Consider the following 230,686-nt stretch of genomic DNA (forward strand, 5'->3'; position numbering starts at 1 on the left):
GACGGATGACCCAAATTTCAAAAAGCCAATCGACGCCATGCCCGGCCAGTATCAGCTTTCTGTTGACCAGCTCGAAAAGCAGGTTGGCGAAGCCGTCGCTCTTGGCATGCGTTCCTGCATGCTCTTTGGCCTGCCCAAAGAAAAAGACGCCGTGGCCTCTGGTGCCTATGATGACAACGGCATTGTGCAGCAGGCAATCCGCCGCCTGAAAAAGAGCTTTCCTGATCTGCTCGTTGCGACCGACGTCTGCCTGTGCGAGTACACCTCCCACGGCCACTGCGGTCTGCTGAAAGAAGGCGACAAAAAAGGCCTGGTTCTGAACGACCAGACCCTTGATCTTTTGGCAAAAACTGCTGTTTCCCATGCCAAGGCAGGCGCAGACATGGTTGCCCCATCCGACATGATGGACGGCCGCGTTCTGGCCATTCGCACAGCCCTTGATGAGGCTGGCTACAAAAACCTGCCCATCATGTCCTATGCAGTAAAATATGCCTCCTCTTTTTATGGTCCGTTCCGCGAAGCAGCAGAAAGCGCTCCTTCCCACGGCGACCGCCGAACCTATCAGATGGACCCCGGCAACCTTCGCGAAGGACTTCGTGAAGCCATTGCCGACGTTGAAGAAGGTGCCGACATCATCATGGTGAAGCCCGGCCTGCCTTACCTCGACGTCCTGTATGCTGTTCGCCAGGAACTGCATGTCCCGCTTGCCACCTATCAGGTCAGTGGAGAGTACTCCATGATTAAGGCCGCAGCCCAGAACGGCTGGATTGATGGCGAAGCTGTCATGCTCGAGTCACTCACGGCTCTCAAACGCGCAGGCGCAGACCTCATCCTCACCTATTTCACCGAAGACTTTCTGCGCCTTCAGGGGAAATAAGATGACAAAAACAACCTTTGAACATCCAAAAGCTGCTCCCGGCAAGCCTGCTCACGGAGCTGGCGGCCACCCCGGAGCCTGCCCTCACGGACATGGCGCAGCACAGGACGGCACTCCGCCGCTTCGTCTGATTGCCTGGGAAATTACTCGCTCCTGCAATCTGGCCTGCAAGCACTGCCGAGCCGAAGCACACACCGAACCTTACCCCGGCGAGCTGACCAATGCCGAGGCCAAGGCTCTTATTGATACCTTCCCGGAAACAGGCAATCCCATCGTCATCTTTACTGGTGGTGAACCGCTCATGCGTAAAGACTGGCCAGATCTGGTCCGCTACGCCAAGAGCAAGGGCCTGCGCTGTGTGATGGCTCCTAACGGAACGCTCATCACTCCAGAAGTTGCCAAGACCATGAAGGAAGTCGGTATCGAGCGTGTTTCCATCTCCATTGATGGCCCATGCAAGGACACCCACGATGAATTCCGTGGCGTTCCCGGTGCCTTCGAAGCCAGCATGCGCGGCATTCAGTACCTCAAGGATGAAGGTATTGAGTTCCAGATCAACACCACCGTCACCCGCGGCAACCTTGGCATGTTCAAGGACATCTTCAAGCTTTGTGAAGAGATTGGCGCTGTGGCGTGGCACATTTTCCTGCTCGTCCCCACCGGACGTGGTGCAGAGCTTGGCGCAGAGATCATTTCCGCCCAGGAATACGAAGATGTGCTGAACTGGTTCTACGACTTCCGCAAGACCACATCCATGCAGCTCAAGGCCACCTGTGCCCCGCACTATCATCGCATTTTGCGCCAGCGGGCCAAGGAAGACGGTATCCCCGTCACCTTTGAAAACTTTGGTCTGGATGCTGTCTCCCGCGGCTGCCTTGGCGGCGTTGGATTCTGCTTTATTTCGCACACCGGCATTGTTCAGCCCTGCGGCTATCTTGAGCTGGACTGCGGCGATGTCAAAAAGACGCCCTTCCCGGAAATCTGGAAGAACTCCAAACACTTCAATGAGTTCAGAAATCAGGACTGTTTTGAAGGCAAGTGTGGCGTCTGCGAATATCACAAGGTCTGTGCTGGCTGCCGTGCCCGTGCCTACACCATGAACGGAAGCCATCTTGCAGAAGAGCCGCTGTGTTCCTACACCCCCAGAAAGGCCAAAAAGGACGCATAAATGGACAGCTTCGACAAGCAGATTCTGGACATCATTCAGTCAGATTTTCCCATTGCAGAGCGCCCCTACGCTGAGGTCGGCAAAGCCCTTGGCCTGAGCGAAGAGGACGTCCTCGCACGAATTCGTGCCCTGCGAGAAAATGGCGTCATTCGCCGCATTGGTGGCAATTTTCAGTCTCGCGAGCTGGGCTGGCACTCGACCCTGTGTGCTGCCGCAGTTCCCGAAGACCAGATTGATGCCTTTGTTGCGGAAGTCAATGCCCACCCCGGCGTCACGCACAACTATCTGCGCAAAAACCACTTCAACATCTGGTTTACCTTTATTGGTGAGTCAAAAGAAATGGTTGCCGAGGCACTGGCTGCGATTACCGAAAAAACTGGTATCCGAATTCTTAACCTGCCCGCCGAAGAGATGTATAAGATCAAGGTGGATTTCAAAATGGACAGCAGCGCAGAATAAGCGCTGGAGGAACCATGAATCGAGAATTTATTCTTTCTCCGTCACTGCTTTCCAGTGACTTTGGACGTCTGGCCGAGGAGCTGAAAGCTCTCGAAGAAGCACAGCTCAAATGGGTCCACTGGGACGTCATGGACGGCAATTTTGTGCCGAACATCACTCTGGGTGCCCCCATCATCAAGGCCCTGCGCAAGAACTCTTCCCTGTTCTTTGACGTTCACCTGATGATCGAACAGCCCGAGCGTTATCTGGAAGACTTTGCCAAAGCTGGTGCAGACCTGATCTGCGTCCACGCCGAGGCGACTCATCATCTGGAACGCACCGTCAGCGAAATCTCCCGCCTTGGTGCCAAGTGCGCCGTGGCCCTGAACCCGGCAACCCCACTCTCTGCCATTGAGTACCTCATCCCTCAGCTGGATATGGTCCTCATCATGAGTGTGAATCCCGGCTTTGGCGGCCAGAAGTTCATACCCTTCTCCATGCAGAAGATCCGTGAACTCAGCGCCCTTCGCAACGTCCTGAACCCGAATATGCTTATTCAGGTCGACGGCGGCTGCACCCCGGAAAACACTCCGGAGCTGGTGGAAGCTGGGGCCGATGTTCTCGTTTCCGGTTCTGCGTTCTTTGGCTTCCCGCCCTACGCAGAACGTCACCAGACCTTTCTCAAGGCTGCTGGCGCCCTCTAGGTCATTGCCACAGTAAAAAATCAGCGCCCCGTGATTCCTCATGGGGCGCTTTTTTATGCCTGTTTGTCTGACTTGCCGAGGAGCTGTGGCAAGAGCATTGCCAAGCCCACAGCCCATAGGGCCAGTACGGGGAAACGTATCCAGAACGGAACAAAGAACCGACTCAGCGGAATAAAAAGAATACCAGCGACAAAGTATCCAATCTGGACACTCCGGCGCTGGAACAGCTCTCGAATTGTCTTTCTCATTTTTAGCGCATCTTGTTTGCCAGTGCATTCAGTCCATACATGAGGCACAGGCCAATCACGACAAGAATAAATGCCGTCACTGGATTTTTGTAGGACCCCACAAAACCAAGGTAGGAATCAATAAGCCCTTCGAGCCGCAAAAAACGAATCAGGCCAAGAAAACCATACGTTATAAACGGCACTGCAAGCACAAATCCAAGGGTTTTAATGAAGAGCTTCAAAAAACTCATGCACTGACTCCATCACGTTTTTGGGACGGCGCGTGCTGCACCCTGCCCCTGTTTACTCATCATGGCGTATCGCCTCTGGCCGTCTCGTCTGCCCCCTCTCAAAAACCGCCAGCTCTACATTCTTCGCTGTTTGCCACCACGGATCAGTTTTGAATTATGGTAGCGCACAATACAGGCTCCCGCGATCAGTCCAATGACCGTGAACATACCCGTAATTAAAAACACTCGCGTTATCTCAGAAAATCCATCCAGCATAGCCCCTCCTCAACTCGTCAAAGCAAGCCCGTTGCCCCTTCCACAAGGCGCTACGCACTGCCACATAAAAGCTCGTTTCGCTGCATATCTATACACTGAAACACGTCTTTCGCCCAGAGCAAAGCCCTTCACCCCAGTCCTGGGATTTTCTACAAAGCTGAGAGGAGCGCTGAAATTTCTTCATTTTTTTCGCCATACATTTTTTTTGCAAAGCGCTGAATTTTTCCATTCACGTTTTTACGCGGTGGCAAATCCGGTGACGCCAAAAAATGCATCCCAAGGCATTCTACTTCCGGGAAGTGCATATCTTTATCAATGCCAGTGTACCCATTGAGAACAGCGCCAGACAGCTCTTCCCGGCGTTCCAGCTCGGGGTCCATATGCCGAACAAAAGCCAGCGTTGTCGAAGGTGACTGACTTTCATTCACAAGCCTCACTTCCCGGTTCAGGGCCTCGCACTGTTTCTGCAAATGATTATAGTTCACCGTGATATGCTTTCGCCCGCTTCCATCCCCCGCATCGATGTACTCCCCATGCAGGTAACACTCCACGGCCTGCTGTACATCGCCATACGTCAAAGACAGCATCCGGGCGTAGCGCCCCGCCCGCGTCAGGGCAAACACGGCATGTCGCTCTCCCCGGGGGCTGTCCTCCGGAACCATATGCACAAGGTGTGGCGCATTGACGCCAAGGGCATCAAAAAATTTATGAATCATCTCCTCATCATTCAGCAGAAGTTCATGCAGCAGCGCCAGCTCGCGCAGAACGTTTCTCTCCACCTTTCTCAGCCGCTCTTTTGCCTGCTCAAAGTCATAAATTTCATCTTCGAGCCGCTTTCTGGCTCCAAAAAAGTTCTCCGCAGCCTCCGAAAGCGTCTCTTTCATCAGTCCATCAGCAAAATCATCAAATTGGCTGCTCATTCTTTTTCTCCACTACGACCGCTTTGCAAATCCGAGGCAAATCCCCAATGTGATGAATATACCGCCAGTCAAACTGTTCTGGAAGCGATGCAGTCCCGGGCGCCCTGCGGCAAAGGTTCGCACGGCACCACAGCACAGCACAACGCCCAGCAGCACAAGAAATCCGCTCATGCAAAAGCTCAGCCCCAAAAGCACGAGCTGTGCCGTAAAATTTTCTCCGTTCGGGTTGGCGAACTGCGGCAAAAACGACAAAAAGAACAGCGCCACTTTCGGATTTAGCACGGCGACGATCAGTCCCTGTCGGAACAGCTTCCACAGCGGCTCTCGTTCATGAACTGTCCCCCCATTCGCTCCAGCCATAACCTTTTTCGCCCCTCCGCTCCGCAGCATCTTTAGCCCCATCCACACGAGGTATGCCGCGCCTGCCCAGCGCACAAGATCGTACGCCAGCGCCGAGTGCATCAGCACCGCCGAAAGCCCCAGCGCCGCGGCGCAGGTATGCAGCACTCCGCCGCACGCAATTGCCAGCGCAGACGCTAGCCCCGCTCCACGCCCCTGCGCCGCGCTCCGCGTCGCTACGTATATCATGTCCGGCCCCGGCGTCAGGTTCAGCAGCAGCACCGCCGCCATAAACATCATGTACTGCTCAAGCCCAATTCCAAGCATGAAAATTTTTTCCTTTTTTTTATTATGAGTCGTTGTGTTGGGCGCGCCGCCCCCAAACCCCGGCCGGGGCCAGCCCCGGACCCCGCGTAAGGGAATGATTCCCTTACGTATCCTCAGCGAGTTTGAATTCCATCCACGCTTCGCGTGAATGAAATTCAAACTTGGGTGAGAAGGCGATAAGAAAACCTCTTTCTCTTCTGCGAGTCGCCGCAATCGGGAAACGCCCACTAGCTCAAAAAAAACAGGGCTGATGGAGAGGAAAGCAAAGCCTTCATCCCATTCAGCCCTGTTTTTTTTGAGCGAGAGCGGGATTCCCAAGGGCCTCGTCCTTGGGCGGGGTCAAGGGGCAGCGCCCCTTGCAGGGTTTGGGGCAGCGCCCCAACAAAACACCACCCAACCGATAAAACCTTCAACCCAAGCGTAGCAAAAGGGACCGTGACCGACCAGCAAGGATAAGGTAGGCTCACGAGAGAGAGCTTGCCAATTCACCACAAAAGGCTGTACCGCTTCACATTACGCAAAAACGCGTAACAGTATTCTGAGAAGTGGGAGAAGCAGATGGAACTTTCGAGTATGATACAGAGCATTTTTGAACTAGCATTTCCGTTGTTTTTAATCATGGACCCGATTGGGAACGGAGCTATTTCTCTTTCGATCCTGAAAGATCACTCACCTGCGCGCCAGCGGGCAATCATACTGCGGGAGTGCATCTTTGCTCTGCTTATCATCCTGACATTCCAGTACCTAGGAGAAGGTCTCCTAAGCTTGCTGGACATTGGCCAGTCCACCCTGCGCATTGCGGGTGGAGCGATTCTGTTTGTCATTTCCATGAAAATGGTCTTTCCGCCAGCAAATGGAGAAAGCGCAGAACCTGCGGTCTCTGATCCTTTTATTGTCCCGCTCGCGGTTCCGCTCATTGCTGGCCCGTCACTGCTGGCGGCAGTCATGGTCTACGCACACCGAGGTGACACAACGACCCTGCTGCTGCCGTCTATTGTCATCGCCTGGAGCGCAACGCTTATTATCATGCTTCTTATGCCGCTGCTGTCGAGAGTGCTTGGCCCTAAAGGACTACGTGCAGCAGAGCGGCTCATGGGACTTATCCTTATACTCATGTCGTTCCAAATGCTCGAAGACGGAATAAAGCTCTTTATTGAATCGCTCGGCTAAACAGCCCTGATTACACATCATAAAAAAGCATCTTCCTTGGGCAGAAAAATATCCTGCCATTTAAGGGAGATGCTTTTTTCTTTTTCTGGCGGGTCATTTTGCGCCTTGACACTTTCTTTCTGAATACCTAGCTGAACGGGTTCGCAACGCGTCTCACGCGTTCGTCCCTCCCCCTTGACGTTTCGCATCGCAGGGAAACCTTAACCACGTCCTAGTGGATACCGCCATGAACCGAACACAAAAAATGGCACTGCTCAGCGCTGTTTCGCTGATGCTGCTTATGGGGTGCGCTGTTGACATCATGCTCGCATCCCTTCCTGATCTTGCCCGGAATTTTGCTGTTAGCGCAGCAGAATGCAAGGCTCTCGTCTTCATGTACCTTCTGGCCTACGGCGCAACACAGGCATTTTCTGGCGTCATCTCTGACTCCGTTGGACGCCGTCCTCTTGTCATTGCCAGCACACTTCTTTTTACTTTTGCGAGCTTCATCGCGCCCTTTGCAGATTCCATCACCCAACTCCATATCATCCGCATCGTGCAGGGTTTCTGCGCGGGCTGGTTTGGCGTCGTGGGGCGAACCCTGATTGGCGACGTCTTCGAAGGCCGGGAATACGACAAAAATCTTTCCACCATTGCCATGACCTGGGCCATTGGTCCCATTGTTGCGCCAACCATCGGCGGCTATCTGCAAGAATACTTTGGCTGGGAAGCAAATTTCATAGTGCTTGGCTGCATTAGTGGCGGAGCGTTCCTGTTTACACTCTTCTTCCTTCCGGAAACCCTGCGCTATAAACACGCGCTTGACGTCCGAAGCGTGCTCAAACGCTATAAGGTCGTGCTCTCTGACAAAATTTTCTGGAGCTATTCCCTGTCCGCAGGCTGGCTCTATGGACTGACCACGGCATTCGGCGTTGTGTCGACCTTTGTCGTACAAAATATCCTGCACAAAAGTGCATCCACATACGGCACAATGAGCCTTATGCTTGGTGTCGCATGGTTTGTGGGACAGGCCATTTATAAACGCTTTTTTATTACGCGAAGCGACATGGCCCGCCGACGAATGCTGACACTCAGCCAGGGGGGAATTCTTGTGCTCCTGTGCCTTGTTGCAGGACTGAGTTTTGAGCTGCCACAGAGCCTGTGGATGGTCTACGCTATTCCGGCAACAGGCTACATGGTCACAGCCTGCGCCCTGACCTATGCATTTACCAAGGCTTTGGAACAGAACAAAGAATACAGCGGTTCTGTCAACAGCCTGTACGGATGTGTGGTGTCAATTATGTCGGGCCTTGCTCCGGCGCTAGCCTCGCACATTTCCCCCTCTATCCTGACCCTGCTTGCCCTGTTCGCAGCCCTCACAGTCCTGTCCATGATCTTCCGCGCTCATGCAGTCCGCTCTGAGCAGAAAAAATATGCGGCTTTTGCAGGCTAAAAGTCATGCGTCTGCAATAATCAGTACAAACCAGTAAAAAAACAGAAGCCCTGTTCGGACACAAATCGCGTCCTGACAGGGCTTTTTTTATGCGCCACGGGCATAACGGCAATGTCTCCATTTATCAAAGCCTTATGCCTTTCTTTTTTTGCGCAGTCTGTTATTGTCACTGCACGTTTTTTCATTCCCCAAAGGAGTCACCATGAACTGCACCGATGCATATGATTCTCTTGTTTTACACATGACAGAGACCACGCAACTGGAAACGGTTGCAGCTCTGCTCGCCTGGGATCAGGGGACACAGATTCCAGTGCAGGGACACGCATACAGGGCCGCACAGATGGGCGCCCTGACCCGCGTCATTCATAAACGCAACACCGACCCCAAACTTTTTGCAGCTCTGGATGCCTGTCAGGAACTGCTCGAAAATCCAGAGGACGACCAGCAAAGCGCCAACCTGCGCGTCTGGTCCAAATACCTCAACAGAGCACGAAAGATTCCAGAACGCCTTGCTGTGGAAGTTGCCCGAAATTCCACCGAAAGCGAGGGTGTCTGGGCAATGGCCCGGCAAAAAAACGACTGGAAAAGCTTTGCGCCATATCTGGAAAAAACCGTCAAACTCAAAAAAGAAGTCGCGGCAACTCTGGATGACAGCAAAGACCCATATGACGTGCTGATTGAAGACTATGAACCCGGTGAATCAGTAGAAGAGCTGGAGAATATCTTTACCGACCTCATGGAAACAACACAGCGCATTCTTGATGCCATCCTTGGCAGCAGCGTCCGCCCAGATGCAACCATTATGAAACGGGAATTCCCGCAAAAAACGCAGGAAAAAATGGCCCGGCAAATGGTTCAGGCACTGGGCTTTGACTTTAACATGGGGCGCATGGATACCACTGTGCACCCCTTCTGCACGAGTGTTGGTCCAAAGGATATTCGCATCACTACGCGCTACAACGAGCACGATTTTGCCGAATCCTTCTTCGGCATCGTCCACGAATGCGGCCACGCTTTGTACAGTCAGGGCATCCCGGCAGAACGCTTCGGCACCCCATGCGGCCGGGCTGTTTCACTGGGCATCCACGAATCTCAGTCCCGGCTTTGGGAAAATCTTGTGGCCCGCTCCAAAGGCTTTTGGGTCTATGCCTTCCCACAGGTCCAGAAAGCCTACCCTTCACTGTCCAGTGTGGACCTCGACGCCTTCCACTTTGCAGCAAACGAGGTCAAGCCCGGACTTATCCGTACCGACGCCGACGAAGTAACGTATAACATCCACATCATGCTCCGCTTCAAACTGGAGCGGGCACTGCTCCGCGGGGAACTGTCCGTGCAGGACCTGCCAGAAGCATGGAATACCGCTATGCAAAAGATGCTCGGCATCACCCCCGAGACTGACGCGCAGGGCGTTATGCAGGATGTGCACTGGGCTTCTGGACTTCTCACCTACTTCCCGACCTACACACTGGGGAACATCTATGCATCCCAGTTTATGGATGCCGCAGAGCGTGAGCTTGGGGATCTGAATGCCATGTTTGAGAAAGGAGAATTTGCTCCACTTCTGGACTGGCTCCGCACCCATATCCATGCTCATGGCTCGCGCTACCTGCCTCGTGATCTGGTGGAACGTGTCACAGGAGAAAAGCCTTCTGCAAAGGCCCTGTGCACACATCTAAGCCGGAAATACGGTGAGCTATACTCGCTCTCTCTGGAAAATTGTTAAAAAAAATCTATGAGACGCCCTTGTCTGCAATGCCCCGTCATTTAATGATAATCATTGCAGGCAAGAGCGTAGCTCAAAAGAATAGCAGATAAAATTATCGTTTAGACTTTACTTTTCATCCCTTTTCTGCTTTATGCTTGGAGTATTACCCATGCCAAGCGGTACGCATGACCGCTACGGGAATGACTGTTCTGAAAACACAACGAAGGGGATGGCTATGCAAATGTATTCGTTGCCCAGAAGTGGCAAATCAGAACTGGTAATCACGGGGGAACAGCTCGCCAAGGTTGATGAACGGGAGCTGTATGGATTCAAGGAGTCCTGGACGGACGTTTCACTGTATAAGACAAGCTTTGACCACTATGTTCTTTCCACGTCCTGCACGGTGACAAACTGCGGACACACCGCCCTGCACTCTGCGGTCGTATTCTCCTCCGCACAAGGTCTTATGGACTACCTCAAGGTCGGATGCAGCGAGCCTGCAAGCTGCCTTGGTGTTGAACTGCTCCGGCAGGCATCGCTGGCTGACGGTGCCTTCAGTTGTTGTGGACCGGGCTGCCCTGTTCAGTTCCGCTCCTCAGCGGCCTGCACGCAGTAGTCTTGCCCCAGAACCGCTTTTCATTTCGTCGCGAGGTCCTTCCTTTCGTAAAAAAGGCGGGAGCAGCACACACGCGCTGAACCCGCCTTTTCTGAAAAGCGTCCTGTTCTCATACTCAACTACATGAGTTCCCGTCCGACCCAAAGCACGCGACCCAAAACTTCCACATTTGTCTGGTCGCCTACCGGGACATCGAGTGGTTCGTAATATTTTCTGTTGTCGCTCACCAAAACCAGCTTGCCGGGCTTGCGCTCAAGACGCTTGACGACGATCTCGTCATCCATGCGTACAGCATAAATCTTTCCCACAAGGATATCGTGCTGTGCCAGATCAACGAGGACGACATCCTCGTCCTGAAGCGTTGGCTCCATGCTCTCGCCCGTGACCCGCATAAGGCGCATGCTCTCCAGAGCACCCCGGCCACGAAGCCATGAACGACGAAAGGCATAATAGCCCACAACCTTGTCGCTGGTTTCGCTGCTTCCTCCGCCACCAGCAAGCCTTGCCTCCACAAGCGGGATATACTCATACCCGTCCTGCTGCACGGCATCCGTGACCTGCAAATCTTCGCGGACTTCGTCCTCGCGCAAGAACATTGCCCCGCGCCCAGTCTCAAGCCAAAACGGATTGAGTGAATAGGCTCGAAACAGCTTGAGCATCCAGTCCGAAGGAACCTTGTTCTTGGCCTTGGCATCAGAAATGGCCCCTCGGCTCACGCCAAGTTCGCGGGCCAGCCCGCTCTGAGTTCCCACTTTCAGAGCGTCTATCATGCGACCAATAATCTGCGCTGCACCAAAACCCGGATGCAGCTCCTGCCCAGAAAGTATCTGCTCAGAATTCGAATGTCGTGGCATTACATATCTCCCAATAACTGACCGTTGTACAATATTGAGCAGCAATTTTGTACTTCTCTGCTGGACATCAGTCAAGCAAGACGATAAAAATTCACATTTCTCCACAGAGCCTATACAGAGTTGAGAGGCTGCACATAACGCTTAACCTTGCTCTACCACAGGATAAAAAATGCTTTTTAAACTTTTTGCTGCATTTGCCATCATTCCGCTCATCGAAATTTATTTTCTTATGAAGGTCGGATCATGGCTTGGGGCAGAGGCGACCATCGCCCTTGTCCTGCTTTCTGGCTTTGCCGGTGCATGGCTTGCCCGCCAGCAGGGGACCTCTGTTCTTCTGCGCATCCGCGAAAACATGAATATGGGTATTCCCCCAACAGGCCAGCTCATTGACGGCCTGCTCATTCTGGTCGCCGGTATTGTGCTCCTGACGCCGGGCTTTGTTACCGACATCACGGGCATGCTTCTGCTTATTCCACCGGTTCGGGCCAAACTCAAACACGTGCTCCATCACAAGTTTCAGCAATGGGTCATGCAGGGTAACGTGACCATCATTCATCACAGATAAGAAAAGCGCCTCCAGCAAACATGCCGGAGGCGCTCTTTTTTTGTCGTAATTACGTCCACCATCCACACTCTCGCCCATCTCTGGGCAACAGCCGAATTCAAAACGCGCTCATGCCATACTCTGGCATACTGTGACTATTTCTTGGTCCCAAAGCTTGGGTCAAGCTTGCGGGCCACAAGGAAACCACCCTGAATGTTCTTCAGATTGGTAAAGCCCTTGGCACGCAAAAGCACCTGACTTTCGTAGGAACGAAGGCCGGTGTTGCACAGCACATAAAGTTCCTTGTCACGAGGCAGCTCGTCATAGCGGACGGGCAGCTCGTCCTGAGGGATATTCAGCCAGCGCTTACCATAGATTTCCTGCATGGGAACGGCCTGCTTTGCTGAACGCACATCAAGAATCAGGCGAGACTCATCTGGCAGCACCTCAGCGAGGAAATCGCGAGGCTCGACCGGATTGCTCAGGCCATCAATGATGTTCTTGAGTGCATTTGCTGCGGCATTCACAACGTCCATTGCCGAAGCAAAAGGCGGTGCATAGCCCACTTCCAGATTGGAAATGGCATCAAGATCAACATGGAAAGGCAGCAGAGCTGCAACAGCGTCCACACGGGCTTTCACAGCATCACCAGCAGAACCAAGGGCTTCAATGCCAAGCACGCGGCGGGTGGTCCGGTCAGCAATCAGCTTAATGAACAGCCAGTCGTGGCCGGGATAAAAGTGAGCACGGTCAGCCTGAGCAGAAAGTCCTTCCACAGCGTCAAAGCCAGCAGCCTTGGCCTGTTCCAGAGTCAGACCAGACGTCGCAACGCTCAGATCAAATGCCTTGAGGCAGAACGTACCCGTTGCGCCATCAAAGCGCTCATTGCCACCAGCGATGTTGGTGCCAATGACGCGGCCTTCACGGTTGGCAAGGGAGCCAAGAGGAAGATACGTCGGTGCACCAGTGATCTGGTTCCGAATCTCAACGCAGTCGCCACCAGCATAAATATTGCGGTCAGAGGTGCACATACGGGCATCAACAACAATTCCGCCAAACTGGCCAATGGCAAGGCCAGCTTTCTTGGCGAGAGCATTATTGGGGCGCACACCAGCACCAAAGATCACCATGTCACAAGGGATTTCACCCTTGTCAGTCAAAACGCCAGTCACACCGTCCTCGTCACCAAGGATGCGCAGCACGCGAGTGCTGGTCATGACCTTGACCTCGTTCTCTTCGAGGTGATTCTCAATCATGCGGGTGAACTCAGGTCCCATTGCCTGCGGCAGGACCTGATCGCACATTTCAACAAGAGTCGTCTCAACGCCCCACAGCGCAGACATGGCCTCGGTCATTTCCAGACCAATGGCACCGCCACCAACGACAACAGCAGAACCAACTTCACCGCTGGCGATCTGAGACTTGATGTCGATGGCCTGGTGCATGTTTGCCACGCACTTCACACCCGGCAGGTCAAAGCCTTCGACAGGCGGGACAAAGGGGCTTGCGCCAGTGCCAAGCACCAGCACGTCATATGAAATTTCGGATTCTTCGCCAGTGTTCAGATCACGCAGGCGAACGGTCTTTGCCTTGCGGTCAATGTCCAGCGCTTCGGTACCCGTCATGACCTTGACGCGTTTGTATACATCAAAGAATTCAGGGTCGCGCTTGGCGTGGAAGACTGTGGAATACAAATCTTCCGGATTGGCGATATCGCCACTCACAAAATACGGGATGCCACAGCCACCGTAAGAGATGAGTGTATCTTTATCGATCAGGGTAATCTCTGCATCGGGGTCGAGCCGACGCGCACGGCAAGCAGCCTTGGGACCAAGAGCAACGCCGCCAATGATAACGATTTTTTTAGCCATGACTTCTCCTTTGAGGGCAGACCATAAAAGGTCTTCAGGACAGACTTCTTGTCATCGAGTCTGAATGCATGGGGACACCCTTTTGGCATCCATATTGATTTACAATCCAATAATCCAATATGAAATAAGGGCAAAAACTATAACGTTTCGAGGGGTATCCATCACCGCTTACAGCTCAGGATACGCAAAACGCACAAGCGCAACAGCAAAACACAAGGCAGAAATAACAACCTGAAAAACAAGAGCACACCAGAATCCTATCGGGGACGATTCCTTGCGGATGTGGAGAAACCGGGACTGGATTTCGCCACATTCAAGGCCAACGCGGATAAGATTCAGATTCACAATACCCAAAAGGACGAGGAGGGCAGGAATGATATACTGCATGGTTCAGCTCCATTTTTCTGATGTGCGTTCTTCTGTTCCACTTGAGCCTTTGCCTCATACACTGCACTTGAAAACACCACAAGTCGAACTTGTGCAAAACCCAGTGAGGCTCTAGGATTAAAGGGCTTTTTTCCACGGCTTACAGCCGTTTCTTTTCCTTCCCTCCATGCAATGTAAATCCTTTTTTGCATTCGTCCAGAGCTTTGTGCAGAACGGTTCACGCATTGACCTTCAAGACCAATTGAGTATCTTTCTTACAACTTTTGAGGAGGATATGGTGAGTAAGTCACAAAAATCCGGCATGTCCCGGCGAGATCTTCTGTTTGGTGGCTTCCGCAAGATGCGGAAAAATGTCGAGAAAAACATTGAAGATTTTCAGACAATTCCCGATTCAGTATCAAGTGACGAAGCGCAGACGGGCCGCGACGCTTTTGTTCTTGGGAACACTGCATATGCAGCAGCCCAGTACGCAGAGGCCATTCCCCACTACCGGGAGTGCCTCAACATTCTGCCGCAGCATACAGAAGCGCGACAACGCCTTGGCTACTGTCTCTACCGCGAAGGGCAATACATTCAGGCAAAAGTTGAATTTGAACGCGTCATACGTGAACGTAAAAAAGATAATTTTTCGTCACTGTACCTCGGGCTGACCTATGCCCGGCTCGACAAACGGGAAAAAACCGTTGCAGCATGGCGTGGCTACTTCAACCCCGAAGAAGTCCGCATCATGCGCGAGCTGAATGTCCAGACGGCACTTATTGAATCTGCTGAAGACTATGAACTCTCCGTAGCCGCCAGCGACGTCGAAGACGCCATTGACATACGGAAGCAGGAACTCCTCGCCCCCCAGGACAACTGATCTGGCCCGAGTAAAGGATACCCATGCCATCCATTCTGTCAGGACTTCGAGCACGTGTGCTTCTCCTCATCTGCACGGCGGTGCTGCTCTGCTCCCAGCCAGCATACGCCGGGCATCTCATTCGTCTCCAGCTCAAGTACGCCCACAGCTTCCAGTTTGCAGGCTTTTATATGGCCAAAAATCTGGGCTTCTACGCTGAGGAAGGTTTGGACGTCCAGTTTACAGAAGGCACCCCAGGACGTGCCCCTGTATCCCAGCTCATACGGCAAAAGGCTGATTATGCCATTGCCGACACAGACGCCCTGCTTGCCTTTGCAGAAGGTAAAGACGTTGTGGTGCTTGCGGCGCTGTTCCAGACCTCTCCAGAAGTTCTGGCCATTGGTCCACACGTTGAGCTGAACACCCCTGCCGACCTACGCGGCAAAAAAATTATGACTCTGCCCCGTGCCAGTGCCCCGGTGATGGCTCTTCTGCACAAATACGGCGTCACCAGCCAAACAGCACAGTTTCTTCCCTACAACACGGCCATTGATTCTCTGCTCTCCGAAAAGATTGATGCCGCCGTAACTTATGACTCGTGGGCACTGCCCTACCTCGCGGCCAAAGGAAAACACCTCGATATTCTCTCGCCCAAAGATTACGGCATTGATTTTTATGGGGACTGCATTCTTTCCAGCCGAAAAGAAGTCACCATGCACCCAGACGAGGCCCGTGCGTTTCTCCGTGCAACCTATCGGGGCTGGGACTACGCAATGGCCCATCCTCTTGAGGCGGCGCAATACATACACGCCCATTTCACGCCCAATATTTCTGTAGAACAGCTTCTGGGACAGGAACGCATCCTGCGCTCCGCCATGATGCCTGAGCTTATTTCATTTGGTTCCATGAACCGCACCCGCTGGGAAAAAATCTATTCAACCTATGTTCGGCTGGGCTTTCTCGACAAAGACACTCCAGTCCGGCTCGACAGGTTCATATTTACGCCAGAGCAAAGCATCATAACAGCGCTGAACAAAACCTATCTGCGCATATCCTGCTTTGTCGCCGGAGCTGTTGGACTTATTCTCATTGCCCTGCTTCTCTTCAACTACAAGCTCAAGCGCGCAGTCGAAGACAGAACCGAAGAACTTCGTACCAGCCAGCACATGCTGGAAACAATTTTGTCGGTTTCGCCCTTTGCTTTCCTCATCACCAAAGGGCACAAAATCGAATGGGCCAACGAAGCAATCTCCGGCATGCTTGGCTACAGCCCGGCAGAACTCATGGGCATGAACACCTCAAAGCTCTACTGGAATCCCAAAGACTGCGACGAAATCCGTTTTAGCATTGAGTCTTCCATCAACCAGCACGACACAGAAGCCCGCGACCTCTGCTTTCGCCACAAGGATGGCACCCTCGTCCACGTGTATATTGCCGTGCGCCTCTTTGACCCCAAACATCCGGGGCTTGGTTACATTATCGCCGTAGTGGACATCACGAGCCGCAAAGCCGCAGAAGAAAGCAACAGGCTTGCAGCACAGGTCTATCAGCAAAGTAATGATTCAATCATTATCACGGATCGCGAGAACCGTATTATTTCTGCAAACCCTCGATTTACTGAACTCACTGGCATTCCAGAGGAAGAAGCGCTGGGGCAAAAGCCCTGCATCCTCAAAAGTGGACGGCATGACGCAGCATTTTATTCCGCAATGTGGGACGAAATCCATAAGAATGGACGCTGGAGTGGCGAGATATGGAACCGGCGCAAAGATGGTGAAATTTTTCCGGCATGGCTGAGCATTTCTTCCCTCAAAGATCCAGCGGGCCATACCGTCAGCTACACAGGAGTCCTGACTGATCTCACGAGTGAAAAGCGCTCTGAACGGCAGATTAGCAAACTGAACAACTATGATGTTCTCACAGAACTTCCCAACCGCACGCTCTTCCAGAACCTGCTCAAGCAGGAAATCCAGACTGCACAGCTTTCTGACAAGCAGGTCGCGGTTCTCCTCTTTGATCTGGACAACTTCAAAACCATCAATGATTCCCTTGGTATCGCTGCGGGCGATGAATTCCTCCAGACTGCCAGCCGCCGAGTCTCTCAGGGCTTTTCTGGCAAACATACAGTCGCCCGCCTTGGAAGCGATGAATTTGCTATTTTGCTCCCGTATGACCCGCAAAAGCGAAACATCACCAAGCACATCACCCGGCTGCAAAACCTGCTCGCCCCTGTGACGCGGCTCGGCAACGCCGAAGTATTTATGAGTGCGTGCATAGGCGTCTCCATCTACCCAGACGACGCAACAGGCCCGTCCCAGCTCATGCAGAACGCAGAAAATGCCCTGCACCATGCGCGTAAAAAAGGCCCAAACTCCTACTCTTTTTTCTCGGCAAAAATGACATCTATTGCCAGTGACCGAATCAAGCTGGAAGCCGCCCTGCACCGAGCACTCAAGGAACAGGAATTCCGACTCTTTTTCCAGCCAAAGGTTCACGGACAGACCGGGCAAATCATGGGAGCCGAAGCCCTGCTGCGCTGGGAAGATCCCAAGCGGGGAATTATCTCCCCCGGTGCCTTCATGAACATCATCGAAGAAGGCAACCTGATTCACCCCGTAGGAAGCTGGGTGCTTCGTCAGGGCTGTCAGGCCTGCCGCAGAATGCACGAAGCAGGGTTCCCGAACTTCATCATGGCGGTCAACATTTCTCCCCGCCAGTTCCTTGAACGTGATATTGTAGATATCGTTCGTTCCTCTTTGGAAAAGGCCCAGCTTGCGCCCAAATATCTGGAGCTGGAAATTACAGAGGCGCTACTCATCCAAAACACCGAAGACGTGGAACAGACATTGCGGCAGCTTCGCGAACTTGGCGTGCGTATCGCACTTGATGACTTTGGAACCGGATACTCCTCGCTGAGCTACCTCACCGAATTCCCCATTGATACGCTCAAGATTGACCAGAGCTTTATTCGCACCATGTGCGGTGACACCAAAAAAGAAACCATTACCCGCACTATCCAGCACATGGCCCTTGAGCTTGGCCTCACTGTGGTTGCCGAAGGCGTTGAAACGCAGGAGCAGTTCGCCACCCTGCGGGAGCAGGGACCAGTCCTTATTCAGGGCTATCTTTTCTCCCCGCCACAGCCAGAAAATTCCTTCCTTGAGTGGACACGGGACTACATGTCCCAGCAGGACAAAAAATGAATACAGACATCTCCCTCACATGCCTGTGCTGCGGAGCACCTGCCAGCATAGAAGGACGCTGAGCACAGGCTCGCGTAGTCTGCACGGCGTGCGGAATATCTTTGCCAGCCTCGGCATACCGGGAGCAGATTGACGCGTGGAAAGACGCCATCTGCGACGACGTCTTTTGCGAGGACGCGCCCAGCGAAACCGCAGGGGAACCTGCAGACCATGTGGAATGTTCTCTTCCTGACCGTGACCCTGACCCTGACCCATCGACATAAAAAAAGACGCCCAGCATCACAGCTGAGCGTCTTTCTCTTTTCTCATTATTCATCTCTGCCGAGGCTTAGTCCCGTGCCGTGGGGCGCCCTGACAGCAGTATGTTATGCGCAATGACAATCAGCACGGCAAACAGTGCAGAGCCAACACCAATGGCCGCATTGTAGAAAGGCGGAGCTGAAAGTGCGAGGCGAATAAACACCGTACACAGCGCAAGGCTGGAGTTTCTAAACACGGCAACGTAACAGGGCATGTAGACCTGAGAAACCAGCACGAGCAGGATGTCACAAAAAATCAGCACGGTGTAGAACATCGGGAAAAAGGAAAACATCCCCTGCCCCATTGCTCCAAGCGTCAGGTTGTATATTCCCATCCCTGCAAAAATCGCCAGCAAAAGCACAGAAATCGTTTTTTTGGTGACAACAAAGGAATACAGGCGTTCACCCTTGGAGCGCATCTGCACACGCCCGACGCGAACAAAAATCGCCAACAGCATAAACACGGCAACAGCTCCGGCTCCATCAGACAGGATGCGCAAAAGCGGCGTAATATCCTGCGGGAAAAGCAGCGGCTCGTGAATGTTGACCAGTTCCTTAAAACAGGAACGGAGCAAAATAAGCGACAAAATCTCAAACTGCTTTCCTACAGACTTTGAAAAAGACTGAGGAAGCACGAGGATCATCAGCACCACTTCCTGCAAAAGCAGCAGGGTAAATGCAATATTGACCGCATAAAACACATTGGTTGGCACCACATGAGACAGACCATGCGGCAAAAAACCAAGACGGTTCGCTTCAATAACGAGCATCGAAAGCAAAAAAGTCAGGACCAAAAAAATTGAGAAAATCCGCTCGTAGCGAAGGTTCTCCCAAAACGCATGAAATATGTCGAAAATATTTGCTATCGGCTCCAAGACTCGAATCATGTCAGCGGCTCGCTCTCCATCTGCTGTTTCATAAAAGCGCAAAAGCGCGCATCTGCCGTTGAGATATGGGTGATGAACCAGGTGCTTGCATAGGCAAGCAGACGGCGAAACACATCCATATCCCCATCAAAAAGCCCGTCGGACAAAAAGTCCGCAGCCTTGAGCTTGCATTCCATATGCACCTCAACGTGCTCCTCAAGCTCAGGGTAGGCATATCTCGTCATATACTGTTCTTCGGTTTTGAAGTGTTTTTCCGTAAGAGACGAAAAATCCTGCACTGCTTTTTGCAAAAAATGAATATCCTGCTTTGCGTAAGCGTCCTGCATCAGGCGAATAAAATGTACCAGCTGCCGATGCTGTTCGTCTATACACTCCACACCAAGACCATATTCATCCTTCCAGCATATTTTTGCAGACATCAGTTCTCCTCCGGTACAGTTCAAAATTCTGCACCCAACCCTTCATAATGAGCCTTTCTGGGCTTTTCAAGCAGTTTGTTCTGGTTCAGCGGCCCCGCCCCCTGCAAATGCCATAAAAAAAGGACACTCTCAAAATGAGGTGTCCTTTTTTTGTGCCCTATCAAAACGTGCTAGGAAACTTTCAGCATTCCAAGACGCTTGTCGTGGACGCGGCACAGCCATGTCAGTTGCTGTGACTCAGAATCAAAGCAGGCACGGACATCGTGAGAGGTTCCACAAACGTGGCACACCGAGGGGACGTAATCACGCGTAAAAACGCCGTCCCGGAGCAAGGCTTTGTGAAACATTGAGATAGCAACAGCTCTGTCGCTTCCCTTAATGCTGTTCAGGTCCCGCTTACTCAAGGTGCCAAGATCAGAAACACGCACAGATCCAGTCTTCTGGCGCTCAATTGTGATGTCTTTCCCCTGAAAACGCATCGTCACGGGTTCTTTCCACCGGCAACAAATACGTCCCCTATGCCTGTCGTACAAAAGTGTCATCATATATCTCCAAGTGCGGCTGCCCGTGTGGGCTGTTCCTCGATCATCCCAGCCTGTCCATGCCGCAAGGGCACACTGGGAAACGCCTACTTTTGTGTGCAAAAAATATCAGTCTTGCGCCTCTATAAAAACTCTTGCGCAAAGAAAATGATTCAAGATATGCACGGTCTTGCCTCATTTTTTTGAAGTTTGCCCGAAATTGCGCAAACTTTGATTGTACAGTCAATCAAACTCGAAAACCTGTCAAGTCTACAAAGCTCCCTCTATTACTGGCTTTTAGAGAGTTTCTTGCTCTCTGTCATGCTAGCTTGTGCATAAAAAAAGACTGAATCATCACAGAGATACAGATTCAGTCACAGATGTTTTGCTCTTTCACAAAATATTTTGTTCATGTGAAAACTTTCATCAAGAAAGTCCCGCTATCCTTGAAATTTCACAGGTTCCCATGTGCAAAATTATGTCATCTACCTGACGTCATCTCGCAGACAGAACGAATTTCTTAAACGCCTCTCATCTTTGCGCATTTTTTTCACAAATTTTTGAAATTTCCTTGCCTCACCGAAAGATTCTCGGATTGTGGCCCAACCAGAGAACCAGCCTGATCGCGATCATATTTTTATCAACAGAAAAATCCCAGATTTTCCCCTTCTATTCCAACTACATAATCTTCATTTCTCCAGCCTGTTTCTCTCCATTTCCCTGCATGACTTCTGGCAACGGAAAAACGATAATCGCCCGCGTCCCACCTTCTTCCCGGTTCTGAATCAGGAGTTTTCCCCGCAGCTGATACGTGACAATATTATCAAGAAGTTTCAGGCCAACGCTCGCATGTTTTCCCAAGGAAAAGCCCTCAGGAAGCCCGTTTCCGTTATCTTCCACCCGAATCTCTCCCTCCGTTCCTTCGGCTTTCAGTTCTACTCGTATTTCACCAGAAGCCCGGTCGCTAAAGGCATGTTTCAAAGCATTGGCAAGCAGCTCATTGAGTGCAAGTGCACAGGGACTCGCCGTCTCCAGAGGGAAAAGCAGCTCCTGCAAATCATAAAGAATGGTGACATGTGGCATGGCATACAGCGACACAAGGCTTTGCCCCAGTTCCTCGACATAGCTGGACAAGTCTATGGAATCAAAGCGCTCACTCTTATACAGCTGGGTATGCACAAGGCTTATACTCTGAATCTTTGCCCCAACATCCCGCAGCACATTTTTTGTTTCTGGCAGCTCAGCCTGTCGCTGAGACATATCCAAAAGACCAGAAATCACTTGCAGGTTGTTCATGACCCGGTGGTGAATTTCCTGCAAAAGGCTTTCCTTTTCTTTCAACGAGCGCTCAACACGGGTCTGCATTGTTTGCCGTTCCAAAATTTCCTTTCGCAGCTTTTCATTCGACTCCCGAAGCTGAATCATTCGCGCTTCAACCTTTTGCTCAAGCTGTCCGGAGTGCTCTTTCAGCTCTGCCTCAAGCTTCTTCCGCTTGGTTATATCTACAGAAACACCGAGTACGGCTTTTCTCCCATCAAAGGTAAACGGAATCTTCGTTGTCTCAAGTCGAATAACCCGGCCATCTGAACGGCGAAAATTTTGCTCCATTGTGACTTCCTGCTGCCCCGAACGGATCACATCGCGATCAGTATCAACAAGTCGCGTCACCTGTTCATCTGTCGGCCCTTCAAGCTCGGACTGGAGCCGCCCCACCACATCCCGGTGCGTCAGGCCATACAGATCTGCCAGCGTTTCGTTCGCCAGCAAGAACCGACTGTCTTTATCTTTTGCAAAGATACACACCGGAGCAAGATCCATAATTTTATACAGCTCCTGTGTTTTTTCCCGCAGCGCCTTTTCTCCCGACTTTCTCAACCGTCGCTCACGGCGGATACGCCGCTGTTGCACGCTATACAAAGAAACCACAAGAAAAAACAAAAAGACCGTAACTCCCATATACAGGAGCACAGTCGATGAAACGTCTGGAGATATTGAACTAAAAACAAGAGCGGCAATGGGTTCTGCACCCGTACCATAAATAGGCAAAGCAATACTGGAATGCCGGACGTTTCCATCTGCGTCAGACCAGCTTGCCCGTTCTCCAGTCTGAAACACGTTTCGCTCGTTCTTTTCCGCCTGCTCCCCCAGCTCTTTCTGGTCTGTTGAAGCAACATAAATGAGCTTTCCGCGTTTATTGGGTGCCAGAATATGGATTTCCGTGACGTTACCGCTCGCTCTATGCAGTCTCTCAAGGGTGGGCTGCAATAGTGGCAGCTCCTCTGGAACCATAGATGTTTGTGTGATGTCTTGCGCAAGGCTCGCCACAATAGCCGCCGCCCCCTCAACCTTGCTCCGCTGCTCCTGCTGCAACAAAAAATACACTGTCGTCATTGCCAGCGTCAGGAATATCGCCAGCGTAATAATTACAGAAAAGCTCGGTGCGCATGTATTCTCAGGACAAAATGAAGGCGGGAGGCACCCTTTTTGACATGTATCTTTTCCCATACGACGCTCCGAGATGTTAAGTGTATTCTTTATGTAACGACATAAATTCCATCACAGAACAGAATAAACGAGTTTCGCCACGAGAGCAACGAACTCCGCGAACTCTTTCGCTCAAAGACAGCCCCTTCACAGCTTTTCTTTCACTTCTAAAAACTCTTTTGCTATCCTTTTTTCAAATATTACACGAATGGAGGTTTTCTCTCATGATGCTTCCCGAAGAAGATGCAAAAACAAAAATCTGTCCGTTCCTCAAAACTTCGGACGACAAATTCCGCTTTTGCAAGGGCGCTGAGTGCATGATGTGGCGCTATCGTTACGCCGACCGAAAAGGAGAACAGGACTCTGGATACTGCGGACTCGCAGGCAAACCCGCCGGAGCAATCTAAAAACAAAGACCCCAAAGCTCTCGCTTCGGGGTCTTCTTCTCGTCGTATTCTCACTTCTTGCGCTAACGCGTTTCTAAACTCCAGGGATGTGTGAAAATCCAGTCTCCACACAACAGCTCACACGGAGGAAGCTCCTCGTCCGTGAGGCTGTCCTCTGCTTTCTGTTCCTTCAGCTCTTCTGGGCTCAATGCAACTGCACGTGCAGCACATCCAAGTCCAAAGGGCGGAAGGAACGAATAAAAACGTTCGTCTGAAACTGGAATAAACTTCCCGCTCAGTCTTCGGCATATCGGACACGCCTTCGCAGGCAATGTCAGCTCCAACCGAATTCCCGCAAGCGTCGGATCTCCACTCTTCGCCCGAGCAATTATCTCCAGCGTTCGGGTTTTCCTCTTGTCATAGCGGTCCAGAAAAGCCTGAATGTCGCCAGGATTGGCATCGTACTCCTCAAACATACACCAAATGACCTGTCCACTTAGTCTCCGAATCAGCGGATGGCATTCGACCACTTCCGGTGTCACTAAATCTGGATTATGCATCTAACCGCTTTACTTCGATTTTACTCACCAAGCAAGAACATAAAAGTCCAAAAATACTGATGATGAAGAATTTTCCCATGGTACTCAACAACTCAATGCGCTGTTTTTTCTCTCTCTTCTCTCGCCCCCTTCACCACCCGCATCTTAAAATGAGCAAAAGCCCTTGACTTTATCAATCACTGCCCCCATTATACTTATAAGTGATAAGGATTTTATCGTGAATATGTAGAAAACTACGACTACTCTTCACCTTCAAAATCCCCTCCAACAACGAATTTGTGGTTGATACCCTGTCTCAGCGTAACATCCAACCCCGTCGAGCTATCTGCACGCCTCGACGCAACTCTATCTTTTTACAAGGTGTTCGTTGTTAGGCAACCTGAAAACAAACTCCCAACCTTAGCGTTAGGTTATTTGTATTCAGTCAACCTGAAAAGGCATCTCCTCCCCCCCCATCTGACGAAGAAAACGTCCGGTGGGGGGCCTCTTTTTTGGGGCTTTTGTTATATTGGGGCGCTGCCCCAAACCCTGCAAGGGGCGCCGCCCCTTGACCCCGCCCAAGGACGAGGCCCTTGGGAATCCCGCTTTCGCTCAAAAAAAACGGCTGAATGGGATGAAAGCTTCGCTTTCCTCTCCATCAGCCGTTTTTTTGAGCTAGTGGGCATTTCCCGATTGCGTCTTTTTTTGCCTTTTCCAGACCGCACTTATTCCTTTTGAACGCCAAAAGGAGTTCAAAAGGAATGGTGGCAACTCGCAGAAGAGAAAGAAGCTCTCGACGTTATGCCCAACAAGTTTGAAAGCCGTCCAAGCGAAGCTTGAACGGCTTTCAAACTCGATGAGGATACGTAAGGGAATCATTCCCTTACGCGGGGGTTTGGGGGCTGGCCCCCAATCTCCCCCACCCACCCATCCAGCACTCACGCGCTGGGGCTGGCTCTTCCATCTTCACCTACGCTTTGCGACAGATCACGAGATAGAAAACGCCAACACCGACGGCGAGGGCGAGACAACCTGAGAAATAAAACACTCCACGCAACCCGAAGAGCGCATAGGCACCACCCATGATAAGGGGACCGAGCGTCTGCCCCAAGCGGAGTACCATACCGTTAAGGGCCATAAACGCACCGCGCTGCTCAGGCGGCGCAAGGTTGGCGAGCATGGTGTGAACGTTGGGGATATTGAGAGCCTGCGCAAGCCCAAAAATCATCACGGGGATAACCATTGTTAACTCACTGGGCATAAGCGGAATGAGAAAGGCGGATAGCGCATAAAAACAGAAGGCGGAAATCAAAAGAGCTTTGGGATTAAAACGAGTGGCAAGCCGCGCAAGCTGAGAAGAGACGAGCGCAGAGACAAGGCTGGACGAGGCAATGACGAGACCTGTTCCAAAAGAAGACGCCCCGAAATGCTCATGAAGATAAATGGGGAGATAGGAAATGATAACGCCATATAAAATAATGAAGGTCGCAATGGTCGTAGCAAAAAGCCCGAGAGGCTCTGGGTTGCGCATCTGACGCAAGGCGTTCTTCATGTACTCCATGAACTTCCCGTTGCTCGCAGGCTGCACCACGTCAAGGTACTTCATAATGAAAAAGGCAAGAGGCGCGGCGAGAAGCGGCAAAAGAAAAGGGAACTGCCAGCCAAACATCGCGAGCGCACCACCAAGAAAAGGATAAATCGTGGTGCCGAGGGCGAGAACACTGGCATTCAGTCCCATAGCCTCCATGCGCTGCTTCCCGGTGTAGAGATCACTAATGAGCGTCACATTCATGGATCCGAGGGCCGCAGCACCAACGCCCTGCATAAACCGAAAAAAGAGCAGAATGGGGAGGCTGGAACTCAGTCCACAAAGCGCCCCAAACAGCGCAAAACACAGAAGCGAAGGAACAAGTACAATCTTCCGCCCAATGCGGTCGGCGAGAATGCCCATCACGGGAGTCAAAACAACACCGGGAAGAGTGAAAGCCGAGACCAGCCACCACGCGTGCCCGGGAGTGACATCCATGGCGGAAAGCATCTTTGGGAGCGCGGGAGCGATACTGGAAACGCCCATGACCGCAGTCAGAGTCACACAAAAAATCATTTGTAATTCTTTGTGCCGATAAATTTTGTTGAAGCCGGAAACGGGCTGAGTCATGCAGTTTCTCCAGTTCGCGATACTGGCGCGAAGAAAAAGGCGCCTGCACACTACAGACGCTCAAAATATACCGTAAAAGATCTAGGAAGCACTCTGCGTTGCCGCGAGAAACTTCTCAAGAAGAGCCTTGGTTTCAGGCTCCTGATACATAGGAAGATCCTTGAGGGGCAGGACCGCAGAGCGAAATGACTCCACGTCTGGATGCTCATCAACAATCATCCCAGCTTTTTTCAATTTGGCAAGAAAATCAGCAAGCTGAGTTCTGTTCCAGTCCCGCTGATACACGGACGCATCCTTCATGCAGGAGCGGAGAAGCTGCTGATCGTCTTGGGGCAGATTCTTGTACCAGCCAAGGTTCGCGATATCAATATGAGCAGAATAGACGTGGCCGGTAAGGCTCAAATACTTCTGCACCTCGTAGAGCCGGGAGGTCCATGTCACCCATAAAGGATTCTCTTGTCCATCAATGGTGCCCTGCTGCAATTCAGAATAAATGGGCCACCCCATCGGGGTGGGGTTCGCACCAAGCGTGCGCCAGAGTTCCTTGTGCAGGGTGGACTCCATAACGCGAATCTTGAGTCCCTTGACGTCAGCGACAGAATGCACGGGGCGCAGATCGTTTGTCAGGTTCCGAAACCCATTCTCGGAAAAGGACAGTCCCTGAAATCCTGCACGGGAGAGCAAAGCCAGGACTTCGTCGCCCAGCGGGCCATACAAAACCGAGTCAACCTGTGCATAGTCCCTGAACAAAAAGGGAAAGCTCACGACCTTGACCTGCGGCACAAAGGTGTCAAAGGGGCCAAGCGTAACAATGGCCATTTCCACGGCCCCCATCTGCACCTGCTGTAAGATCTCAGTTTCAGTTCCGAGCGAGCCGCTGTGAAAAATCTTCACCTCATACTTGCCCGCAGAGCGATCATGCAACAGCTCGGCAAATTTTTCTGCCGTGATGTTCTGGGCCGAACCTGGCGGTGTAACCAGCCCAAGCTTGATGACCGTTGCAGCCTGCGCCGAACTCACAGTCCCGCAGAGCAACGCACAAAAAAACGCGACACAAAGGAGATTTAAAAATATCCGTTTCATCCTCTTTTTCCTCGCAATACGGCACAAACACACTCTTGCGCCTTGTGACGAACCGCCCCTCTAACACTGAGGGAACGCTTTCTTTGGGGTACACAGAGTCATCACAAATGAAAAGCGGAACAGGAGTGGGTGATCGGCGAATACTGGACGCTGACAGAGCTTGAGAGACCGCCCAAAATCAGCAGCCTAGTTGACGTGGTGACGCACAGAGCCTACAATTTACTTTACCCTGAGTGCCCTAAATATTGCACAAAATCCCGGAGAAGTCCGGTGAGCAAACAGTATTTCCAGATTCTGGAAGCTGAAAAATGGGGTGCAAAAAGCACAGGACCAGCAGCAAAATTCCCTGCACAGAATTTTGCGTACCCTGAAGCCAACAGGACAAACGAGGGGAAGACTATGGGACTGACCGTCAACCTGAAGCGCTACAGATGTAGCGGCTACCTTGGGCAGTTCAAACTGCTCGAATTGATGCTGACCATAGAAGAACGCTCCTATGCCCTAGAAGAGGCCGAGCTGTCGGATGTTTTTGCGGAAGAGCCAGAAAAGAAGCCGCTCAACACAACTCTGGCCGAAGATGTTCCATGGCGCAAAAAGAGCCAGCAGCATGGAAGCGTCGCAGTCTGGCGTGGAGTGCGAGAGCAGAACTCAACCCTGCTCTCTTCACTGGCGAACAACTTGCGCCCGGCCCTCGGTCCGGGTGGAAGCTGCGGAGGCTTCGGGCTTATCGACAAAAAAATCTAGTCTGCGGAACCCGCCATTTTCGTCCGCACAGACTCAAGCTTCTGCGTCATTCTGGACGCATCGCCCTTATTGTAATCCACTTTCAGATTCAGGCTAATGCGCTCGCTGTCCTGCTCCAAATCTTTGAAACAGGCAGAGACAACTGCCATAACCTCGTCCCAGTCCCCTTCTATGATGGTGCCCATTGGGCCAAAAGAACAGACCAGACCGCTCTTTTCAATAATGGCTACCGCACGGGCAACGAAAGGACTCAGATGCACGCCTTTGTCCATTGGGAAAATCGTCAATTCTGCCATAACACTCATGAGTACCCCTCCATAAAAGAAAAAGCCGCCGGAAAACCCGACGGCCTGTTTCTTACACTATTTGCCCCGCATCTGGCGAATCTGCTTCATCACCAGTTTTTGCGCAGCCATACTTCGCGAGCTTCGCAGCTCCTTGAGTTCTTCCTCAGTCACAAGGCGAATTGCCTCGGCCGGGCAGACCTCTTCGCAGGCCGGGCCAAGTCCCTTGCGCCGACGCTCGGCACAGAGGTCACACTTGGTCACAGGCACCACACCACCAGCATGATACATGGCCATAAACGGACAGGCATCCATGCACTTCATGGAGCGGCAGCCTCGGCACAGCGAGGGATTGTGCAAGACAACCCCGTTATGGTCACGGGTAATGGCCCCAGAGGGACACGCCTTGACGCACTGCGGGTTGGTGCAGTGATGACAGTACAGGGGGAAAGCAAGACCTTCGTCTGTCTGGGTCATCTGAATTCGGGGGGTACCATGCAAAAACTTGCAGATAGCCTCACAGGATTCACAGCCAATGCAGCGGGAATAATCCACGTACTTTTTGAGGACGGGCTGTTTTTTGTCTGACATAAATTTCTCCGTGAGCCGAGAACTACCTAGTTTTCGGCAGTCCAGTCCAGCCACTCTTCAAGGGAGCGGGCAGCTTCCAGCCCGCTGGTCACAGCCCAGCCAATCTTGCTTGGACCGTTCAGGGCATCACCGGCAAGAAACACACCGTCAAGCGGGGTCATGCGCGGCCATGCGGTTGCCTGACGGCGTACTTTCATCAGTTCGGTATGATCTGCATCCGGCACGGTAGGCACCTCACCCACGGCAGGAATAACAATATCCACATCCAAAACTTCTGGCGCACAGTCCATCGGCACGGGACTCCGACGTCCCGAAGCATCAGGGTCACCCAAACTGCACTGGATGAACTCAAGCCCGCAGACATGCTCTTCACCGAGCACCTGTGACGGCATAGCGAGTTCTTTCCAAATCAGTCCGCGGTCCTGAAGCAAAGCAATTTCATACGGGCCAGCCGGAGCTTCATTGCTCGTTCGGCGGTACAGCATATACACGGTCTCGGCATCGCCACGCAGGGCGCAGTCCGCAGCATCGACAGCAGAGAGTCCGGCACCGATAACAGCAACCCGTTTTCCCTTGACGTCTGAACGAGTGACATCTGCCCCAGAGGACTTGCCTCGAAGAGGGAACAGGAACTCAAGCCCAGACAGGACTTCCGGCAAATCTTCGCCGGGAATATTGAGTTTGCGTGAACGCCAGGAGCCAGTGCACAGGAGCACGGCATCAAAATCCTGACGAAGCGCATCAAGCACAACGGTCTCCTGAACGAGTTCATCACCTTCATCGTGTCCGGTTTCGTCAGCAGCGACGACCTTCACGCACGGGTGAAAAACAACCCCATATTCGTTCTGAAGACGCTCAGCGGCCTTTGCGGTACGTTCAACCGGCAAGCGAAAATCCGGAATTCCATAATACAGCAGCCCACCAGCCTTTGGCAGTTTGTCAAAGACTTCTACATGGTACCCCTGACAACAGAGATACCCAGCAGCGGCAAGTCCGGAGGGTCCAGCCCCAACAATGGCGACCCGGCGTCCATTGGACGCTGCCGGTGCGCTGCGAAACAGCGCATAGTTCATGCCTTTCATCATGACGCTCTATCCTTCTCCTACTTCTGCCGGGAAAAATCGCCCGGCCCGATGGAATATTGTCATTCCTCGCAACTTGTAAAGCGACAAAAAGCTGCGTACGCATAATTTTATGCAGCAGTCATGAGGAAACGCATCCCATACAGGGGCGTAAACATGTGAAAAGCCGTTCACGCCACCCCTTTTTCTGATTCTTTCTATTCCTTAGTAAATTGATACGGATTCAGAAAGGAAAAAGGCATGTTCTTTTTTTAACGTGAACAGAACACAATATTCTGCATACAGAGAAAAAGAGAAAGTCCTTGATGACACAAGGAAAACAGCCGCTCCAGACCTCTTTTCTGAGGGCTGCACGGCTGGGCTACACTATCCGTCAAAAGCCCCATGTGGTCTGACCATTGCCATATTTCGCATGCGCCCATAGAGGCATTTTTCACTGAACACACAGAGATTACAGGAAAAGTCACCGTAAAATGTCATCCCGGAGACACGAGGCTCCTCTTGCTATGAATGGTTTATTTAAAACAGCTGCCATCTTGAGCCGCATTGCAGAAAAACTCGGCGAGCTTCTGCTTCTGCTCTGCGGTGTTGGGATGGTGTGTGATATCAGCTTGCAGGTCTTCTTCCGCTACGTGCTAAATGATTCGCTTTTCTGGTCGGAAGAGCTAGGCCGAATTCTTCTTGTCTGGCTGACGTTTTTTGGCGCAAGTGTGGCGTACAAACGTGGTGCGCACATCGGTGTCGACGTGCTTGTTTCCCGCTTCTCTGCCCCTGTCCAGCGAATCCTGCGTGTTTTCTCGCATCTAGTCTGCCTCTGCTTTTTTGCTGTCATCCTGTTTTATGGCACCCAGTTTCTGGGTTTCCTTAAATTTCAGAGCACGACAACACTCGGCATCAGCAAACAGCTCCCTTTTTTGACTGTTCCAGTCAGCGCGGCTTTCCTGCTACTCCACGGGCTGTATTTTCTGCTGCGTGACCTGCGAGGCAAACAGGCATGACCACGCTTTTGCTTCTTTTACTCGCCACGCTTTTTCTGCTGAATGTTCCCATTGCCATGGCCATTGGCGCAGCCACCATGCTTGTCTTTGCCCTGAGTGGCCCGACAAATCTTATGGTTGCCGTAAGCCGCATGTATGCAGGGGCTGATTCTTTCCCGCTTATGGCTGTTCCGCTCTTTATGATTGCCGGTCAGGTTATGGAGGCTGGGGGCATATCACGCCGCCTTGTGGCCTTTGCAGAATCTCTTGTCGGCTGGCTCCCCGGCGGACTGGCGGCAGTCTCCATTGTCTCGTCCATGTTCTTTGGTGGAATTTCAGGATCTGCCGCCGCAGACACGGCCGCAGTTGGCGGAATGCTCATCCCTGCAATGGCCCGCAACGGCTACCCACGCGGCTTTGCTGGAGCCGTACAGGCCGCTGGCGGTTCTATCGGCGTCATTATTCCCCCAAGCATCCCTATGATTGTGTTTGGTTACCTTACCGGCGCCAGCATAGGGAAACTCTTTGCTGCGGGGATCCTGCCGGGAGTGCTCATGGGACTTTCACTCATTGGCATGACAGTGCTTCTCGCCAAGCGGCAGGGACTGGCCGCTGTCACCGCACCTGAACCTTTTTCTGCCCGCAAAATCCTCAGCACAGGCCGCAGGGCAGTCTTTGCCCTTGGTGCTCCGGCCATTATTCTTGGTGGCATTCTTGGCGGAGTTTTTACAGCAACGGAATCCGCTGCCGTAGCCGTTATCTATGCCCTGTTTATTGGCTTTGTGGTCCATCGGGAACTGCGCCTCAAAGCGCTCCCCAAACTCTTTATCAACGCCTCCATCACCGCAGGCGTCACCATGTTTATCATCACGCAGGCCACGGCATTTTCCTGGCTGCTGACCATTGAACAAATTCCCCAGAGTATCAGCGCAGAACTCCTCAGCTTTGCACATTCTCCAGTTGCTCTGCTCCTGCTCCTGAACCTCATCCTCATTATTGCAGGAACATTCGTCGAAACCACAGCAGCCCTTATCCTGCTTGTTCCAGTCATGACGCCGCTCCTTCCCAGCCTTGGCATAGACCTGATTCACCTTGGCGCTATTGTTGTCACCAACCTCGCCATTGGCATGCTCACCCCGCCTATGGGCATTTGCCTGATTGTGTCCTGTGGCATTGCGAACACAAGGCTTGCAGACATCAGCCTTCGGGTTCTGCCCTTCCTGCTGGTGCTCCTCGTGGACCTGCTGCTTATCTCATTCTGGTCGCCACTCACCACCTGGCTTCCAGCCCTAACAGGATAAGCTCAAAAGAATTTCCTCCGCCCAGAGTTGCCTTTTTCCCGGCTTTCTGGTCCTCTCATTGCAGGGACCCCTCTTCCCTATACCTGCAAATGTCGAGGTGAATATGGATGACACACATCGGGGCGCAGTGCTCCTTGTTGATGACAACCCTATCATCTGCCAGTCTTTGGCTTTTATGCTGGAAGACGAGGGTTTCACCCACATCTTTCAGGCCTTCACTGCCGAGGACGCGCTTGCTCTTGTTCAGGAACACCGTCTTGAACTCGCCTTTATGGATGTCCGGCTCAAAGATGCCAACGGCCTTGAGCTGGCCAAAGATATTCGGGAAATCTGCCCACAGCTTGATATTGTGTTTATGAGCGGTGCAGGCAGCCGGGCCGAACTCCTTGAAGCTGTTCAGATTGGGGCGGTGGACTACCTGCTCAAACCCTTCTCTCCAGAACTGCTGAGCCTCACCCTGGACCGTTTCACCAAGCGCCGCGCTCTGACCCGGCGGGTTCATGCTGCTGAGCATCGCCTTGGTGAAATTCTCAAAAACATCCCTTTGCTCGTCTTCCAGCTCGACAAAAATTTCCAGCTACGGTTTATCAATGACGCCTGCAAGCACGTTCTGGGAGAAAGCGTTCCCACGACCCCAGACACCAGTGACTGGTTTATGCAGCACGTGCACCCAGAAGAGCGCGAACGAATTTCTGAACTCCTCCGTACGGCCCTGCACTCCGAGACACCGCGCACAGCCGAGTGTCGCCTCATCCACCACAACGGTGCAGAGGTTTACGGCTACATCAAGACCCTGCCAGCGCTCCCCTCAGAGCTGAATGGACAGGAACCACTTGTTGACGGAATTTTCATTGATATTTCTGAACGGGTGAATCAGGAGCGCAGTACCGTACAGCAGGAAAAGCTCAAAACCGTAGACGCTATTTCCTCAGAAATGGCCCACGAACTTCGCAACCCGCTGATGACCATTGGCGGTTTTGCCCGGCGGCTTCTGCTCCGCTTCCCAGACCTGCACGAAGCGCAAATTATTCTTCGGGAATCAGAACGCCTAGAGCACCTTCTGGACCGGATTAAAAGCTATCTGCAAAAAGAACAGGCCGAAAACCTGCAAAAAGTTTCTGTCCGCGACGTGCTTGAACGGAGTATTCACAACCGCATTCTCCAGCTGGAAGGTGCCGGGCTGACGCTCGACATTGCACATGCCCCAGACCTGCCCTCCGCGATTGCCGATCCGCAGGGCCTCCAGCATGTCCTGGAAATCATGCTTGGAGATGCCAGCCAGTCGCTCATGGATGCCGGAACGCTCGTTATTCGAACGCAGGGAACACAGGACCGAGTGGACCTCACTTTTTCCTATGCACTGGAAGATTTGCGCCACATCAGCCCGGAGCGGCTCTACCTGCCCTTTGATGAAGGTGGTTTTGGACTACCGCAGTGTACAACGCTCATTCGCGGAATGTGTGGTGTGATGCGGATGGAACGAAAAGAAGGGAATGTGGTTTTTACCATTTCACTCCCCGCAGAGACAGAAAAAAAACACGCAGAACCGACCACTTGAGTTCAGAAGCCGTTTGTATATACTTTACAAACTTTCGTCTGAACCCTGAATTGCTACTGAGACAGATATGTCGATTTATCCACAGATACTTGGAATATACTCTCGTAAGACTGAGTCGCAGATTGGTCTTGGAACAACACAGGATCATCATCACAGCAAAACGTACTGGTATGCTGTACGCAAAGGGGACAACCAATTTTGTGTCCAGCCCCTGAACGCTCGTCATGTTCCATCCCGGCCCAAAACGACCCTGAACAAAGCTGATTTTCTCATGGTCTTTGAGCCTGAGCCGAACTATTACGAACATCACACAGCCCCTGCCCTGCGCTCACTTGTCGCCAAAATTCAGGACGGCAAAGAGAACTACAAGCTGGGTAATCTGGATGCCGCTGAGCGCGCATTCCTCAAAGCGCTGCTCATAGATGAAGACAATGTCGAAGCCAACTTTGGACTTGGGCATATCTACATCGACAAAAAGCAGTACAAAAAGCTCGAAAATGCACTCAGGCATCTGCTGCACATGGATGAAACTTTTGATGAGGAGTGTCGTCAGAGCTTCAATACCTTTGGCATTGCCCTACGCAAAAACGGACTGCACAAAGAAGCCCTGCGCTACTATCAGCGAGCGCTTGAGTTCAATCTCTTTGACGAAAATCTTCACTTCAATATCGCCAGAGTCTTTTTTGAACTCAAAAACAAGGAAAAGTGTCTCGACCACGTCCAAAAGGCCCTGACCCTTGCGCCTGACCTTGTGCCTGCTCAGAAGCTTCTGAAATACGTTCACAAATATGGCGTTGAACGTGAAAGCGTCAGCTCCTGATTTTTCCGCCAATAGCAGCGCCCTGCAGCATATTACTCTGGAGGGCGTTTTGCGTATTGCTCTCTAAAAAAACATCCTGTTATACTGCGCTGGCCTTTTCATTTTTGCCCCGGTGGAACAATGAAATATTTTTCGCAGTTTACACAGCTTCCTTTTCTGGATGAGCTGAGCACGCTCAACAGGCTTAACGGCAACACCGTCATGCTTCAAGAGCTGTATCAAAACGCCATGCGTGACCTTGCCCTGCATCTGGATCGATTTGATGCATCCATAGACAGAGGGGACTCCAAGGCCCTGCTTTTTGAGGTGCAACACATTCGCAACTGTGCGGCAAGCATTGCTGCGACCCAGCTCCAGTTTGAAGCGGAACAGCTTGAAAATCTGCTCCAGAATCACCAGCCTTTGCGTTCCGGCATGGCCGAAGGCTTTTTGCGTCAGGGCCTGCATACTCTCGAAAGCCTTGCGCACTCGCTCAGAGTTCTCTAGGTTCTGCTCTCACGCATACGCAAGGGAGGACCGCATGAGCGACGAAAAAGAAATTTCCATCAATCATATCGCCTGCTCCGGCTGTATGGGCTGCGTCGAGATGCACCCTGAGCTGTTTGAATGGGACGAGGTCAACGAAAAGGTTGTCCTCAAAAAAGAGAAAGTCAGTGCAGACGAAATCCACGAAATGCTGTCCCTGTGCCCACAGGACTGCATCGAACTCGAAGACTAAAAAAGCCGCCCAATGGCGGCTTTTCTTTTGCATTGCGCTCGCTTTCTGCTCACGTTTTTCCTGCACCCTTAGTCTGGCGCATTTTCTTTGCTGGACATCTGCCCAAGCTTCCCGCCACGCAATCCGTCCTCTGACTCCGGAGTACAGCTTGCGCAGCAACTCCCATAAATAAACTCACTGTAGGCGTACAGTATTCGCCGCTCTGCGTTCAGCCGTTTCTCAGAATAGGTCTGCGCAGGGTGCTCTTTGGCCAGCTCCTGCACGTAGGAATAGCGAGGAAGCGCCCGCTCGTCCCGAGCCAAACACTCCCCTGTTGCAGTCTCATACAGATACGCAGTTTTGGAATCTGTCACCGCAACCAGCGGCACAGCCCCCTGCGTAAAAATTCTGGCCGTCGCAATGACTTCCCGGTCATAGGTTCCGGGTTGCCCAGCGACAAAAAAAATAAGGAGAACAGGACTGCCGTGTTCATCGGTGACAACAAAGTCAACCATACGGCAATACTCTTCTCCTTTGACAGGAAACACGACAGGAACACGCGGGGTCAAGGATTCTCGTGGGTATCCACGCTCCTCAACAAGCATACGGGCCGTGGCCTGACGAAACTCCTCGTATGAGGTTTCTTCAAGCTCCTCGCCTGTAATGTAATCCTGAACCATTCTCCCAAGGGACGTTTCGTGCATGAAAATTCACCTCTTTCATGCCCGCCCGTCCTGTCGAGTCTAGCTCACAACTCCGCGCTCGGCGTGCTTGGGAGCTTTTTTCTTTTTGGTATCCACAAAGATATCCCACGACAGCAGCTCTTCGCCAATATCCTCATTCTTCTTCATGGCACTCGCGAGGAAGCGATAGCCCGGAATGAACTTTCTGGACCGGGCAAAGAGCACACGGACAAGCACATACATTGGAACAAAAACGAAATTATTGCCGACAGTATCGCCAATTGCGGGAATGGTAAATGGAAGCTGAAACGCAACATCGCCAAAACGGAACACCATCCAGCTCATAACAAAAGGAACGGGCCACAGGCTGGAGGCAAACAGGGCAATATGCGAGAAAAAATTCTGACCAAAAGCTTCGTTTGCAAGTGAGTTACACGCCTTGTAGCTCCGCTTGTCTTTTTCACGAATGGCTTCAACAGACAGGTTGTGATTATGAATCATGTCTCTGTTCAGCTTCGCAAAGTGCTTTCTGTTCACGTAGTACACGCCAGCAAGCGACAGCTCACCCAAAAGCGTACACGCCAGAATCAAGAGCAGCATGCCAAGAAAATACGCATAGACTGGCGGCACTGGCAGCTTGAAGAAAAACAGAAAAATGGGATCAAAGAGATAATTCAGACGGTCGAATGATTCGAGCATCACACCCTCACTTACGGCTTTGGTCTCATCTCCTTCTTTCAGGAGATGTTAAAAAGGGGCTGGCCAGCAGCGCTGCCAGCCCCGAGGAGTCTTATCGGATAGACCGACTTAGAAGGGAGGCAGGATGCTGAAGCCAAGGAAGCCCTTGGAGCAGTAGCGCAGACCAACGTACAGAGCGAGTACGATGAAGAGGCGCTTCAGCCAGACATCCGGGATGTACTTGGAAGTACGGGGTCCAATCATGGACCCGATGATGATACCGATAAGCTCGGCACCGATCAGGCTCCACTGAACCGGGGTTCCCTTGAGGATCATGTAGGAGGCAATGGAGTTTGCCATACCCACGAAAACTGCGAGGGAAGAGGTACCAGCAACGAGGTACATCGGCAGACCTGCAACGGAGGTCAGGAACGGCACCAGCAGGAAGCCGCCACCGACACCGAGGAAGGATGCCAGAGCTGCGATGAAGAAACCACCAATAACCGGAACGAGCGGATTAAAGTGGAATTCAACACCGAAGAAGGTGAATTCGCAACGAGTCAGGGAGAAGGACTTCACCTTAACGCCCTGAGCTTCCATGTCGACGTTGCCAGACTTGATGCTTGCTTCGAATGCTTTTGCAGCAGCCTTGGCTTCACTCTTCTTGGACTGTGCCTTAGGCGTCGTCTGGTAGTAGAGGTAGCAGCCAAGGAAGAGAACGAAGAGGCCGAAGAATCCAAGGTAATCCTTCAGGTTAATCTTGCCAGCAGTCAGCCACGGCACCAGCCAGGAACCAGCAACAGAACCCACAGCCAGAGCGATGCCCAAAGGAGCAACCAGACGGCCTGCGCGGTAGTAGTTGAAGGAACCGATAGCAGCGGAGCAACCAACAAGCCACTGGTTCGATACACGGATGGAGTCAGTCACGACCTTGTTCATGGTCAGCTCTTTACCAAAGCCCTTGGCGTAATCACCAAGGCCGTAAATGGTAATATGACCAACGCCGGACATGATGCCACCAAAAGCACCAACAGTAGAGAAAATCCAGCCAACCCAGATGGCCCAGATAACGCCGATAACGACGTTCAGGTCAGGTGCGCCGGGGATTCCGAGGTATCCCTTGGCTGCATTGGGATCAATCTTGTCGGCCTGAATTGCCTGAGTGATAGCGTCGCTCAGGCGGTCTGCCCATGCAGCTTCCTGCGTAAACAGGACCACTGCAACTGCTGCGAGTACGAGCAGTACGTGGCTCGATTTAAATTTCACAGTGCCACCCTCCTTAAAGGTTCGGTAAACATTGACAACTTAACGCATAACGCGCTTGAGAAGAATCTTTTGTCCGTGACGTTCACGGGTCCTGTGCGATGCTTCATTTGGTCGCACAAACTCCAGAGCATGGGTGGTGCATGCGGTGACACACGCGGGATCAAGCCCCTGATCCACGCGGTCCATGCACAGATCACATTTCATTACCTTCCCTGCGGCCTCATCCCACTGAGGAACATCCCACGGGCAGGCAATAATGCAGGCTTTGCAGCCAACGCATAAATCCTGATTCACATAGACAATGCCGTCGTCCCGCCGAATCATCGCTTCGGTCGGGCAGGCAGCAACACACCACGGCTGTTCACAGTGGAAGCACGGCATGAAAAGATTCATCATCCGTGGCTTTCCAGCCTTGTTCAGGGGTCCAACGGTGATGAGCTGCCCAAGACGTGCGCCTTCGGGAACCCGGTTGTATTGTTTGCAATGTAATTCACAAGCATTACAGCTAATACAGCGATCCTGATCCATCTTAATGATGTATCTGCTCACAGAGCATAACCTCCCGTCTCCAGACTCGGCCCGATAACCAAAGCCAGACGCGGAAAAATAAATCCTGCACAAATCGTAGGCTTTGATGTAGTGGGTTAAATCAGTTGGTGAATGAATGGTCAATCACGTTTCTACCATATGTGATTTCTTTCACATGCAAGAAAAAAAGCTTTACTTTTCAGTGCAAACCGCAATTTGCCTCAGTTCCGAGGGAAACACTCCCTGAGACTTCTGTCCAAATTTTCAGTGACACTCGGCACATTTTCCCTCCTCAAAGCCACTTTTCGCCCACTTTCCACCCCGTCAGCTTGACACTTTTTTCATAAGCGCCACAGCATTTATCGCCATGCGTTTTTTTCACGCAGCGACAAAAACTCTGAGAAACTGAGCATTTTCCTTTTTACCACAAAAGAAAAAAAGGAGCGACCCGAACCGAGCCGCTCCTTTTGGACTGAACCACCATGCGCCGCAATTACGGCAAGAGGTGCTGCCCCGCCAGGCTTGCGAGGTCAAACACAGGACCAGGAACCATTCCAAGCAGGAGGATGGCGGCTGCAAGAACAGATCCCCATACCCTACTCATGGCACTGACAGGGATATGCGGCGATTCCTCCGGTCCTTCTTCCTCTGCGGTATAGGCATGACGCACAAGGCTCAAATAGTAATAAATAGATATTGCAGCGTTCACCGCAGCGACAATCACAAACCAGTTGTAGCCGTGATTCCACGCACTGGTGAACAGGAAAAGTTTTCCAGTAAACCCGGCCGTCGGTGGCAGGCCCACAAGGGCAAATGCAGCAACAGCCAAAACCAGCGCCATCACCGGTGCCCGCCGGGATAATCCATTCAGATCTTTTAGCGCAATGTTCTCTCCGTCCTGCGCGGTCTTACACACCACCCAGAAACAGGTCAGGTTCATCAGGATGTACACAAGGCTGTAAAATGCAGCCGAAGCCAGACCATCTGCCGTCCCGGCCACCAGCCCCAGCATAATGTACCCTGCATGGGACACACTGGAGTAACCCAGCATCCTCTTCACGTCTGTTTGCGCCAGAGCCGCAAGGTTACCGATCGTCATGGAAACCGCACCAAGCACGGCAAAAATCATTGTCACGGCCATTCCCGGCTGAACAAGGGCAGCCAGCCGAACCAGCACAACAACAGCGCCAAGCTTGGGCAAAGTCGCGACGTATGCCGCGGTTTCATTACTCGCCCCTTCGTACACATCCGGACACCAGAAATGGAACGGGAACAGTGCCAGCTTGTAGAACATGCCCGCAAGGAACAGCGACAGGCCGACAACTGCAAGCGGATTGGACGCCCATGTCCAGTCAGCCGAGGCAAGTTCAGACAGATAGCTCGAATGCTGGGCGGCAAGGATGAAGCCCAGTCCATACAGCGAAATGGCCGTCGCAATAGCACCAAAGAGAATGTACTTAATGCCAGCTTCTGCAGCTTTTCGATCCTTGGCCCGCACCGGAATAATGGCATACAGCGAATACGAGGAAATCTCGAGAGCAATATAAATCGTGATGAGTTCTACGCTCGACGCCAAAAACATCAGACCAAGGGCAGAAAACGCCAAAAAGAGGAAATAGTCTGTTTCCTTTTCCCGCTCCAGCGTTGGCTGACGCGTGGCGTTCAGGGTACCAATGAAAAAGCCAATACTCACAGCGAGTTTAAAGAACTGCGAGGTGGCATCAACAGAGTATGCCCCGTGGAACATTGTTCCCTGGACGTGCAGAGAAAAGAACGCGACTCCAATCCCTACAGCCGCGCCCCACGGCACCCAGGAGGCATCGTTACGAAAGGTCTCAAGCTTGCTGATGCTCTGAAAAAGCAGCACCAGCAGCAGGAGAATCTGAAAGAGTTCCGGCATAAAAAGCTCAGGATGAATGGACACGGTCTTCTCTCCTGTTGATGACTTTTGCACCCCTGTCCGGGGACCAGTTCCCGCCTAGCGCAGTTCACCTTCGTCCGAAGCCACAAGCTGTGCCAGCTCTGGGGCAACACGATCCTGCAAGCTCGTGCTCTCAGAATACATCTCACCAGATCGGGCATGGAAATCTTCCAGCAACCTGTCAATGGATGGGTCCAGCACCTTGAGGAAGATTCCCGGAGCAAGTCCGATGTACAGCACAAAAACTGCCAGCGGAGCCAGATACAGCCACTCACGCATATTGAGATCCCAGAAATGCCCCTGCGGAACAGACGATGGCTGCCCCCACGCGAGCTTGAGGCCAAGGCGGAGCATGTACGCCGCAGCAATCAGGGCGCCGGGAATCGCAATAGCGCCAACCCAGTAGCTGGAGCTAAAGGCGCCAATGAGTACCAGCGTTTCGCCCACAAAGCTGTTCGTTCCGGGGAAACCAAAACTGGACAGCGTAAACAGCCCAAAGAAAAACATGTAAATCGGCAGGAACTTGCCCAGCCCAAGATTATCGGAAATTTCACGACTGTGACTGCGCTCATAAATCGCACCAACCAGCATAAAGAGTGCGCCCGTGGTAATGCCGTGGTTCAGCATCTGGAGCATCGCCCCTTCCACGCCCCTGCTGTTAAACAGGAAGATGCCAAGGGTTACAAAGCCCATATGCCCCACGGAGGAATACGCAATCAGCTTTTTCATGTCGTGCTGCCCAAGGGCGGCCAGCCCGCCATAAATGATACTTGCCAGAGAAATGGCAATCATCATTGGCGCAAAGTAATCGCTTGCCGCTGGCGTCAGGGGCAGACAGAACCGCAAGAATCCATAGGCACCCATTTTCAGCAGCACAGAAGCCAGATACACCGATCCCGCAGCAGGAGCTTCAACGTGCGCGGCCGGAAGCCATGTGTGGAACGGGAACATGGGGCACTTGATGGCAAAGGCAAGAGCCATTGCCAGAAACGCCCAGAACTGGAAATGGAACGAATACTGTGTCTTCATCAGGTCTGGAATAGAGAAGGTTCCGGCCTGATGATAAAAGGCAACAATTGCTACGAGCAGCAGGGTTGAACCTGCCATCGTGTAGAGAAAAAACTTGATGGATGCATAGCGCCGACGTGGCCCGCCCCAGACTGCAATCAGCAGGTACATGGGGATAAGCATCGCTTCCCAGAACACATAGAACAGGACAAAGTCCATTGCGACGAACACGCCAACACAGGCCCCAGTCAGCATAAGCAGACAGACGTGAAATTCCTTGGCCCGTTTCGAAATGTAGGTCCAGGAACACAGGGTACACAGAGGCAGAAGCGCAACAGTCAGCACAACCATAAACAGGCTAATGCCATCCACCGCGAGATAATACTGGAGATTCCAGCGCGCCACCCACGGCACCTGCTCCACAAACTGCATTTCCCCGGTTCCAAGCTGGAACCCCAGCAAAGGAAGTGCAAGGAACATTTCGACAAAGCCAGCACCAAGCGTCAGCCAGCGCACGGCCCTGTCGCAGCGCACCAGAAAGAGCACCAGGGCCATCGCCAATGGGAAGAAGATCAGAGACGTAAGAACCGGATAGCTCGTCATAGATTCCGCTCCGTTCTCCGGGCCTTATCCCCGGAACCAGATTACAGCGAAGATGCCAAGTCCAAGCAGCACAGCCAGCGCAAGATAGTCCTGAATGCGCCCTGTCTGCGCCTTTGCCAGCCCACGGCCAATACCGCGCACGCCATAGGCCGTACCATCCACCACCCCATCAATGGCCTTGACGTCAAACTTGCCAGCCAGCCACGCAAACGCCATGAGCAAACGCAGGCCAATCACCCGGTATGCCTTGGTCCACAGGCTATCCAGCACAGAAATCGGCCAGCAAATCAACAGCAGACCAAGCCGTCCAACCATGCGGTATACCCAGTCGAAATCAAGGTTCCGCGAGGGATGGGGGACAATAACCCGGCGCATGACGTAAAAGCCAAGCCCGGTAAAGCCAAGCAGCATAAAGGCCTGCACAAGATTCCATGCAGTGTATGGCGTAAAACCAATATCAAAGGACGCAAGTGACTGTGCGACCTGAGGCAGTCCATGCCCAGCCTCGGGCTGGTACGGCAGCAGCGCATACAGCATCTGCGGGAAAACACCCATCAGGAAACACAAAGCGCTTCCGCCAAACATGGCAAGATACATATTCAGGGGAATAGGCCGGATCTCCCTTGTCTTGTCTTCTGGCTTTCCACCCCAGAAGGCAAAGTATGGGAGCTTGATACCGACAGACAGGAAGGTACCAACCGCCGCGATTTCCATTCCCAGCGCCAGCAGCGGATGATGCGCTTCTGCGGCACCGGCAATGGTGATGTTCTTGGAAATAAATCCGTTGAAGAATGGCATGCCCGAGATGGACAGCCCCGCCACCACATAACAGAGCACAACCAGCGGCATCCTTGAAGCCAGCCCGCCAAGCTCGGACAGCTTCGCCGTACCAGTGGCATACAGTACAGTGCCCACGCTCATAAAAAGCAGTCCCTTATACAGGATATGCGCGTACGCATGTGCACAGGCTCCATTCATGGTCATAGCCGTACCAATACCAATACCCGCCACCATGTATCCGACCTGCGAAACAATATGGTAGGCCAAGATTCGCCGGGCATTGTTCTCGATGGTCGCATAAAAAACGCCATACAGCGCCATGATGACACCCGCATATGCAAGGATTTCCCAGGAGCAGAAGGCCCGCGCCAGCACATACACGGCTGTCTTGGTGGTGAATGCACTCATGAAGACTGCACCCGTCACGGTTGCTTCTGGATACGCGTCTGGCAGCCACGCATGCAGCGGAACCACGGCGGCGTTCACACAGAAGCCTGTCAGAATCAGCCAGTCATAATACTGGGCCGAAGCCGGATCGATAGGCGTAAAGGCAAAGGTGCCAATGTCACAGTAGCGCAGAAGCATTCCACCGAGCAGGAACAGCCCGCCCAGAGTGTGGAACAGGAAATATCGGAAGCCAGCCCGTGTTGAAACGTCTGAGTTATTCAGCCAGACAAGGAAGGTGGAGGCCACGGACATGACTTCCCAGAAAATAAACAGCGTAAAGTAATCGCCAGCAAACACGCAGCCAAAGGCTCCGCCCACATAGCAGGCTGCGGCGATATGCTGATATTTATCCTTGAGGTGAAACGCAAAGAGAAAGCCCAGCAGGGATTCCACCGCAAAGACGTGTGCAAAGATCACCGAGAGCTTGTCCACTCGCCCAAGGGTAAGCGGCTCATCGCCCCAGAGGTAAAAAACGTGTCCATATTCTCCGGGCTGCATCAGAAGCACACTGGCAATAGCCAGAACCGGAGCTGTCAGGAGTAACCATTTCCAGCCGCGCCGGGGCCAGATGACCAAAAGCGCAGCCATGCCGAAGAACCAGAGTGCCGGATGGAGAAAACTAGTCCCTGTCATAATAATCCTCGGGCTTCTTCAGGATGGGAAAAAGGATTTTCTTGAGCACCACAGTCATGAGCACCGCAAAACCAAAGCCAAACACGGCCCAGAATCCCGGATAGGCATCATAGCCAAAGTGCGGGTGGTGCGGCCGCAAAAAGAGGTTCAGCACCAGCAGCAGGCCCAGCACCACGAACAGCGCCTTTTTCCATGCGCCAGCCCGTGCCCTTTGCCACGACAGCCAGTTTCCCAGACGTTCACCGAGCATACTCAGTACCCTCCAAAAATCGCGATGAAGTTCATGAACAGCTCTGGATACAGGCCCAGCAGCACGCTGACCGCAGCAGTCAGACACAGCGGGAGGACCATTGAAATCGGGGCCTCATGAAGCGCGGCAAGGTCTGCCTCACTCTTGGGCTTGCCGAAAAATGCCTTAAAGCTAATTGGTGCGAAATACCCCGCATTCAGGAACGTAGAGAGCAGGAGCGCACACAGGATCACCATGCGGTTAATATCAATCGCACCCTTAATCATGTACCACTTGCTCACGAAGCCACAGACAGGTGGAACGCCAATCATGGACAGCGAGGCAATGGCAAATGCGCCAAAGGTCCACGGCATCTTGCGGCCGTACCCGTTCATTTCACTAATGTTTCTGGTCTGCGAGACCACGAAGATCGCACCAGCACCCATAAAGAGTGTGATCTTTGAGAAGGCGTGATGCGCGATGTGCGCCAGACCACCCTGCACAGCAAGCGGAGTGAGCATGCACACGCCAATCACGATGTACGAAAGCTGACTGACTGTGGAATAGGCCAGCCGAGCCTTGATGTCGTCCTTGGTCAGGGCAATGAGCGAAGCCGCGACAATGGTGAATGCCGCCACATACGCGGTGGGGATTCCCAAAAAGAGTTGATCCATCACCGAAACGCCAAAGCCCGACAGCACAATGCGGGACACCGAGAACACGCCAGCCTTAACAACGGCCACAGCGTGGAGCAGCGCCGAAACAGGCGTCGGAGCGACCATCGCCGAGGGCAGCCAGTTGTGCAAAGGCATAATAGCGGCTTTGGCAAGGCCCAGAATGTACAGCACATAGGTCACCGTCACGGCCGTAGGATGGGCCGCAACAACCTCAGGCGGGAACATGCCGTGCATCACGTCGCCCAAATGGAAATCAAGGGTTCCGCACAGCACGTAGGTCATAATCATGGCCGGAAGCAGAAAGAGCTTCGAGGTTCCCATGAGGTACACAAGGTATTTTCGCGCCCCGTTAAATCCTTCCCTGTCCTGATGATGGGCAACCAGCGGATACGTGAAAACAGTGATGATTTCATAGAACAGATAGAGCGTAAAAACATTGGCGCTCATGGCCACGCCCACTGCTCCAAAAATTGCAATGGCAAAACAAAAATAATAGCGGGTCTGCGCATGCTCATTCAGCGAGCGCATGTACCCAATGTTGTAGCTCGTGACCCAGAACCACAGGAAGGTCGCGACCAGCCCAAAGATCAGGGTCAGGCCGTCAACACACAGCTTGACCGAAATACCTTCGAGCAGGCGAAAGGTTGTCAGGGTCCAGATTTTCCCGGCCATAACCGCCGGAATAAAACTCAGCATGCTGCAAAACGCGACAGCAGCAGCGACAAAACTCACGCCCTCTCGCCAGTTCTGATCGTGGCGCATAAGCCAAATCAGAAACGGTGCAAAAAAGGTCGCAGCCAGTGGAATCAGCAGGCGATAGCTCTCTATGAACTCCGGCATGTGCCCTACCCCTTGAGATCCGAGATTTCCCGACTGGCGTCACTGCCAAAGCGCTTGACCACGACCAGAATGATCGCCAGCACAAGCGTCGCCTCGGCGGCGGCAAGCCCCATGACCAATAATGTTGCCAACTGCGACAGCGTCGCCGATGCTTCAGTCAGCTGGCCCGCAGCCGTAATGGACAGGCCCGCACCGTTGAGCATCAGTTCCACGCAGATCAGCATCCCGACAAGTGTTCGGCGGTACACAATGCCGAACAGCCCAATTCCCAAAAGTCCGAGTGCGACAAGCTGGTACAGTACGAGATTGCTCATCGTCCAACCCTCCTCTGCCAGGCCAGGAGCACAGCGCCAATCATTGCAACCAGAAGCACCACAGAAATCAGTTCAAAAGCCAAAACATAGTCTTGAATAAGCGCCTGTCCCAATGCCTTGATCGGAACAGCCTCCGGGGTGCTCAGGCTTGGGATCTGCACCTTGAGGCAGACCAGCGCCAGTATTCCAGCAGGCACGATGCCACCGAGCATGGCAAGCAGCCACTGCCCTGCTCCGCGATGCTCCCGCTCAGTCGAATCCGCAGGCGCACGGGTCAGCATGATGGCAAAGAAAATCAGAACAACAACTGCTCCAAGATAGATGAGCAGCTGCATGAGCGCGACCAGTGGCGCATTCATCACTAAATAAAGTCCGGCCACGCCAAAAAGCGTCAAAATCAGCCCCGTCATTGCCCGAACAATATTTTTCGCAATGACGGCTACCAGCGCCCCAAAGAACGCTATCAGCACGTAAAACACGAAAAACAGCTTGGCGAGTAGTTCTGTATCCATGAGATATCCGGCCTTCCTGAACTTATGCACTCACAGTGCGTTGCTCTCAGTCTTTCCGCTCTCCATCCTGCGCCTCAGCCTCTGGAATTCCGGCCTGCCTGCGTAAACGCTCCAGCAGGTCGAAATCAAATTCCTCTCTGGAAAAGCCCGCGAGATACGCCTCACTAGAAAAACGAATGGACTTGACCGGGCAAACTTCCACGCAGGTTCCGCAGAGGCTGCACAGGTTATAATTCACTCTCCACCGCGAGGGTGTCTTGGCGGGTTTTCCTGCCGGAGGCGTCTTTTTCTTTTTCACCTCGCCCAGCATTTCTGCTGGTGCATCCGTCTCTGGCGCAGGCTCAGGCTTTGGTTCTTTTTTCCGAACCACGGTGATGCAGCTGGACGGGCAACTCGTCACGCAAAGCATACAGCAAATGCAACGGGGGACGCCGGGGTCCTTGGGTTTGCCCACCAGTTCAATATGTCCATGATAACTGTCGATGTTATCCACGGTTTCGCGCGGATAATGCACTGTCAGCTGCGGACTGACATAATTCTTGCCCGTGACCTTGAGGCCAACAGCAAGGCTCCACAGCCCCTTGAGCGTCTGTCCAATCTGTTTCGCGGATGTGCATGCACTCATTGTCTTGCTTCCTTCCTTTCAAAAAACCGCCACTCAAAGGCTAAACCAGCTTCACCACAATCGCCGTCACCAAGAGATTCAGAATGGCCAAAGGAATGAGCCACTTCCACGCGATATTCAAAAGCTGGTCAAAACGCACACGCGGATAGGTCCAGCGGAACCACATCATGACAAAAATCAGGGCATAAACCTTGAGGACAAACCACCACGGGCCATCGAAAACTGGCCCTTTCCAGCCGCCAAGGAACAGCGCCGTTGCCACGCCTGCGACCACAATCATGTTGGCGTATTCCGCGAGGAAAAAGAGGCCAAACCCCATGCCTGAATATTCAGTATGGAAACCACCGGTCAGCTCCGACTCACCCTCTGGCAAGTCAAAAGGTGCACGGTTTGTCTCGGCCACAGCACAGATAAAATAGAGAACAAAGGCGACAGGCTGTGTCATGGCAGCCCACTGCCACGGCCAGCCACCCTGCACCTCGACCACCTCGCTCAGGTTCATGGTTCCGGTGACCAGCACCACAGCAACCAGCGCAAGCAGCATAGGAATTTCATAGGCCACAGCCTGTGCCAGTGCACGCGCGCCACCAAGCAGAGACCATTTGTTTTCTGAGGCCCAGCCCGCCAGACACAGCGACAGCACGCCCATACCTGCAAAGGCCAGAATCAAAAGAATGCCGAGATTACTTTCGTGTGCGACCCACGTTTCACCCCACGGAATCGGGAGCAGCGTGACAAAGACAGGCAAAAAGGCCAGCACCGGAGCCACCCAGTACAGAATCGGATCGGCTCCATCAGGCCGCACAAGCTGTTTGGCAATGAGCTTCCCCGCATCAGCCACGCTCTGGAGCAGACCATGCGGACCGACTTCAAAGGGACCAGGGCGACGCTGGAAATGCCCGGCGACCTTACGCTCCATCCACACGAGCAAAAGCGCACTCAGGCCAATAAAGGCAGCAAGGCCAACCAGACCGACCACAACGCGGAAAAGTTCCAAAGGAACGCCGAAAATCATTGAGCCAGTGTTCATCGGTCGATCTCCGGAATTACAAGGTCAAGGCTTCCCAGTATGGACACGGTGTCTGCAAGCAAAGTTCCCTGAGCAAGTTCCGGGAAGAGACTCAGATTGCTATACCCCGGGGCACGTAAACGAATCCGGTACGGAGTTTTGCTCCCGTCACTCATGACATAAATGCCGACCTTGCCGCGCCCGCCCTCTGTTGCAGCGTAGCACTCGCCCTTGGGCGGCTTGAACGTCGGCTTGGGGGCCTTCTTGGCAATGTGCTTGCCTTCGGCGCTGGGGAGCTGGTCCAAAGCCTGCTCAATAATGCGCATACTCTGTTCCAGTTCATCCATCCGCACCATGTACCGCGCCATGGCATCCCCTTCCTGATACACAGGAACATCAAAATCAAAACGGTCGTACACGGAATACGGTTCGTCCCGGCGACAGTCATAATCAATGCCGGAACCCCGGGAGACAGGTCCTGTCGCACCGTAACGCCGACACATGTCCTGATCGATGATGCCGATACCTTCGACACGGTTTCGGAAGATGACATTGTCTGTCACAAGATCTTTGTACATGGGCATCCGCTTGCGCTGATACGCAATGTAATCGCGGATGCTCTGCTCAAAGTTTGGGCCAACGTCAGCCCGCACCCCACCAAAACGGTGATAGCAATACGTCAGCCGGGACCCTGTCGGTTCCTGCAAAATATCCTGAATGATTTCCCTGTCAGCAAATGCGTAGAGAATGGGGGTAAATGCCCCAAGGTCGAGAAGATATGCGCCCCACCAGAGCAGGTGAGACTGGATGCGGTTCAGCTCTGTGCTGATAACCCGCAAATATTCGGCACGTTCCGGGACTTCGATCCCAGCAAGGCGCTCAACAGCCAGCACATAGGTGTGGCCCCATGCCATGGCATGCAGATAGTCAATGCGTCCGGTGTTTGGGAGGAACTGCCACCATGTTTTGGTCTCTCCCATTTTTTCGTGCATTCGGTGGATGTAGCCCAAGACTGGCTCTGCCCGCCGTACATACTCCCCATCAAGCTCACAAATGATGCGCAAGACACCATGCGTGGAAGGATGCTGAGGCCCCATGTTGATAATCATGGTATTTTCTGCCGCACCCTTTTCAAAACGCCGGGTGTACGCATCACCCTGAATCCGTTCTTCCCATTTGAGCATAAGGCGTATCCTTTTCAGCTATGGCCCGGCTGACCCCGCCAGCCTTCCTGTTCGCTCACCTCTTTTGCGCTCACTCAGCTGGAGCAGCATCCTCCGCATCACTCTTTTCTGCCTTTTGCGCCGCTTCTGCCGCTTCTGCCTTTTGCGCCGCCACCTGTTCGCTCATGGCCTGAGCAAGCGGGTGGTCAGACTTGCAGTGCACCACATCAGAAATGCACATGATGTCGAGCAGTCCAGACAATTTCTTCTCTGGCTTGAGCAAAGGCTTTTCCGTCATTTCCTGCGGCAAAAGCAGTCGGAGTGGATTCGGGTTGTCGGTGAACTCTACAGGATAAAAATCCATACACTCGCGCTCGTGCCACTCGGCACCCTGATAAATGTCTGCAATGCTGGGGATCGTGGCGGCATCCTCCGCCAGAATGACCTGATACGTCAGTCGGTGATGCAGCTCATAGTGCCCAAAGTGATAAAGCACTCCAAAGCCTTCTTTTATGTGCGTACAGGTCACATCTTCCAAAAAGTACCCTTCACGATAGGCCCGCCGGACCGCAGCCCGAAGCTGAGCCTTTTCCAAAAGCACCCGCCAGCTTTGCCCTGTTTTTTCTGGATCACACAAGGCATTGCAGACGCTCGAAATCTCACCAAGCCATTCAAGCATTTTCGCCTCCCGGAGCCTGAGCTTCCGGCCACCAGCGACGGCCTGTTATCTTTTCCTGAAGTTTAAACAGCCCTTCAAGCAACCCCTCTGGACGCGGTGGACAGCCAGGAACATACACATCCACAGGCACAAGCTGATCCACACCCTCAACAACACCATACTGCCCCTTAAACTTGAACGGCCCACCACTGATTGCGCAGTTTCCCATTGCAATCACGTACTTTGGCGATGGCATCTGTTCATACAGACGGACCAGAGTCGGCGCCATTTTGACGGAAACAGTCCCGGCCACAATCATGACGTCAGCCTGACGCGGTGATGGCCGAAAGACTTCGGCCCCAAAACGGGACACATCAAAGCGGGCCATGCCGCTGGCCATCATTTCGATAGCGCAGCAGGCAATGCCAAAGGTCATGGGCCACAGCGACATGGCGCGGCACACATCCAGAATTTTATTGGACAGTTGAAGATTGACCAAAGGGTCGTCAATCTGTGACGCAGCAGGCGTCAAAAGTGGATTTTTCGCGGCCATTCGAACACCCCTTTCTTCCAGAAATAGACACATCCAAGGGCCAGCACCACTATGAAAATAATCAGCTTAATAAGCGGCCACCAGCCTGCACTATCGGGAAAGTACGTCGCTACCGGGAAAAGATAGAGCACATCTACGTCGAACGCTAAAAACAGCAGGGCATAGATGGCATAATTGATACTAAAACGGATGGAATGAGGGGAACCATGAGGAACGGCACCGCACTCGTAGGGAAGTCCCATTGCGCCGCCACGGGATTTGGGCGCCAGCAGGACGCCACCAAGCAAAGGGCCTGCGGCAAAAAGGAAACCAAAGATCAAAGCAAGGAGAATAGCGACATTGAGCCATGAAAACACCATAGACGCACTCCTCGGGGCGGTTATTGCCGCAGAGCTTCAAAAAGCATGCGACACAAAACAACAGTCAGACACACTCCCCAGCCTTATTTCTAAATAACCTTAATATGGAAAAGCATATATTACATCAGACTGTCAAGACACCTCCTCTGAAATACACGAGCATCTTTTCAAAAAGCACTTTACATTACTTTTCCTCTTCACTTAGAATATCATTTTTTCTTTCATGAAGGCGCTAGTGCATTCTTTCACACACTCTGCGCATTTTTTATGTTTTGCTTCGGCAGCATAAGGAAATCATCGTTCTGCTCCCCACCCGCCCAAAACACCCGCATTCACGTGAAAAAAAGAGCTTTTGCAGTAATAATTATTTAGAAAAAAATATTTTTTTCTTCATGAATCCCGTTTTGCAAAAGGAAGTCCTTGCAACTGCGGTCAAGAGCCTATAGTCAAATTCCCGAACCTTTTTCGCCGTTAACCCCGCTCAAGATCATGAACGAAAAAACATCACGCATTTCATTTAAAGACAAAGTCACGGAGCTTCTCCCCGAAGGTGGACACCTCAACATGTGTCTGACCTGCGGCCTGTGCTCCGCTGGATGCCCGGCATCCGGACTGGAAGGCATGGACCCTCGCAAGTTCCTCCGTATGGCTGCGCTCGGTCTGGATGAAGAAATCACCAGCACTCCGTGGGTCTGGATGTGCACCATGTGCGAACGCTGCATGAAGATTTGCCCCATGCAGATCAACATCCCGCAGCTCGTGTATCAGGCCCGGACCTGCTGGCCCAAAGAAGAGCGCCCCCGAGGCATTGTCCGCTCCTGCGAGACAGCCCTCACCACCCCAACACTTTCCGCAATGGGCATTTCCCCAGAAGATTTTCGCTTTGTTGTGGAAGACGTTTTGGAAGAAGTGCAGGAAACCCAGCCCGGACAGGAAAAACTCAAGGCTCCCATCAACAAGCAGGGTGCCCACTTTTACCTGAACCAGAACTCCCGCGAACCCGTCAACGAACCTGACGAGATGGTACCGCTCTGGAAAATTCTGGATATTGTTGGCGCTGACTGGACCTACTCAGACACAGCCTGGGCTGGCGAAACATACTGCATGTTCGCTGCTAACGATGAATCCTGGGAACAGGTCGTCCGGACCAAGGCTGAACGCGTCAACGAGCTTGGCTGCAAGGTCTGGCTGAGCACGGAATGTGGTCACGAATTTTATGCCATGCGTTCTGGACTGAAAAAGTTCAACGTTGAGCACAACTTTGAATTCACCAGCATCATCCAGTGGTACGCCAAATGGATTCGCGAAGGAAAGCTTCCGGTCAATTCAGACTGGAACCGCGACGCCAAGGTGAAATTCACCGTGCAGGACCCCTGCCAGATGGTTCGCAAAACCCTTGGCGATCCACTCGCAGACGACCTGCGCTTTGTGGTCAAGTCCATTGTCGGTGAGGAAAACCTCATTGAGATGTGGCCAAACCGCACCAACAACTACTGCTGCGGTGGCGGCGGTGGTTCCCTCCAGTCTGGCTTCAACGCTGAACGCCGCGCATACGGCAAAAAGAAGTTTGACCAGATCATGGCAACGGGTGCGCCATACTGCATCACCCCCTGCCACAACTGCCACTCCCAGATCGAAGACCTGTCCGAATATTACAAGGGCGGCTTCCGAACTGTTCACCTGTGGACCCTTATCTGTCTCTCGCTTGGTATCCTTGGAGAAAACGAGCGGACTTACATTGGTCCCGATCTCGCCGCTCTCGCCTAACGGCACAGCAGCATTTCACGACAAAATAGCCCTGCCATTCGTGGCGGGGCTTTTTTTATGCGCAGAAAAGCCCCGTCCGGCTTCAATTTCGAACAAAATTTGGGTTCACCTTGCCCTTGCCCCCCTGAAACAGATAAAAGGTAATATCACACGGTTTATATGGACCAGACTCCATCCAGAGTGTTTCTGGCTGGATTTCACTACGACACGTTTGAGGGAGAAAGGCACAATGGCCCCAAAAAAGGTCTACAGCATTTGTGGGATGTGTAGCGTACGCTGCCCCATTCAGGTTGAGGTCGAAAATGATGACGTCGTGTTTATTCAGGGAAATCCACACGACTCTGGCATGGCTGGTGGACTGTGTCCCCGTGGCGCTGCCGGAGTCGCGCTTTTGCGTGACCCTGAACGCCCGCAGTACCCGCTTATTCGCGTCGGGAAACGCGGTGAAGGAAAATGGCGGCGGGCAACCTATGACGAGGCGCTGGACTACGTTGCAGAAAAACTCAGCGCCATCAAAAAACAGCATGGCGCAAAATCCATTCTCTGGTCCGACAGAGGTGGACCCTTTGCAGACCTGCACAAGGCATTCATGCGGGGAATCGGTTCCCCGAACTACTGCAATCATGATGCGTCCTGTGCCCGAAACGTCATGCACGCTGCCAAATCCGTTATGGGATATGGTCGAAAAGGCGTTGCCTATGACCTGCGCAACTCCAAACACATCGTGCTTCAGACCAGAAACATCTTTGAAGCCATCAACGTCAAAGAGGTCAACGGCGCTCTCGACAGCCTCAAAAACGGCGGCAAGCTTACAGTCATCGACATTCGCGCCAATGTCTCTTCCACCAAGGCCAACAATTTTTTCATGATTCGGCCGGGCACGGACTATGCTTTTAACCTCGCGGTCATCAACTGTCTTTTGAGCAACAACTGGTACAATAAAAAGTTCGCCAGTGAATATATCCATGACCTTGATGTGCTTGCAGATTTCGTTGCCCCATACACACCAGAATGGGCCGAGGGAGAAACAGGTATTCCCGCAGCCAAGCTTGTGGCCTTTGCCAAGGAACTCAAAGCGGCCGCCCCGGCTGTGCTTTGGCACCCCGGCTGGATGGTCTCCCGCTACACCAATTCATTCTATGTGTGCCGCAGCATCTACATCATTAACGCCCTGCTCGGCTCCATTGGCGCCAAGGGTGGCCTGCCGCTTATCAACAAGCCCAAGGACTTTGGCCGAAAGGGTCTCAAAGCATTCTCTGACCTCTTCCCCAAGCCTGAGGACAAGCGCGTTGACGGTGCAGGCTGGAAGCTCAAACACATTGATGGTGGTCCCGGACTTATCAACAAGTCCATTGAAGCAATTGAAACGGGCGACCCGTACCCTATCAAAGCCTACATTGCGCATCGCCATGACCCGCTTCACGCCCTGCCCGATCCTGAGCGCCAGCGCGAAATTCTCGACAAGCTTGATCTGCTCGTCAGCACCACCTTTAGCTGGTCCGACACGGCATGGTTTGCCGATGTCGTTTTGCCGCTCTCAACGTACCTTGAGCGAGAGTCTCCGCTCGCGACAAAGAATGGACTCAAACCGTATTTCTTCCGGCGGGCACGGGCCGTTACGCCTCGCTATGAAACCCGCTCGGAATGGGAAATTCTGGGCGGCATTGCCAAGCGAATGGGCTTCCCGGAACTGTCGTTTGAAACTGCCGAAGACATGTGGAACTACCAGCTCACAGACACAGGCATGAGCATTGAGGACTTTGACGCCACAGGCGAAGTGCCGGTCACAGACACGGCCAAGTACAGAAGCTTTGAAAAACTGAGCTTCCCGACGCCATCAGGCAAAATCGAAATGCACTGCCAGAAACTCGAAGACATGGGCTTTGAGTCACTGCCTGCGTACACACCGCCCTCCGAGGTTCCCGAAGGAGCCTTCCGTTTGACCTTTGGCCGCTGTGCGCTCCACACTCAGGGGCATACGCTCAACAATCCCATGCTCAACGAGCAGATGCCCATTAACCCCGTGTGGATCAACAGCAGCAAAGCTCGCGAAATGGGGATTGCAGACGGAGACGAAGTGTATCTGGTTAACGGTGAGTACCGTTCCAAGACCATTGCGTATGTCACGGAATTCATACACCCCGAGGCAGTATTCGTCGTACATGGCTTTGGGCACAGGCTCCCGCCAGAGAGCAGAAGCTCGCAGGGCATTGCCGATCAGGAACTCATGATTGGCGGACTTGACAAGATAGATCACGCGGGTGGCGGTGTGGCTTTGCAGGAACACTTCATTCGCATTGAAAAAAGTTCCGCATCATAAAAGAATATCCTCACAAAAAAAGGGCAGCCGGTTCTCGACTGCCCTTTTTCTTTGCAGAGAAGTGCATGCCAGCTTTTTGGGCAAGACAAAGACATTTGTTCAAAAAAAAGCGTACTTGCATTCACCGCATACATGCTTCATCATGCAGAAGAGAAAAAAACAAGAGCAGAGAAAAGCGTAGGCGGTTTATGAGCAGTGCAGATTTTCTTTTAATATTTGATGATGATAGAGCATCCTTTGATGCAGTCGAATCTGTTTTATCAGAGATCAAAATAGATTTTTCTACAGAATCGAATCCCGTACAAGCCATTCATACGCTTCATGAGTACACACAAGTCCCCAAACTCATAATCATTTGTTGCCACACCATCGCCAGTCCTGGCTTTGCACTTTGTGAGAAAATTCAGAGTTTAGATCACGATGCACCGCCCGTGCTCTTTATCATCCCTGAGCACGATGAAAATACCGTGCTTAAATGTTTTGAAGCTGGCGCAACAGACTGTATTGTGCTTCCTCGAAACAAAGAAGAGCTTCATGCCCGCATCTCGACGCATCTCAAGCACAGGTCAAACAGCCTCTTTTGTTCTCTCTACACAGAACACGTTCAGGAAGTTCTCGACAAAAGAACCAACGACTTCCTTCAGGATCGCAATTTTTACGACTACCTGAACGATCTTCTGAACAATTCTATTGGACGCCGAAGTTTTGCAGAAGTCTTGCAGGAAGGTCTCGACAAACTCCTCAAGCTTCACTGGATGCCTGAGAACTGCCGGGCCAAGCTCTTCACGTACAATGCAGACTGCGCGCTCTTTGGGGAATGCTGCTCCAGTGGAGAATGGACCGCAGAAAACAGCATTGCACCTGAATTTCTCTGCCGGGAACCATCGTCCGTTCCGCCCAAGACCTTATGTCTCACCAACACAGACAGCGCGGCTCATGACACCCCACAGCTCGATCTGCTGTGCAGACGGCTTCATATTTCCATAGTGCATGAATCCAAGACAGATGCATTTCTGTACCTTGAATTCCCTCGCGAGCACTCCTTTTCCACAATGGAACATTGCTATCTTGTGTCTGTCACCAATACGCTTGGAAGTATTTTTCGACACAAATCAGCTGAGGCAAACCTGCACCGGCAACTCTATTTTGACTCACTCACCCGTCTGCCGAACCGCAAAAGTCTTGAAGACAGACTTGCAGAAATTTTGCAAGAACAATGGCCCGCCAGCTCAGTTGCCCTCTGCTTCTTTGACCTCCAAAAGTTCAATATGATTAATGATTCTTTTGGCAGAAAAGAGGGAGACCGCATTTTGCAAAGCGTCGCTCGGCGACTTTCTGCACTCAAAAGGTCCAATGTGCTTATCACCCGGCTTGGGAGCGATACGTTTGGGGCACTGCTCACCGGGCTTGAATTTGAGCGGGAAGCCCGCCACTTCGTCAAAACGGTGCAGCAGCTTTTTGATCAGCCATTCCGAAGCAGGTACATGCCGAATCTCTACCTTTCGTGCGTTGCCAGTATTGCTTTCGCCGAAAGGGACTGTCAGCCCAATGAACTGATTCAGGATGCCGAAGCCGCACTTACGGTTGCCAAAAACCTTGGCCCTCGCTCCTGCGTGACGTTTAATGAAGGGATGCACGCACAGGCTCAAAAAAATCTGCGAACCCTAAACCAGTTGCAAAAGGCCATTGAAAGTAAACAGTTCACCGTTCACTACCAGCCAATTGTCCACTCTCCGACAACGACTATTGCCGGGGCAGAGGCTCTTGTGCGCTGGAACCACCCTAAACACGGTCTCCTCCTGCCTGGGGCGTTTATACCTGTCGCCGAAACCAGCAAACTCATCGTTCCAATTGGTGAATTTGTGTTCCGGCAGGCCTGCCTTGATTACCCAAGGCTCAAAGAACTTGCAGGTTCACCAGACAACTTTACGCTCAATGTGAACCTCGCCGCCGCTCAGCTGAACGACCTGCGACTGTCGCGTAAAATCGTGGACATACTCCATGAAACCCAGCGAGAGCCACAAGACATCAAGCTCGAAGTGACGGAAACAGATACAGCCAGAGACCCGCAAAAGGCCGCACGAACCCTGCACGCCCTGCGTGAGATAGGACTAAAAATTGCTCTGGATGACTTCGGGACTGGATATTCCTCACTCTCCCGACTTATCGACCTGCCACTGGACACACTCAAGGTCGATAAATGCTTTGTTTCCGAGCTGAACAATAACGCGCAAAAACGACGACTCGTCGACCTCATCATCAGCACCGGCGAACAACTCGGCCTCAATGTTATCGCGGAAGGCGTAGAGAATAAAACCCAGGTCACAGCACTGTTTAATATGCGCTGCACCTTTATCCAAGGCTTCTACTACTCCAGACCCGTGGCAGTTCCACAGTTCGGAATCCTGAACTGCACCAATGTTCCCCCCGAACCTGCACACTGCTAAGCCTCCTCCCCCGATGCAGGGTGCAGGGGGATGCAATCCCCTTGCCCACCAGAGGTAAAAAAAGCCCCATCACCAACACACCATAAGCCTTACACACATCCCACATATCAGCCCACTGCACTCATCACATCACACATCACGTTACTCCTTTTTACAGACTCTCCTCCCCCGATGCGGGGTGCAGGGGGATGCAATCCCCTTGCCCACCGGAGGTAAAAAAGCCCATCATAAACTCGCTGCCAGCCACACACACATCCCACATATCACATCCCACACACATCACTCACTTTCCAAGCCCCCGCCCCACGTCCCCACAAACTTTCCCCATAAAAAAAGCGGAGAAGGCTTTCGCCTCCTCCGCTTTGCACTCATATGCGCTTGCGCTAGATGATGTGCTTACGAATGTTGGTAACAAAGATTTCTGCAAGGACAACGATGGTCAGAATGCAGACAAGGATGACACCAACGCGGTCCCACTCAAACAGGTTGAGGGAAGTTTCGAGGGCCATGCCGATACCACCGGCACCCACGAGACCAATAACCGCAGATTCACGCACATTAATGTCCCAGCGGAACAGCAGGATGCCCCAAAATGCGGGAGCAACCTGAGGCCAGTAACCCTTGAGAAACACTGTAGCCCAAGGAGCACCAGCAGCTTTCAACGCTTCCACGGGACCCTGCCGACACTCTTCGAGAGCTTCGGCGATGAGCTTTCCGCAGAAACCAATGGAACGGAAACCAATGGCAACGGCTCCAGCCAGAGCACCGGGACCAAAAACGGCCACGAAAAGCAGTGCCCAGACAAGAGAGTTAACCGTACGGGAGGAGACAAGAATCAGCTTGGCGAACCAGTTCAGAACTGGAACCTTGGTGATGTTCTTGGCGCCCATAAGGCCAACGGGAAGTGCCAGCACAATGGCGAGCAGCGTTCCAAGCGTTGCGATATGCAGAGTCTCCATGAGCGGAGTATGAAGACCCTCTGGGTAGTAGGCAAAATCCAGAGGCACCATGCGGCTAAACAGGTCTTTGACCTGAGTCGGCGCATCATACAAAAACTCTGGAATAACCTCGACGGTCTGCACAGACCACACAAAAAGCGCCACAGCACAGAAATAGAAAATAAAGCGAGCGAGACGCTGTGCAGGGGTGAAACGAACCCATTTACGTGTATCAGTCATCGGAACAAATCCTTCACTTTCACGGACAGGAATTCCGAAACCATGATGAGAGCGATAATGGAAATCAGAATTGCGGAAAGGAAATCATAGTCGAAGCGCTGGAATGCGGCGAAAAGGGTTCCGCCAATGCCACCAGCACCGACAATGCCAACCATAGTGGAGTTACGCAGGTTGGCGTCGAACTGATACGAAGCGAAGCCAACAAAACGATTAAAAACCTGTGGCAGTACAGCATAAATGAGCATGCTCAAAAATGGAGCACCAGAAGCACGCAAGGCTTCAACAGGCTTGAGGCTAATTTCCTCAATAGCTTCGGCAAAGAGCTTGCCAATAAAGCCGATGGAGGCAAAGACCAGCGTCAGAATACCTGCAAGCGGACCAAAGCCAACGGCCTTAACAAACAAAATTGCGAAGATGACCGGGTGAAATGAGCGGCAGATGCAGACAAAAGCACGAGCGGGCCAGGTCATCCAGTCTGGCATAAGGTTGCGAGCTGCGCAGAAACCAACAGGCAAAGAAAAGAGAACACCAAAGGCAGATGCAATTACAGCGATCTGGATGGTTTCCAGCAGGTTGCAGATCAGCAGCTTCCAGCGATCAAAGTTCGGGGGCACCATTTCGGAAAGAAACTGCGCACCATTACCAAGACCGATGAGAAAACGATCCCAGGTGATGTCCAAAATGGACACAGCATAAATGCCATAGATAATAGCAAGCACATAGCCCAGACGTGCCCACCAGTTTACCTTAAAGGGCGATTTTCTGGCCTGAGCGCTCATTGCAGCCAATCCTTGCCGCCGTAAATTTCCTGAAGATGACGGGGTTCAAGTTCGTCTGGTTTGCCATCAAAGACCACATGGCCCTTGCTCATGCCGATGATGCGGTCAGCAAAGCGCTTACCGAGGTTCACGTCATGAATGTTGACGAGAAGCGGGATTTTACGCTCGGTGCAGACACGGGTCAGCAGCTCCATGATCTCGACAGAGGTCTTGGGGTCCAGAGAAGAAGTCGGCTCGTCAGCGAGGAGGATGTGAGGGTCCTGCATCAGGGCGCGGGCAATGCCAACACGCTGACGCTGACCGCCAGACAGGCTATCTGCACGAGCGTTTGCGAACTCCAGCAGACCAACGCTGTCGAGCAGGTTGAATGCTCTTTCGATGTCGTCCTGGGGGTATTTGCGGAGCCATGCACGCCAAACCGGAAGGTATCCGAGACGGCCACAGAGCACGTTTTCCATAACGGAAAGACGCTCCACAAGGTTAAACTCCTGAAAAACCATACCAACACGGCGGCGAGCTGCACGCAGATCTTTACCACTCATGGAGGTCAGTTCCTTGTCTCCAATGGAGATGCTGCCGCTGGTGGGATCAATCAGACGATTGATACAGCGAATCAGAGTGGACTTACCTGTGCCGGAAGGTCCAATGATTGCGGTCGTGGTACGGCCAGAAATTTCAAGGGAGATACCTTTCAGAACAGGCTTGCCAGGCACATATTCTTTGACCAGGTTTTCAATGCGCAGGGTGCGCTCAGAATCATTCATCGTTGCCACTTTTTTTTAGGTCCTTGGATGTATGAACCCGGAGAAACACATGTTCCTCCGGGTTAGATGCAATTGGGGCAAAGGAAGTTTTATTTCTTCTTTGCGCGCTTGGCAGCTTCTTTTGCAGCCATCTTTTTCAGGCCAGCCTTGTTGTAATATACGCCAGTGGATTCGGCGATATCACGGATGACCTTCCAGTCAGCCATGTAGGTGACGGGATAGAAACGGTCAGCACCCTTAAAGGTCTTCTGCATTTCAGGAGTGAAGCGGTAGGTGTTGAACGCGCCAATGATTTTCTGAACCAGCTCAGGCTTGAGGTCGTGTGCATAACCAAAAGCAGAGGTGGGGAACTTTGCGCTACGGTAAATGATGCGGAACTTGGAGCTGTCGATACGGCCAGCTTCTGCCATACGGGTAAAGACGTCGGAAGCAACCGGAGCTGCATCATAGTCGCCGTGCAGAACGCCCATGATGGACTGGTCATGCTTGCCGGAATATACAACGCGGTAATCCTTGTCGGGGACAAGGCCGAGCTTGGGGAAGAGAGCGCGGGGAGCGAGGTTACCAGAGTTAGAGGAAGCTGCGGTGTGAGCAACAACCTTGCCCTTGAGGTCCTTGAGGGACTTGTAGGGGCTGTCGGCACGAACAACCATAATCAGGTTGTAGCCCTGGAAACCATCGGGGTAGCCCTTGACTGCCATCGGGACAAAACCAGCAAGGTTAACTGCGAAGCCAGTGGGGCCAGTGGAGAAACCAGCAATGTGCAGACGGCCGGAACGCATGGCCTCAACCTCAGCGGCGTTGGACTGGACGGTGTAGTAGATAACACGCTTGCCAGTAGCCTTTTCGAGGTAACGCTGGAAGTCAGAAAAAGCATCCTGATAGACAGCGGGGTCTTCTACAGGAGTGTAGGTAAAGACCAGAGTGCTGGGGTCACGGAACTTGCTTTCGTCGGTCGGCGCGTCAGCGCAGAGGTCACCGTCGTTGTCACAATACATTTCATCAAGCTGACCACGGTTCAGGCAATCGTCTGCAAAAGCAGAAGTCACCATGACTGCCATCATCATGATCATCACTAAACTAAAAAATCGCTTGGCCATCAGAGCCCTCCTCAATTGATACGTAGGATGATTCCCTATCGCTTTTTTTGGCGGCCCACCGTGATTAAAATCTATCGAAGTAAAAAAACGCCCTATCGACAGAAGTGAGCGCGTACACCCTCTCCAAACTGTAGCCGCCACGGCCCCCTTATATTAAAATTTGATTTTTCACAAGATTCTTGCGCATATGTCACGTAAACGTCGAACAAAAACGAAAGCAATCCCAATTCTTCATATTATCGATTTACACATACGTATCAGCCAAAAAAAAGTGATGTGACGTCCTTCACGAAGACAAAAAACTAGAATAAAAAAAGTTTCTCCAACTGAATGCAGCAGAAAAGAATTGCAATTCAGGTTTGAGTTACACAACATCTGGAGCTTTTATGAATATCCTCCCGCAGGAACTTCGAGGCGCAGCCACCTGTCTGAGTGGCGCTGGTTCAATCCACAATTTGTCCAATCAGGCTATTCTCTTCGGAAAGCGCGGTGTTTTGGTCCACGGAGCAAGCCTTGCAGCACATGGCGTCCTCCAAAAAATCCAACAGGACATGAGCGCGGGTACAGACTGCCTGTTCTGGCAACACCCCGGCGGCGAGCCGACACTGGCCCAGCTTGAAGAACTGCTCGAAGCGGCACGAAAGCACGGTGCAGAGTGGATCGCAGCTGTAGGCGGCGGAAGCGTTCTGGACATTGCCAAAGCCTGTGCCGGAATGTTCCACCAGCCAGGGACTGTCGTGGAGTATCACGACGGAGCAGAACCCTCTCGGAAAAGCCTCCCACTCCTGGCTGCACCAACAACAGCAGGAACAGGCTCGGAAGCCACCCCGGTTTCCGTCCTTACCAACACAGAGACTGGCGTAAAAAAATCCTTTCGTACTAAGGATATGTACGCAAAAGTTGTCATTCTGGACCCTGTACTCCTCCAGCACTGCCCAAGCCATGTGCTGACGGCTTCCGGCATGGATGCCATAACGCAGGCGGTAGAGTCATACACCAGCCGACACGCAACATGGTATTCCCGCGAGCTTGCAGCAATGGGTTTTGAACTGCTGGCAAACACCCTTCCTCTGGCTTTTGCCGAGCGGAATGAAACCGGCAGCATTTCCGAAGAGCGGGCCGAAGCTCTGCTCTATGGAAGTTACATCACAGGCGTGGCATTTAGCTCATCACGACTTGGCGTTGTTCATGGGCTTGCTCACCCGCTGGGGGCACGCTTCCACGTTCCCCACGGCGTCTGCTGTGGAATCTGCCTGCCCTACGCTCTGGAACTCAACAGGGACAGCGTGCAAAAACTTTACACACAACTCTGTGACATTCTGGGTGAAGATCTTATCGAATGGGTACGCCAGCAACTGAGTGCTTTTGGAATGGAGAATCCATTCTCAGGAAAAACACTTGCGGATACGGATGCTGTCGTCGAAGAAATTCTTGTTTCGGGATCAACCAAGGCAAACCCCGTCACGGTGACGGAAGACATTGCCCGCGACCTGCTCAAAAAGATACTTGCCTAAACCCCGCACATAAAAAAGCCCCGTCCTTGTGGCGGGGTTTCTAGTGTTCAGTGGAGTTCTCAAGCCGTCCCTTGCGCTCAAGAGCCATGTGTATCGTGCTCAGGACTATCTCCCATGTCATGGGCTTGCCTATAAATCCATCAAAGCCGACATCCTCAAAATGCTGAATGTCGTCGCTTCCGGTATGTGCGGTCATGGCAATAACAGGAATTTCAGGGTCCCGCGCAGAAGTACGCCCGCCCCTGATATCTTCCAAGGCGTCATCTCCACTCAGAAGTGGCATCCGAATATCCATCAGCACAACATCATAATCATTCGTCTCAAGCTCTTGAATAGCCTGCTGCCCATTGGCAACAGCAACGACGCTGTGCCCGTATCTCTTCAGGATGAGGATCGCAAAGGTTTGATTCACCGGATTATCTTCTGCAAGAAGAATTCGCAGCTTGGGCAAATCCGGAATCTTTACCCCTCGTGGAGAGCCTTCTCCGCAAAGCATGTGTTCTGTGTCTCTCGGGTTCATGGATATTTTGCCCCGGTAAAATAGACATTTTTCAGATTTAGAGAAAGTCTACGCATTTTTTATATAAATACAAACATAATTCTTATATTGCAAGACGCATAAGAAAATGTCTCTTTCCTCATTTTTTTCAGTAGAATAAAAGCATTCATTATCACAGCTCCCCTTTTGACGCACATCAAAAGGGACTGGTTCAACCGATCTTTTTTGAAAAACAGTTTTTCTATATTTGTCCTTTCCATCAAAATTATCAACAGGAGACTTCCCAAAGCTGCAAAAAACTGTTCTTCGCCCAAGGCCTTGCCCCCGAGAGTTCGTTCACGCAGAAAATGCTCACAAAGCACAGCCTATCCACAAGCGCCAAAAACAGATGTGGGTTTTCGCTAAGCTCGCACTGTTTCATGCTTTCACCCTCTTTTTATCCCCTTGACGATTTTTCAAAGTGAAAAAACTAGGGCAATTCTGCCTCAGCAAAATAATTTTTTTTCATTTTATCCAGACAAATATCCTAAGGTCCTTATTTTCTGGCATAAAAATTTTTCCACATTGTGGATAAAAAAGTGAATAACTCGCCTGTTTTGCTAACTCATGCGAATAGTTGTGTTTTCCTTTCCCTCAAAATTTGCGACCCCTATTTACTCAGCCAGTGTTTTATCGTATATTCAGAAGATAGCGCGCGGGGTCATAACCCTTTGCAATTTTTACATTTCTTTACGTTTCTCGGAGCTTCAGCCCCGTTAACCCGGTGAGAATCCGGGGCGGTGCAGCCACTGTGAACCTCATTGTTTCACGCTATAGCTGTGGATGAATGAGAAGCCAGCACACGGTCTGAAGTCCTTATACGCCTGAACTTATGTCTGCGGCATGAGTTCGCAAGGCAAGCCCACGCAACTTTTGTAGGAATGGAGTACATGGAACCCTGGAAATTCGTACGTGGTTTCGAGAGGTTCAGTCTATGCGACTGGCCCGGAAACACCTGCTGTGTCATCTTTCTTGGCGGATGCAATTTGCACTGCCCAACCTGCCACAATGCCGAGATGGCATGGCACTACGAATCATTACCGGCCCTGAAGAGGGATGCTCTGCTCGATTTTATTCGCCAACGCAAAAAATGGCTCGACGGGGTCACAGTGACAGGAGGAGAGCCAACCACTGTCCCCGGTCTGAACGTCATTCTCTCTGACCTTGCGGAAATTGGTCTCAAAATCAAACTCGACAGTAATGGAATGCGGCCCGAGGTTCTCGAACAGATTCTGGACCTGAATGTGGTGACAACCTTTGCAGTTGACATCAAAGGCCCGTACGAAAAGTTCCCTCAACTCACGGGAAATGCAGTCACAGCAGAAGAAGCACAGGCAAACATCGAAAAGATTTTTGCTCTCGCCTCAGCGCAGCCTGACAAGTTCTACTTCCGAACAACAAAGGTTCCGCTGCTGACTGATGACGACATTGAAACAGTTCGCACATATCTGCCCCACGGCTTTTCCCTGACCGAACAGAAATTTGTAGAACCCCGGAGGACATCACATGCCGAAGCAAATTCTTAAACGGGATGGTTGCCTTGAGACCTGGTCTCTCGACCGCATCGCACACGCAATTTTTAAGGCACTGAACGCCAGCAAGGTCAAAGACCCGCTGCTCGCCAAGCGCCTTGCCCACAAGGTCGAAACCAAACTCGCAGGCATTGACGTTCCCAGTCAGGAACGCGTTCAGGACATGGTCGAAGAAGTCCTTATGGAATCCCGCCTGTTCAACGTTGCCAAAAAATACATCCTGTACAGGGAAAAGCGCCGCGAAATCCGGGCCCATGACAACACCTATCTGGACATCAAGGACACCATTGATACCTACCTGTCCAAGGCTGACTGGCGTGTTGCAGAAAATGCAAACATGTCACACTCCTTTCAGGGACTGATGCTGCATCTTTCCGGCTCTGTGCAGGCCCGCTACACGCTGGAAAAATACCCCGAAGAAGTTCGCCTTGCCCACGAGCACGGTTACTTCCATGTGCATGATCTGTCCTTTGGTCTTGCTGGCTATTGCGCTGGCTGGAGCCTTCGCGACCTGCTGCTCGAAGGTTTCAACCTGCCCGGTCGCTCCTGCGCTGGCCCGGCACATCACTTTGATGCTGCTCTCGGACAGATGGTCAACTTCCTTGGCACCCTGCAAAATGAATGGGCTGGTGCTCAGGCATTCAACAATGTTGATACCTACCTTGCTCCCTTTGTGCGGCATGACGGCCTGAACTACGAACAGGTCAAGCAGGCCATGCAGAAATTTGTGTTCAACCTGAACACGACCTCCCGCTGGGGCGGACAAAGCCCGTTCACCAACCTGAGCTTTGACCTTGCCTGCCCCAAGCACACAGCCAAGGAAGCCGTCATTATTGGTGGCAAGCTTCAGGAAAGCACCTATGGTGAATATGAAGAAGAAATGCGCATGATTAACAAGGCATTCCTTGAAGTCATGCGTGATGGCGACTACGACGGCCGCATCTTCTCCTTCCCGATTCCCACATACAACATTACGGAAAATTTCCCGTGGGATTCCGAGATTGGCACCCTGCTTCTGGACCTGACCGCCAAGTATGGCGCTCCGTATTTCCAGAACTTCATCAACTCGGACCTCAGCCCCGAAGATGTTCGTTCCATGTGCTGCCGCCTCAAGATGGACCTTCGAGAACTGCGAAAGAAAGTCGGCGGTCTGTTCGGCGCAGGCGACCTCACCGGGTCCATTGGTGTTGTCACCCTGAACCTGCCCAAACTCGCGTTCCTGTCCCAGAGCGAGGATGATTTCCTCGACCTGATTACAGAATATGCCGAGCTGGCCAAGGATTCCCTTGAGTTCAAGCGGAAGCTCATCAATGACAACCTGAACCGCGGCCTGTTCCCGTGGTCCTCCCGCTATCTGCGCAATGGTTTCAAAGGCCACTTCTCCACCATCGGCTTGATCGGTGGACACGAAGCCTGCCTGAACCTTTTGGGCAAGGGCATCGAAACCCCGGCTGGCACCCGTCTGATGCAGCGTGTTCTTGACCACCTGCAAAAGCTGACGGTCCGCTTCCAGGAAGAGACTGGCAGCCTGTACAACCTTGAGGCAACCCCTGCCGAAGGCACAAGCTACCGTCTGGCAAAAATCGACAAGAGCCTGTACCCGTCCATCCAGACCTCCGGCGGAGACGTGCCCTACTACACGAACTCCACCGCCCTTCCGGTTGGCATTTCAAGCGATGTCATTTTTGCCCTTGAGCATCAGGACCAGCTCCAGCCCATGTATACGGGCGGCACAGTGTTCCACACCTTCCTCGGCGAAGCCGTGAGCAGCACCGAAGCCCTCAAGAGCTTTATCATCAAGGCCTTTACCCAGACCAAGGTACCTTTCCTGTCTATTACGCCAACCTTCTCCATCTGCGAGGAGCACGGCTACATCTCTGGCGAGCACTTTGAGTGCCCGACCTGCGGAAAGGACACCGAAGTGTACACCCGCGTTGTGGGCTACTACCGCCCTGTTTCGCGCTGGAACAAAGGCAAGCAGGCCGAGTATGCTGACCGCGTTGTCTTTGACGACGTTGAAGCAACCGTCGCCTAGCACGACACTTCACCAGCACGACAAAGCCCCGGTTCAGCTGAACCGGGGCTTTTTTTCATGAGGCCCGGGCCGAGGGGAGACCCGGACCGTATGTTGGTAGAAGCTAGAAGCGTTCAAACTCATCGTCGCCGTCTGCGCCCATATCCAGAGCTACTCCGCCGCCCGAAGGACCTGACGTTTTTGGTGCGCCTTGTTGCTGTGCCGGTCCGGACGGCTGTGAGAACTGAGCCGGACCAAGCTGCCGGGATGGTGCAGCCTGGGCTGACGACAGGGTCCTCACACCTGCCACATTGTCGTCAAGACGGAAGTAGGACATGGTCTGCTGCAACTGTTCCGCCTGACTGGACAGCTCTGTGGACGTGGAGGCCATTTCTTCGGCCGCCGATGCGTTTTGCTGTACAACCTGATCCAATTGCTGAATGGCCTGGTTAATCTGCTCTGCCCCGGAATTCTGCTCATTGCTCGCTGCTGCGATCTCCTGCACGAGTTCCGCAGTGCGCTTAATGTCCGGGACCATCTTCGAGAGCATTTCACCCGCACGTTCGGCCACTTCAACGCTGGAGGACGAGAGTTCACTAATCTCTGCTGCCGCCGCGCCACTACGCTCGGCGAGCTTGCGAACTTCTGCCGCTACCACTGCAAAGCCTTTACCATGCTCCCCAGCGCGCGCTGCTTCGATAGCCGCGTTGAGCGCGAGCAGATTGGTCTGCCGGGCAATCTCTTCGATAATCGAAATCTTGTCCGCAATCTGCTTCATGGCTTCGACAGTATCATAAACAGCCTTTCCGCCTGTTTCCGCATCGGTCGCAGACTGAATCGCAATCTTTTCGGTCTGGAGAGCGTTCTCTGCGTTCTGGCGAATGTTGGCTGTCATTTCTTCCATGCTGGAAGATATTTCTTCTACGGAAGCGGCCTGCTCTGTCGCCCCCTGAGACAGGGCCTCAGAAGACGCGGAAAGCTGCTGGCTTCCAGAAGAAACATTCTGGCCTGCACCCTGAACGTCACCAACAACGCTTCCAAGGCGCCCAACCATATTCTTGAGGGAATCTGCAAGAGTCCCAATTTCATCACGCTGGTTTAAATCAATCCGTGCACCAAGGTCACCATCAGCAATGTCCTTGGCAAAGCCCACGCCCAGACGAATAGGACGGGTAATGGCACGGGTAATAAACAGTGCGGCAATAATGCCGATGGCAAAAGCAATGGACGCACCCGAATAAATCATCATGTTGGACGAGGCCATTTCCGCCATCATTTTCTGCTGCTGGTCAGCATGCGCACTCACGCATTCCTTTTGCGCTGCCCGTGCTGCCACCAGCATTTTTTGCGAAGACTCACCCTGCTGCTGCATCAGTTCTGTATAGCGGCTAAATGCCACGTAATACTTGTCGACAGCCTTGGAGACTTCGTCCAGCAAGGATTCATAGCGGGCACTCTGGACCTTGTGAGAGGTCTCCTGCGCCAAAGCCTGAATCTGCTGCACATCGTTTTGGACATTTTGCCGATACTTTTCTTCACCCGAAATAATCACTTCTTTTTCATTCTTTCGGGCATCAATGAACCACTGCACAAGGCGGGCAGAAACATTTGCGGTGGCAACCTCGCGAGATGCCGCCTGCCCGCGGGCCAACAGCTCTGCCTGCTTCACTTCTTCTTCCCGCAGTGATTCACAGCGAGCCAAAGCTTCACGGGCCAGAGAGCGCATGACACTCATGGTCTGCTCACGTTCCTGACTCAGCCCAACGTATTCTGCGAAGGCCTTTTCATATTCCTTGGTCTTGGCCGTCACTTCGTCGATCTGATCAATATTCACCTGCTGCGTAAACATTCCGCGCAAGCCCTTTGCCTCAGCATAAATCTGCTCAACAAGCTCGGCGTGCCTGTCCAGCGACTCCTGGTCATTGCGCAGCATAAAATTCTTTTCATACTGACGGGCACGCTGAATGTCCTGCACCAGAACATTCACACCGTCAGACTTGTCCACACGGTCCTTGACTCCTCCCATGCCCTGAATACCCACCAGAGCAACAACGGCAGTCAGAATAAGGACGACACTGAAACCAATAGCCATTTTGAAACCAAGCTTCAGATTTTTAAACATACCTGCTCCTTGCGATGTGTGAGAGAAACGAGCACAACACTGTCATGTGTGCGGGAGTCTCTTCTTTACAAAAAGCATTCCAAAAGATCCCACCTCTACAAAAAATCAATTTTATAGACAAAATAAAAAAAGCCTGCCGTACCGAAAAGACGGTTTAACAGACCTTTTCTTTCTTTTTCAGAACAGGATTCTGCTTATTTCAGAATTTTTCTTTTTTCTTCCGTTTTTTTACAGACTTCATCAATTCATAAAACCGCGCTGTCTTGAGTCCTGAAAGCGAAATCGCCTTCTTTACATTCTGCCCTGTATGCTCAAGCACCCCCAAGACATACTCTGCTTCTGCTGTCTTCACAGCACGTTTCCGGTATTCCGCCCATGTCACAGGCTCAAATTTCTGATTTTCTCCGAAACACTTCTGACACAGCTCCGGCCGTCCCACCACGTCGCGGGTATAACAAACACGCAGTTCAAAAGGCAGATGGTGCGGCAAAAGCGTTGGGGCATCGCCCGCAGCAAGACAGGCAGCTTCAAGGGCATGTTTGAGTTCCCGAACATTACCGGGCCAGCCATAGGAACTCAGCGCCTGCAAAAACTCAGGACTTGCCCCCTTGAGCTGTTGCGAACTTTCCCGGGCGTGTCGCGAAAGCAGATGCACCGCAAGCGCTGAAATATCTCCTTTTCGTTCCCGAAGCGGTGGCAAATCAACATGCACAGTCTTGAGCCGGAAAAGCAGGTCACTCCGGAATCCGCCCTCACGAGTCATCTTCTCAAGATCACGGTTCGTCGCAGCTATCAGCCGAAAGTCACTCTTTTCTTCACGCTGGGCACCAACGGGACGATAGCGCCGTGTCTGGAGAACGCGCAAAAACTTGGACTGTACCGCAATGGGCAGCTCGCCAACTTCATCAAGAAACAGCGTCCCCCCGTTGGCCTGAGCAACCAGCCCCTGCTGTGAACTCTCCGCCCCGGTAAACGCCCCGCGGACATGCCCAAACAGCAGACTCTCTGCGAGATTTCCCGGCAGAGCAGCACAGTCCACGATCACAAACGGCCCATTCTTTCGCTTTGAGGCATTATGCACGGCCCGCGCAACAAGGTCCTTGCCCGTCCCGGTCTCCCCCATCACCAGCACTTCATTCATGCTCTGCGCAGCAAGTGCAGCCTGTCGCAGGCAATACATCAGACGCGGGTCACTCCCCACCAGCGCAGACTGCATCGGCTGAATCACGCGGTCATCGCCAGACTGGAGACGGGAACTCACGGCCCTGTCCAAAAGCCGCAAAAGCCGTTCTGTCGAGCAAGGCTTTACAACAAAGTCCCACGCGCCAGCCCGAAGTGCAGCTTCGGCAAGGTCGGGATCTGCCGTTGACGAAAGCATCAGAACCTCTGGAGGAGAAGGCTGACAGCGCAGGGCATTCAAAATGTCCAGACTGGAGGCATCCCCAAACTCAGAACCGACAAAGGCCACATCGCAGCGATGTGCCAGCCGGGCCTGATCCAGCGTGCTCCTGTCACTCGCCCAGACGACCGAATGGCCCGCCTGTTCCAGACTCTGACGAAAGCCACCCTGCATTTCCGGGTCACGATCTATGATAAACACCTTAGCCATAGAGAATCCTCCACCATAACTGTACACCAATCGCGGCAGGGCTTCACGGAGAATCTCTTTTTTAGGCACAAAAAAAGAGCAGGCATCCAGCTGGACACCTGCCCTTTCAACACACAAAGACCATACAAAATTTTACGAAAGTTCTCCCTGACGGCCCACGACAATCTCCTGATACGGAAGTCGCTTTCCAGAGGCCTCAAGCCCCTTGCGCACGGCACCAACAATGCCCTGGCAACAGGGAACTTCCATTCTGACAACGGTCACACTCTTGATGTTCGCGTTGCTGAACAGCTCTTCAAACTTGGCAGCATAATCATCAGGGTCAAACTTGGGGCAGCCAATCATCACGACATTGCCCGGTACAAAGCGGTCGTGAAAATCTTTCACGGCAACGGCTGTGCAGTCAGCAGCAACAACAAGGTTTGCACCATTCAGGAACGGCGCATGTGCCGGAACCAGTCGAATCTTCACAGGCCAGTGGCCAAGGCTGTTCTGCTCTGCTGGACCTTCGCTTGCCGAAGCAGTCTGGGCTTCTGGAACAAAGGCATGCAGGGCCGAGCCGGGGCAACCACCACCCGCGGGGGCAAAACTGTGCAGCGCGGAACCGGGGCAGCCGCCAGAAGGCTTCTCCTCACGGGTACGGCGTACGTGCTCCATTGCAGCCTCTTCATCAAAGGGGTCAGCCTCTCGCTCAACAATCTTGAGCGCACCTGTCGGGCAATCCCCAAGGCAGGCACCAAGTCCGTCACAAAACATATCTTTGACGACCTTTGCCTTCCCATCAATGATGGCCAGAGCGCCTTCGGCGCAAGACGGGACACACTGCCCGCAGCCGTTACACAGTTCTTCGTTAATCTCGATAATTTTTCTTTTCTGCTTTGCCATATTTTCCTCCGCATCCCTTCCCGGATGCCCTGCTTTTTTTCTTCACGCTATCCCTTCGTGATGAAAAAACACTATGTCGCATCCGGCGCAAGGCCCTTGATGCAGATCAAAAAATCGATATTTTTTTCGAAAAAAAATAAACGGGCGGAATCCCATAAGGAAACCGCCCGCAGCTTTTCACGTGGGAGAAACTACCCCAAGATAGCCTTGAGATCTTCGTCAGGCGTGGTGATCGGCTTAATGTGGTAATGATCCACCAGAACCTGAAGAACGTTTGGCGTCAGGAATTCAGGCAGTGTGGGTCCAAGACGGATGTCCTGAATACCAAGGTGCAGAAGCGTCAGAAGGACCGCAACGGCTTTCTGCTCGTACCAGGAGAGCACCATCGACAGCGGGAGATCGTTCACACCGCAGTCAAAGGCCCCAGCAAGGGCAACAGCAATCTGGATTGCAGAATAGGCGTCATTGCACTGACCGATGTCGAGCAGGCGAGGGATGCCGCCGATGTCGCCAAGCTTCTTGTCGAAGAAACGGAACTTGCCGCAGGCCAGAGTCAGGACAACGCAATCCTCTGGCACTTTTTCGACAAACTCAGTGTAGTAGTTACGGCCGGGCTTTGCGCCGTCACAGCCAGCAACGAGGAAGAAATGGCGAATAGCGCCGCTCTTCACCGCATCAATGATCTTGTCTGCAACAGAAAGCACAGCATTGTGCGCAAACCCTGTCAGCACGGAACCCTTGTCTTCATCCTCAGCAAAGCCGGGAAGAGCCTGAGCGCGCTCAATAACAGCGCGGAAATCACCATTTTTCAGATGCTCAGCGCCGGGGAAGCCAACGCGGCCAGTCGTAAAGATATTTTCAATGTAGCTGGTCGGCTTCTGGATACAGTTGGTGGTCATCAAAATTGCGCCGGGGAAATCGGCAAATTCGCGGCGCTGGTTCTGCCATGCAGTTCCATAATGCCCATAGAAATGCGGATACTTTTTCAGTTCCGGATAGCCATGACACGGCAGCATTTCACCATGGGTGTAAACGGTAATGCCCATGCCCTGTGTCTGCTCAAGCAGTTCCTTCATGTCTTTCAGATCATGACCGGAAACAAGAATGGCCTTGCCCTTCTTGTGCCCAAGCGGAACCTCAGTCGGAACCGGGTTGCCGTATGCGCCAGTATTGGCCGCATCCAGCAGAGCCATAACTTTCAGATTCACTTCGCCAACCTTCAAGGTCAGCCCAACCCAGTCCTCAAGGGACAGGTCTTTATAAATAGCAGCCAAACCTTCATGCATGAAGGCATAGACTTCTGGATCTTCCTGTCCAAGCACACGGGCATGGTCAGCATAGGCAGCAACGCCACGCAGGCCAAACAGCACGGTATGCTGGAGGGAACGAATGTCATCATTTTCAGAATGGTCAACCAAAAGACCATACAGTGCGCCCTGCTCCGCATGCGGCACACCAGAAAGCGGTGTCAGGTTCACAGAAGCCTCTGTATAGCTCTGCGGTCCACCAGCAGCAGCAACACGCTTTTTCAGGTCTTCGCGCAGTTCAACAACCCGGCTAAGATGCTGTTCAAAGCGTTCAGGATCAAAGTTGACGTTGGTCAGGGTCGCAAACAGTGCCTGAGCAGTGAAGCGGTCCACTTCCAGGTCTTCGATGCCGTGCTTACGGCCTTCGATTGCAATCACGGACAAACCACGCAGTAGGTAAGTCAGCAAATCCTGAAGAGATGCAACTTCCGGATTTTTACCACAAACACCCATATTGGTGCAGCCACCGTCGCTGCCCCGCTGTTCACACTGATAACAAAACATGCGTTCCTCCTTATGAATGCCTACAACAGGCACTCCTGAATTCGTTAAAGCCAGACTAGACGCCACAAGCTCCCCTGACTTTGACGCACGTCAAGTTTTCCATGTTTTTCAGGATTTTTTTCATATCGCAGGCGGTGCGCACCAGACAGGAGTTCAGCAAGCATAACACAGAACAGGCGTGAGGCAAAAAAAAGACGCCGAAGAACGGCGTCTTTTCACGAGGGGCTTTCCCCTTATTTTTCCAGAAATTTTTTCTATTCAGTAACCGCGACATGCTCGCGAACAGCAGCAAGAAATTCGTCAAACTCCTTGGGACCAAAGGCATATGTCAATTTATCAGTCCTCAGTTCAAGAACTTTTGTACTCCGGCTCACCAAAAGCACACTCGTCCCGGAATTCGTTGAAAACATGCCACTTTTGAAGCCAAGGTAGTCCATGCTTCGCTCACGCGACAGGGAACCGAGAATGGAATCTTTGTCCATGTTTGGGACCACACGGGCGCTTTCCACAGTGCCAAGGTCCATCTTGGCGGTCAAAAATGGCGGAGCAGTAACCCGCAGCTCTCCATTCTCCCGAATCTCAATCTTGGTCTTGGACGGATTCACATAAAGCATCCACCAGTACAGGCCAATAAACGGGAAGCCAACCGCGACAATACAGACTCCTGTCCAAAAAATTCCAGACCGGAAGCTCCACACCGTTGCCGCCATCACCATAATGGCAAAAATCAAAAGCAGGCCCACAACCCAGGCCTTCATGGGAACCCTGAATATCTTATTCATGGAAAATCCTTTGTTCTCAAAGTCTCTCTTCGCCAGATGCCAGCGCTTCGAGCTGGTCAGCCTGTACAATACGGATTTGTCGCCCCTGAACGGACAGCAAGCCTGCATCGTTCATCCTTCGCAAAATCCGGGACAGCGTCTCCGGAGCTGTTCCCAAAAGGCTCGCCAGATGCCCCTTGGAAATATCCAGCTCAATAGACGTCTCTCCTCCACTGCGCAAAGACACATCAAGCAGGTACGCCGCAAGCCGCTGCGGTGTTTCGCGCAGGGTAAGGCGTTCAAGCTGTATGGTAAAGCGCCGAAGCTTATGAGCCATCACTGCCAGCATATTCAAGCCAATGCTTGCGTCCTTTTGCATCAGTCGCAAAAGATCCTCACGCGAAAAGCTCAAAAGTTCGGTCTTGGCCGTGGCCTCGGCATGGGCAGGGAAACGTCCGTTTTCAAAAACAGGAACCTCCGCAAAGGTTTCCCCGGGACCATACACATGAATAATCTGCTCCCGCCCCTCCGGGGAGAGCTTAAAAATCTTCACCTGTCCCTTGCGCACAACATAGAAACCACGGGCCGCAGCCCCTTCCAGAAATATCGTCTGTCCCTTGCGAAAACTCAGAGGCACCGCAATAGACGAAACTGCTGCAAGGTGTTCCTCAGTCAGGCCAGAAAACAGCGGCAGTTTGGCAATAAACGCCGAATGATTCATCCCTTTTATCCTCTTTTGTCGTGCCGCAGCCACATGTGCACAAAACAAACTCTCAGAATTCCACGCAGATAGACAGCGCAATTGTGAAAGTTCTGCAAAATATTTCAATACCACCAGAAAAGATGTACAACTGCACTACACAGCCTTCCCATACTTGGGGAAAAGGCAAAAGCAGATCCGAACAGTATGAAATATTTTTCACAAAGCCAAATGAAATGGTTTCATTTCGCCTGAGTTGCACCTTTTCAACACAACAGATTATACACAGAAAATATGACAGAAAAAAGCACAGAAACCGTTACAGAACGACCTGCGGCCTGCTTTCTTCCTTCCACCCGGGTTCGAGGTGGACGCGTCATCTCTGGTCGGCTGGATGCCACAGGCACCGCGCTCATCTGGCAAGCCGCCACAGACTGGATTCATACCGCGCCGATTCCACAGCTCACGCTTGATCTTTCTGAGCTGAGCTATCTTGATGGCTCTGGCGCAGCACTCATCATGCACATCAAGCGCCTGTGCGCAGAAAAAAATCTTGAACTGAGCATAGAAAACGTTCCTGCTCACGTCCAAAAACTTCTGACACTCTTCACCGAAGAAGAAACGCCAAAGGAATCCCCCCGTGAGAAAAAGGGATTCATAGAGTCACTTGGACACAAAGGACGCAAAATCCTAAACGACAGTGCCGAACAGGTTGCCTTTATTGGCGAATCCTCCCGCGCCCTGCTTCACGCCCTGCGCCAGCCGCATGTCATTCGCTGGAAAGATTACTGGGCTGTCTGCGAATCCGCAGGCGTCAACGCTCTCCCCATCATTGCCCTGATTGGTTTCCTCATGGGGCTGATTATGTCTTTCCAGTCAGCCGTCCCCATGCGCCGTTTTGGTGCGGATATTTACGTTGCCAATCTTCTTGGTCTTTCCATGCTGCGGGAGCTTGGCCCGCTGGTCACGGCCATCCTGCTGGCCGGGCGTTCCGGATCTGCCTTTGCCGCAGAAATCGGCACCATGAAGGTCAACGAAGAAGTCGCAGCGCTCCAGACCATGGGACTGGACCCACTGCGTTTTCTCATGATTCCCCGCGTGCTTGCAGCACTCACCGTAACGCCTTTTCTCACCATATTTTTTAACTTTTTTGCCCTGATTGGTGGCGCGCTTGTAGTCACAGGCTTTGGCTACACCCTGTCCACCTACGTTTCGCACGTACTCATGAACGTCACCATTGGGGATTTCACTGGCGGTCTTTTCAAAGCCCTTGTTTTCAGCATCCTGGTCGCTGGAGTTGGTTGCCAGCGCGGTCTCACTACAGGCTCTGGCGCAAGCGCCGTTGGCAGCTCCACGACCTCCTCAGTCGTCAGTGGGCTTATCCTCATTGCGGTCTCGGACGGCATAATGGCTACTGTCTTTTTTGCACTTGGAATCTAGCATGACTGAATACACAGAAATAGCATCCCCCGGCACTCAGGACTGCACTCCAGCTCCCCCCGTAGAGTTTCCATCTGACGCGCCCATCATCGCGGTCTCGGACCTTGTGGCGGGCTACGGGGACAACATTATCCTCAAGGACATCAGTTTTGAGGTACAACGGGGCGAAATTTTCGTCATCCTTGGCGGTTCAGGCTGTGGCAAGTCCACCCTGCTCAAGCATATCATTGGACTGCATCAGCCCCGGCAAGGCAAAGTTCTTCTCGAAGGACGCGACCTCGTTTCTGCCAGCAGTTCAGACCGGCGCGAAATTCTTCAGCGCATCGGCATCACCTATCAGTCTGGCGCGCTTTTTGGCTCCATGACGCTTCGCCAAAACATCCGCATTCCCCTTGAGGAATTTACGGACCTCCCCAGCGAAGCGATGGACATGATTGCCCACATGAAGCTCGCTCTTGTGGGGCTCGCTGGCTACGAAGAGCATCTGCCCGCAGAAATTTCCGGTGGCATGCGGAAGCGTGCGGCTCTGGCCCGGGCAATGGCCCTTGATCCCGCCATTCTCTTTCTGGACGAACCATCGGCAGGTCTTGACCCCATTACCTCGGCAGAACTCGACCAGCTCATTCTCGGCCTGCGCGACCGCCTCGGCATTACCTTTGTTTTAGTCACCCATGAACTCCCCAGCATTTACTCTGTCGCTGACCGGGTTATAATGTTGGATAAACGCGTCAAAGGCATCATTGCAGAAGGAGATCCCCGGACCCTTCGGGACAACTCCGAAAATGACTGGGTCAGAAGCTTTTTTAACCGGGAAGCCACTGACAGCGAGGACTAACGCGTGAAGCACGACAGAAATTTCAAAATCGGCCTGTTCATTCTTTCTGGAATCTTCCTTTTAGCGGCCCTGCTTGTCGCCTTAGGGGCTGGTTCAATTTTTAAGGACAGCTTTATCGTCGAGACCTATTTTGACGAGTCTGTTCAGGGGCTTGACGTGGGCGGCGCCGTCAAGTTTCGCGGCGTTCAGGTCGGCACGGTCAAAAGTATTTCTTTTGTCTGGGCACAGTATGACACCCCCAGCGATCAGGGCCGTTATGTTTTGGTCACGATGGCCCTTGATGGCGCCCTGATTGAAAAATTCTTTGGCGCAAAATTTAACAAAGAAGACAGTCAGGAAGCCCTTGACCGAGCTGCTGCCAACGGCCTTCGCGCTCGCCTCACGACGCAGGGGCTTACTGGTGTCGCCTTTCTTCAGCTCGACTTTTCGGAAAAAGGACAGTTTGAACAGCTTCCTATTAGCTGGGAACCAGAAAATCCCTACATCCCCTCTGCTCCCAGCACCATGAGCCGTCTCGAAGCGGCATTCGACTCCATAGGCACTGGCCTTAAAGAAATCGAAAGTGTCGACTTCAAGGGCATTGGCCATTCTCTTAATGAGATTCTCGCCAAAATCAACGAAGGTCTCGGCGAAACCGAAGGCCCCAGTTTTGGCGTTCTTATCAAGCAGAACCTGACCGAATTACACGGCACTCTCGCCCGCACTCACGCCCTTCTCGCCAAGCCTGAAATCGACAGCATGATTGAAGACGCGTCCCGCACATTTGCCAGCACCCGTCGCATCACAAGCTCCGCAGAAAAAGACGTCAGCCCGCTCCTGCACAATCTCAACCTTGCCAGCGTAAACATGCTGAAAACAAGCGAAACCCTCCGCAAGCTTCTCGCGAGCGACAAGGTCAGAGCCTCCGTGGACAAGCTCCCCGAAGCCCTCACTGACATTCGCAACGCAGCTCGCGACATTCGGCGCGGTACGCAGGAACTTGAGCTGACCCTTCGCAACATGAACGACATAACTTCAAGCGAAGCTGGCGTTATTCGCGGCATTCTTGAAAAAACCCGTGAAGTTATGGAAAACCTGAATGCGATTACTACAGACGTGAAGGAAAACCCCTCACGCCTCTTCCTCGGGGCACCGCCCTCCAAGCTTAACCCGGAGAAATTGCCGTGATAAAGCATGCAAAACTGCTCACCCTCGTTATGGTCGCAAGCCTCTTCTCCAGCATCCTCCTGCTCTCTGGCTGCACTCCGGCGCTCCAGACTGAGGCACCACAGATTCGCCGCTATGCCTTGCTCCCGAAGCATCCAGCACCAGCAGCAAATCCGCACAAAGGCGTTCTTCAAGTGCGACCCGTCAGCGTCTCGCCCATGTTTAACAGCCTCTCTTTTATCTATCGTAGCAGCGATCAGGGATATGCAGAGGATTATTACAACCAGTTCCTCTCCAGTCCCTCCGGTATGTTTACACAGATTTTCCGCGATGGACTCGGCGCCTCTCGCGCTTTCTCTACCGTGCTCCCCGATGGCTCCACTCTCGCACCAGACTTCACCCTCGAATGTGTCGTCACTGCGATGTATGCCGACTTTCGCAATCCAGACAAAGCGCAGGCCGTTCTCGAGCTTCAGGCTTTTCTCATCGATCGCCGTGGCTCAGAATTCCGCCCCATTATGCGCAAAGATTATTCGCTTCTCTCTCCCCTCCCCGAAGCGAACGCCCAAGGCTATGCTCAGGCTCTCGAAGCAACTGCGGCTCAGGCCTTACAGGCCATTGCCAACGACCTAAGCGCTATCAGCCTCGCTCCTGTGAAGTAGCAAGGGGCGGGGGTGTTTTATTGGGGCACTGCCCCAAGCCCGTAAGGGCTTTTGGGGGGATGGGGGTACGAGACTCCGTCTCGTGCTCTGCAAGGGGCGCCGCCCCTTGACCCCGCCCAAGGACGAGGCCCTTGGGAATCCCGATTTCGCCCGAAATTAAAGGGGACCGAAATGTGATGAGAGCTACGCTCTCCTCTCCATTTCGGTCCCCTTTTTTTCGGCCTAATTAACTGGGCGTGTGTTCTTTTTCTTTGCGCTCCAACCCTTTCTTTCTGAACGCGAGCGTTCAAAAAGAAAATGGCGGCGAACTCGCAGAAGAGAAAGAAGCTCTTTACGCCATTCTCACCCAAGTTTGAATTTCATTCACGCGAAGCGTGGAGGGAATTCAAACTCGATGAGGATACGTAAGGGAATCATTCCCTTACGCGGGGGTTTGGGGGCTGGCCCCCAATTTTTCCCCCCACCCATCCAGCGCCAACCCGCTACTTGTCTTTGTAGCGGAAGACTTTTTCGATAACGACATTTTTCAGGGGCATGTTGTTACGTGCGTTGGTTTTAACGCCCTCGATGCGGTCGGCAACGTCCATGCCACGGATAACGCGGCCAAAGACGGCGTAGCCAAAGCCACGATCAGAGCTGTCGCGGTAATTCAGGAAGGAGTTGTCCACGGTATTGATAAAGAACTGGGAGGTTGCGCTATCGACCTGCGGAGTGCGGGCCATTGCGATAGTTCCACGCAGGTTCTCAAGGCCGTTGTTTGCTTCGTTGGTAATAGCCTCATGCGTATCCTTGCGGCGCATGTTCTCGTCAAAACCACCACCCTGAATCATAAAGCCAGAAATAACGCGGTGGAAAACCGTGCCGTTGTAAAAGCCCTCGTCCACGTAACGAAGAAAATTCTCAACACTCTTCGGTGCCTTTTTCTCGTCCAGCATAATCATCATCGTGCCTTCGCTCGTCTCCATCACCACAACAGGACCCGGTCCCGGCTTCTCTGCCAGTGCCATGGAAAAACTCAGAATCACCATCAGACTCGCCGCAATCACAAGTGCAATCAGCTTACGCATATATTTCTCTCCTTATGGAAATTTTTTTTCGATCCACTACCGAAGTACGAAAGCCTCTACTCCTTGTCAAAACCTTGCATGAAAACTCTACACAAGTCGCCAAGGGATGGGGTACGAGACTCCGTCTCGTGCTCTGCAAGGGGCGCTGCCCCCTGACCCCGCCCAAGGACGAGGCCCTTGGGAATCCCGATTTCGCCCGAAATTAAAGGGCCGGATGTGTGAAAGCCGTTGGCTTTCCCTTACATCCGGCCCTTTAATTTTGGCCTAGTGGCGTTTCCCTAACGCGTGTTCTTCTGCCTTTTTCTGCCGCACTTATTTTCTTTTTGAACGCAAGCGTTCAAAAAGAAAATGGTGGCAACGCACGGGAAAGAGAAAGAGCTTCTTTACGCCATTCTCACCCAAGTTTGAATTTCATTCACGCGAAGCGTGGATGGAATTCAAACTCGATGAGGATACGTAAGGGAATCATTCCCTTACGCGGGGGGTTGGGGGCTGGCCCCCAATTTCCCCCACCCAGTCTTCCCTGCCCCCCTTACACACTGCAATTTCCTCAAAAGACAGTAGAAAATGAAGGGGGACCTGTGTAGAGTAAAGCGGCGAAAACTACAGTACGAGTAGGAGAAGATGTGAAGTCGAAACGAGTATCCGAGAGTAAAATTACGCTTGTACAGCAAATGCTTCCACAAGACACCAATCCTGCGGGCAACGTTCATGGCGGAGTAATGCTCAAGCTAATCGACACGGCGGGCGGAGTGTGCGCGACACGCCACGTGCGTGCGAATGTTGTAACGGCGAGTATCGACAGGCTGGATTTCCTTGAACCGGTGTACGTCGGCGACCTCGTGCATGTTCATACAAGCGTGAACTACGTGGGAACGAAATCAATGGAAGTTGGGGTGCGAGTAGAGGCAGAGAACCTGTATACAGGGGAATGCAGACATACGGCGACGGCATACCTCACCTTTGTATCGCTAGACGAAACAGGGAGACCGCAACTGGTTCCCCAGTTGATTGCAGAAACCGAAGACGAAAAGCGAAGAATGCAGGAAGCCCAGGAAAGACGAAAACAGCGCCTGGCTGAACGCAAAAAAGAAAAAGCCGCTCAAAAAAATTAAAAAAGCAAGAAAGAAAAGAAGAAAGGAAAAGAGCAATGAAAAGGGATGAGCTGGATAACATCGCAGAGAAGCTCCGAGAAGTCGCGCGAGAAGCCGGAGAACTCATCATACAAATCTACGAAGAGGGATTTGATGTTGAGTTCAAGGCGGACGAATCGCCTATCACACGTGCAGATCGGGCGTCACATAACCACGTGAGCAAACGACTGGCTGAGCTTTTCCCTGATATTCCTCTGCTCTCAGAAGAGGGACAACACCTTCCTTACGAAGAACGCAAAAAATGGACGCGTTTCTTCCTGCTGGACCCGCTGGATGGCACCAAAGAATTTGTAAAACGAAATGATGACTTCTGCGTCAATATCGCATTGCTTGAAGGCGAGACACCAGTGCTAGGGGTCATCCATATCCCCACGCGCAAGCTTGATTACTGGGGCGGCCCAAATCTTGGAGCCTACCGAAGCGCTGCAAATGGGAAGAAAGAGAAAATTACGACACACGGACCGGGAGCTGGAGGCGCAATAGCTCTTGCCAGCCGCTCCCATCCTTCTCCTGCAACCGAACAGTATTGCAAGGAACGGGGCATTGCGCGCACGCTCAATGTTGGAAGCGCAATTAAGTTCTGCATGGTTGCAGAAGGCGCTGCACAATACTACCCCCGGTTTAATATAACGTGGGAGTGGGATACCGCAGCAGGTCATGCGCTTGTACAAGGCGCTGGTGGCAGTTTTACAGACCTCAAAGGTGCAGCTTTTGGCTATAATAAACCAAAGCTCGATAACGGTGGTTTCCTCTGCTGCTGGAAATAGAAAAAAATTGGCACGGTGAGAATATTTCACACACTCATCGTGCCCTATAAAACAGCCTTCCTTTCAATTCACACCAGTTTTCAGATACTTTCCATATCCCCACTGCATACCTGCTACTCCAGAAACATAAAAACCCCCGCCAGATTATCATTGACTCAGGTTCACCAGCTCTGTAGCGATTATACAACAGCCTGTTTTTACAGTATGCAACACACTGAAAAAGCAGGGTGCAAAATGTGCCATACAGTCAAAAAAGAACGCAATTTTATCCCACTATGACAGCCCGCTGACACCCAAAAACAAGTCACTTGTCAAGTGAATTTGCGATCCGTATACTGTTCGGCTCTACAAGAACCTCCAACAATCGGTGAACGCAATGCCATACAAAGGTCCCCACATCTCCATTGCCCCGGAGCGCCTTGTACCCCGTGTTCTGGGACTTGATTTTGCTGACTTCAAAAAATGGCCAGATGCTGTTCGGGAGACTGCACAGGATCTCGCGGCAGAGCTTTTTTTGATTCGCTATAATCCTTTTATTGACCCGGAACGTGTTTGGAAAAGCGCTCAGGCATCTTTTGGCCGCGCCAAGCTCGCCCTGTCCGAAGAATTTTCGTCTGTTCTGGCAACTGGCATGTTCCGATTCTGGAACCAGTTCAAGGACGACATGAAATTCCGTGACGAGGTGATCGGCCGCGCTCGCCAGTTCATGCCCGAAGAAGTCATTGATACGCGTCCCAACTCCCGAGTGGAGTGCGCAACCGACGCAACTGACCTTCGTATGGAGCTTCCGCTTTTTGTGGTCTTTCCTGAAACAACGGCTCAGGTTCGGGATTTTGTCCGTCTGGCAAACTCCATGAACTTCACCATCATTCCTCGTGGTGGCGGATCTGGCCTGACAGGTGGTGCCATCCCGTCCCGGCGCCGCAGCGTTGTTCTGAGCATGGCCAAGCTCAACAAAATTCTCGACATTGATGCCGAAGCCAAAACAATCTGTTGCCAAAGTGGTGTCATCACCATCGACGGCATCAAGGCTGCTGCGGCCAAAAACCTTCTGTTCACGGTTGACCCGGCATCCAAGACAGCTTCATCTATTGGCGGTAATGTCTCAGAGAACTCTGGTGGACCCTTTGCCTTTGAATACGGCACCACCATTGACAACATCCTGTCCTACAAAATCGTTATGCCGTCTGGCGAACTGCTGGATGTTCGCCGCAAGGATCACCCCTACCACAAGATCCTGCCGCATGAGACCGCTGTTTTTGAAATCTTCAATGACCACGGAGAGCTGGCCGACACGATTTCACTTTCTGGCACAGAAGTCCGTGCCGAAGGCCTGGGCAAGGACGTCACCAACAAATACCTTGGTGGTCTGCCCGGCGTGCAAAAAGAAGGTGTCGACGGCATCATTACCGAAGCCTGCTTTACCTGCTATGACCAGCTCGAGCACTCCCGCGTGCTCTGCCTTGAATTCTTTGGCCGCACCATGCGCCCTGCCATGCACGTTATTCGCGACGTTGTTGGGCTGCGTGACCAGATTCGCAGGGAAGGCGATCTTGTCAAAATTTCCGCGCTGGAAGAATTCGGCATCAAATATGTGCAGGCCATTGAGTACCACAAAAAGTCCATGCAGTATGAAGGACAGCCTATCTCTGTCCTGATTCTCCAGCTCGATTCCAACGATCAGGACGCGCTGGATACGGCCGTGCACCGCATCATCGACATCGTCACACCGTATGACGAAGTTGATATTTTTGCTGCACGTGATGCCAAGGAAGCCGAAGTCTTTTGGGAAGACAGACACCGCCTGTCTGCCATCTCCAAACGCACCTCCGGGTTTAAGATTAACGAAGACATCGTTATTCCCCTGAATGTCGTGCCAGAATTCGCAGACTTCCTTGAGTCCCTGAACCTCATTTACATGGCAAAAGCCTACCGTACTGCTCTGCAGGACGTTGGCCGTCTGCCCGGTATTGGAGTCGAAGACCGCTTCATTAACATGGAGTTCACCTTTGCCTCCAAGATCATTAACGGCGAAATTGATACTGCGGAAATCTCGGATCAGGAACTCGAAGTTCAGATCTATTACTTCTTCCGCGACCTCAAGAGCCGCTACATGGACCTGAGCGAAGAGCTGGAAGGCGTGCACGAGCACATGACGGCAACCCGCATTGTCATTGCAAACCACATGCACGCAGGTGACGGCAACTGCCACGTCAACCTCCCGGTCAACTCCAATGACCCGAACATGATGGCGCTGGCAGAAGAAGCCATTCACAAGGTTTCTGAGCAGGTTGTCGATATGGGCGGTGTTGTTTCCGGTGAACACGGAATCGGCATTACCAAGATCTCTTTCCTGCCCGAAGCCAAGCTTCGCGCCCTGAGTGAATATAAAAAGCAGATTGACCCGAAGGACATTTTCAACCCAGGCAAGCTGACCAGCCGCAAGCTGCCAGCCCCGACCTACACCTTCTCGTTCAATAAGCTCATTGAAGACATCAGCACCACAGGTCTCGCAGATAAAGAGCGCCTGATGAGCATGCTGACAAATATTCAGAACTGCACACGTTGCGGCAAATGCAAACAGGTTTGTCCGATGTACAAGCCGTCCAAATCCCTGATTCACCACCCCCGAAACAAGAACATCAGCCTTGGTGCCTTGATTGAAGCGGTGTACTATTCTCAGGTGACAGAAGGGAATCTGGACAAGCAGCTGCTGGACCGCCTGCGTGATCTCGTCGACCACTGTACTGCCTGCGGCAAGTGCATGGCCGTGTGCCCGGTGAAGATCAATACCCCAGAAGTGACGCTGCACATGCGCACCTTCCTCGAAGAGAAAGGCGCAGGTGGGCATCCCGTCAAGGAACGTGTCCTGCACTTCCTTGCCAAAAGCCCCAGCAGCCGCGTCCCGCGTGCCGCCAAGGCTGCCGCTCTGGGCCAGACCTTTGCCAACCGCGGCGTTGGACTTATCCCTGCTCCGTGGCGCAAACGCATGGAGAACCCAATGTTCACAGGCAAAGGCCCCGGCCTTGGCCTCAAGAACCTTGATGATGCCCTGCATCTGTCTCGCGGTTCCTTCTTTGTGCCCCAGAATGCCGCACCAGACACCCCGGCAGTTTTCTACTTCCCGGGTTGTGGCGCAGGTCTCTTTGCGAACAACATCGCACTGGCAGGTCTTTATCTGCTCTTCCGCGCCGGAATCCCCGTGGTTCTGCCGCCAGAGCACATGTGCTGTGGTTATCCGCTGATTACAGCAGGCTGCGAAGAAGCGTTCAACACGAACCGCTCCCGCAACATTGAAAAAATCGCAGACCTTATGCGAAATGCTCAGGAAGCCGGACTGAATGTCCGCCACGTCCTGACATCCTGCGGCACCTGCCGCGAAGGTCTGAAAGAATACCATCTCGACACACTGGCAACGCCATTGTCCCACAAGGATGTGACGCAGTTCGTGTCGGAACAGGCCCGAGAGCTGATGACAGCCCTGCCCGCAGACGACAGACCGCTGCTGTATCACGCGGCCTGCCACGCTGAATGGTCAGGAGTTAAGGCAACGGTCGCCTCTGGTGTCTATGCCAAATCCCTTGCCGAACTTTCCGGATGTGACGTAAGCACATCTCCGGGATGTTGTGGTGAATCCGGAATGGGTGCATTTACAACGCCTTCGCTGTACAACAAGCTGCGCGAGGACAAACAGAAGCGGCTCAAAAAGGACCTCGCTGACTACCCCAAGGATCGCCCTGTGGTTGTTGGCTGCCCGTCCTGCCGCATCGGTATCCGTCGTAGCCTTATCGCCATGAAAGACACCCACAAGGTCATCCATTCTCTGGAATACCTTGCCGAGCGTCTGGGCGGAGCGAAATGGAAAAAGGAACTGCTCGCAGCACTCAGCTCGCGAGGAGAACAGGGTATGCGCAGCGTTGCACTCCCTGCCCAGAAGGAAAAAGCCTAGGACACTGAATGCGCATTCTTGGCATTGATTTTGGTCTTAAACGTGTCGGGTTGGCCATGACCGATGGACTCGGAACCATGGCCTTCCCGTATAAAACACTGGTCCGCAGCACCCGCGATATTCTCTTTCAGGAACTCCTGGAGATTCTGGAAAAGGAAAACGTGGAGTATATTGTTATTGGACTGCCCCTCTCAATGGATGGGACGGATTCTCTGACCACCAGACAGGCCCGCAACTTTGCGGCCAGCCTTGGACGCAGGACAGAGATCCCCATTTCCATGATGGACGAGCGGCTCAGTAGCGAAGCCGCAAAGCATGACCTGCTTGATGCGGGGCTGCATGGCCGAAAAAAAATAAAAAAGGTGCTGGACCAGCATGCTGCGGTCCACATTCTGGAAAGCTATCTGGCTCAGGAGAAAGGCCAGTGTTAAAAAAGATCCTCATCGCCTGCGGTCTGCTCGTTCTCTCTCTCCTTATTGGAGTTGGAGTTCTGTACTGGCAAACCCAGACTTTCCTGACGACTCCGGCAGAAGAACAGGGTCGGGACATCGTGCTCAACGTTGTTCCGGGCCAGTCTCTGGACCGCGTCGCGGCAGAGCTGGAAGCACAGGGGCTTGTGAGCAGTGCCCACAAGTTCCGGCTTATGGTCCGAGCCAAAAATCAGGGAACGGCAATCAAGGCCGGTGAATATCTTTTGAACACAAGCTGGCCTCCGCCGCAGATTCTGGACATGCTGACCTCAGGCAAAGTCCTGCTCCACAAGCTCTCGATTCCCGAGGGCCTTACGTGGTGGCAGGTTGCCCGACTGGTCGAAAAATCCGGTCTTGCAAGCTTTGACAGCTTTGACAAGGCCGTCCACGACCCAGCACTTCTCGCACGGTATGGCATTACCGGGAGCAACGCCGAAGGCTATCTTTTCCCAGAGACCTACCTTTTGCCCCGACCCCGCAACAAGAATGCCCGCCCTATTGTGGAAGCCATGCTCAAAACCTTCCGCCAGCAGGCCAGACAGGCCCTGCCCGCGGACCGCATGAATCCCAAAGAGCTACTGCGACTTGTGACTCTGGCCTCTATGGTCGAAAAGGAAACCGCCAACCCTGCCGAGCGCTTCGCCATCGCAGGCGTGTATAGTAACCGCCTGCACCGTGGCATGCTTATGCAGTGCGACCCCACGGTCATCTATGGCCTTGGAACCAGCTTTGACGGCAACCTGACCCGAAAGCATCTGCGCGACGCCACAAACCCGTACAACACATACAAGCACAAGGGGCTTCCCCCAGGGCCGATATGTTCACCGGGTAAGGCCGCGCTGGAGGCCGCTCTCTCACCAGAAAAGCACAAATATTATTACTTTGTTGCCACAGGTGAAAACGGCCGCCACAAATTCAGTAAAACACTCGTCGAACACAACCGGGCTGTCTGGAAATATCAGATTCGCCGCCGACGATAAAACAACATAGCCCCCTTTCGGGGGCTTTTTTTACACATATGAATCTCTATTCAATTCGCCCTGCCACTGAGCAGGACTACGACAGCATTATTGATGTCTGGGAAGCTTCCGTCCGTGCCAGCCATGATTTTCTGAGCGAGGAGGACATCAGCTACCTGCGTCCGCTTATCCGCGACCAGTACCTTGCCGCCGTGACTCTGCATGTCATGTGCTTTGCCAAAAGCCGCATTGTTGGCTTTCTCGGCACACATGGCCAGAGCGTGGAAATGCTTTTTCTGCATCCCGAGCACTGGCGCAAAGGTCTTGGCCGCCAGCTCATGGAATTTGCCATTAAAGAATGCGGAGCACGGCTTGTTGACGTCAACGAACAGAACCCGAAGGCAGCAGCTTTCTACACAGCACTCGGTTTTGAGCTGGAGAGCCGCGACGAGCTGGATGGACAGGGGCGCCCTTTCCCCATCTTGCACCTGCGCCTCAAAGATTCACAACGCTAGCGCCTTCCACCACCTCACACAGCCCATAAAAAAAGGCCCCACTCAATGCGGGGCCTTTATTTTTTGTCATGCAGGAAAGCTAGAAATCAAGATTCAGGTGCTTTCTCATTGCGGTCATGGTTGCCTCAGCAGCTTCTTCAGCACGGGCATTACCATCACGCAAAATCTCCCACACCATCTCAGGATTATCATCCAGCTCCTTGCGGCGGGCGTGGATAGGAGCAAGGAAGCGCTCCATCGACTCCAGCAGCAGACGCTTACACTGGACGCAGCCCCAAGAGGCATTCCGGCAGCCTTCCTCAATTTCGGGCAGGCGAGCCGGGTCCGTCATAAGCTTGTGGTACGGGAAGAGGTTACAGATGCACGGATCGCCCGGATCATTTTTGCGCAGGCGATTCTTGTCTGTCAGCATGCTCATGACCTTTTTCTTCACAGAGTCCATATCTTCGCTCAGGGCAATGGAGTTGCCATAGCTCTTGGACATCTTGCGACCATCAAGGCCGGGGAGTTTGCACTCTTCGGTCAGCAGAGCTTCCGGTTCCGGGAAGAAGTCGCCGTACAGGTGATTGAAGCGGCGGGCAATTTCACGAGTGAGTTCCAGATGCGGAAGCTGGTCCTGACCAACGGGAACATTTTCGGAAAGGTACATCAGAATATCGCCGGTCATAAGCACCGGGTAGCCAAGGAAGCCGTAAGTGTTCAGGTCTTTCTGAGCCAGCTGTTCTTTCTGATCTTTGTAGGTCGGGCAGCGTTCCAGCCAGCCAAGCGGCGTCATCATGGACAGCAGCAGGTGCATTTCTGCATGCTGCTTGACCTGAGACTGCTGGAAGATCACACATTTTTTGGGGTCAAGGCCCGCAGCAATCCAGTCTTTGACCAAACCGGGGACAAAGTTTTTGATCCGGCGAGGATCAGCATACTCACTGGTCAGGGCGTGCCAGTCTGCGACAAAGAAGTAGCAGCTGTACTCGTCCTGGAGTTTGATCCAGTTTTTGAGAACGCCAAAGTAGTGGCCAAGATGAAGAGCGCCTGTGGGGCGCATACCGGACAAAATGCGTTTTTTGTTTTCAGACATGGCAGGTCCTAAATCAGATACAGTAACGGTGCGAGAACAGAGAATACGGGACTAAAGATCAGGCGGAAAGCGCCCGTCATCATTAAGACAACTATAATGATGAACCCGTATCGTTCCAGTTGCAGGTACTTGAACGCCAGCTTTGGCGGAAGCAGTTCCGCCAAAATCTTGCTGCCATCCAGCGGCGGAATCGGCAGGAGATTAAAAAAGCCAAGGATCACATTAATCCACACGCCATACCGAAGAATATTCAGCACAGGCACAAAGAAAAACTCCGCGCTACTCCCCGGTGCAGGCAAATTGTTCAGCATAAGCTGAAAGCCCGCAAACATGAGTCCGGCAAGCAGGAAGTTCATAAGTGCCCCTGCCGCAGACACCACAAGGATTCCCTTTTTGATGTTGCGGAAATAGCGGGGATTGATGGGAACTGGCTTTGCCCAGCCAATAACAAAGCCCCCTGTGAGCGACGTGATGAGAAACACGATCGTCCCCAGCGGGTCCATGTGTGGAAGCGGATTGAGCGTCAGACGCCCCGCATTCCGGGCGGTTGGGTCTCCAAACCAGTACGCAGCCAGACCGTGAGCCAGCTCGTGGCAGGTCACGGCAAGAAGAAAAGGTACTGCCATGATGGCAATACGTACTACGGCTTCAGATACGTCAAACATGAGGAGTGCGGTCTACCATGAAGAGAAATACTGGGCAAGCTGTATACCGCCCCTCATGCGTGTTTGCCAACACACTCAAAAGCGCTAAAAGCTCTCTAATGCCGCAGCAACCTTGGACTTGAGTTCACCAAGATCGACGGCCTTTACCACGTAATAATCCGCAGCAATAGACTTGAGGTCATGCTGGAAGCTATCATACGCCGTGCAAAGTATCACCGGTAAGTTCTGCTCCCGGCTCCGAATCTGCTGCAATACATCAAGACCAGAGCGATTGTTCCCAAGCTTTACATCAAGGATCACCAGCTCAGGATTTTCGCGGTCCAGCACAGAAAAAATATCTTCTTCGCCGTCAGACGTCGCTACTTCATAGCCGTCACTCTCCAACTCTTCCTGATAGAGCATACGAATATGTACTTCGTCGTCGACGACTAAAATCTTCTGCTTATTCATGGCACCTCCGCGGATGCATTTCATCATTTGCGCATGGCAGACGAAATGTTTACCCTGTTTACTGCAATGGCTCCATGCACTCTCTGCATACTTTTTCATTTAGCCATAAATTCCTTAAAAAAGAAACGCGAAAATTATTTCTGGTCGAAAAAGACTTGCACTGCCCTTTTTCCGCCTGTACACACTTTTGGATTCTTTTAGTATGAATAGTAGAGGTCCCATGATTACCGTACATATGATTCCCACTGGCCAAACCCGGGAGATTCCAAAGCCGAACACGGTTCGACAGCTCATGAACCGTCTGAAGCTGCGGCAAATGGACGCACTCATTATTCGCGGTGACGAAATGCTCACCTTTGACCGCTCCATTAATGATGGCGATCACATTACTGTCCGCCTTGTCGGCTCCAGAGGATAAGTGCCATGAAATGTTCCCGCTGCGGAGCGCCTGCCCAAATCGCGCTCCCCAACCATCACACTGGTTTTTGCCCGGAATGCTTCAACCTCTTTTTCTCCCGTCAGGTCGAAAAAGCCATCCGGCATTTCCGCATGTTCAGCAAATCAGACAAGATCCTCGTTGCCCTCTCTGGCGGCAAGGACTCCCTTGCTCTCTTTCGCGAACTGACCCAGCAGGGCTACGACGTCACAGGTCTGCACATTGACCTGAACATCAAGAATTCATCCTGCCACGCCCGCGCCGTTGTCGAAAAGTTCTGTGAAGATCTGGGTGCCCCCCTGCGCATCGTCAATGTCGCAGATGAGGGTCTTTCCATTGCGCACATTAAAAAAGCCATCCGCCGCCCAATCTGTTCCATTTGCGGCAAGGTCAAGCGCTACTTCTTCAACAAAGTCGCCCTCGACGAAGGCTTCAACGCGCTGTGCACTGGTCACAACCTTGATGACGAAGTCGGCCGCCTTCTCTCCAACACCATGCGTTGGGACATTGCCTATCTCAGCGACCAGGGTCCCGCCCTGCCCGCAGAAAACGGCTTCGCTGCAAAGTTCCGTCCGCTCTACCGGCTGACAGAATACGAAACAGCCGCCTACTGTTTTTTCAACAAGATTGAGCACAATACGGCAATCTGTCCGTACAGCTCTGGCGCCAGCTTTCCGGTCCGCAAAGAGTTGCTCAACACCCTTGAGCATCACAGCCCCGGCTCCAAGCTCGCCTTCTATGAGCGCTTTCTCAAGCAGGCAAAGCCCCTCTTTGAGGCTGCCGAAGAGCGTCTTGGCGACCCCATCTCTCCCTGCACCTCCTGCGGCTACCCAACCACCGCCGGAGTCTGCAACATCTGTCGTCTACGCGAACAGCTCGCCGCAGACCTCGAAGCTCAAAAATAGCACTCAGCGCCCCGCTCCATGTGGGGCGCTTTTTCTTTGCAAGCCTTGCACCCTCAGGCTATACCCTCCTCATGAATCCACAGCAGCCCCTCACACCCGTTTCCGTCGTTGTCCCCGCCTACAACACCGCGGCCTCTCTTTCCGCCTGCGTGCAGAGCCTCCTCGCCCAGACGCATCCCAATTTTGAAATCATTCTCGTCGATGATGGCTCTACAGACGAAACTCCAGATATCATTGCCAAACTCGCCGCAGCAGAATCGCGCATTATCCCGGTCTACGCCGAACACAGAGGCGTTGCCCACGCCTTCAACACCGGAATTTCCCGCGCATCGCATCCCTACATCGCCCGCATGGACGCCGACGACGTTTGCCATCCAGACCGGCTTTCCCTTCAGGCTCAGGCCCTTGACCAGCGACCCGAAATAGGTCTCGTCGCCTCCTGCATTGAGTTTGGCGGTGATCGCGAGCTTTGTGCTGGCTATGCCCACCATGTCGACTGGACCAACTCTGTGCTCTCCCCTCAGGACATCGCGCTCAGTCGTTTCATTGACCTCCCCTTTGCCAATCCCGCCGTCATGTTTCGCGCCGCGCTCATTGAGCTTCACGGAGCCGCACGCCAAGGTGACTTTCCTGAGGATTACGAGATGTGGCTTCGCTGGATGGACCACGGCGTACAGATGCTTAAGCTCCCCCAGAAGCTCGTCGTCTGGAACGACCCGCCGACCCGCCTCACCCGCAACGACGACCGCTACGCCCCCACAGCATTTTCTCGCGTCAAAGCTCTCTATCTCTCGCGCTGGCTCAACAAGCGCGGCATCAGCTCTGTCAATATTTTCGGCGCAGGACGTTTCACCCGCAGGCAGGCGGACCTGCTTCTTGAGCACGGCATCAGCATTGAATCTTACATTGACATCGACCCTAAAAAAATTGGCAACATTATTGCCGGGCGCCCCGTCATCTCTCCGCAGCAGCTCCCCGCCCCCGGTGAGCGTTTTGTCGTCTCTTACGTCTCCAACCGCGGCGCTCGCGAGCTTATTACGCAGCGACTCTCCAATCTCGGCTATCAGCACGGAGTAAACTTCATCATGGCTGGATAAAAATATGATGGGTAGGTAGGCAGGCTACGAGACTCCGTCTCGTGCTCTGCAAGAGGCGCAGGGCGGGCGGGGGTTTTATTGGGGCGCTGCCCCAAACCCTGCAAGGGGCGCTCGGGTGGGCGGGGGTACGAGACTCCGTCTCGTGCTCTGCAAGGGGCGCTGCCCCTTGACCCCGCCCAAGGACGAGGCCCTTGGGAATCCCGCTATCGCTCAAAAAATAAGGCTGAATGGGATGAAAGCTTCGCTTTCCTCTCCATCAGCCGTATTTTTTGAGCTAGGGGAATTTCCTCAACGCGTGTTCTTCTGCCTTTTTCTGCCGCACTTATTTTCTTTTTGAACGCAAGCGTTCAAAAAGAAAATGGTGGCAACGCACGGGAAAGAGAAAGAAGCTCTTTACGCCTTCTCACCCAAGTTTAAAAGCCGTCCAAGCGAAGCTTGCACGGCTTTTAAACTCGATGAGGATACGTAAGGGAATCATTCCCTTACGCGGGGGTTTGGGGGCAGCGCCCCCAATCTTCCTCTTCCTCTTTCTCTTCCTAATTAATACTTCACACGGCGAATGCGAGCGCCGACGGCGGAGAGTTTTTCTTCTATTTTTTCATACCCGCGATCGAGGTGATAAATGCGAAGGACCTCTGTTTTCCCTGCGGCGGCGAGACCGGCAAGGACGAGGGAGGCGCTGGCGCGAAGGTCAGAGGCCATGACGGGGGCGCCGGTCAGCTGCTTAATGCCGCGAACGACCGCCGTGCGCCCATCGAGCGTGATGTTGGCACCCATGCGCCGTAATTCCTGAACGTGCATGAACCTGTTCTCAAAAATAGTTTCCTTAATCATTCCGGATCCGCGAGAGACACACATAAGGGCCATAATCTGAGCCTGCATGTCAGTGGGGAAGCCGGGATAAGGAAGCGTCACAACGTCGGCACCATGTAAATCGGGACCACGAGAGACAAAAATGCTGTTTTCAGCTTCACGAATTTCGACACCCATCTCGCGAAGCTTGGCGTCAACAGCCTCAAGATCCTGTAAAGTGCAGTTTGTCAGCTCAAGCTGCCCGTCAGTCATTGCGGCGGCACACATGTATGTCCCGGCCTCAATTCGGTCTGGCATAATGCGATAATCGCAGCCAATGAGTTTCTCTACACCCTGAACTGTGATAATACTGGTTCCGTGGCCGGAAATTTTAGCACCGCAGGCAATGAGAAAGTTGGCGAGGTCAACGACTTCTGGCTCACGCGCGGCATTGGTAAGAATGGTTTCCCCTTCGGCGAGGGCCGCAGCCATGAGAAGATTCTCTGTGCCGCCGACTGTCGGGAAATCAAACTGAATGTGCGCACCATGAAGCCGCTCACAACGGCCATGAATGTAGCCAGCCTCAAGGTCGAACGTTGCGCCCATCTGCTCCAGACCGCGAAGATGCAGGTCGACAGGACGGGAGCCGATAGCGCAGCCACCAGGCAGGGAGACACGAGCCTCACCGAGTCGGGCAAGGAGAGGGCCGAGACACAAGACCGAGGCGCGCATGGTCTTCACGAGGTCATAGGGAGCTTCGGGAACGAGGTCACAGGTTTCGACCTTAACGCTGTCGCCATCAAAGTAGGCGGTGCAGCCAAGAATTTCGAGAAGTCTCAGGGTAGTGTGAATATCGCGAAGCCGTGGGACGTTTGTGTAGGTCACGGGACCATCAACAGCAAGGCTTGCCATAAGGATTGGCAAGGCTGCATTCTTGGAACCGCTCACGCAAATTCGACCTTCGAGAGGACGTCCGCCCTCGATTATGAGTTTCTCCATATGAAAAATCTTCTCTTTTTTTTAAAGAAATTTGAAAAAAGGCTTGACCAGCAGAGGTGATTTTGGCTAACAAGCTTTCCGCACACGGTGGGTGTAGCTCAGTTGGCAGAGCACTTGGTTGTGGCCCAAGGGGCCGAGGGTTCAAGTCCCTTCACCCACCCCATTTGAGAAATCAGCTCCATCTTCGGATGGAGCTTTTTTTGTGCCCAAGTGTCAGCGAACAGAAATCGCAAAATCAGTCTCCTTCAAGTCCTTGCATTGTGTCTAAAATTGGCCTGCGGGGACTTTCCTTGTCCCGGCCTTTTTTGTCAACACTCCCCTCACGCCGTATCCCATTCAGGGCGTTCCCCTCTTCCTTCTCTCTTGCGAGAAAGCTGGGGAAGCCAGTATATCCGAAACACAGCAAAAAAGCAGCAGTATTCCTCGTACCGACGAAAGCGTGTCACCGCTACAGCGCTTTTATCGTGCCCCGGCTTTTTTCCCTTAATTCCCTGTGACATTTTGGTGCTCTTTCTGTCGAAAGCTTGCACATCACGGCATCTAGACATAAGGTATCGAAATTTTATAATATTGCCTGTGTCGTTCACGACGCTGACGATGGAGAAATCACTTGCGTATCTTTATTCTGTTACTGGGTCTGGCGCTGTCTTTTGCCATCCCAATAACCCTTCAGTACTGCGATGGCCTGAGCTTTTTTTCTGGACGCACCCACTACAGCGTTCCACTTGAAGTCACCTACCCAAACCGCGGCACCAGCTTTGCACTCAGGAAAAATGACACCCGAATCATCCGCAAGGCGCTGGAAGCAAACAAACTCCACATCAAAAAAGCCAACGTTTCTGTTGGAGACACCCAAATCCCCCAGCACGGCCCTGGAGAAGCTCCAGGCGACCGTCCGGCATACTCCATCGCACTAACCATGAAAAGTGGCGACGTGGTCAATCTGAAACGAAAAGGCACATCCCGAGCAGCCCTTGCCAAAGAGATTTCCCTTGCCATCAGCGAAAGCGTCAATCGCTACCTCGATCAGGGACACCTGCCTCTCAGGAACTCACAGAGATATATCTTCTTTTCCGAGGGGACCGGAACATAAAAAAAGCCCCACCACATGGCGGGGCCTGTCCCAAATCTATCGCTGAGCGCGAAGCATCCGATCGTCACCGACGCGCATAGTGATGCGCTCCCGGTCCATGTACTCCAGCACAGGGATCGCAAACTTTCGCGAAAGCCCTGACAGCGTCTTAAAATCCGCAGCAGACATCGCGCCATGCTCCGTGATAAACGCCCGAACTTTGTCCACAATTCCGGCCAAGGCTGGCGCATGGTAATACATCTCTTCCTTAACCTTCACGAGTTCGCCAGCATCAAGCAACAGCTTGAACACAGGCGCAGCCTCCCGGAACGTCAAATCCAAAGGCTCCAAAACATCCTTGAGGTTCGGCGGAGTCTCTCCCTTGGACGCATATGCTTCAACCAAAAGCTGCTTCAGCTTTTCCTGATCGGACGCAAGCGAAACTTTGTGCTGCGGCAAGCGCAAAAGCTCAGCCTCAGCAACAAGGCGCTTCTGCCGAAGCAGGCGCTCAGAAAGAAAATGAAAAAGCTTTGGCGCAAGGCGACGCCCCCAGCCAGAGGCCAGCTCACCGCGTACAATACCCTGCTTCATTGGCTCGGCCTCATGATAGGCCCGGACAGCAGCTTCTGCTGCGTCACACAGGCGCTCCACTTCCCGGCCAGAAATATAGCTTCGGGATTCCTTGTCATAGAGAAATATTTCCGAACGACTCATAAGCTTCGACAGCACTTTTTCCAGAGCCTTTTTCTCCAGTCCACACGCCGTCAAAAGCTGGGCAAAGCTCAGTCCCTCTGCACGCGACAGCTCAAGCTGGGTACGAATAACATCTTCCGACGTCCCGTCAGCAAGCTGCTGGAGCTGAGCTGTGCTCTCATCCCGAAAGCGCTTCATCTTTCGGCCAAAGGGGTTGATGATTCTGCCGCCCGCGATGGTTCGCAGCGGAGAGAACGAACGCAGCACGACTCTATCGCCATACACGCCGACCATTGGCTCCTGAAAGCGCACCTGACACAGCACAGTTTCGCCGGGAAGCACTTTGTCGCGGTCAGGGAAGCTCACCCGAGCCAGCACGTCGCGGGTACCGTGGTGGAAATGCAACTCCTTGCGGTGTTTCAGCTCGCGCCCTGCCGAAGGCAAATATTTCAGCTCAACATCCCAGACAAGGCTCGGGAACAGGCTTTCCGGCCGTCCCAGCACTTCACCCCGCTGCACATCAGCAACTTCAAGCCCGGCAAGGTTAATCGCGGTTCGGCGTCCAGCAAGCCCCTTTTCCACACTTTCCTCATGCGACTGCACGCTTCGGACTTTGCTCATCTGCCCCGAAGGGAACAGCTCAACATCATCACCCACAGAAACTGAACCAGAAAGCAGGGTTCCCGTCACAACAGTGCCGTGCCCCTTAATGGAAAATACCCGGTCCACAGGCAGGCGCATCAGGTCTGAGCGAGACTGACCTTTCAGGCCGTTCACCAGCTTTTGCAGCTCGGCGCGCAGTTCATCCAGTCCCTGCCCTGTATGTGACGACACAGCAAGAACAGGAGCGTCTTCAAGGAAGCTCCCGGCAAGGAACTCCGAGACATCTTCGCGCACAAGTTCCATCCACTCCTCGTCAACGCTATCGGCCTTGGTCAGCACAACCATGCCTTTTTCGATGCCAAGAAGTGTACAAATTTCAAGGTGCTCTCGAGTCTGGGGCATCACGCCTTCATCAGCCGCAATCACCAGCACAACAAAGTCAATGCCACTCGCACCCGCCACCATGTTTTTCACAAAGCGCTCGTGCCCCGGGACATCAACAATGCTCACCCGCTGCCCGTCCGGGAGGTCCACGTATGCAAAACCAAGTTCAATAGTAATGCCGCGCTTCTTCTCCTCTGCAAGCCGGTCGCAGTCGATTCCTGTCAGTGCCTTAACGAGTGTTGTCTTTCCGTGGTCAATATGGCCCGCAGTGCCCATAATCACCGGCATATTCAGAGTCCTCCACGGGGCTGTGCCCCACGTATTCGATGTGTCGCCAAAGCTCATTTCTCTATGTGAAAACGCCCCCAGGCTCAAGGGCACGCCAGCAGAAACTTTCTCTCTATTTCAGCTTTTCCTCGCCCCCGCTCTCGTCCGCATTCACCCCTTCATCTTTTTCCGTTGCGTACACGAGATCCTTTTTGCGGTATTCCCTTTCCAGCTCTCGATACGACACGCAGCCCGTCAGCGCCGCATGTTTTATGCTCCCCGGGTATTCCCGGCACACGTCGGGTTTGATGTAGTGAATGCCACACGAGAACCCACCATCTGCCCGCTCCTCTATCCATGGGCATGTCTCAGCAGGTAGCCCCGTTTTGGGATTCACCCACAGCCGCCTTTTCAGCAGCTCCCCGTCCTGCTCCACGTCGCCAACCCAGGCAAGAATATCTTCTCTGCCGTGCTCTCGCCAGCGCTCAATATCCGCATCCGTACACGAGCAGTGATGGTCCAGCGTAAAGCAGCAGATTCCGCACTCCCTGCACACAAATTTCTCCATTCCCGTCTCTATCCAGTACCCTTCCCCCTCTCCATCTGGCCCATCCCCGAGTTCAACATTCCCCCAGAAAACCTTCTCCGCAACTCCACGCAGCTCTTCCGCGCTCAGCTCTGCCTCGACTATCGCCGCGTACACCAGCTCGCCCGCTTCATCCGCAGGTACAAAGGTCTCCAGACCTCCCTCAGGCACCACCCATATTCCAAAATCCTCTGGATCAGGATCTATTCGCGCCGCACCACCCGTCACCCCCGTATACAGCTCTGTATACAGATGCAGCTGAGGCATATACTGTTCAAAATCTATCCGTATCGCATCAAGCAACTCACTCCGCGTCAAGAATATCAGGTCCTTACCACTCATAGCTTCGCCTCCGCGTTCAAGATTGGCACAACCTTCCCTAGAACCTGCGACTATAGGACGGAATCCCCCAGTTTTAAAGCTTTTACACCTTTTTTATCCGGCGAGTGAGTAGTTACAAAGCACTCTTTGGGTTACGAGACTCCGTCTCGCGCTCTGCAAGAGGCGCGTGGGTGGGCGGGGACTCTGTCCCCGCACCTCTGCAAAGGGCGCTGCCCCCTGACCCCCCCCAAGGACGAGGCCCTTGGGAATCCCGCTATCGCCCAAAATTAAAGGGCAGGATGTGTGAAAGTCGTTGGCTTTCCCCTACATCCGGCCCTTTAATTTTGGCCTAGTGGCGTTTCCCTAACGCGTGTTCTTCTGCCGCACTTATTTTCTTTTTGAACGCAAGCGTTCAAAAAGAAAATGGTGGCAACGCACGGGAAAGAGAAAGAGGCTCTTTACGCCTTCTCACCCAAGTTTAAAAGCCGTCCAAGCGAAGCTTGAACGGCTTTTAAACTCGATGAGGATACGTAAGGGAATCATTCCCTTACGCGGGGGTTTGGGGGCAGGCCCCCAATCTTCCCCACCCACCCATCCAGCGCTAACGCACTGGGGCAGGCCCCCAATTTTCCTCTCCCCACCCATCCAGCGCTAGCGCGCTGGGGCAGGTCCCAAATACAAAACTCACTATGCTTTAGCGGCAGTAAATGCTTCCTGAATGCGAGCTTCGGTGTAGGCGATCATGTCCTGATCGACGCCTTCGATGTTGAAACAGCGGGCGTCCTTGCCTGCGAGTCCTTCTGGAGCCCAGTCGCCGAGGTCATCGGGGTCAGAGACCTGATCGTCAAAGAAACAGACAGAGAGCCAACGATCTTCGGGGTCGTCGTCAACGACGTCAACCATCACGAAAAGGTCGCGATCACTTTCTGGGCAAGCGCAACGGAGGGAGTAGCTAATACCGGGGCGAGACTTAAAAGAGAGACAGGTGCCGCTGCATTTTTCGAGCAGCTCCTTAAAATGGAGAAAAGTAGGTTTCACACCGTTGGGGTCCGTGGTCCACTGTTCGAGAAAAGCCAAGCAATCGTTCATAATATCCTCCGAAAAGGTCGAGTATCAAAAGTATGGCGGAACTCTACAGCGCGGGGCGAATCATGGCAAGACAGCGAGTAAATGCCTAGGCATTGTCCTGATCGTCACGCAGGAGTTTTCGGAAGGCTCCTTCGGTGAGATGCTCCATAAGAAGCCCGGAATTCCGGAGTGCCTCAGATTCATTGCCATAGGCAACAGCCTGCATGATGTTGCGGTGAATGAGACTTCCTTTCATGTTGTCGGCGTGCTCCTTGTTCGCAAACCAAAAACGTCGGGAAAGACTCTGTACCTGCCCCATCGTGTTGTGAAAATAGGGATTGCCTGTCGCGTCATTCACGAGAGCGTGAATATCCTGCAAACAGTGCAGCAAGCCCTCCTCATCCTGCAGCTCGGTGCTTTCGACGATCTTGTCGCCAAGCTTGAGCATCTCAGCTTTCTGATGGACGGTACCGCGCAGGATGGCGAATTTCAGACAAACGGGTTCAATCTGCTTGCGAACTTCAAGCATCTGTACCTGCTGCTCTGGGGTGATGTCTAAAAACTCAATCCCTTTTCGTGGATGAATAGCGAGCTGATTGTCATGCTCAAGCTTCTGCAGGGCCTCACGCACGGGGGTGCGCCCAAGGCCGAGAAGCGTACCGAGCTTCTTCTCGGAATAGAGGGTTGAAATATCAAGCTCACCAAAAACGAGCTTCCGTTCGATTTCAAGTCGTGCAATTTCGGCTTGTGTTTTACTCATGCTTTTTTGTGGCCTCAAGAGAGACGGGTTAGGGTTCACACAAGGTTGTACTTGTGGAAGGCCTCTCTGATATATCAATTCTCCTCCCAAAAGTAAAAGATGTTCTCGCATTCTCACGCCCAGCGCCAGTTTCTGGAAAAATTCCTTAATTTCTAGTTAATTGCTCAACTATATCTAAGATATCAGAAAGGCAGAGCGAGGTGATTCCTTGTTCATTTACGATTCTTAATATCCCAGTTCTGCAAAATTCCTGAATAAATTTCAGGACAGCCCCTTTTTAGCCCATATCAAAGAATATATTCCTGATCTATTAAGCGGCTTCCTCCACCAGCTTCACCGAAAAAAAGACTCAAACCACACTCCCTACATTTTTCTTCAAAAAAAATTCGCCTGATATATTTCCCTGCACTGGCGGTGGCTTTATGACGATTTTGAACCACTTTTTCAAAGCTGCAACCAATTTTTTTCAGAAAAGCCCTTGCCCCAACACTGGCGTTGATATACAAGCCAACAAAACAGAACATAAAAACGCACATAAAAATGCGTTTAACCAAGTAAACACGGTATCAATCTTAGTATACCAATTTATGGAGTCCGAAATGCAAGGCTGGAATGAACGTGCACTGATATGCGAGGAAGGCACCGTCCTGCGCGAAGCAGACGTCGTCGTCTGTGGAGCAGGCCCTGCTGGTGTGGCAGCCGCAACAGTCTGCGCTCGTCAGGGACTGGACACCCTGCTTGTTGAAAAGAACGGTTTTTGCGGTGGCGCTGCTGTCGCAGGACTGAGTGGAACAATCTGTGGCCTCTACCTGACCCAGAACGACATCCACAACGCAACCCCCAAGCAGATCGTCTTTGGTTTTGCAGAGGAATTCAGAACCCGACTCAGCAAAAAACACGGGCTGACCGAACCTCAGGTTTACGGAAACACCCACGTGGTCACCTTTGATCCGCTCATCTGGCGCGAAGCCGCAGACGACATGCTCGAAGAAGCAGGCGTCTCCTGCCTCTACCACACGCTGGTGACGGGCGTCGTCAAAGAACAGGGCCACTACTCCGCCATTCGCCTTGAGTCTTCTGCTGGTCACACACTGGTCAAGGCCAAGGCATTCATTGACGCAACAGGTGATGCAGCTCTGGCCGCACAGGCTGGCCTGCCCTACACCTATGGCGACAATGGCGCCATCCAGAACCCAACAATGATGTTCCGGCTCTGCGATGTTGATGAAGAGGGCTTTTATGGGTATTTCGGTTCAGACACGATCTGCCCCGATGACCTTACCCAAAAGCTCCAGGCCGCCTTCAAGGACGGCAGTTACACAACCCCTCGCGACCGCGTATGGGTCTTCCCAACTCCACAGCATTCCGTTTTTCTGATGAACTGCACCCAGCTTGCTGGCCAGAACGGCGAAATGCTGAACGTCATTGACCCAAAAGACAGGACCTGGGGAGAAATCTCAGGCCGTCGCGCTGCCCGCGAATACCACCGCTTTTTTAAAGACAATGTGCCGGGATTTGAGCAGTCCCAGCTTATTGATATGTCACCGGAAGTCGGTGTGCGCCAAACCAGAACTATCTCTGGGGAAAGCCGCCTGACAAACGATCATGTTGCACAGTGTGCAAAAGCCAAAGACGGCATTGCACGCTCTTCCTGGCCGATCGAACTGCATGCAGGAGAAGTCTCCAAGCTTCACTGGCTTATCGACGACTACTACGAAGTTCCATACGCAACGCTGGTTCCCAAAGAAACCGATAACCTGATTGTGGCTGGTCGCAGCCTTTGCGCAGAGCACGAAGCACTCGCCTCTGCCCGGGTTACCGCCCAGTGTTTTGAGTATGGACACGCCGCAGCAGTGGCTACAGCCCTCATGCTGAAACAGGGTCTCAGCTATCGTGATGTGGATACCGATGAGCTGCGCGCCCGCATGATCGACAACGGAAGTGCTCTCTAGTTGTTTCGGGGCCGAAACGACAAGAGCTGTCAGAATCAAAAGGAGAGGTTAAAATGAAGGATTGCAAAATCAGCAGAGTAGAACTCTATGCAATGGCTGACCCCAACGCTGCCCCCATCCCTTGGGCAGATAATCAGGAGCCACTGCTGTACACCAACAACATCGTCCGCCTCATCACCGAGGACGGAACTGAGGGTGTTGGTGCATCCATGAGCTACACCGAGAACGATTTCGATCGCTGCATGATCGAATCGCTCAGAACAGTTGTTCCCGGCCTGATTGGCAAAAATCCCCTCATGACCGAGGAGCTGTATTCCTGGCTGATGGCCCGCTGCACATGGGGTGGTCTGCCTGCAAAGTCCCCCATCGACATTGCTGCATGGGACATCAAGGGTAAAAAAGCTGGCATGCCTCTGTACATGCTGCTGGGCGGTGCTCGCGAAAAGATGCTGTCCTACGCTTCCACCCCGATGTTTGACACCGTGGAAGAATATTTTCCCTACATCGACGACGCCATTGAGCACGGCTTTACCGCCATCAAACTGCACTGCTACTGCGTATTCGAAAAAGACCTGAAGCTCGTTCACGCTGTTCAGGAGCGCTACCAGAATTCCCCGGTCAAGTTCATGCTCGACACGGCCACCTTCTACACTCCGGCCGAAGCCATCCGCATGGCAAAGCTGCTCGACAGCTACAACTGGGAATGGCTTGAAGCTCCCGTGTCTGACTACGATTACAAGACATACCAGCGTCTTGTTCGCGACACGGACCTCGAAATCACCCCTCACGGCAACTGCCTGCTGACACTCCAGGAAGTGACCTACGCGCTCGGCAATGAATTCTGGTCCGACATCCGCCAGGACGCCTCTGTCTGCGGCGGCATCACCCCGCTGAACAAGTGCTTTGCCATTGCCGAAGGCCACTCCAAGACCCTCGAAATCCAGAGCATGGGCTACACCATCACTCAGGCTGCCAACCTCCACGTTGCTCTCGCCCACCACAACTGCAAGTACTTCGAACAGTTCTACCCCTACGAAGACTTTGAAATTGCCTGCAAAACTCCCATCCGCACCGACAAGGAAGGCTTTGTCACTGTGCCCGAGGGAGATGGTCTGGGCGTTGTCATGGACTGGGATGCCGTCAAAGAAGCATCCTTTGCCACGTACACCTTTGAGTAACTGAGAGAGCCCCATGAAAATCAACGGACTCGATGTCGACCTTAAACTGACGCTTGGCAGCTTCTCTGCTGTTATTCTGCTGGGTATTGTCGCTGTGCTGTACCCCGAAGGAACAAAAGCTACTATGGGCGCCATGCTTGACTTCACCGTCAAGAATCTCGGCCCCGGATTCCTTTGGTACACTCTTTTTGCAACTGGCCTGCTGCTTTTCCTTGCCCTGTCCAAATACGGAAACATCCGGCTCGGCGGCGACAAGCCCAAGTTTAACAAGTTCCAGCTCTTTGCTATGGCCCTGTCTGCCGGGCTTGGTGCAAGTACCATGTACTGGGGATTCATTGAATCCACCTACTACTTCATGGACCCCCAGTTTGGCATTGTGGACAAGCCCATGGCCATGGAATACGCCTCGGCCTACAACATGTTCCACTGGGGTGCTGCGGGCTGGTTTGTTTACCTGATCGTTGCCGTTCCGTTCTGCATCGCCTTCTACATCCGAGGCGAACGCAAACTGAGCCTGAGTGGTGTTGTGAACATCATGTTTGATGGCATCCTGCCGGTCTGGGCACAGAAGCTCATTGACCTGCTGTTCATCATCACCACCCTTGCAGCAACAGCCCTGACCCTTGGCCTTGCTATCCCGATGATTTCCTCAAACATCAGTAGCCTGACCGGCATTCCGGACAGCCTCCTGATGGGCATTGGCATCATTGTCGCCCTGTCTATTGTCTTCTCTCTCAGCTCCTACATCGGCGTTGAGAAAGGCATGGCCCGCCTGTCCAATGCAACGATTTACATCTGTGCAGCTTTTGTTGGCCTGACCTTTGTCATTGGTCCCTCAGCCCTGATTCTGAACAACACCACCAACGCTATCGGCATCATGCTCACGGAATACCTCCGCATGAGCACAAACACCGATCCCTTTGGTACCACCCTGTTCCCCCAGTACTGGACAATCTTCTTCCTCGCGAACTGGATTTCCTACTCTCCGGGCATTGGCGTGTTCATCACCAAAATTGCCAAGGGCCACAAACTTCGCGACCTGGTTCTGGTGCTGGTTTCCGCTGGCACGCTTGGCACCAGCATCACCTTTGGTGTGCTTGGTACCTTTACCATGAACCTCCAGAACACTGGTGTGGTTGACGCAGTTGGACTCATCAACTCCGGCCTGCCGACGCAGCTTGTTGCCGAAGTCTTTGGCAGCACACCGTTCCCGATGGTCATGACCTTTGTGTACCTCATTACAATGGTCCTGTTCACCGTAACGACCCTTGATGGCACAAGCTTCTCACTGGCTGGCATCGCCACCAAAAAGCTGGACAAGGACGCAAACGTGTCTCCCATGTTCCGCCTGTTCTGGTGCCTGCTGCTGGCAGTTGTTCCGATTGTCTTCCTGCTCATCCGGGCCAAGCTGAACATTCTCAAATCCTTCCCGGTTTTGATTATTGTCCCGATGATGCCGCTCTTTGCAGTACTGGCATACCGGACTCTCGGCTACATCCAGAAGACCTTTGGTCACATGGATGGCAAAGAGATCGAAGCCTATTCCATTGAAGTTTCAAAATCACAGGAGCTGTAATCAGCCTCGATTACTCCAGCAACAGCTTCTCGCATAGCGCAAGAGCTTCACAGCTCAAGGCCCCGGCTTTCCCTCAAAGCCGGGGCCTTTTTTCATGGCACAAAAAGCCCGTGCTCTCCTGGAACACGGGCGTATTTTTTAGCACAACACTACAGCTCGGCGGGGACAGAAATCTGCCGAAGTGACTGACTTGCAGAAGCAAGCTTCCAGCGCTCCATATGCTTGTAGGTCATTTCCTTATCCTGCAAGAGTTCGCCATGCGCCTTCACAAACTCCTCGAGCTGCTGCCGCTCAGCGGTCAGCTCGACATAAAGCACGGCGCATTTTTTGGAATACTCAGGGTGCTGTTCCGAAACATTTTTGCCCTGCGCAAAACCATACGGCGTGCTGTGCGTTGTCGCGTGGAGAATACCGTCTTTTTGGGCAAGATTCACAAGATGCCGAAAGAGTGGGGTTCCAAAAAACTTTTTCCAGCCAGCAGCAGGAACAGAATCCCCGCGTGTCATATAAATGCGCAAACGACCGATTTCGTGCTGCGATATATCATGAAGGTGTGACATTACTCCCCCCGCTTCAACAGTTTCATAAACAAAGAATCCTTGCCTTGACGAACGTCTCGCAGCGAACTGTCCCGCCCGGAAAGCCCTGCACATTTTGGGGCGTCCACCCGCTGCGAAAGATAAATTCCAGAATGCCCGCTAAAGAGATATGCAAAAAAGCAGGTCATCGCGAAATACGGCAGGTACTGCCCACCAAACACCTCGACGCCCATCAGCGTGCAGGCCAAAGGTGTATTGGTTGCTCCGGCAAACACACCAATAAACCCAAGACCAGCCATAAGATCGACAGGCAGACCAAGCAGCCCCGCCAAAGCCGAGCCAAGCGCTGCACCAACAAAAAACAGGGGAGTGACTTCCCCACCCTTAAAGCCACAGCTCAGGGTAATTGCGGTTAAAAGGAGCTTCCAGAACCAGCTCCACGAACTGACTCCTGTGCCATGGAAGGCGTTCACAATGGATGAACCTGCCCCACTCGCCGTTGTTACGCCAAGCCCCAGATAGTCCTGCGTTCCAAGCGCCCAGCTGATGCCAAGCACAAGCCCGGCACCCACAACGGGCCGCAGCCAGTACGCTGGGACAACTCGCTTAAACAGCCCGCTCAACGTGTGCATCAGCTCGGCAAACACAAAGCCCACCAGCCCAAAGAGCACAGCGGCACAAACAACCTTGAGTGCAATAACGGGCGTGATGTGCGCCACCACACCGCCCATATGCAAACTTGCCGCAGTGATGGAATACTGGGTGTGGTGAATTCCCCATGCCGCACACACCAGATTCCCGAAGATGCTCGCCATAAAGCAGGGAATCAGGGAGTCATAGCGCATGGAGCCAAGGGAGAGAACTTCCAGAGCAAAAATAGCGCCCGTAAGGGGCGTCCCAAAGACCGCACCAAAGCCAGCAGCAATGCCGCAGGTCAGCAGAATTTTGGTATCGTTTTTCCCAAGCCGCAAAAAACAGCCGAGAGCCTGAGCAATGGACCCGCCCATCTGAACAGCGGTTCCTTCCCGGCCTGCCGAGCCACCAAAAAGGTGTGTCAGCACAGTTGAGAACAGGACGAAAGGCAGCATGCGCTTTGGCACCCCGCCACCAGGCTCATGGATTTGCTCCATAATCAGGTTGTTGCCAGCAGCAACATTTTTGCCCCAGCGATGATGCGCATAGGCGATAACAACGCCCGCTAATGGTAAAAAGTAAAGCAACTCCGGGTGCTGCCAGCGGGTGAGTGTCGCCTGATGTAAAAGCCACAGAAAGAACGCAACGGAGGAGCCAACAAGCGCCCCAAGCGGTGCGGTGATGCAGAGCCAGCGAAGCACAAAATACCCCAGAGACGCGTGCTCGCGGATATCCCAGCGAAGTGACATACGTATCCTTGTTTTGTAAAAAGAGAAGAATCAGGGCCATAGCAAAACAGAACGAATATGCGTCAAAAGCACAGCGTCAAAGACACGGGGCGGGCAAGGCTCGCTCTGTTTCATGAAGTATCAAAAACGAAAGAAATGGAGTTCTGGAGGAAGGGCAAAAAAAAGACCACATAGACAATGTGGTCAGCATACGAGACGCACCTCCGCCATGATATTCACAGCAGAAGTCATCAGCTCATCGAGCAGTTACACGGGGGACTTCATCCCCGAAGTTTGAGCACGCTAGCCGGAGCAGTGCAGCTTGTCAACCAGACCGAGCCTCCGGGGAAAACCGGAGCTCATGGCGCTCTTCAGGAATCCAGACCAGCGGTTAGCGCCTTGACTTTCTGTGCACACCCGTTCAGTTTGCAGACTCCTTTTCCTGTCTCTGCCAACACGCGAGCCACACGGCATCTGCGGTGTTGCCCGCATTCACTTCTTTTTCCTTCAAGAGCACATACCGCATGTCAAAAATATTTTCTTTTTTTGAAGACCACATCATGCTTGTTGCATGCCTGTTTCTTGCCGGAACCTTTGTTTTCGGCACATTCTCTGTGGCCAGCTTCTCAACTCTGGACCTGATCTTTTTGCGATTTTTCATCGCCGCTGTCTGCGTCTTTGTGCTCATCCGCATCAAGTCTCTTTCCATTGCTCTGCCCAAGGAACTCTACCTGCGACTTTTTGCCCTTTCGCTCGTAGGAATCACGATCTACCACTGGCTTCTTTTTAAGGCTATTGCCTCAAGCACAGCCCTGAACAACTCTCTTCTCTCGGCAACTGTCCCCATCATCACGCTTATTCTTTCTGTGCTCTTTTTTGGCGAACGAATGAACCTGCGAAGCCTCACAGGTATGCTCATGTCTTTCTGCGGAGTCGGAATCATCATCAGCGGCGGGAGCATCCACAATATCCTGAATATTTCGTTCAATAGTGGTGATCTCTTCATGCTCTCCGGGGTGCTTTTGCTCTCAATTTACTTCAATATGCTCAAAAGCGTTCTGAACAGAATGAATCCACTTGTGGTCGCGTTCTACCTCTTCTTTTTCAGTGTCGTTGTCCTGTTGCCGTTCGTCGCGCAAGGTCCGCTCTCCCGCTTTCAGGGACTTCCTTCCGCAGCATGGTACAGCCTTTTTTATATGGGCATCTTTGCCTCTGTCTTTGCGCTGGTCATCCAGCAATTTTCGATCAAGCGCATCGGTCCCGCAAAAACAGCCCTCTACCTGAATCTTATCCCTGTTTTCTCCCTGCTGCTTTCGCTTCTCTTCCTCGATGAAACCGTACACCTGCACTACCTCATCTCCCTCGTCATCATCCTGAGCGGCGTGTACATCACCCTTTCGGCAAAAAGCAAAACACCTGCCCCTCACTCAGCCAGTTAAACATCGCAAAAAATATCAAAAAAGAGCACAGCGAAAAGTGCTAGAGTTCCCTCCATGAAGATGAACAGCACCAAGACCAAGCAGGATTATGCCCAGCGCATGGATAAAGTCTGTGAATATATCCAGCGAAACAGTGAACGGCACATTTCACTGGATGATCTGGCGCAAGAGGCCAATTTCTCCAAATATCACTTTCATCGCATATTCACAGGCATGGTCGGCGAAACTGTCAAATCCTACCTGAGGAGGGTTCGCCTTGAACACGCCGCATCCAAGCTCTGCCTAACAAATGATCCACTTTTACGAATAGCACTTGAAGGTGGATTTGAATCACATGCTGCATTCACCAGAGCATTCCGCAAACAGTTTGGTCAGACGCCGTCTTCGTACCGGAAAAACAACAGCTGGAAAAAACGGGAGCAACGCATGACGTACTGGAAAAATATTTCGCTGGAGGTCGCTCTCGTAGAGCGTCCTGCCATGAACGTGGCATGTGTCAGACATGTTGGACACTACAGGGAATGCGGAAAGGCTTGGGAGAAGCTCTGTAGCTGGGCAGGACCACTGGGACTTCTTAAACCTGATATGCAAAGAATTGGAGTCTGTTACAGTGATCCAGACATTACCCCAGCAGACAAGATCATGTATGATGCCTGCCTTGAAATAACGCAGCCAGTTCAGGGGAATGATGTTGTTACGATCAAAACGCTTGAAGGTGGAAGCTACGCGCAGGCGATCCACTGCGGTCCATACGACACGGTCTCAGAAACATACTCTCAGCTCTGTGGACAGTGGCTCCCCCAGCACGGGTACAGAATAGCAAGTGAACCCAGTTTTGAGGTTTACCTCAACGACCCCGGAACCACCGCTCCAGAAGATCTTCGTACCGAAATACATGTCCCACTTGCCTCTGCCTAGTTTAGAAAAACACAACGCCCCGACAGATTCCCTGCCGGGGCGTTTCTGTGAGCAGAGGTTCTCACTAAATTTTCTTCCATGCATTGAGTGCACAAGGCTCTACTCAATGCGTTGTCACGAAGCTTATTCTTCGCCCTGCCTGCACTCGGAGTGCTCACGGCGAAGAGGATATGTATCATAAATAATTTTCAACGAAGTAAACCGCTTTTTGTCATCAGTCAGCGTAAAGACGTCAACGCACTCAAACTCAACATCCGTACCATTACTTAGTGTCCAAAGGTAATGAAAATGCAAGGCGGCACGAGGTTTGTCTTCTGAGGACACAAAAACATTCATCAGTGTTGTCACAGACCTGTTCGTATCTTCAAAGAGTTCTGCATAAAACTTGCGTGCTGGCATTTCCCCATACAAAGGAGAATCAACCGTCGCCTCCTCCGTAAAGAGAGACAAAACCTTATCCAGATCTCCTTCATTCAGTGCCGAGAGGTACGCTTGGCATAACGTAGTAACCATTATTATCTCCATTTCATTCATATTGAGTCTATTTGCGAATCTTCCTAGAACACAAAATAGAGGTGTTCCTTGCATAACTCGTGGAGATATTGCCGCATGACCTCAATGCTCTGTTAAACAGGTAATCCTTTCATATCCCACCAGAATTGCGTCACCCCTATGCGAAGACATCCACAAATACTCAAAGTTATTTCCTTGTTCAAGCGTATTTTCCACATACTTCAACACATGGTTCTTATATACATCTCTAAGTGCGACATAAATTAAACTCAGCCACGAGCTTGAGTGCTTTGCTCTGAATACATTTTTAACAATAACCCCAATTACACATCATTACATCAAAAGAGCCCAAAGGGGCTTGGCACTCCAGTCTCCACCTTACCCGAGGCTTACCCGGGCAAAAAAAAAGACTCACGTTTTTGAAACGTAAGTCTTTGAAATCATATGGTGCGCCAGGGAGGATTCGAACCCCCGGCCGACGGCTTAGAAGGCCGTTGCTCTATCCAACTGAGCTACTGGCGCGTTGGGACGTTGCTTATATTCTTTTTTTTACCGATTGGTCAAGGCCCTTGGTGCAAAAAGAGAAACGGTTGCGGGCATTTCTTCGAGAGCGTACTATCCGCCAACGTTTGGTGGCGTTTTTTCTATGGCAAAACTTCTGCTCGTCTGACGTGATATTCTTTCATGCAGGCGACTTTATTGTCTATAAGGATTTTCCCTGTGTCCCATTTTTCCTGCTTTCAGGATCTGCTTCAGCATCTTGATTCCCTCGGCCTCTTCCACATGGACTTTGGCCTTTCCCGTGTCGAATACGCCCTTGACCAGCTCAAGCTGCGATCCCCGTCATACGGCGTTATCCACGTCGTTGGCACCAACGGCAAAGGCTCGACATCCCGCAACATTGCCGAGCAGGCAAAAGCCCACGGTTTTCACGTTGGTCTCTATTCTTCCCCACATTTTCTTTCCCCACGCGAGCGCATCCTCATTGATGGCGCCCAGATCGCAGAAGACGACTGGGTTCGCCTCGGAAATGACGTCATGGATGCAGCCTCAAAAGACGGCCTCACCTATTTTGAGTTCCTAACCGTACTCGCCATTCTTGCCTACGCCCGGGCGGGCGTTGATCTCGCCATCATGGAAGCAGGCCTTGGCGGAAAATATGATGCGGCAAACGCCATCCGAACGGACATGACCGTGTACACGTCTATCGGTCTCGACCACACGGCTATCCTCGGAGACAGCATTCAGGCCATTGCCACGGACAAGGCAGGAGCCATGCGTCCCGAAATCCCCGTCATCAGCACCTCACAGTGTGAAGAAGCTGAAACGGTTCTGCGCAAGCACGCCAAAACCACCGGAGCACCATTCTCCCTTGCCTCGGAACTCCTCGACTTTGACCCCGCTACAGGCACAGCTACACCCGTGCACGTTACTGGTCCCAAGCTCTCACAGCTTTTTCCAACCATGCAGGGACCGCATCAGCAGCAAAACTCCCATCTGGCCCTCGCTGTGTGGCTCTCGTACTGCGAAAAGCACAAATACGCAGTAAACCCAGACGCCTGCGCAGCAGCTCTCGCAACGGCCCGTGTTCCCGGACGCTTTCAGCACATCTCCGGTGAACCAGAATACATTCTGGATGGAGCACACAATCCACAAGCCCTAAACGCTCTGGCCCGCACCCTTGAACAAACACAGATTGCGCCCAAAGCCGTCATCTTTGCCTGCCTCAAGGATAAAGACCTTGCCGGAATCGCTCCTGCTGTTGCATCATTTACAGATGGACCACTCATTATCCCGGAACTTCCAGACAACGAGCGCGCCAGAAGTGCCTCCGAAACAGCCGCGGCAATGGGTGGACAGGCCGTTGCCAGTATGAAAGACGCTCTGGAACTCACCAAAGGCATACGCGGCCCGATCCTTATTTGCGGCTCGCTCTATCTTTTGTCAGAATTTTTCAAACTCCGGCCTCAGGCCCTGAATGATGGAAGCCCTGAGTTCCACATCACAGACAGGTAAGCTCATGTCCAATCTTTTTCGACACCTGCCGTCAATGGATTCCGTGCTGGACGCCCTCTCTGGGCATTCAAGCCTTGCAGAACTTCCTCGCCCCATGCTGCGTGAGCTGGTCACCAGTTTCCTGGACAGCCTGCGTCAGGACATCCGCTCTGGAGCCATTCAGTCCGAGGACGAACTCCAGCTCAAAGCCCTGCTTCCGGGACTCATCGCCTTTGTGCGTGCCCAGTCCCGCCCACATTTCCGCCGGGTACTCAACGGAACAGGCGTTGTTATCCACACCAACCTCGGCCGCTCAATTCTGGCACCCGAAGCCATGTCTGCGGTTGCCGATGCCTGTGCGAACTACTCCAATCTCGAATTTGATCTCGAAACAGGCGAACGCGGCTCCCGCTACAGCCATGTCGAACAGCTCCTGTGCAAGCTGACAGGAGCAGAGGCCGCACTCGTCGTCAACAACAACGCCGCGGCGGTCATGATCGTCCTCGGAACCCTTGCACAAGGCCGAGAAGTCATTGTCTCCCGTGGGCAGCTTGTGGAAATCGGTGGGTCTTTCCGCATCCCTGACGTGATGGAAAAAAGCGGTGCCCGGCTTGTCGAGGTCGGCGCAACCAACCGCACGCATCCTCAGGATTATGAGCAGGCAATCACAGAAAACACAGGAGCACTCCTGCGGGTCCACTGTTCCAATTTCCGGATTATTGGCTTCACCAAAGAAGTTCACGCCGAGGAACTGGTACAGATTGGACGCAGGCACAATATTCCAGTTTTTGAAGACCTCGGCAGTGGCAGTCTTTCCCATTTTTATGGAGGCGAACTGGACGAACCCACTGTGCAGGAAACCGTGGCCGCTGGTGTCGATGTTGTCTCTTTCTCTGGCGACAAGGTCCTTGGCGGCCCTCAGGCTGGCATCATTGTTGGTCGTCGCGAATACATTGAACGCATCAAGCACAACCCGCTGAACAGGGCCATGCGCATCGACAAAATGACGCTGGCCGCTCTCGAAGCAACCCTTCGGCTCTATCTTGACGAAAACAGCGTCAAAGCCAAGGTTCCCACCCTGCGCATGATTTCTGCCACAGCAGAAGAACTTGAACAGCGAGCAGACGTGCTGTCCTCGCTTGTGGCAGAGCGTTACCCACAGCTCAGCGTCAGCACTGCACCGGGCCAGTCCCGTGTTGGTGGCGGTTCTTTCCCAGAGCGCAATCTGCCGACCACGCTTGTGCGCATTGCAACGCCACAAGGCCAGCATGTTGACGCCCTGCGGACGGCTCTCCTCAACACCACGCCCCCGCTCGTGGGGCGCATAGAAGACAACAAATTCTGCATTGACCCACGCACCCTGCGCGATGACGAATTTGAACTTCTTGCAGAGGTTTTGGGTGAGGCTCTGGACGCCATGCCTTTGAGTTCTTAATATACTTACAGGAAAAAGCAGGGCTGCCCTGTCGCAGCCTTTTTCATATTCTACAGACAGGAAAGGAGAAACGATGAGCACTGACAAGCTGACCTCTGAAACCCGCAGCTGCTGGGACGTTTATGCAGAGGACCGGAAAGAAATGGACGCCCTTGCTGAGCGCTATATTGACTTTTTGAGCACCTGCAAGACTGAGCGCGAGACTGTCGACTACATGGTCGAAAAAGCCCTCGAAGCTGGCTTTAAGCTTGATGACGATTCCAGCGACAAGGTTGTCAAAATCATGCGCGGCAAGAGCATGTTCCTTGCCCGCCGTGGTAAAAAGCCCCTGTCCGAAGGCGTTCGCCTGCTCGGCGCTCACTGCGACGCTCCCCGCCTCGACTTCAAGCAGCACCCTGTCTACGAAGAATGCAACATTGGCCTTGCCAAGACCCATTACTACGGTGGCATTCGCAAGTATCAGTGGTTTGCCCGCCCGCTGGCCCTGCACGGCGTGATCGTCAAGCAGGACGGCGAAGTCGTCAAAATCAACATCGGCGAAGATGCTTCTGATCCGGTGTTCACCGTGCTCGACCTTCTGCCGCACCTCGCCTATGAGCAGGTCGAAAAGAAGCTCGCCAAGGCTTTTGACGCCGAAAAAATGAACATTGTGCTGGGCCACGCCCCCGCAGAAAAAGACGGCGACGACGACAAGGAACTCATCAAGAAGCAGATCCTCGTTCTGCTGAACAAGAAATACGGCATTGTTGAAGAAGATTTTTACAGCGCAGAAATTCAGGTCGTTCCCGCTGGTCCCGCACGCACTGTCGGTCTCGACGGCTCCCTGATTGGCTCCTACGGACAGGACGACCGTATTTGTGTCTTCACCGGCTACGAAGCCCTCATGGGTGAAGAACAGCCCGAGCACACGCAGATCGTACTCTTCTGGGACAAGGAAGAAATCGGCTCCGATGGCTCCACCGGCGCTAAGAGCATGTTCTTTGAGTACTGCATGCAGGACCTTCTCGATGCATGGGAACCCAAGACCCCGCTTCGCAAGGTTCTCCTCAACACCAAAGCCGTTTCTGCCGACGTTCACGGTGGTCTCGATCCCGACTATCAGGAAGTTCACGAGAAGCGTAACGCCGCTCTCGTCGGTCACGGTCCCGTGTTCTGCAAGTTCACCGGCCATCGCGGCAAGTATTCCGCCAACGACGCCCACGCTGAGTTTGTCGGCTGGATTCGCAAGGTTATGAACGACAGCAACATCCCGTGGCAGATGGCAGAGCTGGGCAAGGTCGACCTCGGCGGTGGCGGCACCGTCGCCAAGTATCTCGCCGTCTACGGCATGGACATCATTGACTTCGGCCCCGCGATCCTCGCCATGCACTCACCCTTTGAGATCGCGTCCAAGGCTGACGTCTATGCAACCATGCGCGCCTATCAGGCATTTTTGAGAAGCTAGGGATTATGTACGAGACTCCGTCTCGTGCTCTGCAAGGGGCGCAGTTTTATTGGGGCGCTGCCCCAAGCCCTGCAAGGGGCGCTGCCCCTTGACCCCGCCCAAGGACGAGGCCCTTGGGAATCCCGCTTTCGCTGAAAAAATAAAGGGGCTGAATGGGATGAGAGCAAAGCTCTCCTCTCCATCAGCCCTTTCTTTTTCAGCTAGTGGCGTTTCCCGATTGCGTGTTCTTTTGCCTTTTCCAGACCGCACTTATTTTCTTTTTGAACGCTCGCGTTCAAAAAGAAAATGGTGGCAACGCACGGGCAAGAGAAAGAGGCTCTCGACGCTAGCCCCAACAAGTTTAAAAACCGTCCAAGCAAAGCTTGAACGGCTTTTAAACTCGATGAGGATACGTAGGGGAATCATTCCCTTGCGCGGGGGTTTGGGGGCTGGCCCCCAATTTCTCCCACCCCCCATCCAGCCTCGCTGGCCTAGGCATGCTCCAAAGGCGCGATGCTTGACTTGGTGGCATGGTTCAGTATGAAATTTATTCACGACAAGGAGAGAAAGATGCCTCTTTACGAATTTGAATGCGAGAAATGCGGACACCAGTTTGAAGAGCTGGCGTCCTTGAATAGTGATGCGACTCCGACCTGCCCTGAGTGTGGCGGCCAGAGCCATAAACTGATGTCGACGGGAGCGCTGCACATTGAGGCTGCGAGTCCTTTGGACAGAAAGCCTGATGCCAAGTTCCATGACAACATGAACAAGGCCATGAAGCGGAGAGCAGTTGCTGCTGCGGCATGCCCGGGCAAAAAAAACGGAAGCTGTTCAGGCTGCACAAACTGCTAGCCAAACGCTTCCGCTGTTTCATTCTTTATCTAGTCTTTTTCTGGCCTATCATACAGCCAGGACCCCATTCCACAGGCGTTGCACTTTTTGCAGGGAGCTTTCCCGCAGAGAGGCGACGCCTGTACTGCTTTGTAGCGCTCCCACTCCCGCCGGAGGAAGGACCGGTTCACGCCTGTTTCGATGCACTCCCAGGGGAAGGCTTCGTCAGCGCCACGCTCTCGATCGAGATAGGCGGACATATCGCCATCCCAGGCCCGGAGCGCCTTTTTCCAGCTCAGTCCCTGACAGGCTGACATCTCAATGAGATCAAAAACCTTCTCGTCACCACGAGCCAAAAGGCCCTGTAAACGAGCAGGAGCAGGCTTGTCCACACGCACCTGAAATCCCTTGATAGGCTTCACAACACTCTTGAGCTTCTTCATCACCTTGTTCAGATGCTCTTCGGTTGCCATCGGTGCCCACTGGAAAGGTGTCCACGGCTTGGGGACCAGACTGCTCACGCCAATGGTGACGTGCCCGACTCCGGTCTTTTTCTTGCCCTTTCCGGCATCAATTGCCGCTCGAATTTCCTTGAGGAATTCGCCCAGCTCGTCATAATCCGCCTCTGTTTCATCCGGCCACCCTGCAATCAGATACAGCTTGAGATGATTAAACTGAAGCTTGCTGATGCGCGAAACAGCATCAAGAAAAACATCTTCCTTGAGATTCTTGTTGATCGCCTTGCGAATACGATGGCTTGCTCCTTCGAGGGCGAGGGTCACACTACGGGTACCCGTCCGCCGAAGAAAGGTCAGCATGTCGTCAGTCAAGCCATCATAGCGAAGAGAGGCCAAAGAGAACTTGGTGCCACGATCCTGTAACCAGTGCAGGAATGGCATCAGGTCCGGCCAGTCCGTGAGCGCAGTTCCCACAAGGCCAACCTTGCCGGGGTTCACACGCTCGACAGCCCGCTTAAGCACATCAACCTGTGCATGACGGGGCGGACGATAGACATAACCTGCCGCACAAAAACGACAGCCATAGGGGCAGCCGCGATTGACTTCGAGCAGAAACATGTCACGAAATTCTGATTCCTGCGTCACAAAACAGGAGTGGCCCGGCTCAGGAAGTTCACGCTCGGAGCCAGCCAAAACACGACGAACAGGGTCCTTGGACAAGCCAGGAATGTAGGCGCCATCCATGCCCACGTGATCGGCAAGGTAGTCTGCGCGACTCTTGCCACCAAAGACATAGTCGACACAGTCAGAAATAATCTTGGGGAAACCAGCTTCGGCCTCGCCAACCCAAAACAGGTCAACGGCAGGAGCAACAGGCGCAGGGTTCATGAAGGACAGCGGACCACCGGCAATAATAATCGGCCAGTCGCCACGATCGGCAGAACGCACAGGGATGTTCGCCCGGTCCAGCATCTGCACCATCGCCCGATACTCTTCTTCAAAGTTCAGGCTAAAGGAGATGACCGGGAAATCTGAAAGCGGACGCCCAGAATCATAGGCACGCGGCTCTTCGTCGCCACCTTCCCAGAAAAACCGTTCAACAATAATGCCCGGCTCATCCTGAAGAAGCTTCCACACCACCTGCCAGCCAAGGGTAGAAAGCCCAAGGCGTGAAGGTCCGGGAAAAACAAGGGCAACGGGAAGCCGTCCACCCCACTCTTCAGCGGCAGGACGGTCAAGGCCATAATAGATGCCAGATTCTGGCGGATAGAACTGTGTCTCGCTCATGCGGCGGTTATATACGGATTGCGGGGAAAGGCAACCATTGCCCCCATCGAAAAAACGGGCCGTCTCCACAAGGAAACGGCCCGTCTCTTTTTTCTACTCAATCCCAACTAGTTCAGGATAGCCTGCTCTTCGTTGTGCACAGCAGCCTGCATGGGTTCGACCCCGTCAAGCTGCGCAACAAGCGGTGCGATAGCCTCGCGAAACGCCTGCATGCGGTCTTTTGCAACTGGAGCAGCAGAGGGAGATTTCAGACGGCGCGGATTAATATACGTGCCGTTTTTCTGCATGCGGAAATCAAGATGTGGTCCAGTGGAATATCCCGTGGAGCCAACATAGCCGATAACCTGCCCCTGCTTCACCCGAGTGCCCACGTTCACGCCCTTTCGGAAGCGGCTCATGTGCATGTAGGTGGTCATGTAGGTGCTGTTGTGCCGAATTTTGACGTAACGGCCAGCACCCTTGCCCCATGCCCGCTTGATAATCACGCCATCACCAACAGCCCTGATGGGCGTCCCAATAGGCGCGGCATAGTCAATGCCGAGGTGCGGACGACGGATTTTCAATATGGGGTGCATGCGGCTTCTGGAAAAATTGGAGGAGATGCGGACAAAATCAAGCGGAGCTTTCAGAAAAGCCTTTCGCAGGGAATGGCCTTTTGCATCATAAAAAGTCTCGCGTCCGTTCTTGTCAGCAAAAAGGAAGCCTCGGAAGTGGTCGCCCTGATTCACAAATTCAGCAGCAGTGATGCGACCATAGCCCACAAAATTTCCTTCCCTGTAGCGCTTTTCTACAAGCACCTTGAAGCTGTCACCCTTGCGGATGTCACGAATAAAATCCACATCCCAGGCAAAAATATTGGCGAGCCGAACAGCCAACGCTGCCTTTTCACCACTTGCCGTCACAGCGTTGTACAAAGAGGATTCCACCTCTCCGTTCACCACTGCGGTGCGGATGTCATAGGGAATAGCTTCCCGTTTGGCGTCAAAACCATCGTCGCCTTTGGTAATGACGAGTTTCTCATCGTTGTCAATCTCGTACTCAAAGCACTGGAAATCGCCGTCGGCAGTCACAATGCAGTATGGCCGGCCAGCTCGCATTCCATTCAGGGAAAAAACGTCTTTGGAAGTCTGGGCAAGAGTATGAATTTCTAGCGGAGAAAGAAGAGAAGAAAGAAGTGTAGAAACAGACTGGCCGCGTTCAATGCGTCCTGCGCTGGTCGCCAGAACAGGTTCCGGCGTTTCTGGAACCACAGGAGTCTGCACTTCTGGCGCAGTCTCAGTCTGTGCCTCGGAAACACTCAGCTGTTCAGGGACAGCCTGCTGCCCTTTCGTGACCAAAACGGTCGCGATCGTACAAAGTGCTCCCACGAGTACGGCAGCAACGAGGATACGCCGGCCACCCACAATGCGGAAACGTGCTTTCCTGCTAGTATTCGGTCGGTTTTCCATGTTGTCACCATTCGTCCGATCTTGGACGGTCAAAGGTTATACGACACAGTTGGGGAAAGGGGGCTGGAGCATACGCCACTCCAGTCCCCGGGGAAGATACGCGTCATTCGGGCTAGTCAGCCTGTGCCCGCAAAAATGCAGGCGTTTCGAAGTCATCTTCGTCAAAGACGAAATCCTCCTGACCTGTGCGGCTAATCTGAGGATTATGTCCGGCGCCACCGCGGTTGCGGGTGCCTCGGCGAAGATAGGCTGGAGTCCGAAGATCCGGGTCATTCTGAGCAAACTCACGTCCGCGCTGCAAACGCTCCTCACGGCTCGGGCTGGACATTGGGGGAACAGCCGTTGTCGCAGGTTTGGTCACAGTCACAGGACGAGGTGCTTCGGGAGCTGCGGCTGTGGTCTTTTTTGCAGACGCGCCGCCCTTGTTCCGAAGTGATTTTGCCGAACCACCCTGAAGTTTGTTGAGAAGTGCGAGGGGATCATTCTCGCTTGCGGGCTGAGGCTGCTGCTGCGGAGTATTTTCAATACCCGTTGCAATAACCGTAATGCGCATCTCGTCGGAGGCTTCCTGTTCGAAAACCGTACCGAAGTAGATGTTGGCATCTTCATCCGCTGCTTCAGAAATAATGCTTGCTGCTTCCGCGACTTCATCAATGGCCAAATCAGGACCACAGGTCACGTTCATCAGCACGCCACGTGCGCCTTCAATATTCACATCCTCAAGCAGAGGACTGGTAATGGCTTTCATGGCGGCTTCGCGGGCGCGAGATTCACCACGGGCAATACCCGTACCCATCATGGCGAGACCCGACTCACTCATGACAGCTTTCACGTCTGCGAAGTCAAGGTTAATGAGTCCGGGCACCATAATGAGATCAGAGATACTCTTTACAGCGTAATACAGGACTTCATCAGCCTTTTTCAGCATATCCAAAAAGGTTGCCTTCTTGGATGCCAAAGAGAGCAGCCTGTCATTCGGGATGGTAATCAGGCTGTCAACATTGTCAGCAAGGTTCTTGATGCCGCGTTCTGCGCTCTCAAGTCGACGCTTGCCTTCAAAGTAAAAAGGTTTGGTAATGACACCAACAGTCAGGGCGCCCATTTCTTTTGCCACTTCGGCAATGACAGGAGCAGCACCAGTACCGGTGCCACCGCCCATGCCCGCAGTGACGAAAACCATGTCCGCACCATTGAGTCTCTCGCGGATTATGTCAATGCTTTCCAGAGCAGCCTCGCGGCCAACTTCCGGATCTGCACCCGCGCCAAGACCCTTTGTCAGTTTCTCGCCCAGCTGAATCTTGAATTCAGCGCTGGACTTGTTCAGGGCCTGAACATCAGTATTTGCAGCAATAAAGGTCACGCCCTTGAGCGCGGAATTGATCATGTTGTTGATCGCGTTTCCGCCACCACCACCGGCGCCGACGACTTTTATTTTTGCCGCATTTTCATTCTCAAGTTCCAAATAATCCATGCGTATCCTCCTTCCTCCCTTACGGGATGTGAAGTTTTCCCCTTACCAAAATTCATTTCCCCTTACTTCACGTCGATGAACCACTTCCGCATTTTCCCCAAAATGCGGTTGAACATTCCGTCGTCCCGAATTCTAAAGCTTTGTTCAACGCCTTCCTTTTCTGCTCCAAACATGAGCAGGCCAGCAGCTGTGGCATACATGGGGCTATTCACCACATCATGCAGGCCGCCAATTTCGCGCGGATAGCCCACACGAGTTGGCATGTTGAAAATCTGCTCTCCAAGCTCCTGCATTCCCTCAATGAGCGCTGTTCCACCGGTAAGGACAACGCCTGCTCCGAGCTTAGATTTGAATCCAGAACGCGTAAGTTCCTGATCTACAAGAGCTAATATCTCTTCAACGCGTGGTTCGCAAATATCAGCCAAAGTCTTCCGCGACAAGCGCCGGGGTGCCCGGTCGCCCACGCTTGGGACTTCGATGAACTGGTCACCAGTCACGAGGTCGGCCATGGCACAGCCATAGCTCACCTTGATCTGCTCTGCGGCGGCCATCGGTGTCCGCAAACCAAACGCAATGTCATTGGTCAGGTTTGCGCCCCCAAGGGCCAATACAGAGGTATGTCGAATAGAATCTTCCGAAAAAATAGCGAGGTCTGTCGTTCCTCCACCAAGGTCGACCAAAGCAACGCCAATCTCGCGTTCTTCTGGAGTCAGCACCGCCTTGGACGATGCAAGAGCCTCCAGCACGATGTCGGCGACATCCAGCCCGGACCTGTGGCAGGAACGGACAATGTTCTGGGCAGACGTCACCGCGCCAGTCACAATGTGCACCTTGACCTCAAGCCGCACACCGGCCATGCCAAGCGGGTCATGAATCCCGCGCTGGTCATCAACGATGTACTGCTGTGGCAAAATATGTATGACTTCACGATCAAGTGGAATTGCGACTGCCTTTGCAGCGTCAATCACCCGTTCCACATCTCTTTGGGAAACTTCACCGCCCTTTACAGCAATCACACCGTGGCTGTTAAAGCCCTTGATGTGACTTCCTGCAATGCCTGCGTAGACTGAGCGAATGTCACAGCCAGCCATGAGTTCAGCTTCTTCCAGCGCCTTTTTGATGGACTGGACAGTCTGCTCAATGTTGACCACAACGCCTTTTCGCAGGCCCGTAGACGGGCTGGAGCCGATACCGACAACATCCACGCCTTCCGGGGTCAGCTCGCCGACCACGGCACAAATTTTTGTAGTTCCAATATCAAGACCGACAATGAGTTCAGACCTGGCCATGCCGTTCTCCTTCCGTATATTCCCGCAGGATGCGAAGCCTTGTCCTAGGCACGTACAAACACTTTTCCACCGACAATGCGGATACCCTTGACCTGTGTGCTCTCGCCCCGTCGGACAAGATCGGCCCAGACAAGCCTCAGTTTGTGCATATTCTGTTTCCAGTCCCTGCGCTCCAGAACAAGTCTCAGCGCAGGCCGCTCAAAAGTGAGCTGAATAAAACGCCGGGAGACCTGTACAAGGGCTGCATCTCCGGGCCGCAGCTGGGTTTGTCCCAGCCAAAGCTGACTCAAAAGTTCTGGCAGTTCGGGAACCAGATCCTTGCCGCCCCGGTCATATTCAAGAAGAGGAAGCGGAAGAATCCGTTGTGCAGTCACCCGATCAATGGTCTTGCCAAAGACGTCAGCATAAAAAAGTTCGTTTTTTTTCAGTATCCAGTAATACGGAACCCGTTCCTGAATGCTGATGCGCAAATCTCCGGGTGGAATCCGCCGGACCCGGACAACATCTGTCCACGGGTTTTGACTCAGCCGTTCTTCCATATCTGCAATCTTGAGGTTCAACACATTGTCCCCAAGCTGCACCCCGGCAATCCGCGCCACCTCTCGCGAACTGAGGTGGGAGATCCCCTGCACTTCTATGCTTTTGAGTGCGAGAGTCTCACTCGTGGTAAGCCATCGGAATCCGACAAGAAAAGCCACACTCGCCGTCACCACGAAAGCCGTACCAAGGACTGCGAAAAAGAGCCAGACCAGAGCTTTGCCCGGTCGTATCCGCACGCTGCGACTTTTTCGTGCGGAATTTGAGCGGTATCGGCTGCGTCGTACGCTTCGCCGTCCGGTCATGAAAGAACCTTGACTTCCAGCTCCAGCTCAATGCCATACAGGCGCTGCACAGTCTGCTGTGCCTCAGCAATGAGTTCCAAAGCCTGGTCGCTGGTTCCGGCCCCTGTGTTTACCAAAAAATTCGCATGTTTTGTGGAAAATTCCATGCCGCCGCATTTTTTCCCACGAAAACCTGCATCGTCCAGCAGCTTCCCGGCAGAAATGCCTTCCGGGTTCCGGAAGGTGCACCCTGCGCTCCATGCCTCAACAGGCTGAGTTCTGCGCTTGGTGTCCCGATGCTCTGCCATCCGCTCCCGAATCAGCTCGCTCGTGCCCCGTTCCATGTCCAGCTCTGCAGCAAGAACAAGAAACCAGTGGTCAAAGGTCCGCGGAGCAAAAAATCTGTAGCCCGTCAGGACGTCATCCCGCGAAACCCAGCGCAAGCCGCAGCAAGGAGAAAACACAAGCACCCTGCGCATCAGATCGGCCATGCAGACACCATAGGAACCAGCATTCATGGCCACAGCGCCACCAAGCTTTCCGGGGACCCCCATCAGGCCCTCGGCGCCACTCAGCCCCTTGCCTGCGCACCAGCTCAGGAATGCGGGAAGCCCCATTCCTGCCTCGGCGCGGACAGTCACCTTGTCGCCGCGTTCAGCAACGACTTCGGGCTTGCCCGGAGAAGGAACCCGTACCAGCGCATAGGGCAGCTCGCCGTCTGCCGCCAGTATGTTGGACCCCTTCCCCAGCATGAGAGGCGTTCCACCAAGACGGTCCAGCTCTGCGGGGAGAGCGTCCAGCTCCCGCACGTCATTCAGGCAGATCTCGGCAAGTGCCGTTCCACCCAGATGCAGGGTTGTCCGCTCCCTGAGACTCGGTGCAGAATGTATTTTCAGTCCCACTGGTCTCTCCGAATCGTCCTAGCCTTCGCTTCCGAGCCAGCTCGTGCCAGCCTGCCAGATGTTGCCAGCGCCAAGCGTCAGCAGCACATCACCAGAATGCAGAACCTGAGGAAGTGCCTCAGTCAGCGAAGGAATGCTGTCATAAAACTTCACATCAGCCTGAGACGTGTTCCGAATGCCCTGTGCAAGGCATTCGCCAGTCACGCCCGGAATAGGCTTTTCACTTGCCGGATAAATTTCTGTCAGCAGCAGGGAATCAACCTGTCCCAGCGCCGAGCAAAATTCCTGAAAAAGTGCCTTGGTTCGCGTGTAGCGATGCGGCTGGAATGCCACGACAAGACGGCGGTCAGGATAGCACTGTCGTGCAGTTGCCAGCGTTGCCTTGATCTCGGTCGGATGGTGACCGTAGTCGTCGACAACCAAAACACCATCACGCTCACCCTTTCGCTCAAAGCGACGGCCAACGCCACCGAATGTTGCCAGTCCGCGCAGAATAGCGTCCTGAGGCACACCAGCCTCAATGGAAACACCAATAGCGGCAAGGGCATTCAGCACATTGTGCAGTCCGGGCTGGCGCAAAATCACTTCGCCCCAGTATTCATCCCGATAGAACACGTCAAAGCAGCTCTCGTCCTCGCAGCGCTTGATCTTGCCGCGAAGCCTGTTGCCCTCGCTCAGACCGTAGGTCATGACTGGGCGCTTGACCTCAGGCAGGATGCTGCGAACGACCGGGTTGTCTCCGCACACAACATTGCGGCCATAAAATGGCACCCGGTTCATGAAATTTATAAATGTTTCGCGGATTTGATCCATGTCATCGTAAAAGTCCAGATGATCGAGGTCCACGTTGGTCACAACGGTCATAATCGGCGAAAGGCAGAGGAAAGAACCGTCAGACTCGTCTGCTTCGGCAATCAGGAACTCGCCCTTGCCCAGAAGGGCGTTGGTACCAAAGGCATTCAGACGACCACCGATAATCACGGTAGGGTCAAGCTTTGCCTCAGTAAAAATCGTTGCCAGAAGCGAGGTCGTAGTGGTCTTGCCATGCGTTCCGGCAACAGCAATGCCCTGTCGCAGACGCATCAGCTCGGCCAGCATCTCTGCACGGGGAATAACCGGAATACGGTGCTCGCGGGCTTCCATCACTTCGGGATTGTCTTCCCGAACAGCAGTGGACTTCACCAGCACATCAGCATCGCCAACGTGCCCTGCGGCGTGACCCTGAAAAACAGTCGCGCCAAGGGACTGAAGACGTTCGGTCACCGGGCTGGAACTCAGGTCAGAACCTGAAACCTCGTAGCCAAGGCTCAAAAGCACTTCTGCAATGCCATTCATGCCCGTTCCGCCAATGCCGACCATGTGGATTTTACGAATTTTATTTTTCATGGATGTCGTCTATCGTTTGCAGGGTATTCCCCGTTATGCTTGTGTCATTGCCTCAATGGCATCAACCAGCAGCGCGGCGGCGTTTGGTGCGCCAAAGCCCTTGGCTGCCTGCCCCATCTCAGTGATGGTCTCTGGATTCGCAAAAAGCTTTTCCAGCTCGTCAAAGAGGCTCCGTGTCGAGAGTTCAGACTGTGGAAGCAGCACGGCCGCCCCAAGGCGTTCCAGGTGACTGGCATTCACGGTCTGATGGTCATGCGTTGCAAAGGGAAACGGAATCAGGATTGAGGGGCGACCAGCAACGGCCAGCTCCGCAACAGTTGTTGCTCCAGCCCGGCACAGCACAAGGTCTGCCCAGGCATATGCGGCCTTCATATCCTGAATAAACGGCGCAACGCGAAAATCTTCTCCAGTACAGCCAGCATCGGCATAGGCCGTGTGCATGGCATCAAAATCTGCTTTTCCTGTCTGGTGCCAGAGGGAATATCCCGCATCTTTCAGTCGGGGCAATTCCTCTGCCACTGCGGTGTTCAGCGCATGTGCACCAAGGCTTCCGCCAACAATCAGCACTCGGCGGGAAGGCGCCTCTACAGTACTCTCCGAGAGTTCACGAATGCTGCCGCGAACCGGATTGCCAGTAAAAATGCACTTTTCCTTTGCAAAGCTCCCGCAGGAGTCAGGAAAACTTAAAAAGACCCGTTTACAGAATTTGGACAGCAAGGTGTTCGATGCACCCGCGACGCTATTCTGCTCATGGACGGCGCAGGGGATGCCGCGCAGACGAGCTGCCATAACCGGGGCAAAACCTGCATAGCCACCAAAGCCAACAACAGCCTCTGGCCGAAAGCGCCCCAGTTCCTTCCAGGCAATGCCAAGTGCCCGCAGCATGGAGAACAGGGCCGCAATACCCTTGAGTCCACGCCCCAGCACGCCTCGCACTGGAAGCCCCAAAAACTTCACTCCAGCCTGAGCAGCAAACTCGGCTTCGCGTCCGTACTGGCCACCGATAAACAGTACTTCTGCGTCAGGATTCCTGCGCTGTACTTCTTCGGCCACGGCCAGTGCCGGAAAAATATGTCCACCGGTTCCCCCGGTTGTAATCACAAGTCGCTGCACGCTATTTTTCCCTCTTTCGCGAGATGTTCAGCAACATCCCGACACAAATGCAGGTCACAAGAAGGTTGGAGCCGCCATAACTGATGAACGGCATCGGCACACCCTTTGGAGGGGCAACGCCCAGCACAACAGCCAGATTCAGCACAGCGCCAAGGGCAATAATGCTCACCAGTCCCAGCGCTGCAAAACGGTCATGGGCATCTGTCTGAGCCAGTGCGACAGAAAAGCCTCGCCACAGGAAGGTGCCCATCACGAGGAAGAAAAGCGAAACACCAAGAAAACCAAGCTCCTCGCCAAGGACAGCCATAATGAAGTCATTATGCGCCTCAGGCAAAAAGAGCAGCTTCTGCTTGCCCGCTCCAAGCCCCGCTCCGGTCCACTGCCCTGCGCCAAAAGCGTACAGGGACTGCACGACCTGATAGCCGGATTCCTGAGCATGTTCAAATGGATGCATAAATGCGGTCAGGCGTTTGAGTCGGTACGGCTCGCTCAAAATAAGCGCCCAGCCACATCCGGCTCCAAGCACGGCGGATGTACCGAGGTACACGAGGCTCGTCCCTCCCACAAGGCTCATTATAAAAAGAATTCCACACAGAAAGACTGCGCCGCCAAAATCTGGCTGAAGCAAAAGCAGTCCGCACAAAATCCCGGTCATGACGACAGGCGGCATAAAGCCCACGCTAAACGTCTTTACCTTGTCCTGCTTGTGGCTAAAGAAATATGCGAGGTAAAACACCAGTGCGAGTTTGGCAAATTCCAGCGGCTGCAGGGAAATTGGCCCGACATGAATCCATCGGCGGGCACCACCAGCCACCACGCCAAACGGCGTCAGCGTCAGCCCCAAAAAGAGCATTGCGCCCAAAAGCCACACGTAGGTCAGCTTGTAGACCAGCTTTCTGGAAATAAAGAAACACAGAAGCATGGCTGTCAGGCCCGCCATCATAAACAGGGCCTGACGCCGGAAAAACACATAAGGATCACCAAGCTGCCGCCCGGCCATCACGCCCGAAGCGCTCATGACCATAATCATGCCGATGCACAGCAGGAGCAGTGCAGTAAACAGCAGCGTGTAATCAAAGCGCTGTTCTGCAAAAACCCGGCGCACCGTACTTCGTGGTGCCTGTGCTGATGCTGTTGCGGCAGACTCAGTGTTCATTGCCTAAAGCTCCTGAAAGAGTGTGCGGAAATGCTCTCCGCGCTGTCCATAGTTGTCATAGAGGTCAAAGCTTGCCGTTCCCGGCGAAAGAAGCATCACATCTCCTTCCTGCGCCTGCGTCATAAGCCAGCGCACAGCTCCGCCCAGTTCTGGCTCCCAATGCATGGTGGCAAGGCCTTCCCATGCACTCTCAAAGCGCTCCCGGCTAGCTCCAAAAAGCCCCAAGGCCCGAACCTTGCGCTTAATGAGCGGGGCCAGAGATTCCAGATCGCCACCCTTGTACTTGCCTCCTGCCAAAAGCAGAATCGGGCGGTCAAAAGCTTCCAGAGCGGCCTTGACCGAGGCAAGGGTTGTTGCCTTGGAATCATTTACAAACAGGATGCCCTGCTTTTCGCCGACCCGCTCCAGCCGGTGCGGATGCGGCACATATGTTTCCAAAGCATTCCGCATTTCGCGTTCACTCACGCCAAAGCGGCTCAGCGCCTGAAATGCTGCTTCCATGTTGCACTGGTTGTGCTCACCCGGGAGCAGCTCGGACTCAAAACGGTCCGTGGATTCAAAATATATGCGGTGCGCCTTTGTAAACGGCTGTTCCGCAAGCTGGCTGCGCATCTCTTCCGGAAGAATCACAAAGCTGTCTTCGCTCATGTGCGCAAAGAGATTCAGCTTGGCATCAAGGTATTCCTGCATGTCCCTGTGGTAGTCCTGATGGTCCACGGACAGATTCAGAAAAACCCCGACTTCCGGTGCAAAGCTGGTGCAGTTCTGCGCCTGAAAACTGGAAACTTCCAGCACCAGAACATCGGCCTCGTCGTCACCAAGCACATAGGACGACAGCGGTGTGCCAATGTTGCCTCCCTCAAAAACCCGGAATCCGGCTTCGCGCAAAATATGTGCGCACAGAGAGGTCGTGGTGGTCTTGCCATTGGTGCCCGTAATCGCCAGCACCTTTCCTGTGGCATAGCGCCCGGCAAGCTCAAGCTCGGAAATCAGCTCCGCGGTGCAGCCTTCCGGCAGGCATTCGCGGATTTTGCCGACCGGAATTCCAGGAGACAGGACAATGCGACTGGCTCCTGCAAAATATTCAGGCTTGTGCGGCCCGGTCAGAAGGGCAATGCCCTTGTCTTTGCACTCGTCCTGCAACTCCACGCTGACGTTTTTGGGCATCAGCTCCAGCAGGTTCACGTCGGCTCCAAGCTCATGGAGCAGTCGCGCTGCATCCCGACCAGACTTTCCAGCGCCAACAACAACCGCGCGAGAACCTTTCTCGCTTCCAATCAATTCCTTTCGCATGTCCTTGCCTTATCTCAACTTCAACGTCGAAAGAGCCATCAGCGCCAGAAGGAGTGAGAGAATCCAGAACCGGATGATAATTTTCGATTCCGGGATACCTTTGAGTTCAAAATGGTGGTGCAGCGGAGCCATACGGAAAATGCGCTTGCCTCCGGAGAACTTGAAATACCCAACCTGCAAGATGACCGAAAGCGTCTCGACAACAAAGAGACCACCCACAATCACCAGCACCAGCTCGTGCTTGCACAGGACAGCGATAAAACCAAGCGTGGCCCCGATGGACAGGGAACCAACATCGCCCATAAAAACCTGCGCCGGGTACGCGTTGAACCACAGGAAACCAAGCCCTGCGCCAACCAGTGCGCCACAGAAAACTGTGACTTCACCCATGCCCTGAAGGTGAGGAATATTCAGATAATTCGCGATCTGGGCATGACCCGTGACGTACACAAAGATTGCAAAACAGGCCCCGGCAACAATGCTCGGGCCAATAGCCAGCCCGTCCAGCCCGTCTGTCAGATTCACGGCATTTGACGCGCCAACAATCACCAGCACGGCAAAAGGCAGGTAGAACCAGCCAAGGTCTGGCCGCAGTCCCTTGAGAAAGGGAAAAACCAGATGCGTGTCATACGCAGGCTGCTGAATCAGGAAAAACATGGCCAGACCAGCAACCAAAAGCTGAAGGCTCATTTTCGCAGCCGGGGACAGGCCCTTGTTCTGCTTATGGGAGACCTTGACGTAGTCATCAAGAAATCCAACAAAACCAAAGCCTGCAAAAACAAACATAGACAGCCAGACATAGACGTTGGTCAGATCGGCCCACAAAAGGCAGGCCACGAGCAAAGAAAAGCCCATGAGCAGACCACCCATAGTGGGGGTTCCAGCTTTCTGCTTGTGCTTGGCAACATCCTCGTGAATCTGCTGTCCAAACTTGATGCGGCGCAGCCAGTCAATAAATGCAGGACCAATCACAATCGTCAAAAGCAGCGCGGTCAAAAGCGCCCAGATGCTTCGGAACGTGATGTACCGAAAGACGTTGAACAGTCCAATTTCAGTGGATAAGGGGTACAGCAAATTATAAATCATGCCTGGTTTTCTCCATTCAGGCTTCCAGTCAGCACGTCTGCAAAGCGCTCCATGCGCATGGAGCGAGACCCCTTAAACAGGGCCACGCCGGGGGCAAGGTTCAGCCCAGCAAACAGTTCCGGCAAAGTTGCAGGATTATCAATCGCAAAGAACGGCCCATTCCAGTCGCATCCGCGCAATCCGTCAAGCAGATCATCAGCATGCTCGCCGTGGAAAAACACTGCGGCAGCTCGATTTTCGGCCAGCGACTGCGCCATGCCTGCATGCAGCTTTGCCGCATCAGGACCGAGTTCTTTCATGTCGCCCAAGACACACACCAGAGGACGCTCCCCTGCCAGCTCACGGGCATTGGCAATTGCCCGTTCCATGGACAGCGGATTCGCGTTGTACGTATCGTCCAAAACGGTCCATTCCCCAGCAGGGATACAGACATTGCGGTGCTCAGGCAGTTCTGCTGTTTCCAGTCCACGCTGGATTTCGTCCGGCCCAGCGCCCAGCTGCATGGCAACTGTTGCCGCGGCCAGCACGTTTTCCGTAAAGAAATCACCAAAAAATGGCAGCGTCACATCCAGCTCAAAACTGTCGAGGTGCACGAGATAGCGTCCACCACCCTTTCCGCCACCAAGATAGCTGGCCCGGAATCGGTCAGAGTGCCCCTGCGTGGAAAAACCAAGCACAGTGGGGAACCGGCGCGTCGCCTCAGCCCACAGCTCCGGGTAATCCATACTCACAAAGGCCCGGCCACCCGGCTGGACAAACTCCAGAAGATCTGTCTTGCAGCGGGCAACGCCCTCAATGCTCCCCAGTCCTTCCAGATGCACCGGCCCAATGTTGTGAATCACAGCGACATCAGGACGAACAAGAGCACCCAGCTCGTTCATGTCGTGCTTTTCGCTAATGCCAAGCTCCAGCACCCAAAAGCGTTCCTCACCGTGGAATTCCATGATGTTGCGCGGAACACCGAGCTGGTTGTTATAATTCTTGTAATTTTTTGCCGTCTCACCCATCTGGGCAAGAATAGACGCCAGCAGTTCCTTGACCGAGGTCTTGCCAGCCGAACCCGTCACAGCAATAACCGTCGCAGTTGTACGGTCTCGCCAGCAGGCACCCAGCTGACCAAGAGCAGCCAGAGAATCCCTGACCATCAGCACAGGGCAGGACTCGGCGAGTTCTGGCAAGGGCCGCTCGGCAACAATGGCCAAGGCTCCCTGCCTTGCGGCCTGTGCCGCAAAATTGTGCCCGTCAACCCGCTCACCAGCCAGACACACAAAGACATCCCCGTGCCCAACAGCACGGCTGTCTGTCTTCACGCCAGCAATCTGGCTCTGCCCCTGCGCCTGACTCATGTCACCAAGCGCATTCATGGCTGTGGCTGCATCAGCAAGTGACAGCTTCACCGAGGATCTCCTTTACCACTTCGAAATCATTAAAGTGATGGCGTTCGCCCTTCACTTCCTGATAATTTTCATGACCTTTGCCTGCGATGACCAAAACATCATCCGGGAGCATTGCCCCAAGGGCCGCAGCAATGGCTTCCCGACGGTCCACCTTTTCGATGACCTGCACACAGCCAGTCAGGCCGGGCCGGGCGTCAGCCATAATGGCTTCCGGGTCCTCAAAACGTGGATTGTCAGACGTCAGCACCGCAACATCTGCATAACGGCAGACGGCTTCACCCATAAGCGGACGTTTGGCCCTATCGCGATTTCCACCGCAGCCAAACACCGCCAGCACGCGCGCAAAGTCCAGATCGCGCACGCAGGACAGCACATTTTCCAGAGCATCTGGAGTGTGGGCATAGTCAACAAAGACATGCAGACCTTTTTCATTGGGGACACGCTGCAGACGGCCCGGAACACCATGAAAATCTTCCAGAGTTTTCAGCCCGCGGGGCTTGACGCCAAGAGCAAGGGCCGCACCCTGTGCAGCCAGCAGATTGGCCGCGTTGTACAGACCAATCAACGGTGAATCAATTTCCCATGACTGCCCGCCATGTTCGACCCGAAGATGAATGCCGCACGAGGTGCAGGACTGCATCTGACCCATCATGCTCGGCTGGTGCGCTGCCTCAAGCCCATACGTCACGCTTTCAGGGCAGCGCTCCGCCAGCCGGCGACCATAACTGTCGTCCACATTGATCACGCATGCCTTTGCCTGCCGAGGCAATTCTGTGAAGAGCCGTGCCTTGGCTTCAAAATAGGCATCCATGGTCTTGTGATAATCCAGATGATCCTGTGTCACGTTGGTCAATACCGCAACATCAAAGGCAATTCCCGCGACCCTGTCCTGATCAAGGGCGTGGGAAGAAACTTCCATGACAACCGTATCGACCCCGGCTTCGGCCATGTTTGCGATGATCTCATGCAGCTTCCAGCAGTCTGGAGTCGTCATGGAGGAATCAACGCTAAAGCCGGGCCAGCGGCAATTCACCGTTCCGATAACGCCAACCCTGTGGCTGTTTGCCGACAGGACATGCTCAAGCATGTAGGTGATGGTTGTTTTACCGTTGGTTCCGGTCACACCCACCATGTGCATGCCGTGTTCAGCGGTCTTGAAATATGCAGCAGCGAGACTGCCAAGGGCAGCGCGAGGATTCTCATGCTCAACCAGCGTTGCCTGTGCGCCTTCCGGAAGAACAGTTCCCGGAACAGCCACAATCCACTCCGCCCCCTGTTCGAGAGCAGCGGGAATATACTGAGCGCCATCAACACCAACACCCGGAACAGCCACAAAGGCTTCCCCGGGTTTTACCTGTCTTGAATCGGAGCGGACCATAAGGCCCTTTGCGACAGCGCGTACAAGTTTTGTCCACATGTCTTTCATGTACTTCAGCTCCGCCCGTCTTCGGGCATCAACCAGAAAACCGCCTGCCCGGCGCTCTTCCATGGTGTTCCCGGAGGCGGACTCTGTTTGCCGATGATGTATCCTGTGCCACGGAGGTCCGGCATCACCCCCGCGTCCGCAAAAATTTTGACGGCCTGTCGCAGGGAAAGCCCCACAACATCCGGAACAAGCAATGGATTTCTCACATCAGGAGAACGGTGAACAGCGGCCTGAACCGCCCGCTCCAGCTCTCGCGGAGCAGCAAAGGAATCAGGAGAAGCAGCTTCGGTCATGACTTCGGGCAGCTCGCCAAGGAAAGCAAGCGATTTCAGCGCAATTTCCCGAACTGCCGGAGCAGCAACAAGCCCGCCATAATAGACTGGGTGCGGCTCATCCACCGAGACCAGCACAACATAGCGGGGATGCGTGGCCGGAATCATGCCGACAAACGACGCGAGGTATTTTTTCCCGTATCCACCAGAGCGGCTGGCCTTCTGCGCTGTGCCCGTCTTGCCGCCAACTGTCAGCCCTTCGATGCGGGCGCGCTTGCCTGTGCCCTCTTCGACAGCGGCCTGCAACATCCCCAGCACCGTATGCGTCACTTCGGGGCTAAACACAGCGCGTTCTGGCTGCGTCGGCTGCTGCCCGGCAAAAAGCCGCAGGGGCTTGAGCACTCCATCGTCTGCAAGGCAAACATACGCGCGAGCAGTCTGGAGCGCGGTCACAGCAATGCCCTGTCCAAAGGACGTCGCAGCAAGGTCAACCCGCTGCCATGTCCCAGGATTCCGCAAAATGCCTTTGCTCTCAGGAAGCTTGAGTCCCGAACGGGACCCAAAGCCAAGCTTGGTCAAATAGTCGTAATAGCGGGATGCACCCATTTCGAGGCCAATCTTTGCCATGCCGATGTTTGAAGAAAGCTTCAAGACTTCGGCAACACTCAGATCCTCGTACTTGTGCGTATCCCGAATGGTGACGCCGTCCAGCCGGAAGCGGCCATTTTCGCAATACACGGCCGTTTCTGGGGCAACGATGCCCTCCTGAAGGGCGGCGGCAATAAGAAAAGGCTTTAAGGTCGATCCCGGCTCCAGCGCATCAAGGGCAACCCTGTTGCGCCAGCCAAGTGAACGATATTGCCTGTAACTGTTCGGATTGAAAAGAGGATATTGCGCCCACGCAAGGATGTCGCCACTCTCAACTTCTGCGACCAGAGCAACACCAGACTTTCCGTTATACTGGCTGACAACCTTGGAAAGCGCCTGCTCGGCAACGGCCTGAATATCTGCATCCAGAGTCAGCCGGACATCCTGCCCATGACTGGGGGATTCCTGCTCACCGTCCAGATACAGTTTTCGCCCTCGTGCATCCCTCTGCACTATTTGCCGATTTTGGACGCCCGTGAGCTGCGTATTCAAGGACCGTTCCAGACCTTCCAGCCCGTGCCCATCCTGACCGCAAAAACCCAAAAGCTGGCCCGCAAGCCACTTGTTGGGATAGAGTCGGCGGTATTCTTTGACCAAAGAAATTCCACCAATATCCAAGGACCTTACACCAAAGGCGACCTTATCACTCACCTGCCGTTTCAGCCAGACAAAAGGCCGACGGGAGGAGAGTTTTTTTACTAATTTATTCGCGGGGATATTTAGCACACGCGAGAGGCTGCGTGCAGCTTGTGCAGGATTTTTCACCTGCACAGGTCGGGCATACACGGACTGACACTGCACACTTTGTGCAAGAATTCGTCCGTGACGGTCAAGAATCCTGCCTCGTTCACCATTAATGAACTCACTGGCAAGATGCTGCCGACGGGCGCGCTCAGCGAGCATATCGCCATCCAGCACCTGCACCTGAAAAGCCCTACCCCACAAAACAAGCCAGACCAGCCCGAAGAGTCCCGCCACAAGGGCGAGTCGAATCCGGCTCCAGTCTTTTTCCTGTTTGTGTTGCGGCGAGTAGCTTCTCATTGAGGCGCCTCCACCCGTGGCGATTTTTGGGGCAGCTCATCCAAAACCCGGATCTGCCCCGGGGCGGCAGGTGCAAGGCCAAGTTGCCGTGCCTGCCTGCGCAGTCGGTGGGGACTGAGCAGGTTTTCCTGTTCGACCCCAAGCTTGGTCAGCAGACTGCGGTTTCTGTTCAGGGCGTCCTGCTGTTCTTTCAGGGTGTAGGCAATATCCATTCGTTCGATATTGCACCACACCAAAGAAAGTCCCTGAAGGAGAGCAAGGAGGAGCAGAATGGCAATTGCTCCATCCTGCCAGTCCCTTAATCCTTTCATTCGTCATCTTCCGTAACGGGGAGCTTTTCTGCCACCCGCAGCTTTGCGCTTCGCGAACGGGAATTGCGTTCCAGCTCTTCCTCTCCCGCAGTCACAGGCTTGCGGGTCAAAACTTTTACCTGCGCCTTGTGTCCACAAATGCAGATCACCTGCTCGCGCGGGCAGAGGCAGCCCTTGGCTTCCTCACGGAAAAAACGTTTTACAATGCGGTCTTCCAGTGAATGGAACGAAATAACCGCCACCCGAGCACCGGGTTTCAGGTACGGAAGAATGGCCTCTAAAAAGCCCTCCAGTTCCTGAAGTTCCTGATTCACTTCCATCCGGAGGGCCTGAAAAGTTCGTGTTGCAGGATGCAGCCGGGCCTTGGCCCGCATCTTTGCCGGATAGGCATCCTCAACAATCTTGGCCAGCTCCAGAGTGGTTTCAATGGGCTTCTTTTCTCGCGCGTCAATGATGGCTCGGGAAATGCGTCCACCCATAGGGTCTTCGCCATACTTGCCTATAATGCGCTTGAGCTTCTCAAGGCTTGCCCGGTTCACCAGCGAGGACGCGGTTGTCCCGTCGCCAAGGGTCCCCATGCGCATGTCGAGCGGTCCATCTTCAAGAAAGCTAAACCCGCGTTCCGGGTCATCAATCTGCAAGGAAGACACACCAATATCGATCATTGCGCCATCAAGAGAGTCCCAGCCAATATCCGCGAGCGCAGTTTCAAACTGACTAAAACGGCAATGTGCAAAATGCACCCGGCCCTCAAAAGGCTCCAGCCGCTGGCTCGCTAGGGCGATGGCTTCACGGTCCCGGTCGCAGCCAAGCACCTGAGCGCCTTCACCTGCGGCCTTGAGAATTGCTTCAGTATGGCCACCCATACCAAGCGTTCCATCCAAATATTTTCCACCCGGCTTTGGTGCGAGGTATGAAATCACTTCATCCCGCAAAACCGGGATATGAACCTCTTCGGGTCGCTTTTCTTCAACGCTCACAGCGCTCCTCCACACCAGCCGTTATATGCGCAATTCAAAGCCCTGCTCTGCAAGGGCAGAAAGATCATCATCAAAAGATTCTTCCATTTCACGCCGTTTGGCTTCAAAAGTTTCCTGATTCCAGATTTCGAACTTTCGTCCGACACCAGCGACAACAACGTCCCGGTCAAGCCCTGCATACTTGCGAAGATGCGGAGGCACAAGGATTCGTCCCTGTTTATCGATTTTGACGTCCATTGCGCCGGAAATAAAAAAGCGCTGGAAGTTGCGAAGCCGCGAATCAAGCATGTTTATCTGATTAAAACTGTCCTCAATGCGTTCCCACTCGGACAGGGGATATCCCACCACGCAGCCATCAAAATTTGTCAGCATAAAAGCCCCCTCAGCAGAGTCCCCGTCCTCAAGGGACCGGTATTCTGGAGGAAGCATGAGACGCCCCTTTGCGTCGAGGCTTCTGTATGTATGGCCGCGGTATGTGATCATGAGTGCACCTATACCCACTCTTTACCACAAAATACCACCAAACACCGTAATTCTGTCAAGGAGAAAAGCAAGACGTGGAGCTTGTTTTCCGGAATTGGGGCGTGTTTTTTGGCGTGTGGGAAATGCCTTTCGTCTTTTCATCCACAAAACGGGGAAGATGCGTCTCGTTTCACCCTCTGCACAAAAAGCCATGCAAGGTTCAATTTTTTTTCACAACAGAACGGGCTAAACAGAACAAAGCTGGATAACGCTTTTTTTCACAGAGTTTTTGTACTCCCAAGGTCCACAATGCAGAGCTTTTGCCAAGGCTCACGACTCCCACAGGGCACGGCTCAAAACCACAGCAAACTTATCAAGTTTGTATTTCTGCCGACAAAGAGCCTGTACCTCCTGCAATTTGCACGACTTTATATGTTCCGGTGCTCTTGTTCAGAGCTTTCGTACCCATGCAAAATATGCTACTGAGCGTAAACCGCACATGCGGGCCGCTTTTTACCATGTTCGATCACATCACCACCACAAGGTTCAAGCGTTTATGGCACTACTGAAATCTTCTATCCCAAATGGACTGGACGAAGAGTATTATCAGATTACTCCTGAAATCCTCACCAGTTTCCCCAAATTCCGACTGCCCCTTGCCACGTACAAGCTCAAGGAAGACACCGTTCAGGTTCTTGTCTTCAAAAAAGCTGGAGAACGCATCAGCAAGGAAGAGCAGGAAATCCTTGCTGGACTCTGTGCCAAAGGCGACATCTTTCTGGCCCGCAGCGACCACGCCATTTACTCCAAGCACATCAGCAAGCAGCTTGACCTTGTTTTGCAGGATGAGCACCTCAAAGAAGCTGAAATTGCAGAAATTTTCCAACACGCCATCACGGACCAGCTTGAGCTGTTTATGCTCCAGCCCGTGGCGGTGGTCTATGAAAAGCTCTACTCAGACCTCATGGTTCTGACCGAGTACCTCTGGGAAGATCACAATAGAATCAAGGCGCTCATTCGCCGCCTGCACCCAGAGCACAGCCTCGCCCGCCACAGTTTCAACAGTGGCATTCTGGGCCTTGGACTTTTCTACAAGATTATGAACGGAGAAATTACCCGCCGCCTCTTTGACAAGGTTGCGGTTGCCCTCTTCCTGCACGACATGGGCATGAGCAAAATTCCATCGTTCATTCTGAAAAAGACCAAACCTCTGACGCAGGACGAACTGCAAAAAGTCCACAGTCACGCCAAAATCGGTTCAAAAATGGCGCACAAGCTGGGGCTGGTCTACGAAGAAATTCAGATCTGTACCATGCAGCACCACGAACGCATTGATGGTTCTGGCTATCCCAACAAAACGCGCGACATTAAAAAACTCGGTCGGGTCTGCGCCATTGCCGACGCCTACTGCGCCATGACCAGCAAACGCGTCTATGCCGACGCCAAGGACCCCAAAGAAGCCTTGGCAGAACTCAAGAACCATTCCGACAAATTTGATGGACGCATTGTGTCCCAGCTCGCCAGCGCTATTCTTCTTGGCGACTGGTAGTCCACTGACTGCACACAAAAAAGGGAGCACGCGACATTGCATGCTCCCTTTCTTTCTCTCTTTTTCTGACCCTAGCGCAGAACGAGTCCACCCTCTTCGCCAGGATCCACAGTGACAGTGGATCCTGCCTCGACTTCACCCGCAATCAGCTTCTTTGCCAAAGGTGTTTCAATGGCATTCTGCAAATAGCGGCGAAGTGGACGCGCGCCAAAGGCTGGTTCATACGCGGTCTCGGCAATAAAGGTCTTTGCCGCATCAGTCAGCTCCAGCGACATGTCGCGCTCTGCAAGGCGTTCCCGCAGGCCACGCAGCATGTATTCAATGATTTCCTTGAGCTGGGACGCACTCAGCGGCGTAAAGCTCACGATGTCATCGACACGGTTCAGGAATTCAGGACGGAAATGCTCACGCAGAGCACCCATCACCTGTTCCTGCACTCCGGGTTTCAGCTGACCTTCATTATCAATCCCGTCCAACAAATACTGGGAACCAAGGTTCGAGGTCATGATAATGATTGTGTTTTTAAAATCCACCGTACGACCGTGGCTGTCAGTCAAACGCCCATCGTCCAGAATCTGGAGCAGAGCATTAAACACATCTGGATGCGCTTTTTCAATTTCATCGAAAAGCACAACCGAATACGGCTTGCGACGCACAGCTTCGGTCAGCTGTCCACCTTCGTCATAGCCCACATATCCGGGAGGCGCTCCGATCAAACGGGCCACCGTATGCTTTTCCATGTATTCTGACATATCGAGGCGAATCATATTCTCCTCGGTATCAAACAGCGCTTCTGCCAGTGCCTTGGACAACTCAGTTTTTCCCACGCCAGTCGGTCCCATGAAGATAAACGAACCAATGGGCCGCGACGGGTCTTTCAGTCCGGCACGGGCACGCAGCACAGCATCAGAAACAGCGGTCACCGCCTCATCCTGCCCCACCACTCGGCTATGCAGAATGTCTTCCAGCCGCAAAAGCTTGTCGCGCTCTGTCTCCAGCAAACGCGTCACCGGGATACCAGTCCAGCGGGCAATGACATTTGCCACATCATCCGGACCGACTTCTTCCCGCAACATACGGCGTTCATCGCCATCCTCACCACCCTGCGCCTTGAGCTGCTTTTCCAGCGCTGGCAGGGTTGAGTATTTCAGCTCAGCCGCGCGGTTATAGTCCAGAGCGCGCTCAGCTTCTTCAATCTCATGGCGGGTTCGCTCAATATCCTGCTTGAGCTGGCGATTGCCTTCAATCGAACCTTTTTCCTTTTCCCACTGCATGGTCAGGCTGGCCTGCTCAGTCTTGAGATCAGCAAGCTCCTGCTCCAGCTTCCCAAGACGCTCCTGAGACTTTTCATCGGTCTCGCGCCGCAGGGCTTCACGCTCAATCTCAAGCTGTGTCACCTTACGGTTCAAATCGTCCAGTTCCGCTGGCAGTGAGTCAATTTCTGTACGAATCATGGCCGCAGCTTCATCAATCAGGTCAATAGCCTTGTCCGGAAGCTGGCGATCAGGCAAATAGCGGTGCGAAAGCGTTACAGCCTCAACAATCGCGCCATCGGCAATACGCACGCCATGATGCACTTCGAAGCGTTCCTTCAGCCCTCGCAGAATGGATACAGAATCTTCAACAGAAGGCTCTTCCACCAGCACAGGCTGGAAACGACGCTCCAGTGCCGGGTCTTTTTCAATATATTTTCGATACTCATCAATGGTCGTGGCACCGATGCAGTGCAGCTCGCCACGAGCCAGCATCGGCTTAAGCAGGTTTCCGGCGTCCATTGCGCCATCAGCCTTGCCAGCACCAACAATGGTATGAATTTCATCGATAAAAAGCAGAATCCGGCCGTCTGATTTCTGGACTTCTGCCAGCACAGCCTTGAGCCGTTCCTCAAACTCACCGCGGTATTTGGCTCCAGCGATAAGCGCTCCCATATCCAAAGCAAAAACCGTTTTGTTTTTCAGCCCCTCCGGTACATCCTCTTTGAGGATACGCTGGGCAAGGCCTTCAACAATAGCGGTTTTACCAACGCCAGCCTCACCAATGAGCACGGGGTTGTTTTTGGTCCGACGGGATAAAATTCGAATGGTCCGGCGGATTTCATCATCACGGCCAATCACGGGATCAAGCTTGCCGCGTTTGGCTTCTTCCACCAGATCGCGACCATACTTTTCCAGCGCTTCATAGGATTCCTCAGGATTTGCCGAGGTCACCCGGTGTGCGCCGCGCACGTCCGTCAGGATATGAAGAATCTTGTCCTTATCAATTTTGAACTGCTGATTCACGCGGCCCACGCCCGTCGACGCGGGTTCCTCGCACAGCACAAGAAAAATATGTTCGACGCTGACGTATTCGTCCTTCATGCGTTTGGCCATGTCCTGCGCCTTGAGCAAAACCTCATTCAGGCGCTGAGTTACATAGACCTGCCCCGGACTTGCGCCGGGACCAGAAACACTCGGGACTCTGCCAAGCTCCTGACGCAAGGCCTCGGTATAGGCCTTGGCCGTATACCCAGCTTTTTCAAGCAGACGAGGAACAAGCCCATCTTCCTGCTCAACAAGTGCCAGCAGGAGATGCTCGGCATCAACGCTCTGGTGGCCAAAGCGGATGGCGATATCCTGCGCGGCCTGAACAGCCTGCTGGGACTTTTGGGTAAACGAATTAAAATCCATAGCGTAACCCTCCGCTTGTTTGCAGGCTCAAAGCCTGCGAACTTCTGCCCAGGGAAACCCCGGGCAGAAGGAATGTACAAAGGTCTTCCAGCTCTTTCCGCGAGAGAATATGCTCTCACTCTACACCAGAAGACGAACAGGAACACTCCCGCCCGCATGTGCACAGGCGGGACATTTTCAAGATTCTGGCCTAAAAATCGCGCGGACTAAACTCTCCGCTCTCTTCGGCCAGAGATTCCCACAGCTCACGCTGGTGATCTGTCATTTTTTTTGGCATCTTAATCATCACTCGCACAAACTGGTCGCCCTGTTTGGCTCCAGAACCAAGGCCACGGCCACGAATGCGCATCTTTTGGCCACTGGAGATACCTGCTGGAACTTTAAGCTCAACAGGCTTATCCAGAGTAGGCACCTGAACGTGTGTTCCCAATGCAGCCTCCCACGGTGCCAGCGGCAAATCCAGAACGACATTCAGGCCGTCCAGTGTAAAGCGTGGGTGTGGCTGAATGGCTGTACGCAGGTACAAATCACCCTTTGGACCACCGTTTCGGCCGGGGTGCCCCTGACCAGACAGACGTATCCGTGCGCCATTCTTGATTCCTTTCGGGACATTGACTTCCAGCGTCTTGGTGCGCATTGTGGGCATACCATTTGGCCCGGTAACGCGCTCCTGAAGGCTGACGCTTTTGCGCCCACCCAGAAACGCCTCTTCCAGCGTCAGGTGCAACGTGGTTTCCGCATCCTGCCCTCTACTCGGTGCAGCATGGAATCCCCCGCCGCCACCAAAACCACCACCAAAGGGGTTCTGGTGACCGCCACCAGCACCACCGAAAATGGTCTCAAAAAAATCGCTGAAGCCAGAAGCATCAAAACCTGCTCCGCCTCCTCCAAAGCCCTGGAAGCCCGGCGGCGGCTCAAAGTTCTGTCCATGTTGATAATTCGGTCCAAGCTGATCATACAGACGGCGTTTCTTGTCGTCCTTTAAGACCTCATAGGCCTCATTGATCTCCTTGAACTTCTTCTCAGCCTCTGGGTTGTCTGGATTCAGATCAGGATGATATTTTCGTGCAAGACGCTTGAACGCCCTTGCGATCTCCTCTTTGGAGTCGCCGCGTTTGACGCCCAGCACTTCATAGTAATTTTTATATTCAACGCTCATCTCGTTAAGCACTCCTTGCTACCGCGAATTCTCGCCTTTCGGCAGTATCTAAATAAGCTGCCTGAACCGAGAGTCAAGTATCCAAGCGTGTTAGAGGAACGGATTCGTATGCTGAAAAGTCTCCCTGTTCTCATGTATCATTATATTAGCTCCTGGCCCAACTCCATTGCCGTGGACCCGGAAGTTTTTGAATCGCACCTGACCGCCATGACTGAAGCGGGATACAGAGGTATTAGCCTCGACTCCGCCGTTGCCTATCTGCGCGACGGAAAGCCACTCCCCAAGAAATCCGTCCTCATTACTTTTGACGACGGCTTTCTCGACAACTATGTCACAGCGTGGCCACTCCTGCGACAGCATGGGCACAAAGGCACCATCTTTGCCGTCACCAACAAAATTGGGCACGACGAGCATCCGCGCCCAACGCTCTCCGATGTCTGGGATGGCTACATCAATTATGAGCAGCTCCCGCCCGTCAACAAGCCCTTCCGCACCAATCAGGAAGGCCTGCGCATTCGCACCGACATGTTTTTTTCGTGGAAAGAAGCCCGCGCCATGGAAGCCGACGGCACAATGTCCATTGCCGGGCACACCCATTTTCACCGCTCCGTCTTCAAAAGTAGCTCCTTCTCTTCCCTCTACGCTCCCGGCGTTCGCAAGCGCACCTTTGACCGCATTGACGAGAAAGTCATATATGGTCTTCCCCGTTTTGAGGACGGCCCCTCAATGCAGCATCGCGCCTTCCGCCCTTCTGATGCCCTCTACGAATTCATTGAAAAAGAAGTCCCTCAGGACAAGCACGAAGCACATGAATATTTTCGCGACGAAAAGCGAAAACGCAAGCTTTTGGAGCAACTCAAGACCCTCCCCGAATCCCAGCTCGGGCGCTATGAATCACAGAATGAATTCGAAGAGCGTGTCTATGAGGAATTACGCACGTCGCATCGCGTTCTTGAGCAGGAACTGGGACGGCCTGCAAATGTCCTCGCCTGGCCCTGGGGCGCAAGCTGTGAAGCATCCGTTCGCATCGCCGAAGAAATCGGATTCTCCGTCCTCTTCACCACGAAGGTCGGCCCTAACCCGCCCTCCGTCACCGCAAACCACGCCCATCGTTTCAAGGTGCGGAACAAAAGCGCGGCCTGGCTCAAGTCACGTCTGCGCATGTATTCCAACACCTGGGTCGCCAAAGCGTATGGCATGATTCACAACAAATAAGATAACAAGACTCCGTCTCGTGCTCTGCACGGGGCGCTAGGGTGGGCGGGGACTCTGTCCCCGCACCTCTGCAAGGGGCGCTGCCCCTTGACCCCGCCCAAGGACGAGGCCCTTGGGAATCCCGCTATCGCCCAAAATTAAAGGGCCGGATGTGTGAAAGCCGTTGGCTTTCCCTTACATCCGGCCCTTTAATTTTGGCCTAGTGGCGTTTCCCTAGCGCGTGTTCTTCTGCCCTTTCCAGACCGCACTTATTTTCTTTTTGAACGCTCGCGTTCAAAAAGAAAATGGTGGCAACGCACGGGAAAGAGAAAGAGCTTCTTTACGCCATTCTCACCCAAGTTTGAATTTCATTCACGCGAAGCGTGAAGGGAATTCAAACTCGATGAGGATACGTAAGGGAATCATTCCCTTACGCGGGGGTTTGGGGGCAGGCCCCCAATTTTCCCCCACCCGCCCATCCAGCACTACCGTGCTGGGGCTGGCCCCGGTTCTCTCCCCTCCCACCTATCCAGCCTCACGAGCTGGGACAGTGCCCCCAATATTACTTACGAACGCGTGCCAAAAGCTGAAGCTTGTCGAGGGCGTCGGCGAGGGTGTCCTGAAGTGATTCGACAGCGGGGAGGACGAAATGGGCCACGCCGAGATATAGGGACTCACGCTCGGCAAAGGCAGCGCGCAGGTCGTCCTCAAGGCTGGAATGCGCGAGAGATGGCCGCTGATCCTGCAGTGGATCAGCCTGAAGACGCTGCACCAAAACGGGCACTTCCGCGTAGAGATAAAAAACGGGTCCGGAACGATGCATCAGCTCACGATTTTCCTGGCGAAGCACCATGCCACCGCCGGTAGAAATCACCTGCCCTTTGCTTTTGGAGACCGAACGAAGAATTTCTGCTTCGGCATCGCGAAAGGCACCCCATCCGTTGGCTGCGACAAAGTCGGCAATGGACTGCCCGTGCTGCTCCACGAAAACATCATCAGTATCGAGAAAGGGGCGAGAGAGCTTCTGGGCAAGAAGCTTCCCAAGGGTTGTTTTACCACTGGCGCGCATACCCACTAAATAAATATTGGTCTCGGACGTATACGGAACAGGCGCAGGAGCCTTTCCAAAGGCAACCGACCGTGATTCGTCTTCGACAGCGATTTTCTTGTTGAGGGGATTCTGAGGAACGATTTTTCGCATAAAAGAACTCCAAAAAAGTTTGGAAAAGTGGGGCAGACTGCGCGCAGACATGAGTCTTCAAAAAAACACAAAAAACGTATTGAGACTTGTACTGTGAGGATACATGAAAGGCAACCAAGGGGGAAAAGAGACACGAAAAGGCCAAAAGGAGCGCTGACAGAAAAGGGAAAACAGGGTAATTATGAAAGACTGAAAAATCTTTGTTCCATCGTGTGGTGTCCCTGACTGTATCCTGAGATGCACGGAGAATTGTATGAATCCGCAAATACTAGGACAAGCCCTCTTTGCCCTGTACGCCCATACACAGGAAGCAATAGCAATCCTCGACCAAAACGAATGCGTCGTGGACATAAACCCAGCGTTTTCGAGACTTTTTGGCTACCGACGTGATGAAATACTCGGCCAAAAGCTTGGGGCGTATATCTCCCTGCATAACGCGGCAGAGGAAATTTTCCTTCAGGCAGGACGAGTGCAGCGAGGGAAAACAGTCCGCATGCAAACCACACGCAAACATAAAAGCGGCCGTCCACTGCATGTGCTGGCGGTGGGTTACCCTGTACTCCTCGCAGAAAAGACGTATGGCATCTGCGCAGTGTATACAGACTATAGCTATAGAGAAAAGCTCGCCAAGGCCCTGCAGCAAGCCGAACAACGCTATAAGGAATTCTTTGAGATAGCCCCGGTTGGGCTGTATATCTCCACCCCGAATGGCCGCTTCATGAAGGCCAATCAAAATCTCGCAACCCTGCTTGGCTACGACAGTATCGCAGAAGTCACTGACACAATTAAAAATATCGGCAAAGAGATTTATGAAACCGCTTCGGATAGAGATGCCCTCATAAAAGGACTCCAACAAAACGGACAGGTTAATGATTTCCACACGACTTTTGTAAAAAAAGACGGCGAACATATCTCTGTTCGGCTGGACGTGAGCCAGGTCCATGATGAAGAAGGGGAATTCCTGTACTACGCAGGCTGTGCAACACAAATTGCCCCTAAAAAGGGAGAATCATAGGCCGACCGCTTCGCCCCCCTTGCAACGCTGAGACACTCAAAAAAGAGTGTGTGCGGCACGCGCTCAAAGACCACCAAAAAATCCAGCCCTTCTGTACTTTTTCTCATAAGTACCGATATGCCCTATGCGACTCTGTTTTTTCATAAAACAGACAATGCCACAGGGAATTTTACACATTCAACAGAATTATCTCTTTTATATCTTACTGTTATATTGATGAGTCTACAATTCATAGCATTTAAGTCGTGACAGAAAACAACGCTGCGTGTATTCTCTGCTGTGGATTTTCTCCACAGTACCTTTGTCGCCATATTTATTTGTTATTGATTACTTTTTCTTCTTCAATCCTCACAGCTCAACACCAATGACGACACGCAAAAAGACGGCATCCAATCCTCTGCTCACCCGTATTGCCAAAGTGTATAGCACCGCACTGCATACCCATCAGGATGAGCAACTTGCCAAGGCCAAGCTCCTTGAATTTGTCCAAAAGGTCCTTCGTAAACTCGGCGCCAGCTTAACCGCTGAAAAACTTGAACAAAAAGCACAGGGACTCGTCCACCTTGCAATCGAAGAGGCGGAGCGAACCCTTGCGGCCGAAAAATCTCCTTACCTGAACACGCTGACAATCGGTGATGGTTCAGAATCGTATACGATCAATTTTTTCCCAGACATCCGTATTCCCAATACGGAGGAAGAAAAATCTCGCTGGCAAGAGTTCCTTGATCTTCTTGCGCCCAAAACGCGCATAGGAAAAGACCAGAAGACAGATGAAATCGGCATCCAGTTCCGGGACGGCTTCTGGCTTGGCGATCTGATCTTCAAGGACGACGTGCTCTCGCTGTCCATCATCCCAAACGTGCATACCATCCGCAAAAATTTTGTGGCGCGAGCGGCACAGGTCGTCAACAGTACCTTTGCCCATGAGGTCCGCATCCAGGGCGATATGCACATCAACTGCCAGCTCTTGCGCCAGCCTTCGCCCCGCATTGAACTTGAGGGGGAACTCTGGCTCTATGGACTCCGCTCCATGCACGATGCCCAGTTCACACTGGACCAGCTCATGGACTGGGGCCTTAGGGCAGGCGGGCACCTCCATATCCGCAGCGATATTTTTGTCCTGCAAAAAATTGAAGAAAGAGGCGCCGCCACCCGCTGGATTCTGGAAGGCGAGAATATCCTCAGCTGCTACGAATGGACCAGCAGCACATGGCAGTATAAAAAACGGGAACGCCTCCGCCCCGAGGCATTTCACCACGTCCATTCGCGGCTGCAACGCCTCTGCCTTGAGCTTGGACTCGGCTCTGATTTCATTGCCGAAAGTATCTCGCGCACGCCCGAAAACATCGACAAAATCTGCCTGTATCTTGACTTTTGCCGAAGCCAGTCCCTCGCGGAAATTTCCTCAGAATCCCCAGAACGTCAGGGCACAAACACCATCATTCGCCTGCTGAGCGAACTTCGCCGACTCTTCCTGTCCTCCTACATCAACGAAGCACTCGCCCGCTCCATCATCAAAGACCTGACCGATGACGACATCAAATCAGCCGTAGCGTTCAGCGCCCTTCCCCGGCGAAAAGTGAGCGAAAAAAAACTCCGGCAAGATTACAACTGGCTCGTGCGAATGCAGGATGAAGGCTGCGATATTTCCGAAGTCATGCCGAATGGCCTGAGCGCAGGACGCTTTCTGCATGTCACAGTTGAATCCGACGCGGCAATGCGCGCCTTGCACCATGCAATGAGCGGCCTGTATGAAAAATTTTCCAGTTTCAAGGACACACACAAGAGCCTCAGCAAGCTCTCGTTCCGCCGTTTTTTGGAAAAACCTACAGCCTTCCTGAAAATGCTGGAAGCAAGCAGTTCCGAAAAAGACCTTCCAGTGCTCCAGGATATGGAACGGATCTGCCTTGAGCTTGGCCAGACAGAACGCCGCCAGTTCCTGCGCAAGGTCTCCCAAAACATGCAGGCAGCACATAACGACGATGATAACGCTGCTGATGACAAAGAGCTTCTCAATACACTGTTTGCGGTGACGCACTGCGACATCACAGAAATCCCAGTCAACACGCTCCAGCTCCTTGAGCTGCTGTCACCTTTCCTTCATGGAGTTCAGCGCTACAGGGTCGAGCTTCTGCTCAAGGCCATGCGAGAAGGGCCGGATGAAGAGTACCCTTTGACTGGCGCGCTCACGGATGTGTATCAAAACCTGACAGGCACAGAGCTGCTTGATCTTCTGCGGCGACGCTCACTGCTTATGCTGGACATCATCCAGATGTACAACAGCCTGACAGCAAGCCCCACAGCACCAGCGCCACACGCCAGTTCCGCCAGCAGTCTTTCTGCGGAAACGCTCCTGGCCATGAAAAACAGACTGGAACGCCTCTGCCTCAAGATTGGACTGGGCCGCAGCTTTCTGGATGGACATAGCGATGCGCTGGAAAAGAATCTCTTCAAGGTACTGACATATTTTGAAATTTCCCTTGGCCAGCACATCAACAACGAGACAGCTCTTGCAGGAGAAGAGCTTGAGCTGGTCAAAACAGGGTACCGATCCCTGAGCCTGCTCCACACGGCAGTCAAAACAGGGCAGGAAAGCACAGAGCTCCAGGACGCGCTTGACCATATGGACAATGCCTTTTTTGATGCACTGGCACAGGCCTTTGCCCTGCCTCGCACTCCTCTGGGACTCAAAGCATTCCGCCGGGACGTCAAAACACTCGCCACCCTGCTTTCCCCCTCTCTCAGGCTCACGGACCTTTTTGGCCACAGCGGGCGGCTCCTGCTTTTCCTGAACTCCTGCCTTAGCTCCAAAAAGATGAAAAAAGCACTCTCGCCATTTCTCAAGCCTGTGTACTTCTCGCTGGAGCAGATTGAGACAGAAAAACAGACTATCGGACTCAATGAACTCCTGCGGCGTCATGCCCCGCACCGGGCCGCAGAGCGATACTTTGCCAGTAGCCCACAGGAAGAAGTCGAACAGCTTCTTACAGCTCTCAGAGACATGCTTGATACAGAACCTGAGGGCATCCTAAATAATCTTGTACAAAGCGCTTCTTCCAAGCCCTGCGCCAAGGAAGTCGAGGATCTGCGCCTTATCAACGCGCTCCAGACCCTCACCGGACACCCGCTGAACTTCCTGCGCCTTGATGCTCGACAGGCTGGAGTCCTGTTCCTGCTGCTCCTTTCCCGCTTTGGTGCAGAGCAGCTCCGACAACTCTTTGAGCACGAAAACTTTGACGGCGTGAGTGCAGGACGCATTGCCAAACGCCTGAAAGACGAACTAAACTGGCACTACGCTATAGCATACAAATATAATATGCTTTCAACAGTCAGCGAGAAAGCAACAGAATAATCAATCAACAATTTAAAACACGAAAGGGAGTATACTGCTCCCCTTTTTTTGTGGGAAATCGTATGCAAAAGCTTGCGTGAGAACACGCCCTTGCCATGCTTTCATATTGAATTTTGCCCCAGACTCCTGCACAGTATACAAGTAAGAAAAGGGATATACTTGGCTCCGGAGGGGACATGCTCAAAATTCAGGACATCGAAAGTGTTATCGACGCGATGATTCCCGCAATACACAACGCGACCATATCGTTTCACCCACAGGAGGAGGCAGAAGAAAGCTGGTGGGTTCTTATCTGTGGAGCCTGCGTTGACGAAGACTGCGAAGAAGAACGCGCCGAAGCCCGGGCTGAACTCGAGCAAAAGGTGGCCGAGGCAAAAGTAGAGTTGTATGATTTCATCTGGATTTGGGATAAAAATGGCACTGCACAGCTGATTCATTCCCGACACTCCAGTAAAAAAAGCGCCGAAATTCAGGCTCATGAACTCAGCGCAAAGGGTCTCAGTGTTCGGATAATGCCCTGTTTCTGTACGACATAACACGCAGCAAGGAGAGGCCGCGCCTATGAACGAACTGCTCCGCCCATGCCGCAATGTTTTCGTGACCTTTCGCAAAATCTGCCTCGACAGGCGCGTTTTTAATCTTTTTCTCGCCATCGCCATCGGAACACTTTCCGGGCTTGGCGCAGTCCTGTTTCACCACATCCTCCAGGGTGCACAATACGCTTTCTATCAAGAATCCGGAGACATCCTGGGCTTTTATGGCGGCCTTGCCCGCTGGAAACTTTTCCTCCTCCCGGCCCTTGGCGGCCTAATCGTTGGCATCATTGTCCGCTATGGCGCATCCGAGGCCAAGGGGCATGGCGTTCCAGAAGTTATGTCAGCCCTCACCCTGAAAGGTGGACGTATCAGAAAACGGGTTGCACTGGTCAAAATCATTGCCTCTGCCGTGTGCATTGGCTCTGGTGGCTCGTCAGGGCGCGAAGGGCCAATGGTTCAGATCGGCTCAAGCGTTGGGTCGACCCTTGGACAACTCTTCCGGGTTCCGGTCATGGAGCAGCGCACTATGGTTGGCTGTGGCGCAGCCGCAGGCATTGCCGCAACCTTCAATGCCCCAATCGCAGGCACACTCTTTGCGCTCGAAATTCTCGTTGGCGATTTTGGGCTGAGTTCCTTTAGCCCGGTGGTGCTCTCCTCTGTCACCGCAACGGCCATATCCCGCGCATACTGGGGCGACCTGCCAACATTCAATCTCCCACTCTACGAAATCCATTCCTTTTGGGAATACGGCATCTATCCGTTCCTTGGCATACTGGCCGGACTTGCCGCAGTGCTCTTTATTTCCGTGCTCTATGCGTCCGAAGACTTTTTTGAGCGGCTTGCTCTGCCGGACTGGACAAAGCCCGGTCTTGGCGGCCTGCTTCTGGGAAGCGTACTTTTTTTCTTCCCCCATGTTTTTGGCGTGGGATACGGGAGCATGAACCTTGCCCTGCACGGACGGCTCCCCGGCCTCATGCTGCTTGCCCTTGTCTTTGCCAAGGTTATTGCCACCTCATGCACGCTCGGTTCTGGCGGCTCTGGCGGCATCTTTGCCCCTTCGCTTTTTATTGGAGCCATGACTGGCGGCTTCTTTGGCTGGCTCGCCATGCTGCTGTTCCCCGGCTACGTTGCCCCTTCCGGAGCCTACGCCCTTGTCGGCATGGGAGCAGTCGTCGCAGGCACAACACAGGCACCAATCACCGCAATTCTCATTCTTTTTGAAATGACAGGTGACTATAAAATCATCCTGCCCATGATGATCACCTGCATTATTGCCACGCTCACGGCTTCGGCCATCAAATCCGGTTCCATCTATACCCTCAAGCTCAAAAAACGCGGCATAGACATATCCGGAGGCCTTGAACAGAATATCCTGCGTACCCTGCGCGTCGGATCATTCATGTACAAAGGCCCTGCTACCATCCCGGAAGACATGCTTCTCATCGACATTATTCAGACCTTCCGCTCTGATGATGCCTCGTACCTGCATGTGCTTGATGACAAGGGTCTGCTTGCTGGCATCATTTCCTTCCGGGATATTCGCCCCTACATGAACGAAGAATGCTTTGGCAAAGGCACCACAGCCGGAAAAATCTGTACCAAAGCTCCAGTTACGGTGACCCCGCAGGACAGCATCCAGAGCGCGCTTGCCATCATGGGGCAGCACGGAATTTCACAGCTCCCAGTGGTGGAGTCAGGAGGGACTCGCCGACTGCTTGGAACGCTTCCGCAACGTGATGTTCTGGCGGCCTATGACAAGGCAGTGCTCAAGCGTGAAATTCAGGAATCATAAGCAAACAGGGCTTGCCAGCACAGGCCCACTGCTTCATGCTACCCGCATGGTACAACGATATTCTTTTCATTCCTGCGCCTGCTCCATTCTGCTGGCCTGCGTCCTGCTGCTGGGGCTGTGCTGCTCCGGCAATGCAGCAGGCAAGCTTGACGAACTGGCCCAGCGCGGCGAGCTGGTCTGTGGCGTACGGAGCACAGTTTACCCCTTTGGTTTTATTAATCCGCGCACCAACGACCTTGAAGGTTTTGACGTTGATCTGGGCAAAGCGATTGCCGCCGACCTCGGACTCCGTGCGCGCTTTATGGCTGTCTCCTCACTGGAGCGCATCCCTGCGCTTTTGCGCGGCGACATTGATCTCATCGTTGCGGCCATGACTCACCAGTTTGACCGGGAATCCCAGATTGATTTTTCGCTGACCTACTTCATGGACGGCCAGCGCCTGCTGGTCCGCAACGGTCAAGGCATCAGGAGCATTTCTGACCTTGCAGGCAAAACCGTTGGCGTGACCCAAGGCTCCACAGCAGAAAAAAACCTTTCCGCTATTCAGCCCAACTGTCATATCCGGGAATTCCCGAACTACATTGCCTCGTTTCTGGCGCTCAAAAAGGGCCTAATCTCAGCAGTCAGCACCGACTCGACAATCCTTTTGGGGCTGAAGGCCGCCGATCCTAATCCCTATCTCTGGGACATTGTGGGGGCCTACATGTCGGATGAGCCATACGCCATTGGCCTGCCTCAAAACGATTCTGCATACCGGGACAGAATAAACTATGCATTATCAAGGATATGGCTTCGCGGCGAATACATGGAGATCTATAACCGCTGGTTTGGCGCAGGGACACCGACGTATCTTCCAACAGACTGGAAAATGGAAATCTGGCCGGGGCAGCTCAAAAATGCCGACAGCAAGGGGACTCTGAGACCATAGGTCCTTTTTTTCCCAATTGCCCTTTCTCTCGTTCACAAGAGTCCGGTATGTATGGTACTCTTTTTTCTACAATAAAAATGCATCTGCTCGTCACGACGTGAATCAGTTCTTCACCGTTTATTCTCATTTTTAAAAAAGCGGTAAATTATGATTGCTGAGTGTTCACTCCCGAGATACAAAGAACAAAGTTTTTACGAAAATTACAAATCTGTTCTTTTCCATGCCGCATTTCAGGAGAGCGTCTCTTTCCAAGATGAGCATCTAATGCATTGGCATTACTGAGCCAACCTCGTTTTGACGGTTGGCTTTTTTGCGTTTTTGTAATTTCTTACCGCAACAGAGAGAAAGGAAATGGCCAAACCCAAGAAAGGACAAACTACCATCACCGTGTACCCCGACTGGTGCAAGGCATGTGGGCTGTGTGTCGCATTCTGTCCCGGAAAGGTGCTTGAGCTCGACACCGTTGCTGGATGTGCTCGAGTGGTGCGGGAAGAGGAATGTATCAACTGTGGCTTTTGCGAGCTGCACTGCCCAGACTTCGCAATCGTTGTGACGCCCAAAGCACACGCTGCTGAACAGAACGCGCCCAAAAAAGAGGCAGGAGGCAGTCAATGACCCAGATTACCCGCTCAAAGGAAATTTTTGCTCTTGGAGCAGAAGCCGTTGTCGAGGGGGCACTCCTCGCAGGGTGCAGTTTTTATGGTGGCTACCCCATCACTCCGTCTTCGGAAATCATGGAAGGCATGTCTGCCCGTCTGCCAAAGAGTCCAGACGGTGTTTTCATGCAGATGGAAGACGAAATTGCGAGCATGGGCGCTGTAATTGGGGCATCCCTTGCCGGGCGCAAAGCCATGACCGCAACCTCTGGACCGGGTTTCTCACTCATGCAGGAATTTATTGGCTATGCCTGCATGACAGAAGTTCCACTGGTTTTGGTCAACGTTATGCGCGCAGGCCCGAGCACCGGACTCCCGACCAGCCCGGCTCAGGGCGACGTGCAGCAGGCTCGCTGGGGCACGCATGGCGATCACGCCATCATCGTCCTTTCTGCCTCAGACGTGCAGTCCTGCCTCGAAATGACCGTCAAAGCCTTTAACTTTGCCGAGCGATTCCGTACTCCTGTTATCCTGCTCCTCGACGAAATCACCGCTCACACTCGCGAAAAAATCACCATTCCCGGTCCCGGCGAAATCGAAATCATGTCTCGCGTACGGCCCTCCATGCCGCCTGAATGGTACAAGGCGTTTGAAGAAACCACTCGTGGCGTTCCGCCCATGCCTCCCATTGGCTCCGGCTATCGCTACCACGTCACCGGTCTGACTCACGACGACAAAGGCTTCCCGACTTCAAAACCATCGGAAGTGGTCAAGGCCATTGACCGCCAGTTCCGCAAAATTGACCAATTCTTTTATGAGATATCCATCACGGAAGAATTCATGTGTGACGATGCAGACACCCTTGTCGTGGCTTACGGCAGTGTTGCCCGCTCCGCACATCTTGCCGTGACCAAGGCTCGTGAAGCTGGCGTCAAAGCTGGTCTGCTGACTCTGGAAACCCTCTTCCCCTTCCCCCGAACGGCTCTGGAAAGCCTCCTGCGAAACTGCAAGCAGATCATCGTTCCAGAAATGAACATGGGCCAAATATCCCGCGAGGTAAAACGCGTGAACGAGGGACGCGCCATTGTGCAGACCATCAACCGCATTGACGGGCGCATCATCACTCCCCAGCAAATCTTTGACATTCTGAGGAAGGGTTAGCCATGTCAGAAATTACCCAACTCATTCATCACTACCTGCGGCACGACAAAAAGTTCCCCCATGTGTACTGCCCGGGCTGTGGGCATGGCATCGCCCTTGGCTCACTCATCCGCAGTGTTCACGGGCTGGAAATTCCCAAAGACGACGTCACCATTGTTGCCGGTATTGGCTGCTCTGGCCGCATGGCCGTCTATGTCGACTTCAACACGGTGCATGCCGTACACGGCCGCGCCATCCCCATCGCCTCCGGCATAAAGATGTGCAACCCCAAGCAGCATGTCATTGTCATCACGGGTGACGGTGATGCCATGTCCATTGGTGGCAACCACTTCATACATGCCGCGCGCCGCAACATCGGCCTGACGGTCCTCGTTCTGAACAACGCCATTTACGGCATGACAGGTGGCCAGTGTTCAGCCACAACCCCACAGGCAAGCTGGACCAGCACCTCCCCATATGGCTCCCTCGAAGAGCCTCTCGACATCGTCAACATGGCTTCCGCTGCTGGCGCAAACTATGTGGCGCGTGGAACTGTTTTCCACGTCAAAGCTCTCGACAAAATGATTACAGAAGCCATTCAGCATCCCGGCCTGAGCGTTGTTGAAGTGCTTACCCCGTGTCACACTCAGTATGGCCGCAAAAATTCGTACAAGACCCCCATTGCGATGTATGAATGGCTCAAGAAAAACGCCATCAGCAAGGAGCGCTACGAGGCCCTTGACCCCGAAAAAGCCAAAGAAAAAATCCCGACAGGCGTTTTTTGTGAGCACGGCAAACCCTCCTATGAAGAACGCTATCAAGAACTTCGAAAGAACCTTGCGAGGTCATAAGCATGAGCTCTCACGCAACGCTTCAGCGTTTTGAAATATGTCTTTCCGGTCTTGGTGGTCAGGGCGTCCTCACGCTTGGCAAAATCATGGGGCAGGCCCTCGCCCTTGGGCATGGGTTCAACGTGACCCAGACCCAGAGCTACGGCCCAGAAGCCCGTGGTGGTGCCAGCCGCTCTGATCTCGTTATCAGCACGGAGTCCATCAGCTACCCAAAGACGGATAAAATCGACCTGCTTGTTGCCCTCTCTCAGGAGGCCTGCAACAAGTATTACAGCCTGCTCAAGCCAAACGGCGTGCTTCTCGTCAACGACACGCTCGTCAAGCAGGTCCCCACCAATCAGTATCTGGGCCTCCCCTTTAGCGAACTCGCGCAGGACAAACTCGGCCTTATTCAGGCCATGAACACCATTGTCCTCGGCGCCTGTTCCTTCCTGCTTCCCTTTGCCCAGCCCAAGCTCATGAAAAACTCTCTGGAGCAAACGCTTCCAGCAAAGATTCTGGACATCAACATCAAGGCGTTCAGCATGGGCCACGACGCAGCAAAAGAGAAATACAAGGCTCCGCCCAGTGAATGGGCTGACCTGTATCCGCCAGCAAAATCAAAAAAATAGCGCACAGGGCACCCTCCGGGGTGCCTTTTTCTTGCACTCTTTCTGCTTTTTACACCGCAACCACTTGCCTTTTAATTGCAAAGGAGTACAACTTTTGCGCTATGTATTACGACGTTCACACCCATGCATTTCATCCAAAAATCGTTAAAAAGGTTCTTGTACAGCTCGAAGAACATTATGGTCTTCCCGCAGTAGGCTCTGGTCTTATCACTGATTTGCTGGACCGCATTCATCGTGCGGGCATCAACAAAGCCGTCGTGCATACTGCCGCAACTACTCCCGCTCAGGTTATCCCCGCCAACAACTGGGCCATCGCCCTTGCCGAGCGTTTTCCTGACGACGTCATCTCGTTTGGCAGCATTCACCCCGGCTTTGACCGCTGGCGCTGGTCTTTGGACCGCCTGCAGCAGGCTGGTATTCGTGGCATCAAGCTTCATCCAGACTTTCAGGGCTACTCCCTCGACGCTCCAGAAATGGAGCCTATTTTTGAGGAAATGAGCGGCCGCTTTGTCGTTATGCTTCACGTCGGCGACCAGAACCCGCCCGGCCAGAATGCGACCGACCCGTACAAGGTGCTCGCCCTGCACAAAAAATTCCCCAAGCTCCAGCTCATCGCCGCGCACTTTGGCGGCGTCTATCACTGGAAGTGGGTTCTCGACAGCGGACTCGCAGACGCCAATATTTATTTTGACACGTCCAGCACCCTCTCCCTTATTCCAGACGACCAGCTCAAAGAAATCTTTCGCCGCCACCCTCGAGACAAATTTCTCTTCGGAAGTGACTATCCGCTCGCTGACCCCGGTGAGGAAATGCTCGAACTCAAAAAACGCCTCTCACTCTCCCAGCAGGAACTCGAGGACATTATGGCCCACACAGGCGCCCTCCTCGGCGAATAGCTCCCCCCTTTTCACAAGCTTAGGACACCACCCCCCTTCATGTCGTGGTGTCTTTTTTTACCCCTTCGGTGCAAACTCATGCGTAAGATTTGCCCCTACCATTCTTAGTCACTCCTTGAAATTCCTTCTCTCTCAATACTTTTCAGGCTCTTACTCCCCTTTTTTCCCAAAAAATGTCCGACCAATTTAATTTGCTGGACTCTCTCAAAAGGCAGTGCTACCCCCAAAAAACCAGCTCACAAGCTGACTGAGTATTCAATCAGCTTCAGCACTGGAACTATACGACGCCGGAGGATTTATGCGCGTTCTCATCGTTAACACGACCCCGAACGAACGCACTGCGCTCGTTGAGCGCCTGACACGTCTCGGTATTGACGTGGACTTTGCTGATAGCGTTCGACTTGCTGTCCACTTCTCGCACATGATGCGGTACAGCGCTGCCATCTTTGAAAATGGCACCCCAACTGAAGAACTGGAGCGACTCTATCTCGCTCTCCAGAGACGACAGCCGTGGATGAAAATCCACCTCCAAAATCGCATACCAGAGCAGCACGATACCGACGACTTCGTCGCCCGCATCGCTCCACAACGCTCCGCTCTCAACAGCGCCGCGCTCTGTGCGTAACTCACAACTCTGCACCCTCAGGCCACTTGAAAAAGTGGCCTTTTTTATTGGGGCGCTGCCCCAAGCCCGGGTGGGCGGGTATTGTTTTATTGGGGCGCTGCCCCAACCCCTGCAAGGGGCGCTGCCCCTTGACCCCGCCCAAGGACGAGGCCCTTGGGAATCCCGCTATCGCTCAAAAAAAATAAGGCTGAATGGGATGAAAGCTTCGCTTTCCTCTCCATCAGCCTTATTTTTTGAGCTAGGGGAATTTCCTCAACGCGTGTTCTTCTGCCTTTTCCAGACCGCACTTATTCCTTTTGAACGCCGAAAGGCGTTCAAAAGGAATGGAGGCAACTCACGGGAAAGAGAAAGAGGCTCTCGACGCTAGCCCCATTAAGTTTAAAAGCCGTGCAAGCGAAGCTTGCACGGCTTTTAAACTCGATGAGGATACGTAAGGGAATCATTCCCTTACGCGGGGGTTTGGGGGCTGGCCCCCAATCTTTCCTTCCTCTTCTTTTCTTCTATACCTGCGCAGCGATCAAACGCTTACCACGCAGTGCGGGCGATAATTTCTTTAACGCGTTCCTCGTTGTGCTTTTCTTCGAGGACGAGGCGTTTTGCCTGAGCGACGCAAATTTTATCAGTAAGGAGGTCGATGTCGACGGGCTTCTCCATGAAGTCCATAGCGCCGAGTTTCATTGCCTCAATACCGAGTTGAATAGTTGCGTGGCCGGAGAGCAACAGAATCTGAAGATCTTCGTTAAATTCTTTGAGTCGTTCAAGGGTCTCGAGTCCGTCCATACCGGGCATCTGAAGATCGAGGACAACGGCGTCGAAACGGCGTTCCTCGGCGAGTTTCAGTGCTGAGGGACCGTCATAGGCCACATGAACATTAAAGCTCCGATTTTGGAGACGTTCTGCGAGGGTGTCGACAAACTCTTTGTTGTCGTCACAAAGCAAAACATGAACAGCCATCATGGATGGGCATTGGCTCTGCATGAGAGATTTCCTCCTCTACGCCATAGGGATATGCAATTCAAACCAGTCAGGGCCAGAGTCACACCGGGCATGCTGTGCCTGAGTCAGCGCCACCAGAGGAGCACTCTCCACGGTCTTGCATCCTTCGAAACGGACAACGGCATCCCCATCTTTTTTTAACAGACCGATGCCGAGCACACTGTGCTCCGACATGGTCAGGGTACATGCATCCAGACAGGCAAGCAGCATTTGCTGAATGGCAAAGGGAGATCCCAAAACCATCACATCGTCGGCGGGCTGGACTTTCAGCTCGACGCCCCGCATGGTCGCAAGGCGGAAAAAGAGTCCCGTAGCCAGCTCCACTGCTTCTGTCATGTTCACTTCTTCGCGCAGGTGGTCCACGCTATGGGCGAAACGGTTCAGGCGTTTCACTGCCTCATCAGCGTGTACGGTTCGCTTCTGAACGTCAAGGGCAAGCTGAGTAATGCGGGCGAGACTCACGTCTTTCCCTCTGGCCTGCATAGCGAGCAAGTCACTCAAAAGGCCAGCCTTTTCACGGATGGTCGCCAGATGATTTTTAAACTCGTGCGAAACGCTCGCGGCGACTTTTCCAAAACAGGTTAATTCATCTGTCCAGTCCCGATCACTCATGATTTTCCCCTTTTAGAGCTGCAAGGCAGCCTTTACCCGCTCAAGTAAAAGGTCCAGCTGGACAGGTTTCATCAAATAGTCACAGGCTCCAGCTTCGCAGCCAGCATCGCGGTCCTGTTCTGATCCGTGCCCAGTCATAAAGATAAATTTCATTCCGGGGCGTGCCCGGTTAAGGCTATGCATGACGTCAATACCGCTGGCTCCAGGCATTTTCATATCGACGATAACCACGTCGTAAGCTTTTTCCTGAACAAGAGACAATGCCTTTCCGCCATCAAGCGCGTAGTCCGTATCGATTCCACGAAGCTCAAGACGCTCCGCGAGAGTTTCTACAAGTTCAGCCTCGTCATCAACCAGCAAAATATGCACGTTGTCTACTCCGTTAACTCTTCACGGGGAACACAATGTGAAAGGTTGTTCCAACTCCCACAGTGCTGTCCACCGTCATTTCTGCGCCAAGTTTCTGAACAAGCCCATAGGTAATGGACAGTCCAAGACCTGTACCTTTCTCACCTTTGGTGGAGAAAAATGGTTCAAAGATATGCTTGAGATGCTCTTCAGTTATGCCACAGCCGTTGTCTGTAATGTCCACAATCACATGCTTGGCATCAAGGTTTCGAATGCCGATCTTAATGCGCCCGCCGTCATCCACGGCAGCAAAGGCGTTGTTGACAATGTTCAAAAAGACCTGCTGAAGCTGTCCCCGGTCGCTGTTGACCGGCGGCACATCGGGGTCAGAATCGACAGAGACCTCAAGCCCCCGATATTCTGCCTCTTTCTCAAGAAAGCTCAAGACCTCCCGAACCACGGGTTCGATATCCAGCTCTTCCAGCCGCACATCAATGTGCCGGGCAAAGCCCAGCAGACGATGCGTAATCGTTCCACAACGCTGTACCGATGCTAAAATAGAATCCGTCAGCTTGAGGAACTTCTCCTTTTGATCTTCCACACTCTTGCCAAAGGAAAGCAGGTCTTTCATGAGACCAGCCTTCTCGTTAATGACTGCAAGGGGGTTGTTCACCTCATGAGCGACACCAGCAGCCAAACGGCCAATCGACGCCATCTTGTTTGAATGCTCGGCATTGTGCATGGCAACCATGCGCCGCTGGTCCGCGTCATACACGCGACTCACAAGAGTGGAAGAAACACCAAGGACAACAAAAACGATGGCCCAGATGCTCAGGATGGAAAAGCCAAGAATTTCAAGGCGAGCTTCCCACCACGTATTCATAACATCTTTCTTTGAAGTCACAAGGGTCAGGATGTAGGGGGTTCCCTTGATGTAGGCATAGCCCATAGTCATGGGGTGGCCGACACTGTCCACAATATCAATAAGCTTTGTGGAATCAGAATAGGCCGGAACAGGATACGGTGCCTTTTGCAAAACGCGACCAGACCGGCGCGTTGGGGTCTGCAAAATTCCCTGCCTGTCCATGATAAAAATATCGCCGCCCTTCCAGATATTGAGAGAAAGCAGCAAATCGTTGAACCGCGCCGTGTCCAGCGTGGCCCGCAAAATATAATAGTCACCGTCGGCGTCATCATGCTTTATGGCAATGACCATGTGCGGCACATCACGAAAGCCACGGAAAACCGGGCTGATGTACACTCCGCGAGTCAAGACTTCCCGAAACCAGTCCTGCGAAGAATAATCGCGGCCAGTCAGGTTAAGCGGCCCAGAATAGGCAAGCTGCATGCCGCTGCTGTCCACAAAGCCGATGTCATACACTCCGCCAAAACTTCGCTTGAGATTCAGCAAAACCCGACCAAGCTCAGCCTGATCTGACAGACGCTCGCGAGAAAGATGACTGACGACAAATTCAAGCGCAGCCCGGCGCTCTTCAATAAAATTGGCAATAGTATGCTTTGAATTGGAAACAAGACGGGAAACACGGAAGGTGTTGTCTGCTTCGGCTTTTTCTCTGCTGAGACTAAAGTCCGCAAACGACATGACACACAGGGGGACAATGGAAACCAGAAGCATGACGGTGACGACGAGCGCCCAAAGCCGTCGGTAATTCATGATGCTGTCGCTTTGAGAATCTTCTTTCGACCAGAAGCGGGGACGTGCGATGCGAAACAGGCGAGCCATGTGAATCACCATCCTTCGACCGTGTTCAGAAGTGAAACGGGAGGGGAACAGACGCCCCCTCCCGGGTATATCAGTTAGGATGCATTGACCTTTTCATACGCATTTTTCACTGTGGCAGACAGACTGTCAATGTCCACAGGCTTTTGCAGATAGGCAAAGGCACCAAGCTCCATACAGGTCTCGCGATCCTTTTCGGAACCGTGGCCTGTCAGGATAATCACTGCAACATTGGGGTGGTTGCGGCGAACGCGACGCAGGACCTCAATGCCATCCATGCCGGGCATTTTCAGGTCCAGAATCATAACCTCTGGCTCTTCTTCCTCCATGAGGTTCAGAGCCTGCGGGCCGTCATACACAACCGCAGAACCAATATCACGCATAGTCAGACGTTCGGACAAGGTTTCGACAAACTCGCGCTCGTCGTCAACCAAAAGGACCTTGTTTGGCAGACTAAAGTCAGCACGACGGTAAATGTCGGCCTGATAAAAGTCCTTGCCCACACGGGTCACAACTTCCTGCACACCATCAACAGCAACAGTCAGACGTTTCAGCTCGTCCTCAAGACGGGAAAGCATGATGACGTTCTTGTTGATGGTCAGGGTCACAACGCCCTGACTGGCTTCGACGCCCACAATGTGGCCAGCCTGTGCCAGAGAGAGTGCTACCTGTGCCTGAAGTTTAAAGTCCTTCACAGCCTGCACAGACTGCGCAGTCTGCACCAGAACACCACGGCGGGCATTTTCAATGACCAGCCCGGCAATGTCGTCCACAGAACGGGACCCCATTGGAGCGACCAAATCATAGAGTGCTTCGTCAAAGGGCGGACGCCCAGCAACGAACTGACTCCACGCCAGCAGGTTCTCGTCTTCCTGCGCAACCAGCTTTCCTGCTTCCTCCGCAGACACATTTTCTGTGCCCACAGCATGAGAAACACGGAAGCCCATGTCGGCCACGAGCAGGACACGCAGCATATGCGAGATGGAACGCGGAGCCAAAAGCCCGCCCCATCCAAAGAGCATCAGGTCATCCCTGCTCAGCTCTTCGGCCACAATAGCCCGCAAGCACGCCACATTTCGCTCACGCTCATGCGTAAAGGAATTGAACACGCTGGTCTTGCCAAACATGGTTTTATGCAGTCGAGATTCAGCAATCCCATACCGCTCCGAAGCTTTGGAAAGGAGTTCTTCATCACGAACAACTGCAAGTCCAAGCTCGGAAGCGACCCGGGCCGAAACTTCTTCTGCCCGCACGTAGGACGCGTTGAAAATGTCGATGATAGCCATAAGGAGTCTCCTTTAGATCGGGCAGACTTCAGTCAGAGGGCATTCCTTTTCGTCAGAGCCTTCGTGCGCCTTTGCATGAATGGCTGGCAATGCCTCTGCCTGAGTCTCATAAATATTCTCCTCACCAATGGATTCCAGCAAATGGGTCCGCTCCATCACGGACATGACTTTCTCGTTCACACCAGAAAGTGACATGCCGTAACCAGCGCTACGCACTCGCTTGACAATCAGGGACAGCGCTTCTTCACCAGATGCGTCCATGTCATTGATGCCGTTGGCAACAAGCAGGATGTGGCGAAGATTGCGCTTGGTCTGAATGATATCCGTAATACGGTCTTCAAGATAGCTTGCATTTGCAAAGAACAGCGGTCCGTCAAAACGAATCACCGCCACATGCTCACACTCTTTCAGGCCATATACGGCACTGTCCCGAAGGCTCTTTTCTGGCGACATAGACAGGGCGGCAACGGTTGGGCGCATGCTCTTGTACAAAAAGACACCAAGAGACAGAACAACACCCACCATAATGCCCTTGTCCAGATGCGGAGCAAAGCCAAGGGTACAGAGGAAGGTTATAATTGAGATAGCGCCATCATACCACTGAGCCTTCCATGCGTGAATGAAACCATGCACGTTCAAAAGGCCAATAACAGCCATCATGATGACCGAAGCCAGCACAGACTGAGGCAAGTGATACAGAAGTGGCGTAAAGAACATCAGCACAATGAGAACCACCAGCGAGGTAAACACGCTGGACAGACCTGTGACTGCGCCAGATGCGAGGTTAACAGCAGAACGGGAGAAGGATCCGGACGCGGGATAACTCTTGCCAATAGCACCCACCATGTTGGCGAGGCCCTGACCAATAAGTTCCTGGTTCGGGTCCAGGCGCTGACCTGTTTTTGCAGCCATAGCCTTTGCAATGGAAATAGCTTCCATAAAACCAAGCAACGAAATAATCGCAGCGTAGGGCAAAAGCTGGAGGATACTCCCGAGGTCAAGCTTGGGGACAGTAAAGGACGGAAGGCCACTCGGAACCACACCAACAACGGCGCCGCCACCCATCATTTTGAGGGAATCGGTCTTGAGTTCCTTGTTGCCAACCTTGATGCGCCAGAGGCGACCATCAGTTGTCAGTCCATCAGGAACAGCATCATAGTCATAGAAAACAATGCTGTTTCCCTGTTCAACACCGGCAAACTTCATGTGCCGCAGACGGGCACGCCATGCGTGAGCCTTGTGCTTCAGGTTTTCAATACGAATATTCACGACTTCGATGTCATGCTTGTAATCAAGCGCAGGGATCGAGGTCAGCCCCTGATTCTGCACGGCGTCAGCATACAGGCCATTCAGCTCCGTCCGCTTTTCGCCAAGGACCGGGATCGTGTGAATAATCTTGTTGAATTCCTGCACAGCCTGCTGGGCCTCGGTCGACTGAACAGTCGACAGGTCCGCAGTCGTGTTATGCTCAAAGCCAATGGCCCATGAAAGAAGCGTTGTGATAACAACAGCGACCAGAACGTTTGGCACCTTCGGTGCGAGGCGTTTCAGGCCAATCATAATCACAAACGCGAGTATCGCCATTAAAAGAGTCGGCCAGTGCGTATAATCCACTGCCGCTTCAACAACACGGATAATTGTCTCATAGTGGTGCGCGGCCTTGTCTACATAAACACCAAACAGCTTGGAGAGCTGGCTGGTGGCGATGATAAGTGCCGCAGCATTTGTAAAACCGTTAACAACCGGATGAGACAGGAAGTTGACCACCAGTCCCAGGCGCAAGGCACCGAGTAAGAACTGGAACAGGCCGACTGTGAACGCCAGCAAAATGGCATACACAACAAACGCTTCACTTCCGGCAGTGGCAAGAGGTTCGAGAGAAGCTGCCGTCATGAGCGAGACCACAGCCACAGGACCAGTCGCGAGCTGGCGACTCGATCCAAACAGAGCGGCGATCATTGGCGGCAGGAAAGAGGCATACAAGCCATAATACGCTGGCAGACCAGCAAGCTGAGCGTATGCCATTGACTGGGGAATAAGCACCAGAGCAACGGTCAGTCCTGAGGTAAAGTCAGCACGAAGTTCTTTGGCGCCATATCCCTTGATCCAAGAGAGGAATGGGAAAATTCGGGTCAGCATGTGCACCCTTCCATCGGTTAGGGATTGAGCATGTTTTCGCATGAAATCAGCACGTCATCGTACATGGCTCTCACGGGGAACAGATTCAGCATCCGAAATCTCAAAAGGCCAGTCATCATGGAAAAAATAATCAGTCCACGATGCTCGGCAGAAACGTCAGGCTTAATTGATCCATCCCGCAAACCTTTTCGGATGGCTTCCACAAGGATGTCGACAAAACAGTTATAAATTTCCTCAACATCCTTGCGCAGTGCAGGGTGAATTCCGGCCAGAGAATACAAGTGGGATCTGAAAAGAAGCCGAAATTCTGTGTGCATCTGCTCCGACAGTCGGAAAAACATGGACACATACTCCAGAACCATCTCCAAGCCGTTGCCATACATTTTTGCTGCAACTCCCGCCTCCACCTTGGAAACAATTTCATCCTTCACGTGGTCAAGAACCGAGACATAAATCTCTTCCTTGCTGCGAAAGTGATGAAAAATCGTTCCTTCAGCGGCCCCTGAATGGCGAGAAATCTCTGCAATCGATGTATCTTTGTAACCACGGGTTGCAAAAAGTTCCTTTGCTGTTTCCAGTATCTTTCCTTTGTACGACATGGCACTCCTAGACCGAGTGTTCACTCGGTTTTCCCGAGTATACACTCGGCATTCATTCCCCCTTATGTGCTGCATTTCACATTGTCAAGCGCACGAATTTTTCAGGAGAATCAGGAGGGCAGAATGCGCTATTTTGAGCAATTATTCCCAATCAGAGAGAATTAGACGCAAATATGATTTTGCTCATTTTTGGCTCAAATGGCACCCTGCAAGCCTCTGTCTGGACACGCTTTTTTCAGAAAGAGGTCAAACAGGAAATTGAGTATGTGATTTTTATCTCAATTTAACGAATATCCTTGATTCACCGATATTAAAATTTTTTTCACGGAAAAACAGGAGCTTTACGAGTTTTCTCTTTTTTTCTAGAAAACGCGGAGAAATAAGAGATTTTCACACCAAAGCGTCTGAGTGCTGACAGTGCCAATCCTGTCGTGATATTATCGCTCAACCAGAATCTTCAATCGAGGGACACCATGCTTTCAGACATGATGAACAGGCGAGAGTTTCTCTATCTTTCAGGAATAACGTCCGCAGTATTTCTTGCTGGATGTGCAATAAATCCGGTTACTGGAGAGCAGCAGCTCATGTTTGTTTCTCCACAACAGGAAATTGCGCTCGACAAAAAGAGTTCTCCACACCAGTTTTCCTCGGACTACGGGGCCACATCCGACAAGAAAGTTAACGCCTATGTTTCACGGACCGGACTGGCTATGGCCCGGCACACGCACCGCCCGGACATGCCATATTCATTTCGCTGTGTTGATGCGGTCTACGTCAATGCTTATGCATTCCCAGGTGGCTCTATTGCATGTACAAGAGGCATCTTGCTGACCTTACAAAATGAAGCAGAGCTTTCTGCCCTGCTTGGGCACGAGATGGGACACGTCAATGCACGCCACACCGCATCCCGCATGTCAAAAGGCATGCTGATTTCTGCCGTTGCCGCTGGTGTTTCTGCATTCGCAGCAACAAAACGTAAAGAATACGCCGCGATTGCAGCCGGACTTGGTGGCGCAGCCTCAGGTGCCCTGCTCGCTTTTTACAGCCGCGAAGACGAACGTCAGGCTGATTCACTCGGTATGCAGTACATGGTCCGTACTGGCTACTCTCCTTCGGGCATGGTCGGCCTGCAAACACATCTGCTCAATATGCACAAATCCCGCCCGAATCCCATGCAGATTCTTTTTGCCTCCCACCCCATGAGCGAAGAGCGGGTGCGCAATGCCGAGCTGCAAATGGATACGGAATTTCTGCATGACAAAAACAAGCCGCTCTATCGTGAGCGCTACATGGACAACACGGCCTCGCTCCGGGCCAAACGCAAGCCCATCATGCAGCTTCAGGACGGCGAAAAGCTCATGCAGCAAAAAAAATACCCACAGGCTGAACAAAAATTCAGCTCAGCGCTCAAGGCCATGCCCAATGATTACGCAGGGCTGCTTATGATGAGTAAATGCACACTGGCCCAGAACAAGGCACAGGTCGCCCAGAGCTATGCAGACAAAGCCAAACGCGCCAAGCCCGGTGAAGCACAGGCCCTGCACATGGCGGGCATCTCCCGGCTTGTGCGTCAGGACTTTAGCGGTGCAGAGCAGCAGTTCAGAACCTACGAGCAGCGCTTGCCCGGCAATCCAAACACCGTATATCTGCGCGGTTTATCTCTGGAAGGAATGGGGAAAAAAGAAGCAGCCGCACAGGAGTACGGCCGCTATTTGCAGTCTGGAGCACAAGGCGACATGGCCAAGCGTGCCTACCGAAAGCTTCAAAACTGGGGATATATCCGCCAGCGCTAAGCTTCGGGCTATGCGTCGCGCTTTTCCTGCTCATCAGGAGGCAGCAGAAGCGGCGTCATAAATTTCTCTGGAGTAACAGAACAGCGCACGGCATTGCGCCCTGCTTTCTTTGCTTCATACAAGGCAACATCTGCCCGCGACAGAAGAGAATCAAGGGTCTCCTCACCGCCAAAGCTTGAGGCAACGCCAATGCTGATGGTAAATTTCAGCATACCATGCCCAAGCGGACCAAGCTCACAGGGCACCCTGTTCTCGACTTCGCGCCGCAGACGCTCTGCCACATTCAGGGCGTCCTCAAGCCCTGCTCCGGGCAAAATCACGGCAAATTCCTCACCACCAAGACGTCCAAACAGATCAATATCCCGAATAAGCTCACGCCCAACCGCAGCCAGGGTCCGCAGCGCAGTGTCCCCTGCGGCATGCCCAAGGCGGTCATTGACCTGCTTAAAATGGTCTGCGTCAATCATCAGCACGCCAATGGGCGTCCGTTCCCGCCTGGCCCGTGCTATTTCACGATGACCAAGATCAAAGAAATGCCGACGCGTCGAGACCTGAGTCAGACAGTCGGTCGTCACCTGCTCGCGCATTCTGTCTTCAAGCTCTTTTCGGCTGGTGATGTCCGTACACAGGCCCAAAAGCCGAGACGGAGTACCTTCTGAGTTCCACCCCACAACACGCCCCATGATGTGCAGCCACATCCAGTGCCCTGAGGAGTTGGCAATGCGGAATTCAAAAGAAAATTCAGGGTCCAGCCCTGTCAGATAGCGGTTCAGGCTCTGTTCAAGAAGAATCAGGTCCTTGGGATGCAGCATCTTTCGCAGCACAGCAGAATTACTTGGGACCTGATAGGAAAGGTAGCCAAGGTTTTCCTGAAAAAGGCGCTCCGGGACATGGAGTTCTCGCGACGGGATAAACAGCTCCCACAGCCCGTAATCAGGACTGTCCAAGGCCATGGACAAACGCTGCTCACTTTCCCGCAGGGCGGCTTCGGCGGCCTTCCTGTCACAAATTTCGTGACGAAGACGGGAATTTCGCCACCACAAAAAAAGGAAAATGCACAGCACGGGCACGCCAAGACGAATCACCCACCACAAGACAGAGTTCAGGCTGACAGGCCGCTCATGCGGAAGTCGAACCCAACGGTCATAAATGAGGCTCTGCTCCTGCACCGGGATCACGCTCAAGACTTTGGATATAATCCCGGCAAACTCTGCCCAGTCGCTGCGAATCCCCATTCGCAAGGCATGCCTGCCTCGCCCAATGCGGCAGGAGACCTTGAGATTTGTCAGGCCAGCAGAGCGCGCAACATGGCTCAACGCAGCCAGATTCCCAATATAAAAATCAGCTTCCCCTGTGGAAACGGCATTCAGCGCAGATTCAATATTCCGGTATTCCCGTTTTCGCAGTAGCTCAGTCCCCGGATACAGGGCATAGCCTTTCACCACAGCCAGACGCTCCTTGCGGAACTCATCGAGCCGAGTCCGAAACGGGTGTTCTGTCCGGGTCATGGCCACCACGATGGAATGCTGATATGGCGCTGAAAAAGCAACAAAATCAAGTCGCTCTTCTGTCCTCAGCATGGCTGGCAAAATGTCTGCTTCCCGCCGCCTAAGGAGTTCCATAGACTCCATCCACGACCCCGTACGGACATAATGAAACTGCACGCCTGTCATTCGGGAAACAAGGGACAGGTAATCCGTAGCCATCCCTGCAGGCCGCCCTGCGCTGTCCCAAAACTCAAAAGGGGGAAAGCCGGGATCGAGGGCAACCCGCACAACTTTATGTTCCTTGAGCCACTGGCGTTCCTGTGGGGAAAACACAATGGGGAGCGCGTCTCCACCTGAGTAAAAATATTTTTTATTCTCAGGAAACCACGCCCGGAACAGCGTCCGATACGTGCCGTCCCGCTTCATCTCGCCAAGTGCCCGCTGCCAGCTTTCGGAAACCGAGCACGGCGTTTTCAGTGAAAAAGCAATGTAGGAAGGATTTTCATAAAGGAGGAAGTCAGGCCGGAACGTGGAGGGAGAATAGCCCGCAGAATGAGACAGGCCATCCACGACTTCCTCGTCAGACACAAAATAGTCAACGCGCCCGTCTCCAAGCTCCCGCAGGCACTGGCTTGCATCACTCAGGCTGATGATATTCGTAAAGCCCGCATCAACCAGATAATGCTCCAAGAAAGATCCGCGAACCACGGCAATCGCTTCGGCATTTCTGGCTTCAGCAAGTGAGCTAATATGTTTTTTGTTGGAATGATGCGTGAACAGCCAGTAGCGCTTGAACAAAAGCGGGCCGACCCACTTAAAGTGTGATTCACGATTCTTGGACCGGGCCGCAGGGAGCGCCCCATAGTTACTTTCAGTTCGGGCATGGTTCAGCACCTCGCCCCACGTGGCCGATTCAAAGCGAACGTCATCGCCTGCGCGGCGGGCAATTTCCCGGCACAGTTCAACGCCAAAGCCCGTCTTGACGCCGCCAATGTACGAAAAAAATCCAGGGAGATCGTGAGAGCCAATCGTCACAAGACGAGGAGAAGCCTCGACCTGTGCCTCGGCAAAAGAACATTCAGGATGGAGAAAGAGAAGGCAAAAAAGCACCCACACGGCCCACAGTACACCGCGAGCACCAGCGCAGGGGGTGACAGAGACATCCTTCATGCAGCTTCTCCAAATACACAATATATTGAGTGTGATAGATAAAAAAAAAGACAGTTGACCTGCGTAAAGCCCGGGCAACTGTCCCAAATTTTTGTGCAGGGAGCCGCTCCTAAAAGGAAAAGACTCCGTGTTGCCATAGCGTATTCACCCCAAGTCCGACAAGGGTAACACCGCCCACCATTCCGGCCCAACGCCCGAGACCACACAATTTTCCGAGGATTCGACCAAGAGAAAGGCCAAGGCAGGTCATGACGCAGGCCACCAGTCCAATCACCAGCGAAGGCAGCACAATATCTCGCCCCAGCAGGGAATAGCTACAGCCAACGGCAAGGGCATCAATGCTTGTTGCAACAGAAAGCATCACCAGAGACATGCCCCGTGTCGGATCGCTGTTTACATTCTCACAGCTCTCGTCCGTTAAGGACTCCCAAAACATATGGATGCCAATGGCAGCAAGCAACACAAAGGCAATCCAGTGCGCCCATTCCTGAACCAGCCCACGCACAGCAAAGCCCATCCACCAGCCAATAATCGGCATGATGGCCTGAAAAAATCCAAAGTGCCAGCCGAGCCGGAAGTAGTGGCGAAAATCCAGCCGGTTCACAGCAGCACCAGTTGCGGTTGCAACAGCAAAGGCATCCATTGCCAATGCCAGAGCAACAAGCAAAATTTCCATCATCATCGGTACAAATCCAGTCAGTTTTTGCCCAAGCGTCGTTAAAAAAAGGCGCCGTCTTCCAAAAACGGCGCCTTGTGCTCAAAGTTCAGTCTCAACAAAGACAGTCTTATTTCGATGCACCCTGAACATGCTTCATCACGCTGGCCCGGAAATCTTCCTCAGTAGAAAACCCGGTGTGGTCAGCGGCAAGCTTGCCCTTGGCATCAAAAATCAGCACACGAGGGATGCCAGAAATTTCGTATTCTTCAACAAAATCCATCCCACCAGCATATGCTGGATAATTCATTTTTTGCTCGGCCACAAATTTTTTAGCATCGTCCCTGCTCTGGTCAAGAGAAATGCTGACGATTTTTAACTGTTCTTCTGTCAGCTCATCCCGAAGGGATTTCAGCACAGGAACTTCGCGGCGGCACGGCGGGCACCAAGACGCCCAAAACGACACGAGTACAGGTGTCCCCTTGGATTCGGCGATCATTTTTTGCAGACTTTTCACGTCCGTCTCTCCCAGATATTCTGCCTGAGCAGAACTCTGTGCACCTATAAACAAAAACAGTCCTGCTAGTGCGACAAGCATAACTTTTCTGCACCGGGAAACCGTCTGATTCATATTTTTCCTCGCTTGAATGTGTGAAACAGGCTCTCTTATGGATGTAGAGAGCAGAATACGGTATTCTACACATATCCTCTCCTCTCGCCAAACGAGCGGAGACCCCATTTATGGGCAACTGCTTCTTTTTCTCTGACAGAAAAAAGGAAAGCTTGCAAAAATGTGCAGTACACCACGAAATCCAGTGCAGGAACCCCAGCTCCCAGTTCCCTTTGCCGGTGTTTTTTCCCTAGAAAAAGAGTCGGAAAAATCAACGCTGTATTTTGTTGAAAAGACCTCTGAAACAGCACTCAGCATTCGTCCCCTGAACGCACACCTTGTGCCCTCTGGAGCGGCACAAGCCATAGAAGAACGAACCCTCCTCGAAAAGTATTCACCAGAGCCGGGCATATACATGGCCCGCGTCGCCCCACAAATCCGCAAGATGGAAGAGCACGTCGACAAAGGCGACAGGCACCGGGAAAAAGGGGAACATTACAGTGCAGAGCTGGAATACGACTCAGCCCTCGCCATTGATGAAGATCACATTCGAGCCAACTTTGGGCTTGGACTCAGCTGCCTTGAAATCGGCTGTACGGACCGGGCAGAGAAAATTCTGGGAAAACTCGTCGAGCTTGAAGCCAGTTTTCAGCCAGAGCACAAACACCTCTTTAACGAGTTTGGCATCCAGCTCAGAAAAAGCGGCCTGTATACAGCCTGCTGCGCCTATTATGAACGGGCGCTCAGCCTGACTGATTCCGACGAAAACCTGCTCTTTAATCACGCCCGAGCGCTCTTTGAAAACGAACACTACGCCGAAGCCCAAGCGCAGATCGACAAGGCGCTCAAGCTTGCTCCAGACTTTTCCGAGGCTGCGCTCCTTCGGGACTACATCACCAAAAAGCAGGACAAGTCCCCGTCAGACAAAAAAGAATTATCGACACCAGACGCAGGCTGACCTTTGTCCTTGTTTTGTCTATGCTCAGAGCCATGCACAAGCAGCGAATCCAGCTCCATCCCCAGCCAGCCTTTGATCTTGTCCGTTTTTTGGACTTTGCCGGTACCAGTGCCGACCGCATTCCAGAAGACGAGGCCTTTTTCCGTGAGGTCTGGGACCGCTGGCAAACACAGCTTGAGGCTCATGCCATCCGCACGCCTCAGGGCCGAATTCTTTTTGCATGGCTCGCCGAAGCCGTAGAAACAGAAATAGATACACTGTGGAACAGCAGCCCGCACACAGCCTATCTCCTTCACGTTCTTGCTCTTGATCTCATCATGAACGCCGCCTCGCAGCTTGTTCCACAAATCGCCAAACACGGCTGCGCACCAGTTCCGCACCCTCATCCCAGCATTGAGCACCACGCCAAAGAACTTGGTCTGCACATAGAAGACGGCTGCATTCTTTCCCGACGCTACGCAATGCTCACTCCCATGCCCTGGAATGGCGGCTGTGCATCATGCGCACTTGCAGCAAACTGCCCGCGCAATACAACAGAAATGCAGCCTTCTGGTATGCCTAGCACAGAATTTCACTCTAAACATTCCTCATGACGCGCCGATAACACAGCCAAGATGGACAGGACACTGTCCTTTGTGCAGCTTTTTTTCTTTGCGGAAAGCGCCTGATATGGCATATCTATTGCTTGAATTGTAGAAAAAGCTGCACACCTGTCAAATTGACAGCAGCCTGAACTACAGCATAATTTGAGAGAAAGCGCCCAGACATGGACGCCCGCGAGAGGAGGAATGCCGTGAGCATTAAGGGAATTGGTCCGACAAGGACCTACGACCAAATTAAAATTATGGGAGAGCGCAACGAGTCTGCTCCCAATGTCAAGGAATCGTCAGAGCTGCACGACGAAGTTTCTGTCAGCGGCAATGCCCGGCTTCTTTCTGCGGCCCGTGAGACCGCAGCCGAGCACTCTGGCATCCGTTCAGACAAGGTCGCCCAGCTCAAAGCTCAAGTCGCGGCCGGAACCTACGCACCTGACGGCAAAGTTGTTGCCGAAAAAATACTCTCCGAGGAACTCGACCTCTGGGAATAATATTTTCAGCCTCATAGGGGTTTTGCCTGCGGGTGAAGCCCCCTTTTTTTATGCCTGCGCTCCATACAGCTTTTCAAAACGCTCCAGAAGTACATCCAAAGACATCAGGGGTTTGGTCAAAACATGGTCATCCCCAAGCCCCAGCTCGCTAAGTTCTGCTGGCAGCACATAGTCAGTTGAGCCAGTAAAAATACACAGCCTCAGCTGAGGATTAATCTTGAGCGCCTGAATGATGAAGGCATTTCCATCCATCCCCGGCAGCCGCATGTCCACCGTGGCATAATCAACATGCCCCCGTTTCAAAATTTCCAGCCCGTCCTCACCACTTTCGGCAGTCAGCACCTCATAGCCGCTGTCTTCCATAAAGTCCGCAAGGGTCTCTCGAATGAGAGGCTCATCATCCACGATTAAGACTACAGGAAATTCCTGACTCATTCCGCAGTACCTCCAACCGGGAGCTTGATTCGGAACGTTGTCCCTTTTCCGGGAACTGAATCGACCTCAATCTGACCATTATGGTTCGTGCATACAATAAAGTACGACACGGACAGGCCAAGCCCTGTACCAGAACCAACAGGCTTTGTGGTAAAAAATGGCTCAAAGATGCGCTTGCGCACATCCTCTGGCATACCCGGCCCATTATCCGAGACCTCAATCACGGCATACTCTCCAGAAACAGAAGTCCTGAGCCACAACGTTGGCGTCTCCGGCGGAGAGTCCATTTCTGCCAAAGCCTGCGCAGCATTTTTCAAAAGATTCAGCAGGACCTGCTCAATTTCCGTCGAATTACACGGCACAACAGGCATCTCTGGTGAATAGTCCCGCACAATTTCAAGCTGCCGGAAATCAAATTTCTTTTTCAGGTCATAATCATTTGCGGCCAGCTCCAGCGTAGAATCAATAATGCCATTAAAGTTGCACGATTCCACTGAGGCGGTATTGCGGCGACTAAATTCCAGCATATTCGCCACAATCCTTGCGGCACGGCTTCCAGCGTCATGGATGCCCTCAAGGTAGCCAGTCACACCGCGCTGGGTCAGATATTCATTCATCAGCTCCAGCCCAAGCCCAAGCGCCTCAGCCTTTTTCCTGTTCGCAGGGAGATCGGGAGCAATGCGTCGCTTTGCCCCCTCGGCACACTGCATAATAATACCCAGCGGATTGTTGATCTCGTGCGCCATTCCAGCAGCAAGCCCACCCACAGACAGCATTTTTTCTGCCTGCACCATCACTTCCTCAATGCGGGTCTGCTCTGTCACGTCATCAACACGAATGACCGCTCCAGAAAAACCAATGCGCTCTTTGGGCAAAGGGTACACCGTCATATGCTCAAAGCGCACTTCGCCACCAATTGCCCGCTGCCTGCGGGGAACAAGCTGCACCCGGTGCTCCTGCAATGCTCTCAGCACCACGTCCCTGTCCTGCTCAAAAAACGGAATTGCCCGCATCAGCTCTTTCCCAAGCAAAGGGCCACATCCATCTTCGCACAGTGACCCTGCTTCCCGGTTGAGCTGAATGATGCGCAGGTCATTGTCCACGGCAACAAGAGCGGATGGCATCGCGTCAATAATCGCCTGATGCAAGGCGCGAAGCTTTTCACGCTCCCCTTCGCTCTCTTTTCGGTCCGTAATATCTGTTTGCGTCCCTGCCATGCGAGTCGCACAGCCCTTTGCATCCTGAACACCGACTCCACGCACCAGAAGCCAGCGCCACGCGCCATCCCGGTGCTTCATTCGGTATTCCACTTCAAAATGCAAGGCAGCTCCTTCACGGCACAAGGTCGTTGACTCGTCCACCCGGTCCAGGTCATCTGGATGAATGCGCGACGTCCATTCCTCAAGCCTGTTGGGCAACTCTGCGTCTGTGTATCCCAAAATTTCTTTCCAGCGCGGAGAAAAGTACACTTCGCCACTCGCGGAATCCCAGTCCCAGATTCCATCGTTTGCCCCGCGGACAACGAGGCCATAGCGTTCATCACTCTCCCGCAGCTCCTGCTCAACTCTTCGGCGCTCATCCAGCTCTTTTTGCAGCTCTTTGGTACGCTCATCCACTCGCGATTTCAGCGTTCTGTTGATGACAAAAAAGACAGCCAGCACGCCCAGCACAATAAACAGGACAAAGACCACAACACGTAAGGTCAGCGCCAGCCGTTCCGAGTTTCTGTCCAGCGCATACCAGCGGTTCATCAGCATTTCATGTTCTGCCGGGCTGACCATTTCCAGCCCTTTTTCCAGAATCGCCAAAAGTTCTGGCGCATCTTTGCGCACAGCCATTGAGTACTCAAGTTCCATGACGTCTTCGCCAACAAGCTTGAGTCCAGAAATACCTTCCTGTTCGATGGTGTATGAGGCCAGCGCAAGATTGACGACAAAAGCATCAAGGTCGCCGAAAGCAAGTTTTCTCATCCCTGAGCTGGCATTGCTGACTCCGACTACCTGAACCACGGAACCATACAGGGTTCGCACATATTCATCCACGGCATAGCCATTAATGACGCCAACCTTTTTCCCCGCAAGTTCATTCAGTGTTTTCACGTCAGGAGCTTCGCGCCGGGTCACAATGACGCAAGGGACTTTGACGTATGGTCTGGAAAACAAAAACTTGCCTTCCCGCTCCGGGGTCTTGTTCAGGATGCTAATGACATCAACCTTTCCCTCGCGAAGCCAGCCAAGCACCTTGTTCCAGTCGTCATCCGTCCGAAAAATCAGTTTGGTTCCAAGTTTTTGCCCCAGCATACGGACATAATCGGCCCCAAGCCCCGAGAATTCTCCCTGCTCATCACGGAATTCAAAAGGCGCAAACCCCGCGTCGTAGGCCACACGAATTCCCTGTGGTCTCTGTGCGAGCCACTGCCTTTCCTCTGGCGTAAGCTGCGTCTCATCCGTCTTCGGAGCCGCAGCAACAAAAGAGCTGCCAATGCACACAAGCACGAGCAGGAAAATACCAACACGCTTTCTTATCCACCGGACATCCACCATGACGGCCTCCAGTGCCCACACGTCAAACGGTCATGACATTTCACCACATAGTTTCACATAAAAACAGATTTTGTCTACTTGGGTGGACTTTTCTTCGTACTCCATTTTGCGCGCAGCTCCGTTTTTCATCTTCTCACCCCTGAGCACTGATTCAGAGAGGTTTCCAAGACTTTTTTCTAACTACAGAAAATCCCCATCCCCCCGCTTTAATAATGGTTTTTTGACACAAAGCAGGCTCCTGTTAATGGAGTTTTCGCCTTGACAACTTTGAATAACGCTTCGTATATCTCTAAAACCTTGAAAAATATTACCCGCGGACATGCTTCCAGACCGCGGTGCGCCAAACCACTGCGGTCACCCAGAAATAATACATAGCAAAAGGGAGAGACCATGTCGGATGCGCTTAAGAACCAAAGGACCTATGCACTTGTAGGACACGGCGGCTGCGGAAAGACCTCGGTCGCCGAGATGCTGCTACTTCAAACCGGCGCCATCAACCGCCTCGGGAAAATTGAAGAGGGCAATACTGCCCTTGACACTGAGCCTGAGGAAATCAAACGCCGCGGCTCAATTCAGCCTGCTTTCGCCCATTATTCTTGGGAAAAAAATCCTCACTTCCTTATCGACACCCCCGGCGACAACAATTTTATCGGTGATCTGCCATACCTGCTGCTCGCTTCTGATGCAGTTCTGTTCACCGTTGATGCTGTTGATGGCGCAAAACCCCTGACCAAAAGACTCTGGCAGGACGTCGAAAAGGCCCAGCTCCCGGCCATGATCTTTATCAACAAGATGGACCGGGACCGTGCAAACTTTGACTCCGCGTTCGACAGCCTCCAGTCTATGCTCGGCATTCGCCCCATCCTTCTCTACATGCCCATAGGTGAAAAAGAGAAGTTTCAGGGACTGGTGAATGTCATCTCCAAGCAGGCGTATTTTTTCCAGGATGACGGCTCGCTCAAAGAAGGCCCCGTCCCAGGCGACATGCTCGACACCGTCGAGATCATGCAGGAAACCATGATTGAAAACATCGCCGAAAGCGATGAAGACCTCATGGAAAAATACCTTGAAGAAGGCGAACTCTCTCTTGACGATATTCGTGACGGACTCCGAAAAGGCGTTCTCTCCCGCGAACTCGTTCCCGTAACCTGCGGCTCCGCCCTCAACAATCAGGGTGGACAGGTCGCCCTCGACCTTATTCAGAAACTTTTCCCCTCCCCTCTGGAGCATGCCGCGTGGCAAGGCGAAGAACAGGAACGCGAAAGCTCACCCGACGCCCCTGTCTCTGCCTTTATCTTAAAGACCACTGTGGACCCATTCTCTGGGCAACTCGCCCTCCTGCGTGTGCTCTCTGGTACGCTCACCAGTGACACCACGCTCCAGAACCCACAAAAAGACGACAAAGAGCGCATCGGCGCACTGCTCTCCCTTGTCGGCAAAAATCAGTCACCATTTGAAGGCACGGCCGGTCCCGGAAGCATCGTCGCCGTTGCCAAACTCAAGGAAGCAACAACAGGCGATACGCTCTGCGACGCAAAAGAACCTTTCCGCGTCACTCCGCCTGAACTGCCTCCAACGCTTATGTCTTACGCTCTCGCCCCAGAAGACAAAGGCGACGAAGACAAAGCGTATGCCGCCGTGCACAAGCTCCTCGCAGAAGATGTCTGCCTTTCCCTCACCCGCGATCAGGACACCGGCGACATTTTGATCTCTGGCATGGGCCAGATGCACATCGAAACCGCTATTGAGCGCGCCATGCGGCGCGGTAAAACTAAAATTCAGCTGCAAACACCAAAAATTCCATATCGCGAAACCTTCAAGATGAATGCCGACGTTCAGGGACGCCACAAAAAACAGTCCGGCGGCCGTGGTCAGTTCGGCGACTGCTTTATTCGTGTCGAGCCAACACCTCGCGGGACAGGCTATGAGTTCCTCGACGAAATCGTCGGCGGCGCCATCCCCCGTCAGTACATCCCCGCTGTCGACAAAGGTATTCAGGAAGCCGCCGTCCGTGGCGTGCTCGCTGGCTATCCCGTCGTCGACTTTAAGGTTCATCTCTATGATGGCTCCTATCACTCCGTCGACTCATCAGAAATGGCGTTCAAAATCGCAGGCTCTGTCGCCTTTAAAAAAGCCGCAGAAGAAGCAAAACCCGTGCTCCTTGAGCCTATCGTGACTGTCTCCGTCTTCGTCCCCGACGACTTCATGGGCGACGTCATCGGCGACCTCTCCAGCAGGCGCGGCAAGGTCCTTGGCTCTGACTCGCAGGGCGGCCTTACCGAAATCAAGGCGCACGTCCCAATGGAAGAAGTCCTTCAGTATGCCCCAGACCTCCGCTCCATGACCGGCGGACAGGGGACATTCACCATGAGCTTCGACCACTACGAAGAAGCTCCGCCGCAGGTCACTGAGCGCGTTGTGGCTGAAGCACAGTAAGTAGAATAATTGTGGTGAAGGTGGTGTGGTGTGGGAGGGGGGAGTTACGAGACGCTGTCTCGTGCTCTGCCGGGGCCAGCCCCGGACCCCGCGTAAGGGAATGATTCCCTTACGTATCCTCATCGAGTTTATAAGCCGTGGAAGCTTCGCTTCCACGGCTTTTAAACTTGTTGGGCATAACGTCGAGAGCCTCTTTCTCTTTTGCGAGTTGCCACCATTTTCTTTCTGAACGCGAGCGTTCTGAAAGAAAATAAGTGCGGCAGAAAAAGGCAAAAGAACACGCGTTCGGGAAATGCCCACTAGCTTAAAAAAACAGGGCTGATGGAGAGGAAAGCAAAGCTTTCATCCCATTCAGCCCTGTTTTTTTGAGTGAAAGCGGGATTCCCAAGGGCCTCGTCCTTGGACGGGGTCAAGGGGTGCCGCCCCTTGCAGAGCACGAGACAGCGTCTCGTCCCCCACCACCCCCAAAGCCCTTGCAGGGTCACCCGAAAAAACCCGCATCATATAGACCTTTTTGACGCTTCCGCGTAAGAAAGAGATGCAAAAGCAACATTGACAAAGGTTCGGGCGAAAGCCTGCAAATGACATAAACAGAAAAAATAGCTTTTCACTTCGCGAGGATGCGACCGTATTCTTGTGGAAACAATCATTGCGGAATACCCGTCACACTCTGATGTTGACAGCTCGCGGCCGGGCGGGATGTTCCCTGGAGAAAAGAATGACGCACGATTTGGACACACTTCAAAACAGTATTTCCCACCAATTCAAGGATGTTGCCCTCCTCGAAACAGCCCTCACCCATAGTTCCTTTGCAAACGAGAACGGTGAAGACACAGAAGACAACGAACGCCTTGAATTTCTTGGCGATGCTGTTTTAGAACTCTCTAGCTCAGAAGTTCTGTTTGCCAAATTTCCACAGGCCCCTGAGGGCCAGCTCACGCGCCTGCGTGCTCAGCTGGTAAGCGAACCTGCACTTGCAGAAGTCGCACGGGAGCTGCACATTAACGAACTGCTGATGCTTGGTAAGGGAGAAGAGCGGCAAGGCGGAAGGGAGCGAAATTCACTGCTTTCTGACGCATTCGAGGCCATCCTTGGCGCAGTTTTCCTTGATGGTGGATATAGCGCAGCACAGCACGTTATCGGAACGGTGTTCGAAAGCAGATGGCCAGAGCACTGTGACGTAACGCGAGTGAAAGACTCGAAGAGCAAGCTCCAGGAGCTGACGCAAAAGCTTTTTCGTGAGCGCCCGGTGTACACACTGAAAAGCTCAGCAGGGCCGGAACACGCGAAGATATTTAGTGTCGAAGTCAGCCTTCCGGACGGAACGGCTCTGGTAGCAGAAGGATCCAGCGTGAAAAAGGCAGAGCAAAATTCTGCATTAAACGCACTGAACTACCTGAAAGAAAAGAAAAAAAAATAGTTCTATAAAAAAAGATATGCCGGGGGACAGTACTGTCCTCCGGCACATATCTTTTATCCGGCAAAAGCTGGGTAAAAGCCCTCCTCTACCGGCATTATCTCTACTGCTGGATAAGCTGCATAGCCATCTGCGGCAGGCTGTTTGCCTGAGAAAGCATGGCAACTGCAGACTTCGTCTTAATCTGGTTTCGGACAAACTCAGTCATCTCGGTTGCTACGTCAACGTCAGAGATACGGGACTCTGCTGAGGACATATTCTCAGACTGAATTTCCAGATTGGAAATAGTTGCTTCCAAACGATTCTGAAGGGCGCCGAGGTCAGCTCGGATGTTGTCCTTGGAAACGATTGCCTTGTCGATCTGCTCAAGAGCGCTTGCTGCCTTGTCCTGAGTCTCGATGCTCTTGCCGGGGTCAGCAGCTGCTGCGCTACCCAGACCAAAAGCACTGGCAGTCGTGGTGCCAATCTTGATGGAATAGTAGTCTTCCTTGGAGCTGTTGCCAGTACCAAAGTGAATCTTCATACCCTTATCGCTCAGGTTACCGTTCAGCAGGTGTACCTGGTTGAAGTCGGTAGCATTGGAAATACGAGTGATTTCGGATGCCATTGCCTGATACTCAGAGTTCAGGATCTTACGCTGTTCATCGTTGTAGGTACCGGTTGCGGCCTGTTCAGCCAGCTCTTTCATACGAATAAGCTTCTCGTCGATAACCTGCAAAGCGCCGTCAGCGGTCTGCACCATGGAAATAGCGTCGTTTGCGTTACGAACACCCTGGTTCAGGGTTGCAACGTCGGAGCGCATAAGCTCACGAATAGCCAGACCAGCAGCGTCATCAGCTGCGGTACCAACACGAAGACCGGAAGACAGGCGGCGGGTGGAGCGGCTCAGATCGCCGTAGCTCTCGTTAAGGTTACGGGAAGCGTTCATGGACATCAGATTGTGATTAATTACTAAAGACATTTCAAAACCTCCTTGTTCTGACTTGCCAAGAGTAAAGCAGTCTGCGTGCCAAAACTTTTTTATTCAATATTTACAAACACTTAACTTTTTGAACATTCAGCTTTTCACCTCTTTTGGCCCTTTTCTGGAGCTTTTTTCCCGGCAAAAGGCAACCCGCCATAAAAAACAGGTCACGAAGCAAGCAAAGTTTTCCCACCCTCAGACAGAAAAGATTTCTCCTCAGCCCTAAGCTCTTTTGCAGCCCATCCGATAAAGAAAATGTGCGACATTTTTCCGCCCCATTCGGGGAAGGAGGTGGAGTATGCTTTTTGATGGTATCCCACTCCACACAGCGAACCAGTTTGGAACAGGAACGGCACGGATAGAGGCTCCGGAGAACACACAGCGCGAGCAGCGCCATTCTTCGCAGCATCAAAACCTGCATGATCAGCATACCGGCAGACACGAGGCAGGCGGTCTGGGGCAGATACTGACCCCTGTGGAAAATTTTGCCGAGAGCTTTGGTCTCAAGATGCAGTTCCGTGTGGATGACGAATCAGGAAAGGTACAGGTGCGGATTTTGGACAATCAGGGTGAGCAGATCCTGCGAGAGGTTCCATCTGATGCAATTCTGGAGTTGGCAGCAGCCATAAAGAACTCCACCAATTCTGTTTTTCATTCCGTTGCATAAACGCGAAAGACACTTCAAAAAGCAAAGCCCCCGGTTGGGCAGAACCGGGGGCAGCTTTGGGTCGTCTGCGCATGTGGGCACCATGCGCGGACAATATGCAGAGACTCGGAGATGGTTGTCTTGCGTTCTATTTCTTCATGGCGATGACAGTCTGAAGCATCGTGTCAGTCGAGGTAATCACCTTCGAGTTCGCCTGGAATCCACGTTCTGTGGAAATCATATTCACAAACTCCTTAGAAAGATCGACATTGGACATTTCCAGTGAGTTGGCGTTGACGTTACCGAATCCGTTTGCATTGGCAGGTCCTGCTGATGCAGCACCGGATTCGCGTGTTTCCGTGAACAGGTTGCCGCCCTCTCGGTGCAGGCCCCACTTGTTCTGGAAATCATAAATTGTGACCTGATACAGCTCCAGAGTAACACCGTTGGAGTAACGGCCAGACATGATGCCGTCGCGGTCAACAGTCACATTCTGGAGGTAACCAAAGGTATAGCCGTCCTGAGCCTGATACTGCGTCGAGCTGGAACCAGCAAAGCTTGTGCAGGCCTTGGCTTCTACCGTGGTGCTGTTGAATTCAGGAAGCTGACCAGCAGCAGTGCCAACGGCACCGGCAGTTGCGGCACCGCCTGTAGCCCAGCCACCGCTCGGATTCGCATTGGACAGGCCAAAGTTCACAGCAATGTTGTGTGCGTCTGTGTCACCGGGGAAGCTGGCGTCTGCCTTGCCGGAGAAGTTCGCAGTAAAGACAGGCTGTCCGTCAGTGTTAAACTTGGCGGCTTCCCAGTTTGTCAGAGTCTGCGGATTTGCAGCATCGCCGTCAGCCGCAGAAGGATCATAATCTCCACTCTTGAGAGTGAATGCACTCTGATTTTTCAGCTGACCGGAAGAATCAAAGGTCAAGGTACCGACCATCATGACTCCAGCAGCTTTGGTATCAGCGATTTTGTCTCCGCTGGTATCAGCACGGCCATCAGATCCCGGAGGAACCGTCACCATGTACTCCCAGACTCGGTCGCCAGTCGATGTGACTTCGGGGGCCTGGTCAAAGTACACAGTCATGTCGTGTGCTGTGCCACCCTCGTCATAGATCTTCATGGTCGTCTGGTAGGCATACTGCTTGTCGCCAAGCGGGGGAGTTGCTGAGCCATTCCAGTTCTTGAACATGGCAAAGTAGGGATCAGTCCCATCAGTCGTATGGTTGCCACCTTCAGAACCATCCAGGTTTGCAATCACAGAAAGTGCTTCTGTGGCCTTTGGCTGCGAGGTAAAGTTTTCTACCCGGATGTCAGTTGGTGCACCGCTACCGCGAATGCTTGATTTCATTGCAGCAGCACCAGTCGTGCCACCATGAGCAAGGGCCGAATGGCTACTCTGGTCAATCTTCCAGCCCTGGAGCGGATATCCATGCGGGTCAACGAGGAATCCGTCGTTATCGAAGCGGAAGTTACCTGCGCGGGTGTAGTATGATGTATCATCACCCTTGGGGCTGACCTTAAAGAAACCACGGCCACCAATTGCGAGGTCTGTGGCCTCGTTTGTGGTCTCATAGCCGCCCTGTGAAAAGTCTGCATAAATTGCAGCAATACCAACACCACGACCGACCTGACCAACACCAGCGGATGTGTTGACATCCTGGCTAATGAAGTCTTCAAAGTGCATGGTCGAGCCTTTGAAGCCGTAGGTGTTGACGTTAGAAATATTGTTACCGATGACGCTCATTTTCTGACTGTGAGCGTTCAGACCAGACACGCCAGTCCACATTGCAGATGACAAACCCATAACCGAACCTCCTTATGCATCCGAAGCTGAAGTGTCATCATCGTTGCCGCCAGAACCAGCCGGATCTTCTCCGGGCTTTTCCTTGGCCGCGGTCGATGTCCCAACAACTTCTTTCACCATGTTGTACTGAATGACTCGGCCGTCAGACAGGCGCAGGCAGTTCTGCCCATTAGAATACTGTACGCCTTCAACAATACCGGTCACCTCAGCCAGCGTCATGATCGGCTGACCGTCCTTATCCTCTGCGGCAAGGGCTACATGATACTGCCCTTCTGGCAACGTATTGCCCTTCCAGTCCTTGCCGTCCCATTCGAACTTGTGTTCGCCAGCAGCCTGTGCGCCCATCTGAACGGTACGCAGCAGGTTGTTGTTTTCATCAAAGATGTTCAGGTAAACATGCTCAGCATCGTTCTTCAGGTTGTAGAACATGCCACTTACAGATCCGTCAGGACGGATAGAAAGGTTATCACCAACAGCCCGGACTTCCTTGCCGATGAAGCTGGATGCGTCGACCATTTCTTCCTGCACAGTACGATTCGCCAGTGCGGCAATTCCATCATTAATGGATGTCAGCTGTTCCAAGCTTGAGAACTCGGCGAGCTGAGAGGTGAACTCTTTGTCATCCATTGGGTTCAGGGGGTCCTGATGCTTGAGCTGCTCAACGAGCAGGGTCAGGAATTCCTCTTTGCCCATCTTGGAATTTCCCTTTGATGCGGCCGGTGCGAAATCCTTTTCTGCCCGCCCGATGATATTGCTGTAATCGTACTGCTGCATGTTTTTACCCTCAGCTTACTAAGCGATGATGTCCAACCCACTTTGGGAAGAAATTACCGTTTGCATGGTATTCTGCATTTCTTGGGCCAAAGTTTCTCCATCGCTCTGGAAACGGCGGAACATGGACTTCCATTGTCCCTGATCTGCCTGTTCCTGCTGCTGATTATGCTGACCAGCACCCTGCCAGGACTGTGCAAAATTATTGTCCGAAAGCTGCGTCTGAACCTCCAGACGCTGGACCTTGAGACCCTGATCCTGCAAATTCTGCTTGAGCAGTGCGAGCTGTTCCGTCAGCTTCTTTCCTGCTTCGTGTGAATCCACGCGGATGACGGCAGAAACTTCCTTGTCCTTGACCGACAGCACCAGACTCATTTTGCCCAGATCAGCAGTATCCAGCTTCAGATTCAGCTGCTTGCTTCCATTTGCGGTGTTCTTCAAAATTCCATTCTCGACCTGACGCATCACCTGTGATGCAAAGCCGTTTTCAGCAAGCTTTGGCATGGCAACACTTCCTGTATTGGCCTTGCCAAAAATAGACGTGGCAAGTTCTGCCGCCCGTCCCGCTTCATCATTCAGAAGCGTTCGGGAGGAGGACTTTTCACCCTTCACGTCCAGCTTGCCCAAAAACTCTTCCCAGACACCGCGATCCTGCTGGGAGAATTCACCAGACTGCTTTCCGGAAAATCCATTTTCCGCACCGCTCTGGCTTTGCCCCTGAAATGCTGCCAGCCGGGCTTCCAGCCCTTCTGTCTGATTCTGAGGCATGGTGTTGCCCATTCCTGCCGTCCGTGGCGAATGGTTTCCGAGCAGCCGCTCCGCGACGCCCTGAAAAGATGTCGACCGGACTCCCTGCGCATCTTCTTTTTCGCGCTGGGCATAATCCGCCAGAACCTGTTGGTTCCGTCCAAAATTTTCTTTTGTGCTATCAGGACGGGCATTCGTCTCAGCTCGAGACAGTGCCGCTTCCAGAATCTGTCCAAGATTTTCCTGGATTTTCTTTGGTGCTGCATCGTCCTGCTTGGCATCTTTCGCCAACTCGCTCTTGAGCTGACTCATAACCGTCCGGAAGCCCTTCACAGGAAGTGCCGCGTCTCCTGTGCCCTGCATCAGGGCCTTCAGCCGCGCCATCCCTTTATCCGAAAGCTGAGCAGCCTTGCCAAGCAGAGCCAGATCTGACGACGTGACATCCAAAAGACCTGTGTCCTGCATGCCATTCAGTCGTTTGCCCAACTGGTTCCACACGGTGGAATACTGCCCATGCTCCAGCTGGCCCATAAGGTTCTGGGACTGCTGAGGCGTAAAGCCCATCTTCTGGAAAAACATCTGGAGCTGACGCGTTTCATTCATGTCGAGCTGCACAGGATTTCGACCATAGGCTCCCATGCGCGATGACAGCGCAGACATAAACTGTCCCCAGGTCAGGCCAGCTTCGCTTGTGACGCGCTCAGAAAACGCCTGAACTTCTTTCTTGCTCAGGCCCATGTCTTCCAGCTTGTCCCGAAGCTCAAGCAGGTCTTCCTGTGTCAGCTTTAAATTTTGCACGACATTCAGTCCCTGCGTGCTCCCCGTTCCCCGCAGGCTTCCGGAATTCGGAACACCTGCAAGCTGCTGGAGCGCCTGCAAAGTCTGTTCGCCAGACGGCCGGGTCTGTGCCTTGCCCACCAGGCCACAGGCAGCATCATGCAGCGCAGCTTCAAACTGCCGGACCTGCTCTGACTGTCTGGGTTTTCCCTGATCTTCGCCAAACGCGGACTGGAGCATCTGCTCAAATCCTGTCGTCATCTGCGGAAGGGACTGCCCAACCAGACTGTCAGCAGCATTATCCAGCCAGCCGCGTCCTGCGCTGGAGGATGAATTGAGGCCAAAAACCTCATCTGCCTTGTCTGCTATTGAAGGAAAAATCTGCATACGTTGTTACCTCGCTCCTATAAGGTTACAAAGCTCATGCCAAAATATTTTATCCTTGATTTTATTGAACTTTTTGAAATAGCGAGGAAGTTTTTTCCGGCCCAAAGAGCACAAAAAAACGCACAGGCAGGAAGCATGTGCGCTCTTTCAAATATTTCACTTTCCCCGTCGCTCTTCTCTCATCACATCTTTTTACCCGGCCTCTATATTCCCTCTCTCATTGCGCACAAAAAAAGCCGGGCTGCTCAGCAGCCCGGCCAGAATCAGCGTATTTGCAAGGACTTTGCGACTAGTCCTGCAAAGGCTTCGCCTTACCAAAACCGTACTTCATCATGAAGAAACCAAAGGCTGCTGCTGCGAGAACAACACCCACGATTTCAGAGATGCCCATCGGCAGGTTGAAACCAATCTTCGCCTGAAGAATAAAGGTTACACACACCGCGGTCATGAAGGTTGCCGGAATTGTTGCAATCCAGTGCAGCTTCTTGGTTCGGATCAGATACACGGCAGCAGCCCAGAGCATCAGCATAGCCAAGGTCTGGTTTGCAAAACCAAAGTAGCGCCAAATCATGCCAAAGTCCTGAGTCGAAATAACGTAACCGATGAGGAACAGCGGTACAGCAATCGTCAGGCGCTTGGCCGGAAGGCTCTGGTCCATCTTAAAGGTTTCAGCAAGAATCAGTCGGGTACTACGGAATGCCGTATCACCAGAGGTAATAGGCAGAACAACAACTGCCACGATAGCCAGCATGCCGCCAACGCCACCAAGCAGAGTTGTGGAAACTTCCTTAACAACTGCTGCCGGAGAACCAGCTGCAACAACTGCACTCAGTGCCTCAGGAGAGTTGTAGAAGGACATACCAAGAGTTGCCCAGATAAGAGCAATAACACCCTCGATAATCATCGAACCGTAGAACACGGAGCGGCCTTCTCGCTCGTTCTTCACGCAGCGCGCCATAAGCGGGGACTGTGTGGAGTGGAAGCCTGAAATAGCACCACAAGACAAAGTGATGAACAGCAGAGGCCAAACAGGCTTATTCCCGGGATGAACGTTTGTCGTGACATCAAGGTTCGGCAGGATGCTATAGTCACCAGCAAACAGTGCGATGCACAGGGAGACTGTCATAACCAGCAGCAAAATACCCATAATCGGGTAGAAGCGGCCAATAATCTTGTCGATGGGAAGAATCGTTGCCAAGAAATAATAGAAGAAGACACAGGCAACCAGAATCTGAACGTCAATGCCAGTCAGGCCGTTCAGAAGCTTTGCCGGGGCGAGAACAAAAACAACGCCAACCAGCAAAAGCAGAATCACAGAGAATACTCGCATAACCTGACGTGCAGGCATGCCCATGTATTCACCAACAATCTCAGGAACACTCGCGCCGCCATTTCGGACGGACAGCATGCCACTGAAATAGTCATGGACGGAACCAGCAAAAATACAGCCAATGACAATCCAGACCAGTGCGACAGGTCCGTACATCGCACCAAGGATAGGTCCAAAAATCGGTCCAATACCAGCAATGTCCAGAACCTGAATGAAAATCAGCTTCCACTTCGGCATGGGAAGGTAGTCAACCCCGTCCTGCTTTGTGTATGCAGGCGTCTCACGGTTGGCGTCCGGTCCCATAATATTGTCGACGAACTTACCATAAACAAGGTAGCCGACGATCAATGCTATCAGGCATAGAAAGAATGTAAGCATAAAAGCCTCCCTCTGGCTCTTCTAACCCCGTCCGTGCGGGATTTGGTTTCTAAACCCCTTGTAGTGCATCCTAATCATTATACAAGGGGTTAAGAATGAATGGCCGTTTTTCTGCCCTGAATCGCCATGTACTCGCCCTGAGTGACATGGACCTCTTTACTCCTCCCTCCGCTTGTACCCTTTTCAGCACTTTTTTTCACGCCAAAAATCACAAGCAGATAGCTCAGGGGGATGTTTTCTATTGGGGCGCTGCCCCAAGCCCCGCAAGGGGTGCCGGGTGGGCGGGTATTGTTTTATTGGGGCGCTGCCCCAAGCCCCGCAAGGGGCGCCGCCCCTTGACCCCGCCCAAGGACGAGGCCCTTGGGAATCCCGCTATCGCCCAAAATGAAGGGCCGGATGTGTGAAAGCCGTTGGCTTTCCCTTACATCCGGCCCTTCATTTTGGCCTAGTGGCGTTTCCCGATTGCGTGTTCTTCTGCCTTTTTCTGCCGCACTTATTTTCTTTCTGAACGCAAGCGTTCAGAAAGAAAATGGTGGCAACGCACGAGAAAGAGAAACGACTTTCTTTTCGTTTTCTCACCCAAGTTTAAAAGCCGTCCAAGCGAAGCTTGAACGGCTTTTAAACTCGATGAGGATACGTAAGGGAATCATTCCCTTACGCGGGGGTTTGGGGGCTGGCCCCCAATCATTTCCACACTCTTCTCCCACACAACTCACGACGTTTTAATTCTCAACCATTTTTCCTACAGTGTGGAGATGCGGATTTTTAGGGACGTGAAACCAGACGACAGTGCCTGATCCTAGCGCACTGCGAATGTGGAGGCGGTAGCGCGATCCATACATCTGCTCAAGCCGCTGAGTGCAGTTGGAGAGTCCAATGGAGTCACGCCGGGAGCCGAGGCCACCGGAGAGAACCTTGGAGGCTTTTTCTTCTTCCATGCCGACGCCATCGTCTTCGACGCGCACACAGAGTTCGCCACGGTCGACTTTGGCATGAAGGCGAACAACACCGCCCTCTTCCTTGTGGGAAATGCCATGCACAATGGAATTTTCAATAAGTGGCTGCACGAGGAGAGACGGCACCATCCAGTCGCGGGCTTCGGGGGCGACATCCAAATCGACACGTACACGCTCGCCAAAGCGGGCCTGCTCAATGGAAAGATAGGAGCGGACCTGCTCCAGTTCCTCGTCAAAGCGCACCATGCCTCGCGTGCTCATGTTGCGCCGCATGAAATTCGCAAGATCCTTGAGCAGATCGCGCGCACGAGTCGGGCTTGTCCGACAAAAGGATGCAATGGTATTGAGCGAATTGAATAAAAAATGTGGATTAATCTGGGCCTGAAGATGCCGAATTTCAGCATTGGCCCGTAGCTCGGCCTGAATCTGAATATCTTCAAGTTCAAGCTGCGTCGAAAAAAGCTGAGCAAGCCCCTTGGCTAACTCAAAATGCACACCGTCGAGACTAGACCGCTTGCTGCCATAAAACTTGAGTGCACCAACAATGCGCCCACCCTTCTTGAGCGGCACGTTGATACCGGAAAGAAAGGGGCATCCTTTGTGATCGCAGCCAATTTCTTCGGGGCTGTGCTGAAACATGGGCAAACCAGTCTCAATAACGTGCCGGGTAGCCTGCGTTCGAATCGCCCGACCGGGCAAATGATGGTCTGCACCTTCACCGACATGCGCCAAAACCTTTTCAGAATCCGTGATGGCAACAGCGGCAACACCAATACGGTCATAAATGATGCGAGCTGTGGCGCGGGCTGTTTCCGGATTTAGGCCTGTCCGAAGATAGCCCACGGTAAGGTTGGCAATGGACAAAATATCGTGCGCCGTACTGGACTGATCTTTTTCACGATACATGGACAAAATTCGAATAGTCTGAACAAAAAGCCCAGCACCAAGCGTGTTGACCACAATCATGGGCAGCGCAATAATTTTGACCAACTCCAGTGCTTCCGGAAAAGAGTGAGACATGGTGAGGACGAGCACCATGTGCAAACATTCTCCGGCAAAGGCGATGCCTGAGGCATAGCGCCAGTCAAGCCGCTTTTCACCAAGGTAGCGCCCCATAAACCCAGCGACTGCCCCCTCAAGAATTGTGGCAATGCCACAGGGTACAGAAGAGAATCCACCGACATCAATAAGGATTCTGTGCCCACCGGCAATTATTCCAGCAAGAATGCCGACAACAGGCCCACCAAAAAGCCCACCGGGAACAACGCCCATTGCCCGCAGATTTGCAAGGCTGTTGAACACCATGTTGCCGCTATAGGTCCCCATGATGCCAAAGGCGCCAAAGAGCAAAACCTGAAAAAGTTTGCTGATGCCTCCGGGAGCGCGCAAACCAAGACGACGCACAGGGCTAAAATGCAGCAGCATAAATGCCACGGCAATAATCAACCCAAAGCGCTCCAAAAGCGAAAACAGGAGGACACCAATCGTCATATATCTTCTCCGGCCAGAAACAGATTCTGGCGCGTTCTAAAGTCCGAGATTTTCTTTAAAGCCTGCCACTCGCGAACGACTCACAGGGATTTCCGAGCGACCGGCATCATCCATGACAATGTTGTACTTGCCGTTGAACCACGGCGAAAATTCGTGAACATGAGCGAGATTGACAAGCGTGCTGCGATTGACCCGGTAAAAGGAAAATTCCTTGAGGCGGGCCTCTATTCTGTCGAGAGTCAGCGGCCCATGACTTGATGCGCTAGAATCGTGCGTATAGACTGTGATTTTTTTGCCATCCACACTCAAAAAATACACATCTTCCGGGGGCAGAAGCACAACCCGCCCACCTTTTTCAACGGGAATTCGGACAATTTTCTGCGCTCCGCCAACGCTCTCCAGCACCTTTTCCAGTTTCTGCCTCATAGCCGCTTCTGCGCTGGGATGCCGCGCTTCGAGCTGCTGCCGCACCTTGTCTATGCTGGACTCCAAACGTTGCTCAGAGACAGGCTTGAGCAAATAATCCACGGCGTTCGCTTCAAAGGCCCGAATGGCATACTGGTCAAAGGCCGTAGCAAAAACAAAAAGTGGCGGATGCTCAAGGGCGAGCGTCTCCGCGACAACATGAAAACCATTTCGACCGGGCATTTCTATGTCCAGAAAGACCACGTCCGGCTCATGCTTGAGAATTGCCTCAACCGCAGCTCCGGCCGAAGAAGCTTCTGCCACAAGCTCGACACCGTCTATGGCAGAAAGCATGTAGGCCAGCTCGTCACGTGCAGGCGGCTCATCATCAACAATTATCGCGGTAATGGAGCGTGGAAGCATGGGCGTTCCCCTCTGTTCCCTGCATGTCCCCCCGGACGCAGGATGGTTCAAAAAAAAGCTCCCCCAGACAGGGGGAGTTTAAGAACGGAGCCAAAGATGGCAAGAAAAAAAACAGGACCCAGCTCAATGCTGGCATATGCTGACCAACATCTCAGCACAGCGAACAGCATCCCTCCGGGACTGCACAGACCAGTTATCGTTTGACATCGCCATCTGTGCAAAGCTCCGAAGCGGGCTCACAACAGGGGCACCCTGCTGCCAAAAATTCTTTTGCACCGCGGTACTGCCAAAACGCAAAATGCGGTTCATGTCGCGGCCAAAGCGGGCAAAGCCCAAAAGCATTCGTTCCGAAAGCGCGGGATACTTCTCCCGAAGATGCACAAAAGTCTTCTCCGGAAGCTCCGCACTCCCCCGGCCAGAAAAAGCAAGCCAAAACTCCTGCCAAAACTGCGAACACAAGGCTCGGGAACGCGCCTCTGTGCTACGGCATGGCTCCAGAGCATACAAGCCCTGCTCAGAGCGGCTGCTTTTCCACAGCTCCAGACCAGCTAACGCCGCAGACTGCCCAGACGGGACCCGGTCACGACACAGCTGCGACGCCAAATACGCAACGGCCTGCGGCTTCAGCTTGCGGTGGCAGAGTCCTGAGGGTGTTCTGCGACACGTCCAGCACCCCGCGCAACTCATGGCGGGCCGCAACACATAATGCCCCGGCTGATACGGCCCTGTTTCCATGCAGTTCACATTGCCTATGGACAGATTCAAAACCTTGAGGCCTGACCACGCGGCAAGATGCATAGGACCAGTATCGGGCGTCATGAGCATGTTTAGCCCCTGCCCAGTCATCACCAGTTCAGAAAGACTCTGCTTTCCAGCAAGGTTCAGGGCTGGAAATGAAAGCCGGGAAGCCAGCTCTGTGGCAAAAGCCTGCTCCGCAGGACCGCCTAAAAGAACAGGAAAAATCTTCCTTGCATACAGCAGCTCACACAACTCTTCCCAAAACTCCAGACAGGGCCGCTTGAGCGCCTCACTCGCCCCAAGAAACACCCCAACCCGCCGGCTCGACGTTCCCCCCAAACTTCGAGGCGAACTCCAGACAGTCTCTTGCATCTGATCCTGCGGGATAATGTCCATTGCATTCAGGTCTGCCCAGTGAAAAGCATTGTGCCGGTTGCAGTTCACAAGAGCACAACGGTAGAGCTGCCAAAAGCCGCGTACATGCAACTCGCCGTGAGCATCGCAGACCGGGCCAAAAAGTTCCTCACTCTTCACCTCTGCGGCGAGCTTCGCCGAAGTCGAGTCATGGCTCAGGTTTATCACCAGCTCATACGGCGTCGTGCGGAGCTTTTCATAAGAATGACTGAGCGAAAAATACTGAACCGCAGGTCCCACAGGACGAAGCTGCTCATAAAACGTCTGCTGCGCTGCCACCCAGATTGGGTGCCCCGGAAATTTTCTGGAAAGCCACAAAAAGAGAGGAAAACTCAGAATGAGATCTCCCATGCGAAGCGGCTGGATAACAAGAAGAGGCTTCTTCATACAGCTTACCCAAAGGTCCTGCGCACAGTTTCAATAATAGTCTTCATGCGGGACTCGTAGGTGTGCTCAGCCATGATGCGCTTGCGGGCTGCACGAATCACAGCCTCACGCTCAGCACTGTGCGACAGGTAATAGTGGACCAGTTCAGGTATTTCATCGGGAGATTCATAAGAAATGCACTCAACACCCGGCTCAAACAGCTCGTCCATCTGCTCCTGATGGTCAGAGAGGACAAAGGAGCCAGAGGCGGGCACATCAAAAATACGCTGATTCACAGCGCCTTTCATCTGGCGGCTCGTGCAGTTGAAGTTGATTTCGGCACAGGGATAAAAATACGGCAGCTCTTCATAATAGTTCAGCTCAGGATGCCAGCGCCAGGAATATGGAGAATCGGCAAAGGCGAGCTGCCAATTTTCATCACCAGCAATAAGCGGATCAAATGGCAGGATGCGCGAAACGCAGTCCCAGCGATACTGGCGCGTGGCCTCAAAGGTAATCAGCCGTTCGTAGGCAAGCTGCCGTTCCGTGGCATGAAGCGCCACAAACTCTGCATAAATTTCCGGACGGAACTTTTTCAAAAAGGCAGGAACGCTGCGCTCTGTGCTCTGGGTAAACGCAGAGGCAACATCTTCATACCCCGTTGCAAGTGATGCCGGGAAGTGCCCTTCCTGCAAGTTATCCTGCACTGTTTGCAGCATGGAGAACCCAATAAACGAAACCCGGGATTTCCACTGCGCATGTTGGGCATCTGTCTTACCCTGAAAGCGGAAAACGTCCGTTCCAAGCGGCAGATACTCTACCCGCTCAAAGCCCATGTCTTTCAAAAGCGGAATGTTGTCCTTGTCCCATGTCAAAAGCATAGACCAGTCACTGACGAGCTTTTTATACCGGGCGAGAATCAAAAGCGGGTTGTCCACGAACCACGAAACCAGCGGCAGCTCAAGCTGTTCAAGCAGGTTCATGACCGCTCCCTCGCGGTCCATTCCCATGTGATTAATGGTCAGGACAAAATCTGGCTTAAACTCCAGAATAGCCTTCAGCAAATCCTCGACAAGATGCTCACATTCCATTGTATCTTTTTTAATCTGCAAAAGACGGAACGGAATGCCGAGGCGTTCGCAGGCGCTGATAAGTTCGCCATTCAAAAAGTATTTGCTGGTCAAATACAAAATTCGAGGCGTGGCGTTCTGAAACTTGGGATACGAAACCTGGGACCAGAAATCATACTTTTGACTGGCTTCAAGACATGACAGGACTTCGCCGTAATACGCACGGTTCAGCCTGCGATAGGCAGGGAGCGCAATGGGAGAAAACTTTTTGCGCCCGTGCTGAACCTGCCACTCCGTGAGCTGGCGCAAAACCACCTGAGGATCTGGGTCAGAAACCCAAAAAACACGTGATTCATTCGCATAACGATCACGAAGCCCAGTACATTCCAGAACCTGAGTTTCGCAATCGACAACAGCAACAGGACCAGTGCAGACCTCAAGAAGAGCATCAAGCGCCGCGCCAGAGCCAGACCCAAGGAGTACGGGCAAAAGCTCTTCCGGCCTGTTCCCCTGCATAGCGCGCGAAACAAGAGCCTGCTCCCGCTGCTCTGGATTTTTACCAAAAAGCCGAAAGCCCCGGCCATCACGCACAAGGTCAATATCACACAGTACACCGCCTTCCATGATGGGAGTCACAGTGTACGCCGTCGAAAGTATCTTCATAGAGCGCTACCATTTTGCGGAACCGTGCCTGTACAAAAGGAACTCCACTCGCCTGTTCTGACGTCGGTCCTTTTCGTTATCATTTGGCACCAGAGGCCGCGTGTCCGCATATCCAACGGCTTTGAGCTGCTGCGGATTAATGCCGCCTTCTTCCACAAGCCAACGCAATGTTGCTGCTGCCCGTGCCGAAGAAAGCTCCCAGTTGGACGGATACAGCGACCCTGAATGTTCCTGATCATCCGTGTGCCCACGGATAACGCAGTTAAATTTATATTCTTTGAGCAAGTTCAGCACCTTTGCCAAAATCTTGGGAGCATCAGCAGCCAAGACAGCGGAACCACTCTCAAACAAAAACGAACTGTCGATGCGGACAAGAACGCCTTCCCTGTCTGCGGTCACGCCTGTCGAGCGTTTCAACTCCGTATCTTCCTCCACCATCGCCCGAAGCTTCATGGTCATGTCGAGCACTTCGCGCTCTTTTTGATTAAGCTTCACGCCCTTGCTTTCGAGCCGGGTAGGAGAATATGCGGCAAAGGTATCTTCCGGCCGTTCGGTTTGCACACCAAAAGCTTCCTTGATGGACCCCATAAGCGTTCGGAAATTGGAAATATCCTGATTCGCAAAGGAGAGCAGAAGCACGAAAAAACACAGAAGAAGCGTCATCATGTCGGCAAAAGTTGCCATCCATGCAGGAAGCCCTTCCTCGACTTCCGGCTCTTCGTCTTTTCGCTGTGGAGGCGTATATTCCTGTTTTGCCATGAGCTTTCCCGCCTAATCCTGCCCGCGCAGTGCAGGGGAAAGAAATGCCAGCAGCTTTTCCCGAACGATCTGTGGGTGTTCTCCATGCAAAATAGACACCACTCCCTCCATGGCAATTTCCATAAACAGCACTTCTTCCTGAGATCGTTCCTCAAGTTTTTTGGCGAGCGGCAAAAACGCCACGTTTGCCAAAACAGCACCATAAAATGTCGTCAAAAGAGCGACAGCCATTGCCGGGCCAATGGAAGACGGGTCCGAAAGGTTTTGCAGCATTTTGACCAGACCAATCAGGGTGCCAATCATGCCAAAAGCCGGGGCCATTGTGCCCATGCCCTTAAACACGCCCTGTCCCTGCCGGTGGCGCTGCTTCATAAATGAAATTTCTGTCTGCATCACCGCACGAATCAGCGGCTCTTCCGTGCCGTCTGCCACAAGGGTGATGCCTTTTTTGATGAAGGGGTTTTCGATGGGCACTTTTTCCAGCGCCACCAAGGATTCCTTACGGGCCTTTTCTGCCAGTCCCACCATCTGGTCAATCATTCCAGAGGCATCCATGTTGCTTGAAAAAAACGCATTCATGGCAACCTTGAACGAGCCAAAAACAACCTTCATGGGGAACATGATAAATGCGGTGGCCATCGTGCCACCCACAACAACAAGGATGGAAGGAACATCAAAAAAACCAGCGATATTCCCATCGCCAAACAAAATCGAGCCAACAATCAGTCCAAAACCGGCAAGAATACCGAGCAGTGTCCCAATGTCCATATCAGATCAGCCTTCATGAGAAACAGCAGGCGAGTCTACTACGATGTCGTAATCCTGATAGCGAAAACAGACGTTCTCAAGATAATCGGTGACTTTGAGTCGCGCTTCTCCAATTGTAATTTCGACTCCGGGGCGGACAGCTCCGGGCACAACAACACGACAGGACTCAAGGTCCTGAACCTTTTCCATTCCGTCCCAAAGCTCCCGCATCTTGTGCCGACAGGCCCCAAGTTTCTTTTCCGTACGCAGAATCTTTGGTTCAAACTCGTCTTTGAGTGTCGAATGATGCCGCAGGGCGAGCGTATATTCCTCCAGCCGAGCATTCAGCTCCCGAATATGCTCTCCCAGCAAATGCGCCTTATACATAAGAACGGCATCGTACCCTAGAATAAGGGTCGTTTCGGTAGACAGCCCTCCCCCAAGCTGTCCTTCTACATAGATGTAGCGGGAACTGATAGCCCGTCCCCCAACGAGCATGTCTTTCACAACGAGCTGCTTGCCCGCAAAGACCTCGCTATGCATCAGCGAGCCGTCAATGAGTGTACTTTTCCCAGCCAGAATCTGAGTATTTTCTGCAAACGCGGCGCGTATGTTGCCCTCTGCACGAACAAGCGCCTTGTGTGCGCCCTTGATGCCAGCCTCTGCCAAAACAGAATCCGAGGCATGCACTTTGGCACCCTCAATAACATCACGAGCCATAACGTTCACGCCACGGACAGAAAAACCTGTTCGCACGCTCCCGTGAACAATAACGTTTCCCAAGAAGAAAATATTTCCGGTGTGAAAGTCAATATCCCTTCGGACATTCAGCGTTTTTTTTATTGTAATATAGCCATCAAGATAAAAGACATAGCCATTTGCCGATGCCAAAAGCCGGTTTCCATCGTTCGGGTCTATGCGAGTATTTTCTCCTGACGGAAAATCACGCGAGGCGCACTCAAAGACCCACGGTGTCGTGTCCTCTGGTTTTTCTTCCCGCCACTCCGCAAGAAGCTCACCTTCCCGAACATTTTGCACATAGCCGAGGTTGTAGTAATCAACATTTCCGTCAACGCGTTCCCGAGGCAGGAGATTTTCATAATCAAAATCAGGATCAAAGTGATGTACCAGGTAGTATGACATAGGCAGTAACTCGCAGGGCGTGCACTACAACAATAATGCAGCCCGTTCCTCATCTGTTCGAAGAATCTTAAAAAATGACGACAACTGGACCAGTTCGAGAGTTTTCAGCACCTGAGGTCGAGGACGATAAAGGTAGAGGGAACGGTCCTTTGCCTCAAGTTCTGATGCAAAAGCAACGAGAAAGCCGATTCCAGAGCTATCAATAAACGCCACTTCCGACAAATCCAAAATCACAAAAGTGTAGCGCCCTTCTTCCAGTGTTTTTTGAATTTTTTCCCGAAGCTCGGGAATGCACTCCAGAGTCAGCTCCTTTCGGAACGAAAACAGTACGGCAGGTCCCTCTCGTGAACTCATACAATCTTCCATGCTGATCCTCCAGGTTTCATCTCCAAACGAACAGTGCTTCCCTCTGCTGACGAAACAATCTCAACCGAATCCATAAGCTGCTGCATCATGAACAGCCCTCGTCCAGAACCCTGCTCTGCTGGGGGCAAAGTCCACGGCTGAGGCGGCACCTCAAAACCTGTGCCGCAGTCTTCCACAGTACACAAAAGCCGTGCTCCAGTTTCCAGAGACAGGGTCAGGCGCACAAAGCCCGGCTTTCCACCATAGGCGTGAGCCAGCACATTAGCGCAGGCTTCATGCAGGGCCAGCCGAAAGGATTCCACGGCTCGCCCGTCCCGCAGACAGTCGTCCACGGCCCGCAATAGCGGCTGTACAAACGCAGCAAGATTTTCTGCGCACAAAAAGCCCTCGCGAGAAAGCTCCGGAGCAGCAGGGAGAGCACAGACAAAGAGCGCAGTCGCATCGTCGCGCGGCGCTTCTCCACGCATTTCCTGAATATTTCTCAAAAGACGCGTTGGGAAATTTTCCCGAAATGCTGTCAGCTCAGAGTCCTGCTGCGACAGCCCCCTGTCCATCATCTCAATGGCATATTCCCAAAAAGCTTCGGCATCAAAATACTCATCGGCCGAAAGAGAAAAATCATAAAAACCATCTGTATAAAAGAGTATTCCCGCTCCGGGACGCAGGACATAATGCCGCTCAGGAAATCGTTCCTCCGGGAAAAATCCCAGCATCCGTGCGCAGGGACACAAAAAATCCTGCTGCCGCTCCCCCACCAAAAGTGCGGGGCAGTGGCCTGCATTCACCATGCGGACTGCGCCACAGCGCAAGTCACAGTCTGCGGCCAGAGCCGTGACAAAATCTTCTTCGCGACCAATAATTTCGCAGAGCTGGGAATTGAGGAGAGAAAAGGTCTCGGAAAGAGAAAGCTGCCGTTCGCAGGAGACATGAAAAAGCGTCCGGACTATGGCCATCAAAAACGCCGCGCGCGCACCGTGCCCAGAGACGTCTGCAACAATCATCCGCAGCACACCATCCGAAAGCCGCACGCAGTCAAAATAGTCTCCACTCGCCCGGCCAGAGGGGGCGTAGACGCTACTCACCTGCGCAGTCAGACATCCCTCGTCAGGAAAAGAAGGGCACAGAAAGAGCCGTCCCTGAAAGCTGGGCAAAAGCCGCTGCTGGAGCGAGGCCACAAGGTGTATTTCTTTCTCCACAGCATCACGGGCAGATCGCAGGCGCTGGAGCAGGCGGAGCTGGCGAACCCCAACCGCAACCCGCGCCAAAAGCTCGGAACGGTCCACAGGCTTATATAAAAAATCATTGCAGCCCGCGCCAAAGGCACGAAGCTTTCCTTCGGGATCGCGCGACGACGTCAGCACCGTAATACTCACCTCTTCGTCACCGTAGACCTCACGCAGGGCATGGATAACGTCGATCCCATCCATGTCGGGCATGTTCAGATCCAGCAGGAGCAGGTGAGGCTGAAAGCGCAAATAGCAATTCACCGCCTCCCGGCCATCCGCGGCAGACTCGACCACATACGAAAAATCCGCCAGCATTTCGCACAGCATCTGGCGGAGCACTGCGTCATCGTCCACCACAAGGATTCGTATGGCATCTGCTTTTTCTCTGCCTAACGCGCCGTGAGACATGCGACTCCTCCGCAGCTTGGCGAGCAGCGCAACACGCAGCCCGAGCTTGCACCAGAACGCACTCAGAGGCAGGATACGGCTCTGAGCACAGCTCCATTAAAAAGCTTCCAAGGAAATCTTATGGAATTTTTCGCATATCAGCAAAGCGACATCCCAGAAATTCAGGCTCTCTTTCACCAAACCTTTGCCGACTCCGAAGGAGAAGCAGAAGGCAAAATCATTGGTGAACTGGCCGCAGAACTCCTCACACGCACGCCCCAAGAGGACCTGTACTGCTTTGTGGCCAAAAATGAGAACAACAAAGAACTGGCTGGCTGCATCATCTTCTCCCGAATGCAGTTTGAGCAGCCCGTCACAGCATTCATTCTCTCACCTGTTGCCGTGCTCACGCCATATCAGGGACAGGGCATAGGACAAAAGCTCATCCGCTTTGGCCTGGATAAACTCAGGCAGGACGGCGTAGAGCTGGCGTTCACTTACGGCGACCCGAGCTTTTATTATCAGGTTGGATTCGAACAAATCCCAGAAACACACATCAAGGCTCCCCAGCCTCTGAGCTACCCCATTGGCTGGCTTGCCCAGTCCCTGACCGAGGCAGCCGTGCCCCATATCCCGGGAAAAAGCTCCTGCGTTCCAGCACTCAACAACGCAGAATACTGGTAAGCTTTAGCTCCCAAAACAAAAAAACGGCGTCCTCCCCACATCAGGGAAGACGCCATTTTCTTTGCAAAAGTCTATCGCAGATCAGAACAAATCAGCACTGTCCAAAAGAAGAGTCACAGGTCCCCAGTTACACAGGGACACATCCATCATGGCCCCAAATTCACCATGCTGGACCTGACCGGGCAAGCGCTGCTCAAAATCCTGCAAGAGCTGCTCATACAGGACTTTAGCCTCTGCGCCGGGTGCGGATTTGTTAAAGGACGGTCGACGTCCCTTTCGGCAGTCTGCATACAGAGTAAACTGCGAGACCACCAAAAGCTCTCCGCCAAAATCCCGAAGTGAAAGATTCATCTTGTCATTTTCATCAGGGAAAATGCGCAGATCCAGCACCTTGTTCAGCATGGAGGCCCAGACTTTGCTTTTGGGCAAGTCCTGACTGTCCTCCGCACCAAAACCAGCCAAGACAAGCAGACCCTGCTGAATTTTCCCTATGCAGGTTCCATCAACATCAACCTGCGCACGAGAAACACGCTGGAGATGAAGCCGCATCGCTACTCCTCAAAATAGGTTGCAGTCTGGGCGGGCTTTTCGCTCACGCTCACAGATTTCACATCCACACCAGAACCAGCAAGGCGTGCTTCCAGTCCCTTGTAGATATGACGGGCAATATTTTCAGATGAGGGGTTGTGGACGGCAAAGGCCGGATGCTCATTCAGGTGGCAGTGGTCCATGTCTCCAAGGATTTCCTTGAGCATGTTCTTCAGGACCTTAAAGTCCACCAGCAGCTCCGTGTCCTGACTCAGCGTGTCACCCTCGACCTGAGCTTCCACCATAAAGTTGTGGCCATGCATCCGCTCGCATTTGCCTTCATAATGCCGCAGCTGATGGGCCGCAGCAAAATCTTTGCGTACAGTCAGACGCCACTTGCCTTTTTTTTCGCTCATTGTCTTCTCTCTTTCCCAAAAGCAGCGCTACAGGGATTCAATGTCTTTCCAAAATTCTTTTGTCGGGGAAACGCTGTACTTTGGTCCAAGCTGCATCTTGCATTCGACCTCGTCCATTCGCAGCAAAAGCTGCACGCGAACCCCGCCGGTATGGCGAGCCAATACATCCTTGAGTCGACGCCGTCCACCTTCGGTCAGATCGTCTTCCCCCTTGATGAGCAGGACAGGTTCTTCGTTTCCGGCCAGCGCACCGCCAAGAATCTTAATCTCATCTGCAATGAGCTTGGCTTTTTTCGGAGCACCTTCATCATCGTTTGGCCCACCGTCACGGTCACTCACCTTACCGATAAGCAAAAGGGGCTGATCCTGTTCCAGAATCTCACGGCTTTTCGCGTAGGTTTCCGGGAACATGACGGCTTCGCCAACGCCTGTGAGGTCTTCGATGTCGCAGAATGCCATCTTCCCGCCCTTCTGGGTGATGTGTTCCTTGCGACCTGTCACCATGCAGGCAACCCGAACCTCTGCGCCGCCGCCATAGTCAGCAACCTGCAAAAGAGTCGGAAGTTTCATGCGGGCCAGCTCGTGCCGGAAAGATAGAAGCGGATGGCTGGAAAGATAGAAGCCTAGGGCCTCTTTTTCAAACTGAAGCTTTTCATCATCTTCCCATTCTTCAACCGTGGGGCCATCGGTATTCAGCCCTGTTCCGGGGAAGGAAGGCATCTCCATGCCGGACATCGCCATGAGTGACATCTGGCCAGAATTTTTGTCTTTGGCCTTTTTCTGGGCAATGGCAACAACACGTTCCAAGGCATCCAAAAGCGCAGCGCGGGGAACATCAAAGCAGTCCAGTGCTCCGGCCTTGATAAGATTCTCAAGAACACGCTTGGTCACCTTTCGCAGGTTTACCCGTTCGCACATGTCGAGCATGCTCTTGAATTTCCCACCTTCCGTTCTGGCATCAACGATTTCACGAATAGCTTCGTCACCAACGTTTTTGACACCAGCAAGGCCGTAGCGAATCTGGCCGTCCGCAGGCACGGTGAAGTGCCGCATGGAGCTGTTCACGTCCGGAGTCAGCATCTCAATGTCCAGATCACGGCACGCGGAAATGTATTTCAACACCTTGTCGGTGTTGTTCACTTCCGAGGTAATCATGGCGGCCATGAATTCTGTGGGATGATGCGCCTTGAGGTACGCCGTATGATAGGAAATGAGGGCATACGCTGCGGAGTGCGACTTGTTGAAGCCGTAAGCCGCAAACATTTCCATCAAGTCAAAGATTTCTTTGGCCTTTTCCTGAGGAACGCCGCGCTTTTTGGCACCATCATAGAACGTGTGGCGCTGCTCTGCCATTGCTTCCGCGATTTTCTTGCCCATTGCACGACGGAGCAGGTCAGCGCCACCAAGGGTGTAGCCTGCGACCACCTGAGCAATCTTCATAACCTGTTCCTGATACACAATGACGCCGTAGGTGTCCTTGAGCACAGGCTCCAGTTCTGGCAGCGGATATACGACAGGCACTTCGCCATGCTTACGCTTAATGAACTCTTCGACCATGCCCGAACTCAGCGGACCGGGTCGGTACAGGGCGAGCATAGCGATAAGGTCTTCAAAGCAGTTGGGGCTGAGCATTCGCAGGTATTTGCGCATACCATCAGACTCAACCTGAAAAATGCCGTCAGTGTCGCCACGGGCATACAAATCATAGGTCGCGGGATCATCAAGGGACAGGGTGTCCAGATCGGGCGCATCCTTGCCTCGCTCAGCAATGATGTCCACCGCGTCCTGAATCACGGTCATGGTTCTCAGGCCAAGAAAGTCAAACTTAACCAGCCCGACTTTTTCGACATATTTCATGTCGTACATGGCCACTGTTTCGCCCTTCTTTCCTTTGTAGAGCGGAAGGAAGTTCCACATGTCACCGGGTGAGATAACAACACCGGCAGCATGTGTGGAGGCGTGGCGGTGCAGGCCTTCGAGCCTGCGGGAAATATCAATAAGCTTCTTGACCCTGCTGTCTGAATCCATCTTTTCACGAATCTCAGGCTCCATTTTCAGAGCCTTGTCGATGGTCATCTTGAGGTCTTCAGGAATCAGCTTGGCGATTTCGTTCACTTCCGGGAACGACATGCCCATAGCGCGGCCAACGTCACGGATAACAGCCTTGGCCTTCATGGTGCCAAAGGTCGTAATCTGGGCCACAGAGTCCTTGCCGTACTTGGTGCCCACATACTTGATAACTTCGGTTCGCCGACGTTCGCAGAAGTCGACGTCGATATCAGGCATGGAAACACGTTCGATGTTCAGAAAACGTTCGAACAGCAAGTTATACGGGAGCGGATCAAGGTTGGTGATACGCAGGGAGTAGGCAACAAGTGAACCAGCCGCAGAACCACGGCCGGGACCAACCGGGATATGGTTACGCTTTGCCCAGTTAATAAAGTCCTGCACGATCAGGAAGTAACCGGGGAAGCCCATTGTCGTGATGACATCAAGCTCCATCTCAAGGCGTTCCCAGTACACCTTTTCATCAACCTCATAAGGGATGTGAGCGAGACGCTCGCGCAGGCCATCACGCGCCATGTCGCACATGACGTCATCAAGGCTTTTGCCCTCTGGCACGTCATAGACCGGGAAGAAATACTTGCCCATACGGATTTCGACATTGCACTGCTCAGCAATGCGCACCGTATTTTCAATAGCTTCCGGGCAGTCAGCGAACTCTGCTTTCATTTCTGACGGGGGCCGGAAATACAGCTCATCCGTCTCAATCTTGAAGCGCTTGGGGTCATCAATGGTGGTGTTGGTCTGCACGCAAAGCAACAGCTCATGGGCTTCATGGTCCGCAGCGGTCAGATAGTGGCAGTCGTTGGTTGCGACCAGCGGCAAATTGGTGTGAGCAGCCAGCTCCTTGAGCTTGGCATTCGCCTCATTCTGCACCTCAAGGCCGTTGGCCTGCACTTCAATATAAAAACGATTTGGGAAAATCGATTCATACAGCTGAGCGGTTTCAATGGCCTTGTCCATGCCCTCATGCAGAACATGCTGCACGACTTCACCCTGAATACAGGCCGACAGGGCAATGATACCCTCATTATATTTGCGCAAAACATCGTGACTGACACGGGGCTTGTAATAGAAGCCACGCAAATAGCCCTCGGTCACGATTTTGGCCAAGTTATGATAGCCCACGAGGTTCTGGGCAAGAAGGACGAGGTGATAGCGCTTTCTGGCGTCAGCCCCCTCGAAATTCGTATGCGGTCCCTTGGACACATAGACTTCTGAGCCAATGATGGGCTTGATGCCCTTGGATTTGGCTTCCACAAAAAACTTGGCCGCAGCAAACATGTTGCCATGATCGGTCACGGCAACAGCTGGCATCTTATATTCTATTGCCTTGTCACACAGGTCGGGCAGCCGAATGGCGCCGTCAAGGAGACTGTACTCCGTATGGCAGTGCAGATGGACAAAATCAGACATGAATCGCCTTCTCTGAAGGATTGGAACGAATGAAAACAGAAAACGGGTGAGACCTAGCAGAAAACCGCAGCGGCAACAAACTGCCCCCAAGGTGGTTTTTGGGCCAAAAAGAGCGCCAGACTCCCCGTGTTCTCCAAAGATTCTTCTGGGATACGACGACACAGAACCAGAAGATTGGACTTTTTTCTTGCAATTGCTTGAAGCCTTTTTCTAGCACAGTTACGCCCGCACAGCACCCTTCTCTTTCCGCACTTTATTTTTATGCTTTAGCAAGCATGTCAACTACAAAACAACAAGAAAGAACAAGCTTCTATATTTAGAAAATTGCCTCAAGACAGAAAAAATATAAAATTATAGAATAAATGAACTTTATGACATATACATAATGTATATACATTGACAGAATATCAAAAATTTTTTCCTTCCTTTCTTTCTTTTAAATTTTGTTTCCATTTCGTTAGTCAAAAACAAAAGATCTCTGTGTTCCCTCTTTTCTCTCAAATCATCGTACAAAGACATCCACAAAGGAGGACTTTATGAACGATGAGAACTCTCGGAGGAACGCCCCGTCACAACTGACCAGACGTCAGTTCCTTTCTCATTCAGCAGGGGGTCTCACGGCAAGCCTTCTGCTCCTCAAACAAACGGGTTCACTCGCCTTTGCCATGCATCCCGGCGGCGAAGACGCCCAACTCCCTCCAGCAAAATATGAACTTCGTTTTGACGAGAAGCTCTGTGCGGGATGCGCCTACTGCGAAATCGCCTGTGCCCAGTACCACGCAGGACATGCAGACATCACCGCCTGTCGCAACCGTTTTGTTCTCAAACCTGTACTCACCTTTACGGGACTCAGTGCCCTCTCTGCCAATGCTCCAGGGCACCCGCAGGCTCTTTCCACCGCACATTTTGCGGAATTTTCAGAAAACGAATTCTGCCATCAGTGTGCCTCCCCGGAATGCCTTGATGCCTGCCCCGAAAACGCCATCACAGTTTCACCACAAACAGGGGCACGCCTTGTTAACCAAAGTCTGTGTGTCGGCTGTGGTGAATGCGTCGACGCCTGCCCGTATGGCATGATTCACCTCGACGAAAACACAGAAACAGCCGTCAAATGCGATCTTTGCGGCGGAGATCCTCAGTGCGCAGCATGGTGCCCCACTGGTGCAATCAGCTATCACAAACTGTAAATTCACAAGGAGCGTCCCATGAAGGACACTGTTTACGGGAATATGGGTACAATTCTCCGCGTGGATCTTAGCACGGGGAAAATCATTCGCGAAGACTCCACCCCATACCTGAAAGACTGGATAGGCGGCCGTTGTCTCGCCCATTATCTGCTTTTTAACGAACTCGACGTAGCACGAGTTGGCCCACTTTCTCCAGAAAATCGAATCTACATTGGCACGGGTCCCCTTGCAGGGACCACCTTCCCAAGTTCCGGGCGAACACACGCCTGCTTTATCGCCCCACTCAATTATTCCGGCTGGGGCGACTCGAACTGTGGCGGTCACTTTGGCCCAGCCCTCAAGCGTTGCGGCTTTGACATGCTGGTTCTTTCCGGAAAGGCCCCAAAACCTGTTTATCTGCATATCAAAAACGACGACATCAAGCTTGTCCCGGCAGAAGACTTATGGGGCAAGGGCACCATAGACACTCAGGCGGAACTCATTGCCCGACACGGTGAGCGCTGCAAACTTCTGTGCATCGGGCAGGCAGGAGAACACCAGGTTCTCTTTGCCAACGTCCGTACAGAAATGACCAACTCAATGGGACGCTGTGGACTGGGGGCTGTCTTTGGCTCCAAGAACCTCAAGGCCGTCGCAGCACAGGGCACCAAGCCAATTCGTCTCTTTAAGCCCAAAGAATATTACGCGGTCACGAAACAGCTTCGCGATGACCTCCTTGACCCCAAATTCGGCAAAGTTCACAGCGCGACATATAAAGTCATGTCAAACTGGGGCACGCCGGGCATTACAAATCTTATTGGCACAACGGGGATGGTTCCCATTCGCAACTGGCAGCAATGCGGCATTGACCCCAAATTCTCACGACTGGTCCACAGCTGGAATACGGAACACGGAACTCGCAGGGAATCCTGCTTTTCTTGCCCTGTACACTGTCACTCCGCCTATGCAGTCAAAGACGGCTACCCTACTCGAGGTGGAGGGCCAGAATACGAAACAACCACAGCACTGGGCCACAAATGTGACGTGACAGATGACCGGGCCGTACTCAAGCTCAACAGCATGTGTAATGATTATGGCCTTGATACGGTAGAATTTGGGGCGCTCTGCTCAACGCTCATGGAATTGCGGGAACGAAACATTATTGACCGGGACTACCTGAATGGCCTCGACATGCAATTTGGCAACGCCGATGCCATGATCGAACTCATGCCGCAAGTCGTGTTCCGAAAGGGTCTGGGCAAAACACTCGCTGATGGTCCCTGGAGGGTCTGCAAGCGCCTTGGGGAAGAAGCACTTCATTCCTGCTATCACCAGAAAGGCATGTGCGCCACGGGAGTCGAAACACGCTCCACCATTGGCTCCATGCTTCAGTTTGCAGTTTCACCTCGCGGTTCACACCATCTGAACGGACTTCCGACAGCCGAATGGGTGAATATCCCAGATATTGCGATCAAGGTTGCCGGATACAAGGAAGCAGGAGACGTCCGCTCCTACCACCCACAGGCCAAGGCAAATCTCGTGAAATATTATGAAGACATGTTCTTCCTTTCCGACAGCCTTGGCATCTGTAAATTCAACTTTGGGCACCTTGCCTACTGGCATGACTCCGGCAAGGACCTTGATTACATGTATGACCAGATTATCAAATCCATTTATTACGCCACGGGAATACAGTATACAGTCAAGGAACTGTTCCAGATATTCGATCGGAGCAATCAGATTGAACGGGCAAGCATTGTTATGCGAGGCTGCCGACGCAAGGACGATCAGCCCAACTGGAAATGCCTCCACGAATCCTGCCCTGGACAGCATCCTGTCGGACCGATTCCCCTCCCACCCATTGACTCAAAAAAGTACAACCGAGTTCTGGATGCCTATTATGAGGCCAGAGGCTGGGACAAAGAGACTGGCATTCCCAAAACCCGCCAGCTCAAAAAACGGGGATTAGACTTTGTCGCCCAAAAAATGAACGCGGCACTTCCTCACGCATAAAAAAAGGCCAGGGCATATGCCCTGGCCTTTTCCCGACAATTCATCTTAGCGGATATTCTCGATCCGAACCAGCTGACTATAATACGCAATTCCCCCACCGCCATCCGTCGCACGAGGAGCAACAAGGGGATTCACGCAGCGGGAAAACCGCATCCATCCGCCCCGGCGAACCACAAGAGCCTCTGGATGAACACTGTCATCAAGACGCAGGTCAACCTCAAGTTTCCCATGCGGACTCACAATCTGCACCGGAGCATTCAGGTCAATATTTTTCAGCGCCGGGCTTTTGGGTGAAATCCACGCCCGCAAGGCTCCAGAATGCGGTTCTTCCAGACGCTGGGAATGCAGAGAATCTTTTCGCACCAGAGACAAAAGACTCAGCGGATATTCAGAACTTCGCTCTTCATCGCTCAAAAACTCTGGAGCATGATACAGCCCATCGTCAGTATCAAACTGCATCCCCTCATACGCAACGTCCTGGAACTCACAGGGCAAAAAGCCTTTTTCTCGTAGTTCCTCAAGGGACCCATTCACGCTGGGGCCAAGCCCGTAGCGCAGCATTTCTTCTTTGTCAGGAAGAACAAGCGGCTCCTCCAGTCGCTCGGCAATTGCCTGCACGATGTCCCAGTCATTGCGCACACCCTCTGGCGGCTCGCAGACCTTGGCCGCCCAGTTCACGCAATTATGCATCCCGGAATCAACGATTTCCTCTCGCTCCAGCATAAGCGCACAGGGTAAAATCACATCAGCCCGCAGGGTCGTGTCATTAAAAAATGCATCCACAGCAACGACAAATCCTGTACGGGCAAAGGCGTCAGCAATCGCATTGCCATCAGGGAGCTGGTTTACAGGATTTGTGCCCTGCACAAAAACAAATTCAAAAGGAGTCTCCTCTTCCTGCATGCAGCGCCCAAGCCGATGCAGCGGCATTTCCCGTGGCGGAGCAGGAGAAAAATCCTCTGCCCATGAGCGCAGGAACAGTCCGGAAGCCAGATTATAATACGTTCCGCCCCCACTTCTCCCCATGTTTCCAGACAACATGGCCGCAGCATTGATATACCGCACATTTTCCCGCCCATGCACATAGCGCTGCAAACCAAGCCCAACAAGAGTGGCACAGGGTCCGTTTGTGTACAGCTCCACAAGGCGGTTCAAATCCGCTCTGTCCACCCCGCAGGCCTGCAAAAGTTCTGCCTCATCAAGAGCAGCGAGTCGTGCCTCAAAGGCAGAAAAATCACGCGTCGCCGCCTGAACATCTTTGGACACACCAGCAGCAAGAAGTCGTCGACACAGGGCCGCAGCAAGAAAACGGTCTGTCCCAGGCCGAATAAACAGCGTCTCGTCAGAGAATTCCCGAGCAGTGTCAGCAGTTGGCGTAATGCTCAAAACATGCGTGCCATTTTTGCGGGCCTTGGCCACCGCAGCACTCAAATGCAAATAGGCTCTTGTGAGGTCACGCCCCCAGTTCACGATACTTCTGGCCTTGTACAACTCTGTCACACGGCTATGCCGAACAGAGCCAAAATCATCACGAAAGGCGTTATTTCCTGTGGTTGCGCAGGGGGAGCCACTCGTTCCGGAAGCCCCAAGAGTTCGAAAAAACCACCGGGAAATATCACTATACAAACCGCGATACCCATATCCCTGCACATGGAGTATTCGCTCTGGTGTTTTTCGTAAGCGGTCCAGACGGGAGCAAATAAGTTTCAAGGCTTCATCCCAGCTCACAGGCCAATAATTCGCCCCAGACCTGACAAGAGGCTGGGTTATACGGTCAGGACTTGAGAGGCGTTCTCCTATCCGTTTTTGTTTTGCGCAACAAAAGCCTGCTGTAAAAGGATGGTCCGGATTCCCTCTCAGGGATATTTTCCCATCTTTTTCAACAGCTACAAGAAGAGAACATGCATCAAAGCAGTCCAGAGTGCATGCTGTTAGCTGCTCGTTTTTCTTCATACTCCACGTCCTATAATATGCTCTGCATGAGGTCAAAAGGCTTTTTGTTCCAGCAAGGGACAAATTGCCAAGCCACGGGCAGAACGGTATGACATAGGCCATGTCACAGGAATACGACATCCCCGCAGTTTCCCGCCATCAGGCGGAAGACGTCATAAAACGCAGTCATTTTATCACGACCCTTTCCCACGTCCAAAGCGTTGAAGAGGCGCGTGCATTCATCGCAGAAATCAAGGCAGAGCACCCAGATGCAACGCATAACTGCTGGGCTTTCAATGCTGGTCCGGCAGGAGACACGGCCTTTGTTGGCTGCTCTGACGACGGTGAACCTTCCGGCACAGCTGGCCGTCCCATGCTCAACGTGCTGAACCACTGTCCTGTTGGCGAGATAGCCGCAGTGGTCACCCGGTATTACGGTGGCATCAAGCTTGGGACAGGCGGCCTTGTTCGGGCGTACTCAGGCATGGTGCAGCTTGGGCTGGACACTCTTCCTACAAAGCGCCGCTTTGAGGCTGCATCTGTGCACATTGGCATTGAGTATCGGCACATCACACTTTTTAAGCGAATGCTTGAGCGCCACGAAGCCGAAATACAGGAAGAAAATTTTGGGACGGACGCCCAGTTTATGCTTCGTCTCCCAAAGCGAAACCTTGAGACACTGTGTGCGGAGCTTGTTGAGATGACTGACGGCATCGCGCGAATTCACGTTCAAAAGTAAGACAAGGCCATGCTCACAGCATCACACGTACGCGGACGACTGGCTCCAAGCCCAACAGGACATCTCCACCTTGGCAATGCCTGGGCATTTTTGCTGTGCTGGCTTGCAGTACGCAAGGCAGACGGCACAGTTATTCTGCGCATGGAAGACATCGATCCAGATCGCTCCAAAACGGAATTTGCCACAGACATCATCACCGATCTCCACTGGCTTGGTCTGGACTGGGATGAAGGACCCGACTGCGGCGGAGACAACGCGCCATATACGCAAAGTGAAAAGCTGGACCGCTATGCAGAGGTCATTGCCCAGCTCTCAGAGCGGGGGCTAACCTACCCTTGTTACTGTACGCGAAAAGAGCTTCGTTCTCTGGCATCAGCGCCGCATAAGGGAGAATTTGGTCCAGCCTACCCCGGAACCTGCCTGCACCTGAGTGCATCGCGCAAGGCAGAGCTGGAAGCTGCGGGACGGCGCCCCTCCCTTCGACTTCATGCAGACAGCCCAGACCTGAGCTTTCATGATAGACTTTGTGGAGATCAGCACCAGACATGGGAAGAATGCGGCGGTGATTTCCCGCTGCGCCGCTCGGACGGAGTTATTTCGTACCAGCTGGCCGTGGCGGTGGATGACATCGACCAGAACGTGACGCTCGTCATGCGCGGGGATGACATTTTGCACTGCACGCCGCGCCAAGTGTACCTGTACAAACTGCTGAATGCCAGAAGGCCAGACTATGCGCATGTCCCCCTCGTCCTTGATGCCGAAGGGGAGCGCCTTGCCAAGCGGCATAAACACTTCGAACTTCGGGCGCTGCGAGAGATGGGCATCAGCGCAAAGGCCATCATAGGCTACCTCGGATACCGGGCGGGCCTGCTCCCTGAGCCGAAGCTAGCACAGGCACAAGAGCTACTGACACATTTCAGCCTGGAAAAACTTCCCAAGCAGGCTATACAGCTTGAAAACGACATTGAAGAAATTCTGAAAAAGCTTTCAGAAAAAGAGAATAAACTGTGAGGATTTGCCGTCCTGAGGCATTGACGGACAAAGAAAGAACAGTATAAAGACAACCGTACACCTGCCCGGGTGGTGGAATTGGTAGACACAAGGGACTTAAAATCCCTCGGCCTTTTGGCTGTGCGGGTTCAAGTCCCGCCCCGGGTACCAAGGATATTTTGCCCTTCAGAGCTTTTGCTCTGGAGGGCTTTTTTGTGCTTTGTACAAGGACTGTACAAGGAATTTACTCCCCGGGGAAGCCCTAGACAAGTTCCGGAACGGGCTTGGTGGGAGCCTTTGCGTTCAAAGATTTTTTAATAAATGGCGTGAGAACCTTTTTAAATTTCGTCAAATTCTCCACGACCCATCGATGTGTTTGAGCAAGCTCTTCTGGAGAATCCTCAATAGACCCTTTTTTAAAGAATTCGATTCGAGATGGACGGATGTGTTCAAGCAAATTCCACTCTAAAGGAAACCCAAGACTGCTCTCTATTTCAGACTGATACTGACGCATCTTACGAAGCAGGTCATGATTCTTCTCTTGGCTATTGGAATAAATCTCTAAAGCAATTTTAATTCTCCCCTCACGAGTAAAATTCACTGCATACCCAAAGTCTGAAAACCCAGATGAAAAGGTATACCAATTCTGAGGCTGCCCTTTTCTTGCGGAAGTAAATTTATATTTTGTTCGTAATTCATCAATTACATTTTGAAAAAAGTCTTGATACGCAGCTCCTTTTGGGGATGGAGCTGTACTCGTACTCTGTCGTGTCCCTTTTTGCCATTCGTTAGGGTACACAACAGGCTGGAACTTATACGCAGGCCTTGAATCATCAATTTGTAAAACTTCAACAACAACAGCAAAAAAACTTGTTCTAGTGTCAGTTCGCTGATTCAGCCATTCCAAAGCCTGCCGATGTTCATCACGTATTGAATCGGCAATCCAAATAACAGATTCAGCCTCGTATCCTGCTGCATACGTCAGCAGCTTCCCCAAATGATCATGATCTGTTTGCGTCAACTGGTTTTCGATAATGACACTTCGCTTGGTTCCCAGATCTTCAGCGAGCAAATCTAATGAAAAACTTCCAACCTCAGCTTCCCTCTCAACTACCTCCAGATCCATCCCAAGGACCTCTCCCAGGACCTCTATGTTTTCCTGGAGCCACGGAGTGAAATTCCGAGCTTCATTCTTCCAAACTTCACGTAAAGATATTCTCTTTAATCTTCCAAACTCAGCCACAGCTCTCTCCTCAAATATATTTTGGAATACTCAATAAAAGATAAATAAAAGCAAAACAAGATCTCTTCAAATCTTCAAACTCCCCTCGCACTAGTTGCCATAACAAAGCCACAATCCCCCCCTCAAAATGCGCCACACAACAACAGACAACCCAGGCGAATTGCGCCAAGCAAACGAAAAGACACAGCACCCCAGGCCAAATCAAACTCCATATGTTATTTGATTCACAAAGTGTCATTATGCAATAACTGGCACATTACATAATCTCAGAATTTATTTTAAATTTTTTTTGCAAACCGTTTCCAGATCGGGCTCCCCACCCCTAAATTGTACGCGATTCCTCTGTATAAAAAATCTATGAAATCGCGTCAGCAAAAAGGACCTCCTTGCCTGCTTTCCGAAAGTACGCTCCCTGGAGAAACATTTTTTGGCTTCCATTCTCGAAGTTTTTTATAACGCAATGCGTAACCAGAAAAGTTATCCCCGCCTATCACTCGAGGAGCACTTTGCGTTCCTACATTTGTCCTAGGAATTCTCGTAGACACTGTGTTTTTCCCCTTTGCAAAAACAAGTATTTTTTCTTTTTTCAAGTATTCGCAAAACGACTTAAATTCTACTTCCCGTCTAAATTTCTTCGTAAAAATCTCACCACGATCAAAATAGCAGTACGCCCTTTTACACATCAGAAAACAGAACTTCTTTTGATAAACAATTTCGTGAGGCTTGAATCCTTTATGTAATTTGGCCACCTTTTCTTGTACCTTTTTTAAAAACTTCTCCAATTTCTCATCACAGGGTTCTAAGTCCTCAATACCAATTTCACTCATCGGCACAAATATGGAGAAAATAACTGGTATCTGCATCCTATTTTCCATTGCTCTATATTCTTGTAAAGTTTGAACCGTAGCGACAAGCTCCTTCCCTCTTCTCTCCAATGCGTCTGTATAAGGACAATACTCACCATCAAGTAGTTTCTTTTCCCCATCAGAAAAAAGCTCTTCAACAAGCTGCTGGTAGAAAAGGCCCCGATATGGCCGCCACATCCTCAGTATTTCGCGGCACTGTTTTTCATTTTCTTGAAACCAGTATTCCATCTCTTCTGAAGCTTTAATGTTCTCCAGATACACATCCTTTTTCGTCCCCACATATTCCAACTTTTTTTCTTGAGGACTCATGCCACACACAGCTTCTTTGCCAAAAGAAAGAGCCGCAATCCTCAACTCATCCTCTGGACCGGGATCACGGACAACTTGCACAATTCTCCAATTATACAACGTAAAAGCCCTCCGAGAGCTGCACACCTTATTCACAAAATTTCGATAGCAGCGATGCTCGGACGCCCCCAAAGGCTTAAAAACAACAGTGGCATCTTGGTATGCGAAAAGAGACTTCTTTTTCTTCATAAAATCAGAAAAATACCACGATGCAGGAAGAGGATTGCCAACCGAACTAAACATCCCCATAAATTCAGCCCAAAATGTCGCGCATTCATCTGAAAGACCATAAATATGGTAAAATGCATGAGACTTGGGAATTGAATTCAACAAAGGACCACAAGCCATAACGCTAAACAAAAAATGTACGAAAGATTGAGCAGATGGAGGGAGCTCTCTCAGAAAGCTAAGTTGGGGCAAGTGGGATTTACTTAGGCAGGTGTGAGGATAAACAATTCCGCCTGGTATTTGAGGGATAATTTTGCAGGAAGGAGTGGGGTAGCAACCATATGCAGTAACAAAAACGTTCTCATCATTAACTGTATTCCAGCCAGTCTTCCGCACCGAAAAAGCTGTTCCGTCACAAGGTCCATTCAGGATTTTATACCGCAATAGCCTCACATTTTCTGGAGTATTCATAATGCCTAGCCCTGACTCCTCCAACTTTTCAACAAATCTCTTTCCATGCAAATCACGGATTGTCAGAGGGCATTCTTTAATGCATCCATCAAAATCATGAAATGAAACAAGTCTCCCTATCTTCCCGTCTGCAAACTTTAGTAAGCTCACTGACAACACGCTACTGACCTTGAGCAACTGTGCCGTCGTGGATTCCTTGTTTGGTTTGCTAAAATATTTGTAAAAATTGTAAATTACCCCCATTGGATCACACTTATAAACAGGAGTAGTTACATTACACTTCTGATCACACTCAACGCCATGAAACAATGCAAACAACTCTTCACAACGAATTGCCCAAGCGCCCTCTTTTCCTTTCTTTTCAGCTGCCTGTAACGCCTTTTGAAAACGTCGATTCCACTTCTCCGCCGGGGCACCTAAGTAAGAGGCCACACCGTTTTTATTAAAAAAACGCCATCCTTCTTTTAACGATCCAAATGACCGTAACACACCAGCAATCTGTTCTTCTGAGAGGTCCAGCTTATTTTGCGCAGCATAACCCCAGTAAAAACATGTCGGTAATTCATCATAAAAATTGAAATACTTGTCTAGAAGGGAAGCTTTGCATGCCCCCGTACAATTTTTCTGTGATTCCTTAAAATCATCAACAGCAATCCAGTTCCAATTTTTTATTTTAAAAAGAGTATCAAAGGATTTCACTCTTATCTTCGCATAAGACAACGGCTTCCTAATTTTGCTTAACAGACCAATATAACTTTCATATGGAAGTTCAAGAAATTTCTCCTTACCTAGACTTTGACAATTAAGAAACAGCCACTGGATATCACCATATTTACTCAAAAAAACATTTTTTTTACTTATACAAAATAAATCGCATATTTTCCCACAAATATCGTCTTGGCTTAATCTTTCAAATGGAATCCAAAACCCATTAATTTTTATTTTTCTTCCCAGCATAGAGAAGACAGACCTTGTAAAATGTGGCGGCAAAGATATATCTTTTAGACGCACAGCAAATTTCGCACTTCTTTCATTGACCATGGCTTCATCATATTGGATTGCAAAGGGAAAAACATCCAGGGAGGGAAATACCTTGCTAAATTCTTCAAGATCCTCTTCTTGATCTCTAATTAGCATCTGAAATTTTTCCCCTTCGCGTACTCCCCTAACAAAACGAAACCACTGTTTCTTACCCTGCATCTTTTACCTCCTGTTTTTCCATTCACATACCTAAAAAAAAGCAATAAATCACTGTTGTATGCAGGTCCGCTTTCGCGGACCTGCATACCTACTTTCAACACACCTCATCTTCAGGGACTAACTGCGAAAACCACCAATTCAAAAACTCGTCACGACGAATAACGAGCTTCCTTTTCCCTTGACGAAGAAAACAACTTCCAGGGATTTCCCCATTACTTTTCATATTTTTCAAAGTCCTCCAGATCACCGCACCTCCAGTAAGCTCATCAACTTGCGTACCTGCAAAAACTGGCGGCATCTTCTCTTCAAACTCTTTCCGTAACTTTTCATCCAACATCTTTTCCTCCTCGTATTTTAAGTTCATACGATGGGAAGTCATCTGTAAAAAAAGATAGGCCGGGTCACCCCGGCCATCCCTTCTAGTCCTTGAATAAGCGCCAAAGGCTCACCGCTCCAGCGACAATCAACACAGGCGCGGCAACACCACCACTCGCGAGAGTAAGGACTGCAGCCTTTTTCACCCCCTCAGATAACAGCGTTTGCCCCGCCGACTCCACAGCACGTTCAACAACCATTCGTTTCACCTGTCGTCTTGCGATCCTTTGCACCTCATGTGTTGCTTTTTGGCGAACAAGCTCAGTTCCAGCGCAAACAAGCACTCCTTTTTTCGCAAGCCTTTCGATCTGTTCACTGCGATGCTGCCCTTCAATGCACCAATTCACAAAATGCTCGCAGTTATTGAACACAACGCTATAGCTCTCTTCAAAAAGTCGGCTATATGCCCTATCCACACTCTCTTCTCGCGAATACCGCCGATCCTTATGCGACACGAGCTCAATGACTCCTCCTGCAGCAAAATCTGCTAAAGATGTGTAATCCACCCGTCCTGATGTGTCAGACACAGACCCGTCGTAGTGAATGACGCTGTCCGCTCCGACATACAAACCATGGTGAAAATACACGCCGCCAGCACGAGCCACTCTCAGGTGATCACCAGCTTTCCATTCCTTCGACATACAAAGCCTCCAATAAAAAAAGAGCAGAGGCCTTAGCCCCTGCTCATGGTTTGCGCTTTCAAAAGCTGCCCTTGCAGCATCCTAAACAATGCCGGAGCCAAATCCTCCAGCCGATCTATGTTCTCACAACGCTCGTGGAATATTCCCCTGAGATATGGGCTTTGGATACTCACGCCCATCAGTTCAATTCCCAGTCGTTCCCCTTCCACAATGGCAGCCTTGGCACACGCCTCGGAACTTGCCCGGCCGTCAGTCAAAACGAGCACAATTTTTCGAGCTTCTTTGACTCGCTGGAGTTTCGGATACAGCCACCACAGGGTTTCACCGAGTGGCGTATCTCCAACAGGCTTAATCCAAAACCGCTGATGAACTCGCTCTCCATGCTTCACAAGCGGAAACACTGTGCACTCTGAGTCCTCACTTTCAGCCCTTGCCGGAAACGCCGTCACACCGACATTGACTCCGACCTGCTCCAAAGCCTTTGCCAATGCATAGCAGGCAGGACCTGCCACGTGCATTCGATTTCGCATGGACCCAGAGCAATCAAGCAGAATGTGCACGGCTGTATTCAGTCCACAACGCTGCCCTTCGCGAACAAAAAGACGCGAACTTCCCGTTGCACTTCGAGCAAGCAAACGAGGCGCAAGCCGACCAGTTCTCCCCACCCGATTCCGCACAAGGCGAGACGCCTGCAGAACACCTGTCAAACGTGCACGTAACGGAACCGCACATCGTAGCGCTTCATCTCGTAGGAAATGAGGCAATGCCTCGCAATGAAGAGAACCACACGTTGCCACTTGAAACCGAGGCAGTTCTGGAGCATCACACTCCGCAATCCGCCGAGACAAAACTTCACCGATTTCATCAAAAGATGCTCCCGGTACACGTTTTCCAAAACTCTCGCCTTTTCTCCCGGTATTCGTGGAGCTTTTCCCTGCTTTTTTGTCTGAATTAGCTCGCCCTGTAGGAGAACCCGTGACACATTTTTGAGACGAAAGGAGACACAAAATCTCGCGAGTGTACTGAAGCGCCTTTGCTGTCGAACCCGCATCATGTCTAAAACGCTCAAGCACAGGCTCCACCCTCTTTCGCAGTTCATTCCACGCAGCAGGAGCTGCCTGCTCCAATGTCTCAAGCTGAACGTTCAGTTCTGAAAGTTCCCATGAGCGCACCTTGAGCAAAATCCAGTTCTGCATCCGATACCGCGCAGAAAAGCTCGAGACGTCCTTGCTTCCGAACATAATGCGAGCGAGTCGCTGAAAATTCTGACGGCAGCCCGGGAAGGCCGCCGCCATGTTTTTCTCTACCCGCCAATCTTCAAGTGAATTCAGAAGAGGCATCTCTTGCGCTGTCACATTTTTCAGCACCTGAAAATCCGTGTACCGGATATGCGCGGCCTCATGATCCAAAAATCCACGAACCAGACACAGGAAATCTGCATCTCCCTTTTCTGGCAAAGCCGGGAGGTGAATTGTCGCCCCATTGGTAAACGCCTTTTCACCGCCAACAATGACCTGCACGCCATAACGATCACTCAGCGCACTTGCCACATGCGGCAAAGCACGCATTAGATATCGATTTCTCATACGCACCTCACCACAGCCCAAAGCTGTCTATCGTTTGTGACTTCATCCCCTGCGAAGGAGGAACTGCTTCACTTTCTTTCTGCAGCTCTTCTTTGCGGGCGTTCTCTGCGGCTATTACATTTTGTACGGGTTCAGCCAGACCATGGAACACAGACTGTGCGGACTGCCCTTCGATAATCTTTTGCCCGTGGGCAACCATCGCAAGCGGATCTCGCAAGAGGCACATGGTCCCCTGAAGCAGAAGAAGCGCCTTGCCTCGAATGGCTCCACGCGGAGGCATTGCCAAAATGCATTCATCCAAAAGCTCAACGATGGGAGCAACCCGAGGTTCCACAAAGCTCATGCCTTCAAGCTTGCTTCGGAGCATACGCAACGGGGAAAGCGCCTTATGCGTGACTTCTGTCTTTCCTACAAAACTCTTCTCCCAAACCTCATTTGCGACCTTCGAAACTTCCTCATACAGCGTCCCGCTCAGCCTGCGCACTTCACATGTCAGCCCAGCACTCGCATCTGCCATCGCAGGCACAACTCGGTAGGTTTGCCATGTAAACCCAAGTCGCTGGCTCACATACTGACTGCTCACCACAGAATTTGCGATGATGCTTTCCCAGCCCGGATTGTTGCGAATCCAATCCTGTACAGCCTCGTCATAGCGAGCCAGAAACTTTTCCTTTTCGTCCATGAACTGCGCACGGATTTCTTTTAAGGCTCTCAAGGCCTCCTCCATCCGAGTTTCGGGAAGTGCCCAGCCGCCAAGAAAACGAACGCCGATCTTTTCCAAAAGCGACACGGCCCGAGATTTCAGCGTCGCAAACACTCGCAGATCACGAGGGTCACATACGCGCTTGCTTCCAAGCGAGGCCAGTTCCTCAGGGGGAAGTTCAGTTCCGCCCAAATCCGTCGCTGTGAGCTTCCGCCGAGCTGACCAGATGTTCACATCAAGCCGCACTGCTACCAGCTCGTTCAAAACCTTCATCTCTGTTGCCTGAATATCTTCACTCATTGCTTTGCCCTCCTTTGGGCATAAAAAAAGGGAGCCTTTTAGACTCCCTCGTTCTGCCCCTCACCGGGGAATATTCGTTGTGCCAGTTCATGGAGCATAACCCGCGTTTCCGGCATGGCCCGATAGCCCAAAGCTCTGTCCAAAGCATAGCTCACGGGCTGAATTCCCTGTCGAGCCAAGGGCTGAAACTTCACAGTGAGCTCTGCCCAGCGAATCAGCGCTCGCGTTGAGAATGTCAGTTCGATGCTGTGCTCGGAATTTTCACCGTTCCCCATGAACAGCTTCCGGACTTCACCGGCAAAATCCACCATCGCGGACCGAATTGTTTCCGGAAGCCGGGGTGTAACTTTTTGTAACAGTGACAGCTCCGCATCCGCTGGCGGGTAGCCCAATTCGCAAAGCCAAAATCGATCCATAAACGCGATATTTTGTCGCAAGGTTCCCTGGTACAAACCAGTCTCATCTGCCCCACCGTTAGTATTTGCCGTTGCAACAAATCGAAACATGGGATGCGGGATGATCATTTCACCGCCGTTGTCTGAAATGCACAACGGACTCCCATCAAGCACGCTATTCAGTCCGGCAGCCGTTGCCGGATCAAGCAAATCCAACTCATTGATAAGCACAAGCCCCCCATACTTCATGGCGAGGGCAAGCGGACCGTACTCGTAACGCATTGACCCGTTAACGAGACTCAGGTGTCCCAGAAGTTCCGGGAACTCAAGCCGACTATGGCCGGTCACTTCAAAAACTGGATAGTGAAGCTTTGCTGCAAGCTGCCGAATGAGACTGGTCTTGCCACTCCCCGTGGGGCCAAACACATACAGAGGTTCTGGTGGACTCATGAACCAAACGACAATGTCACGCATGGCGTCATGATAGATAAACTCAGGAGGAATGGCAGGCGTATAGCTTGTCGCTTTTGCATAGCCTTTGACCGTCGTCCCAGAACGCTTCCCACTAAACACCTCTCCGGCATCCATATCGACCGAAACCAACGACTCAAGTTCTTTGTGTGAATGCATAGACTCTCCTTTAAAGACAAAAAAGCCTCCCGACACATGTCAGAAGGCGTAGCTCTGGGCAAAAATCCCAGCATCTTCAAAGAAGTAATATATAACTCAAATATTTTGAAAAACACTCATCTCTTAGCTCTATAGTATAGAAGTTAATTCAGACACTTTTCTACATTCTCTACGCCACACATATCATGCATAAAGCACCATTTCACACCTAACAATCTCTTCATCTTTTCCCCTCCCCTCTCTGTAGGTAAATTATAATATCTAATCTATCTTCTTTAGATTACTCATATAGTCTCACAAGAATTTTCAACTCTACATCAGCATAGTCCAATTAAATAATATCATTCATCAGATAATCATCTAAGAAACAATTCACCTCATAAACAAAGGAGAAATCCATGAGATGCTTTGAAGAATTCAAAGAATACAGAATACAGGGTAGTCGAGATAAAGACCAAGCGTGTAGATCAGATATCTTGGAAAGAATGTTGTCTCTCCTTGAAGAGTATGAAGAGCGACACGGGAAAGTCTTCATCATGAGAATGGATGTTCGATATCCACAAAATTACTTTCTCAACTCCAAAGATAGGCACATGCCTCAATTCATCGCTCACTTGACAAAAAACTTGTCACGCAAGGGACTCGATCCGAAATACATCTGGGTTAGAGAGCAGTCTCGGGAAAAACACCAGCACTACCATGTTGCACTAATATTGAATGGAAACCTTATCCAGTCTCCATATAAAGTTTTCAACAAAGCTGAAGAGCTTTGGGCACGAGCATTAGGTTTAGACTCAGCAAAAGGACTCATATCCTACTGCAACAAATGGCGAACAGGTAAAAAGGGATCATGCTCGTACATGCTAAGGCGAGGAGCAAAGGACTACGAAGAAATTAAAAGAGATGCATTCTATAGATTAAGTTACTTGGCAAAAGAAAACACCAAAGGAAACGCACCTCGAAGGATCAGAGAATTTGGCACATCAAAAAGACGGCAATGAGAAACAATAAAAAAAGATACGAGAGAACTCACAGTATAAGAGAAAAGATACGGGATCATTTCTCACACATCACAAGGCCCTAGGGATTCAACCTTAAGGGCCTTTCCTTTTACCTTAGGAGATTATCGTGGGTATTCGACTTTTTGCAAAGAAAGATGAGTTTTGGGATGGTTCAAACTGCCTTGGTTCTTCCCTGGAGGGTGTCATGAGCCTTATTCACGTTAAAGAACTTCGTTTTGAAAACGGGAGAGTTGTTGAAACGAAAGAGCTCCCCATTACGACGACTCAAGCTGAAAATAGATATGCGCTGAGCTATGAATTTCTTCTTGAATCAGACTTTGGCCTCAAGAGCTTTTCGGTCTTGGGTGAGGGAGGAATCAAAGCGTTCTTGGACTACCAGTCCATGCTGAGAAAAGATGATCTTGAACTCAATCAGGTGAAGACGTTGATTCGCCTCATGCCTGGCTACGGTTTCCTGTGCTGGAATTTCACAGTCGCTGATTAAACTAAAAAAGGGAGAGGTGAAAGCCTCTCCCTTACAACTCAAACCATGCAAAATCTCAAAAAAAAATATTCTGTTGAACTCATTACGTTTGCACAAACTTTAAAAAGAGACACGCACCTCGGCTTCCCAGAGAACAACGTAAATTAGTAGCTTGCAAACTATGAGTAAGGGCTTGTTACTAAAATATTTCTCCACCGTGAGTTGGCCCATCTTGGCATGCAACTCCTTGATTTGGGCCTCATCGCTTTGCTAGGCCTTCTGGTGCTTGCCTGCAAAAGTGGCAATAATGCCTTCCTTGGCTTGCTTCTTCCACTGGGAAATCTGATTTGGGTGTACACCGTACCTGCTGGCGAGTTCGGACAAGGTGTGCTCCCTGGATAGGGCGTCCAGGGCAACGCGGGTCTTAAATTCAGCAGTAAGATGTTTTTTTCTCATTGAGACTGCGGGAATGAACTTTTCGAAAACCAATCTTGAATAGAGAAAGGCGTTTTTGAATTCTTCGCTTGGCCTACAAAAAGATTTTTCTCAGTTTCATTATGGTCAAAATCAAAGCGAATAAATACACATGGGTCTGCCATAATTAATTCCTCCTTAGGAGGTTATATAATTAATCCTCGAACTCAGCTTCTTTGAAATCCAAAGTGCTGCAATTCTCACGAACAGCCCTTTGAACATTGTCGTCAAAGCCTTCACTGGCGTCAGCTTCAATATCCAACTTAACTCGGACATTAACGCCTGGTTTAGAAGTCAAAAGAGTGATGATTTCTTGGTAAATATCATCGAATTTCATTCGACTAGTCTGCGCTTCAAGATCAATCGTTGAGTAAAAACGAGTGCTCTTTTGGGCGGGAGGAACAGTATCATCTCCACCCAGAGTAGGCGGTGTCAGTCCACCTCCATCGTCACCATTATCTGTTCCAGAGACAGACGGTTTCGGCTTTTCTGCTTCAGACTTTTTACGGGCTTCTTCGTCCAGCTTGGCTTGGTATTCTTGGGCTTGTTGCAAAGACATAATCACGGAAGAGTCATCAATGACTACGCTTGCAGGATGCCCAAACTTGAATCCTTTATATTGGCCACCAGAGTAGCCATCAGCGAAGGCAAAGTAATCCTTGCTTGAAACTCCACTCTCGATAGCCTTTTGGAGGACAGAAGAGTCAAGGAGGCGGGGCAGGTAGAGATAATTACAAATATCACCCCAAAGTCTCTGAGTCTTGAGTTCTTGCTGATCTTCCTTCCAGAACCACTGTTTAAGCATGTTGTCCAAGTGGATTGGAGACCATACTTTGAGAACCATTTCTTCACTAACAAGCTTGTCTTCAACTTCAGAAATGATGCTTTTAGAGCTGGTGTTTAATCTAAAATTTTCCCATTCAATTGTGACTACGCCGCCTTTCCTGCTAGGGAATTGAACAGGACACATGAGCCACTGATAACACTCTGAAACCATGCGGTTCAGGCCACCAAAAGCATTTTCCATATTCTGTTCAGCTTGTTTGGTCTGAAGCATGTCGAGGTTCACTCGCATTTGCTTCACATCATCAACAATAGACTTCCAAGCTAGATACGTCTTAACCTGATCTTTGAGTCGGGGGAGGTTATCATAGTCAGGAGCCATGAACACGATACGGTTCTGATGCTGACGAGGAGCGGAACCACGTTTAACAAGGATTTCCTTTGCCGCTACAGTTGCCATCTCACATGTTTTTGAATGCGGCTTGTCTGGAGGCAGAATTACAAGACGTAAATCAAGAGTGTCAGGGATGTCAGAAGAGGCTGTGAAAATGTGAACGCCAGAGAAAAACCCCTTGTTAACTATCTTACCCAATCGTGCGCTGATCTCAGGGAACACATCTTCTTTGTCGTCAAATCTGCGCTTCCGTTCTTCCATCTCACGACGAAGGTTCGGACGAGTATCAAACCAATACCTATCACTATCCACGTTGAGATAGTGAAGCCTATCTTTGAGGCGGTTAACAGCATCGCTGAAAATCGCTGGCTTGGTTTCGGGGTGAGCTGCGCCAAGAACTATGCGTTTAATCTCAATTCCTCGAACAGTCTGACCTTGAACGCTAGGCGCACTTCCCATGAAGATAGTACGCGCAGCTCTTCTTGCACCGTAACAAGCTCCAATATGGGGAATTTTGGTGTCAATGTCGGCAGGCTCAGAGTTCTCGCCATCCACGTCCTTATCAATTACCGGGTCCCAACCTTGGGGAAGGTAGTAAATGCTCTGATTCTTCACGTTAGGATCATACAGCGGCAAAGAACCAGGCATAATCATTGGCTCAGCACTGCCGTCTTTCCACAAGCGATAGATGACTGTTGCCAAGAGCTGCAAAACGCCCCTAGTGCGCTGAAATTTGTCCAGAGAAGACCAATCTTCATACAGACGTGTAAAAACCTCAGGATGAATAGGATACGAATTTTTGAGCCTACGTAGGTATGAGGCCTCTTGAACCTCATTAGGAAACGCTTCGGCATTGTCCCGGTAGAACTCTGCAAACGAATCACAGATTGAATCCACAGCCTGGGTGTCGTTGATTGTGTTGAACAATCTGCGCCGTACAATCTCAAAAGCTTCTTCGGTTGCAACTGGCTTCCAGATGGCCTGAATTCGGCCAAAGTATTTCTCAAGAGCGTCTAAGGATTTTTGGCCCATCACGCTACCTGTCTCGGTATCTGACTCAGGAAGAGTTGCCAGAAGAAGTGCGTTTGGCACTGCGGCCACAGCTTCAGTCAAAGCTTGAATGAAAGACAGGTTCGAATCGAATGTTCCACCAGGATAGCTTTTGCCTTCTTCAAGCTGACGAACATATGCAACCATCTCATCCATGAGGATTACAACAGGCGCATATTTCTTGAGGAGTTCAATCAAAACCTCTTTACCAGGAGAAGTGCCTTCACGGTCTGCATCAGCAACCAGACTGTATCCAGAATCACCACCGATCTGCCATGCAATCTCGCCCCACAAAGTGCGAACTTCTACGTTGCCTCTTTTCTTGGGCTGAGAAGGGCTGAGCTGGTTGCCATCAATGACTGCGATTGCAGCCTGAGGCAGACTAGTGACTCCAGCATCATCAAGAATGGGAGCAATCCCTCGAAGATCACTGGCAGAAGCTTTCCCCTCGGCCAGGTGATATACAGACAGCAACGTGTGGGTTTTACCGCCACCAAACGCAGTTTGGAGCTGAATGACAGGATCGCCACCTTTCCCACTGATTCTCTTCACAACACTATCAAGGAGCAGTCTCATGCCTTCAGTAATGAAGGTACGTTCAAAAAAGTTTACAGGGTTTTGATATTCTGGCCCTGCATTCCCGGCTTTTACTTGGCTGATGTCTGCTGCGAATTCAGCCTGTTTGAAAGTGCCTTTGAGTACGTCATCATGAGGTGTTGCGATTTCGCGCCACGGTGTCATCTTCATATTTATTCTCGCTCCTTGCTAGTTCGACATATCGAGCGTTAATTGTGTTACTGTCGTTCCTCTGCTTGCTTCGGATGCAGAGACAGTTCCATGCCAGGAGGCAATCAATTCGTTGTATGCACGAGCTTCCTCAGCCCATCCTTTACGTTCACAAAGAGTGTAAAGACGGTAGGCGAGTTGTCTGATTGATTCCATGCGGTCTGCCATTCTTCCAAGCAGTTTACCTGCTTCGGCCTCACCACCTTCGCGCAAAGCACGAATGAGTTGATGAAGAGCTTCCCAGACAGGAAGACGGTTATCTTTGGTGGGGTCCCAATCATCAGGATACTCACTAAATTTGAAGAGACGAACCTTGCCGCCTCCCGCTTCGAGTACCCCGGCATCTTCAAGACCATCCACTGTAGTTCCTTTGGCACGAGCAAGCACGTCAGCTTGCCCAAATTCAGCCTGAGCAAAACCATAGGTTTGGAACCAGTCAATACAGAAACGAGTATCTGAGTCCATCTCGCCTTCAGCTTCACTGAAATATTCATCAATAGCTTTATTGATGAGAATAAGAGCGTCATGGACGCTCATTTTAGAACCATCTGCTTCAAGAATGCCACTATATCGGGAGAATACACCCATGCCGGGGCCGATTGCAGCCTGTGCAAGGTCAACAGGCGCGATAGGTGAAGCCCCTTCCTTGCCGCCAATCATGGCTTCAAGGGCTTCTGGCAATTCGTCTTTTAGTTCTCGGAGGAACTGCCGACGAGGAATAGCCATGGCATCATTTTCCCTTTTACTACATACAAGTACAATTGAAGATGCAAGGGCATTCATACTCTTCTTAAGATTTCCAGTGTATTCGGTACGCATAGGCCAAGTTCCAGATATGAGAAATCCTGATTGTATTACAGCTTCTAAAAAAGACTCCCATCCTGTTGATGAGGTAGCAGCATTTTTTGTGTCTGACTGCTTGAAGGCATAATAAATAGTAACAGGAAAAGAAGGATTAGCTGAACAAGCAACGTTGTTCATTGTTTTTGTCATGCCATCCATAAAAAATTTGTCAGCAATGTCCTTACTTCCGTGACGATATGGGGTTGCTACAAGCTCTTCAGCTTTAGGCACTGCCATTGAGGCAAAGACATCTGGGAAAACACCTCTAAGCATCTTCCTCATCCATACATAAAAATAGTCTGAAAGATCAGCATATCCTATGTTGTCATAGTAAGGTGGGTCTGTTGAAACGACTTTATCTACGGATATATCCTGGCTCGCTGCATCAGCTTGCAATGCTGATGCAGTAAATTTTGATCCTAAATTGTCTAGCATTTTCTTTGCTTGATTGATTCCTAAGATAAAATTACCGCTAGATGAACAAAAAGGGTTGGACTCAGTATAATCCCAAACCATTGGCAAAGCCTGTCTGCCAAAAGTAGAAATCATTTTTTCTGTACTTGTGCTCCATGCACACAGTGTAGACCAATAATTAGTTCCTTTATCCACAGCAAAGGACAGATATACAGCAACAGCATCGCCATACGCAGTAGCACCAGTCCCTCCTTCTGAAAGAGAGACACCATCATCTTCCCCTCCCGCTTTAACAAACAGCTGTATTGCCTTTTCTCTAGCTTCTTGCACCAAATCTGAAAAACATGTTAGTGCAACCAGCTGACGGTCTGTAAAAAGATCACCATACTTCATAAGGCCGTATATTTGTGTCTTAATATCTCTGGGGTGGTAATTAATGTCTAACGTAGGCTTCCAGTAATTCTCACCATTGGTACTTCCAACACTCTCAATAAATTCATCATCAATATATATTCGCTTTCTATCCCCTTCAAGAACGACGGCCATTAGCCTGTCGCCAAGCTCTCCATTAACACCTTTTTCTCTAATATAGTCATAATCAATAGGAGAACCTGAAAGCAGACACTTAAAAGCTTTCCACCTTCCTGCTGATGTTCCCAATTTTGTTGTAGCAATATCACCAGGCTTCCCAACTTTGACTTTAAAAGAATAAGAGTCCCCGTCTAAAATAGGCTCGACATATGCCTCTTTCCCTTTCTTAGTAGAAAGCATAAAATTTGTTACAAGTGGTACATCTACATGACTAAAAGCAGGGTTGGGACTTTTAACGGTTCTCGCCCAAATCCACGCAATGACAGTAAGTTCTCGCCCTACATAACTCTTCAAATCAGGGCGTTCTTTTGCCATTTCTTCGGTGATTTCGACCTTCGGATAGAGATGGCCTATGCGTTTTTCAGCCTCTTTTTTCATCCAATGACCGTAACGTCGCACATCTTCTGCAAGGCCAGTTGCACCAGGCCAAGCATCAGATCCACGCCCATCAACCTGTTCACCTTGCGGTAAAGGACCAACAGGTGCTCTGCCAGTGAACTTTGGAGGAATCTCAATCATTGCCTTGTTGATCATTACAGCCACAGGATTAAGGTCAGTAGCATAGGATTCAAGGCCAAGGCGTTGAGCTTCAAGAGGAATGGCACCACCGCCAGCAAAGGGATCATGGAAGGCAGGAAGTTTGTCAGGATCAAACCCTTCAACGCCTTTGTTCATTTCACAGGTTTCACGCCAAGATTTTCTAATCTCTTCACGAGCAATTTCAAGAAGCTCTTCGTTATTGGTATTCTCCCACTTCACAAGCTCCCTAATGATGCCAAAAAGTCGTTCCCGCTCTTTTTGTGCATCTTCTTTAGTCTGCCCTGGATAATTACCCCAACCACGTTCACCGCCGGGGTCATTAACAAGCTGAGCAAACAAAACAGCCCTTGCAGCAGCAAGAGGCCGTCTAGCCCACCAAAGGTGAAGAGTTGAAGGATGGCCGTGCCGAATAGATTTTTCACGTTTCGCAGCGGCGTTAATATCATCCAAAGGAAGTGCTACTTCGATGAGTTTTTTGGGAGCTTTAATCATATATTCCTCGCTTAGAAATCTTGCGCGTTATTCAGTAGTTCATTCAGATCGTAATTAATACTGGCAACACCCCAATCAGGTTCAACAGCAAAAGGCTTCTCAACGTAGTATGGGCCTTCATAACTGCCGTCTTCATCAACCAGGACAATGGCCAGCCTGAACTTTTCTTCCTGGTTAAGGGCGTACATAATTTCATTTCGTGAGACAGTGATCGTGGTCTGACCTTTCGAGCGGCCTTTGACCTCGATATGTCTGTCTGTGCAGCCTTCTTTGTATGCAGAAATGTCCCAACCGCATTTTTCGGCAGACACGTCATTGAGAGCATAGCCATGAGCTTCTTCGACATCAGAGACAGCTTTCATAGCAATAAGTTCAATTCTGCGCCGTGCATCAGCGTCAGGGCTGAACGTAGCAACAGGTTCACCTTTACGCTGAGCTAAAAGCCCTTGAGGTATAACCAATGCACCACCGACCACGACCGGAGGACTTGAGATGATACTCCGCTTTGTTTGGAGTTCCTTAGTTCTTTGTTCAAGTCGTGCGGTCAATTCTTCAGCTTTACGTCTCGCATTTTCAGGTTGCATTCTTGGCTGTTTCCCAGCCTCCATTGCATCTTTGAGGTGAAAATATCTATCCTGCCAATACTCAATTTCTTTGGTCAGCCGTTCATGTACTGCATCCAAAATCTTATCAACTTGAAGCTCTCTTCTGCTTCTGACTTCTTCAAAATGTTCAGGAACAATTTTCCCTGCGGCATATGCTAAAGCTTTTTGCTCAAGAGTATCGCAAAGCCAAGAAGCTTTCGTCACATCCTGAATCAAATATTCGTCAGCTTCGTTCAGAGGTTCGAGGTCAAGGTGTGGTGCCCATCCAGCATACGTCACATTCCCTTGCTCATCGAGTTCAACAAACTGCATCCGACGAGAACAAACTTGACGTTCTTCCTTGCCATACACACTTTCACGAACTTGGTGGTCAATGAGAATCAAAACACGAGGAGCAGTTCCCATGTCGGTAGGGTCAACCAAGATAGTGCCTTGCTTGAGAGTCTTTCTGTACGCTTCTAAAACCAAGTCAGTAACCGAGAACATCAACGGATGGCCGGGATGAACAAGGCTTGCCATTGGCTTGTTAAACACTCGCACCTGGTCGCGCTCAAAACAAACTCTCTCGTATCGTCTGAGAACAGGATCACGCCCACCAATTACACGGTCTCTTTCACGAATAACCGCCGGGACATGATTAATTTGGTATCTGCCTTTCTCTCGCTCTCGAAGATCACCGTTCAGACGTTCAAAAGCTTTCATGAAAAAAGCACGGATGAAATATGGTTGCAGCTTTCGGGCCTCGGCTTTCTCCATTTCGGCCTTCACAGCAAAAAGTCTCTCGCCACTCATGACTTCTTCAGCAAGAGCGGTTCGGCTCATGATTTTCTTGATACGCTCAGTATCTAAAACATCATCAACTTGGCGTTTAAGCCGTGCTCGAACCTCAGGATCGTCACCATAACGAATCGCTTCCATGAGCATGTCTTTAAGAGAACGATCTTTAAAGACTTCGCCCAAAATATCAAAAACTCGACCACCAAGAGCAGCGCGTTCAACTTCCAACTTATCCAGCAACCGTTGGAATACATCACCTTCACGAGTTTCATTGGCGACAATATTCCACAAATGACAGACTTCTGTTTGACCGATACGGTGAATACGGCCAAACCGCTGCTCAAGCCTGTTTGGATTCCAAGGCAAATCATAGTTCGCCATGAGGTTTGCATTTTGAAGGTTCACACCTTCACCCGCTGCATCAGTTGCGATTAAAACCAAAACTTTAGGATCATTCCTAAACAGCTCTTGATACTTTCGCCTGTCATCGCGGTTAATCCCGCCATGGATACAAACTACAGCATCAGGGTCTCCAAGCAGTCCACCTATTCGCTGAACCAAATAATTTAAAGTATCTTTGTGTTCGGTAAAAATAATGAGTTTTCGACGAGAACCGGAAGCATCAAACATCTGAGGATCGTCTTGCAAAATTCCAGAAAGCTCTTCCCACTTTCTATCCTGGCCGGACTGAACAACTGCTTTTGCCATTGAGACAAGGCCTTTTAAAATCTCGACCTCGCCCATCAATTCTTTAATGGTTCGAGCTGTTGTTGCCTGGTCTACAACCTGGTCAGCTAAATTTTCATATTCGGTGTCAGTGAGTTGATCATCTACATCGTCATAATCTTCAAAATTACCGTTCACCAAATCCGGAGCCAAAGTATCGGCAAGAACCGCATGACCACGCTGAGAAATCTTTTCTTCTTCTATTCTGCGCTCAAGTTTTTCACGTCTTCTATTCAAGGATTGGTAGATTGCCTCAGGAGAAGAAGCGAGACGGCGTTGTAGCAAAGTCAAAGCAAAACCGACTGTCCCTTTTCGCTTGCCATCTTCAAGTTCTGCCACCTTATTCATTTCGTTCTTCACGTAATCCGTGACAGAAGCATAAAGGGCAGCTTCTTGGTCTGAAAGCTTGTAATTGATGGTGTAGGCTCGTCTTTCAGGGAAAAGTGGGGTTCCATCAAACTTCAAAAGCTCTTCTTTGACCATGCGCCGCATCATGTCTGAAACATCAACCTTGTGTGCTCCGTCTCTGAACTGACCATAAAATCTGTCTTCATCTAAAAGCGACATGAAGAGCTGAAAATCTTGTTCTTTGCCGTTGTGAGGTGTCGCTGTCATCATCAAGAAATGACGTGTTTTTGAGGACAAAAGACGGCCTAACTTGAAACGCTGAGTCTCTTTGAGCTTCCTTCCAAAATATGTGGCTGACAGCTTGTGTGCTTCATCAACAATCACCAAATCCCATTCAACAGAATTCAGTTTTTCTTGAAGGTCTTCGGCTCGGCTAAGCTGGTCGATACGAGCTATAAGCCTGTCATTGTCTTCAAATGGGTTGCCTGAGTGAGAATTCTCAAGCATCTGGCGGGAGAACACCTCAAATCTGAGACCAAACTTTTCAGAAAGTTCGTCCTGCCATTGCTCAACCAAACTACCAGGAGCAACAATCAAAACTCTCTGGGTATCCCCACGAACCAACAGTTCTCGAATCAGGAGACCTGCCATAATGGTTTTACCAGCTCCGGGGTCATCTGCCAGAACATACCTCAAGGGCTGGCGAGGCAACATGCATTCATAGACGGCAGTGATCTGGTGAGGAAGTGGCATCACGTTTGAAGTGTGAACTGCCATCATAGGGTCAAAAAGGTGGGCAAGGTTGATACGCTGAGCTTCAACCGCCAGTTTGAAATCATCTGCGGGAGCATCAAACGTCCAAGGGCAACCTGAATCAGCAATAGAAATGGAAGCTTCGTCTGATCGAAATAACATGCGCTCACTAAGACGACCTTCTGCGTCTTTGTAATATATCGTAATTGCATGTTCTCCTACTTGTTCAGTAGAAACAATTCGTACAACCTTATCAGCTTCTAGGCCTGAGACCATCTGATCTTTGGCTAAATCTTCTAATTTGATCAAGTCATCCCCCGTTAATCGCTATAATTATGTCTCATATTGCCTATGTATATGTGATTTTTTGTTTAAATCTTAAAAAAATAAGCCTACAGAAGTTATACGTCAACGTGGAATAGGCAACCTCTTATTTTACAAGATAAAATGTTGTCAGCTATTTTGCTGTACTGACATCCAAAACAAAAAGTCCTCACCCAAACATTGAGGTGAGAACTTAATGGAACAAAGAGAATTAGAAACCAAAGACTTAGGGAATGTGAAAGTCACAGGTAGCTAGGATGTGTGCCATGAAATACGTAACATCAAAAATTGGGAAAAAGAAGTCTTCGTGGTCTTTTGCTTGAACTCAGCGCACAAATCATATCAAGAGAGATTGTCTCAATCGGTATCTAGGATAGCGGCCTAATCCATCTAAAAGAAGTGTACCGAACCGCAGTGATGAGAGACGCTCACGCTATCGTCCTGGCGCATAACCATCCTTCTGGGCAATGCTTGCCTAGTAAGGAAGATAAATCCTGTACAGCCAAACTCAAATCAGCCGGGATGCTCCTTGGAATCGAACTCCTTGACCATGTGATTGTGACCAAAGAAGGACACTACAGCTTCACTGAGAGGGATGACCTGTAAAATCTAAATCAAAACTCCTCAATTTCAATGGGGCTTCTCATGAGGTCAATTACCTGTAAGTGAATCTCGACATCAAACATCTTCTTGAAAAGCCGTCTGTCACGATTCTTTGGCCAAAGTTCAGTCCTAGTGTCCCAAGATTCAAACTCAGCCTCTTAAAACTGTTTGCTGTTCTTGTAAATGAACTCAAGAGCCTGGTCATTGTCACCGTATTCAGGGACGAGGAACGCCATACAATCATCGTTAAGCTCGGCTAAAATAACCTCTGGCCCATCACCGGCCTCTGGTAAGGACTCAATCCAATCCAAATACTGATCCTGCTACAGAGCTGTGGACACGGAGTTAAGTCACTATCCTAATGACCAAACAAGAGACGTGGATGAGTAAAACTCGTAGGATATGTGATGCAGAATTCAAACGAAATGCTGTACTTATGCTCGAGAAATCAGGTCGTTCGGCAACAGAGGCCGCTGAGAGCCTTTGAATTGGCGTAGATCTTATTTACCGCTGGCGACGTGAATTGCAACAGCATGGGCACATCACATTTCCAGGACAAGAGAAAGAAGGTCTCACTGCAGAAGAGCCTAATATCAAAAAACTTGAAAAAAACTTCGGGACGCAGAACTTGATCGAGATATACTAAAAAAAGCATTGGCCATCTTCAGCAAGGCACAGAAATGAGATTTCGTTTCATCAAAGATTACCGCTCGCAGTTTTCGGTGAAGAGGATCTGCTGCGTGCTTAAGGTTCGAAGAGCGGATTCTATTCATGGCTAGGGCGAAAGCCGTCGGCATTGGCAATTGAGACGGCTTGCCTTCAACAGAGAATTGCTGAACTTTATGAAGAACATGCCGGATTCGTTGGAAGCCCCATGATTACAGCAGACCTACGAGCTGAGGAGGCATTCCAACGCGTGATTCGGTAGCGCGTCGCACGCCATATGAGAATACCTGGGTTACCTTGTCGTTCGTCTCAAAAACTTGTTGTGACAACAGAATCAAGACATAAAGAGCCAGCCGCCCCCAACCTTTTAAATCGTAAATTTGCCGTTTGCGTTCCACATACGGTCTGGGTAACTGACATTACCTATCTCAAGGTTGGCCGGAAGTGGCACTACCTTACGATTTTTATCGATTTGTTCTCTCGCATCGTTGTGGAATGGGATTTGAGTGATTCTCTTGAAAGGCATTCTGCTATTCGTGCTTTTCATAAAAGCATTGTCCGCCGACGGCCAGCTTCGGGGCTTATGGTCCATAGCGATCGCGGAATTCAGTTCGCAAGCTGCGATTTCCGAGCGGAGCTGAGTCGACATGGCTGTGTCCAAAGCATGAGTCACAAAGGAAACTGCCGGGATAGCGCCGTGGCAGAATTTTTTTTTCATACTCTGAAAACCCAATTCATTAAGCATCGCCAATTTTCAAATAGAATAGAGGACGAAGTGTCTCTCTTTCAATACATTGAGGCCTACTACAGCCGCCGAAGAAGATATTCCTCAAACGGTGGGATGTCTCCGGCAGAATTTGAACAACTTCAAATCATGAAGGACGTAGCTTAACTGACTGTCCATTTTTGTGTGGCAGGATCACCAATGACATCACCTCCACAATAGTCAGAAA

Annotated in this window: 198 protein-coding genes, 3 tRNA genes, 1 pseudogene and 1 riboswitch (1 of these 203 running past the window's edge); of the genes and pseudogenes, 80 read left to right on the forward strand and 122 right to left on the reverse strand. The window is 52.2% G+C overall.

Annotated elements, in window-relative coordinates:
* The 4 genes in view from hemB to rpe are tightly spaced (at most 14 nt apart) and all read left to right on the forward strand, a layout consistent with a single transcriptional unit that may run on beyond the window.
* Nucleotides 1-877, forward strand: partial view of a porphobilinogen synthase gene (hemB, locus tag B5D23_RS05270; RefSeq protein WP_200803629.1) — the 3' portion only. 119 nt of this gene lie to the left of the window's left edge; the window shows 877 of its 996 coding nt (coding positions 120-996); the start codon falls outside the window, past its left edge; it ends in the stop codon at nt 875-877.
* Nucleotide 878: 1 nt separating this feature from the next.
* Nucleotides 879-2,045, forward strand: coding sequence for a heme b synthase (ahbD, locus tag B5D23_RS05275; RefSeq protein ID WP_078684373.1), 1,167 nt, complete (start codon nt 879-881; stop codon nt 2,043-2,045).
* The gene (ahbA, locus tag B5D23_RS05280; RefSeq protein ID WP_078684374.1) at nt 2,046-2,504 is read left to right on the forward strand and encodes a siroheme decarboxylase subunit alpha; all 459 of its coding nucleotides are present in this window, start codon (nt 2,046-2,048) and stop codon (nt 2,502-2,504) included.
* Between the two features lie 14 nt (nt 2,505-2,518).
* Nucleotides 2,519-3,187, forward strand: a complete 669-nt coding sequence (gene rpe / locus B5D23_RS05285; protein WP_078684375.1) for a ribulose-phosphate 3-epimerase — start codon at nt 2,519-2,521, stop codon at nt 3,185-3,187.
* Between the two features lie 53 nt (nt 3,188-3,240).
* Here rpe and B5D23_RS05290 read toward each other — a convergent pair whose 3' ends face one another.
* From B5D23_RS05290 to B5D23_RS05305, 5 genes are all read right to left on the reverse strand, one after another.
* Nucleotides 3,241-3,435: a hypothetical protein gene (locus tag B5D23_RS05290; RefSeq protein WP_078684376.1), complete on the reverse strand. Its 195-nt coding sequence runs from the start codon at nt 3,433-3,435 to the stop codon at nt 3,241-3,243.
* Between the two features lie 2 nt (nt 3,436-3,437).
* Nucleotides 3,438-3,665 carry a hypothetical protein gene (locus B5D23_RS05295; protein WP_078684377.1) on the reverse strand — a complete coding sequence of 76 codons (228 nt, stop codon included), beginning with the start codon at nt 3,663-3,665 and terminating at the stop codon, nt 3,438-3,440.
* 114 nt (nt 3,666-3,779) lie between these two features.
* Nucleotides 3,780-3,920: a hypothetical protein gene (locus B5D23_RS15015; protein ID WP_159445922.1), complete on the reverse strand. Its 141-nt coding sequence runs from the start codon at nt 3,918-3,920 to the stop codon at nt 3,780-3,782.
* Nucleotides 3,921-4,069: 149 nt separating this feature from the next.
* On the reverse strand, nt 4,070-4,840 hold the full coding sequence (locus B5D23_RS05300) for a hypothetical protein (RefSeq protein WP_078684378.1): 771 nt from the start codon (nt 4,838-4,840) through the stop codon (nt 4,070-4,072).
* Nucleotides 4,841-4,852: 12 nt separating this feature from the next.
* On the reverse strand, nt 4,853-5,506 hold the full coding sequence (locus B5D23_RS05305) for a LysE family translocator (protein WP_200803630.1): 654 nt from the start codon (nt 5,504-5,506) through the stop codon (nt 4,853-4,855).
* 558 nt (nt 5,507-6,064) lie between these two features.
* Here B5D23_RS05305 and B5D23_RS05310 point away from each other — a divergent pair.
* The 4 genes from B5D23_RS05310 (at nt 6,065) to B5D23_RS05325 (ending at nt 10,429) form a co-directional block, all read left to right on the forward strand.
* Entirely contained in the window at nt 6,065-6,676 is a 612-nt protein-coding gene (locus tag B5D23_RS05310; RefSeq protein WP_078684379.1) for a MarC family protein, read from the forward strand.
* A gap of 226 nt (nt 6,677-6,902) precedes the next feature.
* A complete protein-coding gene (locus tag B5D23_RS05315; protein WP_078684380.1) occupies nt 6,903-8,108 on the forward strand; it encodes an MFS transporter in 1,206 nt (401 codons plus the stop codon).
* Between the two features lie 202 nt (nt 8,109-8,310).
* Nucleotides 8,311-9,831, forward strand: a complete 1,521-nt coding sequence (locus B5D23_RS05320; protein ID WP_078684381.1) for a carboxypeptidase M32 — start codon at nt 8,311-8,313, stop codon at nt 9,829-9,831.
* A gap of 151 nt (nt 9,832-9,982) precedes the next feature.
* The gene (locus B5D23_RS05325) at nt 9,983-10,429 is read left to right on the forward strand and encodes a hypothetical protein (protein ID WP_078684382.1); all 447 of its coding nucleotides are present in this window, start codon (nt 9,983-9,985) and stop codon (nt 10,427-10,429) included.
* 119 nt (nt 10,430-10,548) lie between these two features.
* Here B5D23_RS05325 and B5D23_RS05330 read toward each other — a convergent pair whose 3' ends face one another.
* The gene (locus tag B5D23_RS05330; RefSeq protein ID WP_078684383.1) at nt 10,549-11,283 is read right to left on the reverse strand and encodes a LexA family transcriptional regulator; all 735 of its coding nucleotides are present in this window, start codon (nt 11,281-11,283) and stop codon (nt 10,549-10,551) included.
* A 169-nt stretch (nt 11,284-11,452) separates the two neighbouring features.
* On the opposite strand from B5D23_RS05330, the gene B5D23_RS05335 reads away from it, so the two are divergent.
* On the forward strand, nt 11,453-11,848 hold the full coding sequence (locus tag B5D23_RS05335; RefSeq protein WP_078684384.1) for an FxsA family protein: 396 nt from the start codon (nt 11,453-11,455) through the stop codon (nt 11,846-11,848).
* A gap of 134 nt (nt 11,849-11,982) precedes the next feature.
* Here the strand turns inward: B5D23_RS05335 and B5D23_RS05340 are convergent, their stop codons facing one another.
* Nucleotides 11,983-13,698, reverse strand: coding sequence for an FAD-dependent oxidoreductase (locus tag B5D23_RS05340; RefSeq protein ID WP_078684385.1), 1,716 nt, complete (start codon nt 13,696-13,698; stop codon nt 11,983-11,985).
* A gap of 168 nt (nt 13,699-13,866) precedes the next feature.
* Nucleotides 13,867-14,085: a hypothetical protein gene (locus B5D23_RS05345; protein ID WP_078684386.1), complete on the reverse strand. Its 219-nt coding sequence runs from the start codon at nt 14,083-14,085 to the stop codon at nt 13,867-13,869.
* Between the two features lie 274 nt (nt 14,086-14,359).
* Here B5D23_RS05345 and B5D23_RS05350 point away from each other — a divergent pair, with 274 nt between their 5' ends.
* The 3 genes from B5D23_RS05350 to B5D23_RS15020 all read left to right on the forward strand — a co-directional run bounded on the left by B5D23_RS05350 (nt 14,360) and on the right by B5D23_RS15020 (nt 18,389).
* Nucleotides 14,360-14,944 carry a tetratricopeptide repeat protein gene (locus B5D23_RS05350; RefSeq protein WP_159445923.1) on the forward strand — a complete coding sequence of 195 codons (585 nt, stop codon included), beginning with the start codon at nt 14,360-14,362 and terminating at the stop codon, nt 14,942-14,944.
* Nucleotides 14,945-14,967: 23 nt separating this feature from the next.
* Nucleotides 14,968-18,126, forward strand: coding sequence for an EAL domain-containing protein (locus B5D23_RS05355; RefSeq protein ID WP_078684388.1), 3,159 nt, complete (start codon nt 14,968-14,970; stop codon nt 18,124-18,126).
* Nucleotides 18,127-18,227: 101 nt separating this feature from the next.
* Nucleotides 18,228-18,389 carry a hypothetical protein gene (locus tag B5D23_RS15020; RefSeq protein WP_159445924.1) on the forward strand — a complete coding sequence of 54 codons (162 nt, stop codon included), beginning with the start codon at nt 18,228-18,230 and terminating at the stop codon, nt 18,387-18,389.
* Between the two features lie 65 nt (nt 18,390-18,454).
* Here B5D23_RS15020 and B5D23_RS05360 read toward each other — a convergent pair whose 3' ends face one another.
* From B5D23_RS05360 to B5D23_RS05375, 4 genes are all read right to left on the reverse strand, one after another.
* Nucleotides 18,455-19,312, reverse strand: a complete 858-nt coding sequence (locus B5D23_RS05360) for a hypothetical protein (RefSeq protein WP_078684389.1) — start codon at nt 19,310-19,312, stop codon at nt 18,455-18,457.
* Nucleotides 19,309-19,731 (reverse strand): bacteriohemerythrin, encoded by a 423-nt coding sequence (locus tag B5D23_RS05365; protein WP_078684390.1) that lies wholly within the window; start codon nt 19,729-19,731, stop codon nt 19,309-19,311. Before B5D23_RS05365 ends, B5D23_RS05360 begins: the two co-directional genes overlap by 4 nt.
* 170 nt (nt 19,732-19,901) lie before the next feature.
* Nucleotides 19,902-20,276, reverse strand: coding sequence for a hypothetical protein (locus B5D23_RS05370; RefSeq protein ID WP_144012553.1), 375 nt, complete (start codon nt 20,274-20,276; stop codon nt 19,902-19,904).
* A 654-nt stretch (nt 20,277-20,930) separates the two neighbouring features.
* Nucleotides 20,931-22,757 (reverse strand): sensor histidine kinase, encoded by a 1,827-nt coding sequence (locus tag B5D23_RS05375; RefSeq protein WP_078684392.1) that lies wholly within the window; start codon nt 22,755-22,757, stop codon nt 20,931-20,933.
* A 203-nt stretch (nt 22,758-22,960) separates the two neighbouring features.
* Here B5D23_RS05375 and B5D23_RS05380 point away from each other — a divergent pair, with 203 nt between their 5' ends.
* Nucleotides 22,961-23,143 carry a hypothetical protein gene (locus tag B5D23_RS05380; protein WP_078684393.1) on the forward strand — a complete coding sequence of 61 codons (183 nt, stop codon included), beginning with the start codon at nt 22,961-22,963 and terminating at the stop codon, nt 23,141-23,143.
* Between the two features lie 62 nt (nt 23,144-23,205).
* On the opposite strand, the gene B5D23_RS05385 is transcribed toward B5D23_RS05380, so the two are convergent.
* The 3 genes from B5D23_RS05385 to B5D23_RS05400 form a co-directional block, all read right to left on the reverse strand.
* A complete protein-coding gene (locus B5D23_RS05385; RefSeq protein ID WP_144012554.1) occupies nt 23,206-23,682 on the reverse strand; it encodes a putative phage head morphogenesis protein in 477 nt (158 codons plus the stop codon).
* Between the two features lie 949 nt (nt 23,683-24,631).
* Nucleotides 24,632-25,819 (reverse strand): MFS transporter, encoded by a 1,188-nt coding sequence (locus tag B5D23_RS05395; protein WP_078684396.1) that lies wholly within the window; start codon nt 25,817-25,819, stop codon nt 24,632-24,634.
* Nucleotides 25,820-25,900: 81 nt separating this feature from the next.
* Nucleotides 25,901-26,902 (reverse strand): TRAP transporter substrate-binding protein, encoded by a 1,002-nt coding sequence (locus B5D23_RS05400; RefSeq protein ID WP_078684397.1) that lies wholly within the window; start codon nt 26,900-26,902, stop codon nt 25,901-25,903.
* Nucleotides 26,903-27,172: 270 nt separating this feature from the next.
* Here B5D23_RS05400 and B5D23_RS05405 point away from each other — a divergent pair, with 270 nt between their 5' ends.
* Nucleotides 27,173-27,646, forward strand: a complete 474-nt coding sequence (locus B5D23_RS05405; RefSeq protein ID WP_078684398.1) for a hypothetical protein — start codon at nt 27,173-27,175, stop codon at nt 27,644-27,646.
* Here B5D23_RS05405 and B5D23_RS05410 read toward each other — a convergent pair.
* The 3 genes from B5D23_RS05410 to B5D23_RS05420 are packed head-to-tail and all read right to left on the reverse strand — an operon-like array spanning nt 27,643 to nt 29,606.
* The gene (locus B5D23_RS05410; protein ID WP_078684399.1) at nt 27,643-27,951 is read right to left on the reverse strand and encodes an MTH1187 family thiamine-binding protein; all 309 of its coding nucleotides are present in this window, start codon (nt 27,949-27,951) and stop codon (nt 27,643-27,645) included. The two genes, B5D23_RS05405 and B5D23_RS05410, sit on opposite strands and share 4 nt — an antisense overlap.
* 57 nt (nt 27,952-28,008) lie before the next feature.
* Nucleotides 28,009-28,521 (reverse strand): 4Fe-4S dicluster domain-containing protein, encoded by a 513-nt coding sequence (locus tag B5D23_RS05415; protein ID WP_078684400.1) that lies wholly within the window; start codon nt 28,519-28,521, stop codon nt 28,009-28,011.
* A gap of 26 nt (nt 28,522-28,547) precedes the next feature.
* Nucleotides 28,548-29,606 (reverse strand): FAD-dependent oxidoreductase, encoded by a 1,059-nt coding sequence (locus B5D23_RS05420; protein WP_233812728.1) that lies wholly within the window; start codon nt 29,604-29,606, stop codon nt 28,548-28,550.
* 503 nt (nt 29,607-30,109) lie between these two features.
* On the opposite strand from B5D23_RS05420, the gene B5D23_RS05425 reads away from it, so the two are divergent.
* The 6 genes from B5D23_RS05425 (at nt 30,110) to B5D23_RS05450 (ending at nt 34,977) form a co-directional block, all read left to right on the forward strand.
* The gene (locus B5D23_RS05425; RefSeq protein ID WP_159445925.1) at nt 30,110-30,601 is read left to right on the forward strand and encodes a TRAP transporter small permease; all 492 of its coding nucleotides are present in this window, start codon (nt 30,110-30,112) and stop codon (nt 30,599-30,601) included.
* Entirely contained in the window at nt 30,598-31,881 is a 1,284-nt protein-coding gene (locus tag B5D23_RS05430) for a TRAP transporter large permease (protein WP_078684402.1), read from the forward strand. The genes B5D23_RS05425 and B5D23_RS05430 overlap by 4 nt, the downstream gene beginning before the upstream one ends.
* Nucleotides 31,882-31,984: 103 nt before the next feature.
* Nucleotides 31,985-33,439 carry a hybrid sensor histidine kinase/response regulator gene (locus B5D23_RS05435; RefSeq protein ID WP_078684403.1) on the forward strand — a complete coding sequence of 485 codons (1,455 nt, stop codon included), beginning with the start codon at nt 31,985-31,987 and terminating at the stop codon, nt 33,437-33,439.
* Between the two features lie 67 nt (nt 33,440-33,506).
* The gene (locus B5D23_RS05440; RefSeq protein ID WP_078684404.1) at nt 33,507-34,259 is read left to right on the forward strand and encodes a tetratricopeptide repeat protein; all 753 of its coding nucleotides are present in this window, start codon (nt 33,507-33,509) and stop codon (nt 34,257-34,259) included.
* Between the two features lie 120 nt (nt 34,260-34,379).
* Nucleotides 34,380-34,745 (forward strand): Hpt domain-containing protein, encoded by a 366-nt coding sequence (locus B5D23_RS05445; RefSeq protein ID WP_078684405.1) that lies wholly within the window; start codon nt 34,380-34,382, stop codon nt 34,743-34,745.
* 34 nt (nt 34,746-34,779) lie between these two features.
* Nucleotides 34,780-34,977, forward strand: coding sequence for a ferredoxin (locus B5D23_RS05450; RefSeq protein ID WP_078684406.1), 198 nt, complete (start codon nt 34,780-34,782; stop codon nt 34,975-34,977).
* A 68-nt stretch (nt 34,978-35,045) separates the two neighbouring features.
* On the opposite strand, the gene B5D23_RS05455 is transcribed toward B5D23_RS05450, so the two are convergent.
* From B5D23_RS05455 to B5D23_RS05535, 17 genes are all read right to left on the reverse strand, one after another.
* Nucleotides 35,046-35,660 (reverse strand): type I restriction enzyme HsdR N-terminal domain-containing protein, encoded by a 615-nt coding sequence (locus tag B5D23_RS05455; RefSeq protein ID WP_078684407.1) that lies wholly within the window; start codon nt 35,658-35,660, stop codon nt 35,046-35,048.
* A 39-nt stretch (nt 35,661-35,699) separates the two neighbouring features.
* Nucleotides 35,700-36,338 carry a hypothetical protein gene (locus B5D23_RS05460; RefSeq protein ID WP_078684408.1) on the reverse strand — a complete coding sequence of 213 codons (639 nt, stop codon included), beginning with the start codon at nt 36,336-36,338 and terminating at the stop codon, nt 35,700-35,702.
* 108 nt (nt 36,339-36,446) lie between these two features.
* Entirely contained in the window at nt 36,447-37,583 is a 1,137-nt protein-coding gene (locus B5D23_RS05465) for a sulfite exporter TauE/SafE family protein (protein ID WP_078684409.1), read from the reverse strand.
* Nucleotides 37,584-37,622: 39 nt separating this feature from the next.
* Nucleotides 37,623-38,132, reverse strand: a complete 510-nt coding sequence (locus tag B5D23_RS05470; RefSeq protein ID WP_078684410.1) for a 4Fe-4S dicluster domain-containing protein — start codon at nt 38,130-38,132, stop codon at nt 37,623-37,625.
* Between the two features lie 472 nt (nt 38,133-38,604).
* A complete protein-coding gene (locus tag B5D23_RS05475) occupies nt 38,605-40,035 on the reverse strand; it encodes an NADH-quinone oxidoreductase subunit N (RefSeq protein WP_078684411.1) in 1,431 nt (476 codons plus the stop codon).
* 54 nt (nt 40,036-40,089) lie between these two features.
* Nucleotides 40,090-41,643, reverse strand: a complete 1,554-nt coding sequence (locus B5D23_RS05480) for a complex I subunit 4 family protein (RefSeq protein ID WP_078684412.1) — start codon at nt 41,641-41,643, stop codon at nt 40,090-40,092.
* Between the two features lie 24 nt (nt 41,644-41,667).
* The gene (locus tag B5D23_RS05485) at nt 41,668-43,503 is read right to left on the reverse strand and encodes a Na(+)/H(+) antiporter subunit D (RefSeq protein ID WP_078684413.1); all 1,836 of its coding nucleotides are present in this window, start codon (nt 43,501-43,503) and stop codon (nt 41,668-41,670) included.
* Complete coding sequence (locus B5D23_RS05490) at nt 43,490-43,753, reverse strand: hypothetical protein (RefSeq protein ID WP_078684414.1); 264 nt, start codon at nt 43,751-43,753, stop codon at nt 43,490-43,492. The genes B5D23_RS05485 and B5D23_RS05490 overlap by 14 nt, the downstream gene beginning before the upstream one ends.
* A gap of 2 nt (nt 43,754-43,755) precedes the next feature.
* Complete coding sequence (locus tag B5D23_RS05495) at nt 43,756-45,249, reverse strand: monovalent cation/H+ antiporter subunit D family protein (protein WP_078684415.1); 1,494 nt, start codon at nt 45,247-45,249, stop codon at nt 43,756-43,758.
* 5 nt (nt 45,250-45,254) lie between these two features.
* The gene (locus B5D23_RS05500; protein ID WP_078684416.1) at nt 45,255-45,563 is read right to left on the reverse strand and encodes an NADH-quinone oxidoreductase subunit NuoK; all 309 of its coding nucleotides are present in this window, start codon (nt 45,561-45,563) and stop codon (nt 45,255-45,257) included.
* Nucleotides 45,560-46,075, reverse strand: coding sequence for an NADH-quinone oxidoreductase subunit J family protein (locus B5D23_RS05505; RefSeq protein ID WP_078684417.1), 516 nt, complete (start codon nt 46,073-46,075; stop codon nt 45,560-45,562). The genes B5D23_RS05500 and B5D23_RS05505 overlap by 4 nt, the downstream gene beginning before the upstream one ends.
* Nucleotides 46,076-46,121: 46 nt before the next feature.
* Nucleotides 46,122-46,700 (reverse strand): 4Fe-4S dicluster domain-containing protein, encoded by a 579-nt coding sequence (locus B5D23_RS05510; RefSeq protein ID WP_078684418.1) that lies wholly within the window; start codon nt 46,698-46,700, stop codon nt 46,122-46,124.
* Between the two features lie 40 nt (nt 46,701-46,740).
* Entirely contained in the window at nt 46,741-47,730 is a 990-nt protein-coding gene (gene nuoH / locus B5D23_RS05515) for an NADH-quinone oxidoreductase subunit NuoH (RefSeq protein ID WP_078684419.1), read from the reverse strand.
* The gene (locus B5D23_RS05520; protein ID WP_078684420.1) at nt 47,727-48,893 is read right to left on the reverse strand and encodes an NADH-quinone oxidoreductase subunit D; all 1,167 of its coding nucleotides are present in this window, start codon (nt 48,891-48,893) and stop codon (nt 47,727-47,729) included. Before B5D23_RS05520 ends, nuoH begins: the two co-directional genes overlap by 4 nt.
* Nucleotides 48,894-48,963: 70 nt before the next feature.
* Nucleotides 48,964-49,551 (reverse strand): NADH-quinone oxidoreductase subunit C, encoded by a 588-nt coding sequence (locus B5D23_RS05525; protein WP_078684421.1) that lies wholly within the window; start codon nt 49,549-49,551, stop codon nt 48,964-48,966.
* Nucleotides 49,544-50,083, reverse strand: coding sequence for an NADH-quinone oxidoreductase subunit B (locus tag B5D23_RS05530; protein WP_078684422.1), 540 nt, complete (start codon nt 50,081-50,083; stop codon nt 49,544-49,546). The genes B5D23_RS05525 and B5D23_RS05530 overlap by 8 nt, the downstream gene beginning before the upstream one ends.
* A complete protein-coding gene (locus tag B5D23_RS05535; protein ID WP_078684423.1) occupies nt 50,059-50,442 on the reverse strand; it encodes an NADH-quinone oxidoreductase subunit A in 384 nt (127 codons plus the stop codon). Before B5D23_RS05535 ends, B5D23_RS05530 begins: the two co-directional genes overlap by 25 nt.
* 489 nt (nt 50,443-50,931) lie before the next feature.
* Here B5D23_RS05535 and B5D23_RS05540 point away from each other — a divergent pair, with 489 nt between their 5' ends.
* From B5D23_RS05540 to B5D23_RS05550, 3 genes are all read left to right on the forward strand, one after another.
* The gene (locus B5D23_RS05540) at nt 50,932-52,209 is read left to right on the forward strand and encodes a (Fe-S)-binding protein (RefSeq protein WP_078684424.1); all 1,278 of its coding nucleotides are present in this window, start codon (nt 50,932-50,934) and stop codon (nt 52,207-52,209) included.
* 229 nt (nt 52,210-52,438) lie between these two features.
* Nucleotides 52,439-54,529: a molybdopterin-dependent oxidoreductase gene (locus B5D23_RS05545; protein ID WP_078684425.1), complete on the forward strand. Its 2,091-nt coding sequence runs from the start codon at nt 52,439-52,441 to the stop codon at nt 54,527-54,529.
* A 188-nt stretch (nt 54,530-54,717) separates the two neighbouring features.
* Complete coding sequence (locus B5D23_RS05550) at nt 54,718-56,976, forward strand: two-component system response regulator (RefSeq protein WP_159445926.1); 2,259 nt, start codon at nt 54,718-54,720, stop codon at nt 56,974-56,976.
* A 383-nt stretch (nt 56,977-57,359) separates the two neighbouring features.
* On the opposite strand, the gene phnE (B5D23_RS05555) is transcribed toward B5D23_RS05550, so the two are convergent.
* The 4 genes from phnE (B5D23_RS05555) to phnD form a co-directional block, all read right to left on the reverse strand.
* The gene (gene phnE / locus B5D23_RS05555; RefSeq protein WP_078684427.1) at nt 57,360-58,154 is read right to left on the reverse strand and encodes a phosphonate ABC transporter, permease protein PhnE; all 795 of its coding nucleotides are present in this window, start codon (nt 58,152-58,154) and stop codon (nt 57,360-57,362) included.
* Nucleotides 58,151-58,933 (reverse strand): phosphonate ABC transporter, permease protein PhnE, encoded by a 783-nt coding sequence (gene phnE / locus B5D23_RS05560; protein ID WP_078684428.1) that lies wholly within the window; start codon nt 58,931-58,933, stop codon nt 58,151-58,153. The genes phnE (B5D23_RS05555) and phnE (B5D23_RS05560) overlap by 4 nt, the downstream gene beginning before the upstream one ends.
* Nucleotides 58,930-59,697, reverse strand: coding sequence for a phosphonate ABC transporter ATP-binding protein (gene phnC / locus B5D23_RS05565; protein WP_078684429.1), 768 nt, complete (start codon nt 59,695-59,697; stop codon nt 58,930-58,932). The genes phnE (B5D23_RS05560) and phnC overlap by 4 nt, the downstream gene beginning before the upstream one ends.
* 89 nt (nt 59,698-59,786) lie before the next feature.
* The gene (gene phnD / locus B5D23_RS05570; protein WP_078684430.1) at nt 59,787-60,797 is read right to left on the reverse strand and encodes a phosphate/phosphite/phosphonate ABC transporter substrate-binding protein; all 1,011 of its coding nucleotides are present in this window, start codon (nt 60,795-60,797) and stop codon (nt 59,787-59,789) included.
* Between the two features lie 386 nt (nt 60,798-61,183).
* On the opposite strand from phnD, the gene B5D23_RS05575 reads away from it, so the two are divergent.
* Nucleotides 61,184-62,311, forward strand: a complete 1,128-nt coding sequence (locus B5D23_RS05575) for an iron-containing alcohol dehydrogenase family protein (RefSeq protein ID WP_078684431.1) — start codon at nt 61,184-61,186, stop codon at nt 62,309-62,311.
* A gap of 40 nt (nt 62,312-62,351) precedes the next feature.
* On the opposite strand, the gene B5D23_RS05580 is transcribed toward B5D23_RS05575, so the two are convergent.
* Nucleotides 62,352-62,831, reverse strand: a complete 480-nt coding sequence (locus B5D23_RS05580) for a response regulator (protein ID WP_078684432.1) — start codon at nt 62,829-62,831, stop codon at nt 62,352-62,354.
* A 908-nt stretch (nt 62,832-63,739) separates the two neighbouring features.
* Between B5D23_RS05580 and B5D23_RS05590 the strand changes: the two genes are divergently transcribed.
* Together B5D23_RS05590 and B5D23_RS05595 are read left to right on the forward strand one after the other, a co-directional pair.
* Nucleotides 63,740-64,375 carry an anaerobic ribonucleoside-triphosphate reductase activating protein gene (locus tag B5D23_RS05590; protein WP_234985068.1) on the forward strand — a complete coding sequence of 212 codons (636 nt, stop codon included), beginning with the start codon at nt 63,740-63,742 and terminating at the stop codon, nt 64,373-64,375.
* Complete coding sequence (locus B5D23_RS05595) at nt 64,356-66,416, forward strand: ribonucleoside triphosphate reductase (RefSeq protein ID WP_078684435.1); 2,061 nt, start codon at nt 64,356-64,358, stop codon at nt 66,414-66,416. Before B5D23_RS05590 ends, B5D23_RS05595 begins: the two co-directional genes overlap by 20 nt.
* 103 nt (nt 66,417-66,519) lie before the next feature.
* On the opposite strand, the gene B5D23_RS05600 is transcribed toward B5D23_RS05595, so the two are convergent.
* The 6 genes from B5D23_RS05600 to B5D23_RS05630 all read right to left on the reverse strand — a co-directional run bounded on the left by B5D23_RS05600 (nt 66,520) and on the right by B5D23_RS05630 (nt 74,304).
* Nucleotides 66,520-68,517 carry a methyl-accepting chemotaxis protein gene (locus tag B5D23_RS05600; RefSeq protein ID WP_078684436.1) on the reverse strand — a complete coding sequence of 666 codons (1,998 nt, stop codon included), beginning with the start codon at nt 68,515-68,517 and terminating at the stop codon, nt 66,520-66,522.
* Between the two features lie 199 nt (nt 68,518-68,716).
* Nucleotides 68,717-70,126, reverse strand: a complete 1,410-nt coding sequence (locus B5D23_RS05605) for a sigma-54-dependent transcriptional regulator (RefSeq protein WP_144012556.1) — start codon at nt 70,124-70,126, stop codon at nt 68,717-68,719.
* 132 nt (nt 70,127-70,258) lie between these two features.
* Nucleotides 70,259-71,011, reverse strand: a complete 753-nt coding sequence (locus tag B5D23_RS05610) for an ATP-binding protein (RefSeq protein ID WP_078684438.1) — start codon at nt 71,009-71,011, stop codon at nt 70,259-70,261.
* Nucleotides 71,012-71,202: 191 nt separating this feature from the next.
* Entirely contained in the window at nt 71,203-72,822 is a 1,620-nt protein-coding gene (hcp, locus tag B5D23_RS05615) for a hydroxylamine reductase (RefSeq protein ID WP_078684439.1), read from the reverse strand.
* Between the two features lie 254 nt (nt 72,823-73,076).
* Nucleotides 73,077-73,604, reverse strand: a complete 528-nt coding sequence (locus B5D23_RS05625; RefSeq protein ID WP_159445927.1) for a PH domain-containing protein — start codon at nt 73,602-73,604, stop codon at nt 73,077-73,079.
* A 16-nt stretch (nt 73,605-73,620) separates the two neighbouring features.
* Nucleotides 73,621-74,304, reverse strand: coding sequence for a Crp/Fnr family transcriptional regulator (locus tag B5D23_RS05630; protein WP_078684442.1), 684 nt, complete (start codon nt 74,302-74,304; stop codon nt 73,621-73,623).
* A 273-nt stretch (nt 74,305-74,577) separates the two neighbouring features.
* Between B5D23_RS05630 and B5D23_RS05635 the strand changes: the two genes are divergently transcribed.
* The 4 genes from B5D23_RS05635 to B5D23_RS05650 are packed head-to-tail and all read left to right on the forward strand — an operon-like array spanning nt 74,578 to nt 78,366.
* The gene (locus B5D23_RS05635) at nt 74,578-75,723 is read left to right on the forward strand and encodes an ABC transporter permease (protein ID WP_078684443.1); all 1,146 of its coding nucleotides are present in this window, start codon (nt 74,578-74,580) and stop codon (nt 75,721-75,723) included.
* Between the two features lies 1 nt (nt 75,724).
* Nucleotides 75,725-76,558, forward strand: coding sequence for an ABC transporter ATP-binding protein (locus B5D23_RS05640; RefSeq protein ID WP_078684444.1), 834 nt, complete (start codon nt 75,725-75,727; stop codon nt 76,556-76,558).
* Between the two features lie 3 nt (nt 76,559-76,561).
* Nucleotides 76,562-77,725 carry an MlaD family protein gene (locus B5D23_RS05645; RefSeq protein ID WP_078684445.1) on the forward strand — a complete coding sequence of 388 codons (1,164 nt, stop codon included), beginning with the start codon at nt 76,562-76,564 and terminating at the stop codon, nt 77,723-77,725.
* Complete coding sequence (locus B5D23_RS05650; protein ID WP_078684446.1) at nt 77,722-78,366, forward strand: ABC-type transport auxiliary lipoprotein family protein; 645 nt, start codon at nt 77,722-77,724, stop codon at nt 78,364-78,366. Before B5D23_RS05645 ends, B5D23_RS05650 begins: the two co-directional genes overlap by 4 nt.
* A gap of 482 nt (nt 78,367-78,848) precedes the next feature.
* Here the strand turns inward: B5D23_RS05650 and B5D23_RS05655 are convergent, their stop codons facing one another.
* Nucleotides 78,849-79,433 carry a peptidylprolyl isomerase gene (locus B5D23_RS05655; protein ID WP_078684447.1) on the reverse strand — a complete coding sequence of 195 codons (585 nt, stop codon included), beginning with the start codon at nt 79,431-79,433 and terminating at the stop codon, nt 78,849-78,851.
* A gap of 626 nt (nt 79,434-80,059) precedes the next feature.
* On the opposite strand from B5D23_RS05655, the gene B5D23_RS05660 reads away from it, so the two are divergent.
* The 6 genes from B5D23_RS05660 (at nt 80,060) to B5D23_RS05685 (ending at nt 87,247) form a co-directional block, all read left to right on the forward strand.
* Nucleotides 80,060-80,548 (forward strand): acyl-CoA thioesterase, encoded by a 489-nt coding sequence (locus B5D23_RS05660; RefSeq protein ID WP_078684448.1) that lies wholly within the window; start codon nt 80,060-80,062, stop codon nt 80,546-80,548.
* Between the two features lie 35 nt (nt 80,549-80,583).
* Nucleotides 80,584-81,354 (forward strand): 3'(2'),5'-bisphosphate nucleotidase CysQ, encoded by a 771-nt coding sequence (cysQ, locus tag B5D23_RS05665; protein ID WP_078684449.1) that lies wholly within the window; start codon nt 80,584-80,586, stop codon nt 81,352-81,354.
* Nucleotides 81,355-81,730: 376 nt separating this feature from the next.
* Nucleotides 81,731-85,303, forward strand: coding sequence for an FAD-binding and (Fe-S)-binding domain-containing protein (locus B5D23_RS05670; RefSeq protein ID WP_078684450.1), 3,573 nt, complete (start codon nt 81,731-81,733; stop codon nt 85,301-85,303).
* An 8-nt stretch (nt 85,304-85,311) separates the two neighbouring features.
* Nucleotides 85,312-85,734, forward strand: coding sequence for a Holliday junction resolvase RuvX (gene ruvX, locus B5D23_RS05675; RefSeq protein WP_078684451.1), 423 nt, complete (start codon nt 85,312-85,314; stop codon nt 85,732-85,734).
* Nucleotides 85,728-86,753, forward strand: a complete 1,026-nt coding sequence (gene mltG / locus B5D23_RS05680; protein ID WP_078684452.1) for an endolytic transglycosylase MltG — start codon at nt 85,728-85,730, stop codon at nt 86,751-86,753. The genes ruvX and mltG overlap by 7 nt, the downstream gene beginning before the upstream one ends.
* Nucleotides 86,754-86,791: 38 nt before the next feature.
* The gene (locus B5D23_RS05685) at nt 86,792-87,247 is read left to right on the forward strand and encodes a GNAT family N-acetyltransferase (protein WP_078684453.1); all 456 of its coding nucleotides are present in this window, start codon (nt 86,792-86,794) and stop codon (nt 87,245-87,247) included.
* 79 nt (nt 87,248-87,326) lie between these two features.
* Here B5D23_RS05685 and trpS read toward each other — a convergent pair whose 3' ends face one another.
* The 3 genes from trpS to B5D23_RS05700 all read right to left on the reverse strand — a co-directional run bounded on the left by trpS (nt 87,327) and on the right by B5D23_RS05700 (nt 89,437).
* Nucleotides 87,327-88,322, reverse strand: coding sequence for a tryptophan--tRNA ligase (gene trpS / locus B5D23_RS05690; RefSeq protein ID WP_078684454.1), 996 nt, complete (start codon nt 88,320-88,322; stop codon nt 87,327-87,329).
* A gap of 8 nt (nt 88,323-88,330) precedes the next feature.
* Entirely contained in the window at nt 88,331-88,987 is a 657-nt protein-coding gene (locus B5D23_RS05695) for a site-2 protease family protein (RefSeq protein ID WP_078684455.1), read from the reverse strand.
* Between the two features lie 84 nt (nt 88,988-89,071).
* Nucleotides 89,072-89,437: a response regulator gene (locus B5D23_RS05700; protein WP_078684631.1), complete on the reverse strand. Its 366-nt coding sequence runs from the start codon at nt 89,435-89,437 to the stop codon at nt 89,072-89,074.
* 202 nt (nt 89,438-89,639) lie between these two features.
* On the opposite strand from B5D23_RS05700, the gene B5D23_RS05705 reads away from it, so the two are divergent.
* From B5D23_RS05705 to B5D23_RS05715, 3 genes are all read left to right on the forward strand, one after another.
* Complete coding sequence (locus tag B5D23_RS05705; protein ID WP_348980883.1) at nt 89,640-89,855, forward strand: ubiquitin family protein; 216 nt, start codon at nt 89,640-89,642, stop codon at nt 89,853-89,855.
* Between the two features lie 5 nt (nt 89,856-89,860).
* Nucleotides 89,861-90,778, forward strand: a complete 918-nt coding sequence (locus B5D23_RS05710; protein WP_078684457.1) for a PP-loop family protein — start codon at nt 89,861-89,863, stop codon at nt 90,776-90,778.
* 71 nt (nt 90,779-90,849) lie between these two features.
* Nucleotides 90,850-91,875: a glycosyltransferase family 2 protein gene (locus tag B5D23_RS05715; RefSeq protein ID WP_078684632.1), complete on the forward strand. Its 1,026-nt coding sequence runs from the start codon at nt 90,850-90,852 to the stop codon at nt 91,873-91,875.
* A gap of 540 nt (nt 91,876-92,415) precedes the next feature.
* Here the strand turns inward: B5D23_RS05715 and murA are convergent.
* The gene (murA, locus tag B5D23_RS05720) at nt 92,416-93,666 is read right to left on the reverse strand and encodes a UDP-N-acetylglucosamine 1-carboxyvinyltransferase (protein ID WP_078684458.1); all 1,251 of its coding nucleotides are present in this window, start codon (nt 93,664-93,666) and stop codon (nt 92,416-92,418) included.
* Between the two features lie 87 nt (nt 93,667-93,753).
* Between murA and B5D23_RS05725 the strand changes: the two genes are divergently transcribed.
* Together B5D23_RS05725 and B5D23_RS05735 are read left to right on the forward strand one after the other, a co-directional pair.
* Nucleotides 93,754-93,829: transfer RNA gene (locus B5D23_RS05725), tRNA-His, on the forward strand.
* A 447-nt stretch (nt 93,830-94,276) separates the two neighbouring features.
* Entirely contained in the window at nt 94,277-94,759 is a 483-nt protein-coding gene (locus B5D23_RS05735; protein ID WP_078684460.1) for a hypothetical protein, read from the forward strand.
* Nucleotides 94,760-94,795: 36 nt separating this feature from the next.
* On the opposite strand, the gene selB is transcribed toward B5D23_RS05735, so the two are convergent.
* The 5 genes from selB to B5D23_RS05760 all read right to left on the reverse strand — a co-directional run bounded on the left by selB (nt 94,796) and on the right by B5D23_RS05760 (nt 99,944).
* Complete coding sequence (gene selB / locus B5D23_RS05740; RefSeq protein WP_078684461.1) at nt 94,796-96,706, reverse strand: selenocysteine-specific translation elongation factor; 1,911 nt, start codon at nt 96,704-96,706, stop codon at nt 94,796-94,798.
* Nucleotides 96,707-96,818: 112 nt separating this feature from the next.
* Nucleotides 96,819-97,613 carry a YkgJ family cysteine cluster protein gene (locus tag B5D23_RS05745; RefSeq protein WP_078684462.1) on the reverse strand — a complete coding sequence of 265 codons (795 nt, stop codon included), beginning with the start codon at nt 97,611-97,613 and terminating at the stop codon, nt 96,819-96,821.
* Between the two features lie 666 nt (nt 97,614-98,279).
* Entirely contained in the window at nt 98,280-98,681 is a 402-nt protein-coding gene (locus B5D23_RS05750) for a hypothetical protein (RefSeq protein WP_078684463.1), read from the reverse strand.
* A gap of 85 nt (nt 98,682-98,766) precedes the next feature.
* Nucleotides 98,767-99,420: a GntR family transcriptional regulator gene (locus B5D23_RS05755; protein WP_078684464.1), complete on the reverse strand. Its 654-nt coding sequence runs from the start codon at nt 99,418-99,420 to the stop codon at nt 98,767-98,769.
* Between the two features lie 287 nt (nt 99,421-99,707).
* Entirely contained in the window at nt 99,708-99,944 is a 237-nt protein-coding gene (locus B5D23_RS05760; RefSeq protein ID WP_144012558.1) for a hypothetical protein, read from the reverse strand.
* A gap of 75 nt (nt 99,945-100,019) precedes the next feature.
* Between B5D23_RS05760 and B5D23_RS05765 the strand changes: the two genes are divergently transcribed.
* Genes B5D23_RS05765 through B5D23_RS05775 form a run of 3 tightly spaced genes read left to right on the forward strand, consistent with a single transcriptional unit; the run spans nt 100,020 to nt 104,126 of the window.
* The gene (locus B5D23_RS05765) at nt 100,020-101,372 is read left to right on the forward strand and encodes an FAD-dependent oxidoreductase (protein WP_078684466.1); all 1,353 of its coding nucleotides are present in this window, start codon (nt 100,020-100,022) and stop codon (nt 101,370-101,372) included.
* Nucleotides 101,373-101,425: 53 nt separating this feature from the next.
* On the forward strand, nt 101,426-102,550 hold the full coding sequence (locus B5D23_RS05770) for a mandelate racemase/muconate lactonizing enzyme family protein (RefSeq protein ID WP_078684467.1): 1,125 nt from the start codon (nt 101,426-101,428) through the stop codon (nt 102,548-102,550).
* Nucleotides 102,551-102,563: 13 nt separating this feature from the next.
* A complete protein-coding gene (locus tag B5D23_RS05775; RefSeq protein ID WP_078684468.1) occupies nt 102,564-104,126 on the forward strand; it encodes a BCCT family transporter in 1,563 nt (520 codons plus the stop codon).
* 149 nt (nt 104,127-104,275) lie between these two features.
* Here B5D23_RS05775 and B5D23_RS05780 read toward each other — a convergent pair whose 3' ends face one another.
* Both B5D23_RS05780 and B5D23_RS05785 read right to left on the reverse strand, forming a co-directional pair.
* Entirely contained in the window at nt 104,276-104,686 is a 411-nt protein-coding gene (locus tag B5D23_RS05780; protein ID WP_159445928.1) for a DUF190 domain-containing protein, read from the reverse strand.
* Nucleotides 104,686-106,047, reverse strand: a complete 1,362-nt coding sequence (locus tag B5D23_RS05785) for a voltage-gated chloride channel family protein (protein WP_078684470.1) — start codon at nt 106,045-106,047, stop codon at nt 104,686-104,688. The genes B5D23_RS05780 and B5D23_RS05785 overlap by 1 nt, the downstream gene beginning before the upstream one ends.
* A 214-nt stretch (nt 106,048-106,261) precedes the next feature.
* Nucleotides 106,262-106,324: riboswitch (Fluoride riboswitch) on the reverse strand.
* Between the two features lie 226 nt (nt 106,325-106,550).
* Between B5D23_RS05785 and B5D23_RS05790 the strand changes: the two genes are divergently transcribed.
* A complete protein-coding gene (locus tag B5D23_RS05790) occupies nt 106,551-107,465 on the forward strand; it encodes a DMT family transporter (protein ID WP_078684471.1) in 915 nt (304 codons plus the stop codon).
* Between the two features lie 54 nt (nt 107,466-107,519).
* On the forward strand, nt 107,520-108,383 hold the full coding sequence (locus B5D23_RS05795) for an AraC family transcriptional regulator (protein WP_078684472.1): 864 nt from the start codon (nt 107,520-107,522) through the stop codon (nt 108,381-108,383).
* Between the two features lie 123 nt (nt 108,384-108,506).
* On the opposite strand, the gene B5D23_RS05800 is transcribed toward B5D23_RS05795, so the two are convergent.
* Entirely contained in the window at nt 108,507-108,896 is a 390-nt protein-coding gene (locus tag B5D23_RS05800; RefSeq protein ID WP_144012560.1) for a nuclear transport factor 2 family protein, read from the reverse strand.
* A gap of 445 nt (nt 108,897-109,341) precedes the next feature.
* Nucleotides 109,342-109,418, reverse strand: a tRNA-Arg gene (locus tag B5D23_RS05805).
* 198 nt (nt 109,419-109,616) lie between these two features.
* On the opposite strand from B5D23_RS05805, the gene B5D23_RS05810 reads away from it, so the two are divergent.
* The 4 genes from B5D23_RS05810 to B5D23_RS05830 all read left to right on the forward strand — a co-directional run bounded on the left by B5D23_RS05810 (nt 109,617) and on the right by B5D23_RS05830 (nt 114,601).
* Entirely contained in the window at nt 109,617-110,912 is a 1,296-nt protein-coding gene (locus tag B5D23_RS05810; protein WP_159445929.1) for a bifunctional folylpolyglutamate synthase/dihydrofolate synthase, read from the forward strand.
* Nucleotides 110,913-110,916: 4 nt separating this feature from the next.
* Nucleotides 110,917-112,326, forward strand: a complete 1,410-nt coding sequence (selA, locus tag B5D23_RS05815; RefSeq protein ID WP_078684474.1) for an L-seryl-tRNA(Sec) selenium transferase — start codon at nt 110,917-110,919, stop codon at nt 112,324-112,326.
* A 73-nt stretch (nt 112,327-112,399) separates the two neighbouring features.
* Nucleotides 112,400-113,770: an aminopeptidase gene (locus B5D23_RS05820; protein WP_078684475.1), complete on the forward strand. Its 1,371-nt coding sequence runs from the start codon at nt 112,400-112,402 to the stop codon at nt 113,768-113,770.
* 549 nt (nt 113,771-114,319) lie between these two features.
* The gene (locus B5D23_RS05830; protein ID WP_078684477.1) at nt 114,320-114,601 is read left to right on the forward strand and encodes an FmdB family zinc ribbon protein; all 282 of its coding nucleotides are present in this window, start codon (nt 114,320-114,322) and stop codon (nt 114,599-114,601) included.
* A 29-nt stretch (nt 114,602-114,630) separates the two neighbouring features.
* Here the strand turns inward: B5D23_RS05830 and B5D23_RS05835 are convergent, their stop codons facing one another.
* From B5D23_RS05835 to mraZ, 17 genes are all read right to left on the reverse strand, one after another.
* A complete protein-coding gene (locus B5D23_RS05835; RefSeq protein WP_078684634.1) occupies nt 114,631-116,325 on the reverse strand; it encodes a radical SAM protein in 1,695 nt (564 codons plus the stop codon).
* A gap of 107 nt (nt 116,326-116,432) precedes the next feature.
* Nucleotides 116,433-117,773, reverse strand: a complete 1,341-nt coding sequence (locus B5D23_RS05840; protein ID WP_078684478.1) for a M23 family metallopeptidase — start codon at nt 117,771-117,773, stop codon at nt 116,433-116,435.
* Between the two features lie 112 nt (nt 117,774-117,885).
* The gene (ftsZ, locus tag B5D23_RS05845) at nt 117,886-119,244 is read right to left on the reverse strand and encodes a cell division protein FtsZ (RefSeq protein WP_078684479.1); all 1,359 of its coding nucleotides are present in this window, start codon (nt 119,242-119,244) and stop codon (nt 117,886-117,888) included.
* Between the two features lie 62 nt (nt 119,245-119,306).
* A complete protein-coding gene (gene ftsA / locus B5D23_RS05850) occupies nt 119,307-120,533 on the reverse strand; it encodes a cell division protein FtsA (protein ID WP_078684480.1) in 1,227 nt (408 codons plus the stop codon).
* A gap of 44 nt (nt 120,534-120,577) precedes the next feature.
* Nucleotides 120,578-121,309: a cell division protein FtsQ/DivIB gene (locus B5D23_RS05855; RefSeq protein WP_159445930.1), complete on the reverse strand. Its 732-nt coding sequence runs from the start codon at nt 121,307-121,309 to the stop codon at nt 120,578-120,580.
* Nucleotides 121,310-121,371: 62 nt separating this feature from the next.
* Complete coding sequence (gene murB / locus B5D23_RS05860) at nt 121,372-122,256, reverse strand: UDP-N-acetylmuramate dehydrogenase (RefSeq protein ID WP_078684482.1); 885 nt, start codon at nt 122,254-122,256, stop codon at nt 121,372-121,374.
* 18 nt (nt 122,257-122,274) lie between these two features.
* Nucleotides 122,275-123,642 carry a UDP-N-acetylmuramate--L-alanine ligase gene (murC, locus tag B5D23_RS05865; RefSeq protein WP_078684483.1) on the reverse strand — a complete coding sequence of 456 codons (1,368 nt, stop codon included), beginning with the start codon at nt 123,640-123,642 and terminating at the stop codon, nt 122,275-122,277.
* A 33-nt stretch (nt 123,643-123,675) separates the two neighbouring features.
* Nucleotides 123,676-124,755: an undecaprenyldiphospho-muramoylpentapeptide beta-N-acetylglucosaminyltransferase gene (gene murG / locus B5D23_RS05870; protein ID WP_078684484.1), complete on the reverse strand. Its 1,080-nt coding sequence runs from the start codon at nt 124,753-124,755 to the stop codon at nt 123,676-123,678.
* A 1-nt stretch (nt 124,756) separates the two neighbouring features.
* On the reverse strand, nt 124,757-125,911 hold the full coding sequence (gene ftsW, locus B5D23_RS05875) for a putative lipid II flippase FtsW (RefSeq protein WP_078684485.1): 1,155 nt from the start codon (nt 125,909-125,911) through the stop codon (nt 124,757-124,759).
* A gap of 3 nt (nt 125,912-125,914) precedes the next feature.
* Nucleotides 125,915-127,204 carry a UDP-N-acetylmuramoyl-L-alanine--D-glutamate ligase gene (gene murD / locus B5D23_RS05880; RefSeq protein ID WP_078684486.1) on the reverse strand — a complete coding sequence of 430 codons (1,290 nt, stop codon included), beginning with the start codon at nt 127,202-127,204 and terminating at the stop codon, nt 125,915-125,917.
* A 9-nt stretch (nt 127,205-127,213) separates the two neighbouring features.
* Nucleotides 127,214-128,290 (reverse strand): phospho-N-acetylmuramoyl-pentapeptide-transferase, encoded by a 1,077-nt coding sequence (mraY, locus tag B5D23_RS05885; RefSeq protein WP_078684487.1) that lies wholly within the window; start codon nt 128,288-128,290, stop codon nt 127,214-127,216.
* Nucleotides 128,287-129,687 (reverse strand): UDP-N-acetylmuramoyl-tripeptide--D-alanyl-D-alanine ligase, encoded by a 1,401-nt coding sequence (locus tag B5D23_RS05890; RefSeq protein WP_078684488.1) that lies wholly within the window; start codon nt 129,685-129,687, stop codon nt 128,287-128,289. The genes mraY and B5D23_RS05890 overlap by 4 nt, the downstream gene beginning before the upstream one ends.
* Nucleotides 129,668-131,113 carry a UDP-N-acetylmuramoyl-L-alanyl-D-glutamate--2,6-diaminopimelate ligase gene (locus B5D23_RS05895; RefSeq protein WP_078684635.1) on the reverse strand — a complete coding sequence of 482 codons (1,446 nt, stop codon included), beginning with the start codon at nt 131,111-131,113 and terminating at the stop codon, nt 129,668-129,670. Before B5D23_RS05895 ends, B5D23_RS05890 begins: the two co-directional genes overlap by 20 nt.
* A gap of 5 nt (nt 131,114-131,118) precedes the next feature.
* Entirely contained in the window at nt 131,119-133,074 is a 1,956-nt protein-coding gene (locus tag B5D23_RS05900) for a penicillin-binding protein (protein ID WP_078684489.1), read from the reverse strand.
* The gene (locus B5D23_RS05905) at nt 133,071-133,385 is read right to left on the reverse strand and encodes a hypothetical protein (RefSeq protein WP_078684490.1); all 315 of its coding nucleotides are present in this window, start codon (nt 133,383-133,385) and stop codon (nt 133,071-133,073) included. Before B5D23_RS05905 ends, B5D23_RS05900 begins: the two co-directional genes overlap by 4 nt.
* Entirely contained in the window at nt 133,382-134,365 is a 984-nt protein-coding gene (gene rsmH / locus B5D23_RS05910; protein ID WP_144012561.1) for a 16S rRNA (cytosine(1402)-N(4))-methyltransferase RsmH, read from the reverse strand. Before rsmH ends, B5D23_RS05905 begins: the two co-directional genes overlap by 4 nt.
* A 21-nt stretch (nt 134,366-134,386) precedes the next feature.
* Nucleotides 134,387-134,848: a division/cell wall cluster transcriptional repressor MraZ gene (mraZ, locus tag B5D23_RS05915; RefSeq protein ID WP_078684492.1), complete on the reverse strand. Its 462-nt coding sequence runs from the start codon at nt 134,846-134,848 to the stop codon at nt 134,387-134,389.
* A 535-nt stretch (nt 134,849-135,383) separates the two neighbouring features.
* On the opposite strand from mraZ, the gene B5D23_RS05920 reads away from it, so the two are divergent.
* Nucleotides 135,384-136,376: an HD-GYP domain-containing protein gene (locus B5D23_RS05920; RefSeq protein WP_078684493.1), complete on the forward strand. Its 993-nt coding sequence runs from the start codon at nt 135,384-135,386 to the stop codon at nt 136,374-136,376.
* Between the two features lie 71 nt (nt 136,377-136,447).
* On the opposite strand, the gene clpB is transcribed toward B5D23_RS05920, so the two are convergent.
* Together clpB and B5D23_RS05930 are read right to left on the reverse strand one after the other, a co-directional pair.
* Nucleotides 136,448-139,042 (reverse strand): ATP-dependent chaperone ClpB, encoded by a 2,595-nt coding sequence (gene clpB, locus B5D23_RS05925; RefSeq protein WP_078684494.1) that lies wholly within the window; start codon nt 139,040-139,042, stop codon nt 136,448-136,450.
* A gap of 190 nt (nt 139,043-139,232) precedes the next feature.
* Complete coding sequence (locus B5D23_RS05930) at nt 139,233-140,201, reverse strand: DnaJ C-terminal domain-containing protein (RefSeq protein WP_078684495.1); 969 nt, start codon at nt 140,199-140,201, stop codon at nt 139,233-139,235.
* A 108-nt stretch (nt 140,202-140,309) separates the two neighbouring features.
* Between B5D23_RS05930 and B5D23_RS05935 the strand changes: the two genes are divergently transcribed.
* Nucleotides 140,310-141,416, forward strand: coding sequence for a polysaccharide deacetylase family protein (locus B5D23_RS05935; protein WP_078684496.1), 1,107 nt, complete (start codon nt 140,310-140,312; stop codon nt 141,414-141,416).
* A gap of 541 nt (nt 141,417-141,957) precedes the next feature.
* Here the strand turns inward: B5D23_RS05935 and aroL are convergent.
* The gene (gene aroL, locus B5D23_RS05940) at nt 141,958-142,596 is read right to left on the reverse strand and encodes a shikimate kinase AroL (RefSeq protein WP_078684497.1); all 639 of its coding nucleotides are present in this window, start codon (nt 142,594-142,596) and stop codon (nt 141,958-141,960) included.
* Between the two features lie 253 nt (nt 142,597-142,849).
* On the opposite strand from aroL, the gene B5D23_RS05945 reads away from it, so the two are divergent.
* The 11 genes from B5D23_RS05945 to B5D23_RS05995 all read left to right on the forward strand — a co-directional run bounded on the left by B5D23_RS05945 (nt 142,850) and on the right by B5D23_RS05995 (nt 154,938).
* Nucleotides 142,850-143,611 carry a PAS domain-containing protein gene (locus B5D23_RS05945; protein WP_078684498.1) on the forward strand — a complete coding sequence of 254 codons (762 nt, stop codon included), beginning with the start codon at nt 142,850-142,852 and terminating at the stop codon, nt 143,609-143,611.
* Nucleotides 143,612-143,975: 364 nt separating this feature from the next.
* Nucleotides 143,976-146,963, forward strand: a complete 2,988-nt coding sequence (locus B5D23_RS05950) for a hypothetical protein (protein WP_144012562.1) — start codon at nt 143,976-143,978, stop codon at nt 146,961-146,963.
* Between the two features lie 176 nt (nt 146,964-147,139).
* Nucleotides 147,140-147,499, forward strand: coding sequence for a hypothetical protein (locus B5D23_RS05955; RefSeq protein ID WP_078684500.1), 360 nt, complete (start codon nt 147,140-147,142; stop codon nt 147,497-147,499).
* A 25-nt stretch (nt 147,500-147,524) separates the two neighbouring features.
* Nucleotides 147,525-149,291 carry a chloride channel protein gene (locus tag B5D23_RS05960; RefSeq protein WP_078684501.1) on the forward strand — a complete coding sequence of 589 codons (1,767 nt, stop codon included), beginning with the start codon at nt 147,525-147,527 and terminating at the stop codon, nt 149,289-149,291.
* Nucleotides 149,272-150,219 (forward strand): transporter substrate-binding domain-containing protein, encoded by a 948-nt coding sequence (locus B5D23_RS05965; RefSeq protein WP_234985069.1) that lies wholly within the window; start codon nt 149,272-149,274, stop codon nt 150,217-150,219. The genes B5D23_RS05960 and B5D23_RS05965 overlap by 20 nt, the downstream gene beginning before the upstream one ends.
* Nucleotides 150,220-150,570: 351 nt before the next feature.
* Nucleotides 150,571-150,834, forward strand: coding sequence for a 4Fe-4S dicluster domain-containing protein (locus tag B5D23_RS05970; protein WP_078684502.1), 264 nt, complete (start codon nt 150,571-150,573; stop codon nt 150,832-150,834).
* Nucleotides 150,831-151,976, forward strand: a complete 1,146-nt coding sequence (locus tag B5D23_RS05975; protein WP_078684503.1) for a 2-oxoacid:acceptor oxidoreductase subunit alpha — start codon at nt 150,831-150,833, stop codon at nt 151,974-151,976. The genes B5D23_RS05970 and B5D23_RS05975 overlap by 4 nt, the downstream gene beginning before the upstream one ends.
* Nucleotides 151,977-151,978: 2 nt before the next feature.
* A complete protein-coding gene (locus B5D23_RS05980; RefSeq protein WP_078684504.1) occupies nt 151,979-152,806 on the forward strand; it encodes a 2-oxoacid:ferredoxin oxidoreductase subunit beta in 828 nt (275 codons plus the stop codon).
* A gap of 2 nt (nt 152,807-152,808) precedes the next feature.
* Nucleotides 152,809-153,417 carry a 2-oxoacid:acceptor oxidoreductase family protein gene (locus tag B5D23_RS05985; RefSeq protein ID WP_078684505.1) on the forward strand — a complete coding sequence of 203 codons (609 nt, stop codon included), beginning with the start codon at nt 152,809-152,811 and terminating at the stop codon, nt 153,415-153,417.
* A gap of 101 nt (nt 153,418-153,518) precedes the next feature.
* Nucleotides 153,519-154,313, forward strand: coding sequence for an amidohydrolase family protein (locus tag B5D23_RS05990; protein ID WP_078684506.1), 795 nt, complete (start codon nt 153,519-153,521; stop codon nt 154,311-154,313).
* A 298-nt stretch (nt 154,314-154,611) separates the two neighbouring features.
* Nucleotides 154,612-154,938, forward strand: a complete 327-nt coding sequence (locus B5D23_RS05995) for a hypothetical protein (RefSeq protein ID WP_078684507.1) — start codon at nt 154,612-154,614, stop codon at nt 154,936-154,938.
* A 525-nt stretch (nt 154,939-155,463) separates the two neighbouring features.
* On the opposite strand, the gene B5D23_RS06005 is transcribed toward B5D23_RS05995, so the two are convergent.
* From B5D23_RS06005 to B5D23_RS06035, 7 genes are all read right to left on the reverse strand, one after another.
* Nucleotides 155,464-155,916 carry a response regulator gene (locus B5D23_RS06005; protein WP_233812890.1) on the reverse strand — a complete coding sequence of 151 codons (453 nt, stop codon included), beginning with the start codon at nt 155,914-155,916 and terminating at the stop codon, nt 155,464-155,466.
* Between the two features lie 15 nt (nt 155,917-155,931).
* Complete coding sequence (locus B5D23_RS06010) at nt 155,932-156,546, reverse strand: sensor histidine kinase (protein ID WP_078684509.1); 615 nt, start codon at nt 156,544-156,546, stop codon at nt 155,932-155,934.
* A 12-nt stretch (nt 156,547-156,558) separates the two neighbouring features.
* Nucleotides 156,559-156,915, reverse strand: coding sequence for a response regulator (locus B5D23_RS06015; RefSeq protein WP_078684510.1), 357 nt, complete (start codon nt 156,913-156,915; stop codon nt 156,559-156,561).
* 13 nt (nt 156,916-156,928) lie between these two features.
* Nucleotides 156,929-158,638, reverse strand: coding sequence for a sensor histidine kinase (locus B5D23_RS06020; protein ID WP_078684511.1), 1,710 nt, complete (start codon nt 158,636-158,638; stop codon nt 156,929-156,931).
* 74 nt (nt 158,639-158,712) lie between these two features.
* Nucleotides 158,713-159,921 carry a response regulator gene (locus B5D23_RS06025; RefSeq protein ID WP_078684512.1) on the reverse strand — a complete coding sequence of 403 codons (1,209 nt, stop codon included), beginning with the start codon at nt 159,919-159,921 and terminating at the stop codon, nt 158,713-158,715.
* 12 nt (nt 159,922-159,933) lie between these two features.
* Nucleotides 159,934-162,060: a SulP family inorganic anion transporter gene (locus B5D23_RS06030; RefSeq protein ID WP_078684513.1), complete on the reverse strand. Its 2,127-nt coding sequence runs from the start codon at nt 162,058-162,060 to the stop codon at nt 159,934-159,936.
* 17 nt (nt 162,061-162,077) lie between these two features.
* The gene (locus B5D23_RS06035) at nt 162,078-162,659 is read right to left on the reverse strand and encodes a TetR/AcrR family transcriptional regulator (protein WP_159445931.1); all 582 of its coding nucleotides are present in this window, start codon (nt 162,657-162,659) and stop codon (nt 162,078-162,080) included.
* 473 nt (nt 162,660-163,132) lie between these two features.
* Here B5D23_RS06035 and B5D23_RS06040 point away from each other — a divergent pair, with 473 nt between their 5' ends.
* Nucleotides 163,133-164,452, forward strand: coding sequence for a M48 family metalloprotease (locus B5D23_RS06040; protein ID WP_078684515.1), 1,320 nt, complete (start codon nt 163,133-163,135; stop codon nt 164,450-164,452).
* An 8-nt stretch (nt 164,453-164,460) separates the two neighbouring features.
* On the opposite strand, the gene B5D23_RS06045 is transcribed toward B5D23_RS06040, so the two are convergent.
* From B5D23_RS06045 to B5D23_RS06055, 3 genes are all read right to left on the reverse strand, one after another.
* Nucleotides 164,461-167,109 carry a transporter substrate-binding domain-containing diguanylate cyclase gene (locus B5D23_RS06045; protein ID WP_078684516.1) on the reverse strand — a complete coding sequence of 883 codons (2,649 nt, stop codon included), beginning with the start codon at nt 167,107-167,109 and terminating at the stop codon, nt 164,461-164,463.
* A gap of 109 nt (nt 167,110-167,218) precedes the next feature.
* The gene (locus B5D23_RS06050) at nt 167,219-167,791 is read right to left on the reverse strand and encodes a manganese efflux pump MntP (RefSeq protein ID WP_233812898.1); all 573 of its coding nucleotides are present in this window, start codon (nt 167,789-167,791) and stop codon (nt 167,219-167,221) included.
* A gap of 103 nt (nt 167,792-167,894) precedes the next feature.
* A complete protein-coding gene (locus tag B5D23_RS06055) occupies nt 167,895-168,395 on the reverse strand; it encodes a TlpA family protein disulfide reductase (RefSeq protein ID WP_159445932.1) in 501 nt (166 codons plus the stop codon).
* A 160-nt stretch (nt 168,396-168,555) separates the two neighbouring features.
* Between B5D23_RS06055 and B5D23_RS06060 the strand changes: the two genes are divergently transcribed.
* The 3 genes from B5D23_RS06060 to flgM all read left to right on the forward strand — a co-directional run bounded on the left by B5D23_RS06060 (nt 168,556) and on the right by flgM (nt 170,419).
* A complete protein-coding gene (locus tag B5D23_RS06060) occupies nt 168,556-169,332 on the forward strand; it encodes a tetratricopeptide repeat protein (RefSeq protein ID WP_078684518.1) in 777 nt (258 codons plus the stop codon).
* Nucleotides 169,333-169,364: 32 nt separating this feature from the next.
* Complete coding sequence (locus B5D23_RS06065) at nt 169,365-169,925, forward strand: hypothetical protein (protein ID WP_144012563.1); 561 nt, start codon at nt 169,365-169,367, stop codon at nt 169,923-169,925.
* A gap of 200 nt (nt 169,926-170,125) precedes the next feature.
* On the forward strand, nt 170,126-170,419 hold the full coding sequence (gene flgM / locus B5D23_RS06070) for a flagellar biosynthesis anti-sigma factor FlgM (RefSeq protein WP_159445933.1): 294 nt from the start codon (nt 170,126-170,128) through the stop codon (nt 170,417-170,419).
* 48 nt (nt 170,420-170,467) lie between these two features.
* Here flgM and B5D23_RS06075 read toward each other — a convergent pair whose 3' ends face one another.
* Both B5D23_RS06075 and B5D23_RS06080 read right to left on the reverse strand, forming a co-directional pair.
* Nucleotides 170,468-170,854 carry a response regulator gene (locus tag B5D23_RS06075; RefSeq protein ID WP_078684521.1) on the reverse strand — a complete coding sequence of 129 codons (387 nt, stop codon included), beginning with the start codon at nt 170,852-170,854 and terminating at the stop codon, nt 170,468-170,470.
* Entirely contained in the window at nt 170,851-173,397 is a 2,547-nt protein-coding gene (locus tag B5D23_RS06080; RefSeq protein WP_078684522.1) for an ATP-binding protein, read from the reverse strand. The genes B5D23_RS06075 and B5D23_RS06080 overlap by 4 nt, the downstream gene beginning before the upstream one ends.
* Before the next feature lie 390 nt (nt 173,398-173,787).
* On the opposite strand from B5D23_RS06080, the gene fusA reads away from it, so the two are divergent.
* Both fusA and rnc read left to right on the forward strand, forming a co-directional pair.
* Nucleotides 173,788-175,833: an elongation factor G gene (gene fusA / locus B5D23_RS06085; protein WP_078684523.1), complete on the forward strand. Its 2,046-nt coding sequence runs from the start codon at nt 173,788-173,790 to the stop codon at nt 175,831-175,833.
* 718 nt (nt 175,834-176,551) lie between these two features.
* Nucleotides 176,552-177,253: a ribonuclease III gene (gene rnc / locus B5D23_RS06090; RefSeq protein WP_078684524.1), complete on the forward strand. Its 702-nt coding sequence runs from the start codon at nt 176,552-176,554 to the stop codon at nt 177,251-177,253.
* 100 nt (nt 177,254-177,353) lie between these two features.
* On the opposite strand, the gene B5D23_RS06095 is transcribed toward rnc, so the two are convergent.
* Nucleotides 177,354-178,211 carry a flagellin N-terminal helical domain-containing protein gene (locus tag B5D23_RS06095; protein WP_078684525.1) on the reverse strand — a complete coding sequence of 286 codons (858 nt, stop codon included), beginning with the start codon at nt 178,209-178,211 and terminating at the stop codon, nt 177,354-177,356.
* Nucleotides 178,212-178,512: 301 nt separating this feature from the next.
* Here B5D23_RS06095 and B5D23_RS06100 point away from each other — a divergent pair, with 301 nt between their 5' ends.
* On the forward strand, nt 178,513-178,881 hold the full coding sequence (locus B5D23_RS06100) for a flagellar protein FlaG (RefSeq protein WP_078684526.1): 369 nt from the start codon (nt 178,513-178,515) through the stop codon (nt 178,879-178,881).
* Nucleotides 178,882-179,008: 127 nt separating this feature from the next.
* On the opposite strand, the gene B5D23_RS06105 is transcribed toward B5D23_RS06100, so the two are convergent.
* The 13 genes from B5D23_RS06105 to B5D23_RS06170 all read right to left on the reverse strand — a co-directional run bounded on the left by B5D23_RS06105 (nt 179,009) and on the right by B5D23_RS06170 (nt 196,226).
* Nucleotides 179,009-180,661 carry a flagellar hook protein FlgE gene (locus B5D23_RS06105; RefSeq protein ID WP_078684527.1) on the reverse strand — a complete coding sequence of 551 codons (1,653 nt, stop codon included), beginning with the start codon at nt 180,659-180,661 and terminating at the stop codon, nt 179,009-179,011.
* 12 nt (nt 180,662-180,673) lie between these two features.
* Entirely contained in the window at nt 180,674-181,435 is a 762-nt protein-coding gene (locus B5D23_RS06110) for a flagellar hook assembly protein FlgD (RefSeq protein ID WP_078684528.1), read from the reverse strand.
* An 18-nt stretch (nt 181,436-181,453) separates the two neighbouring features.
* Nucleotides 181,454-183,343 (reverse strand): flagellar hook-length control protein FliK, encoded by a 1,890-nt coding sequence (locus B5D23_RS06115; RefSeq protein WP_078684529.1) that lies wholly within the window; start codon nt 183,341-183,343, stop codon nt 181,454-181,456.
* A gap of 289 nt (nt 183,344-183,632) precedes the next feature.
* Nucleotides 183,633-185,051: a carbon starvation CstA family protein gene (locus tag B5D23_RS06120; protein ID WP_078684530.1), complete on the reverse strand. Its 1,419-nt coding sequence runs from the start codon at nt 185,049-185,051 to the stop codon at nt 183,633-183,635.
* Between the two features lie 722 nt (nt 185,052-185,773).
* Nucleotides 185,774-187,498, reverse strand: coding sequence for a sensor histidine kinase (locus B5D23_RS06130; protein ID WP_078684532.1), 1,725 nt, complete (start codon nt 187,496-187,498; stop codon nt 185,774-185,776).
* A gap of 36 nt (nt 187,499-187,534) precedes the next feature.
* The gene (locus B5D23_RS06135; protein WP_078684533.1) at nt 187,535-188,326 is read right to left on the reverse strand and encodes a LytR/AlgR family response regulator transcription factor; all 792 of its coding nucleotides are present in this window, start codon (nt 188,324-188,326) and stop codon (nt 187,535-187,537) included.
* Between the two features lie 123 nt (nt 188,327-188,449).
* Nucleotides 188,450-189,865 (reverse strand): glycosyltransferase family 9 protein, encoded by a 1,416-nt coding sequence (locus tag B5D23_RS06140; protein ID WP_078684534.1) that lies wholly within the window; start codon nt 189,863-189,865, stop codon nt 188,450-188,452.
* A gap of 5 nt (nt 189,866-189,870) precedes the next feature.
* Nucleotides 189,871-191,577 carry a CgeB family protein gene (locus tag B5D23_RS06145; RefSeq protein ID WP_078684535.1) on the reverse strand — a complete coding sequence of 569 codons (1,707 nt, stop codon included), beginning with the start codon at nt 191,575-191,577 and terminating at the stop codon, nt 189,871-189,873.
* Between the two features lie 6 nt (nt 191,578-191,583).
* Nucleotides 191,584-192,336 carry an OmpA/MotB family protein gene (locus B5D23_RS06150; RefSeq protein ID WP_078684536.1) on the reverse strand — a complete coding sequence of 251 codons (753 nt, stop codon included), beginning with the start codon at nt 192,334-192,336 and terminating at the stop codon, nt 191,584-191,586.
* A 12-nt stretch (nt 192,337-192,348) separates the two neighbouring features.
* The gene (locus B5D23_RS06155) at nt 192,349-193,104 is read right to left on the reverse strand and encodes a motility protein A (RefSeq protein ID WP_078684537.1); all 756 of its coding nucleotides are present in this window, start codon (nt 193,102-193,104) and stop codon (nt 192,349-192,351) included.
* A 6-nt stretch (nt 193,105-193,110) separates the two neighbouring features.
* The gene (locus B5D23_RS06160; RefSeq protein WP_078684538.1) at nt 193,111-194,226 is read right to left on the reverse strand and encodes a flagellar assembly protein A; all 1,116 of its coding nucleotides are present in this window, start codon (nt 194,224-194,226) and stop codon (nt 193,111-193,113) included.
* Between the two features lie 24 nt (nt 194,227-194,250).
* Nucleotides 194,251-194,592, reverse strand: a complete 342-nt coding sequence (locus tag B5D23_RS06165) for an STAS domain-containing protein (RefSeq protein ID WP_078684539.1) — start codon at nt 194,590-194,592, stop codon at nt 194,251-194,253.
* Nucleotides 194,577-196,226 carry an ATP-binding SpoIIE family protein phosphatase gene (locus B5D23_RS06170; RefSeq protein WP_078684540.1) on the reverse strand — a complete coding sequence of 550 codons (1,650 nt, stop codon included), beginning with the start codon at nt 196,224-196,226 and terminating at the stop codon, nt 194,577-194,579. Before B5D23_RS06170 ends, B5D23_RS06165 begins: the two co-directional genes overlap by 16 nt.
* A gap of 120 nt (nt 196,227-196,346) precedes the next feature.
* On the opposite strand from B5D23_RS06170, the gene B5D23_RS06175 reads away from it, so the two are divergent.
* A complete protein-coding gene (locus B5D23_RS06175) occupies nt 196,347-196,889 on the forward strand; it encodes a GNAT family N-acetyltransferase (protein WP_078684541.1) in 543 nt (180 codons plus the stop codon).
* Between the two features lie 81 nt (nt 196,890-196,970).
* Here the strand turns inward: B5D23_RS06175 and dtd are convergent, their stop codons facing one another.
* From dtd to dnaE, 3 genes are read right to left on the reverse strand one after another with little or no spacing between them, the layout of a single operon-like run.
* Nucleotides 196,971-197,438 (reverse strand): D-aminoacyl-tRNA deacylase, encoded by a 468-nt coding sequence (gene dtd, locus B5D23_RS06180; protein WP_078684542.1) that lies wholly within the window; start codon nt 197,436-197,438, stop codon nt 196,971-196,973.
* Between the two features lie 2 nt (nt 197,439-197,440).
* On the reverse strand, nt 197,441-197,833 hold the full coding sequence (gene queD, locus B5D23_RS06185; protein ID WP_078684543.1) for a 6-carboxytetrahydropterin synthase QueD: 393 nt from the start codon (nt 197,831-197,833) through the stop codon (nt 197,441-197,443).
* Nucleotides 197,834-197,860: 27 nt separating this feature from the next.
* Entirely contained in the window at nt 197,861-201,313 is a 3,453-nt protein-coding gene (dnaE, locus tag B5D23_RS06190) for a DNA polymerase III subunit alpha (RefSeq protein WP_078684544.1), read from the reverse strand.
* 536 nt (nt 201,314-201,849) lie between these two features.
* Here dnaE and B5D23_RS06195 point away from each other — a divergent pair.
* Both B5D23_RS06195 and B5D23_RS06200 read left to right on the forward strand, forming a co-directional pair.
* The gene (locus tag B5D23_RS06195; RefSeq protein WP_078684545.1) at nt 201,850-202,500 is read left to right on the forward strand and encodes a 4Fe-4S dicluster domain-containing protein; all 651 of its coding nucleotides are present in this window, start codon (nt 201,850-201,852) and stop codon (nt 202,498-202,500) included.
* A gap of 18 nt (nt 202,501-202,518) precedes the next feature.
* Complete coding sequence (locus B5D23_RS06200; RefSeq protein WP_078684546.1) at nt 202,519-204,492, forward strand: aldehyde ferredoxin oxidoreductase family protein; 1,974 nt, start codon at nt 202,519-202,521, stop codon at nt 204,490-204,492.
* A 45-nt stretch (nt 204,493-204,537) separates the two neighbouring features.
* Here B5D23_RS06200 and B5D23_RS06205 read toward each other — a convergent pair whose 3' ends face one another.
* Entirely contained in the window at nt 204,538-206,445 is a 1,908-nt protein-coding gene (locus B5D23_RS06205; RefSeq protein WP_159445934.1) for a molybdopterin-dependent oxidoreductase, read from the reverse strand.
* A 100-nt stretch (nt 206,446-206,545) separates the two neighbouring features.
* Between B5D23_RS06205 and B5D23_RS06210 the strand changes: the two genes are divergently transcribed.
* The 3 genes from B5D23_RS06210 (at nt 206,546) to B5D23_RS06220 (ending at nt 208,324) form a co-directional block, all read left to right on the forward strand.
* Entirely contained in the window at nt 206,546-207,163 is a 618-nt protein-coding gene (locus B5D23_RS06210; RefSeq protein WP_078684548.1) for a YigZ family protein, read from the forward strand.
* Nucleotides 207,164-207,172: 9 nt separating this feature from the next.
* Nucleotides 207,173-208,174, forward strand: a complete 1,002-nt coding sequence (gene gluQRS / locus B5D23_RS06215; protein WP_078684549.1) for a tRNA glutamyl-Q(34) synthetase GluQRS — start codon at nt 207,173-207,175, stop codon at nt 208,172-208,174.
* A 63-nt stretch (nt 208,175-208,237) separates the two neighbouring features.
* Nucleotides 208,238-208,324: transfer RNA gene (locus tag B5D23_RS06220), tRNA-Leu, on the forward strand.
* Between the two features lie 91 nt (nt 208,325-208,415).
* Here the strand turns inward: B5D23_RS06220 and B5D23_RS06225 are convergent.
* The 7 genes from B5D23_RS06225 to B5D23_RS06255 form a co-directional block, all read right to left on the reverse strand.
* A complete protein-coding gene (locus tag B5D23_RS06225; protein WP_078684550.1) occupies nt 208,416-209,396 on the reverse strand; it encodes a DUF4268 domain-containing protein in 981 nt (326 codons plus the stop codon).
* 368 nt (nt 209,397-209,764) lie between these two features.
* A complete protein-coding gene (locus B5D23_RS06230) occupies nt 209,765-212,449 on the reverse strand; it encodes a DUF927 domain-containing protein (RefSeq protein WP_078684551.1) in 2,685 nt (894 codons plus the stop codon).
* A 94-nt stretch (nt 212,450-212,543) separates the two neighbouring features.
* Entirely contained in the window at nt 212,544-212,786 is a 243-nt protein-coding gene (locus tag B5D23_RS06235; RefSeq protein ID WP_144012564.1) for a hypothetical protein, read from the reverse strand.
* Nucleotides 212,787-212,868: 82 nt separating this feature from the next.
* Nucleotides 212,869-213,465 (reverse strand): lecithin retinol acyltransferase family protein, encoded by a 597-nt coding sequence (locus B5D23_RS06240; protein ID WP_078684552.1) that lies wholly within the window; start codon nt 213,463-213,465, stop codon nt 212,869-212,871.
* Nucleotides 213,466-213,497: 32 nt separating this feature from the next.
* Entirely contained in the window at nt 213,498-215,051 is a 1,554-nt protein-coding gene (locus B5D23_RS06245; RefSeq protein WP_078684553.1) for a cobaltochelatase CobT-related protein, read from the reverse strand.
* 7 nt (nt 215,052-215,058) lie between these two features.
* Entirely contained in the window at nt 215,059-216,054 is a 996-nt protein-coding gene (locus B5D23_RS06250) for a DUF3150 domain-containing protein (RefSeq protein ID WP_078684554.1), read from the reverse strand.
* A gap of 38 nt (nt 216,055-216,092) precedes the next feature.
* Entirely contained in the window at nt 216,093-217,079 is a 987-nt protein-coding gene (locus B5D23_RS06255) for an AAA family ATPase (protein WP_078684555.1), read from the reverse strand.
* A 398-nt stretch (nt 217,080-217,477) separates the two neighbouring features.
* Between B5D23_RS06255 and B5D23_RS06260 the strand changes: the two genes are divergently transcribed.
* Both B5D23_RS06260 and B5D23_RS06265 read left to right on the forward strand, forming a co-directional pair.
* The gene (locus tag B5D23_RS06260; RefSeq protein WP_078684556.1) at nt 217,478-218,080 is read left to right on the forward strand and encodes a YagK/YfjJ domain-containing protein; all 603 of its coding nucleotides are present in this window, start codon (nt 217,478-217,480) and stop codon (nt 218,078-218,080) included.
* A gap of 127 nt (nt 218,081-218,207) precedes the next feature.
* On the forward strand, nt 218,208-218,585 hold the full coding sequence (locus B5D23_RS06265) for a hypothetical protein (protein ID WP_078684557.1): 378 nt from the start codon (nt 218,208-218,210) through the stop codon (nt 218,583-218,585).
* A gap of 249 nt (nt 218,586-218,834) precedes the next feature.
* Here the strand turns inward: B5D23_RS06265 and B5D23_RS06270 are convergent, their stop codons facing one another.
* From B5D23_RS06270 to B5D23_RS06285, 4 genes are all read right to left on the reverse strand, one after another.
* On the reverse strand, nt 218,835-219,020 hold the full coding sequence (locus tag B5D23_RS06270) for a transposase (RefSeq protein ID WP_078684558.1): 186 nt from the start codon (nt 219,018-219,020) through the stop codon (nt 218,835-218,837).
* 172 nt (nt 219,021-219,192) lie between these two features.
* A complete protein-coding gene (locus B5D23_RS06275) occupies nt 219,193-222,012 on the reverse strand; it encodes an ATP-binding protein (protein ID WP_078684559.1) in 2,820 nt (939 codons plus the stop codon).
* 18 nt (nt 222,013-222,030) lie between these two features.
* Nucleotides 222,031-224,931: a DUF1156 domain-containing protein gene (locus B5D23_RS06280; RefSeq protein WP_078684560.1), complete on the reverse strand. Its 2,901-nt coding sequence runs from the start codon at nt 224,929-224,931 to the stop codon at nt 222,031-222,033.
* An 11-nt stretch (nt 224,932-224,942) separates the two neighbouring features.
* Entirely contained in the window at nt 224,943-228,449 is a 3,507-nt protein-coding gene (locus B5D23_RS06285) for a helicase-related protein (RefSeq protein ID WP_078684561.1), read from the reverse strand.
* 399 nt (nt 228,450-228,848) lie between these two features.
* Between B5D23_RS06285 and B5D23_RS06290 the strand changes: the two genes are divergently transcribed.
* Nucleotides 228,849-229,070 carry a JAB domain-containing protein gene (locus B5D23_RS06290; protein ID WP_284690177.1) on the forward strand — a complete coding sequence of 74 codons (222 nt, stop codon included), beginning with the start codon at nt 228,849-228,851 and terminating at the stop codon, nt 229,068-229,070.
* A gap of 155 nt (nt 229,071-229,225) precedes the next feature.
* Here B5D23_RS06290 and B5D23_RS15025 read toward each other — a convergent pair whose 3' ends face one another.
* The gene (locus tag B5D23_RS15025) at nt 229,226-229,378 is read right to left on the reverse strand and encodes a hypothetical protein (protein WP_159445935.1); all 153 of its coding nucleotides are present in this window, start codon (nt 229,376-229,378) and stop codon (nt 229,226-229,228) included.
* Between the two features lie 71 nt (nt 229,379-229,449).
* Between B5D23_RS15025 and B5D23_RS06295 the strand changes: the two are divergent.
* Nucleotides 229,450-230,625: pseudogene (locus B5D23_RS06295) on the forward strand (IS3 family transposase).
* Nucleotides 230,626-230,686 lie beyond the last annotated feature (61 nt).

The sequence above is a fragment of the Desulfobaculum bizertense DSM 18034 genome (genome assembly GCF_900167065.1).
GTDB lineage: Bacteria > Desulfobacterota > Desulfovibrionia > Desulfovibrionales > Desulfovibrionaceae > Desulfobaculum > Desulfobaculum bizertense.

What these genes read in the sequence shown, in the direction of transcription:
- ahbD (WP_078684373.1), top strand. Translation starts at nt 879, where the DNA reads ATGACAAAAACAACCTTTGAACATCCAAAAGCTGCTCCCGGCAAGCCT.
- ahbA (WP_078684374.1), top strand. Translation starts at nt 2,046, where the DNA reads ATGGACAGCTTCGACAAGCAGATTCTGGACATCATTCAGTCAGATTTT.
- rpe (WP_078684375.1), top strand. Translation starts at nt 2,519, where the DNA reads ATGAATCGAGAATTTATTCTTTCTCCGTCACTGCTTTCCAGTGACTTT.
- B5D23_RS05290 (WP_078684376.1), bottom strand. Translation starts at nt 3,435, where the DNA reads ATGAGAAAGACAATTCGAGAGCTGTTCCAGCGCCGGAGTGTCCAGATT.
- B5D23_RS05295 (WP_078684377.1), bottom strand. Translation starts at nt 3,665, where the DNA reads ATGAGTTTTTTGAAGCTCTTCATTAAAACCCTTGGATTTGTGCTTGCA.
- B5D23_RS15015 (WP_159445922.1), bottom strand. Translation starts at nt 3,920, where the DNA reads ATGCTGGATGGATTTTCTGAGATAACGCGAGTGTTTTTAATTACGGGT.
- B5D23_RS05300 (WP_078684378.1), bottom strand. Translation starts at nt 4,840, where the DNA reads ATGAGCAGCCAATTTGATGATTTTGCTGATGGACTGATGAAAGAGACG.
- B5D23_RS05305 (WP_200803630.1), bottom strand. Translation starts at nt 5,506, where the DNA reads ATGCTTGGAATTGGGCTTGAGCAGTACATGATGTTTATGGCGGCGGTG.
- B5D23_RS05310 (WP_078684379.1), top strand. Translation starts at nt 6,065, where the DNA reads ATGGAACTTTCGAGTATGATACAGAGCATTTTTGAACTAGCATTTCCG.
- B5D23_RS05315 (WP_078684380.1), top strand. Translation starts at nt 6,903, where the DNA reads ATGAACCGAACACAAAAAATGGCACTGCTCAGCGCTGTTTCGCTGATG.
- B5D23_RS05320 (WP_078684381.1), top strand. Translation starts at nt 8,311, where the DNA reads ATGAACTGCACCGATGCATATGATTCTCTTGTTTTACACATGACAGAG.
- B5D23_RS05325 (WP_078684382.1), top strand. Translation starts at nt 9,983, where the DNA reads ATGCCAAGCGGTACGCATGACCGCTACGGGAATGACTGTTCTGAAAAC.
- B5D23_RS05330 (WP_078684383.1), bottom strand. Translation starts at nt 11,283, where the DNA reads ATGCCACGACATTCGAATTCTGAGCAGATACTTTCTGGGCAGGAGCTG.
- B5D23_RS05335 (WP_078684384.1), top strand. Translation starts at nt 11,453, where the DNA reads ATGCTTTTTAAACTTTTTGCTGCATTTGCCATCATTCCGCTCATCGAA.
- B5D23_RS05340 (WP_078684385.1), bottom strand. Translation starts at nt 13,698, where the DNA reads ATGGCTAAAAAAATCGTTATCATTGGCGGCGTTGCTCTTGGTCCCAAG.
- B5D23_RS05345 (WP_078684386.1), bottom strand. Translation starts at nt 14,085, where the DNA reads ATGCAGTATATCATTCCTGCCCTCCTCGTCCTTTTGGGTATTGTGAAT.
- B5D23_RS05350 (WP_159445923.1), top strand. Translation starts at nt 14,360, where the DNA reads ATGGTGAGTAAGTCACAAAAATCCGGCATGTCCCGGCGAGATCTTCTG.
- B5D23_RS05355 (WP_078684388.1), top strand. Translation starts at nt 14,968, where the DNA reads ATGCCATCCATTCTGTCAGGACTTCGAGCACGTGTGCTTCTCCTCATC.
- B5D23_RS05360 (WP_078684389.1), bottom strand. Translation starts at nt 19,312, where the DNA reads ATGATTCGAGTCTTGGAGCCGATAGCAAATATTTTCGACATATTTCAT.
- B5D23_RS05365 (WP_078684390.1), bottom strand. Translation starts at nt 19,731, where the DNA reads ATGTCTGCAAAAATATGCTGGAAGGATGAATATGGTCTTGGTGTGGAG.
- B5D23_RS05370 (WP_144012553.1), bottom strand. Translation starts at nt 20,276, where the DNA reads ATGATGACACTTTTGTACGACAGGCATAGGGGACGTATTTGTTGCCGG.
- B5D23_RS05375 (WP_078684392.1), bottom strand. Translation starts at nt 22,757, where the DNA reads ATGGGAAAAGATACATGTCAAAAAGGGTGCCTCCCGCCTTCATTTTGT.
- B5D23_RS05380 (WP_078684393.1), top strand. Translation starts at nt 22,961, where the DNA reads ATGATGCTTCCCGAAGAAGATGCAAAAACAAAAATCTGTCCGTTCCTC.
- B5D23_RS05385 (WP_144012554.1), bottom strand. Translation starts at nt 23,682, where the DNA reads ATGCATAATCCAGATTTAGTGACACCGGAAGTGGTCGAATGCCATCCG.
- B5D23_RS05395 (WP_078684396.1), bottom strand. Translation starts at nt 25,819, where the DNA reads ATGACTCAGCCCGTTTCCGGCTTCAACAAAATTTATCGGCACAAAGAA.
- B5D23_RS05400 (WP_078684397.1), bottom strand. Translation starts at nt 26,902, where the DNA reads ATGAAACGGATATTTTTAAATCTCCTTTGTGTCGCGTTTTTTTGTGCG.
- B5D23_RS05410 (WP_078684399.1), bottom strand. Translation starts at nt 27,951, where the DNA reads ATGAGTGTTATGGCAGAATTGACGATTTTCCCAATGGACAAAGGCGTG.
- B5D23_RS05415 (WP_078684400.1), bottom strand. Translation starts at nt 28,521, where the DNA reads ATGTCAGACAAAAAACAGCCCGTCCTCAAAAAGTACGTGGATTATTCC.
- B5D23_RS05420 (WP_233812728.1), bottom strand. Translation starts at nt 29,606, where the DNA reads ATGATGAAAGGCATGAACTATGCGCTGTTTCGCAGCGCACCGGCAGCG.
- B5D23_RS05425 (WP_159445925.1), top strand. Translation starts at nt 30,110, where the DNA reads ATGAATGGTTTATTTAAAACAGCTGCCATCTTGAGCCGCATTGCAGAA.
- B5D23_RS05430 (WP_078684402.1), top strand. Translation starts at nt 30,598, where the DNA reads ATGACCACGCTTTTGCTTCTTTTACTCGCCACGCTTTTTCTGCTGAAT.
- B5D23_RS05435 (WP_078684403.1), top strand. Translation starts at nt 31,985, where the DNA reads ATGGATGACACACATCGGGGCGCAGTGCTCCTTGTTGATGACAACCCT.
- B5D23_RS05440 (WP_078684404.1), top strand. Translation starts at nt 33,507, where the DNA reads ATGTCGATTTATCCACAGATACTTGGAATATACTCTCGTAAGACTGAG.
- B5D23_RS05445 (WP_078684405.1), top strand. Translation starts at nt 34,380, where the DNA reads ATGAAATATTTTTCGCAGTTTACACAGCTTCCTTTTCTGGATGAGCTG.
- B5D23_RS05450 (WP_078684406.1), top strand. Translation starts at nt 34,780, where the DNA reads ATGAGCGACGAAAAAGAAATTTCCATCAATCATATCGCCTGCTCCGGC.
- B5D23_RS05455 (WP_078684407.1), bottom strand. Translation starts at nt 35,660, where the DNA reads ATGCACGAAACGTCCCTTGGGAGAATGGTTCAGGATTACATTACAGGC.
- B5D23_RS05460 (WP_078684408.1), bottom strand. Translation starts at nt 36,338, where the DNA reads ATGCTCGAATCATTCGACCGTCTGAATTATCTCTTTGATCCCATTTTT.
- B5D23_RS05480 (WP_078684412.1), bottom strand. Translation starts at nt 41,643, where the DNA reads ATGACGAGCTATCCGGTTCTTACGTCTCTGATCTTCTTCCCATTGGCG.
- B5D23_RS05485 (WP_078684413.1), bottom strand. Translation starts at nt 43,503, where the DNA reads ATGACAGGGACTAGTTTTCTCCATCCGGCACTCTGGTTCTTCGGCATG.
- B5D23_RS05490 (WP_078684414.1), bottom strand. Translation starts at nt 43,753, where the DNA reads ATGCTCGGTGAACGTCTGGGAAACTGGCTGTCGTGGCAAAGGGCACGG.
- B5D23_RS05495 (WP_078684415.1), bottom strand. Translation starts at nt 45,249, where the DNA reads ATGCCGGAGTTCATAGAGAGCTATCGCCTGCTGATTCCACTGGCTGCG.
- B5D23_RS05500 (WP_078684416.1), bottom strand. Translation starts at nt 45,563, where the DNA reads ATGAGCAATCTCGTACTGTACCAGCTTGTCGCACTCGGACTTTTGGGA.
- B5D23_RS05505 (WP_078684417.1), bottom strand. Translation starts at nt 46,075, where the DNA reads ATGGATACAGAACTACTCGCCAAGCTGTTTTTCGTGTTTTACGTGCTG.
- B5D23_RS05510 (WP_078684418.1), bottom strand. Translation starts at nt 46,700, where the DNA reads ATGAGTGCATGCACATCCGCGAAACAGATTGGACAGACGCTCAAGGGG.
- nuoH (WP_078684419.1), bottom strand. Translation starts at nt 47,730, where the DNA reads ATGAACACTGGCTCAATGATTTTCGGCGTTCCTTTGGAACTTTTCCGC.
- B5D23_RS05520 (WP_078684420.1), bottom strand. Translation starts at nt 48,893, where the DNA reads ATGCTCAAATGGGAAGAACGGATTCAGGGTGATGCGTACACCCGGCGT.
- B5D23_RS05525 (WP_078684421.1), bottom strand. Translation starts at nt 49,551, where the DNA reads ATGCTTGAATGGCTTGGTGAGATTTCGAGCGTCTGCAATGCCTTGTGT.
- B5D23_RS05530 (WP_078684422.1), bottom strand. Translation starts at nt 50,083, where the DNA reads ATGGCCGCGAAAAATCCACTTTTGACGCCTGCTGCGTCACAGATTGAC.
- B5D23_RS05535 (WP_078684423.1), bottom strand. Translation starts at nt 50,442, where the DNA reads ATGGTGTTTTCATGGCTCAATGTCGCTATTCTCCTTGCTTTGATCTTT.
- B5D23_RS05540 (WP_078684424.1), top strand. Translation starts at nt 50,932, where the DNA reads ATGAACGAAAAAACATCACGCATTTCATTTAAAGACAAAGTCACGGAG.
- B5D23_RS05545 (WP_078684425.1), top strand. Translation starts at nt 52,439, where the DNA reads ATGGCCCCAAAAAAGGTCTACAGCATTTGTGGGATGTGTAGCGTACGC.
- B5D23_RS05550 (WP_159445926.1), top strand. Translation starts at nt 54,718, where the DNA reads ATGAGCAGTGCAGATTTTCTTTTAATATTTGATGATGATAGAGCATCC.
- phnE (WP_078684427.1), bottom strand. Translation starts at nt 58,154, where the DNA reads ATGACTGATACACGTAAATGGGTTCGTTTCACCCCTGCACAGCGTCTC.
- phnE (WP_078684428.1), bottom strand. Translation starts at nt 58,933, where the DNA reads ATGAGCGCTCAGGCCAGAAAATCGCCCTTTAAGGTAAACTGGTGGGCA.
- phnC (WP_078684429.1), bottom strand. Translation starts at nt 59,697, where the DNA reads ATGAATGATTCTGAGCGCACCCTGCGCATTGAAAACCTGGTCAAAGAA.
- phnD (WP_078684430.1), bottom strand. Translation starts at nt 60,797, where the DNA reads ATGGCCAAGCGATTTTTTAGTTTAGTGATGATCATGATGATGGCAGTC.
- B5D23_RS05575 (WP_078684431.1), top strand. Translation starts at nt 61,184, where the DNA reads ATGAATATCCTCCCGCAGGAACTTCGAGGCGCAGCCACCTGTCTGAGT.
- B5D23_RS05580 (WP_078684432.1), bottom strand. Translation starts at nt 62,831, where the DNA reads ATGAACCCGAGAGACACAGAACACATGCTTTGCGGAGAAGGCTCTCCA.
- B5D23_RS05590 (WP_234985068.1), top strand. Translation starts at nt 63,740, where the DNA reads ATGGAACCCTGGAAATTCGTACGTGGTTTCGAGAGGTTCAGTCTATGC.
- B5D23_RS05595 (WP_078684435.1), top strand. Translation starts at nt 64,356, where the DNA reads ATGCCGAAGCAAATTCTTAAACGGGATGGTTGCCTTGAGACCTGGTCT.
- B5D23_RS05600 (WP_078684436.1), bottom strand. Translation starts at nt 68,517, where the DNA reads ATGTTTAAAAATCTGAAGCTTGGTTTCAAAATGGCTATTGGTTTCAGT.
- B5D23_RS05605 (WP_144012556.1), bottom strand. Translation starts at nt 70,126, where the DNA reads ATGGCTAAGGTGTTTATCATAGATCGTGACCCGGAAATGCAGGGTGGC.
- B5D23_RS05610 (WP_078684438.1), bottom strand. Translation starts at nt 71,011, where the DNA reads ATGGCAAAGCAGAAAAGAAAAATTATCGAGATTAACGAAGAACTGTGT.
- hcp (WP_078684439.1), bottom strand. Translation starts at nt 72,822, where the DNA reads ATGTTTTGTTATCAGTGTGAACAGCGGGGCAGCGACGGTGGCTGCACC.
- B5D23_RS05625 (WP_159445927.1), bottom strand. Translation starts at nt 73,604, where the DNA reads ATGAATAAGATATTCAGGGTTCCCATGAAGGCCTGGGTTGTGGGCCTG.
- B5D23_RS05630 (WP_078684442.1), bottom strand. Translation starts at nt 74,304, where the DNA reads ATGAATCATTCGGCGTTTATTGCCAAACTGCCGCTGTTTTCTGGCCTG.
- B5D23_RS05635 (WP_078684443.1), top strand. Translation starts at nt 74,578, where the DNA reads ATGACAGAAAAAAGCACAGAAACCGTTACAGAACGACCTGCGGCCTGC.
- B5D23_RS05640 (WP_078684444.1), top strand. Translation starts at nt 75,725, where the DNA reads ATGACTGAATACACAGAAATAGCATCCCCCGGCACTCAGGACTGCACT.
- B5D23_RS05655 (WP_078684447.1), bottom strand. Translation starts at nt 79,433, where the DNA reads ATGCGTAAGCTGATTGCACTTGTGATTGCGGCGAGTCTGATGGTGATT.
- cysQ (WP_078684449.1), top strand. Translation starts at nt 80,584, where the DNA reads ATGAAAAGGGATGAGCTGGATAACATCGCAGAGAAGCTCCGAGAAGTC.
- B5D23_RS05670 (WP_078684450.1), top strand. Translation starts at nt 81,731, where the DNA reads ATGCCATACAAAGGTCCCCACATCTCCATTGCCCCGGAGCGCCTTGTA.
- ruvX (WP_078684451.1), top strand. Translation starts at nt 85,312, where the DNA reads ATGCGCATTCTTGGCATTGATTTTGGTCTTAAACGTGTCGGGTTGGCC.
- B5D23_RS05685 (WP_078684453.1), top strand. Translation starts at nt 86,792, where the DNA reads ATGAATCTCTATTCAATTCGCCCTGCCACTGAGCAGGACTACGACAGC.
- trpS (WP_078684454.1), bottom strand. Translation starts at nt 88,322, where the DNA reads ATGTCTGAAAACAAAAAACGCATTTTGTCCGGTATGCGCCCCACAGGC.
- B5D23_RS05695 (WP_078684455.1), bottom strand. Translation starts at nt 88,987, where the DNA reads ATGTTTGACGTATCTGAAGCCGTAGTACGTATTGCCATCATGGCAGTA.
- B5D23_RS05700 (WP_078684631.1), bottom strand. Translation starts at nt 89,437, where the DNA reads ATGAATAAGCAGAAGATTTTAGTCGTCGACGACGAAGTACATATTCGT.
- B5D23_RS05705 (WP_348980883.1), top strand. Translation starts at nt 89,640, where the DNA reads ATGAATAGTAGAGGTCCCATGATTACCGTACATATGATTCCCACTGGC.
- B5D23_RS05710 (WP_078684457.1), top strand. Translation starts at nt 89,861, where the DNA reads ATGAAATGTTCCCGCTGCGGAGCGCCTGCCCAAATCGCGCTCCCCAAC.
- B5D23_RS05715 (WP_078684632.1), top strand. Translation starts at nt 90,850, where the DNA reads ATGAATCCACAGCAGCCCCTCACACCCGTTTCCGTCGTTGTCCCCGCC.
- murA (WP_078684458.1), bottom strand. Translation starts at nt 93,666, where the DNA reads ATGGAGAAACTCATAATCGAGGGCGGACGTCCTCTCGAAGGTCGAATT.
- selB (WP_078684461.1), bottom strand. Translation starts at nt 96,706, where the DNA reads ATGCCGGTGATTATGGGCACTGCGGGCCATATTGACCACGGAAAGACA.
- B5D23_RS05745 (WP_078684462.1), bottom strand. Translation starts at nt 97,613, where the DNA reads ATGAGTGGTAAGGACCTGATATTCTTGACGCGGAGTGAGTTGCTTGAT.
- B5D23_RS05750 (WP_078684463.1), bottom strand. Translation starts at nt 98,681, where the DNA reads ATGAACGATTGCTTGGCTTTTCTCGAACAGTGGACCACGGACCCCAAC.
- B5D23_RS05755 (WP_078684464.1), bottom strand. Translation starts at nt 99,420, where the DNA reads ATGAGTAAAACACAAGCCGAAATTGCACGACTTGAAATCGAACGGAAG.
- B5D23_RS05760 (WP_144012558.1), bottom strand. Translation starts at nt 99,944, where the DNA reads ATGTTCTGTTTTGTTGGCTTGTATATCAACGCCAGTGTTGGGGCAAGG.
- B5D23_RS05765 (WP_078684466.1), top strand. Translation starts at nt 100,020, where the DNA reads ATGCAAGGCTGGAATGAACGTGCACTGATATGCGAGGAAGGCACCGTC.
- B5D23_RS05770 (WP_078684467.1), top strand. Translation starts at nt 101,426, where the DNA reads ATGAAGGATTGCAAAATCAGCAGAGTAGAACTCTATGCAATGGCTGAC.
- B5D23_RS05775 (WP_078684468.1), top strand. Translation starts at nt 102,564, where the DNA reads ATGAAAATCAACGGACTCGATGTCGACCTTAAACTGACGCTTGGCAGC.
- B5D23_RS05780 (WP_159445928.1), bottom strand. Translation starts at nt 104,686, where the DNA reads ATGTCACACCTTCATGATATATCGCAGCACGAAATCGGTCGTTTGCGC.
- B5D23_RS05785 (WP_078684470.1), bottom strand. Translation starts at nt 106,047, where the DNA reads ATGTCACTTCGCTGGGATATCCGCGAGCACGCGTCTCTGGGGTATTTT.
- B5D23_RS05790 (WP_078684471.1), top strand. Translation starts at nt 106,551, where the DNA reads ATGTCAAAAATATTTTCTTTTTTTGAAGACCACATCATGCTTGTTGCA.
- B5D23_RS05795 (WP_078684472.1), top strand. Translation starts at nt 107,520, where the DNA reads ATGAAGATGAACAGCACCAAGACCAAGCAGGATTATGCCCAGCGCATG.
- B5D23_RS05800 (WP_144012560.1), bottom strand. Translation starts at nt 108,896, where the DNA reads ATGGTTACTACGTTATGCCAAGCGTACCTCTCGGCACTGAATGAAGGA.
- selA (WP_078684474.1), top strand. Translation starts at nt 110,917, where the DNA reads ATGTCCAATCTTTTTCGACACCTGCCGTCAATGGATTCCGTGCTGGAC.
- B5D23_RS05820 (WP_078684475.1), top strand. Translation starts at nt 112,400, where the DNA reads ATGAGCACTGACAAGCTGACCTCTGAAACCCGCAGCTGCTGGGACGTT.
- B5D23_RS05830 (WP_078684477.1), top strand. Translation starts at nt 114,320, where the DNA reads ATGCCTCTTTACGAATTTGAATGCGAGAAATGCGGACACCAGTTTGAA.
- B5D23_RS05835 (WP_078684634.1), bottom strand. Translation starts at nt 116,325, where the DNA reads ATGAGCGAGACACAGTTCTATCCGCCAGAATCTGGCATCTATTATGGC.
- B5D23_RS05840 (WP_078684478.1), bottom strand. Translation starts at nt 117,773, where the DNA reads ATGGAAAACCGACCGAATACTAGCAGGAAAGCACGTTTCCGCATTGTG.
- ftsZ (WP_078684479.1), bottom strand. Translation starts at nt 119,244, where the DNA reads ATGGATTATTTGGAACTTGAGAATGAAAATGCGGCAAAAATAAAAGTC.
- ftsA (WP_078684480.1), bottom strand. Translation starts at nt 120,533, where the DNA reads ATGGCCAGGTCTGAACTCATTGTCGGTCTTGATATTGGAACTACAAAA.
- murC (WP_078684483.1), bottom strand. Translation starts at nt 123,642, where the DNA reads ATGAAAAATAAAATTCGTAAAATCCACATGGTCGGCATTGGCGGAACG.
- ftsW (WP_078684485.1), bottom strand. Translation starts at nt 125,911, where the DNA reads ATGAACACTGAGTCTGCCGCAACAGCATCAGCACAGGCACCACGAAGT.
- murD (WP_078684486.1), bottom strand. Translation starts at nt 127,204, where the DNA reads ATGCGAAAGGAATTGATTGGAAGCGAGAAAGGTTCTCGCGCGGTTGTT.
- mraY (WP_078684487.1), bottom strand. Translation starts at nt 128,290, where the DNA reads ATGATTTATAATTTGCTGTACCCCTTATCCACTGAAATTGGACTGTTC.
- B5D23_RS05895 (WP_078684635.1), bottom strand. Translation starts at nt 131,113, where the DNA reads ATGAAAGACATGTGGACAAAACTTGTACGCGCTGTCGCAAAGGGCCTT.
- B5D23_RS05900 (WP_078684489.1), bottom strand. Translation starts at nt 133,074, where the DNA reads ATGAGAAGCTACTCGCCGCAACACAAACAGGAAAAAGACTGGAGCCGG.
- B5D23_RS05905 (WP_078684490.1), bottom strand. Translation starts at nt 133,385, where the DNA reads ATGAAAGGATTAAGGGACTGGCAGGATGGAGCAATTGCCATTCTGCTC.
- mraZ (WP_078684492.1), bottom strand. Translation starts at nt 134,848, where the DNA reads ATGATCACATACCGCGGCCATACATACAGAAGCCTCGACGCAAAGGGG.
- B5D23_RS05920 (WP_078684493.1), top strand. Translation starts at nt 135,384, where the DNA reads ATGGCACTACTGAAATCTTCTATCCCAAATGGACTGGACGAAGAGTAT.
- clpB (WP_078684494.1), bottom strand. Translation starts at nt 139,042, where the DNA reads ATGGATTTTAATTCGTTTACCCAAAAGTCCCAGCAGGCTGTTCAGGCC.
- B5D23_RS05930 (WP_078684495.1), bottom strand. Translation starts at nt 140,201, where the DNA reads ATGAGCGTTGAATATAAAAATTACTATGAAGTGCTGGGCGTCAAACGC.
- B5D23_RS05935 (WP_078684496.1), top strand. Translation starts at nt 140,310, where the DNA reads ATGCTGAAAAGTCTCCCTGTTCTCATGTATCATTATATTAGCTCCTGG.
- aroL (WP_078684497.1), bottom strand. Translation starts at nt 142,596, where the DNA reads ATGCGAAAAATCGTTCCTCAGAATCCCCTCAACAAGAAAATCGCTGTC.
- B5D23_RS05945 (WP_078684498.1), top strand. Translation starts at nt 142,850, where the DNA reads ATGAATCCGCAAATACTAGGACAAGCCCTCTTTGCCCTGTACGCCCAT.
- B5D23_RS05950 (WP_144012562.1), top strand. Translation starts at nt 143,976, where the DNA reads ATGACGACACGCAAAAAGACGGCATCCAATCCTCTGCTCACCCGTATT.
- B5D23_RS05955 (WP_078684500.1), top strand. Translation starts at nt 147,140, where the DNA reads ATGCTCAAAATTCAGGACATCGAAAGTGTTATCGACGCGATGATTCCC.
- B5D23_RS05960 (WP_078684501.1), top strand. Translation starts at nt 147,525, where the DNA reads ATGAACGAACTGCTCCGCCCATGCCGCAATGTTTTCGTGACCTTTCGC.
- B5D23_RS05970 (WP_078684502.1), top strand. Translation starts at nt 150,571, where the DNA reads ATGGCCAAACCCAAGAAAGGACAAACTACCATCACCGTGTACCCCGAC.
- B5D23_RS05975 (WP_078684503.1), top strand. Translation starts at nt 150,831, where the DNA reads ATGACCCAGATTACCCGCTCAAAGGAAATTTTTGCTCTTGGAGCAGAA.
- B5D23_RS05980 (WP_078684504.1), top strand. Translation starts at nt 151,979, where the DNA reads ATGTCAGAAATTACCCAACTCATTCATCACTACCTGCGGCACGACAAA.
- B5D23_RS05985 (WP_078684505.1), top strand. Translation starts at nt 152,809, where the DNA reads ATGAGCTCTCACGCAACGCTTCAGCGTTTTGAAATATGTCTTTCCGGT.
- B5D23_RS05990 (WP_078684506.1), top strand. Translation starts at nt 153,519, where the DNA reads ATGTATTACGACGTTCACACCCATGCATTTCATCCAAAAATCGTTAAA.
- B5D23_RS05995 (WP_078684507.1), top strand. Translation starts at nt 154,612, where the DNA reads ATGCGCGTTCTCATCGTTAACACGACCCCGAACGAACGCACTGCGCTC.
- B5D23_RS06005 (WP_233812890.1), bottom strand. Translation starts at nt 155,916, where the DNA reads ATGCAGAGCCAATGCCCATCCATGATGGCTGTTCATGTTTTGCTTTGT.
- B5D23_RS06010 (WP_078684509.1), bottom strand. Translation starts at nt 156,546, where the DNA reads ATGAGTGATCGGGACTGGACAGATGAATTAACCTGTTTTGGAAAAGTC.
- B5D23_RS06020 (WP_078684511.1), bottom strand. Translation starts at nt 158,638, where the DNA reads ATGGCTCGCCTGTTTCGCATCGCACGTCCCCGCTTCTGGTCGAAAGAA.
- B5D23_RS06025 (WP_078684512.1), bottom strand. Translation starts at nt 159,921, where the DNA reads ATGGCTATCATCGACATTTTCAACGCGTCCTACGTGCGGGCAGAAGAA.
- B5D23_RS06030 (WP_078684513.1), bottom strand. Translation starts at nt 162,060, where the DNA reads ATGCTGACCCGAATTTTCCCATTCCTCTCTTGGATCAAGGGATATGGC.
- B5D23_RS06035 (WP_159445931.1), bottom strand. Translation starts at nt 162,659, where the DNA reads ATGTCGTACAAAGGAAAGATACTGGAAACAGCAAAGGAACTTTTTGCA.
- B5D23_RS06040 (WP_078684515.1), top strand. Translation starts at nt 163,133, where the DNA reads ATGCTTTCAGACATGATGAACAGGCGAGAGTTTCTCTATCTTTCAGGA.
- B5D23_RS06045 (WP_078684516.1), bottom strand. Translation starts at nt 167,109, where the DNA reads ATGAAGGATGTCTCTGTCACCCCCTGCGCTGGTGCTCGCGGTGTACTG.
- B5D23_RS06050 (WP_233812898.1), bottom strand. Translation starts at nt 167,791, where the DNA reads ATGATGATGGAAATTTTGCTTGTTGCTCTGGCATTGGCAATGGATGCC.
- B5D23_RS06055 (WP_159445932.1), bottom strand. Translation starts at nt 168,395, where the DNA reads ATGAATCAGACGGTTTCCCGGTGCAGAAAAGTTATGCTTGTCGCACTA.
- B5D23_RS06060 (WP_078684518.1), top strand. Translation starts at nt 168,556, where the DNA reads ATGTGCAGTACACCACGAAATCCAGTGCAGGAACCCCAGCTCCCAGTT.
- B5D23_RS06065 (WP_144012563.1), top strand. Translation starts at nt 169,365, where the DNA reads ATGCACAAGCAGCGAATCCAGCTCCATCCCCAGCCAGCCTTTGATCTT.
- B5D23_RS06075 (WP_078684521.1), bottom strand. Translation starts at nt 170,854, where the DNA reads ATGAGTCAGGAATTTCCTGTAGTCTTAATCGTGGATGATGAGCCTCTC.
- B5D23_RS06080 (WP_078684522.1), bottom strand. Translation starts at nt 173,397, where the DNA reads ATGGTGGATGTCCGGTGGATAAGAAAGCGTGTTGGTATTTTCCTGCTC.
- fusA (WP_078684523.1), top strand. Translation starts at nt 173,788, where the DNA reads ATGTCGGATGCGCTTAAGAACCAAAGGACCTATGCACTTGTAGGACAC.
- rnc (WP_078684524.1), top strand. Translation starts at nt 176,552, where the DNA reads ATGACGCACGATTTGGACACACTTCAAAACAGTATTTCCCACCAATTC.
- B5D23_RS06095 (WP_078684525.1), bottom strand. Translation starts at nt 178,211, where the DNA reads ATGTCTTTAGTAATTAATCACAATCTGATGTCCATGAACGCTTCCCGT.
- B5D23_RS06100 (WP_078684526.1), top strand. Translation starts at nt 178,513, where the DNA reads ATGCTTTTTGATGGTATCCCACTCCACACAGCGAACCAGTTTGGAACA.
- B5D23_RS06105 (WP_078684527.1), bottom strand. Translation starts at nt 180,661, where the DNA reads ATGGGTTTGTCATCTGCAATGTGGACTGGCGTGTCTGGTCTGAACGCT.
- B5D23_RS06110 (WP_078684528.1), bottom strand. Translation starts at nt 181,435, where the DNA reads ATGCAGCAGTACGATTACAGCAATATCATCGGGCGGGCAGAAAAGGAT.
- B5D23_RS06115 (WP_078684529.1), bottom strand. Translation starts at nt 183,343, where the DNA reads ATGCAGATTTTTCCTTCAATAGCAGACAAGGCAGATGAGGTTTTTGGC.
- B5D23_RS06120 (WP_078684530.1), bottom strand. Translation starts at nt 185,051, where the DNA reads ATGCTTACATTCTTTCTATGCCTGATAGCATTGATCGTCGGCTACCTT.
- B5D23_RS06130 (WP_078684532.1), bottom strand. Translation starts at nt 187,498, where the DNA reads ATGACGATTGGTGTCCTCCTGTTTTCGCTTTTGGAGCGCTTTGGGTTG.
- B5D23_RS06135 (WP_078684533.1), bottom strand. Translation starts at nt 188,326, where the DNA reads ATGCTTCCACGCTCCATTACCGCGATAATTGTTGATGATGAGCCGCCT.
- B5D23_RS06140 (WP_078684534.1), bottom strand. Translation starts at nt 189,865, where the DNA reads ATGAAGAAGCCTCTTCTTGTTATCCAGCCGCTTCGCATGGGAGATCTC.
- B5D23_RS06145 (WP_078684535.1), bottom strand. Translation starts at nt 191,577, where the DNA reads ATGAAGATACTTTCGACGGCGTACACTGTGACTCCCATCATGGAAGGC.
- B5D23_RS06150 (WP_078684536.1), bottom strand. Translation starts at nt 192,336, where the DNA reads ATGGCAAAACAGGAATATACGCCTCCACAGCGAAAAGACGAAGAGCCG.
- B5D23_RS06155 (WP_078684537.1), bottom strand. Translation starts at nt 193,104, where the DNA reads ATGGACATTGGGACACTGCTCGGTATTCTTGCCGGTTTTGGACTGATT.
- B5D23_RS06160 (WP_078684538.1), bottom strand. Translation starts at nt 194,226, where the DNA reads ATGTCATACTACCTGGTACATCACTTTGATCCTGATTTTGATTATGAA.
- B5D23_RS06165 (WP_078684539.1), bottom strand. Translation starts at nt 194,592, where the DNA reads ATGGAAGATTGTATGAGTTCACGAGAGGGACCTGCCGTACTGTTTTCG.
- B5D23_RS06170 (WP_078684540.1), bottom strand. Translation starts at nt 196,226, where the DNA reads ATGTCTCACGGCGCGTTAGGCAGAGAAAAAGCAGATGCCATACGAATC.
- B5D23_RS06175 (WP_078684541.1), top strand. Translation starts at nt 196,347, where the DNA reads ATGGAATTTTTCGCATATCAGCAAAGCGACATCCCAGAAATTCAGGCT.
- dtd (WP_078684542.1), bottom strand. Translation starts at nt 197,438, where the DNA reads ATGCGGCTTCATCTCCAGCGTGTTTCTCGTGCGCAGGTTGATGTTGAT.
- queD (WP_078684543.1), bottom strand. Translation starts at nt 197,833, where the DNA reads ATGAGCGAAAAAAAAGGCAAGTGGCGTCTGACTGTACGCAAAGATTTT.
- dnaE (WP_078684544.1), bottom strand. Translation starts at nt 201,313, where the DNA reads ATGTCTGATTTTGTCCATCTGCACTGCCATACGGAGTACAGTCTCCTT.
- B5D23_RS06195 (WP_078684545.1), top strand. Translation starts at nt 201,850, where the DNA reads ATGAACGATGAGAACTCTCGGAGGAACGCCCCGTCACAACTGACCAGA.
- B5D23_RS06200 (WP_078684546.1), top strand. Translation starts at nt 202,519, where the DNA reads ATGAAGGACACTGTTTACGGGAATATGGGTACAATTCTCCGCGTGGAT.
- B5D23_RS06205 (WP_159445934.1), bottom strand. Translation starts at nt 206,445, where the DNA reads ATGAAGAAAAACGAGCAGCTAACAGCATGCACTCTGGACTGCTTTGAT.
- B5D23_RS06210 (WP_078684548.1), top strand. Translation starts at nt 206,546, where the DNA reads ATGTCACAGGAATACGACATCCCCGCAGTTTCCCGCCATCAGGCGGAA.
- gluQRS (WP_078684549.1), top strand. Translation starts at nt 207,173, where the DNA reads ATGCTCACAGCATCACACGTACGCGGACGACTGGCTCCAAGCCCAACA.
- B5D23_RS06230 (WP_078684551.1), bottom strand. Translation starts at nt 212,449, where the DNA reads ATGCAGGGTAAGAAACAGTGGTTTCGTTTTGTTAGGGGAGTACGCGAA.
- B5D23_RS06235 (WP_144012564.1), bottom strand. Translation starts at nt 212,786, where the DNA reads ATGTTGGATGAAAAGTTACGGAAAGAGTTTGAAGAGAAGATGCCGCCA.
- B5D23_RS06240 (WP_078684552.1), bottom strand. Translation starts at nt 213,465, where the DNA reads ATGTCGAAGGAATGGAAAGCTGGTGATCACCTGAGAGTGGCTCGTGCT.
- B5D23_RS06245 (WP_078684553.1), bottom strand. Translation starts at nt 215,051, where the DNA reads ATGAGAAATCGATATCTAATGCGTGCTTTGCCGCATGTGGCAAGTGCG.
- B5D23_RS06250 (WP_078684554.1), bottom strand. Translation starts at nt 216,054, where the DNA reads ATGAGTGAAGATATTCAGGCAACAGAGATGAAGGTTTTGAACGAGCTG.
- B5D23_RS06255 (WP_078684555.1), bottom strand. Translation starts at nt 217,079, where the DNA reads ATGCATTCACACAAAGAACTTGAGTCGTTGGTTTCGGTCGATATGGAT.
- B5D23_RS06260 (WP_078684556.1), top strand. Translation starts at nt 217,478, where the DNA reads ATGAGATGCTTTGAAGAATTCAAAGAATACAGAATACAGGGTAGTCGA.
- B5D23_RS06270 (WP_078684558.1), bottom strand. Translation starts at nt 219,020, where the DNA reads ATGAGAAAAAAACATCTTACTGCTGAATTTAAGACCCGCGTTGCCCTG.
- B5D23_RS06275 (WP_078684559.1), bottom strand. Translation starts at nt 222,012, where the DNA reads ATGAAGATGACACCGTGGCGCGAAATCGCAACACCTCATGATGACGTA.
- B5D23_RS06280 (WP_078684560.1), bottom strand. Translation starts at nt 224,931, where the DNA reads ATGATTAAAGCTCCCAAAAAACTCATCGAAGTAGCACTTCCTTTGGAT.